Consider the following 162,018-nt stretch of genomic DNA (forward strand, 5'->3'; position numbering starts at 1 on the left):
TCGGTGTGGAGGTCACCGTCGTCAGCGCACCAGCGCCATCGGTATACGTCACTTGAACCCGCAGCAGATTGCCGACCTGTGCCGCAACTGGCGTAAACGTCGACGCGGTGGCAGCTGCGATGTTACCCCAGGTCGCCCCATTGTTGGTCGACACCTGCCACTGATAGGCAAATGCCCCGAGGCCATCCGGATCCGCAATACCTGCCGTATTGACGGACAGTTGTTGGGGCCGAGTGGGCGTCAGATCGGAAATCACGGGAACGCCGCTCTGACCTTCCTGCGCGTTGGTTACGGTGACCGCGAGAGCCTGGGTGTCGACTGCAATTCCGTCCGAGACCTGGACCACAACGTCATAGACGTTGTTGCCGCCGGCATCCGTCGGTGCTTCGAAGTTCGGCGCAGAAATGAACGACAGAACACCAGTGTTCTCGTCAATCGAGAACAATCCTGCATCTGCCCCACCGCTGATCGAATAGCTCAGCGCCTGACCCGCATCGAGCTCCGTTGCGGTTACAGTGGTAACGACGGTCGAGTTTTCGGGACGAGAGATCGCGGCCGTATCACCGCCCCCGTTCGACGTGATGACGGGTGGCCGGTTCAGCAGATCTTCGAGCAAGACCGTCGAACCGTCTCCAAAGCGCAAGGCTTCAATGTTCGACAGGCGGTCCGTTCCGTCAGACGTAACGAGCCCAAGCGTACCGTCTGGATCGACCGATACATGGGTGACAGTGACGCTACCGTCCGCGTTGCGTATGAACGAGTAATTTTCGCGGACGTCAGAGTAGACTGCGACGTCGACATCTCCCGATTTGCCGCCATCGACGATTTCGCGAACGATCGTCATCTGGCCTGGCGTGATCGTACGCTCAAGCAGAAGGTCGGAGAGAGCCTTGCCGCCGAAAGCCGGCGCCGTATTCGTCGGGATTTCACCGTTGACGAGCTGCGACTGCAGATAGACGGGACCTGCGAGGCTGTCGGCCGTGTAGATGGGGCCATCTGGCGTTGGTGAAATTCTGATCCGCACATTAAGCCAGGCATCGCCATCGATGACGTCATCGCCACCGCGGCCTTCGATGAGGTCGCTGCCGCCGCCGCCGAGCAGGATATTGCCGTCGTCGAAGGCGATTTCAGCCTCGCGGGCGGCTTCGCCTACAGTTGTGCTCGTCTGGACGAGGTTGCCCAGCAGCTCCCGCAGGCCGGCGATGCGATCGATGCCTGCCTGGCTGAGGTGGTGCTTGACCATGGTGTTTTCGGCGCCGGCAAGGTTCGCACCCGGCTCGGCCTCGGGATCCGGCGTTGACGGGAAGGCCGTCGCGCGATTGTCACCGCGAAGCACGTCGTTCTGCTTGTAACCCGAAAGACCTTCGACAGCGTCGAAGCGGTTGCGCAGGATGTCTTGCTGGTCGGTCGTGAAAATCGGCTTGGTCAGATCCGCATCGGCATTTTCGCTGTTGCCCTTGTAGATCGCCCAGTCATAGCCCCACATGCCTTCATTGCGCATGACGCTTTCGCCCTGCACCATGATGTCGTCGCCGGACTCGGCGTCAAAGTCATGTTCGTTCTCGCCGGCGAACATGACGTCGTGGCCGAGGATAGTCGAGTTGAAGAACAGTTCGGAATTGTCGCCGGCTGTCGTGTCGAAGCCGTTGCCGCCTTCGATCCAGTCGTCGCCTTCGTTGCCGAGCAGGAAGTCGCCGCCTTCGCCGCCGAGCATGAAGTCGTCGCCTTCGCCGCCGAACATCTCCTTGCCATCAGGGCCGGCGATCAACACGTCAGAGCCCTGGTTGCCAAAGACAAGCGCCAGGCCGGAGCCGCCATGGATGACGTCGTCTCCTTCCTCACCCATGAGGAAGTCGGTTTCGCCGATGTCGGTGCCGGAATTGGTGATGATATCGTCGCCTTCACCCCCGTGGATCTTGTCGACACCATAGCCGGCTTCGATCCGGTCATTGCCGCCACGGCCCCAGACGGTGTCGTCGCCGCCACCAGAAATGATGATGTCGTCACCGTCAGTGCCCTGGATCAAGGCGTGATCGAGACTGTTGAACTGGAGGAAATTGGTGCTCGCATCCCGCTTCACCATGGGCGACAGCGCGTTCTGGAAGAGATCGGTACCCGTCGGATCGTCGTACCCCCACTTCTCCTGGTCTTCGAGGTCGACGTAGAGCACATGATCCGGGACGGAGAAGATGTCGCCCGGCACGGCATATCCGGTCTCGCCGATATCGGTGTTGCGGATGACCATTTCGGCGAAGGAATTGGCTTCCAGTTCGTTGAGAAGGTTCAGACCCTGGGTGCGCGACAGATAGTAGAAACGGTCGCCGTTCTGCAGGTTTTCAAGCTGGAGTTCGAAGACGAAGGAGAAGGTCGAGCCCAGCATGCCGCCGAAGGCCATCTTCTTCTCGGCCAGACCGCCAATCCAGAGATCGACGTCGTTGAGGCCGCCAAGGCTCTGCGCATATTGCCCTGTGCCATTGAGGAAGGCCTGGCGATCCGTCTCATCCAGCGTGCTGTCACCGAAGACGAGCTTCATCGCTGCATCACGTTTGGCCTCAGCAGTCGTGGCACCGGTAATCGTCGCATGCGTTCCATAGGCAGCGATAAAGTTAACGATCGACGCCGGGTTTTTGAGGTTCATGCCGAAGTCGACCCAGTTCTTGTAGGGGTCGAGCTGTGTGTCGCCGTTGGCGATTTCCTTGAACTGGGCGCGCGCAGCATTGAGGCCCGGAAGACCGGTCTCGCGGCCGCGAGCGATGTTCAGCGCCGCAAGGTCGAGCGGAATGCCAACCAGATGGTTGCGCAGAACGTCCGTGACGAATTCGTCGATCTCGTTGCCGACCTGCCCGGTCATGCCGCGGATGACGGCGCCGGCGCCCTGGTCGGCGGTGATCTGACCAGGTGCGTAAGCTGTCGGGTTCAGGAAGGCGGTGAACAGGTCCATCGACGACTTGGCACCTGAGGCGCTCACGCTGTCTACGGTCTCATTCAGCATCGAATGGCCGAAGCGATAGACGACATGGGCGAACTCGGCGAAGATTGCCGGATTGATATCCATCGACGGATTGAAGACGAAGGCGTCGACATCCGGCTGGACCTTGCGGGCGAACTCTTCGAAGACCAGATGCTGGTACTGCATTTCGGTAGTGAAGCGGGCTGCCTGGAACAGACGCTCGCCATCCCAGTTCAGCGTGGCAAGGTTGCCGGGCAGAGCCGTCACGTCCGTCGCGAGCCATTCGTTCAGGAAGGCCAAGTTGCCGCTTTGGGCCGCAGCGATCGCCTGTGCCTTCACCTGCTCGACAATGCGGTTGTGCTCGGAGTGGAAAATGTGGTGGACGGCGGTCAGGCCGATGTTTTCGTTGCCGCGACCGTCGCCCGTGACGAAATGCGCGTCGAGCAGTTCGTTGTCATAGGTGGTGGCCTGACCGAACTCATTGAGCGGGATGGCATTGTTTGCGACAGCATCGGTATCCGCCGTCTTCATGATGGCGGGGGTGGCCGGGTTGCGGTCGTTGTCGACCAGGCCGGGCACAGCATTATGCGCGATGTCGTCGAGGAAGGCATGGCTGGTCAGGACGGCATTTGCGAGGCTTATCGGCGTCGTGAGGTTGCCTTCAACCCAGACGATGTTGTTCGGAGTGCCAGTGGCGACCATCGGAAGGCCATTCGGGCCGCGGACGAATTCGCCGTAGGCGTCCATCTTGAACAACGGCACGGCCCCGACGAACTCATCCGTCAGGTTAATGCCAAACATGTCACGCGCCTGTTCCTTGACTTCGCCCCAAGTGGCGATGCCCTTGGCCCCTTCGAGCAGGTGACCCGTCGATACGGGCTTGCCGTCGACCAGCTTGTATTCGCGCAGGAAAAGTTGCTTCGAAGCGACGGAGGAGTAGGTCTGGTTCTGATCGACGAACGGCGTGGTCAGGTTGAGCGGCTGTTGTGGCGCGCGTGTCAGCACCATGTAGTTGGTGAAACTGCCGGGCACGTATAGCGGGTCATCCTGTGCCAGCGGAATGTAGATCTTGTCGTTGCCGCCCTTCTGGACCAGATCGAGGCCGTGATCGAAGAACTGGCCGAACAGCGTGAACCAGGAATTGTAGGGCGCCGATAGGCCTTCGTCCGGCGCCACGTTCTCGATCAGTATGGAAGGGCCATCGAAGGTGATGCCGTAGGTCGTCTCAAGCGCAGGCGCCACCGTCTTCGTGACGTCAGCAATGAGCACTGCAACAGTCTTCTGTTCGGCTGCCGGAAGCAGACCGTTGGCCGTCTTGGCCGAAGCCAGAAGCCCATCGAACTGCGTCTTGATTGCCGTCACAGCGTTGAGGACATTGCCTGTGAAGCCGGCCTGCAGGAGGGCCGTGTAGATCGCAGCGGGGTTGGACAGCGTCTGATCGACGATGAGGTTAGAGATCAGTCGGGGATCCGCATCGGCCACGGCGCCGGTCGGGTTGTAGGCGCCGCCGATCGTTGTGAAACTGTTCTGCCCGGTCCGGATCTGAAACGTGTCCCCGTCGCTGACGCGCCACTCGTCGCTAAGCAGGTCGAGGAACGGCTGATCGACTGCGCCCCAATTCTCGCGACCGGCGCCCAGATTGTTGTAGCTGCCGTCGACGGTGCGCAGACCGTAGGGTACGTGCTCGGCGCTGATCGCGAGTGTTGCGCCGGCAGTGCCCGCCGGCACCAAGTTGCCGAGCTCATCGACCCAGATGTTCATCAGGGCCTTCGCATCGGCCCCAGAATGAGCGATCGAGTTTGCTTCGGCGATCTTGATCTGCCGCAGGATGAATTCGAGATCGTGCTGGTTGACCTGGACCATGCTTTTATCGGGGAAGCCCCCGCCTCCGATGTTCGCCCCTGTACGTCCTGTCAGGGTTTTGTCAGGAGAGCAGGGTCTCACAGCCACGCGGAATGGTAAGGGTACTTGGTCTCGCGAAATCATGGATCAAAGTCCAAACTTAGTTCAGACCTTGGTCTGAACTTCTGCAGAACGCAGTCGACAAGAAGACTTAAGCGTGCATCAATTCGAGCCCAAGTGTAGGCAGGGAAACTGCATCACTATACTGGGTGCCTCTGGAAGGCGCGGGGGAAGGGAAAACTGATGCTTATGCCCTGGGCAGAACTCGGCCCGGTGTGATGAACACCAAGTCGAAGAAGATTGCACATGAAATTGCGCCGCTATCCTTGGTCCAGAGCGCCTGGACAAGGCTGAAATCCCTGTCGCTGTCGGCACAGTTCCTGATTGCGGCATCCCTGATCGTCTTTGGCCTGATGACCGGCGTGAGCCTGTTTGTCGCCGCACAGGTCGAAAAGGCGGCCCGGAATGCGGCGGGCTCCGCAGGAGGCGTCAGACTGCAGACCCTCGTCGCCCCCCTGTTGGAGCGCGCCGAAGACGGGGAGTTTCGCTTCGACGAGAAATTTCAAGCCAATGTTTCCAGCCTGATCGGGACCGGGCCTCCGGGACAGCGGATCATCAACATCAAGATCTGGTCTGCCGATGGCCGACAGGTCTATCCACCTGATGCCTCCGGGGAGCCCCTGCTGTTTGACGAGCTCGAACAAGCCCTCGCCGGAAGGACGATCGTCTCCCGTACCACGGTTGCCAAACACGCCTATACGGACGAAGAGGAAGCCCAGTCTCTTCTCGAGGTTTATAGTCCTCTCGTCAGGTCGTCCGAAGGTGTGGTTTTGCTGGCGGGTGAGATCTACGAAGAATCCGAAGTGCTCGAACGGCAGATTGCAGAGACCCGGCAAACGTCGATGGCTGGCGTCTTTCTTCTGTCTGTGCCGATGCTGTCAATGCTCTATCTTGTGGTCAGGCGGGGCGCGCAGCTTATCGAACAACAGCGCCGAACTCTGAAGGAAAGCCTCCGCAACGCCATCGAGCTGTCGGTTGAAAACAATCAACTCCGCCTCCTCGCCGACAATGCGCGGACAGAAGCCGGCAAGCTGAATGAGCGCATCCTGGATCAGATCGGTGCGGACCTGCATGATGGTTCGGTTCAGCTTCTCACGCTCCTGAAGCTGCGTTTGAGCGATCTGGTCACGCCGCGGCCGGATGTCTCCCCAGAGATGCGGGATGCCCTCACCAAGATCCTGGATCTCGTGGGCAGTGTTCTCGATGAGGTACGTAACCTGTCGGCCGGGTTGGTGCTTCCCGAGCTTGAGCATGCCACCATTGACGAGGCTCTCCAGTTGGCAACCAAGCGTTACCTTGAGATCACGGGACGTGAAACGGTCTTGACTGGGGGCGCAGGCACGGATCTGCGCATTCCTGATCTGTCGATCTGCCTCTACCGGTTCGTTCTCGAAGGGCTGATGAACAGCTACCGTCACGCCCACGGCAATTCTCACATGGTGCGCTGCAGCTTCAAACGCGGACGTCTGTTCGTCGCGGTGGTGGATATTGGCCAACGCCCGGTCTTGTCGTCGAAACGTGAGGTGCAGAGGGCGCGATTGGGCAAGGTCAGCCAGAAGCGACGCGTCCGCACATTTGGTGGTCGGGTACGCTACTTCCCACGCCGAAACGGTTCATTTGTTGTGGCCAGCTTGCCGATCGGAAATGTCGACTGATACCAAGTGTTGATGACAAGAACCCATAGGATCGGTTCCTATCATCGGCACTTGGTATGATTGTCAGCTTGCGATCCGGTCCCGCGGCGACGTCCGGTTCCTCACGGCAATCACGAGTTCGACGCGATTGCGGACGTTGAGTTTGCTCATCAGTGAAGTCATGTAGTGTTTGACCGTCTTTTCGCTGATGTTCAGGCCGACACCGATTTCCCTGTTCGTCATGCCCTTGAGCAGGCCGCTGACGATCTGCTCCTCGCGATGGTGTAGCTGCTCACGCGGCTGTGCCTTGCGCCGCAGCTCCGACGTCTTCATCGACACGATGACTTTGGTTGCAAAGCCGGGTGTGATGTAGGTCTCGCCGCTGTGAGCACTGATGATGGCGTGATGCAAATCCGAAGATGATGCGCCCTTGAGGACATAACCGCTGATACCAGCTTCGATGAGTTCGACGGCGGGCTGGATCGCGCTGGAAGCCGTGAAAACGATAACCTTGGTCGCGGGATAGGAGGCCAGCATAACGTCGATCGCTGCGAAGGCGTCTCCCGGCATGCTCAGATCCATGACGATTACGTCTGGATGATGGTTTTCCAGGATGTTCAGCGCATCCACGCTGGTATGGCCCATTGCCACGACATCAAGATCAGCCTTGGTCCTGTACAGGCTGACCAGTCCCTCCAACAGTATCGGATGATCGTCTACAAACGCGACACGTACAAGCATTACCCCTACCCCTCTAGGGATATATTTACCATGGTAAATACCTTTCAGGAAGCAGTTGTTTAAGTTTCAGTTAATACTGGCGCGGCCTTTTCTGGTAGAGTCGGCGAGCCGGCGCCCCGGCTGCAGTTGCTGGTCTGCGCTGGGCTACGACTACTGTGATACCAGTTTGACCCTCAAAGCGATTTACGGCTGGCCAGCTTATATTCTAAACTGTATATGTTTATTATCTAATATTGACTTCTTGGAAGCCGTTAGTTGGCGAGTGATGAGCTTGGCGTTTGCGCTTACTGTCGGGTTCGACCAGACAATCTGGAAAGCCCGTCATTGGGAATTGCGCGCTGTCGGTGGACGAGCTTCAACGCAGCCTAACGCGCAATCGCCAGAGGTTTCCGCGTTGGCTCGTGGATCATGACGTCCATCGGCAAACCATAGATGCGCTGGAGTGCTTCAGGCGTCATGATCGTCTCTGAGGCTCGCTGTATGATCACGCGGCCTGAATGGAGCGCCGTGATGGTATCGCAAAAGCGGGACGCCATGTTGATGTCGTGCAGCACGATGATGATGCCGAGACCCTTCTCCTGAGACAGCTTGCGGACCAGTGAAAGGACCTCGATCTGATGGGAAATGTCGAGGGCCGAGATCGGTTCGTCGAGCAACAGGTATTCCGTATCCTGAGCCACCAGCATGGCGAGCCAGGCGCGCTGTCTTTCACCGCCCGAGAGCGTGTCGACGAGGCGGTCGGCGAGTGGGGCGACACCGGTCAATGCAATTGCTTCCTCTGTCTTTTGTCTGTCCACCTCGCCGAAACGACCGAAGGCGCCTTGCCAGGGATAGCGTCCAAGCGACACGAGTTCGCGGACGGTCATTCCGGCAGCCGAGGGTAGGTGCTGCGCCAGATAGGCGACCTTGCGCGCCAGCGCCCGGTCGCCCCAGGTGTCGAGCCGTCGTCCGTTCAGGGTGATGCTGCCGCTCGTGGGCATTTGCTGACGTGCCAACAGTTTCAGAAGCGTCGATTTGCCTGAGCCGTTGTGCCTGATCAGTCCGAGAACCTGGCCATCGATCGGGATCTCAAGCGTCAGTGGCGCAAGAATGGGCCGTTCGGCCACATCGAAGGCGACGTCGCAAAGAGAGAAGGTCGATCTCTGTCTGTTCAAGATTTCATCCTTTTTACTCGATCTGGGCAGAGACTGCGGCAATCCTCGATGCCCGGAATGCGATCCCTCAGACAGCAGACTTTCCGGCGACGCACGCGCATCCGTCTTCCTCGACGTAGCGGATGGCATCCGTCATCGGGGCGGGTAGGTTGAAGGCTGGGTTTTTCCCGGGAAGCTGCCGGACAATCCACTCGAGATAATGCGCCGCATTGCCCCAGAATACTTTTCTCGACAGGCCGCTCTGCCTTGCCAAGGCATCAATGAGCGGGGTCAGGTGCGTGGAGACCAGCAGGGAGGCTGCCTGGTCTGCCTCCTCTGTCGTGAAAGCGGCGGGGAGACGCAAGGCGACCGGCTCGCCGTCGTCGACGACGACGATCACTGTGTTCTCGATCTCGGCATGAACGGCTTTTCCCCCGATCACGGACAGGGCCATGACGGGGATGATCACGGTTGCCAGATATTTCTGCGACCATAGGGAAACCAGATAGCCATCGGGTTTGACGCCAAAGCGACGTGCGTAGCTTTGCATGAGACAAGCAAGGGCATCGGCTTCCAGCACCTGTGCGGATGGCTCCACCCTGCGGATTTCCGGTCCATGGGACAGTCTGTCCCTGATCGGCGACAGCGGGCCGCTCAATCGCGCGAGCCGATCCTGCGGACTGCTGATCCCGTTCATGGGTGTCTCCGGTAAAGGAGCCACAGGAAGTAAGGTCCACCGACGAAGGCCGCGAGGACGCCTGCCGGGATCTCGTAGGGGAAGTGAATGCTGCGACCGAGCCAGTCAGCCGCGGTCATCAAGGTTGCCCCGATGGCTGCGGCGCACAAGGCCCGGTTCAGCGGTTTCGGAGGCGTGGTCATCGCCGCGATATGGGGCGCGATCAGTCCGACAAAGCTCAAGGGGCCGACGATCAAGGTTGCCGCGGCGGTGAGGACGGCTGACAGCGACAGGAGCCACGTTTGGCACCGTCGTGGGTGAAGCCCCAGTTCGCGCGCCGCCTGGTCTCCGAGTGGCAGGATTTGCAGCCAGCGTCGAAAAAGCGGAAGCAGAGCAAGAGCGACCAGCAAGATCGCCAATCCCGCCAACCCGGTGATTGCCGTGGCGCGGTAGGTCGGCCCCATCGACCAGGCCAGCACATAGACCGCACGCGGATCGCCGCTTGCCAGCACAACAGTGATGAGCGTGGCGGCAAATGTGTCGATGGCGGCACCCGTGAGCAAGACCGGTCCGGGCGCATGGGCTGATTTGGCGGTGATGGCCATCATCACCAGAAATGTCGCGAGCGCCCCGCCAATGCCGCCGAGCAACATGACCAGCGGAGAGGACAACACTCATGGCGGTGCGGGTCACAAAGAAACATGCCTTGAAAACTCATGTTAAACTTTTGCGGGCGCTGCATGCAAGCACAAAGCCCAAGCCGCCAGCCGGTATCGCCCAAAGGAGTTGGCGTGAGCCACTGTCGATCCTCTCGCAAGCAGACAGCCAACGCCCAGCAGGACCTGATATCGGTTGGAACAAAGTCGGGTCGGGTGGCTTTTGCAAACTTGGCGCGGGCTGTGGCTGGTCGAATGTCGGTCGCATCCCGGCGAATAGGCCGGAACCGTTCCCGTGGGGACGCGATAACGAGGTGAGTTGATGAATGAGACTAGCAAGGTTCGCCTGACGGTGAACCGGATATCCCGCGAGATCGACCTCGACAACCGAACCACATTGCTCGACCTCTTGCGAGAAAACCTGCAGCTCACGGGCACCAAGAAAGGCTGCGACCATGGCCAGTGCGGCGCCTGCACCGTCATCGTCGACGGACGTCGGATCAATTCGTGCCTGACACTCGCCGTCATGAACGAGGGCGCTGAGGTCACCACGATCGAGGGGCTGGGCGCGCCCGGCGATCTGCACCCGATGCAGGCCGCTTTCGTAAGGCATGACGGGTTCCAGTGTGGTTATTGCACGCCCGGCCAAATCTGTTCCTCCGTCGCGATGCTCGAAGAGATCGCGGCCGACGTCCCCAGCCACGTTACCGATGACCTGATGAACAAGGCACGACCGACCGCCGAGGAGATCCGCGAGCGGATGAGCGGCAATATCTGTCGCTGCGGTGCCTATTCCAACATCGTCGATGCCATTACCGAGGTCGCGGAAACACGCTCATGAAAGCCTTCACCTATGAACGCGCGGCCTCGGCCGAAGCGGCAGCGCAAATTGCCGCATCAAATCCGCATGCCAAGTTTATCGCCGGCGGTACCAATCTTCTCGATTTGATGAAGCTCCAAATCGAGACGCCGACCCATCTGATCGATGTCAACGGGCTGGACCTCGACGAGATTGAACCGACGGCGGACGGTGGCCTGCGGATCGGGGCCTTGGTGCGCAATACAGATCTGGCAGCCCACGAGATTGTCCGTCGAGACTATCCGCTGCTTGCGCGGGCGCTGCTTTCCGGTGCTTCCGGGCAATTGCGCAACCGCGCCACGACCGGCGGAAACCTTCTGCAGCGGACCCGCTGTCCCTATTTCTACGACACCAATCAACCCTGCAACAAGCGGCAGCCGGGCAGCGGCTGTTCGGCCATCGGTGGCTTCAGTCGGCAGCATGCGGTCCTCGGGGTAAGCGACGCCTGCATCGCGACCCATCCCAGCGACATGACCGTTGCGATGCGCGCGCTCGATGCCGTCGTCGAGACTGTGAAGGCGGATGGCAGCCGGCGGGTCATTCCGCTTGCCGACTTTCACCGTCTGCCGGGAGACACGCCGCATATCGAAACGGTCCTGGAGCAGGGCGAGATCATCGCGGCAGTCTGTCTGCCGCCGCCGATCGGCGGCACCCAGATCTATCGCAAGGTTCGCGACCGCGCATCCTATGCCTTCGCGCTCGTGTCTGTCGCAGCCGTGATCCAGCCGGACGGGTCCGGGCGGATCACTCTCGGGGGCGTCGCGCACAAGCCGTGGCGGATCGAGAATGCGGAGGCACAACTGCCGAACGGTGCTCAAGCGACGGCGGCAGTCTTGCTCGCTGGCGCCCGACCCACGGACCAGAACCGTTTCAAGCTCGCTCTCGTGGAGCGCTTGCTGAGCGCCGTCATTGCGCAAGCCAAGGATTAAAGCTCATGAAGTTCGACAGGCCAGAAACGACCAATCCCATCGACAATCTGAAGGTGATCGGCCGGCCCACGCACCGGATCGACGGCGAGCTCAAGACGACGGGTCGCGCCACCTATGCCTATGAGCACTGGGATCTCGGTCTCAAGATCGCCTATGGCTATCCGGTGGCTGCCGGCATTGCCAAAGGGCGCATCATCAAGATCGACAGCGAGAGCGCCCGGCAGGCACCTGGCGTCATTGCCGTGGTCACCACACTTGACGTCGGAAAGCGCGAGAAGGGTGAGCACAATACGGCAACGCTCTTTGGCGGAGATGTCGTCCAGCATTATCATCAGGCAATCGCGCTTGTCGTTGCCGAGACATTCGAGCAGGCACGGGCGGCTGCTTCGCTGATCGACGTCTCCTACGAGCGCGAGGAGGGGTTTTTCGATCTGTCCGAGGCCATGAAAACGGCAGAAAAGCCCTCGGAAGATGAGGCGCCCGACACTGCCTTCGGCGACTTCGATGATGCCTATGCTCGCTCGTCTGTGACGCTCGATGCCGAGTACAGCACGCCGGACCAGTCGCATGCGGCGATGGAGCCGCATGCCTCGATGGCAGTCTGGGACGGCGATGAACTGAAGATCTGGACCTCGAGCCAGATGATCGACTGGTGGCGGACGGATCTTGCGACCTTCCTTGGCATGGACAAGGAGAAGATCCGGCTGATGTCGCCCTTCATCGGCGGAGGCTTCGGCGGCAAGCTGTTTCTCAGGGCGGATGCGGCGCTTGCCGCGCTGGGTGCCAAGGCTGCTCGATGCGCGGTCAAGGTCTCCCTGCCGAGGCCTGTGATCATGAACAATACCACCCATCGGCCGGCGACGATCCAGCGTGTCCGGATCGGTGCCGATAGCCATGGAAAGATCGAGGCGATTGCACATGAGAGCTGGTCCGGCAACTTGCCGGAGGGAAGCCTCGAAACGGCGGTCAACCAGACGCGACTTCTCTATGCGGGCGAAAACCGCATGACCGCCATGCGCCTGGCGATGCTCGACCTGCCCGAGGGCAATGCGATGCGCGCGCCGGGCGAAGCGCCGGGTCTGATGGCACTCGAAATTGCCATGGACGAGATGGCAGAAAAGCTCGGCATCGATCCTGTCGACTTCAGGGTCATCAACGACACGCAGGTCGATCCGGAAAACCCGGATCGCCCCTTCTCGAAACGCGACCTGATCGGTTGTCTGCGCCTCGGTGCAGAACGCTTCGGCTGGAGCGACCGGGGAAAGCCTGGAGCGCGGCGCGACGGCAACTGGCTTGTCGGAACCGGGGTCGCCGCAGCCTATCGCGACAACTTGCTGGTTGAGTCCGGTGCCCGGGTCCGCCTCGAAAGCAATGGTCGGATTACCGTCGAGACTGACATGACCGATATCGGCACGGGCAGCTACACCATCATCGCGCAGACCGCTGCCGAAATGATGGGGGTGACGCTGGAGGAAGTCGATGTCCGGCTCGGCGATTCCAGCTTTCCGGTATCCGCCGGCTCCGGCGGTCAGTTCGGTGCCAATTGTTCGACGGCTGGCGTCTATGCAGCCTGCGTCAAGCTGCGCGAGGCCGTTATCCAGAAAGTCGGCTTCAACGCGCAGGATGTGACATTCGAAGGCGGTCAGGTTCGCTCGGGCAATCATGCGATCCCGCTATCGGATGCCGTCGGTGCTGATGCTCTGGTCGGCGAGGACACGATCGAATGGGGTGATCTCTCCAAGACCCATCAGCAATCGACCTTCGGCGCGCACTTCGTCGAAGTGGGTGTGGATATCGTCACCGGAGAATGCCGCGTACGGCGCATGTTGGCCGTTTGCGCCGCCGGCCGCATTCTCAACCCGATTACCGCGCGGAGCCAGGTGATCGGTGCGATGACCATGGGCATTGGGGCCGCGCTTTCGGAGGAGCTTATCGTCGACACGAGCCGAGGCTTTTTCGTCAACCACGATCTCGCCGGTTACGAGGTGCCCGTGCACGCGGACATTCCGAGCCAAGAGGTGATCTTCCTCGACGAAACCGATCCGATGTCGTCACCGATGAAGGCCAAGGGTGTCGGCGAACTGGGGCTGTGCGGCGTATCCGCGGCGATTGCGAATGCCATCTACAACGCCACGGGTGCTCGTATCCGCGACTATCCGGTCACGCTGGACAAGCTGATCGGACATCTGCCCGCCGATTTTTGATCTCGGACCGCTAGAGCGCGCGCGCGGCATCGATGTCGGGCGCGTCTTTGCTCCCCGTGTGAGGGTGCCGCCTATGGAAGGCGGAGCGTTGCGATCCTGTCGAGTTTGAGGATAGCATCACCGCCTCGGAACTGGCGTACTTTTCGCGGTGCGCCGGCAAACTACGATGGCGAGGTCACAGGGCCGCCTGTTCGCTAATGCCTTCGGGAGAGGCCAAGTGCATGATCGAAAGACCAGAATTTTTCCTGCGCCAGCTGTTCGACCGTGCCGTAGAGGTGGCGGATCCGATGCGGACGCTCAAGGATTTTCTGCCTGAAAAGCCGAAGGGTCGGGTGATCGTCGTCGGAGCTGGCAAGGCGAGTGCGCGGATGGCGGAAGCGGTCGAGGCGGTCTGGGGTCCCTGTGAAGGCCTCGTCATCACGCGTTATGGTTATGGCAGGCCCTGTCGTGGCATCGAGATCGTAGAGGCGGCCCATCCGGTCCCCGACGAGGCGGGCCTGAAGGCGACGGCGCGTCTGCTGGATCTGGTCGAAAGTGCCGGCGAAGGCGATTTCGTGCTGGCGCTGATCTCGGGCGGAGCCTCGGCGCTGCTGGTCCAGCCGGTGCCGGGCGTCTCGCTTGCCGAAAAGCAGGCGGTCAATCAGGCCCTGCTCGCGTCAGGCGCGCCGATCGACCGGATGAATACGGTTCGAAAACAACTCAGCCGAGTGAAGGGTGGGCAATTGGCCGCCGCAGCCTGGCCGGCTCAGCTCTTCGCCTTGATGATCTCGGATGTGCCGGGAGACGATCCGGCCTTCATCGGCTCCGGTCCGACCGTTGGCGATCCGTCGAGCCCGGACGACGCTCTGGCCGTGATCGATCAATGGAAGATAGCGCTTCCTGGCGGGGTTCGCGAGGCATTGGCACGGGGCTCCGGGGTCGTCAGACCCGGCGATCCGCGCCTCGCCCGCGTGCGCAACGTTATCTATGCCGCGCCCCGGCAATCGCTGGAGGCGGCTGCGGAACTCGCCCGAGAGGCGGGTTGCGATGTTCGCATTCTCGGCGATGCCCTGGAAGGCGAGGCGAGGCTGGTGGCCGAGGCCCAGGCGAAAGAGGCTATAACCTTGCAGCACTCCCTGCGTGCCGGGGATCCGCCGATCCTTCTCCTCTCCGGCGGCGAACTGACGGTCACCCGGGGCGGCGACGGCATTGGCGGGCCCAATGCTGAGTTCTGTCTGGCGCTTGCGCTGGCTCTGGATGGCGCCGCAGGTATCCATGCGCTCGCTTGCGACACGGATGGCGTCGATGGTGCCGCCGAAGTCGCCGGCGCCGTCATCGGTCCCGAACTTCTGAAGAAGGCTGCCGAACTGCGTTGCGACCCAGAGGTCGCTCTGCAACGAAATGACGCCCATTCGTTCTTCTCAGCGTTGGACGCGCAGGTTGTCACCGGCCCCACCCTGACCAACGTCAACGATTTCCGCGCGATCCTCGTGCAGCCGCGTCCGACCCCATCAAGGCTTTAGCCGAAATTTCCGTTCACTGACGAAACCCGACGCGTGATGGGGGCTGGTGCTCGCTGCATTGGTGTGCCTGCGAGAAATCCTGTGGTTGATATCCATCATGATAAATTATTGCATTAGAGTTATCTATGTGAATTAATAGCGCACATAAAGGATGCCAAATCGAAAGGATTTCCCCATGAAGAGGCTGTTCCGGAGCGCATTTGCCGCTGCCGCCTTGAGTGCCGCCATGATCGCCGCCCAACCGGCGAGCGCGCAGACCCCGCCCAATGTCCTCGTCGTCGGGCAGATCGCCGAACCCAAGTCTCTCGATCCGCATACGGTGACCGCCACCAATGATTTCCGCATTCTGGTGAATGTTTATGAGGGCCTTGTGCGCTTCAAGGACGGGACGCTGGAGATCGAGCCGGCACTTGCGGAGAGCTGGGATATCTCGGAGGACGGCAAGACCTATACGTTCAAGCTGCGTCAGGGGGTGAAGTTTCACGACGGTTCGGACTTCACCGCCGAGGCCGTCAAGTTCAACTTCGACCGGATGCTGAAAGAGGACCATCCTTTCTACAATACCGGCCCCTTTCCCCTGTCGTTCAACTTCGCCTCGGTCGAGGCCGTCAACGTGATTGACAGCCAGACTGTCGAGTTCAAGCTGAGCGAGGCTTTTGCGCCCTTCCTGTCCAATCTCGCCTATCCCACGGGGCTGATCGTTTCTCCGGCTGCGGTGGAGCAGCATGGCGCCGACTATGGCCGGAACCCCTCTGGTACCGGACCCTTCAAGTTTGCCGAATGGCTGTCCAACCAACGTGTGGTCGTCGAGCGCAACCCGGACTACTGGGGTGAGGCTGCGGCCCTCGAAGCCGTCGTCTTTCGACCCGTGACAGATGCAAACACGCGTGTTGCCGAAATGCTTTCCGGAGGCATCGACGTGATGGTCGAGGTGCCGCCGGACAATCTCACGACCTTCCAGCAGGATGCCGCGTTCTCTGTCGCCGAGCAGGCGGGGCCACATGTCTGGTTCGGCATCCTGAACACGAAGAGCGGTCCGTTCGCCGACAAGCGCGTTCGTCAGGCCGCCAACTACGCCGTCAACAAGGAGACGCTGGTCAACGATGTGCTCCAGGGCACGGCAACAGTGGCCGCTGGTCCGATCCCGCCTGCCTTCAACTGGGTGGAAAGCTCGGTCGAGCCCTATGCCTACGATCCAGAGAAGGCCAAGGCCCTGCTCGCCGAGGCAGGTGTCGAGGCGCCGGAACTGACATTCTACGTCACTGAAGGCGGTTCGGGCATGCTCGATCCGGTGACGATGGGTGCCGCTATCCAGGCCGATCTGCAGGCTGTCGGCTTCAACGTCAAGATCGAGACCTATGAGTGGAATACCTTCCTCGGTCGCGTCAACCAGGGTCTCGACGGTCAGGCTGATATGGCCGAAATGGCCTGGATGACGAATGATCCCGACACCGTGCCCTATCTCACGCTGCGCAGCGATGCGATGCCGGATAAGGGAGGTTTCAACTCGGGCTACTATTCCAATCCTGAGGTCGACGCGTTGCTGGAGAAGGCGCGCACATCGACGGATCAGGCTGAACGCGGCAAGCTTTACGCCCAGGTCCAGCAAATCGTGCATGACGATGCGCCCTGGCTGTTTGTTGCCAACTGGAAGCAGAACGCGGTCACGACGGCAGCTGTCCAAGGCTTCAAGCTTCAGCCCTCCTTTCTTCTCAACCTGCACGGTGTGACGAAGCAGTAATCCTCCTGCGACTGACGCCAGCGGGTAATCCGCTCGCCGGCGTCAGCCTTGAACGTGCCCGGAGGTTGCGATGTCGGCCTATATTCTCAAACGTCTGATCGCGGTCGTGCCCGTGCTGTTCGGCCTGTCGATCATCGTCTTCCTGGTGATGGCCCTCATTCCCGGGGATACGGCGACCGCCATTCTTGGCGCCTATGCAACGCCTGAAAATGTCGAGCGGATCAATCGCGACCTCGGTCTCGATCAGCCTCTGTTTCAGCAATACCTGGTCTGGATCGGCAATGTGCTGCAGGGTGATTTCGGCCGCTCCTATGCCCTGAACCGACCCGTGCTGGACGAGGTCCTCGAGCGTTTCGGCGCGACCCTCATCCTTGCCGGCGTCTCTCTCGTCTTGTGCACGGTCATCGGCCTTCTCGCCGGTGTTGTCTCGGCTGTCCGGCAATTCGGATGGGCGGACCGCGCGATCACCTTCTTCGTGCTGGCCGGGATCTCCATGCCATCCTTCTGGCTGGGGCTCCTTCTCATCTACCTCTTCGCGGTCAAGTGGCGCATGCTGCCGGCCTCGGGCATGTATGCCGTCTATGGGGGAGGGGACATCAAGGACCTTCTGCTTCATCTGGTGCTGCCCGCCGTCACGCTGTCGGTCGTCGCGGCAGGCGTGATCGCGCGTCTGACGCGGGGCGCCATGCTGGAAGTGCTTCGGCAGGACTTTGTCCGCACAGCCCGCGCCAAGGGACTTTCGGAACGGCGGGTCATCTATGGTCACGCGTTTCGATCGGCACTGGTCAGCATCATTCCGGTGATCGGCATCCAGTCCGGCTTCGTGCTCGGCGGCGCCGTCTATATCGAGACCGTGTTCCAGTGGCCGGGTGTCGGGGCCATGCTGGTCAAGGCCATCTCCAGCCGCGACATCCTGCTGGTGCAGGGCGGTGTGCTCGTCGTTGCCGCGAGCTACGTGCTCTTCAACCTCGTCGCCGATGTTCTCCAATCCATGCTCGACCCGAGGATCCGCACGTGAGTACCGTATCCGAGGTTGCCCAGCCCAAAGTCGCTTCCAGCCGGATCACATCCTGGCGGCTGCTCCTCAACAACCGTCTCGCGGCGGCAGGTCTCGTGCTGATCGGGTTGATCGCTCTCTTGATCCTGCTTGTGCCGATCTTGCCTCTGCCCGATCCCGATGCCACCGCGCCGGCAGAACGGCTGAAGCCGGTTCTGACGGCCGGGCATCTTCTCGGCACCGATCAGCTTGGCCGCGATATCCTGAGCCGGCTTTTGTGGGGCGCGCGTCTGTCCGTCACGGTCGGCTTCACGGCGACGCTGATCGCCGCGCTGATCGGGTCGGTCATCGGCATTGTCGCTGGCTATGTCGGTGGACGCACGGACAATGCCATCATGCGTGGCATCGACATGCTGATGGCCTTCCCCTACATCCTGCTGGCGCTGGCGATCGTTGCCGCGCTCGGGCCGGGCCTGATGAACGCGCTCTATGCCATCGCCATCGTCAACATCCCCTTTTTCGCGCGAAATGTGCGCGGCGTGACGCTCGGATACGCCCATCGCGAATTCGTCGATGCTGCGCGCCTGTCCGGCAAGGGGCACCTGTCCGTCATGTTCACCGAGGTGTTGCCGAACGTGGCGCCGGTCATCGTCATCACGATGTCGACGACGGCCGGCTGGATGATCCTGGAGACGGCGGGCCTCAGCTTCCTCGGTCTGGGCGCGCAGCCGCCCCAAGCCGATCTCGGGTCGATGCTGGGCGAGGGGCGGGCGCAGCTCTTCACCGCTCCGCATGTGTCGATCGTGCCGGGCATCATGATCTTCCTCATCGTCATCAGCCTGAATGTGCTGGGTGATGGCATTCGCGACGTTCTTGATCCGCGTCTGCGCTCCGGGGCGCTGGCGCGTCCCGGACCTGTCACGGAAATTGCGACCGATCGAAACGTTCCGGAGAACTCAGTCCGGGACGCTGCTCTTTCCATCGAAGGTCTGGAGACCGGTTTCCGCAGCGGAGACGACATTATTCCGGCCGTGCGTGGGGTTTCCCTGCATGGGAAGCGTGGCGAATGTCTCGGGTTGATCGGTGAAAGCGGGTCGGGGAAGAGCGTTACGGCATTATCTGTGATGGGGCTCGTTGCCTCCCCACCGGGCATCATCCAGAGTGGCGCCATTTATGTGGGCAATGAAGACGTGCTGGCGATGCCGCAGACACGACTGATCTCCCTGCGTGGCAGCCGCGTCGCCTATGTATTTCAGGATCCCCTGACCACCCTGCACCCCATGTATCCCGTCGGACAGCAAGTCGAGGAAGCGATCGCCGCGCATCAGTCGTTCGGCACACGTGAGCGCCGTGAACGGGCGATTGCGCTGCTTGAAAAGGTTGGCATACCGGAGGCCCGGGAAAGGGCGAAACACTATCCGCATCAGCTTTCGGGCGGCCAGCGCCAGCGTATCGGCATTGCCATGGCGCTTGCCAACGATCCCGATGTGATCATCGCCGATGAGCCGACGACCGCTCTCGACGTCACCGTGCAGGCCCGCATTCTGGAGCTCTTGCGTGATCTTCAGCGCGAGCGCGGGATGGCGCTTCTCTTCATCACCCACGATTTCGGCGTCGTGTCGGAGATTTGTGACCGCGTCGCCGTGATGAAGGACGGTCAGATCGTCGAGACCGGTGAAACGCGTGCGGTTCTCGCCAACCCGCAGCATGACTACACGAAGCGGCTGATCGCCTGCGTGCCCGAACTCGGCACCGGCGCGCAATTCCTGGAGCGTGTCGCCCGGCTCTTCCCTAAGCAGAACGCGGAGGCGTCATGACGACGTCTGCGATCCAGGTCCGTGAGCTCACCAAGTCCTTCGGTGGCGGGCGCAGCCTGTTCGGCAAGGAACGGCACGAGGTCAAGGCCGTGAAATCCGTGTCGCTGGATCTTATGCGCGGTGAAACGCTTGCCGTCGTCGGGGAAAGCGGATCGGGAAAGAGCACGCTTGCCCGCATGCTGGTCGGGCTCGAGACGCCGACCTCCGGCAGCATGCTGATCGGGGGCAAGGATGCGGAGGCGCTTCGGCGGGAAGGGCCGCGGGCCTTCGGCAAGACGATCCAGTATGTCTTTCAGGATCCGGTTGCTTCGCTGAACCCGCGCAAGACAATCAGCAACATCCTCGAGACCCCGCTCAAGCTGCTGTGCGGATACGAGGCGCCCAAGCGGAGCCAACGGATGAACGAGCTGCTGGACGCGGTGCAGATGCCGGAAAACACGCTCTCGCGCTATCCGCACGAATTTTCCGGCGGGCAAGCACAACGGATCGCGATCGCCCGGGCACTCGCTGCAGAAGCGGAGATCCTGGTGTTCGACGAGCCGGTGAGCGCACTCGACGTCGGTGTGCAGGCGCAGGTGCTGTTGCTTCTCAGCGATCTGAAAACGCGTTTCGACTTGTCCTATCTATTCATCAGTCACGACCTTGCCGTTGTCGAGGCAATCTGTGACCGCGTCGCCGTCATGTATTTCGGTGAGATTGTCGAGCTGGCACCCGCTGCAAGGCTTTTTGCCGATCCTGAACACGCCTATACAAGGCGGCTCGTGGCCAGTGCGCCTCGCATCAGGAGAGAATGACGCGCGATGACCGATACTGAGGAGAGGGCGAAGGCAGGCAGCGAAGACGGTAAGCGCTTGTTCACCCCGGCGGGAAAGCCGAAGCGCCGACCTGATGCCATCGCCGATCTGATGAAAGACTTCATCCGTTCGCAGGGTCTCCAGCCCGGCGATCGTCTGCCGCAGGAGCGCGAGTTGATGGACCGCTTCAAGGCCGCCAAGGGTACGGTGCGCGAAGCGATGAAGGCGCTGGAAACACAGGGGCTGATCTTTACGCGCAGCGGCCCCGGCGGCGGTGCCTTCGTCGCCGCTCCTTCCGCCCGGCACGCCATGGAGCTCTTGTCCACCCACTTCTTCTTCAATACGCCCACCCTCTCAGACATCTATGCAATCCGCAAGGCGCTGGAGCCTGAGGTTGCCGCCTCGCTTGCGGGCCTGATTTCGGGCCAGCAACTGGCGCTGCTCGAACGGACGATCCGCCTCTACGATCACCCTCCGGTCGATCCTGACGATCAATACCGTCAACGCGTTGCCGAACTTGATTTCCACTCGCAGCTGGCTCAGTTCTGTCCCAACCCGCTTCTCGGGTTTCTCTGCGGCCTGATGCACAATCTGTTGCGTGATCTGCCTCTGGCCCGGCAGATCTATGCCGACCCCGCGCCCAGCTCGCGAGAAGAGGGGCTTTCCTACCAGTACCGGCTCATGGCGGCCATGAAGGATGGACGGACGGAGGATGCGCGCTCGATCGCGGCCGAACACATGGCATTCGCCGAGGCCTATATGCTGGGGCGGGCAAAAACGATCGGATAGTGGCGGGGCAGGCGAGGAGATCGAGCTATGGATTGCACGTGGAACGTGCAAAGTGCAGTGGGTCACTTCGCCTTCGATATTTTTGCGAGCCGGTGGAGCCAGATCGCATGTCGCGCGTTTATTCACGCGGTCAGTCGGGGGCTTTTCGAAAAAAACATGATGCAATTCTTCTCGGGCTACGAGGCTCAGATCGCTCTGGGTCTGGTGATCTTGTTGTTTGGTCTGTTCGTCTGGGAGAAGTATCCCGCAGAAGTGACCGCATCCGCCGGTGCGGCAGTCTTCATCGTGCTCGGCTTCGTGCCGACCGACAAGGCGATGGCGGTGTTTTCGAATTCCGCGCCGCTGACGATCGGAGCGATGTTCGTTCTCACCGGTGCCCTGGTGCGCACGGGTGTCCTGGAACGGGTGGCAGCCGTGGTCCTCGAGAGGTCGAAGAAGCGGCCGCAGCTGGCGCTTGCCGTGTTCCTGCTGACGGCGCTTGTCGCATCGGCTTTCATGAACAACACGCCGGTAGTCCTTGTCCTGATCCCGATCGTGATCCGGCTCGCCGCCTCGCTCGACATTGCTGCGACAAGGCTTCTCATCCCCGTGTCCTACGCCGCCATTCTGGGCGGAACCTTGACGCTGATCGGGACGTCGACCAACCTGCTCGTCGATGGTGTCGCGCGCGGGCAGGGCCTTGAGCCCTTTTCACTTTTCGAAATCACGCCGATCGGTCTCGTGGCAGTCGTAACGGGCATGCTCACCATGCTCGTGCTCGGAAAGTTTCTTTTGCCGGATCGCCGCGAGGAAGGTGGCGAGCTGGATGACCAGGACGACGCCGAATTTCTCTCGGAAATCACCGTGCTCGCAGATGGTCCCTTCACCGAAAAACCGATCGGCGAAATTGCGGAATTCAAGCAGCCGGGGCTGCGCATCGTCGGCCTGCATGCCAATGGCGAGGTGATCCGCAAGGATGTCGAGACCATGACCCTGAAGAAGGGCGATGGGCTGATCATTCTCGCCAGATCGACCGATCTCTTGACTCTGAACGATAAGGAAGGGTTGCGTGTCGGTCAAAGACGCGGAGCCGCGCCCAAGGGCGAGGTCATCGTCGTCGAGGCGGTCGTTGCCCCCGGCCGCTACGGCAATCGGACGCGTCTTTCCAGTCTGACCCTTGGCCGCCGTTTCGGCGTGCGCATCATCGGTGCCCACCGACACCGGCATGTGCCGGGTCCGGACCTTGCCAATGTCCGTCTTCGGCCGGCAGACAAGCTGCTCATCGAGGGTACCGCCGAAGCGCTGGACGAACTCTCGCAGCAGAATGAGCTGATATCCGTCACGCGTTCGTCCGCCCGTGCCTTCAGGCCGACCAAGGCGCCTTTGGCGTTGCTTGCTCTCGGTCTCGTGGTGCTGCTTGCTGCATTCAATGTCATGGACATCGGCATCCTGGCGATGATCGCCGTGCCGGCAATCCTGATCTTGCGCTGTATCGACGCCGATGAAGCCTGGGGCTCGATCGAAGGTGGTATTCTGATCCTGATCTTTGCGATGCTGATTGTGGGGCAGGGATTGCAGGAAACCGGAGCCGTTGCACTGGTTGTTGAAACGGCAATGCCGCTGATGTCGACCGTCTCTCCCTTTGTGCTGGTGCTTCTGGTCTACACGCTGTCGTCGACGCTCACCGAATGCGTGACCAACAACGCGGTGGCCGTCATCTTGACGCCAATCGTCATCGGTCTCGGTCAGCAATTGGGTATTGATCCCAGGGCCCTTGTGGTGGCGGTCATGTTTGGTGCAAGTGCAAGCTTCGCCACGCCGATCGGCTATCAGACGAACACACTGGTCTATGGCGCCGGGAACTACCGCTTCAGCGATTTCGTCAAGATCGGCTTGCCGATGAACATCATCGTGGGCTTGGCGTCCTGCTACGCCATCTATCTTTATTATGGTCTTTGAGGAGTAGACGCATGGATATCATCACCGGATTTTTCGGACTGGTCGAGGATCTCACATGGGGATGGGCTTTGATCCCCATGCTCGTTGTCTTCGGCGTGTTCATCACGGTGATGACCGGGTTCGTGCAGGTCAGGTTCTTCAAGCGAATGTTTCGCGTGCTGTTCGCCAAGAACCAGACCGGCGATCCGAATGCGATCAGCGCACGCGAGGCTTTGCTCGTGTCCGTCGGTGGGCGCGTCGGTGGTGGTAACATCGCAGGTGTTGCGGTCGCGATCACGCTCGGAGGGCCTGGCGCCGTCTTCTGGATGTGGGCGATTGCGGTCATCGGCATGGCGACGAGCCTCGTCGAATCGACGCTTGCCCAGCTTTACAAGCGTTCCAACGGTGACGGCACCTATCAGGGCGGGCCTGCCGGCTACATCATCTATGGGCTCGGCGCGAAGCACAAATGGCTGGCCGTGGTCTATGCCGTGTGCCTGATGCTGGCCTTCGCCTTCGGTTTCAACGCCTTCCAGGGAAATACCTTTGCCGGTGCCGTCTATGACAGCCTCGGCGTCGAGCGTGTCTGGAGCGGCATTGGTCTTGCGATCATCACCGGCTTCATCGTCTATGGCGGCATCCGCCGTATCGCGAAGGTCGCTGATGTGATCATTCCGATCATGGCCTTCATCTATATCGGCCTGACACTGCTGGTCATCCTGTCCAACATCACGGAGATTCCGGGCGTCATCTGGTCGATCATTGCCAATGCCTTTGGCCTGGAAGAGGTCGTCGGCGGCGGCTTCGGCGCTGCCCTGGCGCAAGGACTTCGCCGTGGGCTGTTCTCCAACGAGGCCGGCCTCGGATCCACCCCGAACGTTGCGGCGACGGCCGATGTCCGCCATCCTATCAGCCAGGGTATCACCCAGTCCTTCTCGGTGTTCATCGACACCATCGTGATCTGCACCTGCACGGCCTTCATCATCCTGCTCAGCCCCGTCTATCAGCCGGGCGTGGAAGGCATCGACGGCATCGTGCTCACCCAGCAATCGCTGGTCAGCCAGGTCGGCGAGTGGTCGCAGTATTTCCTGACTTTCGCCATCCTGCTCTTTGCCTTCAGTTCGATCATCTACAACTACTATCTCGGTGAGACGGCCCTGAAGGTCATGACCGCACGGCCGGGCGCCTTGCATGTACTGAGGTTTGCCATCGTCATCGTCGTCTTCCTGGGGGCAACGGCTCCAGGCGCAACGGCGGTCTTCTTCTTCTCCGACCCGCTGATGGGCGTGCTCGCGGTGGTCAACCTCACCGTAATCCTGATGCTCTTCCCCGTCGCCTTGCGGATCCTCGACGATTTCCGCTCGCAGCTGAAGGCCGGTGTGGAGCGGCCGGTCTTTGAGCCGACGGCGTTTCCGGATCTCGATCTTGATCACTCCGCCTGGCCTCATGCGCAAAGAGTGGCGGGACCGAACGGGCGCGCTCTCGCCAAGGCCTGAGGATGTTTGTGGGGCGGCGGCAACGCGGCCCCCGCAAACGTCTCAAAGCGGTCGATGATATTGTCGGCTGATTGATGCCGCCTCGGTTTTCCGGGGCGGCATTTTTGTGCTCGCCTCGCTAGGGGAACGTCCCCATCATTTCCGTTGACACGCTATGGGCGCGCTACTAGCCTGTGTGGAAACGTTACCACATCGAGAGGAGATAATGATGAAACAGGCGCGGTTGAACCGCCTCTTCGGCACGTCTGGAAACTGCTTCGACGTGGCCATCGATCACGGCATGTTCAATGAACGCACGTTTCTCGCCGGTATCGAGAACATGCGCAAAGCCATCGAGGTTATCGCTGCGGCGGGCCCCGATGCCATCCAGTTGCCGCCGGGCACGGCGCCCATGCTGCAGTCGATCCCTGGCAAGTCTCGCCCAGCCCTCGTGCTGCGTACCGATATTGCCAACATCTACGGCAACCCGCTGCCGAGTGCTCTGTTCTCCGAGGTGATCGATCGTCCGGTCGAGCAGGCGATCGCGCTCGATGCCGCCTGTGTCGTGGTCAATCTGCTGATGCTGCCTAACCAGCCCGAGGTCTATCGGGCCTGCGTGCGCAACGTGAATAGCCTGAAACGCGAATGCGAGATCTACGGCATGCCGCTGATGGTGGAGCCGCTGGTCATGCAGGACAATTCCAAGGGCGCCTATATGGTTGACGGCGCAATCGACAAGATCTTGCCGCTGGTCCGCCAGGCTGCCGAACTCGGCGCGGACATCATCAAGGCCGACCCCTGTGACGACGTCACGGAATACCATCGGGTGATCGAGATCGCTCAAGGGCTGCCGGTGCTCGTGCGCGGCGGGGGCAGGGTCTCCGATGAGGAAATTCTATCGCGTACCAGGGTGCTGATGGAACAGGGAGCCCGCGGCATCGTCTACGGCCGCAATGTCATCCAGCATGCCAATCCGGGCGGCATGACGCGGGCGCTGATGGCGATCGTGCATGAAGGCGTAACGGCGGAGGAAGCGTCGCGCCATCTCGCCTGAGATTGCGTGACGGGAGGAGGACCCCATGAAGACCTTTCGTTTCGGCGTCATCGGCTGCGGCCTGATGGGCCGCGAATTTGCCAGCGCCGCTGCGCGCTGGATGCATCTGACCGACGCCAAGGCGAGGCCAGAGATCGTCGCCGTCTGTGACACCAATACGGAGCTGATGGCGTGGTTCCAGACCCACGTTCCCTCCGTTCGACAGGCAACCACTGACTACCGCGAACTTCTCGCCAATCCGGAGGTCGACGCCATTTACTGCGCCGTTCCGCATGTGCTGCACGCCGAGTTTTACACCGACATCATCAAGGCAGGAAAACATCTGCTGGGTGAAAAGCCCTTCGGGATGGACCTGGCGCAGAACAGGGCGATCATGGCCGTTCTTGCCGAGCATCCGGAAAGCATCGTTCGCTGCTCGTCGGAAATGCCTTTCTTCCCCGGCGCGCAGAAGGTCATTGCCATGGCGGCGAGTGGCGAGATAGGCGACATTCTCGAAGTCGAAGCCGGCTTTCTGCATTCTTCCGACATTGATCCCAACAAGCCGATCAACTGGAAGCGCATGGAGCATGTCAACGGCGCCTATGGCTGCATGGGGGATCTGGGCATGCATGTGCTGCATGTTCCCTTGAGGCTTGGCTGGCGGCCGGAAACGTTGCATGCCAACCTCGTCAAGCGGATCACCGAGCGGCCGGATGGCAAGGGCAACAGGGTACCCTGCACCACCTGGGACAATGCGACGATCAGCAGCCGCGTGCGCACCGCTGATCAGGATTTCCCTCTGGTTCTCAAGACATGGCGCATCGCACCGGGCGAATCCAACACCTGGTACATCCGCATCCTCGGCATGAAGAAGAGCGCCTTCTTCTCGACCAAGCAGCCGCGCCAGTGGCAGTGGATGGATTACCAGGGCAGCACCCAGTCCTGGAACACGGAAGACCTTGGCTATGGCTCGGTCTTCCCCGCCATCACCGGCAAGATCTTCGAATTCGGCTTCGCCGATGCGATCCAGCAAATGTGGGCAGCCTTCGTCGACGAATTGGCGGGTGGCACTGCGAATGGCTTCCCCTGTGCAAGCCCCGCGGAAGCGGCTGCCCATCACGCCGTGCTGACGGCCGCGCTGCAATCCGGTCTGGAAAACCGGGTCGTTTCTGTCGACTACGATTGAGGTGGGACCATGCGACGCTCCGAGATCAACGAAGCCCTGCGGTTTGCCATCGGGATGCTCGAGACCTGGCGCTGGTCCCTGCCTGTCTGGGGGCAGTGGGGCGCTGCCGACTTTGCAGCCCATCCCGAGGCCTCGCGCTATCTGGCCAGCCGACAGCTCGGCTGGGACGTTACCGACTTTGGCTCCGGCCGCTTTGTCGAGCAGGGGCTCGTGCTCTTTTGCCTGCGCAACGGCATCCTCGGCATGGAGGGCGAGCGTAGCTATGCGGAGAAGCTGCTCTTCATCCAGGAAGGCCAGTTGACCCCGGCCCATCTGCACAAGGCGAAGCAGGAAGACATCATCAACCGGGCGGGTGGCGATCTCGTCATCGAATTCTGTGCGGCTGATGCGACGGGCAAGGTCACCGAATCCGAGGTCTCTGTCCTTGTCGACGGCATCGAGCAGCGTCTCCAGACCTGGGAGCCTCTTGTCCTGCATGCTGGCCAGAGCGTAACGATCCCTACGGGTCTCTATCACCGCTTCTATGGCGCGAAGGGCAAGGGCCCGGTGCTGGTCGGCGAAGTCAGTCAGGTTAACGACGACAGGACCGACAACTATTTCCTCGAACCCATCGGCCGTTTCGCCGAGATCGAGGAGGATGAGCCGCCGCTGAGACCCCTCTGGAACGAGGGGACTGTCTGATGAGAGCCGGGGAGGAGGTTCAAATCAGACAAGACACCGGAACGGCTGGTGGCATCGTCTGCGTCGGCAACTTCATCGTCGATCGCATCCACACTTTGTCCTACTGGCCGGAACAGGGCAGTCTCGCGCATATTTTGCACCAGGAGATGGGCGTCGGCGGCGGTGCGGCCAATGTGGTGACCGACCTTGCTTCGCTTGGGTTCAAGGGACGACTTTCGGTGGCGGGTGCGGTGGGGGACGATCGGGACGGCGCCTATGTCCGGGATCGTCACGCGGCCCTCGGTATCGATGTTGCCGGTCTCCGTGTTCTTGATGGCCAGGCGACTGCACATACCCATGTCATGAACGTGCCCGGCCAAAGCCGCACCTTCTTCTATCACGGCGGCTCCAACGACCTGCTGACGGACGATCTTATCGACCCTGCTGCCTTTGCAGCCAGAGGACACAGGATCTTCTATCTTGGCTATCTCATGCTCCTGCCGGCTCTCGACCGGAAGGATGCAAGCGGCACTTCCGGGGCGGCGCGGCTTTTGAAGGCGGCACGCGAAGCGGGGCTGACGACTTGCGTCGATTTCGTCTCCAGCGAGGACCCCACCTTTGCCGACCAGGTCGCCGTTGCGCTGCCCCATTGTGATTATGTGATCGTCAACGAGACCGAAGCCGGACGCGCAACGGGTGTGGCCGTCCGCGACAAGTCGGGCACTCTGCTGCTGTCAGCTGTGGAAGAGGCTGGTCAGCGGCTTCTGGACGGCGGGGTGGCGCAAGGCGTCGTCATTCATGCGCCGGAACTCTCCATCTGGCTTTCGCCCGACAAGGCCCCGGTTGTCACGCCTGCACTTGCCGTCGATCCGGCCGCCATCGTCAGCCCCGTGGGGGCCGGAGATGCCTTCTGCGCGGCGGTGCTCTACGGTCTGCACGAGGGCTGGCCGATCGAGACCATTTCCGCTGTCGCCCACCGCGCGGCGGTCCATTGTCTCGGCGGCGCGACTGCTACCGACGGCATACCCGACATGTCGGTCCTGCTCGCCGAAATCTGAACGACTGCAATCAGATGTCTGCAGGGGCCGGCCCGGTCGATTCCCGGATGATGAGGTCAACGGGCATGCGCGTGAGCGAGGCGGGCCGGCGTTCCAGATCCTGCCTGTGGTCCTGCAGGCGCTCTTCGAGCCTGCGGGTCGCTTCGAGTGCGACAGCGCGGATCGGCTGGGCGACCGTTGTCAGCCGTGGCAGGACATAGGCTGCCTCCGGCAGGTCGTCGAAGCCGATAACGGAGCAATCGTCCGGCACGATGCGGCCGCTGTCGCGGACGGCGTGGATCGCTGCAATGGCTGCGATGTCCGTGGTTCCGATGATCGCGGTGATGTCGGTGTGATCTTGCAGAACGGATTGCGCCAGCGCGTAGGTGGCGGCGAAGCTGTGATCCTCGCCGATCGCTTCGATGGCCGGTGCAAGTCCATGTTCGCGCAGCACGGCCCGAATGCCTTGCATGCGAAGCCGGATCGGCTGGCTGTGTCCCGGCGCCCCGACGACCGCGATCCTTTCATGGCCGAGATCCACAAGGTGCCGGGTCATCATGCGTCCGCCTTCCACATGATCGGCCATCACGGTATCGTCTGATATGCCGACGAGTTCGCGGTCGATCGCGATGACCGGGATTCCGGAACCAACCAGCGGCTGGAGATGTGCCGTGCCGCCATAGGCGCTGGCGACAATGACACCCTCCACTCTTTGCGCGCGCAGCATCGCGACATAGCGTGCCTCGTGCTCTTCGTTTTCCGCCGAACTGCAGATCAGGGTGTGGTAGCCGCGTTCGAAAAGTTCGCGCTCGATGGTGTTTGCAAGAATACCGAAGAAGGGGACATCTATGGAGGGCAGCATAAGGCCGATCATCCGGCTCGCTTCGCCGCGCAGCATGCGAGCGCCCTTGCTGGGCGCATAGTTGAGGTCCCTGATCGCGGCTTCGACGCGCTGGCGCACCTCTGGCGAGACATAGCCACTGTTGTTCAGGACGCGCGAGACTGATGATACCGACGTTTCGGCAACCTTCGCGATCGTCCTGATACTGGCAGCCATTCCGGTATTCCCGCATCCGTTATGGTGATCGGAGTACGCAGAATTGCGGGCCCCGGCAAGTCGCGATTGTATCGTCGGCCAAGACTACCAGAGAGGGGCGCTCGCCTCGTCTTCGAGTATGGTGTCTCTCCAGCTATTGCTTGGGGGCCGCACCGGTGTCTCAAAGAGCGTTTGCCTGATCATTCCCTTCCGGCCGTATCTGTCATGCTACATCGTCCCTTTGCTTTGCAAAGAGAGGCGCATTTTACTTAAGATTCACGATAATTCCGAACGTTCGCTTGCCGTTAATCTGCCTTTCGTGGCTGTTTGGTAGGGATCGGTGCATGGTTATTGCAAGCGATCCACGTCTGACTGAGGCAGGCCACGCCGATGCGGGGGCAGAAACGTCGTTCGTCGTCGAGGCCGTGACGGAAGCCTTCTTCCAGTCCGCTGACTATGCGGCCCTGCATGCGCGCTCGAATGCGTCGGCTTTCCAGCATCCGCTCTGGCTCCAGGCTTTCCACCGTCATCTTGCCCCGTCGCGGGGCGCGCAAGGCGTGACGCTCGTGGGACGGCCGGGACCCGGCAAGCCTCCGTGTTTCGTTCTGCCGATGATAGCCCGGAAGCTCTCCGGCGTAACGATCCTTGAAAGTGCGGATCTCGGCGTCAGTGACTACGCGGCGCCGCTGGTTGATCCTGACTGGTGGGAGCGACAGCATGATCATGCTGCGGTTCGCGCCTGTGTTGCCGCTGCCTTTCCATCACATGACATCTTGCGGGTGAAGCCGATCCGCGATGAGCATCTGGCCCTCTGGCAGGCGTTCCTGCCGGGAAGCACGAAGACACTTGGATTTTCCGCCCATGCCACTTCGCTCGTAGCGTCGGTAGAGCATTGGCGAGAGCAGGCGCTGACCGACAGTTTCGCACGCTATCTTGCCCGCAAACGCAAGCGCTTCTTCAAGACGGAAGGGGCAAGGCTTGTTGTCGTTCAGGGAGAGCAGGCGATCGCTCATGCGATGGAGCGGCTGGCTCAGCTGCGCGAGGGCCGTTTCGAGCAGGACGTGATTGCCGCGCCCGCAGCGCGAGCCTTCTACAGCGCCGTTGCGCAATCCGGGGAGCAGGCAGGTTTTGCCCGCGTCTATGCGCTCGAACTGGGCGGCGAGGCGATCGGTTATACCTTCTGTCTCGCGTTTGGCGGACGGCTCCACTACCTGCTGATCGGCTGCGATTACCAGACCCATGGGCGCCATTCGCCGGGTTTGCTGCTCTATGATGGGATGATCGGCGACTGGATCGAGACCGGTGGCGAGATCTTCGACTTCACCATTGGCGATGAGCCCTTCAAGGCAGATTTCGGCACGGTGGCCACCCCCCTTCATGTGTTGACGCATACGCCGACCGTGCGCGGCGCATTGGCGCTGACCGCGATGCGTTGGCGCGAGCGGTGGCGCGAGGCTTCGGCCGCCACAACCACGACACCTTTTGCCCGCCGCCAGACATCCGGGGAGGACAATGGATGAACGCGCGCCCAGCATTCCTCGAGAATTCGGTCATCGTTGCAGCGCATCCGGACGATGAACTGCTGTGGTTCAATGCCATTCTGCACGACGTCGATGAGGTGATCGTCGTCTACAGGGATTTCTGGGCCCAGCCGGGGCTCGGCGAAAAGCGAGCTGCCGCTCTTGCCGATTTTCCCCGCGCGGGCGTCAGCTGCCTGAATATCTCGGAATCCGGTGCGGCTGGCTGCGCGAACTGGGATGACCCGCGAGAAAGCCCGGATGGTCTCGTCCTCAGCTTCGAAAGCCAGCGGCGGGAACTCACCCGCATGTCGCGGCTCGCGCTTGGAAAGGTCGGCATGGGTGAGCGGCGCGTGGCCGAATACAGTGTGCTGACGGCCTATCAGAACAACTTCGTGAAGATACAAACCTTGCTGCGGGAGCGCCTGCGTCCGGGCATGAATGTTTTCACACACAATCCCTGGGGCGAATATGGACACGAGGAACATGTCCAGCTCTTCCGCGTGCTCCAAGGGCTGAGGGATGAGATCGGCTTCAATCTCTGGATGTCGAATTATTGCACCAATCGGTCTCTGCCTCTGGCGATGCGATACTTCCAGACATCTCCCGGACAGCCGATCCGTCTGCCGACCAACAAGGCATTCGCGGAAGAGGTGGCCTCTGTCTACAAGAGGCATAATTGCTGGACCTGGGCGGACGATTGGCAATGGTTCGATGACGAGTGGTATCTGCCGGCACCCCGTCAGGGCGCGACGCCACAGCCACATCAGCACCTGTTTCCGCTCAATCTTTTCACCATCGATGTCGCGCAGAAGCGACCCTGGCTCTCGATGGCCGTCGGCTCGGCTGCGGCGGCCTCGGCGCTCATGGTTGCCGCCGACTTCTAGCTGTGCGCGGAAGGGTAACGATCAACGCCGGCAGAATAACAAACGTCAGTGACACGGGCTTAATCTTGAACGGTGTTCCAGTGCAAACAACGCATGAAAACTTCAACATCGCCGCACCCTTCTGGCAAGGCGCGCATGCTCATCCCGGTGCGACTGCCCTGGTCGTTGCGCGGCGCGAGTTTACCTATGAGGCCCTCGCGCAAAAGGTTGCGCGCCTCGCCGGCCATCTGGCGCCGCGTTTGAAGCAACGGCGCGTCGGGATTTTCGCCACCCGAAGCCTCGAGGGTTATGTCGGCATACTCGGCGCCTGCATGGCGGGTGCGACCTATGTGCCGCTTAACCAGAAATGGCCGCCGGAGCGGCTGGTCACGCTGCTGGGGCTGCTCGAGCTCGATGCGCTGATCGTCGATCGCAATGGGATCGGCCTTCTGACGCCGGAGGTCCTGGCTGCCGCGCCCGCCATCATCATCGGACCGGAGCAGGCCGATATGCCGGCAACGGCGGATGCCGCGATCACGCCGCTCGACGCCCTGACTGACCCGCCGCTTGGCGAACCCGCGATAGTGGGGCCGGATCATGAGGCCTATATCATCTTCACCTCCGGCACGACCGGGCTTCCCAAGGGCGTGGTGATCTCGGCCGCTTCTCTTGCGTCCTATCTGGTGCAGGCGCGCCCATGGACGACGCTTGGGAAAGAAGACCGGGTCGCCGAAGCGCATGACCTTACCTTCGACCTCAGTGTCCACAATCTGTTCCTGACACTGGAATCGGGCGCCGCACTGCATGTGATGTCGGCGCTTGAGCTATCGGCACCGCAGCATTTCATTCGCAGCCATGGCATCACGGCTTGGATGTCGGTGCCGACGATCGTCAACATGATGCGTACGGCGGGTTCACTGAAGCCCGGACTGTTCGAGACGATTCGCCTGTCGGTCTTTTGCGGTGAGCCGCTGCCGGGCATGACGGTCGAGGCCTGGAAGGTTGCCGCGCCAAACAGCGCCGTCGAGAATATCTATGGGCCAACGGAATGCACCGTCGTCATGCTCAGGCAAAGCGTGGGTGCCGAGATGCCGCTGACGCCAGGGCGCGGGGTGGTGGCGATTGGAACCCCCTTTAGCGACGGCAAGATCGCCATCCTCGGTCCTGACCTGCAGCCGGTGGCCCCGGGTATGCCGGGAGAAATCGCGCTGGGCGGGCCGCAAGTCGGTATTGGTTATTTTGCGTCGCCGGAACAGACGGCGGACCGTTTCCGCGACATGAATGGTGAGCGCTGGTACCTGACGGGGGACCTCGGCCTGTGCGATGCCGAGGGCATCTACCACCATCTTGGCCGGACGGATAACCAGGTCAAGGTCAAGGGTAACCGGATCGAGCTGGAAGAGGTCGAGGCGCATCTGCGGCTGGCGGCGGACAGCACGGTCGTTGCGGTCGTGGCCTGGCCCCATGTCGATGGCGCTGCCACCGGACTGGTCGGATTCGTCGCCGGCAGTGATGAAACGGCTGCATCGATCCAGGCGAAGATGTTGCGGTCGCTGCCGCGCTACATGGTTCCGGAAGCCATTCATCTCCAGGATACGCTACCCGTCAACATCAACGGCAAGGTGGATCGGCGCGCATTGCGTGACTTCCTCGAAGGGGGCGCGTCTTGAGCATCGTTTTCGAGCAAGAGCCGCTTCGCCCGCTCAGCCGCCTCATGCAGTGGCGGCGTGCCTGGTTGACGATCGACGCCAATCCAGCGGCGCGCAACTTTGCCGGGACCATCCGCGGGCTGCTTCTGATACACGGGCTTTTCCTCGCGGCTCTTGCCGTGAGCCTGCAGATCAGTCTGTCGGCACTTGCACTGATCGGATTGACCCTTCTTGCTGCCGCGCGCTGGCCAGAGCGCCGGCTCACCATTCTGATCACGTCGAGCCTGGTCTTCCTGTTGCTCCGGCCCTTCCGAACCGCTGACATGAACACGCTTGTCGTCGACTTGGCTGCGGTGGTCGGGAACGGCGTGTCCGTGCCTCCGCTCGCCCTCCAGGTGTTCGGTGTCGTCCTTTTCCTCGGTTTTGCGCAGCTCATGATCGCAGGCCAGCGCATGAGCAGCGGCATCTGGTCCCGCCGTCCTGTGTTGGTGCAGCTTGTCGGCTTCCTCGCGGTGCTTGCTGTTGCCGCCTTCGTGCCGCCGGGGGACTACGGGCATGCCATGCTCTGGGCTTTCCTCGCTGTCTGGGCATCCTGCTTCTGGTTTCTCGCCTATGCGGCTGTCGACCTGAAGGCCAAGGCTGCAGCACCGGACGGTGTGCGGGCGCTCTACATGCGTCCGGTCTGGGGCGGTGATGTCGCGCCGTTCGGCAAGGGCCTGTCCTTCCTCAAGCGCTTCGAAGCAAAGGATGACGACGCCCTGGCGGTGACGCGTCTGAAGGCACTGAAACTCGCCGTCTGGACGGCCATTCTCAGCTGGACTGCGCTTGCGGCCACGACACTGTTTCATGAGATGCTGGGTGTGCCGAAACTCGGCTTCATGATCCTCAATCCGCAGGATACTGCGGCCATGCCCCTTGGCCTGCAATGGGCAGGTTTGATCGTCAACTACGGTGTGGATCTGCTGATCATTGCGGCCTGGGGCCATGCGATTGTCGCCGTGGCGCGGATGATGGGTTACAATATTCCGCGCAACACCGTGAACCCGCTGGCATCCCGCTCGATCGCCGAGTTCTGGAACCGCTACTACTATTACTTCAAAGAGGTTCTGGTCGATTTCTTCTTCTATCCGGCCTTCATGCGCTGGTTCAAGACATCGCCACGCCTGCGGATCGCGTTCGCGACCTTCTGTGCGGCCGGGTTCGGCAATTTCCTCTACCATCTGATCTTCGTCTCCCATGTCTTCGCAGACGGGACGCCGTTCGACGAACTCGATCGTTTTGCAACGCTGGCCTTTTATGTCGGTCTGCTCTCGGCGGGCCTGATCATCTCGCAGATCTGGGGCCGCAAGACCTCGCCGGCGGATGGCTTCTGGCGTCACGATGTTCTGCCCCGGATCAATGTGGCGCTGTTCTTCTGCTTTCTGAAAATCTTCGACAGCGTGTGGCTCGAAGGCCAGCTGTCGGATCGCTTCCACTTTCTGTTTGGCCTGTTTGGAGTTTGACCTGCCATGACCGTCGACAAGATTGCATCCATCCGTGCTCGTGTTCAGGGACTGCTCGAAGAGCGCGGCGACAGGCAGCCGCTTCTGGATACGGATTCGCTCTTCTTCAGCGGACGGCTGGATTCGCTCGCGGCCACGCATCTGATGATGCTGCTCGAGGAGACTTTCGGGATCGATCTGGCTGCTGCCGATTTCGACGTGACCCGTCTCGACAGTCTCGCCGAGATCGAAGCCTTTGTCAGCGAGACGCAAGGATAAGGCTTCACGGCGGATCAGATTTCCCGGCAATCCACGTCGTCGTGTCGTGTCAGGACGGCGCTCTGCATAGGTCCGGTCCGTCCTCAAGGAAGTGCTTGTATCGATCTCCGCAGTGGCCTAGTAAATATTTTCCTGAGGTTTACTGGTTTCCTTGGGAAACAGGTGGAGGAGGGACAGGCCGCCGTGGTGACGATCAAGGAAATCGCGAAGGCCGTCGGCGTTTCGTCGGGGACCGTCTCCCGTGTCTTGAACTACGACCAGACGCTGTCGGTCTCCGAGGCCAAGCGGCAGGCGATCATCGAAACGGCCGAAGCGCTGAACTATGCGACGCCACGCGCGCGCAAGAGCGCTCATCTTCCTCCGCTCAATATTCCGATGGCCAGCCATGCGGACGTGTCGGCGCATGTCGCCATCGTTCACTTCCTGGCGCCGCAGGAGGAGCTGGTCGATCCCTATTATGTCGGTGTGCGGCTCGGCATCGAGGCCCGCTGCCGCGAGTACAAGATCGAGATCGCACGGGTGTTCAATCCCGATGTGCCCGTCGATCTTGCGCTGTTGACGGGTATCTCCGCAGCGATCGTCGTCGGGCATCACCCCAAGGCAGAGATCGAGGCGATGGCCAAGGTCTGTCCGCATCTGATCATGGCCGACTACAATCCGCGCATGCCGCAATTCGACTGCGTTCGCGCTGATCTGGGCGAGGCGACGACAACTATCCTCGACAGTCTGGAACAGGCGGGATATCGCCGGATCGGCTTTGTCGGCGGCTACGAGCTGATGGACAATGATGCGCTGATGCATGGGGAGCAGCGCTGCAAGGCCTTCATCGAATGGCACGAGGCGCGCGGGAGCTACCAGCCCGAGCTCATGGCGCTTGGGCAAAGCGAGCGCTTCGGCCAGAACCTCCGGCTTGAGACCGGCTACCAGCAGGCGAAATCGCTGCTCGCACTCGATACGCCCCCCGATGCCATCGTTGCGGCGAACGACAATATGGCGATCGGTACCTACAGGGCCATCCAGGAGGCCGGGATGTCCATACCGGATGATGTCGCTGTGGTGGCCTTCAACGACATTCCTGTTGCGCAGTTTCTCAACCCGCCGCTGTCGACCATGCGCATTCCCGGCGAGCTGATCGGCGAAGTGGCTGTCGACCTGCTTGTCGAGCGGCTGAACGGGCGCGACTATTCCAAGCACGTCACCCTGCCGACCGAAATGGTCTGGCGCGGCAGTGCGAGAAAGCCTGTGCGCACTTAAGTCTTCGTGGAAAGGTTGTGAGATCCTCGTGACTTACCGCAGCGCACAAAATATTTAGTAAAAATTTTCTTGGCTGTCTTCCGATTTTCAGGAATAGTGACCGTGAGGCAGGGGATGGAGCTGCCGCGTTCAACGACACAATGGGAGGAAGACATGGATTATTCTCGCGCATTCAAGCGCTCGATTTCGGCCACCGTCGCCGGCGCAGCACTTCTCTGCAGCACCGCCGCCTTTGCCGGCGAAGTCACCATCTGGTGCTGGGACCCGAACTTCAACGTCGCAATCATGAAGGAAGCGGCGGCGCGCTATACCGCGAAGAACCCCGACACGACCTTCAATATCGTCGACTTCGCCAAGGCCGATGTCGAGCAGAAGCTGCAGACGGGTCTGGCTTCCGGCATGACTGACACGCTGCCGGATATCGTGCTGATTGAGGACTACGGCGCGCAGAAATATCTGCAGTCCTTCCCCGGCTCCTTTGCCGCCCTGACTGACAAGATCGACTATTCCGGCTTTGCCAAATACAAGGTCGACCTGATGACGCTCGAAGGTCAGGTCTACGGCGTTCCCTTCGATTCCGGCGTGACCGGCCTTTACTATCGCACTGATTATCTTGAGCAGGCCGGCTACAAGGCCTCCGATATGGAGAACCTGACCTGGGACCGCTTCATCGAGATCGGCAAGGACGTGAAGGCCAAGACCGGCCATGAGATGATGGCGCTCGACTCGAATGACGGCGGCCTGATCCGCATCATGATGCAGTCCGGCGGCCAGTGGTATTTCAACGAGGACGGCAGCCTCAACATCACCGGCAATGCTGCGCTGAAGGCCGCACTCGAAACCCAGGCCCGCATCGTCAACGAAGGCGTTGCCAAGCCAACCAGCGGCTGGAATGACGGCATCAGCGCTCTGACTTCGGGCGATGTGGCCTCGGTTCTGATGGGCGTCTGGATTACCGGCACCGTCAAGTCGCAGGCCGACCAGGCCGGCAAGTGGGCGCTGACCGCGATCCCGAAGCTCAATATCGAGGGTGCGACGGCTGCGTCGAACCTTGGCGGTTCGAGCTGGTATGTGCTGGAAGCCTCCGCCGAGAAGGATGAGGCGATCGACTTCCTCAATGAGATCTATGCCAAGGACCTCGATTTCTACCAGAAGATCCTGACCGAACGTGGCGCCGTGGGCTCGCTGCTCGCTGCCCGCGCCGGTGAAGCCTATCAAAAGCCCGACGAGTTCTTCGGCGGCCAGACGGTCTGGCAGAACTTTGCCGATTGGCTCGTGCAGGTACCTGCCGTCAACTACGGCATTTTCACCAACGAGCTCGATACGGCTGTCACGGCCAATTTCCCGGCGCTCTTGAAGGGCACACCGGTGGATGAGGTCTTGAAGGCGATCGAAGACCAGGCTGCCACTCAGATCCAGTAAACCCATCCCACAGGGGCCCGGCCGTCGCGCTGAGCCCCTGTCCTCCCGGAGACGTGCGGCGGAAACGCCGCGCGGCTTCCCTTCGCATAACAAGGTTCAGTGACCACTGATCGGGTTCGGGGATAACCGCATGGCCACCACATCCAGATCCAGCTTGAAGCGCTATTACGACGTCAACGGATGGCTGTTCGTGGCGCCCGCCATCGCGCTGATCTCGCTCTTCATGCTCTATCCGATTGCCCGCTCGCTCGTTCTCTCCCTGTATTCGGGACGCGGAATGATGCTGAAGTTCTCAGGCACGGGTAACCTCGTGCGTCTCTGGAACGATCCCGTCTTCTGGCAGGCACTGCAAAACACCGTCATTTTGTTCATCATTCAGGTGCCGATCATGATCACCATGGCACTGATCCTGGCGGCCATGCTGAACAATCCGAAACTGCGCTTTTCCGGCCTCTTCCGGACGATGATCTTCCTGCCCTGTGTTGCCTCGCTGGTGGCCTATTCCATCCTGTTCAAGAGCATGTTTTCGCTCGACGGCGTGGTGAACAACACGCTGCTGGCGATCGGCATCATCGGCGAGCCGATCGGCTGGCTAACGGACCCCTTCTGGGCCAAGGTGCTGATCATCATCGCCATTACCTGGCGCTGGACCGGCTACAACATGATTTTCTATCTGGCGGCGCTGCAGAATATCGATCGCTCGATCTATGAGGCGGCGAAGATCGACGGCGTGCCGTCCTGGGGGCGTTTCGCCTTCCTGACCATTCCGATGTTGAAGCCGGTGATCCTGTTCACCACGATCACCTCGACGATTGGCACGCTACAGCTCTTCGACGAGGTCTATAACTTCACCGAAGGCACGGGCGGGCCGGCGAATTCGACGCTGACCTTGTCACTCTACATCTACAATCTGACCTTCCGCTTCATGCCGAGCTTCGGTTATGCGGCAACCGTCTCCTATGTCATCGTGCTGATGGTGGCGGTTCTCTCCTTCCTGCAATTCTATGCCGCGAGGGAACGTCGATGATGACAACGCTTCGCCGCCGCCTGCCTGATATCGTGCAGTATGCCGTGCTGTCGCTTGCCGCCTTCCTCTCGATCTTTCCGTTCATCTGGATGGTGATCGGCGCGACCAATACGACAAGCCAGATCATCCGCGGGAAGGTTACCTTCGGCACGGCACTCTTCGACAACATCGCGTCCTTCTTCGCGCAGGTGGATGTGCCGCTGGTGTTCTGGAATTCGGTGAAGATCGCGCTTGTGGGAACGGCGCTCACGCTGCTCGTCTCGTCGCTTGCCGGCTATGGTTTCGAGATGTTCCGCTCGAAGCTCCGCGAGCGCGTCTATACCGTGATCCTGCTGACGCTGATGGTGCCGTTCGCGGCTCTGATGATCCCGCTCTTCATGCTGATGGGGCAGGCGGGGCTGCTGAATACCCATATCGCCATCATGCTGCCGATGATCGCGTCTGCCTTCATCATCTTCTATTTCCGCCAGGCCTCGAAAGCCTTTCCGACCGAGCTTCGCGATGCGGCCAAGGTCGACGGCCTGAAGGAATGGCAGATCTTCTTCTACATCTATGTGCCGGTGATGCGCTCCACCTATGCGGCGGCCTTCGTCATCGTCTTCATGCTGAACTGGAACAATTATCTCTGGCCGCTGATCGTGCTGCAGTCGAATGACACGAAGACGATCACGCTGGTCGTGTCCTCGCTCGCTTCCGCCTATTCGCCCGAATACGGCACCGTGATGATCGGCACGATCCTCGCCACCCTTCCCACACTTCTCGTCTTCTTCGCCATGCAACGACAATTCGTGCAGGGCATGCTCGGCTCCGTGAAATAGGACTTTGAAATGCGCATTATCGAGAACTTCAACCGGGACTGGACCTTCCTGGCCGGCTTCGAACTCGCCTTCGCCTCGGCCCGCCAGTCGGGCGAAAACGTCCAGCTTCCCCATACGGCGGTCGAGCTGCCCTATAATTATTTCGACGAGAAGAGCTATCAGAAGGCTTTTACATACCAGAAGGTGATCGCCTGGGATCCGCGTTTTGAGGGCCGCGAAGTCTCGCTGGTTTTCGACGGGGCCATGGCTGATAGCGTGGTCTATCTGAATGGTATTGAGATTACTGCCCACAAGGATGGCTACACGCCGTTCGAGGCCCGGCTGACGCCGCATCTGAAGGCTGGTAACAATCTGCTGACAGTGAAGATCGACGGCTCGGAAAACCCCGAGATCCCGCCTTTCGGCGGCGTGATCGACTATCTCACCTATGCCGGCATCTATCGCGACGTCTGGCTCAAGATTACCGCGCCGGTTTCGATCAAGAACGTCAAGATCGAGACGCCGGATGTTCTGGCCGAAGCCAAGCAGGTGACGGCGAAGGTCTGGATTTCCAATCCAACCGATCAGGCGCTTTCGGGCAAGGTCACGGCTGTTCTGAAAGATGGTGCAGGTCAGGAGATCGCGCGGACCGAGGCGACCGTATCAGGCGCAGAGGTCTCGCTCGGCTTTTCCGGGCTTCAGGGCGTCACGCTCTGGGATATCGACAATCCCGCTCTCTATCACCTCACGGTGACGCTGGAGACAGCAGCCGGTGCCGATGCCGTGACGAGCCGTTTCGGCTTCCGTTCGGCCGAATACACCATCGACGGCTTCAAGCTGAATGGACGCGTCGTCAAGCTGCGCGGTCTCAACCGTCACCAGGCCTGGCCGCATCTCGGCTATGCCATGGGCCGGCGTGGTCAGGAGAAGGATGCCGATATCCTGAAGTTCGATCTTGCCTGCAACATCGCCCGGACCTCGCACTACCCGCAGTCGAAATACTTCCTCGACCGTTGCGACGAGATCGGCCTGCTGGTCTTCGAAGAGATCCCCGGCTGGCAGCATATCGGCGGCGATAGCTGGAAGGCGGAGAGCGTTCAGAACGTCCGCCGCATGATCGAGCGCGACTGGAACCATCCCTCGATCATCATCTGGGGCGTGCGCATCAACGAAAGCCAGGACGCCCATGACTTCTATATCGAGACGAATGCCATGGCGCGTTCGCTCGACACCACCCGCCAGACGGGCGGCGTGCGCTACATCACCGAGAGCGAGCTGCTCGAAGACGTCTACACGATGAACGACTTCATTCTCGGCATGGAGGAAATGCCGGGGCACAATCGCGAGCGGCTGGTGCTGCGCGAGCAGCGCGAGGTGACAGGGCTCGACCGCAAGGTGCCCTACATGATCACCGAATATGGCGGTCACATGTATCCCACCAAGCGCTTCGACCAGGAACAGCGGCAGGCTGAACATGTCGGCCGGCATCTGGCGATCCTCAATGCTGCTGCGGGCGACCCGTCGATATCAGGCTCCACCGGCTGGTGCATGTTCGACTACAACACCCACAAGGATTTCGGCTCCGGCGACCGCATCTGCTATCACGGCGTCACCGACATGTATCGCGAGCCGAAATTCGCCGGTTACGCCTATGCCTCGCAGGGCGATCCAAAGGATGGCGTGGTCTTGCAGCCGGTCAGCTTCTGGGCGCGTGGTGAGCGCAATATCGGCGGCGTGCTGCCGCTGATCGTGCTCACCAATTGCGACTATGTCGAAATCCGCATGGGCCAGATCGTCAAGCGGATCGAACCCGATACCAAGACCTATCCGCATCTGCCGCATCCGCCCTGCATTCTCGACCACAGCATGGTGACGCCGGAGGAATTCGGCGAATGGGGCATGACCTGGCGGGATGGCGAACTCGTCGGCTTTATCAACGGCGAGGAAGTGGTTCGCCGCCATCTGCCGGCCGATCCGCTTCCGACGACACTCGATATCGCGGCCGACGACACAGAGCTCAGGGCTGGCGAGAAGGACACGGTTCGCGTGATGCTGCGGGCGCTCGACCAGGGCGGCAATGTCTTGGGCTTCTTCGACGATCCGGTCGAGGTCAGCTTGCAAGGCCCGGGCCGTATTGTCGGCCCCTCGCTTCTGTCCTTCAAGGGTGGCGCGGTGGGCGTCTATGTCGAAGCCGGAAACGAAGCCGGTCACTTGACGCTATCTGCGACTTGCCGTCCCTTCGGGACCAAGCGCATCACCTTCAACGTCACCTGAGCGAGGCTTAAATGGCAGAGGTCCGGCTCACCGATATTCGCAAGTCCTATGGGCAGCTCGAAGTCATCAAAGGGGTGAACCTTGAGGTGCGCTCCGGGGAATTCGTCGTCTTCGTCGGTCCCTCCGGCTGCGGCAAGTCCACGCTGCTCCGGATGATCGCAGGGCTTGAGGATATCTCCTCCGGAGAGCTTACGATCGGCGGCAGCGTGATGAACGATGTCGATCCGTCCAAGCGTGGCATTGCCATGGTGTTCCAGACCTATGCGCTCTACCCGCATATGACGGTGCGCGAGAACATGGGCTTTGCGCTGCGCTTTGCCGGCATGGCGAAGGACGAGATCGAGCGCCGCGTCAATGCGGCGGCGAAGATCCTCGAACTCGACGCGCTGATGGACCGCAAGCCGAAGGCCCTGTCCGGCGGTCAGCGCCAGCGTGTTGCCATCGGTCGCGCCATCGTGCGTCAGCCGGACGTTTTCCTGTTCGACGAGCCGCTGTCGAACCTCGACGCGGAGCTGCGCGTGCATATGCGCGTCGAGATCGCCCGGCTGCACAAGGAGCTGAACGCCACCATCGTCTATGTCACGCATGACCAGGTCGAGGCGATGACGCTGGCCGACAAGATCGTCGTTATGCGCGGCGGGATCGTCGAGCAGGTCGGTGCGCCGCTGGCGCTTTATGATGACCCCGACAACATGTTCGTCGCCGGCTTTATCGGCTCGCCGCGGATGAACTTCCTGCCGGGGGTGGTGGTCGGCCAAGCGGAGGCTGGACAGGTGACGGTGGCGCTCACGGCGCGACCCGACACGCAGCTGACGGTTTCCTGCGCGGCCCCGCCGAAGGTCGGCGATGCCGTGACGGTCGGGGTGAGACCGGAACACTTTTTGCCTGATGGCAGCGGCGATACGCAGCTGACGGCGCATGTCGATGTGGTCGAGCATCTCGGCAATACCAGCTATGTCTATGCCCATACGATGCCCGGCGAGCAGATCATCTTAGAGCAGGAAGAACGCCGTCAGGGTGGCCGGCTGGGTGATGAAATCACGGTCGGGCTTGCTGCGAAGACCAGCTTTCTCTTCGATACCTCGGGGCGGCGTATTCGCTAGACGAAAGGCCCGGATCGATAAGGCCAAAAGGCGTGTGGAGGCACGCTTTTCCCTTTCGCACAGATGCTTGCCGCGTTAGGCTCAGACCCATGAAAAAGGTCTTCAATCCTCTCTCCGTCCGCCGTCCCTTCGGGCATTACAATCACGGTCTGCTCGTGCCGCCGGGCGCGAGCCTTCTGGTCACCTCCGGCCAGCTCGGCATCCGCCCCGATGACACGATCCCACCGGATTTCACCGGCCAGGCTGAGCTTTGCTTCGAGGCGATCAAAGCCATTCTGGAAGAGGCCGAGATGACGTTCGCGGATGTGATCCGGATCTCCGGCTTTGTGACGCGGCGTGAGGATTTTCCTGACTATATGTCGGTGCGCGATCGCTACACGCTCGATCCGAAACCGGTGTCGACGCTGCTGGTGGTGGGTGGCTTCACGCGGCCGGAGTTTCTGGTCGAAGTCGAGGTGACGGCGGCCAAGGTGGTCTGACCGCCAGCCTTTCTCTCAGAAATTTTCCATCTCGCGGCGCACCTTGGCCATGAAGGCGGCACGGGTTTCTTCCGTGCAGTTGTTCATGTCGTAATGGGCAAGATACTTCACCGGGGCACCGATCTTGATCTGGGCGCGGATGACGCGCTTGACGATCTTCTTCGGTGGATTGCCGGCGAGGAAGGCGCGCATTGGGGTGGCGCCATAGGTCATGACGGCGGCGAGTTTTTTGATGTGGCGGAGCGTCGGGGTGAGCTTGCCGTCCACCAGGTCGAAGGAGACGCCGGGCAGCCAGACGCGATCGAAATAGCCCTTCAGCATAGCCGGGAAGCCGAAGTTCCAGACTGGCGTCACGATAACAAGTGCTTCGGCTCTTTTCAGGCGGTCGACATAGGGTTGTACCAGCGAGAGGTTGTCCGGGATGTCGTGATAGACGCGGCGGTCATGGGCAGAAAGGACAGGGTCGAAACCCTCTTCGTAGAGATTGCAGCCGTCGACCTCGTGGCCGGCCTTTTCCAGGCTCTCGCAGGTGAGCTTATAAAGGGCTCGACCGAAGCTTTCATCGAGGGGGTGGGAGTGAAGGACGAGTACGCGCATTTCAAAAGCTCCAAGTCGTTGCCCGCCGCTTTCGCAGTCGGGGTCCAGTTGAAAACTTCCGCGCCGTTTGTCCCAGCATCCCTGTCCTTCGCCGCCTGATGCCGAGGGATGGGGGATGCCATGTCAGGTGTTGCATGGGCCGGACTGATCCGGCCGGGAGTACCTTCGGAATAAGCTCGTTCCGGCGGTTATCCGTTGCGGCTCCGGAACGGGAAGCCGCAACGCATCTGATGTGCCTTATGAGGCTTCGGAAAACACCTCCAGGCCCGGGAACAGGTAGTTCTTGCCGGCGGAGAAATCGAAATCAGGGTTCTCCCAGGCAATCATCTTGCCGGGGTTGAGCAGGCCCTTCGGATCGGTTTCTTTCTTGAAGGCGAGCTGGACCTGGTCGGTCTGCTTCATGCCGCCTTCCTCCAGCGTGTAGCGGTGCGGGTTGAAGATAGGGCAGCCGTTTTCCTCGTGGATGCGGATGATCTCCTCCAGTCGCTCCTTTGTCGTGTAGCGCACCAGCGGCAGGCCGGCGCACTGGATCTGGCCATCGAACTTGATGAATTCGAGATGGCCGATGACCTCGTCGGGGAAGAGCTCGGTCATGACACGGACCTTCTCGACATGATCGGGGCCTGGATACTGGACCTGGAGATAGGTGATGTTGGTATCGAGCTTCAGCGCCCGCAGCGTCGTGTGGTTCCAGGTCAGCTCATAGGCATGCGGGATGCCCTTCATGCTTTCGACCGTGTCGGAGCGGAAGCGCACATCGCCCTTCATCCGCTCAGCGAGCGCCAGGAAGGGTTCCATCGAATGCGGCGCGACCATCAGCACGACCACTGACTGGCCTTCCTTCAGCCAGGGCTTATGGCGGGTGAAGTAGTCGAATGGAATGGGGGCTGCGATCGGGGCGACTTCCTTCAGGAGGATGCCGTTCTTATGGGCGAGCGCATCGGCGAATTTTACCGCATCCATGAACTCTTCAAAGCCGACGATGACATCGACCCAGTCGTAAGCCGGTGCCAGCGGCATCTCGACTTCGGTGATGATGCCGTTCGTGCCATAGGCATGTGAGACCTTCTGCAGATCCCAAGCGGAGAGTTCGAGCACGCGGGGCTCGGCTTCCATGGTGACGACGCGCAGGCGCAGGATATTGCCGAGGTCGCGCAAGCCGCCCCAGGTGATCGAGCCGACGCCGCCGGAGCCACCAGCGATGAAGCCGGCGACGCTCGCGGTCTGCTTGGTCGAGGGATGGAAGCGCAGTTCCTGGCCGGAGTGTTCCTTGGTCTGGCGGTCGAGTTCGGCGATGATGATGCCGGGCTCGCAGATGACGCGACCGGGCAGGATCTCCTTCACCTTATTCATATTGATGAGGTTCAGAACAATGCCGCCGGACAAGGGCATGGCCTGGCCATAATTGCCGGTGCCGCCGCCGCGCGGGGTGATGGGAACGCCATGGGCATAGGCGACCTTAAGCGTTCGGATGACCTCTTCTTCCGCCGTCGGGGAGACAACGAGGTCACCGACGACATTGTCGAGTTCTTCCTTCAGGATCGGCGAATACCAGTAGAAATCGCGGCTCTTCTGTTTGACCAGCGCCGGATTGTCCTCGACGGCGATGCCTTCCAGCTCTTCGATGATTTTGGCGTAGTCGGCCATGTCTATGCTCCAAGCAACGGGTCAAGTTCGCGGTAATCCGGCAGGCTGTGGTCGATGCCCATGCCATTCCGCATCACGATGCGGTCGGCCTGCGGACGGGAAAGGAATTCGCTCCAGCGGCGGGCACTGAAGAGGACAAGATCGGCTTTGCCGCCGACGGCGATGCGGCCATGGTCGGAGCGCTTGAGGATATCGGCGGGGGTGCGGGTGACGAAGCGGGCTGCGGTGTCCAGCGGATGGTCGAGATGGATGATGCGCACCGCCTCGCGGAAGACTTCGACGGGATCGAGATCGCCATAGGCATAGAAGGGGTCGCGGGTGTTGTCGGAGGAGACGGCGGTGGCGACCCCGGCTGCTGACAATTCGTGGAAGAGGGTGACGCCGCGCTGGCGGGGCGTGCGGCCCGGGTGACGGTCCTGCAGATACATGTTGCACATCGGCAGCGAGACAACCGAGAGGCCGGCCTCCGCCACCAGATCGATGGTGCGTTTCGCCATGTCCTCGTCCTGCCGGGCGAGCGAGCAGCAATGGCCGACGGTGACTGCGCCCTCAAAACCGTTGCGGATCTTGGCTTCCGCGATCGTCTTCAGCGTCAGGGTTTCCTTGTCCTGCGTCTCGTCGACATGCAGGTCGATGTCGAGGCCGTTTTCGGAGGCGGTGCGGAAGAGGATGTCGAGCTTCTCATCGAGCCCCGGCATCAGATAGGTGACGCCGCCGAGCAGGCCTTTGTTGGCGACGATGACCTCGACCAGATCCTTTAAGAAGGCTTCGTCGGTGATCTGGTCGAAGGGGAAAAGGGCGGCAGCCTGCAGGTCGATCTTGCCGGCCCAGGCGTCACGGACTTCGGCGAAGACCTCGAAAGAGATGCGGTGCTGGGGCGCCAGGCTATCGAGATGGGTGCGGATCAGGCTGGTCCCATGGACGTAAGCCGTGCGCAGGGAGAATTCCATCCGGGCTTTGACGTCTTCAGCCGTCCAGCGGGCCTCACGATCGGTCTTCACGGCCTCTAGCGCGCCCATGAAATCGCCTGAGGGGTTCGGCCTGCGGTCCCAGATATGGCCCTTGTCGAGATGGGTGTGCATGTCGGTGAAGGTCGGCCAGATCATGCCGTGGCGGAGATCCGTCGACGGCAGGCCTGATGGGGCGGTGCCGGGTTTCAGGATCGCTTCGACCTTGCCCTCGGCCACAACGATGTCGGCGCTGATCAGGCCCTCGCAGGCGGGCGCCTCGACGCCGTCGACGCAGATTTCGGGCAGCGTCGCATTGGCAAGGACGAAGCGCTTGGCGGCGGGCAGATTGGCAATCGGGCTCGACATCAGTTTTCTCGTTTCAGGCTGCTCTCGTGCCAGCGATGCAGCGCCAGCCAGGAAATGAACGAGGTAATGGCGAAGATCACCACACCGAGGCAGGAAAGCAGGAAGAGGGCGGCAAACAGGCGCGGAATGTTCAGACGGAACTGGGCCTCGAGCAGGCGGAAGGCAAGGCCCGATCCGGCGCCCGCCGAGCCGGCGGCAAATTCTGCGACGACGGCAGCAATCAGGGCGAGGCCGCCACCGATGCGCAGGCCCGTCATGAAATAGGGAAGCGAGGCCGGGAGCTTCAGATAGAGGAGGGTCTGCCAGCGCGAGGCGCCGTAGAGGTCGAAGAGATTGAGCAGGTTATGATCGACGCTCTTCAGGCCCTGGACCATGTTCGACAGGATCGGGAAGAAGGCGACGAGGAAGGCGCAGATCAGCAGCGCCACTTGCGTCGAGGGGGAATAGATCAGGATCAGCGGGGCGATCGCGACGATCGGGGTCACCTGCAGGATGACGGTGATCGGGTAGAAGGCGATCTCGATCCATTTCGACTGGACGAGGGCAACGGCGATGCCGACGCCGCCCAACAGCGCTAGCCCAAGCGACATCAGGGTGATCTTGGTGGTGACCCAGAGGGCTGGCGACAGCGTGCCCCAGTCCTTGAACAGGGCGCCGGCAACCGCGATCGGGCCGGGCAGGATGTATTGCGGCACACCGGAGACCCAGACGCCGACCTGCCAAACGATGATCAGCAGGCAGACGACGAGGATGGGAACGAAGATCTTGAGCAGGGTTTCGGCTGGTCCGGTCATCAGTGATGCTCCCCACCCATGGCTTCGATCAGTGTCTTGGAGACGGTTTCACATGCCTGGCGATATTCCTCGGACGTCCGGTAGAAGGCGTCGCGGTCGAGGCTGGTCTGCAGTGGGAAGTCGGCATGCACGCGGCCTGGCCTTGCCTTCATCACCACAATGCGGCTCGAGAGGTAAGCGCTTTCGAAGACGGAGTGGGTGACGAAGATTACCGTGATGCCGCTCTCCTTCCAGAGGGCTAGCACATCGTCGTTCAGCTTCTGGCGGGTGATTTCGTCTAGGGCCGCGAAGGGCTCGTCCATCAAAAGCAGTTTCGGCTTGGTGACCAGCGCGCGGGCGATCGAGACGCGCATCTTCATGCCGCCGGAGAGTTCGCGCGGATAGGCGTCGACGAAATCCTTGAGGCCGACGCGGTCGAGGGCTGCGAGGATGTCGGCCTTCGCCGCAGACTTGGAGATGCCTCGGAGCTTGAGCGGAAGGTAGACATTGCCGAAGACGGTCGCCCAGGGCATCAGCGTCGGTTCCTGGAAGACGAAGGATATGTCGCCGTCGGGCAGGCCCTTGGAGTTGATGCGGGAGCTTGGCCAGTCGATGGTGCCGGTTGTGACGTCACCGAGGCCGGCGATGATGCGCAGTGCCGTCGACTTGCCGCAGCCGGAGGGGCCGAGCAGCGAGACGAACTCGCCGCCGTTGACGGTGAGCGACATGTCCGTGAGTGCGACCGTGCCGCTGGAAAAGACCTTGGACACGTCCTTCATCACCACGAGCGCCCGGCGCTGTTCGGGAGGGGGCGGGGTGATGGGGTCTTCGGTGGCTGGCAAACTGGTCATTCTGTCTCGCGTTACATCCGCGTTGCATTCTGGTGTTGCGGCAGTGGTGGTGTTGCGAGGTGGGTTACCCCCCTCTGTCCTGCCGGACATCTCCCCCTCAAGGGGGGAGATCGGATTGCGGCTTATGCTTTACCTTCCCCTCGAGGGGGAGGGTCGGCACGCAGTGCCGGGGTGGGGTGATGTCAGCGGATACGGCCGATCACACCCACCCGCAGCTTCGCTGCGACCTCCCCCCTCAAGGGGGAGGTGGAGATTACTTCTTCAGCCCCATGCCCACGCCCTTGCAGACGAACTGGGTGGTGTAGGCCTTCTTGTAGTCGAGGTCTGCCGGCTGGACGCCGATCTGGACCATGGCGTCGAAGAAGGCCTTGTACTTCTCGTCGGTCATGCAGCCGATGCCCTTTTCCAGCGCTTCGGCGGATTCGACGATGCCATATTCCTTCATCTTGGCGATCGAATACTCGATCTGACCATCCGTCATTTCCGGATTGTCCTTCTTGATGAGGTCGTTGGCGGCCTTGTTGTCGCCGTAGAGGTAGTTGTACCAGCCTTCAGCCGAGGCATCGACGAAGCGCTGGACGAGATCGGGCTTGCTTTCGACCATGGTCGTCGTGGTCGTGATCATCGTCGAATAGGGATTGTAGCCGTTGTCGGCGAGAAGGAAGACCTTCGGTGCCCAGCCGGCCTGCTTCTCGATCTCATAGGGTTCCGACGTCAGGTAACCCTGCTGCGCGGACTTCGGGTCGGCGATGAAGGGGGCGGGGTTGAAGGTATAGGGCTTGTACTTCTCGTCGGTGAAGCCCTCGAAGTTCTTCTTCATCCACTCATAATAGGTGACGTAGCCGTCCTTGCCCATGAAGATGCTATCGAGCTTGGCGAGGTCGGCAAACTTCTCGATGCCCTGATCGGGATGGGCGAGCAGGACCTGTGGGTCCTTCTGGAAGATGGCTGCGACGTCGATGAGCGGGATGCCTTCCTTGACGGCATCCATTTCGCCGAGCGGGCTGCCCATGTAGAAATCAACCTTGCCGGCGATCAGCAGTGCGCGGTTCGCAGCCTGCGGGCCGCCCTGGATCACGGTGACCTTCAGGCCGTATTTTTCATAGGTGCCGTCGGCCACGGCCTGGTAGAAGCCGCCATGTTCGGCCTGGGCCAGCCAGTTGGTGCCGTAGGTGACCTCGTCCAGAGCGAAGGCAGTCGTGGTCGAGGCCAGCGCGGCGCTGAGGCCGAAAAGGGCGAGAAGGCTTGTCTTGGTGAGCGTGTCGCGCATTGATCGTTCCCCTGTTCGTTGCAGGACCCGTTTTCGGGCTCCCTTTTCAGTCATTTGATCGGTCCGATTGCGTCTTGAAAAGCATCAAATTTCGCCCGCATCGATGCTTTTTTTGCACTGCTCACGAGATTGATGCATAGTGATGCGGCATGACTAATTTTTACGCAGCGGAGGCCTCGTGCTGCACTCCAGAAAGCTCATCTACATCAACGAAATCGTCCGTTGTGGCTCTATCCGGAAGGCAGCCCAGCGCCTCAATGTCGCATCATCTGCGGTCAACCGCCAGATCCTGGCGCTGGAGGAAGAACTCGGGGCGCCACTCTTCGAGCGTTTGCCGAAAGGGCTCAGGCTGACGGCCGCTGGTGAGCTCTGTGTCGAGCACATCCGCGATGTGCTGAAGAACTACGAGCGGCTTGAGGGTCGGATCCGCGGCTTGAAGACGCCGCATGCCGGCAAGGTGTCGCTGGTGACGACGGTCGGGCTTGCCTCCGGGCCGCTGCCGGAAATCCTTGCCGGTTTCGTCGCCGAGCATCCCCGCATCCAGATCAAGCTGCGCAATGATGGGGGCTCAACGACGATCAATCCCGTGCTGACCGGCGAGGTCGATCTCGGTCTCGGCTTCAACATCCCGGCGACCCCCGGTATCCGCACGCTTGCGAATGTCGATGTGCCCGTGGGCGTCGTGTTGCCGCCCGGGCATCGGCTGGCGCGTGAGGAGGGGCCGATAGACCTCGTCGAGGTGGTGCAGGAGCCCTTGATCCTGGCACAATCGGGCACCAGCCTGCGCAACATCATCGATCTCGCGCTGGCTCCGCTGCCGCTGCTTGTCGAGCCTGTTGTCGAGACAAACTCCTCGGAACTGATGAAGCAGCTGGTCAAGGCAGGCACAGGGCTTACCATGCTCAATCCGCTCGACGCCGTCGCCGAATGCCGACGCGGCGAGCTGATCTTCCGGCCTCTGACCGAGGCGCATGTCCGCCATCAGCCGATGAAGCTTTTTGCCCGTGCAAGGGCGCCGCTCGACTCCGCGACCAGCCTTTTCGTCGAATACCTGATGCAGGAGCTTCTGGCGCTGGTTCAGGATCTCAAGGCGCGGGGACATATCCCCGAGACCATCCGAGGTCAGAGCTGAGGGGGCGAGTGTCCGATCAGCCGGGCGTGTAGAGGTTCGAGAGCGGATAAGCCATGACGTCGCGCAAGAGTTCGATGAAGCCCGCGACCTGATGGCGGCAGATCGCGGCACCCTTTTCGGCAGTGCCCTTCGAGGCGTCGCCGACCACGCCGTGCGGGTTCAGGTCATGGGCGATCCAGGCGAGCGAATGGGGTGGAAGCGGGGTGAGGAATTTCGAGCTGGCCCGCATCTCCTCGGCTTTCGAGATAAAGTTCTGTGCCTTGTCCATTCGGACGAGCTCGGGGCGAAAGTGCAGCATCAGCGATGTCTCGACTTCACCGCCATGGATGCCGTAGCGGCTCTCATGCTCGGAGATCATGCCCTCCGGGTTTCCGAAGCGGCCCCATTGGGTCGAGACGACGACCATCTGGTGTCGGACTCGCAGTTCGCGGCCGACAATGCTCATGACGTCGACATTGCCGCCATGGGAATTGACGATGACGAGCTTGCGAATGCCGGCTTCTGCCACCTTCGCGCCGATGGCCGTCCAGGCCGGGATCAGGATCTCCGGGCCGAAGGACAGGCTGCCGGCCCCGTACACATGCTCGTTGGCCTTGCCGATTTCCTGGGTGGGAAGAACGAGGAAGTCGAGATCATCGGGGCGCTGGGTATGCAATTCCGCCAGCATGCCGTTTGCGATGGCCACGTCGGTGGCAATGGGCAGGTGGGGTCCGTGCTGCTCGGTCGAGGCGATCGGCAGGATGGCGATCGTCGTATCCGGCGAAAGCCCTGCAAAATCCGTCGTCGTCAGTTCGTTCCAGAAAAAAGGTCTGGTCATTGCCGTCTGCCTCTGCGTCTCTGTTCACCTCGTTCGATAAGGCAAAATCGTGGGGTCCGAAAAGCATCATATTCCGCTCGCGCCGATGCCAAATTGCGCTCGCGCGGCTTGCCGCTTTCAAGTTCTGGGTCAAAGGTGACCGGCTACATCAGTGAGGCAGCGGCGCGACGCCGCATTGCCGGAAGGCAGCTTCGGCCCCAGTTATGGAAGACAAAACTCTTCCCGTGAAAGGCGACCATGTCCGCGCAGGTGACCGTCTGGTTCGACAGCAGTTGTCCTCTCTGCCAGCGAGAGATCGCCTTGATGCGCCGTCTCGACAGTCGCGGTGCGATCAACTTCATCGATGCGTTCGACCCTCAGGGCAGCTGTCCGATCGATCGAGCCGAGCTTCTGGCCCGTTTCCATGCAGAAGAAGCGGGAAAACTCCTGTCGGGTGCAGCGGCTTTCGCGGCGATGTGGCGGGCCATTCCCGTGTTGCGACCGCTCGGTCTCCTGGCCGGATGGAAACCGTTGACGCCCATCTTCGAAGCCGCGTATCGGGGTTTTCTGCGCATCCGCCCGCGCCTGCAGCGTCTGGTCCGTTCCTCCTCAACTTCATGATTCCGTTGCGTTAAGTTGTTGCTTGAGGCTGTCTCTTCGTGAGGTTGGCCGGCCTTGTCTGGGCGAATGACGCAAAGGCTCTGGATCGCCGATCTATTGATGTGTTTCCGTCTCAATTCTTGCCGCAATGCAGCAAACGCTCCGGCAATACAGTGACTCCTGCGACTAACGGAGAATGTACGATCTCCGGGGGATTCGTTACTCCTAAACAATTGTCTATTCCGCCTTGGGACAAGGATTGGCGGAATCGACGTGGAGGCAAGGGGCGTCCTGGGGGACGTCTCATCGAGGAAAGGGAGGAGTACTCGTGACGGATAAATCTTCGTCTAACGCTTACTGGTCAGCAAACGTTCGCATCATCTACATCTGCCTGGCGATCTGGGCCATCGTATCCTACGGATTCGGTATCCTGCTCCGCCCGGCTCTGTCCGGCATCGCCGTCGGTGGAACCGATCTCGGCTTCTGGTTTGCCCAGCAAGGCTCGATCATCGTCTTTATCGCGCTGATTTTCGGCTACTCGGCGTACATGAACAAGATCGACCGCGAATTCGGCGTCGACGAGCAGTAAGGCGGACCCACAATGGATCAGTATACACTCAATCTGATAATTGTAGGCGCGTCCTTCGCGCTCTACATCGGCATTGCCATCTGGGCTCGTGCCGGCACTACGGCCGAGTTCTACGCTGCAAACCGCGGCGTCAACCCGGTCATGAATGGCATGGCAACTGCGGCTGACTGGATGTCGGCTGCCTCCTTCATCTCGATGGCCGGCCTGATCGCCACTGTCGGCTATGGCAACTCTACCTTCCTGATGGGCTGGACCGGCGGCTACGTGCTGCTCGCACTCCTGCTTGCTCCCTACCTGCGTAAGTTCGGCAAATACACCGTTCCGCAGTTCATCGGCGACCGCTTCTACAGCCAGGGCGCGCGCCTTACGGCTGTCGTCTGCCTGATCATCATCTCGGTGACCTACGTTATCGGCCAGATGACCGGTGCTGGCGTCGCTTTCTCGCGCTTCCTGGAAGTCAACGTCTCGACCGGTCTGTGGATCGCGTCTGCCGTCGTTTTCTGCTACGCCGTTCTCGGCGGGATGAAGGGCATCACCTACACGCAGGTCGCGCAGTACATCGTTCTGATCATCGCCTACACTATCCCCGCGATCTTTATTTCGATGCAGCTGACCGGCAACCCGATCCCGTGGTTCGGCCTCTTTGGCACGCATACGGAATCGGCACTGCCGCTCTTGCAGAAGCTTGACCAGGTCGTCACCGACCTCGGCTTCAACGCCTACACTGCTCAGGGCTCCATGCTGAACATGACCCTGTTCACGCTGTCGTTGATGATCGGCACCGCCGGTCTGCCGCACGTCATCATCCGCTTCTTCACCGTTCCGAAGGTCTCGGATGCCCGTTGGTCTGCCGGTTGGGCGCTCGTCTTCATCGCCCTTCTCTATCTGACGGCTCCGGCTGTTGGCGCCATGGCACGCCTGAACATCATCGACACGATCTTCCCCGGCGGCACGCAGCAGGAGGCTGTCCTTTACGACGAGCGTCCGGACTGGATGCGCAACTGGGAAGTCACGGGTCTTCTGAAGTTTGAAGATAAGAATGGCGACGGCCGTATCCAGTACTACAACGACAAGTCCGAAGGCTTTGCCGCCACGGCTGCCGAGCGTGGCTGGACGGGCAACGAGCTGACGATCAACAACGACATCCTCGTTCTCGCCAATCCGGAAATCGCACAGCTGCCGGGCTGGGTTATCGCTCTCATCGCTGCCGGCGGTCTTGCAGCCGCTCTGTCGACTGCGGCCGGTCTGCTTCTCGCCATCTCGTCTGCGATCAGCCACGACCTGATCAAGGACTTCCTGAAGCCTGATATCTCCGAAAAGGGCGAGCTTCTGGCTGCCCGTATCGCGATGGCTGGTGCAATTCTGGTCGCAACGCTTCTGGGTCTCAACCCACCGGGCTTCGCGGCACAAACGGTTGCTCTCGCCTTCGGTCTGGCGGCTGCAACGATCTTCCCGGCTCTGATGATGGGCATCTTCTCGAAGCGCATCAACTCGGTCGGCGCCACCCTCGGCATGATCGTCGGCCTCGTGGTCACCTGCTTGTACCTGTTCACCTATCTGGGCTGGTTCTTCATTGCAGGCACCAACATGATGGAGAACGTTCCGGCCAACTACATCTTCGGCATCCCGCCGACGGCGTTCGGCCCGATCGGTGCACTGCTCAACTTCGCCACGGCCTATATCGTGTCGATGATGACCCAGGCTCCGCCGAAGCATGTACAGGATCTCGTCGAATCCATCCGCGTTCCGCGCGGTGCGGGTCAGGCGACTGGTCACTGATACCGATGATCAACCGGGAGGGGCGAGTATATCGCCCCTCCTGTCCCTCAAACAGCCAGGGCACGGTCGTGCCGCATGAGGGCAAATCCGATGATCCAGGCACAATCCGACGTGCTGGCATTTCTCGAGACGGTCCATCCTTACGACAGTCTCCCGAGAGACGAGATCGAACGGGTCTCGACCCGCTTCCAAGAGTTTTCCTTTTCGGCCGGTGCCGAAATCTATCACCGCGGCTCTCCGCTGCCCGGCATATTCCTCATCATGGACGGGGCCGTGGAAATCATGGATGCCACCAATACGGTGGTCTCCGAGCTCGCGCCTCGCAACTCCTTCGGCGAACGCGGCCTGTTGGCCGACGGCTTTGCGGCAACGACGGCAACGGCCCGCGGCGACTGCGCGCTGCTGATGCTGCCGAAGGACGAGTTCCGCCGCCTGATGCAGGAACAGCCGGTATTCGCCCGCTTCTTCACGCGCGGCCGGTTTGCCGATAGCCGGCGCGGCGACATGGCCATCCAGAAGGTCAGCGAGTTGATGTCGCGACCCCCTATCGTCTGTGCGCCGACCGATACGGTGCGCTCGGCTGCCGCCCTCATGCGGGAGCGGCATGTCTCGAGCCTCGGCGTCGTCGATGGCGGGCGCTTTCTCGGTATCCTCACCACCCGAGACCTTGCGGGGCGCGTGCTCGCTGAAGGGCTCGACCCTGACGCGACCCCGGTATCTGCCGTGATGACCGCCGACCCGGTCGGATTGCCCGGAGAGGCTCTGGGCTCCGACATCCTGCATCTTATGCTCGAGCGGCGTGTCGGACATCTTCCGGTCGTCGAGGGTGAGCGGCTGGTGGGAATGATCACACAGACCGATCTCATCCGCTTCCATGCGATAAGCTCGGCGCAACTGATCCGGGACATCGCGACGGCTGAAACGCCGGAGGCGATGCGTGCGATCACCACACGTATTCCGCAACTGCTCGTCCAGCTCGTCGGCAGCAACAATGCCCATGAGGTGGTGACTCGGCTGATTACCGATATCGCCGATAGCGTCACCCGCCGGCTGATCATGCTGGCGGAGCGGGAGCTTGGACCGCCGCCGGTTCCCTATGTCTGGCTTGCCTGCGGCAGTCAGGGGCGGCAGGAGCAGAGTGGCGTCAGCGACCAGGATAACTGCATCTTCATCGAAGATGGCGTCGAGCCTGAGGAAATGCCCTGGTTCCAGCAACTGGCCGCCAAAGTCAGCCGTGGTCTCGACATCTGCGGATACTTCTATTGTCCGGGCGACATGATGGCTACCAATCCGCGTTGGTGCCAGCCGGTTTCGGTCTGGCGAAACTATTTCCGCGACTGGATCTACAAGCCCGATCCGACCGCGCAGATGCTGGCCAGCGTGATGTTCGATCTGCGGCCCATCTGTGGTGCGTCGTCACTCTTTCAGGATCTGCAGGCGGAAACTCTCGAAGAGGCGAGCCGCAACTCGATCTTCACCGCCCACATGATCAGCAACTCGTTGAAGCACGCGCCGCCGCTTGGACTTCTCAGGGGCTTTGCCACGATCCGCAGCGGCGAGCATCGCAACCAGATCGACATGAAGCACAATGGTGTGGTTCCAGTTGTCGATCTCGGACGCGTCTATTCGCTGATCGGCAAACTTGCCCCGGTGAATACGCGAGCGCGGCTGCTTGCGGCGGAAGAAGCGGGTATCATCTCCGGTGCCGGAGCCCGGGATCTCGTTGCAGCCTACGATCTCATCGCGGACATGCGCCTGCGCAACCAGGTTCGGCAGGTGCGCGACGGTCGCAAGCCGGATAACTTTCTGGCACCCTACGATTTCGGTGATTTCGAGCGCTCGCATCTTCGCGATGCCTTCGTCGTCGTCAGAACCATGCAATCGGCGCTCGCCAATGGCGGACGGGCGCCCGTCTGAAGGAATGAAGAATGCTGTTTGAGTTGATCGCCGCGGTGGTGACCGGTGTTGCTCTGGCCGGTGTGGCGATGCTGCTGCGCTGGATAAGCCGGGGTTTGCTGCCTAAGTGGATCGTCCCGGCCATGGCTGGCCTCGGCATGTTGAGCTATTCGATCTGGAGCGAGTACAGCTGGTTCGATCGCATGAACATCGCCTTGCCCGGTCTCGCGGTCTCCTGGAAAAACGAGCAGACGGCGTTCTGGCGCCCCTGGTCCTATATCGAGCCTGTGACCACGCGTTTCACAGCCGTTGATCTGAAGTCTGCCAAGCGGAATCCGAACCAGCCGGGTCTGGTCATGATTGACATTCTGCTGTTGGCCCGTTGGCAGCCGGTTACGCCGGTCAGAGTGGTTTTTGACTGCCAGAATGCGCGGCGCGCCGATCTGGTCGATGGGAATGTCAGCATTGCGGATGATGGGAGTCTCGTGGGGGCAGAGTGGATCAAGCTGGAACCTGACGATGCGGCCTTGAAAATTGCATGTTCGGCCGGATGAGGGGATCATGGTGACCAGGATCAGCCTGCGCGGACGTATCCTGCTCTTCTTCGTGGGGCTGGCGGTCGGTGCTGTTGCGGCTTTGGCCGTCGGTCTGTGGTTCGGCTACCACCGCGAAGGCAGCCCGGACATGCTGAACGCCTTCGTGCAGAGTGCTATCGCTGCCGGCTTTCTGATCCTCGCTCTGATCACCTGGGTCTGGTTCCTCTTCGACACCCATCTCGCACGTCCCATCGACAAGCTGGCATCGGCCATGCGTGCCCGGGCGCATGCCGATGTGGGCAATGACTTTCAGGCAGAGGAAGCGCGCTATCTTGGCGATCTTGCCGATGCCGCCTCCGCAACCGCAGCGACCCTTGCACAGACGCGGGGCGCCCTGGCGGAACAGGTGCAGCGGGAGACCACGCGTCTGTCGTCCGACAAGAACAAGCTCGAACAGCTGCTCGCCGACGTGCCGCCTGCCGTTCTTCTCTGTACGGGCCGCCATCATCTCGTCTTCTACAACGGCGTGGCGCAGCAGATGCTGACGGGCTCGCAGCGCCCGGTCTGTCTTGATCGCAATATCTTTGACTATCTGAGCGAAGGGCCGATCCGTGACGCGCATCACCGGCTTCTGGAAAGCTCGGATCCGGACACGGTGGTCGAGTTCATCTGTCTCAGCCCCTGCGGTCGGCGCCGGCTCGCCGGGCGCATGAGGCTTGCCAGCGACAACGGCGGCGATCAGGCGGCCTATGTCATGACCCTTCGCGATGTGACGACGGAGGTTGCGGCCTATGCCCGGCGTGACGCTCTTCTCGGTGACGTGTTCCTGCAGGTCGGGCCCATCGTCTCTGACCTGCGCCATGCACTTGTTTCGCATGGGCCCGGCACAGGAAGCGATGCCCCAGTTTCGGCGCAGCTTCAGGCCCTCGATGCGACGCTCGCTGATCTTGAGGCCCGCTTTGAACGCTGTCGATCCGATGGCTGGCCAATGGCGCCGACGGATGTACGGGAGCTCGCCAGTCAACTCCGCCGTGACCTTGAGGGGCAGAAGCTCACGCTCGACACCGAGGTCGCAGAAATTGCCGTCCGCTGCAATGCCTTCGATATCGTCAGTCTCCTGGGACACCTCGTTTCCCGGGTCAGCAAGGCGACTGCTGCTGCCCATTTTCATCTTGCGGTTAGCGAGGCCCAGGGGGCTGCCGATCTTACCTTGTCCTGGAAGGGCGGCGCCGTGTCGCCCGAAAACGTGGATGAGTGGCTGGGAGAGCCGGTCTTCGACGGTGGGGTGACCTGTGAGACGATACTCAGGACCCACGGCATCGTTCTGGTCGTTGGGGCCGATGATGACGCGCCGTCGATCTCGACCCGGCTGCGGCCGATCGAGCGGTTGCGACCGGTCGGGGCGGACGTGTCGCGGCATGTCGTCTACGATTTCGATCTGCTCTCGCGGCTGCACTACGAGAAACTGTCCGACGCGCGGCTCGATAGCCTGACCTATGTGGTCTTCGATACGGAAACAACGGGGTTGCTGCCGGAACAGGGCGATGAAATCGTCCAGATCGCGGCTGTCCGCATCGTCAATGGAAAGCGCGTCAAGAACGAGGTTTTCGACCTGCTCGTCAATCCGGGGCGGCCGATACCGCCGTCCGCATCCGCAATCCATGGTGTGACCGAGGCGATGGTCGCAGATGCCGTCAATGTGCAGGAGGCCGTGCGGCAGTTTCACCGCTTCGCTGAAGGGGCCGTGCTTGTGGCACACAATGCGCCATTCGACATGGAGTTCCTCACGCGGCGGGAGAAGGAAGTCGGGCTGCGCTTCACGAACCCGATCCTGGATACGGTGCTGGTCTCAGCCACCGCCTTCGGCCGCGCCGAAACACATACGCTCGATGCGCTCGCCGACAGACTGGGCGTGCACATCGATGAAGAAGACCGACACACTGCGCTGGGCGATGCGATTGCGACCGCCGACGTCTTCATCAAGCTGAAGGACATGCTGGCCGGCCGCGGCCTGGTGCGGTTTGGAGAGGTCCTGACAGAGTTGCGCACTCATCAGAGGCTCGTTCGCGATCTCAATGATCAGGCCCGCGTGTCCTGAGCGTAAGTCAGCCCTGACGCTATCCCCGCCAACGACCGCTTTCAGTCAAGGCCCATGGCGATGACAGGTGGGTGACAGGTTTCGCTGCTAGGTCTATGGTTACATCTTCCCGTGGAGGCGGGACAGGTGGGACTGGGAGGAGCAGGTCACGGCCTGAAGCGGCGTCGTCCGCATGCTGCGCATCTGCGCTCTCCCCACAGATCATTCGTAAGCGGCAATGACCGCATTGATGGTGGAGGACTATCTTGAAACACTTTTTCCTGGCTTCGTTCCTTGCAGGCGCTCTCGCCCTTCCGGCTGCGGCTGCGGACTATACGATCATGGCTCCTGCAGCGCCTGGTGGCGGCTGGGACCAGACGGCCCGCTCGCTGCAGCAGGTGATGCAGGCTGAAGGCATTTCCGGCAATGTTCAGGTCGTGAACGTTCCCGGTGCCGGCGGCACCATCGGTCTCGCCCAGTTCGCCAGCCAGCAGAAGGGCAATGCAAACGCCCTGATCGTCGGTGGTTATGTCATGGTCGGTGCGATCCTGACCAACCAGTCGCCGGTTACGCTGGCGGACGTTACCCCGATTGCGCGCCTGACCGGCGAGTATGAGGCCATCGTCGTTCCCGCCAATTCCGAGATCCAGAACATCGGCCAGCTTGTCGAAAAGCTGAAGGCCGATCCCGGCGCCGTATCCTGGGCTGGCGGTTCGGCTGGCGGCGTTGACCACATTGGTGCCGGCCTGATCGCCAAGGCTGCCGGCGTGGACCCGACCAAGATCAACTACATCGCCTATTCCGGCGGTGGTGAAGCGCTTGCTGCCATCCTCGGTGGTCAGGTTACTGTTGGCATCTCCAGCTATGGCGAGTTCCAGGCACAGGTCGCTGCAGGCACGCTTCGTCTGCTGGCCGTCTCCAGCGCTGAGCGCATCGAAGGTGCGGACGCTCCGACACTGAAGGAAAGCGGCCTTGATGTGGTTCTGCAGAACTGGCGCATGGTTGCCGCGGCTCCGGGCCTGACCGACGAGCAGAAGGCGGCCGTCTCGGCAGACGTCGAAAAGCTCGCAAAGTCGGCCGGCTGGCAGGAAACGCTGAAGACCAAGAACTGGCAGGACACCTACCTTGCTGGCGCTGCCTTCGAAGAGCAGCTCGCCAAGGACATCGCTGCCACCGAGACCATTCTCAAAGACATCGGTCTGGTGAAATGAGCACGGAAGATCGTTCTTCCGGACATCGTACGCGTCGCCCAGATTGGGCGGCGCTGGCCATTGCCGCGGTGCTTGTCGCCGTGGCGGGCCTTATCTTCTACGATGTCGCCCGTCTGCAAGGCGGAAACATCTATTCCGGGATTGGTCCAGCGACGGTGCCAAAGGGCATTGCCATCGGTCTGATCGGCCTTGGCATCTGGACTGTGTTCGCTGCCATACGCCGTGATTTTCCCGAGCGCGAGCACCAGGAGCTACCGCCTGTGCTTTTCATCGTGGCCGGGCTCGCAGCGCAGATGCTGCTCCTGAAAACGCTGGGCTTCTCGCTTGCAACAGGTGTGCTGTTCGCTCTGACCGCGGCCGGCTTCGGCAAAAAGCAGTTCTGGATCTCGCTGCCCGCAGGCATAGCTCTCTCGTTCGTCGTGTGGATCCTCTTCGCGCGCTTCCTGCAACTGTCCTTGCCGGCGGGTCCACTCGAACGGCTGTTCTTCTGAGGGGAACCCCGTGAATACGTTTGATTTCCTTCTCCAGGGGCTGGCGATCGCCGCTCAGCCTATCAACCTGTTCTACGCGCTGATCGGCGTTACGCTCGGTACGCTCGTCGGCGTCCTGCCGGGCATCGGTCCTGCGCTCACCGTCGCGCTCCTGCTGCCGGTGACCTACCAGCTCGATCCGGCCGGATCGCTGATCATGTTCGCCGGCATCTATTACGGCGGCATGTATGGCGGCTCGACGACGTCGATCCTGCTCAACACGCCAGGCGAGAGCGCATCAATCGTGACCGCGCTCGAAGGCAACAAGATGGCCCGCGCGGGCCGCGGCGGGCCGGCCCTTGCCACGGCCGCAATCGGCTCCTTCGTTGCCGGCCTTCTGGCAACCATCGCGCTTGCTTTCATTGCGCCCTATGTCGTGAAATTCGCCCTGTCCTTCGGTCCGCGGGAATACTTCGCACTGATGATGCTCGCCTTCGTCACCGTCTCGGCAGCATTCGGGGATTCGACTTTGCGTGGTCTCACCGCGCTCTTTGTCGGCCTCGCCTTCTCGATCGTCGGTATCGATCAGCTGACTGGCCAGACGCGACTGAGTTTCGGCGTGCCGGATCTGCTCGACGGCCTCGAGGTCACCACGCTTGCGGTTGCGATGTTCGCCATCGGCGAGACGCTCTACGTGGCCGCGCAAGGTGCGCGGGCGCCTGAGAAGGTCGAGGCGGTGCGTGGTTCGCTCTGGATGAACAAGTCCGATTGGAGCCGCTCCTGGAAGCCCTGGCTTCGCGGTACGGCGATCGGTTTCCCGATTGGCGCCATGCCTGCCGGTGGTGCTGACGTGTCGAGTTTTCTCTCCTATTCGACGGAGAAGCAGTTCTCCAAGCATCCGGAAGAGTTCGGCAAAGGTGCGATCGAGGGCGTCGCCGGGCCAGAAGCGGCCAACAATGCCTCGGCTGCCGGGACGCTTGTTCCGCTGTTGACGCTCGGCCTCCCGACCACGGCAACTGCCGCAATCATGCTTGCAGGTTTCCAGCAGTTTGGCCTGCAGCCGGGCCCGCTGTTGTTTGCGACCAATCCGCAGCTCGTCTGGGGTCTGATCGCCTCGCTGTTGATCGCCAACTTCATGCTGCTCGTGTTGAACCTGCCGCTGATTGGCCTCTGGGTGCGGCTCCTGACCATTCCAAAGCCCTGGCTCTATTCCGGCATTCTGGTATTTGCCACGCTTGGCACGATTGGCGCCAATCCGTCGGTGTTCGAACTCGGTCTGCTTTTGACCTTCGGTGTGCTCGGCTATGTCATGCGTGTCTTCGGTTATCCGATCGCGCCTGTGATCGTCGGTCTAATCCTGGGTCCGATGGCCGAGCAGCAGCTGCGCCGGGCCTTGTCGATCAGCCAAGGCGATCCGACCGTGCTGGTCACGTCTCCGATCGCAGCGATCCTGCTGGCGCTCGCCGCCATTGCGCTGGTTGTCCCGATGATCCTTCGGGCGCGGGGTAGGGGCCAGGTGCTGGCACAGGTTGCCGCCAGCGAAGACTGATGCCTCAATTGCCATGTGCCGATGTAGGATCCGATTAACTCGGCCTGCATCGGCTGCATGGCTGTCGTGACTTTCCGTCCATTGTAATCTGGCCTTCGGAGTATCATCTTCTGCTTGCAAACGAAGAAAGCGAGCAAAGAAATGTCTAGCCTCCGCAAGTCCATCCAGCAGGGTTTCCTCGGTCGTGCCATCGCCGTTCTCGGTGCAGCAAGCTCCGCAGCGGCTGCTGTCGAAGGGCATCGTCGTCCGAAGGATCACCACCTGAAGACACTCGGCATCAACCCTGCCGATTTCCCGCGCTACTGATTGGCCGCGAGACAAAGGGTGCCGATAAGGCGCTCGGGTGAGGGCGAATAGCCCAGATGCATGTTTCTGAGCGCTCCATCGTGGGCGCTCTTTTTGTTTGAACGATCTCGCAGCGCGCTATCTGCCGAGCCGTTCCCCTGCTGCAGTGAGGGCAATGTTCACGCCACCCGGCAGCCACTCAAAATCGATGCTTCCGCCGAGTTGATGGATAGCACTGGTTCGTGCCAGCTTGCTGCCGAAGCCTTCCTGGCTGGGAGCCTTGATCTCGGGCAGAGCGACATTCTCCTGCCATTCCAGATGTAGCGCATCCTTGTCCATCCGCCAGCGCACATCCAGTCGTCCCTCCGCGTCGCGGAAGGGGCCATACTTTGCCGCATTGGTCGCTAGCTCGTGAAAGATCAGGGCAAAGCTCGTTGACGCATGTGGCCCGAGGAGTATTTCCGGACCTTTCAGGGTGATTTGTCTGTCGCGATCCGCCAGGTGCGGGGACAGGATTTCTTCCAGAAGTGTATGGAATGCAACGGTTTCCGCAACTGATGATCCGGCAATGATGGCCGGCTGGATCAGGTGATGCGCCTTCGCCAAGGCCTGCAGGCGACCGTGCAGTGATTTTGCCATCTCGCCGACCGACGGCGATGAGCGCGCGGTCATGTTGATCATGCCGGCGGTGATGGCGAAGAGGTTCTTGACGCGATGGTTGAGCTCCCGCAGCAGAAGCTGACGTGCTTCTTCGGCCACCTTGAGATCGTGAATATCCGTGCAGGTGCCATACCAGCGGCTGATCTCGCCGTTCTTGTCGCGCACACATTGAGCGCGCCCGATGACCCAGCGATAGACACCGCTGCGATGCCGAAGACGGTACTCCACGTGATAGGGTTCACCTGTCTCGAGGCTATGGAGCCACTTCGCGCGGGTTTCTGTCCGGTCATCGGGGTGAAAGACATTCTCCCATTCCGAGCCGTCGGTGAAGCCCTCGCTGACGCCTGTGTATTCGTACCAACGCTGGTTGAAGTAGTCGTGGTAACCGTCCGGTCGTGTCGACCAGATCATCTGGTCGATCGAGTTCACGATGGCTTCGAAACGCTGTTCACTGTCCCGGAGAGCGGCCATGGCCGTTGCTGCTTCGGTGACATCAGACGCTTGGACGAAGATGCCAACGGACTGGCCAGTGGCATCAATGACAGGCTGATAGACAAAGTCGAGATAGCGGGCCTGTCTTTCGCCCTCAGGCGATACCAACTCGATCGGGACGGACTTGCCCTGATAGGGCTTTTGCGTCGTGTACACCGTATCGAGCAAGCTGATGAAGCCTTGATCCCGGACTTCCGGCAGTGCATCCGCGACCGGGCGGCCGACGAGATCTGAACGCTGAACCAGCGCTTCGTATGCAGGGTTTACCAGCTTGAAGGTATGCGAAGGCCCTTCCAAGATGGCGATCGCAGCCGGTGCCTGAGCAAAGAGGCGACCTAGCCGGACAATCTCTTCTTGCGCCTGCCGACGTGCCAACACTGCAGCCGTCGTTTCGTTGCCCTGGTTGAATATGCCGCAGATCGCTCCGAATTCGTCACGGATCGGGGTGAAGCTGTAATTCCAATAAGTCTCGGTCTGCACACCGTTGCGCATGATGGGCAGGAGCTGGTCATAAGTCGAAAGCCCGATCCCCGTCGCCATGACGGAATCGAACTGCGGTCCGACAACCTCCCAGATGTCCGACCATACTTCGGCAGCCGGTCGGCCCAAAGCCCAGGGATGGCGGTCTGCCGGAATGGGTGCCCAGCTATCGTTATAGAGGAGCCGCATTTCCGGGCCCCAATAGATGGCAGTCGGAAAGCTGGAGTTCAGACAGATGGAAAGCGCCGAGCGCAGGGCGGCGGGCCACTCCTGGATGGGGCCGAGACTGTCCGCCCAGTCGTGGTTCAGGATGAGTTCGGCCATCTGGCCGCCATTCCTGAGAAAGCCGGGTGTCAAGTTCTGTTGCTCGTCGTTGGACATATATACGCCTGCCTTGAGCTTTCCGTTACGGCTTATGCCATGTCAGATAAGACAAACACGTTTCCGTGTCTATTGCCTCTTATCGCCCGGTCTGGGCAGTCTTCGCATCTCAAAATCGCCAGTCGTCAAAATATTTTTGAGCGCGAACGGAACTTTTTTCTGGGGCCGTTGTTGTCGAGGGTGGCCTGTTCCAGGACTGGGTATGAATGTCTGATCAAAACTCCTCGCGCCGCGACGCACAAGACGCCGGCGACCGCCTTCTTGCCTCCCATTCATCCGAGGATCCGTTCGCGGCAGCCTTCAAGGCTACCCGAATGCCGATGCTGATCACGGATCCGCGCCAGCCCGACAACCCGATCATTTTCTGCAATCAGGCATTTTCGAACCTCACTGGCTACAGCACCGATGAGCTCATCGGGCGCAACTGCCGTCTGCTGCAGGGACCGGAAACGGATATCGGTGCGATTGCCCGTCTGCGCGAGGCCATTTCTGCAGAGCGCGACCTTGCGATCGACATCCTCAACTATCGCAAGGACGGCAGCCAGTTCTGGAATGCGCTTTTCGTCAGCCCCGTCAGGGATGCTGACGGTGAGGTTGTGTATTTCTTTGCATCGCAGCTCGATTTCACCACGATCAAGAGCAAAGAGCTCGATCTGGCAGAGGCGCGGCAATCGGCCGAACGTGAGGTCGCACGGCGAACGCATGACCTGTCCGAAGCGCTGAAGGCCCAGACCCTGCTGGTGCATGAGGTCGACCACCGTGTGAAGAACAACCTCTTGACCATTGCCTCGATCGTCAAGCTGCAGGCGCGAATGTCCGAAGACGACCTCGTGAAACGAACCTTGTTTTCGGTGCTCAATCGCGTCGAGGCGCTGAGCACCGTGCAGCGAAAGCTGTTCACGAGCAGCGACCTTGGGCGTTTTGATGTTTCGGACTTTGCCAAGGATCTGATCGAGGATCTGGTGGGCGCCTTAAAGCGCGACGACATCCGCGTGACGACCGATTTGTCACCTGTGCTCGTTCCGGCGGTGAAAGCTTCGCCGCTCGCTCTCATCATCAACGAACTGGTGCTGGATGCCGTACGCCGGGGACTGAGCGATGGGGGTGGCGATATTCATCTGCAGGTGCGGCGGACCAACGGGCATTTCGTAATCCGGGTTACGGACACGACGAAGCCGGTCTCCGTCAATCCGGAGGAAGAGGCTTTCGGCAAGCTCATGCTGGAGACCTGTGCCAAGCAACTGGGTGCGAAGATCGCGCGAGAAGTCGAAGGCTACCGGACCGACGTCCAGGTCACAATGCTCGTTGAAGACGCAAAGGAAACAGACACTTGAAGATCATGATCGTCGAGGATGAGGCGCTTCTTGCCCTAGAACTGGAGCTTGAGGTAGAGGCCGCCGGCCATGTCGTCGTAGGCACGGCTGCGTCGCGCAAAGCCGCATTCGACATCATCGAAGCCAGTACGCCGGAATTCGCCTTCGTCGATGTTCACCTAAGCGATGGTCCCTCGGGAATCGAGATTGGTCGTCGACTGGCTGAGCGCGAGGTCCCGTTCGTGTTCGTCACGGGGAATGTCAAACGGATACCGGAAGATTTCGTCGGCGCCATCGGGGCAATCGAGAAGCCTTACACGATGAACGGCCTTCAGAATGCCCTGACCTATATCAGTGAGCAGGTGGCCGGCGGTCAGGTGGCTAACCCGCCGCCGGGCTTGATCCTCGCCAAGGGTCAGGCGGTTCAGAACGACGCCACCAGCTGACAGGGCTGGCGCGGACCGCCGCCATAAGGCTGGTAGGTGTTGTCGCTCGGACGATAGGAGCGATAGCGTTCCATGCAGGCCATGACGTGGCCTTCGTCTTCCATGCCAGCACCAGAATTGCTCCCGTCGGCACTGACGGTCATGACCCTTGCGTTGCCTTCTTCCAGCTCCGTCATGACCTCGACCTGATAGGGTGAATCACAAGCGCGAATGTCGCCGCTGAAGCTGCGATAGGCATTGCGGACGGGATCGTAGGAACGATAGCGCGCTTCACACCAGGAGAAATGCTCCGGAGGCAGCGTGTCGGCGCCGAAACCGGACGTCGCTTCGTCGATCGCTGCAGTGACGAGAGTGTCGATGTCACCAACCTCGGAACCCTGTTCTGCGGTCGCGGTCTGCACGCTCTGATCCGATGCCCCCACGTCGGGTTCGACCATCACCACATGGCTTGCATAGCGGGGCGGTAGACGCTCCAGGTTCTGTGCGGACCTGTCGATGCGGACGGGCTCCATCGTCCAGAGGTCCCTGATATCAAGGCCGGTGAAGTTGTGGGGGGCTTCTTCCGGTGCAAGCGCCGCTGACGTGAGGACGACGCCACCAATCACCATCCCGGCGGCGAGCGCTGACGCTGACAGCAGTTTTATCAAGGGTTTCATCGGGATCTCCATTCATCGTCTGTGACAGAAGAATGAAGTTCCCGTCGGAGGGTTCCCGATGAAACGTGTCTTGCCCTTGATTATTCGACTGTTTCTCCGAAAGGAGGTTAACAATCGAGATGCTTCTCAATGGTTGTGACGCGGAGGCGTCTTGGAAATCTGGCGGAATTCCTCTGCGTTTTTGATCGTCGCGCCATCGGCCAACTGGGTGACTGTCTGACGATAGAGCCGCTGCCAGGGTGTCGCGTCTTTCGGCACGGGCGGAATGCCCTCGGCCTTGCGCCTTTCGATTTCCTCGTCGCCGACCAGCATGTCGCAACGCCCCTCATTCAGGTCGATGCGGATGGTATCGCCGGTCCTGACCCAAGCCAGACCGCCGCCGGCTGCACTTTCAGGCGATGCGTTGAGGATCGAGGGGCTGTCGGCCGTGCCGGACTGGCGGCCGTCGCCGATCGTCGGAAGGCTGAGGATGCCCCGCTTGATGAGGTGATCCGGCGGCTGCATGTTGACCACTTCGGCCGAACCCGGCCAGCCGAGCGGGCCTGCGCCGCGAATAACGAGAACGCAGTCCTCGTCGATCTCGAGAGCGGGGTCGTTGATGCGCTTGTGGTAGTCCTCCGAGCCGTCGAAGACGATCGCGCGGCCCTCGAAGATGCCTTCGCGGCCCTTTTCCTGCAGGTAGCGTTGCCGGAAACCCTCGGAGATGACACTCGTCTTCATGATCGCAAAATCGAAGAGGTTGCCCTTCAGTACGACGAAGCCGGCGCGTTCACGCATCGGTTCGTGGTAGGGCTTGATCACCTCCCGATCTTTCGCCTCCCTGCCTTGCAGGTTCTCAGCCATGGTGCGGCCGGTCACCGTGCGACAGGTCGTGTCGATCTTTCCGGCCTGCATCAGCTCCCACATGATCGCCGGGACACCGCCGGCGCGGTGGAACCGTTCCCCAAGATAGGCGCCGGCCGGCTGTACGTTGGCGAGCAGCGGAATGTCGTAGCCGTGAACCTGCCAGTCCTCGGGCAGGAGTTCGACGCCGGCATGTTTGGCCATGGCCATCAGATGCGGCTGGGCATTGGTCGATCCGCCGATCGCCGAGTTGACCCTGATGGCATTGAGAAAGGCTTCACGGGTGAGAATGTCCGAGGGGCGGACATCCTCCAGAACGAGTTCTACCGCCCGCTTGCCGGTGCGATACGCCATCTGGCCGCGTTCGCGGTAAGCGGCGGGAATGGCGGCGCAGCCGGTGAGCGACATGCCGAGTGCCTCGGCAATCGCGTTCATGGTCGAAGCGGTGCCCATGGTGTTGCAATGGCCGGGAGAGGGGGCCGAATCGAGGGCGCGTTCGAGGAATTCCTCGCGGCTGATCTCACCGGCCGCATATTTGCGACGCGAGCGCCAGATTACCGTGCCGGAACCCACCAGTTCGCCATCATGCCAGCCGTCAAGCATCGGGCCGCCGGAGAGCACGATCGCCGGGATGTCTACCGTCGATGCAGCCATCAGGGCAGAGGGCGTGGTCTTGTCGCAGCCGGTGGTCAGCACGACGCCGTCGAAGGGATAGCCGTAGAGCAACTCGACCAGGCCGAGATAGGCAAGGTTGCGGTCAAGGGCGGCCGTCGGTCGCTTGCAGTTCTCGAACAGCGGATGCGAGGGGAATTCGATCGGAATCCCGCCAGCGTCGCGGATGCCGTCGCGCACGCGTTTGGCAAGATCCAGGTGATGACGGTTGCAGGGATTGATGTCGGAGCCCGATTGGGCGATCCCGATGATCGGCTTCCCGGAGCGCAGCTCCTCCGGCGTCGTGCCGTAGTTCATGAAGCGCTCCAGATAGAGGGCGGTCATGTCGAGGTGATCGGGATTGTCGAACCAGTCTTGGGAACGGAGGCGGCGTTTCGGTGTTTCAGACTCGGTCATCGGCGGCACCTTTGCGGTGGTTGATTTTTTCCAGGTGAAGCAGAAGGGCACTGTGGTCGAGTTCGCCATTGCCGTCTGCAACGAAGGCTTCGAAGGCCTGGCGAACGTCCGATGTCAGTGGGAGCTCAAGGCCGAAGGTCCCGGCCATGGCCGCGACGGCGTTCAGATCCTTCAACTGCAAGCGCGAGGGGCCACCCGGCTCGAAGCGCCGCTCGACCATGCGCTGGCCGTGCAATTCCAGTATGCGGCTTTCGGCGAAGCCGCCGCGGATTGCTTCGCGGAACTTCTCCCGCGACGCGCCGCCGGCTTCAACGAGCATCATCGCCTCTGCAATGGCGCCGATGGTGATCGCGACGATCTGCTGGTTGGCGAGCTTGCAGATCTGGCCAGCACCTGATGGGCCGACATGCGTGACCCGGCCCAGCGGTGCGAAGATTTCCGCAAGGCCCTCGATGATCTCGGCATCGCCGCCCGCCATGATCGCCAGCGTGCCGGCTTCCGCCCCGACGACGCCACCTGACACGGGTGCATCGACATGGGCGACGCCGCGATCAGCGAGGCGTTTTGCGTGATCTTTTGCAATGGGCGGTGCGATCGATGATGTGTCGATGACGACCGTGCCCTTTTCCAGCGCTTCGGCCGTACCCTTGGTGAAAAGCACGTCCTCGACTACGGAGCCATCCGACAGCATGGTGAAGACCACGTGGGCGCCGGCGACGGCGTCTGCCGGGCTCTCTGCAAGCCTGGCACCGGCTGCGGCCAGAGGCTCTGCCTTGCCGCTATCGCGATTCCACACAGTGACGAGGAAACCTGCCGCAAGCAGGCGCCTGGCCATGGGCGCGCCCATCAGCCCGGTCCCTAGAAAGGCGATCTGCCTGTTTTCAGTTCCCGTCAAAGCTTGCCTCCCAGTTCATCCTCGATATGCACCCGAATGATTTCATCGAAAGAGTTTTCGGCGGTAAAGCCGAGTGCGCGGGCTCGGGTTGCTTCGAAGCCCGGCGCCCAGCCGGCGCAGATGCGCATGATCATCTCGTCGGGCTCGTGGCGGATGAGCTTGACCGCTTTCTCCCCTGCCACGCGGCGCAGCGCTTCGATCTGCTCGCCAACGGTTGCGCTGAGGCCCGGCATCGACAGGTTGCGGCGTGGGCCGACCGTTTCCAGGTCGATGTTTGCGCCGTGGATGAGGAAGCCGACCGCAGATCTGGGCGAGGCATGCCAGTGGCGGACATCCTCGCCCACCGGCAAGACGGCCTCCTGGCCGACCAGCGGTTCGCGCAGGATGTTGGAGAAGAAGCCCGAGGCTGCCTTGTTCGGCTTGCCGGGGCGAATGCAGATTGTTGGCAGGCGGATGCCGATGCCGTCGAAATACCCCTTTCGGGAATAGTCCGAGAGCAGCAGTTCGCAAATCGCCTTCTGCGTGCCGTAGCTGGTAAGCGGCGTGGTGTGGAACTCGTCCGGGATCGGGTAAGGCAGCGGCGCACCGACGACCGCGATCGACGAGGTGAAGACCACTCGGGGGCAATAGCCGTCAGCCATGTGCGCAAGCCGGATTGCCTCGAACAGGTAGCGGGTGCCGTCGAGGTTGATCTTGTAGCCCTTTTCGAAGTCGAGCTCTGCTTCACCCGAGACGATCGCAGCGAGATGGAAGATGACATCGGGGCGCGATGCAATCAGGCGCTCGGCGGATGCGGGCTCAGACAGATCAACGGTCTCGATCGTCACTTTGCCGTTGAAGCCTGTGGGAGCATCTGCAGCCACGACATCGGCGAGCGTCATCGCCGTGATCTGCCGTCCTTGCAGCTCACCATCGCGGGTGAGTCGTTGCGCGAGCTTGCGCCCGACCATACCGGCCGCGCCAATCACCAGAATATGCATGTGACAAAGTCCTCCCATGTCATTCTTCGACCCTGCGTGCATCTGCACAAGGGCCTTCTTCAAAAACTATTTGTAAGGTTGTCTGATAACCTTATATCATTCTCGTGGAAACCGAATTTTTTGTCCATCTCCAGATGGGCCGACGGGGAGACTGATGATGGCCATGGAAAGCGCAATCGAAGGCAAGGATTTGTGGAGCATGGCGGGCAACCCGATTCCCAGCCTCATCGAGGTGCTCGGACCTGACATGGTCGTCGTCGGCGCCGAGGTCGAGCGCTACTGCCGGGATTGGCATGGGGATGTCACGACCGGCGCTGTGGCGGTTGTCCGTCCACGAACGACTGAGGAGGTCTCCCTTGCCGTTCGCACCATCCGCTCACTGGGGCTAACGATCGTGCCGCAAGGCGGCAATACGGGGCTGGTTCTCGGGGGCATTCCCGATGCACCGGCGAGCCAGGTTGTCGTCAGTCTCGAGCGCATGACGGCGATCCGCCGCATCGATGCGGATGATTTCTCGGCCGTCGTTGAGGCGGGTGTCATCCTGCAGGATTTCAAGGACAAGGTAGAGGATGCAGGGCTCTACTTCCCGCTTGCGCTCGGTGCGCAGGGTTCCTGCCGGATCGGCGGCAATGTCTCGACGAATGCGGGCGGCATCAACGTGTTGCGCTACGGTATGACGCGCGAACTCGTGCTTGGTCTCGAAGTCGTCCTGCCCGATGGCTCGATTTTCGAAGGTTTGTCCACGCTGCGCAAAGACAATCGCGGGGTCGATCTAAAGCAGTTGTTCATCGGGGCGGAGGGCACGCTTGGTATCGTCACCGCCGCTGCCTTCAAGCTTGCTCCGCCGGCTGAGAAGGTTGCGACGGCTTTGCTGGGTCTCGGAGCATTGTCGGATGCGATCACGCTCTACCGGCGTGCGCGACGAGACTGCTGCGACCTCATGTCGGCCTTCGAGTTCATGCCGCCGATCGCCTTCACCCTCGCGCAAGAAGCAATTCCTGATCTCGCCATGCCGATGAGCGCCGATTATCCGGCCTATGTGCTGCTTGAGATCTCGGGTTCCGGCCTTGTCGATATCGAAGACCTGATGCACCGCTTTCTTGAAGGCGTGCTGGAGGACGGCCTGGTGCTGGACGGCGTCGTCGCAACGTCGCGGAGCCAGGCCCGCTCTCTCTGGCTCTTCCGCGAGGGGATGAATGAGGGGCAGGCCAAACGTGGGCCGCATCTGCGAACGGATGTGTCCGTGCCCCTGTCGCGACTTCCGGAGTTCGTTGAGCAGGCTGAAGCGGCCATCGCAGCGCGCTTGCCGGATTGCACCTGCGTTTCCTACGGTCATGTCGGTGACGGCAATGTCCATCTCAACGTGTTGCCGCCCTCGGGTCTTTCCCGCGACGAGGTGGCCGCGAGGATCTACACGGCGAAAAATGTCGTGAATGATGTTCTGGATGGTTTCCAAGGTTCGATCAGCGCCGAGCACGGCATCGGTCGCCTGAAGAAGCCGGACTTTCTCTCGCGTGTGCCGGCCACGCAGCTGAAACTCCTGACTGCGATCAAGCAGACCATCGATCCCTCCGGGGTCATGAACCCCGGTTGCCAATTGAATTCGAGTGCGGATTCGTGAAATACCGGAGCGGGTGGCAAGGAGACCAGCGGGCATGTCGATCGACCTCGGGCAATTGAATTTCGGACAGATCAGGCGCAGTGAGCACCTTCCGGCCCGAATTGCCGCGCAATTGGCCGATGAGATCAGCCAGGGGCGTCTTAAGCCCGGCGAGCGATTGCCGACCGAGCATGTGCTGGCCAAGACGCTCGGCGTCAGCCGCTCTGTCGTGCGCGAGGCCATCGCGCAGTTGCGGAACGAAGGCCTGGTGGAGACCCGGCAGGGTGTCGGTGCCTTCGTCAGCGAACCTTCGGCCAGACCGATCCGTATCAAGGATGGCGAACTCTCCGAGCCTCAGAGCTTTCGCGCGCTTTTCCAGCTGCGTGTGCCACTCGAAATCGAAGCGGCGGGGCTCGCCGCCGTGCACCACACCTCGGAGGATCTTGCGAAGATCGACGAGGCGCTGTCGCGCATGACGGGGGCCGAGAAGTGGACGGAGCAGGGCATCGTCGCCGATCTCGCCTTCCACCGGGCCGTCGCCGAGGCGACACACAACGAGTATTTCGCGCTGTTCATCGGCTTCATCGCCGAGCGCATCAGCCTGGCGATCGATGCGGCACGCTCCCGCGCCGTGCTTGAGGAAATCGTTGAAGTGACTATCGCCGAACATGTCCGGCTGAGAGACGCGATCGCCAGGCGCGACGGTGCGGGCGCACGCGAGGCCATGCGCGCCCATCTGCACGGTGCTGCAAGCCGGATCGATCTCAGCCTCGAGCAATTCTGACGCGGTTCGCGCGGCGGCTTTGTCCACAAGTCTGTCGTCCGGGGTAGACAGGCGTCAAATCTGACCCTATGAATTTGCATCAAGAGTTGTCAGACATCCTGACAATATGGCAGGCGACAGGGTCGTTCATGCCGGAGGACAAGGAGGAGGTCCGTCTTGCAGCGCCGTCAAAGTCTCGAATCCGTCTATATTCTGCCGGAAGATTCCTCCCAGGCTGTGCTGGTCGGCAGGGTTTGGTCGAAGGCCGCCGCGGGTCCTTGCCCGGTAATCGTGCGCAACGGCACCCTCTGTGACCTGACGGGTCTTGCCTCCACGGTTTCCGGACTGTTCGAGTTTGAAGATCTCGCCGAGCGCTTGATGGCTGAGGAGAACCTGCCTGCTCTGGGCACGCTCAACCAGTTCCTGTCCGGCGAGGCCGGTCATCTGCTCGCCCCCATTGATCTTCAAGCCGTCAAGGCCGCCGGCGTCACCTTCGCAGATAGCATGCTGGAGCGGGTGATCGAGGAGCAGGCGAAGGGCGATGCCGGGCGTGCCCAGGCCATCCGCGAGAAGCTTGCACCCGTTTTGGGCGACAGCTTGCGGGGACTGGTCGCCGGCTCCGAGCAGGCGGCGAAGGTGAAAACACTGCTGCAGGACATGGGCCTCTGGTCGCAATATCTGGAGGTCGGGATCGGCCGCGACGCGGAGATCTTCACCAAGGCTCAGCCGATGTCGTCGGTCACCTGTGGCGATACTGTCGGCATTCATCCGATTTCCCAATGGAACAATCCGGAGCCCGAAATCGTTCTTGCCGTTCGTTCCGATGGCAAGATCATCGGCGCGACGCTCGGCAACGATGTGAACCTGCGAGATGTCGAGGGCCGGTCGGCGCTGCTCCTGGGGAAGGCGAAGGACAATAATGCCTCGTGTTCGATAGGGCCCTTCGTCCGGCTTTTCCATGGCAGCTTCACGATGGACGTGCTGCGCAAGGTTCGCGTCTCGCTGCTCGTGCGCGGCGAGGACGGCTTTGAAATGACGGGGGAAAGTCCGATGGAAGCGATCAGCCGGGCGCCTGAGAACCTTGTTGCCCAATTGCGCAACCGAAACCACCAATACCCCGATGGTGCTGTTCTGTTCCTCGGCACCATGTTCGCGCCGGTCAAGGATCGCCGTGGTGCTGGCCAAGGCTTCACGCATGAGGTTGGCGATCGCGTCGAGATTGCGACACCAACGCTTGGTCGTCTGGTCAACTGGGTCGATCGCACGGATGCCTGCCCGGAATGGACCTTCGGAACACGTGCTCTTTTCCGCAACCTGGCCCAGCGCGGCCTGCTCGACAAGGCGTGAGGGCGTATGACCAGAATTGTCGATCTCTTCTACAAATTCCTCGAATTGCTTCTGATCCTGCTCTTGTCGGGCATGGCGATCATGGTCTTCGTCAATGTCATTCTGCGTTACGGCTTCAACTCCGGCCTGACTGTCTCGGATGAAATGGCCCGCTATTTCTTCGTATGGTTGACCTTTGTCGGCGCAGTCGTCGGCTTTCGCGAATACGGACACATGGGCGTGGAAAGTCTGGTGGCCCTATTCGGTCGGCGCGGCCGGGTCATCTGCATGATCTTGTCCAATCTCCTCATTTTCGGCGTTTCTGCCATCTTCTTCTGGGGAACCTGGAAGCAGTTGCCGATCAATGCCAGCATGAGCGCACCCGTTACGGGACTTTCCATGGGCTGGGTCTACGGTATCGGCTTCTTCACCGGCGCCGGCTGTAGTCTGATCGCGCTCGAACGCCTCTTCCGTCTGGTCACCGGGCGTGTCACCGAAAGTGAAATCGCAGCCTTTGCAGGCGAACACCACGGCATTGAGAAGCTGGTGGAGCGCGCCTGATGACCCTTCTTGTCTTTATCACCTCGCTCCTCGGCGCCATGGCCATTGGCGTTCCGGTCGCCTTCGCTCTGATGTTCTGCGGCGTGACGCTCATGTGGTACATGGGCATGTTCAACAGCCAGATCATCGCGCAGAACATGATCGCGGGCGCCGACACGTTCACGCTGCTCGCCATCCCGTTCTTCGTGCTGGCCGGCGAGTTGATGAATTCCGGCGGCCTGTCGCGGCGCATCATCGAGTTTGCGATTGCCTGCGTTGGCCACATCCGTGGCGGCCTCGGTATCGTTGCCATCATGGCCGCCGTGATCATGGCCAGCATCTCAGGCTCGGCCGCTGCCGATACGGCAGCTCTGGCCGCAATCCTGATCCCGATGATGGCAAAGGCGGGATACAACGTGCCGCGCTCTGCCGGCCTCATTGCGTCCGGTGGTATCATCGCACCCGTCATCCCGCCGTCGATGGCGTTCATCGTTTTCGGTGTTGCCGCGAATGTGTCGATCACACAGCTCTTCATGGCGGGGATCGTGCCGGGCATGTTGATGGGGATCGCGCTTGTCATTGCCTGGCAGATCGTGGTTCGCAAGGACAACGTGAAGCCCTTGCCGAAGGCGCCGGCGAAAGAGCGCTTGCGAGCCACAGGGCGTGCGGCTTGGGCGCTCGGCATGCCGGTTATCATCCTGGGAGGGATCAAGGCCGGGGTGGTGACGCCTACGGAGGCGGCTGTCATTGCGGCTGCCTATGCCATGTTCGTCGGCATGGTGATCTATCGGGAACTGAAGCCGAGAGATCTGCCGCGGGTCATCCTGCAGGCGGCCAAGACAACCTCGATCATCATGTTCCTGGTGTGCGCGGCCCTGGTCTCCGCCTGGTTGATCACTGCGGCCAATATTCCCGGCGAGATCACGCGCTACATCGAACCTCTGATCGATCGGCCGATGCTACTGATGTTCGTCATCATGGCACTGGTTCTCGTCGTCGGAACCGCATTGGACCTGACACCGACCATCCTGATCCTGACACCCGTGCTGATGCCGATCATCAAGCAGGCGGGCATCGATCCGGTCTATTTCGGCGTCATGTTCATCATGAACTGCTGCATCGGCTTGATCACGCCGCCCGTTGGCGTGGTGCTCAACGTGGTCAGCGGGGTCGGGCGCGTACCGCTCGGCAAAGTCGTGACGGGCATTGTTCCGTTCCTGCTCGCGCAGGTGCTCGTTCTCGTATTGCTCGTCATATTTCCCGAGATCGTCATCGTGCCGGCGCAGTGGCTACGGTGAGGAACGAAGTTCAACCAACTCATTAAAATCCAAGGGAGGATACACCATGAGGAAGATACTACTCGCAACGACAGCACTGGCATTCGCCGTTTCCGGAGCCGTTCCAGCTTTTGCGGAATTCAACGACCGCACCATCCGCGTATCGAACGGCATCAATGCCGATCACCCTGTCGGGAACGGCATCGAGGCCATGCAGAAGTGCCTGGATGACAAGTCCGGTGGCAAGCTGAAGCTGCAGGCGTTCTGGGGCGGTGCCCTCGGTGGCGACCTCCAGGCGACCCAGGCTCTGCGTTCGGGCGTCCAGGAAGCCGTGGTGACGTCTTCGTCGCCTCTCGTCGGCATCGAGCCGGCGCTTGGTGTCTTCGACCTGCCGTTCCTGTTTGGCTCCGCTGACGAGGCCTACAAGGTACTCGACGGCGAGTTCGGCGACATGATGAACCAGAAGCTCGAAGCCGTTGGCCTCGTGAACCTCGGCTATTGGGAGAACGGTTTCCGCAACCTGTCCAACTCGGTTCGTCCGGTGACGAAGTGGGAAGACTTCGAAGGGATGAAGGTTCGCGTCATGCAGAACAACATCTTTCTCGATACCTTCCAGAACCTCGGCGCAAACGCTACCCCGATGGCATTCGGCGAAGTTTTCTCGGCACTCGAGACCAAGACCATCGACGCCCAGGAAAACCCCTATGTGACGATCGACACCTCTAAGTTCTTCGAGGTGCAGAAATACATCACCGAGACGAACCACGCCTATACGCCGTTCCTCTTCCTGTTCTCCAAGGCGATCTTCGATACCTATACGCCGGAAGAACAGGCGGCCTTGCGCGAATGCGCAACGGTTGGCCGTGATGTCGAGCGATCGGTTATCGCCGACCTCAACAAGCAGTCGCTGGAGAAGATCAAGGCAGCCGGCCTTGAGGTGAACACGCTTTCGCCTGAAGAGCAGCAGCGCATCCGCGAAAAGTCCATGATCGTCTATGAAAAGCACAAGGAGACGATCGGTGCCGAGGTGGTGGACGACATTCTCGCCAAGCTCGCCGAACTCCGTAAGTGACCTCCCTGGTCGTGGCGCTCTTGAGCGCCGCACCAGAAGAAGCCCGCAGCGGGAAACCGCTGCGGGCTTTTTAGTTGATCATTTGGGGGCCGAGGGCAGGACCTTGTCCCGCTTCTTCAATTGCTGCTCACGGAAGAAGATGAACAGGCCCGATCCGACGATGAGGGTCGCACCGACGATCATTGTCAGTCGAGGCACTTCGCCGAAGAAGAAATAGCCGAAGACAACAGCCCATAGCAGCAGTGTGTATTGGAGCGGCGCGACGGTCGCGGCGTCCGAGATTTTCAAGGCGCGGTTGACCAGCATGTGCGCGCTCATGGCAACGATGCCGAGAAGCCCCAGCAACAGGATTTCATTCACCGACGTGATCGGTGTCCAGCCGAAGGGGGCGGCAATCAGGCCGACCACTGCGGCTCCACCCGTCTGGAACAGTACAAGCGTCTTGTCCGGCGTGCCGCGCAGGCTGCGGCCCGAGAGCATCATGAAAGCGAAGGCGGCAGTGCCGATGATCGAGATCAGAGCGGGTGTGGTGAACATGGCGCTCGACGGCTCGAGCGTGATCACGACCCCGATGAAGCCGATAGCAATTGCGGACCAGCGCCGCCAGCCGACCTTTTCTCCCAGCAGGAAGGGCGCTGCCGCCGCCACATAGATCGGCGCTGCGAGCCAGTAGGTCATGACATCGGCCAGCGGCAGATACATGACCGCGTAGTAGAAACAGAAGAGTTCCAGCGTCGAAAGCACGACGCGCGTGAACTGCAGCCAGGGTCTCTCCGCCTCGACGATCGGCTTCAGGCCGGCCATCCAGAGGAAGGGCGCAAGGATCAGAAGTGCTGCAATGCTGCGGATCAGGATGACCTGGCCGAGGCCGTAACTTGCCACCAGCCACTTGCCCATGGCATCGTTCATCGCAAAGAGCAGCATTCCGAGCAGCATGACTGCAGGGCCTGCCATCCCGGCCAGTCCGAGTGCCCTTCGCGAAGCCTCATCTGTCGTGTGCGTTGTCATGGCTCCTCCTTACAAGCGTACAACTCTCGTCTGTCATGTTGTCTGACAATTCAACAGTTGTATTGGCTGATGGGCCGTCGGTTGACAAGACCACAAGGGTGGCGTTTCGCCTTGGACCTGCTGATCGCACGGGCTGGGCGAACTCCGTTGACGTCCCGGCTCACCCGAGAGAGGAATTTTCCCAACACGCATATCTTTAGAATACCAATCTAGTCGTGATTGTTGACGTGGCGCTGATTATGACGAAAATGTGTCAATATCAGCCGGAGCCAATGAGTGGCTCCGTTCGTGGGAGACTGCCATGTCACATGCGATCGCGAAGCTTTTCGGTGACCCCAAATCCAGGCGTTCTGTCGAGGTTTGCCGGCAGCGGGCCGCGGTTGCCGCCGCGACTGTTTCGATCGGCTTTATAGCGGTGCTGATCGTCACGCTTTAAGTTTCTGAGCATCCGGATCAGCGGGTAAACGTTTATTGTCCGTGCCGGACGATCTTCGTCACGGCCTAGGTTTTACCGGCCCTTGAGCGCCACTCCCGGGCATAATCGTCCAGTCCGTCTAGCGTGTCGACGATGCTTCGCATTTTAACATCAATCGTGATCCCCGTCAGCAAGGCCGCGCCGATTGCCGTGCCGGTGGTCGCTTCCGATGCGTGGACTGGACGCTTCATCAGCGTGTGGAGCGCGCGAAGATAGAGTTGATTGGCGGCAAATGGACCCTCGACGATGATCGGCCCCTCTGCCTCGATGAGGTCGAGACAGGTTTGGGTCATCAGGGCCTGGTAGAGGCTGGCCGCGGCCAGTCGTTCGCTCACAGAGCTCGTCTCGTTCATCCAACGGAAATGCGAATCCGGGAATGGGCCGGTACCCATCACCACGCTCGGCAGGATCATCGAACCTGCGTCGATCACCGCTGTCGCGGCAATCAGTTCCTCCTCCATGGGGACGACCGCCATGTCGCGGGTCAGAAGGTCCCATTCGCGTCCGCCCATGAAGCGGGCGGAAGGAACCGCCTGACCGTTGGCGTCGACATTGACCAGCGTATCGCGCGAGGGATCCAATCTTTGCGGCTTGGCGCCGACGCCGAAGCAGATCACCCAAGTTCCCGTGGACACGACAGTGCAAGGGCTGCCGAAGCCCACGAGATGCGGCAAGAGCGAGGCGTTCGAATCGTGAAGCCCGCAATAGACGGGAACCGGGATCTGCAGGCCGATCGCGTGGGCCACCTCCGGTCTGATAGGCCCAAGGGCATCGAAAGCGGAGCGCAAGGGGGCCATCCGCTCGCGGATACCAAGGGTGTCAACCAGCTTCGAATACCGCCCTTCAAACGGGTGCCAGAGGTCAGTGTGGCAACCAAGCGAGGTCCGCTCGTTGGCGACAACACCCGTCAGGCGGTAGGCCCAGTACTGCGGATAAGTGAGGATCGTTGCGACCTTGTCGAACTGGTCCGGGAAAGTTGTCTTCTGATAGTGCAACTGCGCCCCGACGTTCAGGCCCCCGGAGAGGGCTGGCGAGAAAGTCTCCGAAAAATCCGGCCGCAGCTTGCCATAGGCTTCGATTGTCTCGTGTGGGTAGAGATGTTCGTAGTCCAGCACCGGCATCGCAAGGCTGCCCTCGTCGTCCAGCAGGGCTGCCGATGCGCCATGCGTGGTGATCGACAAGGCGTCGAAGCCAGGTCCGGCGGCGAATTCCCTCAGAGACCCCAGCAGGAACGCCCAAAGCGCCTCGACATCGAAGTGCGGGTAGGGCGGGCCGGGGATGACCGTATTCGCGGTTTTTCGGACTGCCAGTTCGGTGCCGGTCATCCCATCAACCAGCACCACCTTGGCATTGGTCTTGCCGATGTCGATGACGGCGATGCGTTGGAAAGACTGGCTCATGGCATGTGAAAGACGGGGTTCAGATCGACGGCCCAGGGGGAGTTGTCGGGATTGGTCGCCATGATATCCGCCATATGCGCCCACCAGCGCTTCATCACTGGGTGAGAGGGCAAGTCCGCCATGGTGTGGTTCCGAGTGCGGGTCAGGACACCGATCAGCAGGTTCGTTTCCGGATCGAGATGGATCGTATAGTCGCTGATGCCGGCATCATGCAGGAGGTCGACGAGATCAGGCCAGATCTCGTCATGGCGCTTCCTGTATTCGGCCTCCATGCCGGGATTGAGCTTCATCTTGAAGACGTGGCGTTCGGTCTCGCTCATTAGGCGTTCCTCGCATGCTTGATCCGGCGGGCGACGATCGGCAGGGCGATGGTGATGATCAAGAGCAGACCGATGAAGATCGACATGACGATGCCCGGCACGTTGAGAAGGCCAAGGCCGAAGGTGACGAGGCCCATGACGAAGGCTGCGATGACGACGCCGACGATGGTGCCCGAACCGCCGAGGATGGAGACGCCGCCGAGCACGACCATGGTGACGACTTCAAGCTCCCAGCCTTGAGCGATCGAGGGGCGGGTCGAGCCGAGGCGCGATGTCAGGCAGACGGCGGCGATGCCGCTCATCAGGCCGGTCAGAAGGAAAAGAATGAATTTCACCCGCTCGACCGGGATGCCGGAGAAGCGGGCTGCCAGCGGATTGTTGCCGATGACATAGACATGGCGGCCGAAATTCGTCCGGTGCAGGAGGATGGCGAAGAGCAATGCCATCACCAGGAAGAGGACGAATTCGAAGGAGATGACCCAGAAGACATAACCTTGGCCGAAGAAGGCAAATTCCGGCGGGTATTTGCCGAAGGCCTGGTCGCCCAGAACCAGATAGGAAATACCGCGGAAAAGGCTCATCGTGCCGATCGTCACGACGATCGACGGCAGCTTCAGGCCGGCAACCAGCAGGCCGTTGAAGGCGCCGCAGGCAAGGCCGGTGGTGATCCCGATCGCGACCAGACCGGGTGCCCCGACGCCAAGCTGTGCTGCATAGCCCATAGCTGTCGAGGCAAGCGCAATGATCGCGGCAACCGAGAGGTCGATCTCACCGGCGATGATCAGCAGCGCCATGGCAAAGGCGATCAGCGCCTTTTCGGTGAAATTGAAGGTGGCGTCCGACAGGTTCCAGGCGTTCAGGAAGTAAGGTGAGGCAAACGAATTGGCGATGAAGATCAGGATCGCCACGCAGAAGAGCAGCACTTCCCAGCTGCCGAGCAGTCGACGCAACGGCGTTTCAAGGCGGTCGGGGATGACGCGCTTTGTGTGTTCATGTGCGGTGCTCATGCCGTCGCCTCCTTTCCGGCTGCGCGGTCACGCAGGATGATGCGGCCCTTCTTTCGTTCGGCGCGGGCGTTGAAGACGACGGCGAGCACGATGACGATGCCCGAGATCGCCATCTGGGCGAAGGGCGAAATGCCGATGACGGGCAGGGCGTTCTTGATGACGCCGAGGAAGAGGGCGCCCAACACCGTGCCGATCACGGTGCCGATGCCACCTGCAATCGAGATGCCGCCGATGACGCAGGCAGCCACGCTGTCGAGCTCGAAGCCGGCGGCGATGTCGACATAGGCGACCGCATAACGCGAAACCCAGAGATACCCCGAAAGGCCCGCGAGCGCGCCCGAGAGCACGAAGGCGAGGAAGCGGGCCCGACCGACGTCAATGCCGGCATAGATGGCCGCGACCGGGTTGCCGCCTGCGGCATAGGTCGAGCGACCGAAGGCGGTGCGGGCGAGAATGAAGCCAATGAGCAGGATGACCGCGATCGCGACCCAGGAGAGGATCGGCAGCCCCAGCACCGGCAGGCGCGGCACGCCGAGAAAGTCCGGCTGCATCTGGTGTGCATTGACCCAGGCGCCGCCCGAGAGAACGAAGCTCATGCCGCGATAGATGGTCAGCGTGCCGAGCGTGACGACGATAGGCGGGATCTGCAAGGCCCAGACGAGGAAGCCGTTGATGGCGCCGAGGGCGGCACCAATGCCGATTGCGATGAAAACGAGGAGTGCTAGCGGCAGGCCCGGATAGGCGCTGTCGAGCATGGCGACCGCCATGCCGGTAAAGGCGAGATTGGCGGCAACCGAGAGGTCGATCGATTTGGTCAGGATCACGACCATCTGGCCGAGCGCCAGGATGATCAGGATCGAGGTGTCGTTGAAGATCGTGACGAGATTGTCCGGGTTGGCGAAATTGGGCGCGCGCGTGGTGAAGCTCATGATCATGCCGATGATGATCAGACCCAGCAACACTTCCCGGTTTTTCAAAAGGTTCTGCATTGTCATTCCTCACGCATTGCCGGTGGCGGCGCGCACAAGCGTCTCTGCGGTCAGGCCTTCGCGCTCGAAAATGCCGGCTTGCAGGCCCTCGCGCATGACCATGACGCGATCCGACATGCCGAGGATTTCCGGCAGTTCGGACGAGATCATGATGATCGACAGGCCTTCGCCGGCGAGTTCCGAGATGAAGGCGTGGACGGCAGCCTTCGAGCCGATGTCGATGCCCTTGGTCGGTTCGTCGAGAATGATGACCTTGGGTGAGGTGGCGAGCCACTTGCCGATCACCACCTTCTGCTGGTTGCCGCCCGAGAGCGTGCCGACGGGAACGGAGAGGGCGGCCGCGCGCAGGTCGAGCCGTTCGGCAAAGCGGCGGGCGAGCTTCAGCTCATTGGTCGCCTTCAGGAAGCCTGCAACCGAGGTGCGGATCAGTGAGGGTAGTGACATGTTCTGATAGATGGGCAATTCCAGCGCCAGGCCATGTCGGCCCCGTTCCTCGGGCACATAGACAATGCCGGCTGTGATCGCATCCGAGGTGTTGCGAATGCTGAGCTCGCGACCTTCGAGTTCCAACCTGCCGGATTTTGGCCTGTTAACGCCGAAGATCGACTGGCAGAGTTCGGAGCGGCCGGCACCGATCAGGCCGTAGACGCCGAGGATCTCGCCCTTGTTGAGGGTAAAGCTGATGTCGCGGAATTCGGTTTCGTGGCTGTAGCCGACGACGCTCAGGACCGGTGCGCCGATCACGGCTTCTGTCTTCGGGAAGACGTCGTGCACGTCGCGACCGACCATCTGCCGCACGATCTCGTCCTGGGGCGTGTCCTTGAGAACGCCGGAACCGACCATGCGACCATCGCGGAAGACGGCGTAGTTGTCGGCGATTTCGTAGAGTTCGTCGAACTTGTGGCTGATGAAGAGGATCGCCTTGCCCTGGCGCTTCAGACCTTCGACGATGCGGAAGAGATCGTCGATCTCCTTGCGCGACAAGGCGGCCGTCGGTTCGTCCATGATGACGATGCGGGCATCGACGGAGAGTGCGCGGGCGATCGCCACCAGATGGCGCTGGGCGATCGAGAAGTCCTTCAATTTCGTGGTCGGGTCGATGTCGCTTTCCAGCGTCGTCATCAGCTCCCGGGAGCGGTCGTTGATGGTGCGCCAGTCGATCAGGCCGAAGCGGGTACGCGGCGCGTGGCCGAGGAAGATGTTTTCGCCGACGGTCAATTCGTCGAACAGCACAGTTTCCTGATGGATTGCTGTTACGCCGGCATCGATGGCCTCCTGGGCGTTGGCGAAGGCGGTTGGCTTGCCATCGATCAGGATCTCGCCCTCGTTCGGGCGATAGATGCCGGTCAGGATCTTGACGAGCGTCGATTTGCCGGCGCCGTTCTCGCCGATCAGCGCGGTCACCTTGCCCGGATAGAGGGCGATATCGACCCGATCCAGGGCTTTGACACCCGGAAAGATCTGGGAAATGCCCCGCATTTCGAGAATGGGCTCGCCAGCCGGGATCGCGCCCGCCGCGAGCTTGGCAGATTGAACGGTCATCATGTGCTTACCGAATGAGTGAAATCCCGGCGGCTTGAGCCGCCGGGTCTGGTCCGCCGAGATCAGAAGATCTTGGAGAATTCCTCGATGTTCGAGGCGTTGTAGACGAAGGGGTCTGCCATGGCGGCTTCGCCACCGTCACCGACCTTGATCTTGCCCATGCGGCCGGCTTCGATTTCCGAGCCAGGAGCCGCATCGGTTTCGCCCTTGGCGAGACGATAAGCGATCTGGGTAGCGGAGTAGCCGAGATCGATCGGGTTCCAGATGGCGAATTCCTTCGTTGCACCCGACTGGATGGCGCCCGCCATTTCGGAGGGGAGGCCGAGGCCGGTGACGTAGACGTCGCCGATCTTGCCGGCATCCTTGACGGCCTGGGAGGCGGCGAGAACGCCGACGGTCGTCGGGGCCACAATGACCTTGACGTTCGGCTGCGAGGTCAGGAGGCCGTTCGCTTCGCGGTAGCTCTTGTCGGCGAGGTCATCACCATAAACTGTCGTGACGAGGTTGAGGCCGGGGAAGTCCTTCAGCTGTGCCTTCATCTCCTCGATCCAGATGTTCTGGTTGGTCGAGGTGGTGGTGGCAGACAGGATGGCGAAGTCACCCTTGCCGTCGGGCAGATGGTTGGCGGCGAGCTGCAGGCACATCTTGCCGATCAGCGCGTTGGACGACGGGTTGAGGTGCATGATGCGGCCTTCTGGGGCGACACCGCTATCCCACGAGATGACCTTGATGCCGCGGTCCATGGCCTTCTTGAGGGCGGGGACAACTGCGTCCGGGTCGTTTGCCGAGATCGCGATGGCATCGACGCCCTGCGCGATCAGCGAGTTGATGACTTCGATCTGGCCTTCGGCCGTGGTCGAGGTCGGGCCGGTGTAGATCACTTCTACGCCGCCGAGTTCCGCAGCTGCTTCCTGAGCGCCCTTGTTGGCGGCTTCGAAGAAGCCAATACCAAGTGACTTCACCACGAGTGCGATTTTCATGTCAGCTGCCTGTGCGGCAGAGCCCATGGTGGCGAGTGCAATGGCGGCACTGGCCAGCAAGATTTTCGTCAGTTTCATGTTTTCCTCCCAGGTTGATGAACTGCTTTACTCTCCCTCCCGGCGCCTCCTCTTAAGCGACCGACGAGGTATCCTCCCTTGCCGATGAAGCCATGGGCTTCACGGTTATGAGCTTCACGCCGGCGTCGGTGACCATGGCGGCCGCCTCGTCGGAAATTCCGTCATCGGTGATGATCGTCGACACCTTGTCGAGCGCACACAGGATCAGGCTTGAGCGCTTGGCGAACTTGCTGGAATCGACCATGACGATCAGCTCTTCGGCCTGACGCACCAGCTTCTGTTCGCTCTGGATGACCAGTGCATCCGATTCCATCACGCCGTGGGCGTTGATGCCCTGGGCCCCGATGAAGATGCGGCGGGCATAGAAGTTGCGGATCGCATCATTTTCGAAGGGCGACAGGATCAGGCTCTGGTCGCGATAGATCGCGCCGCCGGGAACCGAAACCGTGCATTTCGAGTGCTTCACCAGGTGCTCGGCAATGGCGAAGGAATTGGTCATCACCTGCAGGCGGCGGGCCGACATGAAATGCACCATCTGGAAGGTAGTGGTGCCACCGTTGATGATGATCGAATCGCCCTCTTCGCAGAGATCGACCGCTGCGCGCGCAATTGCGCGTTTCTTGTCGATGTTGACCGATTCGGAAACGCGGAAGGGGCGTGCTGCGAGATTTCCAAGCTGCGGCGGGTGCACGGCTTCTGCGCCACCGCGGACGCGCCTCAGCTTTCCCTGCACATGGAGAGACGCGATATCCCTGCGGATCGTGGCTTCTGAAGCCTCGGTCAGCTCGGCAATATCCTGCACCGTGATCACAGGCTTTTCCTGGATCGCGCTCAGAATGATGCGATGGCGTTCGCGTTCGTGCATTGGGTCCTCCTGACGTTGATTTATTCGCAATGTTTTTACGCTGTCAATCAGAAACGATCAAAAATAATAATACTGCAGCGCAACATGAAAATTAATGATCGAAATTGATTGACAATCAGGCGAGGGCTGCGCGATATCTGCAAACAAGATGGAGATGAGCCGGTATCGCCGGTTCATGAGATAATTGCAGGGAGGATGTCATGACGGGCCAAACCCGCCTTCTCGAAAATCGTTGGGATGATGCTTATGCCGCCACGCTCGATGAGCCCTGCAAGCTGCTTTACAGGTCCAACCTGCTCGGTGCCGACAAGCGCATCACCAATTACGGCGGCGGCAACACCTCCGCCAAGGTGATGGAGATCGATCCTCTGACCGGTGAAACGGTCAAGGTGCTCTGGGTCAAGGGGTCTGGCGGTGACGTCGGGACGATCAAGCTCGATGGTTTCGCGACTCTCTATCAGGACAAGCTCGAAGCGCTGAAGGGCATCTACAAGGGTGTGCATGACCAAGACCGCATGGTCGGTTTCCTGCCGCATTGCACTTTCAACCTCAATCCGCGCGCGGCATCGATCGATACGCCGCTGCATGGTTTCGTATCCTTCACCCATGTCGATCACATGCATCCGGATGCGATCATCGCGATCGCGGCCTCGAAGAATTCCAGGGAATTGACGCAGAAGATTTTCGGCTCCGAGATCGGATGGCTGCCCTGGCGCCGCCCGGGTTTCCAGCTCGGTCTCGACCTCGAAGCCTTTGTGAAGGCCAATCCGACAGCAAAGGGCGTCGTGCTCGAAAGCCATGGTTTGTTCACCTGGGCCGATGATGCCAAGGACTGCTATCTCCTGACGCTCGAGATCATCAACAAGGCGATCGAGTGGTTTGCCAAGGAGACCGAGGGCAAGACGGTCTTCGGTGGTGCGGTATCGAAGAGCCTGCCGGCAGACGAGCGTCGTACGATTGCTGCCCGTCTGATGCCCGAGATCCGCGGACGGATCGGCAAGGGCGAGCGCAAGCTCGGGCATTTCGACGACCAGGATGCCGTGCTGGAATTCGTCAATTCGAAGAACCTGCAGCCGCTGGGGAGCCTCGGGACGTCCTGCCCTGACCATTTCCTGCGCACCAAGATCCGACCGCTGATCGTCGATTTCGATCCGGCAAAGCCCGATGTGGACGCGGTTCTTGCCGGTCTGGACAAGGCTCTCGAAGCCTATCGGGCCGACTACACCCGCTATTACGAGACCTGCAAACACGACAATTCGCCCGCCATCCGTGATCCGAACCCGGTGATCTTCCTGGTTCCGGGCGTTGGCATGCTGTCCTTTGCCAAGGACAAGGCGACGGCCCGCATTGCCGGTGAGTTCTATGTCAATGCGATCAACGTCATGCGCGGCGCCTCGACGGTTTCCGAATATCAGGGACTGCCGGAGCAGGAAGCTTTCGATATCGAATACTGGCTGCTCGAAGAGGCAAAGCTGCAGCGCATGCCGAAGCCGAAGAGCCTCGCAGGACGCGTAGCCTTCGTCACCGGCGGCGCCGGCGGCATTGGCCGGGCGACCGCCGACCGGCTGATGGCGGAAGGTGCCTGCGTGGTGCTGGCCGATATCGATGCTGCAGCACTGGAGCAGACGGTCGCCGACTTCTCGAAGCGCCATGGCGCGGATGTGGTCCGCTCCGTTCAGCTCGACGTGACGCGCGAGGATGCGGTTATACGCTCCTTCTCCGAAGCCTGCGTGGAGTTCGGTGGCGTGGATATCCTTGTCTCGAATGCCGGGATTGCCTCTTCGGCGCCTGTCGAGGACACGACGCTTGCGATGTGGGACACGAATATCAGCATCCTGGCAACCGGCTATTTCCTCGTCTCGCGTGAGGCTTTCCGTCTGTTCCGGCGTCAGAAGCTCGGCGGCAACGTCGTCTTCGTTGCCTCGAAGAACGGTCTTGCCTCTTCGCCCAATGCCTCCGCCTATTGTACTGCGAAGGCTGCCGAGATCCATCTCGCCCGCTGCCTGGCGCTCGAAGGTGCAGACGCCGGCATCCGGGTGAACACGGTCAATCCGGACGCGGTGCTGCGTGGGTCGAAGATCTGGAACGGCGAATGGCGCGAGCAGCGGGCGGCCTCCTCGAAGATCGAAGTCACCGATCTCGAGGAGCATTACCGCAACCGCTCGATGCTTAAGCTGAATGTTTTCCCGGAAGACATCGCCGAAGCCATCTACTTCCTGGCGTCGGACCTGTCCGCGAAATCAACCGGCAACATCATCAATGTCGATGCCGGCAATGCGCAGAGCTTCCCGCGCTGATCTCCCAAGCCGTCGCGGCGCATGCGCCGCGGCGGGATCCTACTTGCGGATGATCACCCAGATGGCATGGATGATGCCCGGGATATAGCCGAAGAGCGTGAGCAGGATGTTCAGCCAGAAATGCAGGCCGATGCCCACCTGGAGGAAAACGCCGACCGGCGGCAGGAGGATGGCAAGCAGAATGCGAAGAACGTCCATGATGGCTCCGATTTTCAATTCAGACAGCAGATAAACGCGCTTCGATGGTAATCGTTCGCGCGAGGTGGAGGAAAGAATGAGCGAGATCCGAATTCCCGTCGATATCGTTGCGGCTGACAATGACAAGCGCGAGGCGGCTCACCGCAGCGATTTCCAGGCGCTGGGCGAGAAGCTGGCGCGGAGCTCGATCGATATCGAGAGCGTGACCGCGAAGGTCGCGGACTTTTTTGTCGCCGTTCCTTCCTGGGGCGTGGGCACCGGCGGCACGCGCTTTGCCCGATTTCCGGGGCAAGGAGAGCCGCGGCACATCTTCGACAAGCTCGACGATTGCGGCGTCATCCAGCAGCTGACCCGCGCCACGCCGACAGTCTCTCTGCATATCCCCTGGGACAAGGCGGATCCGAAGGAGCTGAAGGCCAAGGCGGATGCTTTGGGGCTGGGCTTCGACGCGATGAATTCGAACACTTTCTCTGATAGCGCCGACCAGCCGCATTCCTACAAATATGGGTCGCTCAGCCATGTGGATGCCGCGACCCGCCGGCAGGCCGTCGAGCACAATATCGAGTGCATCGAACTCGGTGCAGCCCTCGGCTCCAAGGCACTGACCGTCTGGATCGGTGATGGATCCAACTTCCCCGGTCAGAGCAACTTCACCCGCCAGTTCGAGCGTTATCTCGACGCGATGCGCGAGATCTACAAGGCGCTGCCGCACGACTGGCGACTGTTCTCCGAACACAAGATGTACGAACCGGCCTTCTATTCCACCGTCGTGCAGGACTGGGGCACGAACTATCTGATCGCCCAGACACTGGGAGAAAAGGCCTATTGCCTCGTCGACCTCGGGCATCATGGGCCGAACACCAATATCGAAATGATCGTTGCGCGGCTCATTCAGTTCGGAAAGCTCGGCGGCTTCCACTTCAACGATAGCAAATATGGCGATGACGATCTGGATGCCGGATCGGTCGAACCCTACCGGCTGTTCCTGGTGTTCAACGAGCTCGTTGACGCAGAGCATCGGGGTGTGAAGGGCTTCCATCCGGCGCATATGATCGACCAGAGCCATAACGTGACAGATCCGATCGAAAGCCTGATTTCGAGCGCCAACGAGATCCGCCGTGCCTATGCCCAGGCGCTGCTTGTGGATCGCGCAGCGCTCGGGGGCTATCAGAACGACAACGATGCCTTGATGGCCTCCGAAACGCTGAAACGTGCCTATCGCACCGATGTCGAGCCGATCCTAGCCGAGGCGCGGCGGCGTGCCGGTGGCGCGATCGATCCGGTCGCGACCTATCGTGCGAGCGGCTACCGGGCCCGTGTTGCGACCGAACGTCCGGCGGTCAAGGGCGGCTCCGGCGGTATCGTCTGAACTGGATCTTTGTTTCATCTCATGAAAACGCCCGGGCGATACCCGGGCGTTTCCTTGTCAAAGCGTTCTCCCGACGCGTTTTTATCTTATTCTTCGCGCTGGCCGGTGAGGCTCAGCAGCAGCTGGAACAGGTTGACGAAGTTCAGGTAGAGCGACAGCGCGCCGAAGACGGCGAGCTTCTGCTGGCTCTCCTGGTCGAAGTTTTCGGCATACTGCTGCTTGATGTTCTGGGTATCCCAGGCGGTCAGGCCGACGAAGACGACGACGCCGATCACCGAGATCGCGAACTGCAGGGCGCTCGAGCCGAGGAAGATGTTGACGATCGAGGCGATGACGACACCGATCAGACCCATCATCAGGAACGAGCCGAACTGCGACAGGTCACGCTTGGTGGTGTAGCCGTAGAGGCTCATTGCGCCAAACATGGTCGCGGTGATGAAGAACGTGCGGGCGATCGAGGTTCCGGTGAAGACCAGGAAGACCGACGACAGCGACAGACCCATCACGGCCGCGAAGGCCCAGAAGGCCATCTGCGCTGTCGCGGCCGACATCGCGTGGATGCGGAACGAGAAGAAGAAGACGAAGGCGAGCGGGGCCAGCATCACGACCCACTTCAAGGGGGTCGAGAAGATCGGCACGTAGAGCGCCGGGGTCTGGCTCACCACGAAGGCGACGATGCCGGTGATGACCAGCCCTAGGCCCATGTAGTTGTAGACGCGCAGCATGTGCTTGCGCAGACCTTCGTCGAAAAGTGCTGCGGACTGGGCCTGAGCACCGTAGCCGAAGCGGTTCTGGATGGGATCCATAGTCAGTTACCTCCTTGAATGGATCAGTAAAGGGTCCGGGCAAGCTTGCGGGCCTGTTCGGCCAGCCTGTCCGGGTTTTGGGTTTCGGAGATCAGCGCGTAAGCAACCTCGCCGATCTGCCAATAGGCTGCGTTGGTCTGACCCTCCTGCTTCAGCAGCACCTGCTGAACGGCAAAATTGCCAGGCCTGACGGCGAAGAGGGACAACCTCTCGCCGAATTGGGGCTCGACCTCGAGCTCGACGCTCGGTCCGTAGGTCGAGGGGAAAATCTGGGCGTCCCGCACGGTCCAGTCATCCGGCATGGCCGGCAGAACGATGGCCGTGGCGGAACGGATCTCGGCCGGATCGAAGCGGCTCGTTTCGGACTGCGAACTCATCTTTTCCCGCAGCTCCGCCGTCTGATGCGCGCGCACGGCCTCCTCGACGAACTGCGGCGGCGGCACTGAGGCCACAACTTCGCCGATGCTGCCGGGGGCGATCCAACCATGGGCGATCCAGCCGGCGCCCACGAGAAGCACGACTGCCGCCGCACGCCGCATGACGTCGATCGTGCGCGGACGGTTGAAGGCGCTTTCCAGCACCCGTGCCGCATCGCGCGTTTCCTGACGCACGACTGCTGGCATGCCCGCAAGCGCCAGCCGCAATTCGTCGCGCACACGCAGATCGGCCATGACCTTGGCGGCGATCGCAGGATTTTCCGACAGATAGGCCTCGACCTCGATACGGCGACCAACATCCAGCTGGTCGTCGACATAGGCGTGCAGGTCGGCCTCGATTACAGGATCATTGCTGGTCATCGGGGTTTCCTCCAACGATTCTGAGGTGGGGCACGAGGTTCGCGTCCTCGCCGCTTTCCATCGCCCTTAGCCGGGCGCGGGCGCGGGAAACGCGGGACATCAGCGTGCCCACGGGGATATTCAGGACATCGGCCGCTTCCTGATAGGAAAGCTCCTCGATGGCCACGAGATGGAGCGCTTCGCGCTGGTCTTCCGGAAGAGACAGGAAGGCGTCGCGTACCTGCGCCAGCCGTACCGAATGCTCCTGACCCGCAGGCGCCACCATATCGGTCAGCTCCAGTGTCGCATCCTGGCGCCGACTGGCGGCGCGGTCCCGGCGAAGGCGGTCGATATGCGTATTGTGCAGGATGGACATCAGCCAGTTGCGGATGCTGCCCCCGCTCTTGAAGGTCGACCTGCGCTCCAGGGCCCGGATAAGTGCATCATGAACGAGGTCTTCCGCCTCGTCCGGATTTCTGACGAGCGAACGGGCGTAGCGTCGCAGGGCTGCGAGCTGGCCAATCACATTGAACGGGTTCGAGTTCGTCGTCATGCCCCAGTATACGGAGCCGACAGCGATCCTATTCCATCGCCGAAAAGATTTTTTTCACGGGCCGACAATCGAGCCCAGTCCCCAGGCCGCAGCATAGACGAGGCCGCCGGTCGCCCCGAGTGCGATCACGCCCATGCCCAAACCCAGGATCGTCACCAGACCGTCCCGCTCCATAAGGCCAAGCGCGATCATCACGAGGGCCGCCACGGGAAGCATGTTGCCGAAAGGGATCGGTAGCGCGACGGCGATGGCAAGCAAAAGAACGGGTAGGCCAAGAAATGCCTGAGCACGTGGTCCGGCGAAGCGCCGCAGGCGGTTTTTGCGCAGGAGAGTTTCCACGCGCGCCACGAGGGGCGCCGTGTAGCGAACCATGAGTTCGATCGTTCCGCCGGAAACCTGCCGTCGTCCCAGAAATTGCGGCAACCAGATGCGTCTGAAACCCGCGATGATCTGGAGCGAGATGATCGCGAGGCAACTCCCGAAGACGAGGCCAAACGGACCGGGGATGGGAGTGAGCGCCGGAAGAGAGAGGATCAGGATTGCAAAGGCGATGCTGCTGCGGCCCATGGCCGACATCAACTCATCCAGGGTTACTGAACCCGCTTCGGCGACATGGGCTCGAAGCCTGGCCAATCGTCTGGATGCCACCCCGCCCTCAGCAGTGGTGCTGTCTAGCGGCGCGATTATGGTCATGGGTTTGGCTCTCCTGTAACCGCCAAGATGTAGGAGAGCTTTTGGTCGACGCAAGATCGCCTGCCCGCATTTGGTCGGCTACTGGCGCGCCGCGATTAGCCGGACCAGAGCGCGGAAGCTTTCGACGTCGCCGTCGGCCTTGTCGAGGAGGTCGATCGGAAAGAGGACTGCCTTCCGGTTGGCGTCGGAGAGCGACGACGTATGCAGATCCTGCTCCGCCGCTTGCCGGGCCTCCGCCATCGCTTGATGAAGGTCATCCGGGTCGAGCAGGCCCTTGGCGATCATGCGGCGGACAAGAGCAGAAATCGCGAGATAGAGACCTTCAAGCTGAGGATTGGCTGTGTTCATGGTGATTGCCTTCAATCTATCCGACGCTTGGAATCGAGATCTACGCCCTGTTGGGTTGGTTCGTCCTCAAGGTCGGCCTTTTCGTCTCGTTCGGACAGTTCCAGGCGATCGCTCCTGGTGTCGTGCTCCTCGCGTGGCGTCTGATGGCCGTGCGCTTCGGTGGTCTTTGCGGTGGTCATGCGGGCTCTCCTCCACTTCACATGCATATCGAACGTCGTCGTCCGTCGTCGGTTCCGGCGCGGTCGTGTCGAATGGGCGGAACCTCGGCGCTTGTTTGCAGGTTTCCAATGTCCCAGCAAAGGAGACATCCATGACTGAAGAGATCGAACATTCGCGCAAGCGGCAGGTCGAAGAGGACAAGTCTCACGCGGAAGACATGCCGGCGGCCGGTCCTCACGACAAGAAGGAGCTGCAGGATCCGATGAAGACGCCGGGCACGGGATCGCTGCCGGAGATCGGATCGCAAAAGACGGATCTCGGCCCGGAGTGACACTTCGCGCATCCGAAACGACAAAGGCCGGCGCGAAGGCCGGCCTTTCTCACTTTTCTCAAACGCTCTCGGTCAGATATTCTCGGCGACGCTTTCGCCGGCGAGACGTTCTTCTTCTTCCCGCTCTTCCCGATTGTACTTGATCGAGGACCACAGCGAGATGCCGATGAGTGCCGCACCGCCAAGACCGGTGATCACTTCCGGGATGTGGAACAGTGTCTGCACATACATGATCACCGACAGGATCAGGATGGCGTAGAAGGCGCCGTGTTCGAGGTATCGATATTCGGCGAGCGTGCCCTTTTCGACGAGCATGATGGTCATCGAGCGCACATACATGGCGCCGATGCCAAGGCCGATCGCGATAATGAAGAGGTTCTGCGTCAGTGCAAAGGCGCCGATGACGCCGTCGAAAGAGAAGCTGGCGTCCAGCACTTCAAGATAGATGAAGGCGCCGAGGCCACCCTTGGCCGCTTCGCTCATGGCACGCTGCGAGGCGTCGAGCAGACCGCCGAGAACTTCGACGGCGAGGAAGGTCACGAGACCATAGATCGCCGAATAGACGAAGGTCGTCGCCTCTTCGCCGTCAAGAAGATTGGAGAACAGCAGGATCAGGAGCAGCACGAGCGCAATCTCGATGCCCTTGATCGAGGCGGAGCGCGCCATATGACTTTCGAGCCACTCGATCCAGTGGATGTCCTTCTCCTGGTTGAAGAAGTAGGTGAGGCCGACCATCATCAGGAAGGTACCACCGAAGGCCGCGATCGGCAGATGCGCATCGTTCATGATGCGCGCATATTCCGCGGGCTCGCGGGCGGCGAGGATCACGGCTTCGATCGGGCCGATCTGCGCCGCGATCACCACGATCAACAGCGGGAAGATGATGCGCATACCGAAGACGGCGATGAGGATACCCCAGGTCAGGAAGCGCCGTTGCCAGACGGGCGTCATGTCCTTGAGCTTGTTGGCGTTGACGATGGCGTTGTCGAAGGACAGGGAGATTTCAAGCACGGCCAGGACCGAGCAGATGAAGAAGATGGTCGCCATGCCGGAGATTGTGCCGCTCATCTGCCATCCGAGAACGGCGCCGAGAAGCAGGCCAATCGCCGTGACGATGAAGGCCCAGCGGAAGTAACCGAGAGTGGAATTGCCACCCGTTGCTGCTGCGGTGCTCATATGCGGTCCTCCAGGCTGGAGGAGGCGAAATTAGGGGAGATGCGAAGCGTCCTGCACGCCTTCGCATGAAGCATGATCCAAGTGTTCATTTTTCTAGAATCCGCCGGCTGAAATTTGCTGGCGGTACCGACATCACGAGAGCGCCGTAAACTCTCGCCAGAGGGGCCCGGCACCAGGTTTGGGCGCGGTGATGCTGAAATCACGGCGCCTCACATTCTTGTTAACGAACATTGGTCCGACGTCAAGAATTTAGGCGGATAGGGCGGATTAGTTGATCGTATCAGGCATTGGCGATGGCCTTCCCGACCAGCGTTGAGGCAAGAGGAGCAAGGCTCAAATGGCTGAAGATTATTCTCTCGTCGACCTCGAGCGCTTCGTCAAAGCGCAGCGGGAAACTTACGCACAGGCGCTTCGGGAATTGCAGGGTGGCCTGAAGCGCAGTCACTGGATGTGGTTCATCTTTCCGCAACTGGAGGGGTTGGGCCGATCGCCCACTGCCCAGCGATTTGCCTTAAGGTCGCTTGATGAGGCGCGTGCGTATCTGGCGCATGCTATCCTCGGAGAGCGCCTGCGTACGGTCACCCGGGCCGTATTGGCGCATCAGGACCGAAGCCTTTTGGAGATTTTCGGTCAACCCGACGACATGAAGTTCCGATCATCCATGACGCTGTTTGCGGCCGCTGCCGATCCCGACGACGCTGCGATCTTCCGCGAGGCTCTCGACGTGTTCTGTGGCGGAGAGCCTGACGCAATCACGTTGCAGCGTCTCGCCGGTTAGGCGGAGCTGATCAGTAATATGGGGCGAATCGAGAGGCTGTTGCTGACGGTGCAGATTTCCTCGGCGCGATGCGCAATCCTCGACTGATCATGCGGATCGAGAGTGCCCTCGAAAGCCAGTGTCACGATGATCGAGGCGAAACGCGAGGGCTCGTCCGCCGCCTTTTCTCCAGTCACCCCGACCTGCAGCCCCTCGAACTCATCGGTGAGGCCCAGTTCGCGGGCGGCTATCCGCGCGCTCATGCTCATACAGGCGGCAAGCGAGGCCAATAGCAGGTCGAGGGGATTGAAGCCTGCCTGGGTCGGCCCGGTAACGATTTCGAGCTCACCGCCGGTTGCGGATTCAATGATGGGGTAACCCCTTCGCCCAAGTGTCGCCGTTGCGCCGATCGGGCGGCTTCTCGGATCTGCCATTCCAGTCCCCATTCTGCTTGATGGTTCAGAATAGGGATCGAGGGATGGCGCGACAAGCTGTGTCAGATGCTGTTGCCTATGCGCGCCGTGCCGGTTTCGCCGTTGTCGCGGATCCATTTCAGGCGCTTGTCACCGGTGCGGATCAGTTCGAAGCACATCGGCGCCCCCTTGTACCAGCTGGTAAATTGCTGACAGAGGCGGTCACCGTTGATCCACCATTTGCCTTTGTCATTCGGCTTGGCGAAGCGGCCGAGACCTAGGGCTTCGCCCGACCCATCCACCTGACCGTTCGGACGATAGTTCAGCGGAAATTCGCCACCGAAGGGCACGGCGAGGTAGATGCGCTTGCCGATGATTTCTTCCTTGATGGTGGAGGCGGTAAAGCGCTCGTTCGCCATCGCTGCCGGGGCGATGAACGCGATCGTCAGGAGCGTGATCAGTCCGGCACGCATGCTGCTGGTCATAACGAAGATCTCCCGTTCAAAATGGGTTAACGGGATCGTCTACGCGAGCCGTCCTGCGGTGGATCACGGCTGCCAGCAACAGGCGTGTCAATTCCGGACGAAGACATTGACTGAAGCGGCTCGCCCTTCCGCATCGATCACGGTCAGGGTCGATTGCCCTATGCCTTCGGGATGCCATTCGCCGGTTCTGCGGCGCGTGGATTCACGCATCGGTTTGCCATCGACGAGCCACCGAAAGGGCGCGCGTCCGGCTTGCATCTTCATGACGACCGGCAAAGCCTCGCCATCCGCGCCCTTGCCGCGTTCGAGAACCGAACCTTCCAGGGGATAAACAATCCGTGGTGGCCGCTCGCGCGCGGAAACCGCGACCAGGCCATTGGATTCCAAGGAAAAGCGGCGAAGCGATTGCGGCAGGTCCGATGCGGCGATTCGGTTTGCCCCTGTCGGTGCGCGGGGCAGGGGCGTTCCGGCAAGGCCGGATTTGGCAAAGGCTTCGAAGAGGATCGGGGCTGCCGTCTGATAGCCCGATATGCCGGGGACGGCGGCATTGTCTGGGCGACCGATCCAGACGCCGAGCACATAGCGCCCGTCATAGCCGACCGACCAGGCGTCACGGTAGCCGTAGCTGGTGCCTGTCTTGTAGGCGATGCCGGCGGGTGGGCTGCCGGTTGGAGGCAGGACGTCGCCGAGGACGTCTGCCACCGTCCAGGCGGCATTGGGTTCGAAGAGCGGCTCTTCGTCAATCAGCTCGGCCAAGTCGCGGATACCATCACCGAGCCGGATCGGTTGCTCGCGATTTGCAAGACCGGAATAGAGCTGCACAAGGTCTTTCAGCGTGATGCCGGCACCGCCAAGCGCAATCGCGAGGCCTGGCGCTTCGTTGGGGGGCAGTTTCAGGGTGACCCCGCCGCGTCGGAGGCGAACCATCAGGCGAGACGGACCGACGGCATCAAGAAGACGCACGGCCGGCACGTTGAGCGACAGCTGCAGAGCCTGTCGGATGCTGACATCGCCCTGATACTGCATGTCGAAATTCTTCGGGCGGTAGCCGAAGAAGTCGGCCGGGCGATCCTCGACAATGGTTTCCTGAGCCACCAGACCCTGCTCGAAGGCGAGGCCGTAAATGAAGGGTTTCAGCGCCGAGCCCGGCGAACGCTCGGCGCGCGTCATGTCGATCCAGCCGGAGCGGGAGGCATCGAAGTAATCGGCAGCTCCAACTTCTGCGACAATCTCGCCGGTGGTGGCATCGGCCATCAGCAAGGCGAGCGAGACCTTGGGATCGAGCTTGCGGCCCGCTTCGAGCGCCACTTTTTCCAGGGTCTCCTGTACAGGCCGCAGGATGGTGGTCTGGTGGGTGCTGATCTCGGGTGCCTTGCGCCGTGCGGCTTCGGCGAGATGTGGTGCAAGCGCCGGCAACTGCCTGCGCATAGAGGGGAGGGATGCGTTCAGCGCGAGCTCGACCTCCGTCTTGTCGACGACTTCGGCTTCGCGAGCGCGTTCCAGAACCCGCTTGCGCGCTTCGTGTGCGTTGTGGCGGTAGCGGTCGGGGCGGCGCTTTTCCGGCAGTTGCGGCAGGGCGACCAACAGAGCGGCCTCGGCAGTCGAGAGCCGCTTCGGCTCCTTGCCAAACCAGGCGAGGCTTGCTGCGCGCACGCCTTCCAGGTTTCCGCCATAGGGGGCGTGGGTGAGATAGAGATTGAGGATCTCTGTCTTCGTCAGCCGCCGCTCCAACTGGATCGCGCGGGCGATCTGGATGAGTTTGGCGGTCAGCGATCGCTCGCGACGAGGCTCGATCAGGCGGGCGACCTGCATGGAGAGGGTGGATGCGCCCGAAACGATGCGGCCGTTGGCGGCCAGTTGCCAGGCGGCACGTCCCAGCGCCATGAGGTCAACGCCGTGATGTTCCGCGTAGCGCTTGTCCTCATAGGCGATCAGCATGCGGATGAGAGCAGGGTCGACGTCATCGACTGTTGTTTCTAAGCGCCAGAGGCCTTCTTTCGTGGCAAAGGCACGCAAGAGCTGGCCGTCCCGATCGAGAATTTCGGTCGAGACTGCGCGCGCTTCCTCCAGCGGGGGAGGGTAGTTTCTGTCCGCCCAATCCAGCGCAGCGACCGAGGCAGTGGCCGTGATGGCAGCCACCCCCAAGCTTATGCCGATGCGCCTCAGGCGGCCCATCAGGGTGCCGTCGAGACCGTCATCGCACCGGCTGCCGTGCGCGCCGACAGCTGCGGACGATACATGTCTTCGACGTTCGCGGCCGGCAGGTCGTAGGTGCCCGGCGTGACGGCGCGGACGACGTAAGCCAGCGTGATCGTACCGTTTTCGCCCTCGCCGCGATTGACGGCAGCCACGAAGCGATCGCTGCGGAATTCGAGATGCGCGGTCTCCGTCTGGCCGATCCAGTCGAAGTTGGCGAGCGCTGCGCTGTCGACCAGGCTCGGATTGTCGATCTCGAAGCCCGCCGGAAGCAGATCGGTCACGAGAAGCTGGGCCGGCCAGTCATCCGCTTCCGTCACTTCCAGCACCACGACATAGCGTTCGTTCTGGATGACCTCTGTGATGTTGGCCTCTTCGCCGGTCAGGCTGTAGTAGGTCTTGTTGATCTCGAAGCCTTCCCCGCCGGCTGCCGGTGGCAGGGCCGGAGCCGCGACCGTGGTAACCGCAGCGCTCACGGCATCAAGGCCGGTGTTGGTCAGCGTCAGCGGCGCCTCTAGGAGTGCGTCGCCCGGGATCGTGGCCGCATAGGCGCCGGTCTTTTCGGCACCATTGACCTCAAGCTTCAGCCCCTCGTCATCCTGCTGGAGTGCGCGGGCGGCTAGCAGCATCCAGGTCTGTTCCTGGGTGCTGAGTGTCTGCTTGGCCTTCCACTCGTCGGCCACGACCTTTGCCAGGATCGGAACGACAGGCGGAACCGGGCGGCTTTCGGCGGCAAGCGCCAGAACGCCGGCAGCATCGCGAAGCGCCGAGCCATAGTCGGAACGGGAGAAGCTGACCGGCGTCATACGGGCCTGTTCGCTCATTCCGGCTGCATCGAGGAAAACGGCGTTGGCTCGCTCGCTATCACCGTAGAGCGACAATGCCGCTGCCAGATGCGCTTTCGACAGGGGCGTCGGGAAGTCGCCGAGCATCGTGTCCGCGTAGTAGCGAAGGTCACTCAGCGAGGCCTTGCGGCTGCGTGACAGCACGTAGAGAGCATAGGCGATCTCGTTGCCGCGCGTGCGGATGTCGTTGTCATAGGCGATGCGGTTCTGCAGGTTCTGCAAGGCCTGGACGAGAGCTTCCTCCGGCACGTCGAAGGTCTGTTCGCGGGCGCGGGTCAGGAAGTCGGTGACATAGGCGTCGAGCCAGAGGCTTTCGGAACCCGGTGCCCAGAGGCCAAAGGAGCCACTCGACGATTGATAGGCCAGCACGCGCAGGATGCCGTCCTGGACGCGCTTGTTGATTGACTCGTCCTCCGGCAGGCCGGAAAGCTTGGCCAGTTCATCAAAGTATAGAAGCGGCAGCGCGCGGCTGGTCGTCTGTTCGGCGCAGCCATAGGGATAGCGGTCAAGGGCCATCAACAGGCCCGGAATGTCCAAGCCATCGGCGCGAGCGACATTGAGGCTGACGGAGGCTCCCTGCAAGAGGCTGTCTGCGAGCAGGTCACTATCCACGGTCAGGCTCTTGCCCGGTGCCAGCGCAATGACCTGCCGCTCGGTGATCGGCAGTGTTGCTGGGCGTACGGGAAGATCGAGAGACTGGGAAATGGCTATGCCGTCTGTACCTGTGAGCGCGATGTCAATCGCGCCGTCGCCGGGTGTGTTGGCAGTGAGCGGCAGGGTTACGGTGGTGGTTTCACCCGCCGTCAGCGTGACCTCCTGGCTTTCCGATCCTCCGATACTGACGGGACCGTTGCCGGTGACGGCCAGCGTGTAGGTGCCGGATGGAGCGTCCGTCGCGGCGATGTCCAGACGAAGACTGCTTTCGTCCTCAGGGGCGAGGAATTTGGGCAAACTCGACGTCACGACGATCGGATCTCGTATGATCACGTCCGCCTCGCTGTGACCGACCCCGGTCTTCGACCAGGCCCAGGCCATGATACGCGCCGTGCCATTGAACTGCGGGATGTCGAAGGAGACCATCGCCTTGCCATCTGCATCGACCTTCACCGGACCGGAGAAGAAGGCCACGAGCCTTTCGCGCGGTGGATTGCCCTGCAGGGCAACCTGGCCCCCGTCACCACCGGTGCGCAGGCGTCCGGTTGCGCCCAGCGAGCCATCGATCAGACGGCCATAAAGGTCACGCAGTTCGAGGCCGAGCCGGCGCTGGCCGAAATAGTAGCTTTCCGGATCGGGTGTCTCATAGCGGGTGAGGTTGAGAATGCCGACATCGACGGCGGCGACCATCACATAGGCCTCCTCGCCGATGCCAGAGCCGGTCACTTCCACCGGGATTTCCAGGGGCTGGCGGGGCAAGGTCTTTTCCGGTGGCGAAAGCTTGATGGCAAGCTTGTCGGCGCCCGGATCGACGGCGAGCCAGGCAATGCCGATTGCACGCGCCGGCATGCGGCTTTCCTCGGCATCACCGGGGCGGAAGAGGGTCGCGGTCACATAGGCCCCGGCGCCGAAATCCGCAGTAACTGGAATTTCGATTTCCGTGCCGGTGGCCGGGACTTCGGCAACCTGCGTCGAAATCAGGGCATCGGTGCCCGAGGTAACGATAACCTGGCCTGCGAAACGCGGCGAGATCTTCAGCTTTGCGGTATCGCCGACCTTGTAAGCCGGCTTGTCGAGGCCGATCTCGAGTGCGTCTGGCGTTTCGGTAGAGCTTGCTGTGACAAACCAGCCGGCATCGAAGTCGACGCTGGTGACGGCGCCGCCCTGCTCGACTTCCAGACGATGGGCGCCCCAAGTCACCGGTGTTGAAAGTGGTGTGCCTTCCGCTGCGATATCGACGGTGCCGTCGGCCACGAGCTTGGTCGTGGTGATCGGCTCATAGCGCCAGGAGGAACCATCGCGATACCACTGGTAGTTCCGCTCCAGCTTGATCAGCTTCCAGCTCGCGCCGGCTAGGGCCTGGCGCTCGCCATCAGAGCCGAGCGCGATCAGGTTGAAGACGGCATTCGAGTTCTCGGAGACCTCGCCTTCGAATTCCGGCTTGATGCCGATGACGGGCCCTTCCGGCGTGACGGGAAGGGTTAGCTTGCGCTCGACCGTGCGGCCTCCACTTTCGCGCAAACGCAGGACAATATCCGCGTTCAGGAGGCGTGTCGTCGAGGGCAGATCGGTCAGGGCAACCTCGATTTCGGCGAGGCCATCGTCATCCAGCGCGTCCAGCCCTTCGAGCGGCAGACGCATGTCTTCGATGCCCTCCTCGTCCGAAAGGCCGAAGCTGTAACGGGGAAAATCGGGATGGCTGGTCGTCGGGCGGATCACCACCTCGCCTTCGAGCGTCAGGCCGGCTGCCGGCGCGCCATAGAGATAACGGCCATCGGCCGACAGGGTAACGGCTTCGTCTAAAGAGATTGCCCCGGCTTGGCTCGAAAGCTTCAGGTCGAGACGGTCGGGCACGAAATCGTCGACCAGGAATGTCGACCGAGCGATGGCCGGTTTTTTCGGATCGGTGTGGATGGCGACTGTCCAGGTGCCACGCATCGCATTGGCAAGGATCGGCAGGTCGACGGCATAACCGCCCAGCGTTTCGCTTGACACCGCGAAACGGTGGAACTCGACCCCGTCGGGTCGCGAAAAGAGGAAGGTGAGCGGCAGGCCGGAAATGGCGTCGGCATTGGTGTCGCGGGCCAGCGCTACGGAATGCACGGTCTCGCCGGGGCGGTAGATGCCGCGTTCGGTCCAGGCGAGGATATCGACCGGGCCCGGTGCCGGGCGACCGGTGACGCCCCGGTCGGAGAGGTCGAAGCCGGCACGGGTCATGTCGAGGAAGACGTTGTCGTCAGCATCGCTGCGGGCGGCAATCACGGCCGGAGCGAGCGCTGCGCCACCGCGCACGAGGCCGGCGTCGAAACGGGCCCGGCCTTCGGCGTCAGTTATGGCGGTCGCCAGGATCTCGTTGTTCTTTGCGATCAGTTGCAGCTCGATATTGGCAAGTGGGCTGGCCGATGCCAGCGAGCGTGCAAAGACATGCAGCCCATCGGTGCCGGCAAAGGTCGAAAGGCCGATATCGGAGACGACGAACCACTGCGTCGCGCGGCTGTCCCAGCTCTCGTTCACACCAGTCGGGGAGACCGCAGTCATCACATAGATGCCGGGCTTGCGGGTCGGCAGGGCCTCCTGCAGCGGAATGCTGGTAACGACCTCCCTGTTCTGCTCGTTGGCAATCTCGACCGAACCCTGCCAGACAAGTTCGCCGATCTCGTCCTTCACGCGGCCGGCGGTGTAGCCGTCCATCTGGGTGAGAAACTGCGAGGCGGCGAGAAGCGGGGCGATGTTGCGGTCGCCGATCCGGTAGAGTTCGAGATTGGCGCTTTCACTGTTGATCGATACGAGCGGAATGCCCTGGCGCGCGGATGATGGGAGAACGAAACTGTCGCCGGTAAAGCGTACGGTCGATGCGCGGTCACGGACATAGAGCTCGAGTTCGACCGGGGCTTCCAGGTTTTCGTCGACCGAGGAGGGGAGGCCGGCGCGGATTGCGAGGCGATAGCGCCCGCCATGCTCCAGGCCCTCGACGCAGATCTGGTTGTTTTTTGCTTCCAGCGCCTTCGGCGTCTTGCCGTCAAGCGTGACGAAGGACGAGTAGTCGACGCCGCGCTTGACCAGAGGTTCGGAGAACTCGACGCAGGCGCGCGGCGAAGCGCTGTCGGAATCAACAGTGTTGTTGACGACGCGGAAACCCTGGCGGGAGCGCAGGTCTTCGAAGGCGGCGCGTACTTGCGCATTCGACGCGAGTTCGAGGCTTGCCTTGTAGGCGCTGAGGGCCGGACGCCAGTTCTCGCTGTTCTCAAGGGACTTCGCCAGCGTGGCGAGCGCCTCGGCGCGGGTGGAGGCGCCGCGGGTCAAGAGATAGCCGTTGATCGACGCCATCGCGCCTTCGTTGGCCATGCCGTAGTTGTTGATGACGGTATTGGCCATCCGGGCCAGTTCGAGCCAGAGTGCTTCGTCGTCTGCATCGATCGCCAGTGCACCCTTCAGGGACAGAATGGCGTAGTCGATGTTGCCACTTGTAAAGGAGGCGCGTCCTATTTCAATCAGCGAGTCCCGGCCCAGGCCCTGCTGTTCGGCTGCAATGACAAGATTGCTGCGCTGATTGCGGGCTTCCGATTTCAGGTAGTCCGAGACGAAGGTCAGCGCCGGCGGAGCGCCGATGTCCTCTTCCGCCGTCTGAACGACGATGCGGCCCGCGATCGCGCCCGGGAAGCTGTTCAGCTGGTCATAATCGGACTTCAGGAAGCACCAGTTGACCTTCGGATTAAAAGTGAAGGCGCGGCAGGAGGCGTCGCCGATGCAGCTCGCCTCGCATTCATCGATGGAGACGTTCTTTTCCGTTCGCAGGTCGAATCCGAAATAGTCCGCATCGTCAATGCGTTCGATTGTCCTGATATCCTGCGCGTAAGCTGAAGGGGATAATGGCAATAGAGCCAGCGCGACTGTGAGCAACGCCGAAAAACGGTTCGTAAACATGGTCCCCTCCAAGCCTGATCATGGCTTCGGAGGTTAGTCTTTGCTCATGACGGAGGCTTGTCAATCGGCACAGGACACACCCTACGAGTCATTTCTTGGTGGTCTTCAAGCACTCGCGGGGCGTCGCTCGCTGAAGCTTCTTGCCTGTTCGATGATCCAGGTGGCAAAGGTGCTGGCCGGCCCATAGGCCATCTTCGACAGCGGGCGGACGAGGTAGTAGGCGCTTGCGCTTTTCACCTTATGATCCCAGGCGCGGACCAGCTGGCCACTCGCCAGCTCCGGCTCGATCAGGAATGTCGGGACGAGCGCGATCCCCAGGCCCGCGTGACAGGCCTGGACGACGTTGGAGAATTGCTCGAAGCGCATGCCGCCTCCGCGGCCCTCGCTGATGCCGAGGCTGGAAAACCATTGTTCCCAGGCCCGTGGGCGGGACGCCATGTCGAACAGCGGCTTGGACAGAAGGTCTTCCGGCCGGTTCACCGGGTTGGCATCGAGAAAGGCCGGACTGCAGACCGGCACCACCAATTCATGCATCAGAAACTGGCAATCGGTGCCTGGCCAGTTCGGTTCACCGATATGGATCGCGGCATCGAGACCGGAGCCCTCGAAATCGAACTGGCCGATGCGGGTGGCGAAGTCCATGATGATGGCCGGATTCTTCGCGAGGAAGTCCGGCATGCGCGGCATCAGCCAACGGGTGCCGAAGGTCGGCAGGATGGCGAGACGCAGATGGGTGTCATCGCGGGTTGCCATGGCCTCCAGCGACAGCGTGCGGATCGTGGCCAGCGCATCGCCGATACCCTTGGCATAGGTGCGGCCGATGGTGGTCAATTCGACACCGCGATTGGTTCGCTCGAAAAGCTTGACGCCGATCTGGTCTTCGAGAAGGCCGATCTGGCGGCTGATCGCGCCTTGTGTCAGCGCCAGCTCGTTGGCGGCGGCCGAGAAGCTACCAAGCTTGGCGACGGAATCGAAGGCGGCGAGAGCACTCGTCGATGGCAGGAAGCGGCGTTGATGTGTGAGCATGCGATATGAATAGACCTAATAGCAACATGAGTAAACATGGGTTGAATTGCACTCCGACATGAGCAATCTGGGATAACGAAACAAATGGATGAGACCGATGAGCGAGATGCGACCCTTTTCCTGGAGTGACCCCTTCCTGATGTCCGAGATCCTGAGCGAGGATGAGCGGATGATCCAGGATGCGGCAGCGGCCTTTGCAGAAGCCGAACTCGCGCCGCGGGTCGCCGACGCCTATCTCGGCGAAACGGTCGAGCCGGAACTCTTCCGGCTGATGGGCAAGGCTGGCCTGCTTGGTGTCACCCTGCCTGAAAAATACGGCGCTGCTGACGCGAACTATGTTTCCTATGGCCTCGTCGCCCGCGAGATCGAACGTATCGACTCCGGCTATCGCTCGATGATGAGCGTGCAGTCGTCACTGGTGATATATCCGATCTACGCCTACGGTTCGGAGGAACAGAAGGACAAGTATTTGCCGGGTCTCGTCTCCGGCGAGCTGATCGGATGCTTCGGCCTGACCGAGCCGGATGCCGGCTCGGATCCCGGCGGCATGAAGACGCGCGCCGAAAAGATCGAGGGCGGTTATCGCCTGCGTGGCTCCAAGATGTGGATCTCCAATGCGCCGATCGCCGACGTCTTCGTCGTCTGGGCGAAGTCGGAAGCGCATGGCGGCGAAATCCGCGGCTTCATTCTCGAAAAGGGCATGAAGGGCCTGTCGGCGCCAAAGATCGGCGGCAAGCTCTCGCTGCGTGCTTCGGTCACCGGCGAGATCGTCATGGATGGCGTCGAAGTCGGCGAAGATGCGCTGATGCCCAACGTGTCGGGTCTCAAGGGTCCCTTCGGCTGCCTCAACCGTGCTCGTTACGGCATTTCCTGGGGCGTTCTCGGCGCTGCGGAGGATTGCTGGCACCGGGCCCGCCAGTATGGCCTCGACCGCAAGCAGTTCGGCAAGCCGCTTGCCGGCACGCAGCTCTTCCAGAAGAAGCTTGCCGACATGCAGACCGAAATCTCGCTTGGTCTGCTTGCCTCACTCCGCGTCGGCCGTCTGATGGACGAACACCAGTTCGCGCCGGAGATGATCTCGATCATCAAGCGCAACAATTGCGGCAAGGCGCTCGACATCGCCCGCATGGCTCGCGACATGCACGGCGGCAACGGCATCCAGATCGAATACCATGTCATGCGGCATGCGCAGAATCTGGAAACCGTGAACACCTATGAAGGCACGCATGACGTGCATGCCCTGATCCTTGGCCGCGCCCAGACCGGCATCCAGGCCTTCTTCTGATCGCTCTTTCGAGCTCAAGCAGTCCGGCGTCCCTGACTATTTGTGGGTTTGGGCGCCGGACTGTCGCATTCTTGCGTCGCTCCCAGAACTCAAAGATTTCAGCTTAAACATTCATATACTTGTCGGCGGCTAGAAACACATTCAGAAGCCGCGATGTTTGCTTTATGCTGATATTTGGCGATTCCTGACCTATCAGGCAGGGTGGCCTTTGCTGTATGCTACGGCCGGTTGTGGAGGACGCGTCATGTATGCTCTAACAGTGCTCGACCACTCTGCGCTTGCGGTGTTCCGGAGTGAACACCCCTGGCTGGAATTCCCTGATGCGATCTTAGAGGTCTGCATATACTTCGACGACAATGGCGGACCGACCCGGCTGACGGCTCTCAGGGTAGGGCCCAATGGCCAGACCGCGGAAGCCGATGTCGACACGTTTGGTGTCGATACCGTACTCAGTCTGATCCGCTATGCGCCGCAAGGGGCCGCGAAGCACGAGGAATCTCCAGAAGAGCGTCATATCTGGGCACTCCTCGAAGAGCTGCCCGTTGCCGACGGCTCTCGTCCCGTCGAAGTGGTGGAGGCGGAGCGGGCAGCCAAGCTGCAAAACGCCTATGCCATCCTGCAGGATATCGCCCAGGACAAGCTCCGCAGCCTGTTGGCCTCCGCTCGAAGCCCGCGTGAGACACAGCGTCTCACCGATGCGATCAACGCGCTTCCGGAGCGTCTCGAAAAGGTAGATGACAGCCACAAACCGCAGTTTCTGGAGATCGACCTCTGGCGTTTCGTTGCCGTTCTCCGGGACGAGCTTGCAATGCCTGCCGACTATGAAATCACTGCCGGCCGAGACGATGAGCTGATGTTGAGGGACGTCATCGAGCAGGCCGAGTCAACGGCGCTATCCGGGCCGGTCATTCAGGCGCTTTTCGAATTGTCGCCGGTGGCCTTCTCCATTTCGAGCATCGGCCAGAAGAGCTCGCGCTATATCCGGGTCAATCAGGCCTATCTCGATCTCGTCGGCAAAAGCTGGGATGATATCGGTGGAAACGAAATGATGGCTTCTGGCATCGTGTCGGGGAGTGAAGCGCGTGCCGAGCGTCTGATGCTGCTGGACCGTGACGGTGGCTATGCAGGCATGCGAGGTGAAATCCATGACGCAGCCGGCAATATGGTCCCCGTCATGATTTCTGCCCGGCGCATTTCGGTCGCCGGACAGCTTTACGATTTCGAGGTGCTGCAGCGCGCCTCGCGGGATTGACGGCAAGGATCAGGCGCGTCTGAGCAGCGCAAGCGATCGTGCCTGCAGCCTGAACGCCTTGCCTTCTTCCGCGATATCGCCGTGCCGCTCCACATCGAAGGTCGTCAGCTCGAGTTGCCAGTTCCCGCCGCCGGTTTCAGGTAGGACGAAATCAATGTCCTCGGCGACCGGATTGAAGAGCAGGAGCGCCTCCGGCCAAACACCCTCTTCCGCCTCCAGATCAGGTCGCCGGAGCCTCAGCGCCAGCGGGTTTCCATCGAACCAGTGTTCGGGCTCCTGATGGCCGCCTTCGACATGGTACCAGTCGATAAGCATGCCATCGCGCCAGTTCGAGCGACGCAGAAGAGGTTGCGCCTTGCGAAGAGCTATCAGCCGGCGGGTGAATTCCCGCAGATCCTCGCAGGACTGCGGCAGGTCTTCCCAGTGCAGCCAGCTGATCTCGCTGTCCTGGCAATAGCCGTTGTTGTTGCCCATCTGCGAGCGGCCAAATTCGTCGCCCGCGAGCAGCATGGGTGTGCCGTGCGAGAAAAACAGTGTTGACAGGAGATTGCGCTTCTGACGGTCGCGGATCGCATTGATCTCGGCATCGTCCGTCGGACCTTCGTGACCGTAGTTGTGGCTGCGATTATGGTCGTGGCCGTCGTTGTTGTCCTCGCCATTGGCTTCGTTGTGCTTCTGGTCGTAGGACACGAGGTCGTTCAGGGTGAAGCCGTCATGGGCGGTGATGAAGTTCACGCTCGCCCAGGGGCGACGGCCGCGCAGGTCGTAGATGTCGCCTGAGCCTAGCAGGCGGGCGGCAAAGTCCTGAGAGGTGTTGTCGGCGTTCAACCAGTATTCACGGGTCGAGTCGCGATACTTGTCGTTCCATTCGGCCCAGCCCGGCGGGAAGCCGCCGACGTGGTAACCGCCGGGGCCGATGTCCCAGGGCTCGCCGATCAGCTTGACCTTGGAGAGAACGGGATCCTGGCTGACGGCGTCGAAGAAGCCGCCGCGCTGATCGAAGCCTTCCGGTTCCCGGCCGAGGATCGTACCCAGATCGAAGCGGAAACCGTCGACATGCATCTCCTCAGCCCAGTAGCGCAGGCTGTCCATCACCATCTGCAGGACGCGCGGGTGGGACGTATTCACCGTATTTCCCGTGCCCGTGTCGTTGATGTAGTAGCGGTGATTGTCCGGCATCGTCCGGTAGTAGGAGAAATTGTCGATGCCCTTGAAGGAGAGCGTCGGGCCGAGTTCGTTGCCTTCGGCCGTATGGTTGTAGACGACGTCAAGGATAACCTCGATGCCGGCATCGTGGAACGCGCGGACCATGTCGCGAAAGCCCACCAGGCCTTTGGGACCGTAGTAGCGGCTCGCGGGCGAGAAGAAGCCGATCGTGTTGTAACCCCAGAAGTTATGAAGCCCCTTGTCCATCAGGTGGCTATCGTCCGGGAAGGCATGCACGGGCAGGAGTTCGATCGAGGTGATGCCGAGGCTCTTTACATAGTCGACGGCCGCCTTGTGGCCGAGGCCGTCGAATGTGCCCCTGAGATTGTCAGGTATCGCGGGATGCAGCTTGGTGAAGCCTTTGACATGGGTCTCGTAGACGATCGTGTCGGACCAGGGGATGCGGGCGAAGCCGTTTGAAATGCGGTTCTCATTCGGATCGATCACCCGGCATTTCGGCGAGCATGACGCGCTGTCGAGCGTGTTGAAGGTGAGGTCCTTCTCTTCCGCATCCAGGTCGTAGCCGAAATGAGCCTTCGACCAGGCGAAATCGCCGACGATTTCGCGCGCATAGGGGTCAAGGAGTAGTTTGTTCGGATTGAAGCGATGACCGTTCTCCGGCTCATAGGGCCCGTGGACACGGTAGCCGTAAAGCTGTCCGGGGCGCACGCCCGGGACATAGCCATGCCAGACTTCGTTTGTGTATTCTGGAAGCTCAAGCCGGGCGACCTCAACGCTGCCGCTGTCGTCAAAGAGGCAGAGCTCGACACGTTCCGCATGGGCTGAAAAGAGAGCGAAGTTCGTGCCCTCTCCATCGAAGCACGCGCCGAGACTGTGCCATTCGCCCGGCGTGACATGAAAATGCGTGCTCTTGGCGTCCATCTGATCCTCTGATGTCTGGAGTTGCGCAGCTTAATTCCCGAGCGCGATGCTTTGTTCCAAGCCCCTCTCCGGCTGGAACTTTCGGCCCCTTTGCCGGTTTGCCTCGCAACGAAATCGGATGAAACAGGAGGTGTGCAGATGCCGGCGAAATCGAAGGCGCAGCAGAAGGCGGCTGGTGCTGCACTGGCCGCCAAGCGGGGTGAGGCTAAGGTGTCCGATCTCAAGGGCGCGTCGCGCAGCATGGAACATAGCATGAGCAAGAAAGAGCTCGAAAAGCTCGCCTCAACAAAGCGTCAGGGCAAGCCCGAACATGTCGAGGGCAAGTCATGAGGCGCGGCGAACTCGACGGGAGAACCGCCGTGGTGACCGGAGCGGGCTCCGGGATCGGCAAGGGCGCTTCTCTCAATCTGGCAAAGGGTGGTGCCTTTGTCGGTCTGCTGGGGCGGACACGAGAGGAGTTGGACGAGACGCTCGCGGAGATCCGCGCAGCCGGGGGCGACGGGATGGTCCTGGTCGCCGATGTGAGCGATCATCATGAGATGGAGCAGGCGTTGACGCGACTGACCGACGAACGAAAGCGGCTGGACATTGTCATTGCGAATGCCGGGATCAACGGCACCTGGGCGCCGGTCGATGACCTCAAGCCCGAGGAATTCGACAAGACGATCGCGATCAACCTGCGCGGCACCTATCTCACGCTGCATCATGCTGTGCCGCATATGAAGAAAAATGGCGGCTCGATCGTGGTGATCTCATCGATCAACGGAACCCGGACGTTCACCTCACCGGGTGCAACAGCCTATTCAGCGACCAAGGCCGCCCAACTTGCCATGGTGCAGCAATTGGCGCTCGAGCTCGGCCGCCATGGCATCCGGATCAATGCAGTTTGCCCGGGCGCGATCGAGACCGAAATCGACGACAACACGCATATTCGCAAGAAGGATCAGACCGAGGTGCCGGTGACCTTCCATGACGGCGACATTCCTTTGACGGGCGGGGAACCCGGCACGATAGAGGAGGTGGCCGATGTGATCGGCTTTCTCGCGTCTGATGCATCGCGCCATGTGACCGGAACGCCGATTTGGGTCGACGGTGGCCAGAGCCTGTTGAGGTAGGATCGCCTTGCCGAGCGCGGCTTCAGTCGCGCTCGGGAGGAAGGGGCAGCCGGTGTTCGATAAGCCGCAATAGCCACAGCACGCTCAGCGCAAAGCCGCTTGCAATGAGGCCGATCTGCCAAAAGCCGAGCCCGCAGGCAAGGCCGATAGACCCGGCAAACCAGAGGCCGGCGCCCGTCGTCAGGCCTTTCACCTCTCCCTTGTTGAAGACGATCATTCCTGCCGCGAGGAATGCAACACCTGCCGTTACGGCTTCAATCAGGCGGATGGGGTCCAGACGGATCTCGTCTCGGTCGAAGGCGCCGTGATGAGCGATTTCGATGGTCAGGATTGCAACAATCGCCGCTGACAGGCAGACGAGGATGTGGGTGCGCAAGCCGGCAGCGTGGCTGCGCCATTCGCGCTCCACGCCGATACAGGCGCCGCAGACCATCGCGATCAGTAGCCTGATGACGATGGCCGACAGTTCCAGAGTGGTCGCGGTGCCGAAGCTGTTCAGTTCAGAAGGCATGTCCCAAATCCCTGACGGTACCGTTCCCTTACGATATCAATGCTTCCGGTCAATGGCGATAGTGGAGGTGTAGGACGCCGAGACCGGGTCACTGGCGGGGAAGGTGTCTTCCAGTCCTTCCTGCAGGGCGGAGTTGCTGTTCGGATTGTCGGCTGTCTCCTGCTGCTCCTGACGCAGGCTCTCGACAGCTTCACTCTGTTCATCGTTTCCGCTTTCGGCGGTTGCACCGAAGCGGCTCGCCTGCACGAGCAGGACCTGCGCCTTTTGCAGGGCGTTGTCCCGGTTCAGGCTGCCGTTTTCAGACTGTGCCATGTGAACCGATACCTTCTCGCCGCCGTCTCCGAGGAATTCGACGACGAAGCCACCTTTTGTGTCGTGGCCTTCAATGACTTCTGTTTCGATGATCTGCATGGATGAACTCCCGTGGTTTCCGGCATGGGAAACGCGTGGCTTCGCAGGGATGTTCCATCGGACGGCATGTTCCATTTATGCGAGCAACATGTCTCCTGCTTGAGCTGTTAAGTCTATGTTTACCATATTATTTAGCAATTTATGAAAATCTGAACAAACAGGGGTTGTGGGCGTTGTTGTGGCAAAAGGAGAACGAAGATGAGACCAGGACAGCCCCTTGCCATCGATACGATCCTCATTGTCGAAGACGATGTCTTCATTTCCATGGATGCCGCCGACGCGGTCGCCCGCGCTGGGGTCAATGTCATCACGACCGAAACAGTCCGAGACGCGCTCGAAATTCTCGAAAACGAGCATATTTCAGGGGCGATCCTTGATTTCAAGGTTCGTGATGGGGACGTGACGCCGATCGTTCAGCGGTTGCGCCGCAGCGGGATACCGTTTCGCATCGTCTCGGGATCAGCCATCCGGGAGATCGAGGAGAACGGCATACCGCCGGAGCTTTGCGCACCGAAGCCTGCAGACTACGGGAAGGTCCTGGTTTCCATTCTGAACGACGTGCTGCCGCAGCGACCGGGTGGTCAGCACTAATATCGCGTCAGGCGCGCTTGGACATCAGACGTTCAAGTGTGCGCTCAACCACGTCAACCATCACCATGGTCTGATGATCGACCTCAATGTTCAACGCATCACCAGCTTTGTAACGTGGAAACGTGGTTTGGCGCAGCGTTTCCGGGATGAGGTTGATCGTAAATGTGTCGTCTTTGGCCTCCGCCACCGTAAGGCTTGCGCCGTTAACGGCAAGATAGCCCCGCTTGAAGACGTACTTCGCCCACTCCTCGGGCACGCGGAAGCGGATGAACGCGCCCGGCATTTCCATCTTTGCAGCGACCAGTTCTGCCGTCGTCGCGATGTGCCCGGCAATGTTGTGGCCACCATTTTCGTCGGTCGGCTTTGCCGAGCGCTCGATATTTACCCGGTCTCCGGCTTGCAGCATGCCCAGGTTGGTGCGCTCCAGCGTCGCATCCATGGCGTCGAAGGTGACGATTGTGCCGTCCATCGAGGTCACGGAAAGGCATACGCCTTCGACCGAAACACTTGCACCCAGTTGCAGATCCACCATCAGCCGCTCGGGGAGTTCGACGTAGAACGTCGTGTAGCCGTCATGGCGGATGACGGACTTGATCGGGGCGACTGTCTGGACGATGCCGGTATACATGGTGCTTTCCTCGGTAAATGCGTTGGGAAGGTAATGTCTCAGGCGCCAAAGACAATGCCCTGCGGCGATACCGCAGTGTTCACCATCCATGCAAACGGGAACGAGGCGGTGCAAACTCGGTTGAGCAAGTGCGGCTTTCGACCGGGTTGCGGACGGGACCTTGGCCGTCCTAGATCTGTCGTATCTTTGTTGCAGTCTGGCATTCCGACTTTTCCATGGTGGCCCCTTCTATGACCAAAATCCTTTGCCTCGCACTCAATCCGGCGATCGACATCTCCAGCGATGCGGAGGTGGTGCGTCACACCCACAAGACCCGGACCTATAATCAGCAGCAATTTCCGGGTGGTGGCGGGATCAATGTCGCCCGCGTCATCGTCACCCTCGGCGGGACATGCGAGTTGATGTTCCTGTCGGGCGGGGCCACGGGCGAATTGCTCGAGGCCATGTTGAAACCCCTGCCGATCATGGAGCGAACATTCCGGATTCACGATCCCGTCCGTGTGGCTTTTGCGGTGCACGAGACCTCGACCAATCTCGAATATCGTTTCGTGCCGGAAGGGCCGCTGGTAACGGAGGAGGAGCTTAAGCCCGTATTCGACGCCGTCGAAGCCAGTGATGCCGAATATGTCGTTGCAAGTGGCAGCCTCCCAAGGGGCCTACCGGATGACACCTATGTCCGTCTCGCGGATCTCGTCGCGGCGCGGGGCGGCAAGTTTGTCCTCGATACATCGGGAAATCCGCTTGCGCAGGCGTTGTCGCGATCGCGCATGTTCCTCGTGAAGCCGAGCCACGGTGAGTTCGAAGCCTTCCTGGGGCGCAAGCTGGCGCATGACGAGGTGGGACCTGCGGCACAAGCGCATGTTCGAACGGGCGCTGCCGAACATATTGCCGTCACCCTGGGGGGCGACGGTGCGATCCTCGCCTCTGCCGATGAGATCATTCGACTGCCGGCAATCGATGTGCCGGTCAATTCTGCGACCGGGGCCGGCGACAGCTTTGTCGCAGGCATGGTTTGGTCACTTGCCCAAGGCTACACAGTCGGCGACGCCTTTCGTTTCGGTCAGGCGGCTGGTGCTGCGACGGTCATGACATCGGGCACGGAACTCTGCCGCCAGAAGGACGTCATCGATCTCTACGAGCGCGAGCGGCAAAGAGCCAGTTGATCGTCATCCGAGCGATTGCGTCCGCGGGAAAACCGCGCTTTGGTTGTTTTATTACTTGTCACAGATTATCAAGTTTTATATGGGGAAGGCAGCGTGACGGGCGGCGATGAGCGCCTGTTTTGTATCACAAGTTCATAAGGAGCTCCCAATGCCGCTCAACCATTCGGGACCTTCGCTGAAGCGATTTGGCATTCTTCTTACTTTTCTTCTATCTGCATCACTGGTGCAGGCGCAGCAGCCGGCTCCGGCGGCCACGGAAACACCCGTCGTCGCGCCTCAGGCTGGCGCGACGACCGCGCCGACTGCAAGTGAAAGCTCTGCAACTTCGCCTCGCGTCGTGACGCAGCCCGACGCTTCCACGCCTCCGGCAGCGACGGCCGCTCCCGGTTCGCCTGCGAACCCCAACAGTGAGGCTTCTCCACCAGCACCAGAGGCCGTGGCTGCTCCCAGCGCGCAGGCCCCAGTCTCCGACGCTGCCAACCTTCCTTCTGCCGTGCAGCCGGCAGATGCCGCTGCCACCGGCGGTGAAGCCGCGCAGTCTCCGACGGATCCGCTTGCCTCCGTGGTCGATGCGGTGCCCGCCGACACGGTTACGGACGTGCCGCCGATGAAGGCCATGCCGCATGATCTCTCGCCCGAGGGCATGTTCATGGCTGCCGATTGGGTGGTCAAATCAGTGATGATTTCGCTGGCTGTGGCTTCGGTTCTGACCTGGACCGTGTGGCTCGCGAAATCTTTGCAGCTTTTCGGTGCGCGGGCACGCGCCAAGCGCGGCCTCAAAGCCGTCACGAATGCCCGCCAATTGCGTGATGCCCTTCAAGCCCTCGAAAATCGCGGCGGTGTGGTGGCGACCATGGTTCGTGCCGCCCAGCATGAGGTCAGTCTTTCCGATGCGGCAATCGACCAGGTCGGTGGTGAAGGCGTCAAAGAGCGCGTCGGCTCGGCGCTGGCCCGGATCGAAGCCGGGGCAGGACGCGGCATGGCGAAGGGCACGGGTGTTCTCGCCAGCATCGGCTCGACTGCGCCATTCGTCGGTCTGTTCGGCACGGTCTGGGGTATCATGAATTCGTTCATCGGCATTGCCGAGACACAGACCACCAATCTTGCCGTCGTCGCGCCGGGTATCGCCGAGGCGCTTCTGGCAACGGCCATCGGTCTCGTCGCGGCCATTCCGGCTGTTATCATCTACAATGTCTTTGCACGCTCCGTGACGGGCTACCGCCAGCTTCTTGCCGATGCCGGGGCTGGCATCGAGCGGCTGGTCAGCCGTGATCTCGACTTCCGCAAGAGTGCCCGCATCGCTCAGGCGACCAAGGCCATGGCGATGGCGGCGGAGTGAACCAATGGCCGGTGGCATCAGAGAAAACAGTTCCGGCGACGATCTGGCCGAGAACCACGAGATCAACGTGACGCCGTTTATCGACGTCATGCTTGTGCTGTTGATCATCTTCATGGTCGCCGCGCCCTTGTCGACGGTCGATGTGAATGTCGATCTGCCCGCTTCCACGGCGAAGCCGGCCGAACGTCCCGATGAGCCCGTTTATGTCACTCTCAAGGAAGACATGAGCCTGGCGCTTGGAAACGATACCGTCGCACGCGAGACGCTCAGCACGTCGCTCGACCGGATGACCGAAGGCAACAAGGACGCGCGCATCTTCCTGCGTGCCGACAAGACGGTCGACTATGGTCAGTTCATGGAGGTCATGAACCTCTTGCGGGATGCGGGATACCTGAAGATCGCCCTCGTTGGGCTGGAAGCAGTTGCCGCCGTGCCGGCGCCTGATGCTGCTGCAGCGACAGAGCCCGTAGGACCGGCACCATGATCGAGCCTCGCTCCACGAAACGGATCCTTGGTGAAGGGCTGTTGTGGACAACGGCCGGGGTCCTGATCGCCACGGCCCATGCGGGTGCGGTGGCTGTTCTGTTGCGCGAACCGGACATGGTGATGGCCGATAGCGGGCCGCCGCCAGCGATCATGATCGAGCTTGCGCCGGAACCTGAGGCCGTCATCACAGACGAGACCGAGATCTCGACCGAACAGGTCGATGCAGAAGAGGTCAAGACCGCAACCAGCGAGCCGCTGCCGGAACCCATCCCGGAGCCTGTGGAGCAGCCTCTCCCGGAGCCGCCGCCTCCAGAGCCTGAGCCAGAACCAGAACCCGAGGTCACAGAACTTCAGCCCGAAGTGCCGCCGCTGATCGAGCCCGAGCCGCTGCCGGAGATCGATCCGATCGAACAGATGGTGATGGCGGAACTGGAGAATGTCGAGGTTCCGATCCCGATGCTGCGGCCGCCCGCGCCGAAACCGGAAATCGAGAAGAAGAAAGAACCGGCGCCGAAGAAAGTGGTCAAGAAGCAGGCCCAGCCTCCCGCGTCGCAGGCGGCCCGCACGGCCAAGGCCGAGGTCGCCCAATCGACCCGCAATGCGGCTGCGGCAACCGCCAGCGGTGCCGGTCGGAGTGTTTCGCCGGCGAGATGGCAGTCGCGTCTGATGTCCCATCTCGAACGTCGCAAGCGTTACCCGAGTGCTGCCCGCAGCAACCGGGAAGAAGGCACCGTCTATGTCCGGTTCCGGATCGACGATTCCGGCAATGTGCTGTCCGTCTCGCTTTCGCGCTCGTCGGGCTTTCCGACGCTCGACAACGCGGTTCTCGACATGGTGCGCGCTGCTTCGCCGGTGCCGGCACCCCCTGTCGGGGTCAACAAGACGATCACGGCACCCGTCCGCTTCAATCTTCGCTGAGTTTGCGGACGGCAACCAAATCAAGCGCGTCCTGCGCAACGGATGCGGCGGGTTCCGCCGCATTGATGCGATGCCAGTCGATGGGACCCGTACCGCTCTGCAATTGCTTGTCGAGCACGCCCACCGTGGCGTCCGAGTCGAGAACCGGTCGGGCCTCGACGCGGGCTCTGAGAACAGCCGGGTCCGCCTCCAGCCACAGTCCGACGAACGGCACATGGTTCGCCCGCGCGACCTCCTCAATGGCTATTCTTTCGTCAGCATGGGCGAAGACGGCATTGGCGACGACGCAGCCGCCGGACCTCAGAACCATGCCAGCCTTTTCGGCGAGGGTCGCATAGACGCGTGCTGATATTTCCGGCTTGTAGGCGTGCTGTGGCATGGGATGACCTCGCGCATGGCCGAGCATTACGCGGCGCAGGCGGTCGCTCTCGAGCAGGCGCGCGCCGGGAGCAAGCCCCAGACGGGGCGCCATGGCTTCGGCGAGGGTGGATTTGCCAGAGCCGCTTAGCCCGCCGATGGCAACCAGCATCGGTTCCTTCCGCTGCAGCAGCTCGAGCGCCAGATTGCGATAGGCGATCGCTTCCTCTGCGCCATGGCCGCTGCGATCTCCGAGGTCGCGCACCAGTGTCGCGCCGACATGAGCGCGGATCGCGGCCCTCAGCCCCAGGAGGAAAGGCATAAGCCCGTAGCCTGCGTCATCGCCCGTTCGATCGAGATAGCGATTGACAACGGCATTGGCATAATCCGGCAGGTTTCGATGCCATAGATCCATCAACAGAAAGGCAAGATCATAGAGGATGTCCGAGGTCGCAAGGCCTTCGTTGAAGTCAATGCAGTCGAACATGCGCGGACCCTCCGGCCCGAGGAAGAGGTTGTGCAGATGAAGGTCGCCGTGGCAGTGACGGATCATGCCATCGCGCTCACGTTCGTTTAGCAATGAAGCGTGACGATCGAGGGCCTCCCGGAAGCGCCTGTTCAGATGGTTTGTCTCGTCGGCCGAGAAGAGCGGTACGGCGGAGAAAGCTGCATGGTTGATATCGAGAACGGCGGCGAGGTTGGCTTCACCGCTACCCGTATGCAGCACCTCCGCTATCCTGTGAAAGTCTGCAATGCGCTCGGCCGTTTCTTCCATCAAGGTCTTCGGCAAGCTGCCCGTTTCCGCCATCCTGTCGAACAGCTTGTCCTGCGAGAAGCGGTGCATCTCGACCACGTAGTCGATAGGTGACGCTTCAGCGTCGAAGGCGACATCGCCGTTTGCGTCTCGGCCGATGGACCTCACACCGGAGTAGATCTCCGGCGCGGTTCGGCAGTTCAGCTCTACTTCTCTATGGCAGTATCGTTTTCTGAGATCGAGCGTCGAGAAGTCGGCATAGGGTAGCTTCACCGCGCGCTTCAGCTTGTAGGCCTTGTCGCCGGCCAGGAAGATGAGGGAGATGTGGGTTTCGATCACCTCGACTGGCGAGGTGATGCCATGGCTCCCGGGATCGCGGAGAAAGGCGATGGCGGCGGACTGGTCCTCGACTGGCATGCATCCCTCACGTCTGACGGCTGCTTCAGTCTCACTCATCCGTTGATCAAAGGCCAGCGTCTGGCGCATGGACCTTTGTCGCAGGAAAGAAGGGCCGACGGTTGGCCGCCGACCCCTTCATAGCTTTACTCGATGTCGAACTTAACGCCCTGGGCGAGTGGCAGAGTGCGGCCGTAGTTCACCGTATTGGTCTGGCGACGCATATAGGCCTTCCAGCTGTCCGAGCCGGATTCGCGGCCGCCGCCGGTTTCCTTCTCCCCACCGAAGGCGCCACCGATTTCCGCACCCGACGGGCCGATGTTGACGTTTGCGATGCCGCAATCCGAACCGCGATCGGAGACGAAGGCTTCGGCTTCGCGGATGTCGTTGGTGAAGATCGACGAGGAAAGGCCCTGCGGTACGTCGTTGTTGAGGGCGAGGGCGTCATCGAAGTCGGCATACTTGATGACGTAGAGGATGGGGGCGAAGGTTTCCTCGACGACCGGGCCGCACTGCTCCGGCATTTCAACGAGGGCCGGGCGAACGTAGAAGGCGTCAGCTGCTTCGTCAGAGCGAACGCGGTCACCGCCATGCACCTTGCCGCCATTGGCCTTGGCAGCTTCCAGGGCGTGCTGCATGCGCTCGTAGGAGCCCTTGTCGATCAGCGGTCCGATCAGATTGCCGGCTTCCAGCGGGTTGCCGATGGTGACGGAGCCATAGGCCTTGACGAGGCGCGGCACGAGCGTGTCGTAAACGCTCTCGTGGACGAAGAGGCGACGCAGTGTGGTGCAGCGCTGGCCGGCGGTACCCATGGCGGAGAAGGCAACACCGCGCAGCGTCAGGTCGAGATCGGCGGTCGGGCCGACGATGGCGGCATTGTTGCCGCCGAGTTCGAGGATCGAGCGGCCGAAGCGGGCGGCGACACGCGGGCCGACGGCGCGGCCCATGGCGGTGGAGCCGGTCGCCGAGATCAGCGGGACCTTGGGGTTGTCGACGAGGATTTCGCCGATGTCACGACCGCCAATGAGGAGCGTCGACAGATTGGCCGGCGCCTTGCCGCCCTGTGCGTTGTAACGCTTCACGGCCTTTTCGAAGATCGCCTGGGTGGCGATGGCAGTGAGCGGGGTCTTTTCCGACGGCTTCCAGATCGTCGAGTTGCCGCAGACGAGGGCGAGTGCTGCATTCCAGGACCAGACGGCGACGGGGAAGTTGAAGGCCGAGATGATGCCGGTGACGCCGAGCGGGTGCCAGGTTTCCATCATGCGATGTTCGGCGCGTTCGGTCGCAATCGTCAGGCCGTAAAGCTGGCGCGACAGGCCGACTGCGAAATCGCAGATGTCGATCATTTCCTGGACTTCGCCCAGGCCTTCGGAGGTGATCTTGCCGACTTCGATGGAAACGAGGCGACCGAGTTCGGTCTTGGCGGCGCGCAGTTCTTCGCCGAGCAGACGGATCAGTTCGCCGCGCTGCGGGGCGGGCACGAGGCGCCATTCGAGAAACGCCTTGTGGGCTGCATCAATGGCCTTGCGGGTGTCGTCGCCAGAGATTTCGGCAACGGCTGCGATGGTTTCGCCGTTGATCGGCGAGCGGACAGACATCGTGCCGCCGGTCAGAGCCTTGGCGTCGACGCCGAAGCTTGCCATCAGCGATGCCGTTTCGGCAGAAAAATTGAGAGTGGCGAGGGTCATGGTGGTCCTTCCGTCAGGTCTACCTGGTTCTTGTTCGTTCAAAATCGTGCGCCGGCCAGATGCGCCACCTGGGCGCCGGCCTCGTACCATGCTTCCTTCAGGGTGCGGAAGGCCGGTGCGTGTGGATCGGTGAGTGGCAAGGGCAGTTCTTCCTCTGACATCTGGCCGAGGATGTGGCTTGCGATGGTCTTGCCGAAGACCGTGCCCGGCGAGATGCCTCGACCGTTATAGCCGGAGAAGCCGATGACGCCGGGCGCAAACTTGTGGAAGCGCGGAAGCGCATTCGTGGTCATACCGATCTGACCATACCATTCGCTTTCGAAGGCAATGTCGCCGATCTGCGGGAAGATCGCCTTCAGCGCGCGGCGAGCCCAGGACCGATGGATCGAGAGCCCGGTGCCGCGTAGGGCACCGACGCTGCCGAAGACCATGCGGCCGGCCCTGTCCATGCGGAAGGAGGAGAGAACCTCCTTGGTATCCCAGCAGCCCTGACGTTCCGTCAGTATCGACTTACGCAAGTTGTCGCTCAGGGGGGCCGTCGCAAAATTGAAGTAGGGGAGGTGAACCTGTTCTTCGCGCACCGCGGCAAAGGGGCCATGGCTATAGGCATCGGTTGCGACGACGATCCATTGGGCATCGACAGTGCCTTCTGCCGTGGTCACCCTCCAGCGATCTGCTGTCTTGCCATAGGCTTCAACCGGGCTTGCCGTATGCAGAACCGCTCCGGCCTTTTGTGCAGCATGAGCAAGGCCCCGGGCGTAAGCGAGCGGCTGCAGCGTGCCAGCCCGGCGATCGAGCAGGGAGCCCTGGTAGGCGCGGGTGCTGATCTTGGATTCCGTTTCTGCCTTGTCCAGCAGGTCCACGGGGGCGCCCCGGCGCTGCCATTGCTCGGCGCGCGCCTCGATTTCCTTCTGGCCGGCGCTGCCGACGGCGCAGTGTAGCGTGCCAGAGCGCTCCAACTCACATTCGATCCTGTGGCGATCGATCAGCTCCATCACGGTGCGTGGTCCGTTGCCGAGAAGATCCAGCAGCCGTTCGCCGTAGACTGGGCCGAGTTCGCCCGGCAGGTCGTCTGGCATGACCCACATGCCCGCATTGATCAGGCCGACATTGCGGCCCGCGCCCCCAAAGCCGATTTCCTTCGCTTCGAGCAGGATCACGCTGGTGCCTGCTTCGGCGAGGTGCAGGGCTGTAGAAAGCCCAGTATAACCGCCGCCGACGATCACGACATCCGCAGTCGCGGCGCCGCGCAGGGGCGCCGTCTGGGGCGCGGCAGGGGCCGTCTTTTCCCAAAGTCCGTGGGAGCGAGGATCGTTCAGCATGGTGTGGCCCCGAGATCTGCAATGTGCCGGGGCTGGCCGCACGAGATCACTCCGTGTCCCATGTCATTCCGCCCCGTACAGTCTTGTGATTTCTAGAAGAGCGTTCTACGCCATTCCAGCGATAAATTCTCAAGAGATCATTCCAAAAAGGCATGACCATGCTGCCTGCCCGCCGCTTCCTTCCATCGCTGTCGCTGCTCACTGCATTCGAGGCCGCAGCCCGGACGGGGAGCATCACGGCGGCGGCACGGGAGCTCGATCTGACGCAGAGTGCGGTCAGCCGACAGATCAAGGCATTGGAGAACCAGCTTGGTGTCGAGCTGTTTCTGCGCGAGCGCCAGACGATCCGGCTGACAGTCGCCGGTGACAGCTATGCCCGCGAGATACGGGAAGCGCTTCGCCGCATCTCCAGCGCATCCCTGAACCTGCGTGCCAATCCGCATGGCGGCACGCTCAATCTTGCAATCCTGCCGACATTCGGTGCCCGTTGGCTCGCCCCGCGGCTAGGGCAATTTCTCGCCGGCAATCCCGGGATCACGATCAATCTGGTGACGCGACTGTCGCCATTCGACTTCCGACTGGATTCGATCGATGCGGCGATCCATTTCGGCGATGCCGTCTGGCCGGGCGCGGAACTGACGCTCTTGATGCGGGAGGAGACGATTCCTGCATGCAGCCCGGACTTCAAACAGGCGCATGCGATCCAAGCGCCATCCGATCTTCTGCACGTGCCTTTGCTGCATCTCACGACCCGGCCGGATGCATGGGAACGTTGGTTCACGGAAACCGGTGTCGTGTTCGAAAACCTGCATGGAATGCTCTTCGACCAGTTCGCCACTGCATCGCAGGCGGCGATCGGCGGTCTCGGCGTGGCGCTGCTTCCGACCTTCCTCATCCCGGACGAGCTCGCACGGGGCGAGTTGGTGGCCGCAGTCGATCGCCCGATGCAGAGCGCGCAACGATATTATCTCGCCTTCCCGCGGGAGAGGGCGGCCTATCCGCCACTCGTCGCTTTCCGGGAGTGGATCGTCAAGGAACTTGCGCAGCGCTAGCAGCTTCTGGTCACAGTGAACTCGCCGCAGCCGCAATCCAGACGGCGAAGGCGAGATGGGTGAGATGGTGCAGGGTCTGGTCGGTGCCGAAAAGCCACCAATAAGCGGCCTGGTCCACCTTGAAGTGGTAACGCTGCTGGACCAGCGCCTTGCTCCGATCGATCAGTCCGTGAACGGCAAGATCGATAACCGCAAGCCAGGCGAGTTGCGGTGCCATCGTGAGGCAGATCAACAGCGTTCCCAAGGCATGGACGACAACATGCGCGAACAAGGGGGCTATCCACCCCTTAAGCCGCTCCTTGCCTGTTGCCATCCAACCGGTCTGAAGCAGAAAATCGGCTAGGAGATGCTTGATGACGAACAGAGCGACGGCCCAGATCAAAAGATCGCTGGCGATTTGCTCCGGTATGGTGGGCATGAATATTCCTTCGGCTGTATGTTCTGTCCGAAGATAGACCACTCTCCAAAACGCTGTGAAGCTGCCATTTAGTTTACCCAGATTTGGGCTTTGCGTTTCCTTTACGCAACGATCGTGTTTCGGAGCGCGGAATTAGGAGGATAGTAGTGACTGCGTCCGTCATCACCAGCCATCGGAAAGCACCTTTTCCAGCATGTCCGCGAAGAAATCGGCGCTCTCTTTGCCAAGGCAGAGCGGCGGCTTTATTTTCAAAACGTTAAGATGATCGCCCGTTGGTTGCATGATGACGCCGAGTTCTAGCAGGCGGTCGCATATGGCTGCAGTCTCTTCCGTTGCAGGTTCCAGCGTCTCGCGATCACGCACGAATTCCAGCCCGAGATAGAGGCCCATTCCGTGGACGGCGCCGACGATCGGGAAACGCTGACCCAAAGCTTCAAGTCGTGCTTTCAGATGGTCACCGGTGTCTCGGGTATTTTGCTGCAGTTTTTCGTCCCGCATGATGTCGAGAACGGTCATCCCGACGACACAGCTCACGGGGCTGCCGCCGGAGGATGAGAAGAAATAGCCCTCTTTTTCGAGGCTGTCGGCGATCTCGCGCCTGGTGATCACGGCGCCGAGCGGCTGGCCGTTGCCCATGCCCTTGGCCACCGTGATGATGTCCGGGACGACGCCCTGCTGTTCGAAGCCCCAGAAATGATGACCAAGGCGGCCGTATCCGACCTGCACTTCATCGGCGATGCAGAGACCTCCACGCTCGCGAACGAGTGCATAGACGTCCCGGAGATAACCCGGCGGAAGCGGAATGCCACCGGCATTGCCATACACACTTTCTGCGATGAAGCCGCCCAGCTGACCGCCCGCATTTTCGATCTCGGCGATCTTCTCGATCACGGCTTGGACATAACCATCTGTCGAACCGTCACCGCGGTATTTGCCGCGGTAGGTGTTGGGGGAGAGCACCGGGTGCACCCAGTCCGGGCGCGTTTCCAGGGCGCGCGGATTGTCGGCGAGCGATGTCGAGACCGCGTCGCTTGCGACTGTCCAGCCGTGATAGGCCTCCAGGAGGCTCAGGATGTGACGGTGGCCTCTATGGGCCCAGGCGAGCCGCAGCGCAAGGTCCACGGCTTCGGAGCCCGAATTCACGAGGAAGACCGTGTCTAGCCCCTCTGGCGCGAGTGAGGCGAGGCGATCCGAGAATTCGGCGACGGCGGCGTAGTGAAAGCGCGAGTTCGTGTTGAGCATGGCCCATTGTCTGCCGACCGCCTCGGCCAAACGTGTATTGCCGTGGCCGAGGATCGTGACATTGTTGACCATGTCGAGATAGGCGCGGCCGTTCACGTCGAAGAGATGCTCTCGCCAGCCCCGTTCGATCTGTGGTGGGTCGGCATAGTAGTTCTTCTGCGGCTTGGCGAAGCTGTTCTTGCGGCGTTCCAGAAGCACATGGCTCTCCGGTGCCGGTGCATCAACGCCGACGCCGAGCAGCGTCGAAGGCGAGGGGCATATGCGGCGCCAGACTGCGCTTTGCTGCGGCTTGGCAAAGAGTGGCGGGACGAGATCCGGATCGCGGCAAAGCTGGATGCGCAAGCCGCCGACGCCACCGGCTGCGCCGGCCACCGCACCGATTGCGTCACCCGCCTTTACGGTCGTGCCCTCTTCGAGGCTGCAGTCGATGCCATCCAGATGAAGCGACAGCTCAGGCGATGACAGGATCAGGTGGTGGCCGTCGAGTATAATGGTTCCGTCGAAGGGAGCGAAGGCTTCGGTCGCTCCTGGCAGGCAGACATCGATATGCAGTGCGAAGGTTGCCGGCGGCGTCTGGGACAGAGGCTTGGTGTAGGACAGGCGGAATTCGCCATAGCGGGTCGAGGCAACGCCTGTCTCCATGGCCGCTCGGGCCAGAAGCTTCCAGTCGATCTCCTGGTCGCTCCAGGTGTCGCGCGGCAGGTCCTGGCTCGTCACCGAGAGGTCTGTCAGGCGGAAGTCTGCGGGTGCGAGCGAGGGAAGAAGTGGATGCGACTTCGTCAGCTCCGGTTCGTCCGGAAGCATGCCGGCGGCGTCCAGGATGGCCGCTTCCATCAGCGGGTAGGGCACCGAGGTCGCCACCTCGAAAATGGTCCGCTCGTGCTCGATATTGCCAAGCACATAGTCGTTGTCAGGGTCGATCGACAGCTGCTGCTCGCTGCTGGCGACCAGCACCCCGGCGCGGGCGACGATCAGCGGCCAGAGCGCCTTCAACTCCGCCTCGTTGAGTGGATAGCGTGCGTGGAAGGCCTTGACGGCCGGTAGGATGAAGCAAGGGTCTCCATCGGCGTGGTGCAGGAGTGCGGCGCAGGTCACCGCGAGGTCGGCCACCAGCCATCCATAGAGAACATCACCGAAGTCGATGACGCCATCGGGCATCAGACGGCCGGTTGCGTTCGGTGTGGCCACCACGTTGTCGTCGGTGATGTCGTGATGAATGCATTGAATGCGCAGTTCTGAAGCCAGTGGCTGCAGGCGCTTCACCGCCATGATCATCGCCTTGGCAATCCGGTCCCGCTGTTTCTGGTCCGCGACTGATTTCAGGAGATGCAAGGCAACCGGGCCTGCGCGGCGGAGATCCCACTGCAGTTCCCGTTCCAGCCCGCTGTGACGGAAGTCCTTGAGCCCGCCTGCAATCCGGGCGACCACGTCACCGAACGAGGCGACAACCTCAGGAGCAAGATATTTCTGGCGCGTCAGGGGCTCGCCATCCAGATAGGACAAGAGCCTGACCCAGTAGTAGTGCCCGCCAACTTCGATCTGGGGGATGTATTCCCCTGTCAGGGCCGGGATCGGTTCGGGTATGCGCAGACCGAGATCAAGATTGCGCAGGTGCTCCATGGCCCTGTTCTGGGCATCCAGTTCCGGCTGGGGATATTCCGCCCGTGTGACCTTGAGAACGAGCCGCTCTTCGCCGGTGTCGATCAGGAAATTGCGGTCCTGCTGGCTGCCGAGTTCCCGGATCGTCCCGCTGAAGCCGTAGAATTCGTTAAAAATGACCCTGGCATCTGCCAACGTGACGTTCGGGCGCGGCAGTTCGGTGCGCTGGAGCAGAGCCGAGTCGGCCATACGTTTCCTCCCACGGGAATCATGTCGGGAGATTAGCAGAGCCTTGTGTCGCGTCTATCCCGCAGAGCCATGGCAGCAAAAGACGAAGGGCGTCGTTTCCGACGCCCTTTTCATGCTCAGCCCATGCGCTCGGAGGCATAGGAGCCCGGGCTCGCCGGGAAGACGACCGTCCGGTTGCCGTTGATGAAGGTCCGGTGGTGGATATGGGCGTGGATGGCACGCGCCAGGACCTGGCTTTCGACGTCGCGGCCGATCGAGACGTAATCGTCTGCCGACTGGGCATGGGTGATGCGGGCGACGTCCTGCTCGATGATCGGACCTTCGTCGAGATCAGCGGTGACGTAATGGGCCGTGGCACCGATCAGCTTCACACCGCGTTCGAAGGCCTGCTTGTAGGGGTTTGCGCCCTTGAAGCTCGGCAGGAAGGAATGGTGGATGTTGATGATCTTGCCCGACATCTTCTTGCACATGTCGTCGGAGAGGACCTGCATGTAGCGGGCGAGCACAATCAGTTCGGTGCCGGTCTGCTCGACCAGATCCATGATCCGGGCTTCGGCTTCCGGCTTGTTTTCCTTGGTCACCTTGATGTGGTGGAAGGGAATGTCGTGGTTCACGACGACCTTCTGGTAGTCGAAGTGGTTGGAGACGACGCCAACGATCTCGATCGGCAGCGCGCCGATCTTCCAGCGATAGAGAAGGTCGTTCAGGCAGTGGCCGAAGCGCGAGACCATCAGGAGGACCTTCATGCGCTTGGCGGCGTCATGCAGGTTCCAGTTCATGCCGAATTTTTCGGCGACGGGCAGAAAACCCTTTTCGAGCTTGGCTTCATTGGCGCCTTCCTCCGAGATGAAGGAGACGCGCATGAAGAACTGGCCGGTGTGGAGGTCGTCGAACTGAGAGCTGTCGACGATGTTGCAGCCCTGCTCGGCGAGATAACCCGAAATCGCCGCGACAATGCCGCGGGTCGACTGGCAGGATACGGTCAATACATAGCTCGTCATCGGTTCTCTCATCTCCTCGGCATGGCGCAGGCGCCGTGTCTCTATCGCATGTCCGACACGATCGGAAGCGTGCCGTGTTGCTGATCCTCATCGTCTTTCAAAGGAAGTCGGCACGCGCGCCTGCGGTTTCCGCTCCTTTGCGATGGCCAGAGATTAGGGCACGAAATGCAAAACCCCGTTCCCATTGCGTCTTTCCAGGGCGCATCTTCGCCGTTCGTCTCTTGATGGGGGTGGAATATTCCGGCCTGTAAGCGCCGTTCGCGGTGACTTGCGCGTGAAGGATCGGGAATGCCTTCCCGGTGCCGCTCCTCAAAGTGTGATTTGAGGCGCGGTGTAGACCACACGCATGAATACTGCTGGCAGAACCAGAATGACATTACGCCGGTGACCGGCTAGAACTTCCGCGATATTCAGGCCAAGACAGGATTGAAAACGATGAAACGGAATTTGATGCTCGGCCTGATTTCCGCTGCTGTCGCCATGGCAATGCCCATCAATTCGTTTGCTGCCACAAGCAGTGCTTGCTTTCGTGGAATAAACCTCGCGGGGGCGGAATTCGGCAATCTGCAGGGCGTGTTCGGCGAAGGCTATATCTACCCTTCGTTGGAGACGATCACCTATTTCGCGGGCAAGGGTTTCAATACCGTGCGGCTCCCGTTCCTTTGGGAGCGCCTGCAGCCGAAGCTGAACAGCGACTTCGACCCTGCGGAGCTAAGCCGTCTCAAGGAAACCGTCGCGACGATCGGATCCTTCAATCAGACCGTGATCCTAGATCCGCATAACTATGCGCGCTATTTCGAAAAGCTGATCGGAACCGAGGAGGTTCCGGTCTCGGCCTTCGTCGATTTCTGGGAGCGGCTGGCCAAGGAGTTCGAGGGAGACCGACATGTGGTCTTCGGCCTGATGAACGAGCCCTTCGACATCTCGTCGACGGATTGGCGTGATGTTGCCAACGAAGCGATCGCGGGCATTCGCGACGTTGGCGCAGACAATCTCATTCTGGTTCCGGGTACGTCCTGGACCGGTGCGCATAGCTGGTTCGGCGACTGGTATGGCGGGGCGAATGCCGAGGTGCTTTTGAGCATCAAGGACCCGGCGAATAACTATGCCTTCGAGATTTACCAGTATTTCGACGACGACTTTTCCGGGACCTTGAACAACTGCAGCCGTGCTTCCGATGCGGTTGATGCGATCCGCGAGGTCGGCGAATGGTTGAAGGAAACCGGTCAGCGAGGCTTCCTCGGCGAGTTCGGTGTTCCGGGAACGCCGGAATGCACGGCGGTGTTGACGGAGGTGGTGAAGCTCCTCGATGAGGACAAGGCATCGTGGATCGGCTGGACCTATTGGGCGGCTGGTGACTGGTGGCCCGAAACCGAAGAGCTCAACATCCAGCCGACCAAGAACGGCGATCGACCCCAGCTCCGTGGTCTCGCACCCGTGCTCAACGATTTCGTTGGTGCAGCGGAAGGTTGCCCGGGCCTTGAACGTCCCTGAGACCGCCAGCCGTGTGAAACGGCGCAGAGGTTAAGCTGGTATCAACAGTTTTGGTATTTGCTCGGCGAAGTTCCGCACATTCGAAAGAGCTCCCGATTGGCCTTACCGGATCACATCGAGCTGGTCACGCAGACGCCTGATCTGGCGCATGACGCCGTCACGGTTGTCGTGACGGTACCGACCTTTCGTCGACCAGTGCACCTTCTCAAGACGCTTGAAAGTCTGGCGGCCCAAAGGACAAACCGTCGCTATGCCGTCGTGCTGGTCGATAATGACAGTGATCACCGCGAGGGTGTGGTGGCGGCCCGGCCCCTGTTCGAAACGGGGCAGATCAACGGCATCCTGATTGTCGAGACGCTCAGGGGAAATTGTAATGCCTATAATGCCGCCTGGCTGACGGCGCTTCAGCACTTCCCCAACATGAGCCATCTGCTTGTTATCGATGATGACGAGATTGCCGATCCGGACTGGATCGAGGCCATGAGCCGCACCAAGGAAATGTTTGGTGCCGATCTGGTCGGTGGCCCGCAAGTGCCGGTCTTCCCGACGACTGAAACCGGCGATGTGCCCCGGCATCCGGTATTCACGCCGCCTTATCAGACGACTGGGCTTGTCCCGCTCCTCTATTCCTCCGGCAATCTCCTGGTCTCCCGCGTTCTGCTTGAGGCAAATACCTATCCGTTTCTCGACCAGAGGTTCAACTTCACCGGTGGCGGGGATGCGAACTTCATTGATCAGTCTGTGCGCAAAGGTTTCAAAACTGCCTGGTGTCATGAGGCGCCGGTCCTCGAGACCGTGCCTGCAAACCGTCTTGAGCGATCCTGGCTGCGCGCGCGCGGCATTCGCGATGGTGTCATTTCTAGCCTGGTCGAGAAGGGACGGCGCGCCAGCCAGCCATTGGGCTCCACGCAGGTCTTCCTGAAGAGCATCGCCCTGCTGAGCCTCTCGCCGCTGAAGGCGATCATGGCCGCTCGCCGCCTCGGATCGTTGCAGAACAGCCTGTATTACGTCCATGTCGGCCTTGGCCGGACGCTCGCTCATTTCGGATATGCCGATGAACAGTATCGACATACGGACGGTCGCTGACCGCGATAGCGCGGGGGTGAGGCCTGCCTATCCCGCGCAGATGCTGCGCCGGGCGGCCGTCGTCGTGAGCATCCTGATGTTTACGATCATGCTAATCTCGTTCCAGCCTTTCTCGCCGGTTCATGAAGGCGTGGAAGAAGGCGGCAATCTGGTCAATCAGCTGGGCTTTGGCCTGCTTGGCCTCATTGCGCTCGGCTCGCTGCTGACGCTGGCCGATCTGCGCAGGCTGCCGTCCCTGATCGGTCCGGCCTGGTTGCTGATGATCGGTTTTCTTGTGCTTTCCGGATTCACCGCTCCAGATCCGAGTGCGACCTTGCGCGGCATCATTCTCACCCTGATCGTGATGATGACCATCGTGACCGTGTTGGCGCTGCCGCAGGATGGAGATGGCTATGCCCGCATGTTGAGCGTGGTCGCAGGCATCCTGATCTTCATCTGCTATGCCGGGCTACCCTTGTTCCCCTCTCTGGCAACCCATGGCTTCGACGCTCTGGAGCCTCAGAATTCCTATCTCTGGCGCGGGGTCTTCACGCACAAGAACATCGCCGGGCCGGTCATGGCGGCATTCGTCTTTGCGGCCATCTATCTCTGGCGACGCGGCGACCGCTGGTCCGGCGTGGTGATCGCGGTGTCGGCCCTGATCTTTGTCAGCCAGACGGGCTCCAAGACCACGCTTGGACTGGTGCCCGTTGCCGCTCTCCTTGTCCTCCTACCGAGTGCGATCGGGCTTCGCGTGCTGACACCGATCGCGGTCTTCTGCTGCCAGCTTGCCTTTGCTCTCCTGACCTTCGGTTCCGTGCTGATCGAACCGATCCACCAGTTTATTCTCTGGCTCGGGATCGACCCGACATTTACCGGACGTGTCTCCATCTGGAAGTTCGGGCTCGATGCACTGGCCGATCGCCCGCTCACCGGCTTCGGCTATGAGAGTTTCTGGAGTACAGATCTGGTCCGCTATGCCGCCAATCCCTATTATCTCGACTGGGATGTGCGCGGCATCGTGCATGCCCATAACGGCTATCTCGATATCGCGATCTCCATGGGGATACCGGCGCTGATCGTCGCGCTGGCGGTCCTGATCCTGCTTCCGCTGATCGACTACATGCGCTGCAGGCCGGTCCGGGAGAACAGGTTGCTCGCGGACTTCTTCATGATGATCGTCTTCTTCACGACGCTGAATGCGATGATGGAGAGCTTCTTCTTCCGTCGCATGGACCCTGTCTGGATGCTCTGCTTCTTCGGGGTGATCGGCCTCAGGCTCGTGGCGAGAGTGTCCATCCCACGAAGGCTTGCCTGAGCTGCCTTTCGTTCAGGCCTGCGCGTCTTCGCGGCGCTTCCACAAGCGCCTCAAATTGAGGCCAAGGGCGAGCAGAACGCCGATGCCAAATCCAGCGATCAGGCCGCCAAGGGCGATCACCTTGCGAGAGGGACCGACCGGATCCAGCGGTGGGCGGGCCTCCGACAGGACCTGAATATTGGCGAGCGTAATGGCCTCCTGTTCCCCGGTTTCGCGGGTTCTGAGCAGGAAGGACTCGTAGACGGAACGGCGTGCCGCCGCCTCGCGCTCGAGTTCGCGCAATGTGACGAGGCTATCATTGTTCGATGCCTGGGTGTCCTTGAGTTCCCGGAGGCGGCTGGTGAGTGCCACTTCCTGCTGGAGGGAGCGATCCAGCTCGACCTGGAGGGCGCTGCGGATGCGGCTGAGTTCCTCACGGATCTGGTTGAGCATCCCACTGGCCTGCGATTGTGCCTCGATATATCTCGGGTGTTGCGGTCCATAGCGGGCCGCGATCGATTCGAGTTCCTTGCGCAGATCGGCATAACGCGTGCGCAGGACCGCGATCGTGTCGGAACTCACGTCTTCGGGGAGCGCCAGTTCACCGCCGCTGGAGGCTGCCATCTTCGCGATGCTGGTAATCTTGGCGCGCAGGCCGGCGGTTTCGACGCGCAGCGAACTCAGTCTTTCATTCAGCAGTTTCAGATCGTTGTCCACGATCAGTTTGCCGTCGACATTCACGAGGTCATTCGAGTTGCGGAAGCTTTCGGCGGCCTTTTCCGCCTCTTCGAGCTTCATGCGCAGGTCGGTAAGGCGGCTCGACAGTTCGTCCGATGTGCGGCGAACAGCTTCGGATTGCATCGAGGCCAGTTCGCGCTGAAAGACGTCGCTGACGATGTTGGCCAGACGCGCGGACTTCTCCGGATCCCGCGTTTCTGCAGAGATCGAAAAGATGAATGTCTTCTGATCCCGGTTCACATTGATTACCTCGTGGAGGTGGTTCAAGACCCGTGACTCGACATTCTGGGCGTCGCTCTGGGATGCTGGCGACCAGAGGGCGCTCAGGCCCGAGGGGCGGAGGGTGCCGTTGAATTCCGGGTCCTGCTTGAGAGCGGCCTGCTCGATGACTTTCAACAGGACACTGTTCGACTTGACGATGCGCGCCTGACTTTCGACCACGGCGAGCGAGGCATCGGTGGGCAATTGATCGGTGGTCAACTGGTCGCCGACGGTGCGGATCTGCCTAGGGTCGACGAGGATGTCACTGCTGGCGACCCAGAGTTTCGGCAGGGTCATGGCATAGGCGGCACCAAAGAGGCCGCCGATCACCGTCGAGGCAATCAGAATGCGATGGGACCGTTTGAGAATGTCGATGACGATGAGGGGGTCGATCAGAGGCTTCCATTCCGCCTGATCCCGTCGGACGTCATGGCCGTCTCGGTTTCCATCCTGACGACTGTCCGTGGAGATTTCAGGCGAAGGCTCCTGGATCGGCACGACAACGGGGGCGGGAGCAGGGGGGCTGGATTCTCCGACCTCCATGCTGTTCACCTGGCCCTCGAGCATGGATACGCGTGCCCGCAGAAAATCGAGGTGGTCGTCGTGGCGTTCCAGCATGTCCCGCAGGGAAGGTCGCCCGACACGGGTGTCTGCGGAGTGTCCGGATAGGCGCTCTGCGCCTGCGGCGCCGGGCTCTTTGCCTCCGTGACTGGTGCGATCATCGCGCAGATACATGTCAGCCCTTGCTTCGGGAAATGGTTCGCGTGGCGCGAATTTAATTTTTTATCAAAAACAAATGGTTAAAAGATCGGAAAATTAACCGTTTCGGACGTAGCTTCTGCAGGTGTCGACGCCGTCCGAAATGTGACCTGCGCCTTCAGCAACTCTGGACACCACGTGAACGCGATCCTTCGGCACCTTTCTGCAAACCGGCAGCTCCTACACTCCTATTTCTCGGTGATATCGGGATCTGCGGGGCGACTGGTCGTGTCTCTCGCCTACTTCGTCGTGCTGGCCAACACACTGCCGCTTGCGGACTACGGCGTCTTCGCCACAGCGTCGGGCGCCGGGCTCGTCCTCTCCCGGCTGCTGGCGCTCGGTTTCAGCTCACCGCTTTATCGCATTGCGGTCGTCAAGCCGCGGCTACTCGGCGTCTATACGGTTGGCTATCTGCTCGCTTCTCTTCTCTCCCTGCCGCTCGTCATCATCTCAGCGCTGCTGATCTATCTCCTGTTCTTTTCCGACGATGTCGGTCTGCTCACCTTTTCCCTTGTGATCATCGCCGAGATTTTGCTCTGGCGGTCTGCCGAGATCGTCATCATCGTCAACAATGGGCTCAAGCGTTTCGGGCTCGCTGCTCTCCTGGTGATCTTTGGAACTGCTGCACGCGCGGCGGCAGCTGGCCTCTTCTGGAGCCAGACCTCGGTCCAGGACCTCGAGCATTGGGCATGGTGGTACATGGGCGCGAATGCCGTATCGCTGGTCGTTGCCCTCTGCTTCTACCCCCGCGTTCGGCTGCGGTTCGATATGCGGCTCTATCTTCGGCGGGTGCAGGATTCTCTCGCCGTCGCGGGTGCTGAACTGCTGTTCTACCTGCAGTCGGAGCTCGACAAGCTGATGGTGCTCGGGATCGGTGGGCCGGCCGTTGCCGGTGTCTATGCGATCATCATGCGGGTCGTCGACCTGACTGCGCTGCCGATCCGCTCCTTCAACACGATCCTGGTGCAGAAACTGATGCAGAGCCCTGACATGTTGAGGTCACTCAAGGTCAGGGTGCTCATCGAAGCAGGGTTGATGATCGTCTCCGTTGCCGGCCTCGCAACACTCGCCTTTCTCCTGCACCTCTATCCGAATGCGCTCGGCCGCAACGTGGCACCAGTTGCCGAGTTGCTGCCGCTTGTTCTGCTCGTTCCGGGTTTTCGGAATCTCGCGGAGTACCAGGGAGAGCTGATGTATGCCCGTGGTCAAAGCTGGCTGCGCACGTTGTGTCTTGCACTTCTGACACTGAGCAAGGCCGGGCTGATCGCGCTCCTGCTCAACAGTTTCGCACATGAGGGCCAGGACTGGATTGTTGCCTTGAATGGTGTCTTTGCCGGTCTCTATGTGATCTCGGCCATCTTCACCTATTCGAGCCTCAGGCTGCCGGCCAAGCGGGTCTGACGGTTCTCGCGGCGAACCTCACCAATCGTAGTCATAGGCCGAGGATGCGTCGGATTTCTGCGGGTTCAAGACCCAGGAAGGACTGCATGCCGAGCGCCACCTGTTCAGGTGCCATGTCCGCCACGAAGGCACGGAATTCGTCCTCCGTGGGCGGTGGAGCCAGCCAGAAGACCTTGCAAAGCTCCGTCTGGTCGTGGAAATGACCCGCGCCGTGCTCGACGTCATCCACGAAGCGGCCATACATCATGCATTCCGAGAAACAGCGCTGCTTGCCCATCGCCGCGATCCAGTGCTCGCCCGTGACGCTCTCGATCCGCGCACACATGTCCCTGATGCTGCTTCGTTTCCAGGCGATCATCGTGCCGACATAGTCGTTCGTGGAGCGCTGCGTTTCGGGCAGGCCGAACAACGCCCCGGCATTGGCGGACCAGCGTCGATGTTCGTCCATGGAGTCTGCCGTCAAGGCGCCGGGCCTGACCAGCAGGCGCAGCGCTTCGTCGCGCCAGAGCTGGCTGCAATCATAGGGCCGAAGGAATGCGACATCGGAATCCAGATAGAGAAACGCATCGTCCTCGACCAGGTCGGCGATGGCTATCCGGCGAAACTGCTGAACATGCCAACCGCGAAGCGGCTTAGTCTTGAACGATAGCCAGATGCGACGTCGGCCCATGGTCAGCGGATCGGGAAAGACCTTCAGCCAGGATGGCAAGAGGTCCTTCTCTCCGATGATCACCCTGCGCGGCGATTGCAGTTGCCGGAACAGCGGAACATCGCGGTCTTCGACGAGCACATAATGTTTCGTGTATCCCGTGACATGCGTGTCCAGCGTCTCGCAGAGCAGACGGAACCGTTCGAAGTCCGCGTGATAGCTCGCGGTGACAATGGCTGTCTTCATGACAGAGCTTCCTTTGCGCCTGATGTGGCCCCGGTCAGCATGTCGAGCATCTGCCTGACGCCGGCATCCATCAGCTGGGCCTGTGTTTCGGCAAAGACCCGGCCATCGAGCCGCTGAAGGTTGCCCGCCCGCGCCCGACGTATCTTGTCGTTGAGCGCTGCAGCGAAACTTTCGGGATCGTCAGCAATGGTGCAATTGTCGGGGATCGCCGCAATGCCGCGGACCGAGCTTGTCGTCGCCACGCTTGGCAGGCCGAGCGAGAAGGTTTCAATCGTCTTCAACTGCACGCCCGTGCCGGCCCGACTGATCAGCGGGATCACGGCGCTTTCAGCGACGAAATCTGTCGCGCGTTCCACCCTTCCGACGAAGTCGACATCGGGCCAGGCAGAAGCAAGATCGGCCGGGGTGCTGCCAGCGACCCTGATGCGCACATCGTCGAGCAGCCTGGGCGTCACCTCGTTCAAGAACCATTCCAGCCCGATCCGATTGGGATGCCATGTCCAGGTGCCCAAGAGGGCAAGATCATGCGCCAGTTTTCTCGTCTCCGGGAGCCGCGTCGATCTCTGAATACTTAAGGGGAGGAATACGGAGCGCTCCGGCGGAACGCCGAGATCCACCGCGTCCTCGGCAGCGAAGGTCACGACGCTGGTCGACCGGTCCCTGAGCCTGTGCTCAAGTGTCTTCAGAAGTCGCGCATCACGGGCGAACAGAATGCGCTTGATCAAGGAGCCGGCATTGCGGGCGTTCTCGGCCGACGAGCGATGCTCGACATTGTGAGCGACAAAGATCGATTGCTTGTCGGTGAAGAGATCCGGAAAGGCTCCCGCGAGGGCGACGCCGTTCAAGACATAGCCGTCGAACGGGCCAGCGGCCGTGATTGCGCTTCGCACAGCCTCTTTTCGTATCACACGCAGCTTGGCGCTCGACATCGGCAGTCCCGTCGCAAGGGACATGAGTAGCCATTTGATCTTGAGCCAGGGGCCAGCCTTTTCGGTTCGCACTTCCACCTCGCCCAGAGCGGCCTCTGCATCCGGAGCGACGGCCTGTCCTGGCCAGGCGCAGCCGATGACCGTGATGCGCACGCCTGCCCGTGCCAAGCCTTCCAGCAGGGCCGCATTGGCAAGTTCATAACCTGTTGAGGGATTGGCTTGTGCAACGAGCGACGTGACGAAGACCAGATGCAAGGACAAATCGCCACCTATGCGAGACACGATACATTTCAGAGATGCAATTCTTAAACCTTATTCTCAGTTAGGGGCGTGAACATTCCTTTAAACCTGGCCACTTCAGTACCCCATTAACTCCGAATTCATGCCTCGACACCTAACGTTTCACAGGTTCGTGACGGGCTTTGCCTATTGAAGGCAGACGTCCCTCTCGATCGCGTAAGTTGTTCAGACATGTCACGGGTGGCCAGCCTTGCGAGGTAAAGGCGCATCAAGTGATCGGAAGCACGGCGCATTGCTTCCCTTGTTTCAGTTGTTTGGATGCCGGGTTGGTCCTGCTGCCATGCATCTTTGATTGGTATTGCGTTCTGGGAGTGCAGCGAGAATGGACGCCAGATTACAAGAGAGCCGGGATCTGCCGCTTGCGGTCGATCTGGATGGAACGCTGATTGCGACGGATCTTCTTTGGGAGACGATCTTTCTCGCCCTCAAGACCAACCCGCTCATCGTCTTTCTGCTTCCGATCTGGGCGCTGGCTGGCAAGGCGCGCCTCAAACTCGAACTTGCCCGACGCGTAACGCTCGACGCATCGCGACTGCCATATCGTCAGGACTTCCTCGACTATCTCAGGGCGGAACGCGCTTCAGGCCGCACCATCGTTCTCGCGACCGCAGCGGCGGAGCCCCTGGCGCAGGCGGTTGCCGCCCATCTCGGCATATTCTCCAAGGTATTTGCCACACGCGATGGGATCAATCTCGCCAGCAAGGCGAAAGCCTCGGCGCTGGTCGACGAATACGGGGAATACGGGTTCGACTATGCGGGCAATGATCGCGCTGACCTTGCGATCTTCGACCGCGCCCGCAACGCAGTCGTCGTTGCGCCTGACCGCGCGGCCTCGCGCTTCCAGCAGGCGCATGACACCATGCGTTTCGACGCGCCCCGCACAGGCCTCAAGACCTACCTCAAGATGTTGCGTGTGCATCAGTGGCTGAAGAACCTTCTGGTGTTCGCTCCGCCGGTGCTGGCCCATGATTTCCTGATTGCCGAAACGATGTTTTCGGCGACGCTGGCTTTTATCGCCTTTTCGGCGTCGGCCTCGGCCATCTATATCATCAACGACATCATCGATCTGCCGCTCGATCGCGTCCACCCGCGCAAGCGGCATCGGCCGTTTGCCAGCGGTGAGCTGTCCATCCCCTTTGGTCTCACGTGTTCTGCGGCTCTTCTGGCGACTGCTGCTGCGATCTGCTTCTTTCTGCCGCCGATGTTTGCCGTCATCATCGCTGTTTATATCGTCACCACCACGGCCTATTCGCTGGCGATCAAGCGGATGCTTCTGCTCGACGTCATTTGCCTGGCCGGCCTGTATACGCTGCGCCTCCTCGGCGGCAAGCTGGCGGCGGACATCCCAATGTCCTTCTGGCTGATGGCCTTTGCGTTGTTCTTCTTCCTCTCGCTCGCATTCCTGAAGCGCTATGTCGAACTGCAGCATTCTGGAGCCCCGGAGCAGTCACGGATCGCCGGCCGCGGATATCGGCCGGAGGATATCGGCATCGTCGGACAGAGTGGCGTGTCTTCCGGTTTCACGGCGGTTCTCGTTCTCGCGCTCTACATCAACAGCGATGTCGTCGGGAACCTCTATTCCGAGCCCTGGCTGATCTGGCCGCTGGTGCCGATCGTGCTCTATATCAACATGCGCGTCTGGGTTCTCGCCCATCGCCGGGAAATGAACGAAGATCCGGTCGTCTTCATCGCCTCGGACTGGCGCAGCCAGATCTTCATTGCGATCGGTGCAGCACTCCTCATCGTCGCCGGGATGGTGTGATGCTGGGCGCTTTCGACAGCTTCGGACGGGTTGATCGGCGGCAGCGCATGGCGCTACCGGTGGCCGACGCCCTCGCAAGACTGCGGGGCCCGGCTGATGGCGCTGGTTTGTCGCTTCTGCCGTTCGGCAATGGTCGGTCCTATGGGGACAGCTGCCACAATGACGGCGGCGCGCTGGTGCCGATGCGTGCGCCCGCGGCCGATATGTCGCTCGACCCCGAAAGCGGTCTCCTCGACGCCGCAGCTGGCGTAACGCTGGAAGACATCATCGCTCTGGTGGCACCACATGGCTTCTTCCTGCCGGTGACACCGGGAACGCGCCATGTGACGCTCGGCGGGGCCATCGCCAACGATGTCCACGGCAAGAACCACCATCTGCGCGGCACCTTCGGCTGCCATGTGGAGAGCTTCGAACTTCTGCGTTCCGATGGCGAAACCCATCACTGTTCGGCGTCGAGCAATCCAGCTCTGTTTGCCGCAACGATCGGGGGCATGGGACTGACCGGGATCATCACCCGGGCACGGCTCAAGCTGATGCGCGTGTCTTCGCTGGATATTGACGAAGAGGTCGTCGCCTTCGCCAATCTTGGGGACTACTTCGATCGGGCCGAAGAGGCCGATCGGATCAACGAATATGCGGTGGCCTGGGTCGACCAGCTGGCTGCGGGTCGTTCCGCCGGGCGCGGCGTGCTGATCACCGGCAACCATGCCGAAAACACCAATCGTGACGTCGAGACGCGGGCCAGCCGTTTGGCGGTCCCCTTCGATCTGCCATTCTCGGCCCTCAATCGCCTCAGCCTTTCGGCTTTCAACACAGCCTATTTCACGGCGAAGAGCCGGAAGCACGGCGTGCACCGGGCGAGCTACGGAAGCTTCTTTTATCCGCTCGATGGCGTCGGTCACTGGAACAGGCTTTACGGTCCGCGTGGTCTTTTCCAGCACCAGAGCGTCATTCCGTTCGAAGCTGCACGGCAGACGATCCCGCTGTTGCTCCAGGCGAGCCGGGACGCTGGTCACGCCTCGTTCCTTACTGTGTTGAAGCGCTTCGGCGATATCGGCTCGCCCGGCCTCCTGTCTTTCCCGCGCCCGGGCTACACGCTGACCATGGATTTTCCCAACCGCGGACCTCGGACGCTTACCCTCCTTGCGAGGCTCGACGAACTGACCGTAGCCGCCGGCGGTCGCGTCAATCCCTACAAGGACCAGCGGATGAGCCCGGCCACCTTCAAGGTCGGCTTTCCCAGCTGGTCCGAACTCGAGACATGGCGGGATCCAGGGTTCTCATCGAACTTCTGGCAACGCGCTGTACTGAATTCATCGCACTCATGACGAGACCGGACAGACCATCCGACGAGAGGACATCATGAAATACATCCCCTTCATCCTGTTCACGGTGATGACCAATGCCGCCGCCCAGCTGATGCTGAAATACGGCATGATCACGCTGGGGCCGATCAGCTTTTCGGCCGATACGATGATCCAGCGGATCTTCCAGATCCTCTTCAATCCGTGGGTCTTCTTCGGTCTTGCCATGTTCGTGGTATCGATGGCTTCGCATCTCTACGTGCTCTCGAAGGTCGACCTTTCCTTCGCCTATCCCTTCCTCAGCCTTGCCTATGTCGCCGTCGCTCTCTGCGCCTGGCTTCTGTTCAAGGAGGAGCTCGGTACTCTGAAGATTGCCGGCATCGCCTTCATCTGCATCGGCACCGTCCTGATTGCCCAAAGCGGCAGTAGCAGCACCAAAACAGCGGAAGACAGCTCGATTGCGAAAGCGGTCGAGACCTGAGCATCAAACCAATCTGACACGACAAAAAACCAAGAAGAAAACGGGGTTTAGAACATGAGACACATCATCTTCGGTGGAGACGGGTTCGTCGGACGCTACCTGGCACCCAGACTGCTTGCCGACGGCCAGGAGGTTGTCGTTGCCGATATCGTGAAGAGCGACCTGCCGCATTACCGTGATGCGCGCTTTGTCCCGACGGATGTCACGGATCCGGATTCGATCCGCAAGCTCGGCATCGGCGCCGACGATATGGTCTACAACCTGTCCGCCAAGATGCTGTCGCCGATCCAGGTGCGCGCCAAGCGGCACGACTTCTTCTTCCCGGTCAATTTCTATGGCACCGAAAACATCATCAAGGCGATGGATGCCGCCGGCGCGAAGTCGCTGGTGCACTTCACCACCGACATGGTCTATGGCCATACCTATAGCTGGCCGCAAACGGAGGATCATCCGTGTAAGCCGCTCGGCGAATACGGGCTTTCCAAGCTGAAGACCGAGGAACTGGCGGCGGACTGGCGCAAGCGCGGCATGAATATCAGCCTGTTTCGTCCGCGTCTGATCATCGGTCCCGGGCGTTTGGGCATTCTCGCCAAGCTCTTCAAGCTGATCGACAACAATCTGCCGGTGCCGATGATCGGTTCGGGCAAGAACCCCTATCAGTTCATCTCGGTGTTCGACTGCGCCTCGGCCGCGCATGCCGCCTTCAAGGCCGGCGTACCGAACGAGGTCTACAATCTCGGCTCGCTCAACCCGCCGCCGGTGAAGAAGCTGCTCGGCGATCTGGTCAAGCATGCGGGCTCGAAGTCGATCCTGGTGCCGACGCCCGCCTGGGCGGTCAAGCGCACGCTCGATTTCCTCGATCTCATCAACATGCCGCTGATGGACCCGGAGCAATATCTGATCGCCGACGAGATGTGCATCCTCGACGTGTCCAAGGGCGAACGCGAACTCGGCTGGGTGCCGCAGTATCGTGACGAGGACATGCTGATCGCCGCCTATAGCGAATACCGGAAATCGCTCGAAGGTCGTGTTGAACCCCATGCCGCAGCATCAAAGGCTGCGTGAGGAGACAGTGATGAATACTGCAGTCAGATTGAACGAACAGCCGACCCTCGATGCGGTGAAGGCGCCCCGCGCGAAAACCGAAAAGCCGAACCTTCTGTCGGTCGATCAGGCCAAGGCGCTTGACCTTCCGCAGATGACCGACCTCTTCACGCAGCACCTCAATCCCGGCCAGCTGCATTTCATGAAGCTGCTCGGCTTCCACAAGATCAAGGTCGAGCGTGCCGAGGGCATGTATTACTACGACCAAAACGGCAGGAAGATCCTCGACTTCTTCGGCGGCTTCGGGTCGCTTGCCTTCGGGCATAATCATCCGCGCATCATCGAGGCGCGCAAGACCTTCCAGGACGAGAAGCGCCACGAGATCGCGATCGCCTTCATGTCGCAATATGCGACGGCGCTGGCGCATAATCTGGCGGCCTGCTCGCCCGGTGATCTCGACATGGTCTTCCTTGGCTCGTCGGGTTCGGAGGCCATGGAAGCTGCGATCAAGGTGGCCGAGCGGGCTGCCGGCCTACAGAAGCCGAAGGTCGTCTATGCCGAGAATTCCTTCCACGGCAAGACCAAGGGCGTGCTCTCGATCACCGACGGTTCGCTCTATCGCGGCCAGTTCAAGTTGGTCGATAACACCGTTCGCGTGCCGTTCGGCGATATCGAAGCGATCGAGAACGCCTTCCGCAGCGATCCCGAAATCGGTGTCATCGTGCTCGAAACCGTCCAGGGCGGTGGCGGGATCATTCAGGCCGATGCTGCCTTCTGGCAGAAGCTGCGCCAGCTCTGCGACCAGTATGGCGTGCTCTGGGTTGCCGACGAAGTCCAGTGCGGTCTCGGCCGTACCGGCAAGTTCTACGCCTTCGAGCATTACGGTGTCGTCCCTGACGTGACCGCTCTCGCGAAGTCGCTCGGCGGGGGCAAGACCGCGATGGCGGCGATGATCGCGCGGCGCGATATCTACATGAAGGCCTATGGCACGCCGAAGACGGCGATGATCCATGCCATGGCGACCTTTGGCGGCATCGGCGAAGCCTGCATCACCTCAATCGAAGCCCTCAACGTTCTCTATGACGAGGGCCTGATCGATCGCACCGCAGAGGTCGGCGATTACCTGCTCGACCAGCTCCGGACCCTGCAGGCGCGTTACCCGAGCCTGATCAAGGAAGTCCGTGGCCAGGGGATGATGGTCGGCCTCGAATTCCACGACTTCTCGCAGACCATGCCGCTGGTGCTGCGTCCGGTCATCGCGATGCTCGACGACAAGCTCAAGGGCTCGCTGCCGGGCTTCATCGGCAGCCATCTCCTGCGCGATCATGGCGTGCTGGTGGCCTTCACCGAGTATAACCGCAACGTCATCCGCCTCGAGCCGCCGCTTATCTGCGAGCGGGAACATGTCGACCAGTTCATCGCGGCGCTGGACGAGGTGATGTCGCGCGGGATTATCCGGATCGTGAAGGATTTCGTCACCGCTCAGGTGAAGTGAACCCCACGACCATGAAAGCCTACCGGCCGGGCCCTGAGCCCGGCCTTTTTATTGGGGCTTCAACATGCCCGGACGTAGCAGGAGATCCCAGCAAGGGTCGAGAGCGACCACCTGGCGTCCGCCGAGCGCTGCCGCATAACGTTCCTCAAGCATCCGCCGCCCGGTCGTGACAGGGCATTTCGGGCGAAGCACCCCGTCGGTTGCTCGAACCGCTTCCAGTGCGTCGGCTGACACCTGTCTCACAGTTCGGAATGGGTCTGCCCCGATCTGGATCTTGCGGGTCGCGTCGCGGTCGAGGATCCAGGGAAACGGATTGACGAAATCGAGCGTCATCAGACTTTCCAGACGGATCTGGTTGTCGGTCTCGAACTGCAGCAGCGCCTTGACCAGGATGTCTGCGGAAATGACCCAGTAGGTCTGATAATCGAGCTCGTTGTAGAGTTGCCAGCTCGGCAGTTGGCCCTGGTTTGCCAGGTCAATGTATGCCGCTCCCTGGGTGGCGTAATGGTTCTCCAGCATGACTGCCCGCTCCATTACATCCGGCCGCATCGAGACTTGCTGCATGTTGCGCAGGAGAGGAACGTCGGGCTGGACATAGGTCGGAGCGACCGCGACCGATCGCAGCGTCTTGTGTGCGACCTTGCTGAGTGTCGGGACGGTGCAGAAGGCGGCCAGCACGAGGAAGGTGACCTTCGTCCGGTCGACCACTTGCGGCAGTCGGTCATAGGCCATCAGCAGAACCGGCCAGATGAAGATGAATTCCTGGCTGCCCGTGTTCTGGGTCTCAAGGACCGTTCCGCCGAGCAGGGAGATGCCGAACCACCAGTAGGATCGGTCGAAGAACCGTCTCGGCTCGGATGCATAGTTGAGATCCGCCCAGATCATCACCAGCAGAAGCAGACCGGCCGGCATCAAGACGTCGAGCTTGCCCGAGGCGACGGTCAGGAACCGCGGCAGCAAGGCATCCTGGTTCATGGCGATCAGGTCTAGGATATCCCGGATGTAGGCCGCGATCATGCCGGTGCCGAGTTCGATGATCACGAGTGGAAGCAGAAAGGCGGCCGCGGCAAGTACGAGATTGCCAAGTGAAATCCGGCCGGCGAGCACGGCGCCGAGGCCGATCAGGCCGCCGACGAGGAGGCCTGTGATCTTGGTGAGAAACAGGGCCAGCATGACCAGGGCGCAGAAGAGCGCAAAGCGCGGGCCCCCGCGCATGAAAACGAGGCCGGCGGTCAAGACATAGAGAAGAAGCGAAGTCTGCCGGTTGTAAATGCCGAAGCCATCAAGCCCCGGATAGGAATGGAAGAACTGGGCATTGGCCGGGAAGGCGGCAAAGACGAGAAAAGGGATCAGCAGGAGGAAGGCCGTGGCGCGGCTTTTCCTGTCGGCGTCGATCAGCACCAGCGTCATCAGCGGTGCGGTGACCGCGAGCTGTGACCATTGGACCAAAAGAAGCGGCTGCGCCCGCGGGAAGAGGTCGAGCCCCCAGGCAAAAAGGTAGTAACCCAGCGCGCCCACAGGCGTGGAAAAGTCGAGGCTCGGGATCTGGCCCATTCGGATGCGCTGTGCGGCATCCAGATAGATATAGGTGTCCCAGTACATCGGGCCGATTGGCACCGCCAGCGGGAGTGTGAGCAGGACGAAAAGTGCTGCGACCGTCAGCCAGAGCCAAGCGATCGGAGACAATACAAGATGAAACAGCGTTTTTCGATCACGCGTCTTCGAAGCCGAAATATCCACCACCGCTATTGTCCCGTCTGTCAATGCGCTGCCACAAATCGGGCCATGGTGTGCATGAAAGCTTAACAGGCCGGAAACGGTACCGATCATCGTGCATGGTCTGTCGGCTTGCGCGGGCGCTTAGGGGTAGAGATGTTCCTGCCCCTTGCGGTCGCGCACAGCGTACCGCCCATCACCGAGATCGCGGACCGCGTCCTCACCGAGTGCCACCTTGCCGTGCCCGCCGGGCAGGTCGAGGATGTAGTGGGGGATGCAAACGCCTGATATCCGCGTGCGAAGCTCCCGCATGAGAGCCTGCCCTTCGGCGATGGATAGGCGGAAGTGGCCGGTGCCCGGCGCCATGTCGGGGTGATGCAGATAGTAGGGCTTGATGCCGGTCTCGACGAATGCCCGCATCAGCGATGTCAGTGTCTCGGCGTCATCATTCACACCCTTGAGGAGCACGCTCTGGCTGACCAACTGGACGCCGCCGGCGATCAGCCGCCGACAAGCAGCGCGCACCTCCGGCGTCAGTTCACGGGGATGGTTGGCGTGCAGCGCAAGGATCACGCTTTTGCCGCTCAGCGTCAGCGCCTCGACCATCTCGGTCGTAATGCGCTCGGGATCGACGGCCGGGACGCGGGTATGGATCCGCAGGACCCTCACGTGATCCATGGCAGCCAGACGCTCGGACACTTCCCGCAGGCGTCGTGGAGACAGGATCAGTGGATCGCCGCCCGTCAGGATGACCTCCCAGATCCCCGTATTTGCCGCGATATAGTCGAGCGCGTTTTTCAGGCGCTCACCCGCAAGGTTGCCGTCGCCCTGCGGGCCGACCATTTCGCGGCGGAAGCAGAAGCGGCAATAGACCGGACAGACATGCACGAGCTTCAGGAGAACCCGGTCAGGATAGCGGTGAACGATACCCTCGACAGGGGAATGCGGATGGTCGCCGATCGGATCGAGGCGCTCTGCCGGATGATCGATCAGCTCGGCAGCCGAGGGAATATACTGGGCGGCTATGGGATCGTGCGGATCTGTCGGGTCGATGAGGGCGCGTACCGTGGGAGTGAGCGCTATCGCGTAACGCTCCGCCACGGCGTCGAGCATCGTGGTCTCCTCCTCACGGATGAGCCCTTGTGCCACGAGGTCGGCCACGGAGCGCAGGGTCGTCTCAGCCAAAATGCGTCTCCGCCACCGGCGCCCAGATAACCTGGTCGATCCTCAGCGCGCCTGTCGCCAGCATCACCAGACGGTCAAAGCCGAGCGCGATGCCCGATGCGTCCGGCATGTCTGCGAGGGCTTCGAGGAAGTCCTCATCGAGTGGATAGGTCTCGCCATAGACGCGGTTCTTCTCTGCCATTTCAGCTTCGAAGCGCCGGCGCTGTTCGGCAGGGTCCGTCAGCTCGCCGAAGGCATTGGCGAGTTCAACGCCACAGGCATAGACCTCGAAACGTTCCGCGACACGGGGATCGTCGGAGCACGGGCGCGCAAGCGCTGCTTCTGCCACCGGGTAGCGATCCAGGATGGTCACGCGGCCGTTGCCGAGCCTGGGTTCCACCTTTTCGACGATGACCCGGCTGAACAGGTCGGCCCAGGTGTCGTCATCTGCCGTGCGAATGCCGGCGTCCGCGAGTTGGGTCGCCAGTGCATTGCGATCTGTCGTGCCATCCGTTGCGATCGTGGCCAATAGATCGATGCCGGCGTGTTGCGCGAAAGCGTCTGCGACAGAGATCCGCTCGGGCTCCGCGAATGGGTCGACGATCTTGCCGGCGAATGCGAATTGCCGCGTTCCGACCGTGCGTGCGGCCAAGGCGATCAGATCGACGCAGTCGCGCATAAGTTGCTCGTATCCCTCGCCGACCCGATACCATTCCAGCATGGTGAATTCCGGGTGGTGCAGCGGTCCGCGCTCGCGGTTTCGATAGACATGCGCGAAGCAGGCGATACGGGTCTCGCCGGCGGCGAGCAGTTTCTTGCAGGCGAATTCCGGAGAGGTGTGCAGGTAAAGCGGCGCTGCCGTTCCATCGTGGCCGATGGCATCTGTCCGGAAGGCGTGCAGATGGGCCTCGTTGCCTGGAGAGACCTGCAGGGTCGCGGTATCAACCTCGACGAAGTCATGCTCGGCGAAATGCGCGCGAAAAGCCGCCTGGATCCGGTTTCGGCCCATCAGGAAGGGACGGCGGTCCGCATGTACGGACCTGCGCCACCAAGAAGGGGATGATTGGCGGCTGTCAGTCATGCCGGAATCTCGGTCCATTTCTCAACACGGGCTGGCTATTTTACCGGATTTGGGTTAGTTGCGCCCGAGAAATTCAAAGAGGTCAGTCGGGACGGCCGTCCTTTACGACGGGTCTTACGCAGATACAAGGAATTCCAATGGTCAAGATTATCGCCTCGTCGGTGCGCAAGGGCAACGTGATCGACGTCGACGGCAAGCTCTACGTCGTCCTGACGGCTGAAAACTTCCACCCGGGCAAGGGCACGCCTGTCACTCAGGTCAACATGCGCCGCATCGTTGACGGCGTGAAGGTTTCCGAGCGCTGGCGCACGACCGAGCAGGTCGAGCGCGCGTTCGTTGAAGACGTCAATCACCAGTTCCTCTACGAGGACGGCGAAGGCTTCCACTTCATGAACCCTGAGAACTACGACCAGGTTGTCGTTGACGTCGAAACCATGGGCGACCAGAAGGCCTATCTGCAGGAAGGCATGGTCTGCATCCTGTCCATGCACGAAGGCGTCGCGCTTGCCATCCAGCTGCCGCGCCACGTAACGCTCGAGATCGTCGAGACGGAACCGGTCGTCAAGGGCCAGACGGCCTCGTCGTCTTACAAGCCGGCGATCCTGTCGAACGGCATCCGGACCATGGTTCCGCCGCATGTCGACGCCGGCATCCGCGTCGTCATCGCGACCGAAGACAATTCCTACGTCGAGCGCGCCAAGAACTAAGAGCTGTAGCTCGACCGATATCGAAAAGCCCGGCGTGGATCACGCCGGGCTTTTTTATTTGCTCGTCATTTCCCCTAATGCCGGCGGGGCGCAGGGTGCCCCGCCGGCCGTTCTCACCGGTCACGCTTGCGCCATCACGGAGCGCCCGCGTGATCAGCGTCCGGCGAGAATGGGACTGCCGAAGTTCGATGCCTTGGGGCGGGCGGCGTTTGCCTTCATGGCATCGCCCCGCTCGAGCAACATGATCTGCTCCTTCAAGTGCAGCTTGATCTTCTTCAAGGCGCGGACCCTGATGCCATCAGGCTGCGGACGGCGCTGTTCCTCGTCAATCTTGGCGGCGACGATCGAATGGCGGGCTCTGAGGGCTTTGAGCAGTTGCTTCATGGCGATCTCCTTTCGTACGTCGACAATATGAGTCTTCCGAGTTGATTGTTCCAATTGATTGATTGTATGATTTCGATAGATTCTATCTATCGAGGTCGACATGCCATTTCGCCCCAGTCATCGGCAGTTGGAATATCTGGTCATGCTTGGCGAAACCGGGCATTTCGGCGAGGCGGCCAAGAGGTGCAACGTCTCCCAGCCGACGCTTTCCGTGCAGGTTTCGCTACTCGAGAAACAGCTTGGCGTGACGCTCATCGACCGGATGCCCGGTCAGGTGATGCCGACGCCTGTTGGCGCCGAGATCATTGCGGCGGCGAAGGTCATTCTCAATGGGCTTGATGAGATCAGGGCGCTTGCCATGGGACCAAAGGCCAATCTGGGAGGAGCTATCCGGCTGGGTGTGGCGCCGTCCTTCGGGCCCTATTTCATGCCCTATCTTCTGCCGCCGCTTCACCAGACGTATCCGGAGCTCAAGGTCTATATCCGGGAAGACAGGCCCCGCCAGTTGGAGAGGGCCGTGTTGCAGGGCGAGACGGAATGCGGGCTCGGACCGCTGCCTTCCAACGAAGAAGGCCTGGTGGCGTTCCAGATATGCCGGGAGCGCATCCTGCTTGGCGTACCCAAGGCCCATCGGCTGGCCGCATTCGATACAATTACCTCGCAGGAACTCAAGGGCGAGAAGCTGCTAACGCTCGGACCGGGGCACCGACTGATGGACGAGGTACGGCGCTTAGCGGACATGTCCGGTGCCATTCTCGCCGAAGAGTATGAAGGATCGAGTCTCGATGCTATCCGTCAGATGGTCTCCATCGAAATGGGACTGTCCCTGTTTCCCGAACTCTATGTCCGCTCCGAGTTCGGCAAGGAGGATGGGATCAAGCTTCTGACGATCGAAGACTGGCAGGGGATTCGCGACATCGGCTTCTTCTGGCGACGGTCATCGGCGCGGGGCGGTCACTTCGAGGCCCTGGCCGGTCTCGGCAGGACGGTGGCTGAACGGATATTCCGGTCCGGGGACGTCAAATGAAAATCCCCGGCAGTGCCGGGGATTTCAGATGGTTCAGGCGATGCCGCCGAGGCAGATATACTTGATCTCGGTATAGTCATCCACGCCGTATTTCGAGCCTTCGCGGCCGAGGCCCGACTGCTTGATGCCACCGAAGGGCGCTACTTCCGTGGAGATGAGGCCCGTGTTGACGCCGACCATGCCATATTCGAGCGCTTCCGCGACGCGGAACACTTTGGCGATGTCCTTCGAGTAGAAGTAGGAGGCAAGACCGAATTCGGTGGCATTGGCCAGCTCAATCACCTCTTCTTCCGTCTCGAACTTGAAGAGCGGCGCAACCGGCCCGAAGGTCTCTTCGGTTGCGACCTTCATCGCGGTGGTGACGCCGGTCAGGATCGTCGGTTCGAAGAATAGCTCGCCGGCCGCAGACGGCTTGCCGCCGAGGGCAACCTGGGCACCCTTGGACACGGCATCCGCCACATGCTCCTTGACCTTCTCGACCGCCTTGGCGTCGATAAGCGGGCCCGTGGTAACGCCATCAGCGAAGCCATCGCCGACCTTCAACTGGCCGACCTTCTCGGCCAGCTTCGTGGCGAAGGCGTCATAGATGCCCGCCTGGACATAGAGGCGGTTGGCGCAGACACAGGTCTGGCCGGCATTGCGGTATTTCGAGATCATGGCGCCTTCGACGGCGGCATCGAGATCGGCATCGTCGAAGACGATGAAGGGCGCGTTGCCACCAAGCTCCAGGCCGAGCTTCATGATCTGATCGGCCCCCTGACGCATCAGGATGCGACCGACATTTGTCGAACCGGTGAAGGTGAGCTTGCGGACCTTGTCATTGGCGCACATTTCCTCGCCGACCATCGCCGCATCGGTGGAGGTCAGGACCGAAAAGAGACCGGCAGGCAGACCGGCGCGCTCGGCGAGAACGGCAAGAGCCAGTGCCGAGAGCGGGGTCTGGGCGGCCGGCTTCGATACCATCGCGCAGCCGACGGCAAGCGCCGGTGCCACCTTGCGCGCGAGCATGGCGTTCGGGAAGTTCCACGGCGTGATGGCTCCGACGACGCCGACGGGCTGCTTGATGACCATGATCCGCTTGTCAGCCTGGTGCCCCGGGATCGTGTCGCCATAGACACGCTTGGCTTCCTCGGCGAACCACTCGACGTAAGATGCGCCGTAGAGGATTTCGCCGCGGGCCTCCGGCCAGGGCTTGCCCATTTCCATCGTCAGGATCGTGGCCAGGTCGTCGGCATTGGCGACCATCAGATCGTTGAGCTTGCGCAGAATGGCCGCACGCTCCTTGCCGGTCTTCTTGGCCCAGGCTTTCTGGGCGGTATAAGCCGCATCGATCGCCTTTTCGACTTCTGCCTTGCTCAGATCCGGGAGCACGGCGATCACGTCGCCGGTGGCCGGATTGGTCACTTCGAAAGTCTTGCCCGACTGGCTGGCGGCCAGCCACTCATTGCCGACCAGTGACTTGTCGGTCGCCAGCGTCGGGTCCTTGAGTTTGTCCGTCAGAATGTTCGAGATGGTCATGCGTCAGGCTCCTGCTGCAACTTCGCGGATCGAGGCTTCGATCAGATCGAGTGCCTCATTGAAGACCTCGTCCTGAATGGTAATCGGGGCGAGGAAGCGGATGACGTTGCTGTAGACGCCACATGTCAGAAGGATCAGGCCCTTCTCCAGCGCCTTCAGACGCACCGCATTGGTGAAATCCGCATTCGGCTTGTCGGTTCCCGGGATCTTGAATTCAACGGCGTTCATGAAACCAAGGCCGCGGATGTCCATGATCTGGGGAATGTCCGACCGCAGGCTTTCGAGGCGCTGCTTCAGGCGGTTGCCGAGCTGGTTGGCGCGGTCGCAGAGGTTTTCCTCTTCGATCACGTCAAGAACGGCATGAGCAGCTGCGATCGCCAGCGGGTTGCCGGCATAGGTGCCGCCGAGGCCGCCGGGGCCGGGAGCATCCATCAGTTCGGCGCGGCCGGTTACGGCCGACAGCGGGAAGCCGCCGGCAAGGCTCTTGGCCATGGTCGTGAGGTCCGGAACGGCATCGTAGTGCTCCATGGCAAACATCTTGCCGGTGCGGGCAAAGCCGGTCTGGACTTCGTCGGCGACGAGGAGAATGCCGTGTTCGTCGCAGAGTTCGCGCAGGGCCTTCATCAAAGCGCGCGGAACGTCATAGAAGCCGCCTTCGCCCTGGACGGGTTCCAGGATGATGGCTGCGACGCGCTTCGGGTCGACATCGGCCTTGAACAGCTTGTCGAGCACGTCGAGCGAGGTCTCGACGTCGATGCCGTGCATTTCGAGCGGGAAGGGCACGTGGAAGACGTCGCCCATCATCGGGCCGAAGCCGACCTTGTAGGGCACGACCTTGCCGGTGAGCGCCATGCCGAGGAAGGTGCGGCCGTGGAAGCCGCCGGTAAACGCGATGACAGCCGAGCGGCCGGTGGCGCAACGGGCGATCTTGATGGCGTTTTCTACGGCTTCGGCGCCGGTTGTCGCGAAGATCGTCTTCTTCTCGAAATTGCCCGGCACGATCTTGTTGAGACGCTCGGCAAGCGCGACGTAGTTTTCGTAAGGCACGACCTGATGGCAGGTGTGGGTGAAGCGGTCGAGCTGGTTCTTCACGGCTTCGACGACCTTCGGATGGCGATGGCCGGTGTTGAGAACGGCGATGCCACCGGCGAAATCGATGTAGCGTCGGCCCTCGACATCCCAGATCTCCGAGTTCTCAGCCTTGTCGGCATAGATCTGCGTGGTCATGCCGACGCCGCGGGAAATGGCGTCATTCTTGCGAGCTGAGATTTCGGCGTTCTTCATCGTTTTCGTCCTGTGCGAAGGGTTGCCAGCGGCGTTGCAGAGGGCTGCAATCGCGCGGTGATATATTTCCTACATTTTTTCTGTAGACTTGCAATATGCCTTATCGGCATTATCACGCAAGACTGCGACATTTGATGAGGGCAGCGTGGACGATATCCGGTTCAAGATTGCGGAGGCAGCGCGCATGGCGGGCGTGTCGCCGTCGACGCTTCGCCTCTGGGAAAGCCAGGACCTGATCCAGCCGATCCGGACACCGACCGGCCAGCGCGTCTATGATCGGGTGTTGGTGGATCGGCTGAAGCGGATCGCCTGGCTGCGGACGGAGAAGGGCCTTAATCCGGCGGCGATCCGCGAGACGCTGCGGGAATTTTCGTCTGATGCCGACGAGGACAGCGTCGAAACTGAGGATGATACTTCCGATATCCGCGCAGGCACGCGAATGCGGCGTCTGCGGCGAGAGGCGGGCAAGACGCTCGAATACGTCGCCCAGGCGACGGGGGTGTCGGTATCGCAGCTCTCGACATTCGAGCGGACCTCGCAAGGACTGTCGTTTACCGCCCTGCATGAGGTTGCCCGGCATCTCGGCACGACACTCGCGTCGCTCAGCGGCCAGGAGGAGGGCAGGGGCGGCGAAAGCCTGATCCGCGACGGCAAGTGGTCGTCATGGCCAACCACTTCCTCCGGTGTGGCCGTCCAGGTTCTGGCGGAGGGTCGCAACATGATGGAGTGCAACCGCTTCCAGCTTGCCCCCGGGGCGTCGAGCGAGGGCGCCTATCAGCACGAGGGAGAAGAGTTCATCCACATGCTGTCCGGAAGCCTCGAGATTATCCTCGACGGCGACCAGTTCTTCGAACTGCATGCGGGCGACAGCTTCTATTTCGAAAGCCGCAGGCCACATTCCTGGCGGAACATTTCGAGTGGCGAGACGGTCCTCATCTGGATCAATACGCCTGCGACCTTCTGAGGTGAGGCAAAGAAAAACCCGGCAACCGTTTCCGGTACCGGGCTCTGATGTGTTTGCCGAAGGTGCTTACCTGCTGGCGACCACCGTCTTCGATCCGTCCCACGCATAGCCGCCGCCGATCGCAACGTTCAGCTGGACATAACCATTTGCCAACTGCTGAACAGCCTGGGCGAGGTTGGCCTGAGCGCTGGCGACGTTGCGCTGTGCATCGAGAACGTCAAGCAGCGAGGAGGCGCCGTCACGGTAGCTTGCGGTAGCAAGCGACAGGGCTTCCTCGTAGGAGCGAACGGTAGCCGTCAGGGCCGAGACCGTCTGACGGGTACGGCTCACGGCAACAAGCGCGTTCTCGACTTCGGAGACGGCGCTCAAGACCGTCTGCTTCCAGGCGAGATAAGCTTCGCGGGCCGCCGCTTCACGTGCCTTGATGTTGGCGCGGCGTGCGCCGGCATCGAAGATCGGCAGGTTCAGGCTCGGACCGAAGCCCCATGATGTCGCGCTACCGCTCGCTGCCGATGTGGCGACCAGTGTCGGCGAAATCGAGCCGCTGAGGGTGATCGACGGATAGAGGGCTGCTTCCGCAACGCCGATTTCGGCGGTTGCTGCTGCGAGATTGCGCTCGGCTGCGCGGATGTCCGGGCGGTTGCGGATCAGGTCCGCGGGAACGCCCGCGTTCACGCCACGACGAGCGTAAGGCTGGGCTGCACCCTTCTGGAGGTCGGCAAGCAGGCTTGTTGCGGGCAGGCCGAGCAGCAGTGAAATGCGGTGGACCGACTGGCGAAAGGAGATCTCAAGGCCCGGAATTTCCGCGAGCGTCGAATTGACGAGACCTTCAGACTGGACGACGTCGAGGCGCGAAGCTGCTCCGGCCTCGAGCTGCAGGCGTGTCAGCTCCAGTGTTTCACGACGCGAGGACAGGTTCTTGCGCGCGATCGCGATGCGTTCCTGGTAGTAGCGCGCATCGACATAGGCCGAGACGACACTGGACAAGAAGGTCAGGCGGGCCACATCGGCGCCGGCATAGGCCGCATCGAGGGTTGCCTTCGCGCTTTCCTTGGAACGGCGGTACTGGCCGAAGAGATCAATCAGCCAGGAAACGCCGAGCGTGCCGCTCGTCGTGTTCGTGGTGTCGCTATCACGGGTTCTCAGCGCGCCGCTGCCGTTCGTCTTCGATACCTGATGATCGGTAGAGACGTTCAGCTGGGGAAACGCTGCCGAGTCTGCCGCTTCGAAGCTGGCTTCCGCAGAGGTAATCCGCTCGATCGCCTGCAGTACATCGAGGTTCTGGGCGAGGCCAGTTTCAACCAGGCCGTTTAGACGGCGGTCGTTGAAGGCGCTCCACCAGGGAGCCGATGTCACGTCGGCCGACGCGCGGGCGCTGCCTTCGGAGAACTTGACGGGGAGGGCGGTCTGCGGCGCCTCATGGTTCGGACCGACGACACAGCCGGAAAGGAGGAGCATTGCGAGTGGTGCGGCGGCACGAATCTTGAGCATCACGTGTTCCTGTAAAAGTCCCCCGGTCTTGCCACGACGAGGTTTATCATGACCTCGAGCCAACGACCGACTTACACACGCAGGCTACCGCAGCAGCCTACGCATTAGTTGGTTAACATAGTTTGTCAATCACGACGACGACAGCGCTTCCTTCGGTTTTGCACCGCCGAAAATCTGCCGGATGATGACGAAAAACGACGGTACGAAGAAGATTCCTAGCGCCGTAGCCGTAAACATGCCGCCTAGGACGCCAATACCAATCGAATTCTGTGCTGCAGAGCCCGCACCGGTCGCGATCGCCAGCGGCACCACACCCAGAATGAAGGCGAGCGAGGTCATGATGATGGGGCGCAACCGGAGCTTTGCAGCTTCGAGTGTTGCATCAATGACACTGATTCCGGTAGCCTGGCGATCCTTCGCGAACTCCACGATCAGAATCGCGTTCTTTGCCGCTAGACCAATTGTCGTGAGCAGTCCGACCTTGAAATAGACGTCGTTGGACTGGCCGAAGACATAGGCAGCCGCGACCGCTCCCAGGACACCCACCGGTACCGCCATGATGACGGAGAACGGGATCGACCAGCTTTCATAGAGGGCTGCGAGGCAGAGGAAGACGATCAGGACCGAGAGCGCGTAGAGCATGGGGGCCTGCGAACCAGACAGGCGCTCCTGATAGGAGATGCCCTGCCAGGCTACGGTATAACCACCACCCAGATCGGCGGTCAGCTGTTCCATCGTCTCCATGGCCGTGCCGGAGCTCACGCCGCCGCCTGCTGCGCCTTCCATCGAGATGGCGCCGACGCCGTTGAACCTGCTGAGCGTCGGTGCGCCGCTGATCCACTGCGTCTTGATGAAGGACGAGAAGGGAACCATCTCGCCGTTGGCATTGCGGGCGTGCCAATCGTTGATTGCGGTTTCCTGCATGCGGTAGGGTGCATCGCCTTGGACATAGACCGGCTTCAGTTCGCCGTTCAGGGTGAAGTCGTTGACGTCACGGCCCGCAAAGATGGTCGACAGCATGCTGTTGACCGTTGCGATGTCGAGGCCCATGGCGCCCATCTTTTCCTGGTCGAGCAGAAGCTTCAACTGGGTTTCAGCCGGCGGGTTGTTCGAGCGCAGCGAGCTCACGTTCGGATTGGAGCTGCCCACCTGCATCAATTGCTGAGATGCGGCCGTCAGTGCTTCGGTGCCTCTATTGCCGCTGTCGACCAGATACATGGAGAAGCCACTCGACGTGCCGAGACCGGGGATCGCAGGCGGCGCCAGTGGGAAGACCATCGCGTCACGAAGCGTGAAGAAATAGCCCATGGCGCGCTGTACGACGGCAGGCGCGGCAAGCTGTGGGTCTTCGCGCAGTTCGAAGTCCTTAAGCTTGGCAAAGACCAGTGCGTAGTTCTGGCCGGCACCGACAAAGGAGAAGCCGGAGACGGAGAAGACGTCCTGGATCGCGTCCTTTTCCTTATCGAGATAGTAGTCCTCGATCTTCTTGATGATCTCTTCGGTGCGCGTGACAGTTGCGCCGTTCGGCAGCTGGACGATCGTCATCAGCACGCCCTGATCCTCTTCCGGGAGGAAGGAGGAAGGCAGGCGCAGGAAGAACCAGCTCATGCCAGCGATCACGATCGCGAACATCAGCATGACCCGAAGCGGACGCTTGAGAAGATAGCCGATCGACGAGACATAACCGCCGGTCGCGCGATCGAAGTTACGGTTGAACCAGCCACCAAGACCGCCCTTCGGCTTGTGGTGGTCGACCGGCTTCAACATCGTCGCGCAGAGCGCCGGGGTTAGAACAAGAGCAACGACAGCAGAAAGCAGCATCGCCGAGACGATGGTCACGGAGAACTGGCGGTAGATGATGCCGGTCGAGCCGCCGAAGAAGGCCATCGGAATGAAGACGGCCGTCAGGACGAGGGCGATGCCGACGATTGCGCCGGTGATCTCGCCCATGGACTTCTGGGTTGCCTCGAGCGGAGACAGTCCTTCCTCGGACATGATGCGCTCGACGTTTTCAACCACGACGATCGCGTCATCGACAAGCAGACCGATCGCCAGAACCATGGCGAACATGGTCAGCGTGTTGATCGAGTAGCCCGTCAACGCGAGGATGCCGAAGGTACCGAGAAGAACGACGGGCACCGCAATCATAGGAATGATGGTGGCGCGCAGGTTCTGAAGGAAGACGAGCAGGACCACGAAGACCAACACAATGGCTTCGAGCAGGGTGTGAACGACCTTTTCGATCGACAGCTGCACGAAGGGCGTGGTGTCGTAGGGGTAGGTGATCACCACGTTTTCCGGCAGCGATGGTGCGATTGTTGCAAGCTGCGACTTCACGCGTTCTGCCGTATCCAGTGCATTGGCACCGGTCGCCAGATTGATGGCGAAGCCGGTCGCCGGATTGCGGTTGGAGCGGGTCTTGGTGGCGTAGCTTTCCTGGCCGACCTCGATGCGCGCGACATCGCTCAGTCGCACGGTGGCGCCGTCTGTCTCGGTCTTCAGGATGATTGATTCGAAGTCGGATACGGACTGCAGCTGGCTTTGAGCGGTCACGGTGACCGTCAGCTGCTGACCCGCCGGCGCCGGCTGGCTGCCGAGGGCGCCAACGGAAACCTGCGTGTTCTGCGCCTGGATGGCGGAGGTCACGTCCGTCGGTGTCAGCTGGAACTTGTTGAGTTTGAACGGGTCGAGCCAGACGCGCATGGCGTAGCCGGTACCGAACACTTCAAGGCTTCCCACGCCTTCCAGACGCTTGATCTGATCCTCGATCTGCGAGGAGAAAATGTCGCCAAGCTCGACATTGCTGCGGGCGCCATCCGTGGACACCAGTGCGCCGACGAGCAGAATGCTCGAGGTCGAGCGCGTTACCGAGATGCCGGCCGACTGGACGATATCCGGTAGTTGCGACTGGACGAGCTGCAGCTTGTTCTGAACCTGGACCTGGGCAATTTCGGGATCGATCGAGTTGCCGAAGGTCAGCGATACGGAGGCCGAGCCGGTGCTCGACGATGACGTCATATACGTCAGGTCATCGAGGCCGGTCATGCCGTCTTCGATGATCGATGTGACTGACTTCTCCACCGTCTCCGCGCTTGCGCCATTATAGCTTGCCGATATCTGCACGGTTGTCGGTGCAATTTCCGGGTACTGCGAAATCGACAGCGTCGAAATCGCGAGCGCACCGCCGAGCATGATGATGATCGCGATCACCCATGCGAAGATCGGGCGTCGAATGAAATACTGGGCCATGGATTATCCTCTACGCCTCGATTGCCTTGTCTGTCGCACAATCAGGGTTGTGCGGCAGGGGCGGCAGCCGGCGCCGCAGTTTCCTGGACGATCCCGTTCTCATCAATCTGCGCTTCGACCGGCTGGACGGGGGCGCCGTCGCCAATCCACTGGAAGCCGTCGACGATGAGCTTGTCGCCATCATTGATGCCACTGGCCACGAGCCAGTTGTTGCCGGAAACCTGCGCTTCGTCGAAGATCCGGGTCTCGACCGTGTTCTCAGCCGTGACGAATTTTGCCGAAAGCTCGCCATTGGCGCTGCGCGTGGCTGCCCGCTGGGGGATCAGGAAGCCGTCTTCCGTGCCGACGGTCACCGTGGCGCGGACGTACATGCCTGGCAGGATAAGGCCATCGGGATTGTCAAACACAGCACGGATTGAATAGGTACCGGTCGTCTGACTGACCGCCATTTCCGACATGTCGAGCTTTCCGACAACTGGGTATTCGTGGCCGTCCTCAAGCGTCAGCCGGATTTCGGATGCGCCGTTTTCGTTGCGGTTGATGCGACCCTCGGTGATGGCCTCGCGCAGACGAAGAAGATTGACGCTCGATTCCGTCAGGTCGATGTAGATCGGATCAAGACGGCGCAGGGTCATAAGGCTGTCGGTCTGGTTTGCGGTGACGACGTTGCCGACCGAGTAGCGCGACGCAGTGGTCACGCCTTCGAAGGGGGCGCGAATTTCTGTGAGAGCGAGTTCGATCTCGGCGGAGCGCAGCGCTGCGTTTGCCTGAGCGACATCTGCCTCAGCCTCCAGAAGCGTCACACGGGCGTTTTCGAGTTCCACCTGGGTGGCGCCGCTGCCGACCAGCCGTTCCTGACGCGCAAGGTTGGATTGGGCCGTCGGCACGCCGGCTTCAGCCTTCTGCAGACTGGCCTGGGCCTGGGCCTGGGCGGCGCGGTACGTGTCGTCTTCGATCTTGTAGAGCAGATCGCCCGGCTGAACTTCGCTGCCTTCCTTGAAGGCAATTTCCTTGATGATGCCGCTCACGCGTGGGCGGATTTCTGCGGTCTGGAAGGCGGCTGCGCGTCCCGGCAGGGTACTTGTCAGCGGTTGCAGTGCCTTCTTCATCACCACAACGCTCACGGCTGCAGGTGGCCGTTCGCCGCCAGCCCCTGCGGCGCCGCCGTTGTCAGCCGTTCCCTGATCGGAGCAACCCGCCAGGACGGCGGTGCAAACGAGAATGGCGGAGGCAAGTCTGAAGCTTGGGCGCATCAAGGAATCCCACTGAGAAAGGTCACAGAACATTACAAGTCATGGACCAGCGCCGCTGAAATCAGGCACTGGCGAGACGGCGAGAAAGGGCGCATCCAAGGGAGGCGGTTCTCTTCAGTCGAAGTGACGTAAATGAACAATCGTCACTTTGCAAGTGGTGACCGCAGTGCAGTATCGATCAGGGCGACGACTTCCCGACAACGTGTTGCCATTATGCCAGCCTTCTCCATTCCCGTCATGACAGGGTGGATGACGCAGGCCAGTGCATCGAAGGATGTGTTTGCCAATCGCGGCACGTCGCCTGCATGGTAGACGCCTTCCCTAATGCCGGCATGGATGATTTCCGCGATCATGCCGACGACGATCTCGCGGTACCGATCGCCGCAATCGAGTTCCTCTGTGATCGTCACGAGGATCATCTCGAACACGAAGGGTGCATCCTTTTGCTCGGAGAGGTGCTCCTGCATGAGATGGTGGGCGAGGGCGTAAAGCCGTTCGGGGGCGGGCTTGTCGTTGGCCAGAGACTTCAATGCATGGAGCGTCTGCTCGATCGCGCGGGTGGCAATCGCATCAACAAGGCTCGTCTTGGTTCGAAAATGCTTGAAGACATTGGCCGGTGACATCGACAGTTCGGCCGCAATGTCTGCAATCGTGACGCTGGCATAGCCATGGGTCCGGAAAAGCTTCTCGGCGGTGTTCAGGATCTCTTCGCGCGTCTCCTCAGCGGGTCTGCGCGGACGACGCACGGGAACGCCGGCACCCTTGTCGGGGCAGCATGCGCCAGATCGTGCGCGAGGGTCCTGATCCATGGGGCCACCTTTCTCAGGGGAAGTACGATGCCAGATTCTGGCGGATACGGGCGAAGGGGCTTTCGCCTGTGTCATCAGGCTGGAACGGCAGCCCCGTGATCGCTTCGAATGCCCTAATATAGACCTTCGATGTCTCCTCGACCAGTGATGCCGGGATTTCCGGAATGGCATCGACATAGGGATCGCAACGTTCGGCAACCCAGGCGCGGACGAAATCCTTGTCGAAACTCTGCGGGCGCTCTCCCTTTTCAAAGCTCGCCTGGTAACTGTCGGCAATCCAGTAGCGGCTGCTGTCAGGGGTGTGGATTTCATCGGCGAGGATGATCGTGCCGTTTTCGTCCGTGCCGAATTCATATTTGGTGTCGACGAGGATCAGGCCGCGCTCGGCGGCAAGCTTCTGGCCACGGGCGAACAGTGCCAATGCATAGGTTGACAGCGTTTCCCACTGCTCGGCCGTCAAAAGCTTCTTCTCGACGATCTCGTCGGGCGTCAGCGGTTCGTCGTGGCCACCGTCGAATTCCTTGCTGGTCGGCGTGATGATAGGGGTCGGGAGCTTTTCGTTGTCGCGCATGCCGTCTGGCAGGCTGATCCCGTACATCTCACGCTCGCCCTTCTTATAGAGAGTGAGGATCGATGTCCCGGTGGTACCGGCGAGGTAGCCACGGACCACGATCTCGACCGGCAGGATCTCCAGGCGCTTTCCGATCACCACGTTGGGGTCGGGATAGGAGATGACATGGTTCGGGCAGATGTCGCTGGTCTTTTCGAACCAGTAGCGTGCCGTCTGGGTCAGAACCTGGCCCTTATAGGGAATGCAGGTGAGGATCCTGTCGAAGGCGCTCAGACGATCGGTCGAGATGATGATGCGGCTGCCGTCTGGAAGGTCGTAGTTCTCACGCACCTTGCCGCGATAGTAGTTCGGCAGTTCCGGATAGTGGGCTTCGGAAAGGATGCGCATGGATGTCCTCGATGTCTCGTCGGCTGTGGCAAGTTTGACGGTGTGCCCGTTGTCCCGCGGTACCCGAAAGAGGCGGCGGTTTCAAAGAAAAAGCGCATGAGGCTTGCCCATGCGCTTTCATATCAAAGGTGGTCAGACGGCTGCGCGATGCAGGCGACCGTTGAAGAGGCCGTTGTCCGTCGCCTGCCGAAGCGACTTGGCGGCGGCGAGCACGGCAAGGTCGACGAGCGGCTCGACCAGGATCACCATCATATAGGCGGCACCAAAGGTTGCGATGCTTGAGAGGCTCTCAGCCGAGAAGCCGTTGCCGTAGAGCGCCCAGAAGGCGACCCAGGCGACGATCCCGCCCTGATAGGCCGTGGATAGTGCAAGTGCATCCTTATAGCCGACATCCACATATGCCTTCTTTTCCGAAATGAGCCGCGCGGCGAGCTGACTGATGACAAAGAGCGGCACGATCAGTGTCGTGACGTTCATCCCGTATTGCGGCAAATCGAACGGCGCAAAAAATAGCCCCTGGAGCAGGAGGCCAAGAGCCAGGCCGATCGAGGCTGCGCCGGCCCCGAAGATTAGGAAGAGTGTCGAGCCGAGGATGAGATGCACTTCGGAGACGCCGACCGGATGATGGGGCAGGACTTCGAAGAAGGAGAAGACGAGAGCTGTCGTGATCAAGGTCCTGGCCGCAAGACCGGTCGGGGTCGCTTTCGCCTTGAGGTCGTCGACAACCATCTTGCCGATAAGCCCGAAGGAGAGTGCTGCTGTTGCGTAGCTGAAAGCGAGTTTGGCGCCGTCCACGACGCCGGGTTCAATATGCATAACTATGTCCTTTCGTCCGCGCCCACCGCGCGGGAGAGTGAATGCCGCGTTCACGGCGTCAAGCGATGGCAGGTCTCCTGGCTCACGGGTCAGGGCTTCGGTCCGCCTTATCAGCTGAAGGCCAATGGCTTTTCGGACGTCGCTCGCCGTTCACAGTTGCGGGGGCAGCCACGGTTTCGGCCCCTGATGGGTAGTCCTCACCGTATTCCCTCTTCGTCCGCCCTTCCGGTCTTGTCGGGGCGGAACCATCACAGAGGAGAGACTAGGTCCTGTCATGAAGCGATGTCCAGCAGTTTGCGACGTGACTGACCGGCAAACTGCGACAGTTTGGCAAAAGCCAATTTGCCACATTGTGAGTGGAGGGTAGGGGTGCCTATCTGCGGGCAGACCGCAGATGTAGAGAGGTTACGACATGGCTCAGATGATCTACCGCGTGCCACTGTTTGGCTGGATGTTGAGGGAAGCGATTTACGGACCGACGACCGCCAAGGTCCTGTTCGTGGTCAATCTGCTTTTGCTCTGGCTGCTCGCCATTGTCGCATTCGGCTATCCCGCGATCATCCTGCCGGCGCTTGCCGCAGTGCCGACCATGTTTGTGGTGCTGCTACTGATCACCAATGGGTAAAGGGGAAACCCGGTCTTTTAACTCTGGCCCAGAGTTCCCATATAGGGATTGACGAGGGCGCCAACGTGTTCACCCGGCAAAAGTGGGCAAATGCGTGGACGTGCAAGTCGGTGCCGATTTTTTCTTTGTAAAATCAGTCACTTGAAAAAAACGACAGTTTTTTGACAATT

The 162,018-nt window shown here is 61.1% G+C and carries 139 protein-coding genes and 1 riboswitch (1 of these 140 running past the window's edge); of the genes, 75 read left to right on the forward strand and 64 right to left on the reverse strand.

The features are described 5' to 3' along the window. Nucleotides 1–4,813: the 5' portion of a peroxidase family protein gene (locus tag SJY08_RS21585; RefSeq protein ID WP_377278230.1), read on the reverse strand. The gene continues 3,983 nt to the left of window position 1, outside the view; 4,813 of the gene's 8,796 nt are visible here — the first part of the coding sequence; the start codon lies at nucleotides 4,811–4,813; its stop codon lies beyond the left edge, outside the window. A 317-nt stretch (nucleotides 4,814–5,130) separates the two neighbouring features. Here SJY08_RS21585 and SJY08_RS21590 point away from each other — a divergent pair, with 317 nt between their 5' ends. Next, nucleotides 5,131–6,567: a sensor histidine kinase gene (locus SJY08_RS21590; RefSeq protein ID WP_377278232.1), complete on the forward strand. Its 1,437-nt coding sequence runs from the start codon at nucleotides 5,131–5,133 to the stop codon at nucleotides 6,565–6,567. 63 nt (nucleotides 6,568–6,630) lie between these two features. Here SJY08_RS21590 and SJY08_RS21595 read toward each other — a convergent pair whose 3' ends face one another. The 4 genes from SJY08_RS21595 to SJY08_RS21610 all read right to left on the reverse strand — a co-directional run bounded on the left by SJY08_RS21595 (nucleotide 6,631) and on the right by SJY08_RS21610 (nucleotide 9,770). After that, a complete protein-coding gene (locus SJY08_RS21595; RefSeq protein ID WP_069043002.1) occupies nucleotides 6,631–7,287 on the reverse strand; it encodes a response regulator transcription factor in 657 nt (218 codons plus the stop codon). 365 nt (nucleotides 7,288–7,652) lie between these two features. Further along, entirely contained in the window at nucleotides 7,653–8,441 is a 789-nt protein-coding gene (locus SJY08_RS21600) for an ATP-binding cassette domain-containing protein (RefSeq protein WP_377278234.1), read from the reverse strand. A 67-nt stretch (nucleotides 8,442–8,508) separates the two neighbouring features. Then, entirely contained in the window at nucleotides 8,509–9,117 is a 609-nt protein-coding gene (gene fhuF, locus SJY08_RS21605) for a siderophore-iron reductase FhuF (protein ID WP_377278236.1), read from the reverse strand. Beyond that, nucleotides 9,114–9,770 carry an iron chelate uptake ABC transporter family permease subunit gene (locus SJY08_RS21610; protein ID WP_377278238.1) on the reverse strand — a complete coding sequence of 219 codons (657 nt, stop codon included), beginning with the start codon at nucleotides 9,768–9,770 and terminating at the stop codon, nucleotides 9,114–9,116. Before SJY08_RS21610 ends, fhuF begins: the two co-directional genes overlap by 4 nt. 304 nt (nucleotides 9,771–10,074) lie before the next feature. Between SJY08_RS21610 and paoA the strand changes: the two genes are divergently transcribed. From paoA to SJY08_RS21685, 15 genes are all read left to right on the forward strand, one after another. Then, nucleotides 10,075–10,593 (forward strand): aldehyde dehydrogenase iron-sulfur subunit PaoA, encoded by a 519-nt coding sequence (gene paoA, locus SJY08_RS21615; protein WP_082347642.1) that lies wholly within the window; start codon nucleotides 10,075–10,077, stop codon nucleotides 10,591–10,593. Further along, nucleotides 10,590–11,540, forward strand: a complete 951-nt coding sequence (locus tag SJY08_RS21620; RefSeq protein WP_377278240.1) for an FAD binding domain-containing protein — start codon at nucleotides 10,590–10,592, stop codon at nucleotides 11,538–11,540. The genes paoA and SJY08_RS21620 overlap by 4 nt, the downstream gene beginning before the upstream one ends. Before the next feature lie 5 nt (nucleotides 11,541–11,545). Next, nucleotides 11,546–13,744: an aldehyde oxidoreductase molybdenum-binding subunit PaoC gene (paoC, locus tag SJY08_RS21625; protein ID WP_377278242.1), complete on the forward strand. Its 2,199-nt coding sequence runs from the start codon at nucleotides 11,546–11,548 to the stop codon at nucleotides 13,742–13,744. A 221-nt stretch (nucleotides 13,745–13,965) separates the two neighbouring features. Beyond that, the gene (locus tag SJY08_RS21630) at nucleotides 13,966–15,246 is read left to right on the forward strand and encodes a glycerate kinase (RefSeq protein WP_377278244.1); all 1,281 of its coding nucleotides are present in this window, start codon (nucleotides 13,966–13,968) and stop codon (nucleotides 15,244–15,246) included. A 175-nt stretch (nucleotides 15,247–15,421) separates the two neighbouring features. Then, a complete protein-coding gene (locus SJY08_RS21635; RefSeq protein ID WP_069043009.1) occupies nucleotides 15,422–16,987 on the forward strand; it encodes an ABC transporter substrate-binding protein in 1,566 nt (521 codons plus the stop codon). A gap of 70 nt (nucleotides 16,988–17,057) precedes the next feature. Then, the gene (locus SJY08_RS21640) at nucleotides 17,058–18,005 is read left to right on the forward strand and encodes an ABC transporter permease (protein WP_069043010.1); all 948 of its coding nucleotides are present in this window, start codon (nucleotides 17,058–17,060) and stop codon (nucleotides 18,003–18,005) included. Further along, nucleotides 18,002–19,801 (forward strand): dipeptide/oligopeptide/nickel ABC transporter permease/ATP-binding protein, encoded by a 1,800-nt coding sequence (locus SJY08_RS21645; RefSeq protein WP_377278247.1) that lies wholly within the window; start codon nucleotides 18,002–18,004, stop codon nucleotides 19,799–19,801. The genes SJY08_RS21640 and SJY08_RS21645 overlap by 4 nt, the downstream gene beginning before the upstream one ends. Next, the gene (locus SJY08_RS21650; protein ID WP_377278249.1) at nucleotides 19,798–20,595 is read left to right on the forward strand and encodes an ATP-binding cassette domain-containing protein; all 798 of its coding nucleotides are present in this window, start codon (nucleotides 19,798–19,800) and stop codon (nucleotides 20,593–20,595) included. The genes SJY08_RS21645 and SJY08_RS21650 overlap by 4 nt, the downstream gene beginning before the upstream one ends. A 6-nt stretch (nucleotides 20,596–20,601) precedes the next feature. Further along, nucleotides 20,602–21,384 carry a FadR/GntR family transcriptional regulator gene (locus SJY08_RS21655; RefSeq protein ID WP_377278251.1) on the forward strand — a complete coding sequence of 261 codons (783 nt, stop codon included), beginning with the start codon at nucleotides 20,602–20,604 and terminating at the stop codon, nucleotides 21,382–21,384. A gap of 156 nt (nucleotides 21,385–21,540) precedes the next feature. Next, on the forward strand, nucleotides 21,541–23,322 hold the full coding sequence (locus tag SJY08_RS21660; protein WP_377278253.1) for an SLC13 family permease: 1,782 nt from the start codon (nucleotides 21,541–21,543) through the stop codon (nucleotides 23,320–23,322). A gap of 11 nt (nucleotides 23,323–23,333) precedes the next feature. Then, nucleotides 23,334–24,797 (forward strand): alanine/glycine:cation symporter family protein, encoded by a 1,464-nt coding sequence (locus SJY08_RS21665; RefSeq protein ID WP_377278255.1) that lies wholly within the window; start codon nucleotides 23,334–23,336, stop codon nucleotides 24,795–24,797. Nucleotides 24,798–25,005: 208 nt separating this feature from the next. Further along, on the forward strand, nucleotides 25,006–25,830 hold the full coding sequence (locus SJY08_RS21670; RefSeq protein ID WP_377278257.1) for a class I fructose-bisphosphate aldolase: 825 nt from the start codon (nucleotides 25,006–25,008) through the stop codon (nucleotides 25,828–25,830). A gap of 25 nt (nucleotides 25,831–25,855) precedes the next feature. Next, nucleotides 25,856–26,995, forward strand: coding sequence for a Gfo/Idh/MocA family protein (locus SJY08_RS21675; RefSeq protein WP_377278259.1), 1,140 nt, complete (start codon nucleotides 25,856–25,858; stop codon nucleotides 26,993–26,995). Nucleotides 26,996–27,004: 9 nt separating this feature from the next. Next, nucleotides 27,005–27,676: a D-lyxose/D-mannose family sugar isomerase gene (locus tag SJY08_RS21680; RefSeq protein WP_069043017.1), complete on the forward strand. Its 672-nt coding sequence runs from the start codon at nucleotides 27,005–27,007 to the stop codon at nucleotides 27,674–27,676. After that, nucleotides 27,676–28,713, forward strand: coding sequence for a carbohydrate kinase family protein (locus SJY08_RS21685; RefSeq protein ID WP_377278262.1), 1,038 nt, complete (start codon nucleotides 27,676–27,678; stop codon nucleotides 28,711–28,713). Before SJY08_RS21680 ends, SJY08_RS21685 begins: the two co-directional genes overlap by 1 nt. Nucleotides 28,714–28,723: 10 nt before the next feature. Here the strand turns inward: SJY08_RS21685 and SJY08_RS21690 are convergent, their stop codons facing one another. Continuing rightward, a complete protein-coding gene (locus SJY08_RS21690) occupies nucleotides 28,724–29,749 on the reverse strand; it encodes a LacI family DNA-binding transcriptional regulator (RefSeq protein WP_377278264.1) in 1,026 nt (341 codons plus the stop codon). Between the two features lie 323 nt (nucleotides 29,750–30,072). Here SJY08_RS21690 and SJY08_RS21695 point away from each other — a divergent pair, with 323 nt between their 5' ends. The 12 genes from SJY08_RS21695 (at nucleotide 30,073) to SJY08_RS21750 (ending at nucleotide 43,876) form a co-directional block, all read left to right on the forward strand. Beyond that, complete coding sequence (locus SJY08_RS21695; protein ID WP_377278266.1) at nucleotides 30,073–31,248, forward strand: GNAT family N-acetyltransferase; 1,176 nt, start codon at nucleotides 30,073–30,075, stop codon at nucleotides 31,246–31,248. Further along, nucleotides 31,245–32,132, forward strand: a complete 888-nt coding sequence (locus SJY08_RS21700; protein ID WP_377278268.1) for a hypothetical protein — start codon at nucleotides 31,245–31,247, stop codon at nucleotides 32,130–32,132. The genes SJY08_RS21695 and SJY08_RS21700 overlap by 4 nt, the downstream gene beginning before the upstream one ends. 80 nt (nucleotides 32,133–32,212) lie before the next feature. Further along, a complete protein-coding gene (locus SJY08_RS21705) occupies nucleotides 32,213–33,781 on the forward strand; it encodes an AMP-binding protein (RefSeq protein ID WP_069043022.1) in 1,569 nt (522 codons plus the stop codon). Then, nucleotides 33,778–35,262, forward strand: a complete 1,485-nt coding sequence (locus tag SJY08_RS21710) for a hypothetical protein (RefSeq protein WP_377278270.1) — start codon at nucleotides 33,778–33,780, stop codon at nucleotides 35,260–35,262. Before SJY08_RS21705 ends, SJY08_RS21710 begins: the two co-directional genes overlap by 4 nt. Nucleotides 35,263–35,268: 6 nt before the next feature. Further along, entirely contained in the window at nucleotides 35,269–35,520 is a 252-nt protein-coding gene (locus SJY08_RS21715; RefSeq protein WP_054149523.1) for an acyl carrier protein, read from the forward strand. A gap of 183 nt (nucleotides 35,521–35,703) precedes the next feature. Further along, nucleotides 35,704–36,774 (forward strand): LacI family DNA-binding transcriptional regulator, encoded by a 1,071-nt coding sequence (locus SJY08_RS21720; protein ID WP_054149585.1) that lies wholly within the window; start codon nucleotides 35,704–35,706, stop codon nucleotides 36,772–36,774. Nucleotides 36,775–36,927: 153 nt separating this feature from the next. After that, the gene (locus SJY08_RS21725) at nucleotides 36,928–38,196 is read left to right on the forward strand and encodes an ABC transporter substrate-binding protein (RefSeq protein ID WP_377278273.1); all 1,269 of its coding nucleotides are present in this window, start codon (nucleotides 36,928–36,930) and stop codon (nucleotides 38,194–38,196) included. A gap of 130 nt (nucleotides 38,197–38,326) precedes the next feature. Next, a complete protein-coding gene (locus SJY08_RS21730) occupies nucleotides 38,327–39,223 on the forward strand; it encodes a carbohydrate ABC transporter permease (RefSeq protein WP_377278275.1) in 897 nt (298 codons plus the stop codon). Further along, a complete protein-coding gene (locus SJY08_RS21735; RefSeq protein WP_082347585.1) occupies nucleotides 39,220–40,041 on the forward strand; it encodes a carbohydrate ABC transporter permease in 822 nt (273 codons plus the stop codon). Before SJY08_RS21730 ends, SJY08_RS21735 begins: the two co-directional genes overlap by 4 nt. A gap of 9 nt (nucleotides 40,042–40,050) precedes the next feature. Continuing rightward, entirely contained in the window at nucleotides 40,051–42,294 is a 2,244-nt protein-coding gene (locus tag SJY08_RS21740) for a glycoside hydrolase family 2 protein (RefSeq protein ID WP_377278277.1), read from the forward strand. Nucleotides 42,295–42,305: 11 nt separating this feature from the next. Continuing rightward, on the forward strand, nucleotides 42,306–43,397 hold the full coding sequence (locus SJY08_RS21745; protein ID WP_377278279.1) for an ABC transporter ATP-binding protein: 1,092 nt from the start codon (nucleotides 42,306–42,308) through the stop codon (nucleotides 43,395–43,397). A gap of 89 nt (nucleotides 43,398–43,486) precedes the next feature. Continuing rightward, entirely contained in the window at nucleotides 43,487–43,876 is a 390-nt protein-coding gene (locus SJY08_RS21750; protein WP_377278281.1) for a RidA family protein, read from the forward strand. 15 nt (nucleotides 43,877–43,891) lie between these two features. On the opposite strand, the gene SJY08_RS21755 is transcribed toward SJY08_RS21750, so the two are convergent. The 6 genes from SJY08_RS21755 to SJY08_RS21780 all read right to left on the reverse strand — a co-directional run bounded on the left by SJY08_RS21755 (nucleotide 43,892) and on the right by SJY08_RS21780 (nucleotide 50,330). Then, nucleotides 43,892–44,473, reverse strand: a complete 582-nt coding sequence (locus tag SJY08_RS21755; RefSeq protein ID WP_069043028.1) for an NAD(P)H-dependent oxidoreductase — start codon at nucleotides 44,471–44,473, stop codon at nucleotides 43,892–43,894. A gap of 237 nt (nucleotides 44,474–44,710) precedes the next feature. Then, nucleotides 44,711–46,120 (reverse strand): FAD-binding oxidoreductase, encoded by a 1,410-nt coding sequence (locus SJY08_RS21760; protein WP_377278284.1) that lies wholly within the window; start codon nucleotides 46,118–46,120, stop codon nucleotides 44,711–44,713. A gap of 2 nt (nucleotides 46,121–46,122) precedes the next feature. After that, complete coding sequence (locus SJY08_RS21765) at nucleotides 46,123–47,436, reverse strand: cytosine deaminase (RefSeq protein WP_377278286.1); 1,314 nt, start codon at nucleotides 47,434–47,436, stop codon at nucleotides 46,123–46,125. Continuing rightward, nucleotides 47,436–48,230: an ABC transporter permease gene (locus SJY08_RS21770; RefSeq protein WP_054148550.1), complete on the reverse strand. Its 795-nt coding sequence runs from the start codon at nucleotides 48,228–48,230 to the stop codon at nucleotides 47,436–47,438. The genes SJY08_RS21765 and SJY08_RS21770 overlap by 1 nt, the downstream gene beginning before the upstream one ends. Next, on the reverse strand, nucleotides 48,230–49,060 hold the full coding sequence (locus SJY08_RS21775) for an ABC transporter ATP-binding protein (RefSeq protein WP_377278288.1): 831 nt from the start codon (nucleotides 49,058–49,060) through the stop codon (nucleotides 48,230–48,232). The genes SJY08_RS21770 and SJY08_RS21775 overlap by 1 nt, the downstream gene beginning before the upstream one ends. Before the next feature lie 253 nt (nucleotides 49,061–49,313). After that, entirely contained in the window at nucleotides 49,314–50,330 is a 1,017-nt protein-coding gene (locus tag SJY08_RS21780) for an ABC transporter substrate-binding protein (protein ID WP_153763074.1), read from the reverse strand. A 178-nt stretch (nucleotides 50,331–50,508) separates the two neighbouring features. Here SJY08_RS21780 and SJY08_RS21785 point away from each other — a divergent pair, with 178 nt between their 5' ends. Further along, nucleotides 50,509–51,462 (forward strand): LysR family transcriptional regulator, encoded by a 954-nt coding sequence (locus SJY08_RS21785; RefSeq protein ID WP_069043034.1) that lies wholly within the window; start codon nucleotides 50,509–50,511, stop codon nucleotides 51,460–51,462. A gap of 16 nt (nucleotides 51,463–51,478) precedes the next feature. Here the strand turns inward: SJY08_RS21785 and SJY08_RS21790 are convergent, their stop codons facing one another. After that, nucleotides 51,479–52,279 carry a creatininase family protein gene (locus SJY08_RS21790; RefSeq protein ID WP_377278291.1) on the reverse strand — a complete coding sequence of 267 codons (801 nt, stop codon included), beginning with the start codon at nucleotides 52,277–52,279 and terminating at the stop codon, nucleotides 51,479–51,481. A gap of 237 nt (nucleotides 52,280–52,516) precedes the next feature. Here SJY08_RS21790 and SJY08_RS21795 point away from each other — a divergent pair, with 237 nt between their 5' ends. The 10 genes from SJY08_RS21795 to SJY08_RS21840 all read left to right on the forward strand — a co-directional run bounded on the left by SJY08_RS21795 (nucleotide 52,517) and on the right by SJY08_RS21840 (nucleotide 63,271). Then, on the forward strand, nucleotides 52,517–52,879 hold the full coding sequence (locus SJY08_RS21795; RefSeq protein ID WP_054148555.1) for a DUF393 domain-containing protein: 363 nt from the start codon (nucleotides 52,517–52,519) through the stop codon (nucleotides 52,877–52,879). A 307-nt stretch (nucleotides 52,880–53,186) separates the two neighbouring features. After that, nucleotides 53,187–53,447 (forward strand): DUF4212 domain-containing protein, encoded by a 261-nt coding sequence (locus tag SJY08_RS21800; protein ID WP_054148556.1) that lies wholly within the window; start codon nucleotides 53,187–53,189, stop codon nucleotides 53,445–53,447. Between the two features lie 12 nt (nucleotides 53,448–53,459). After that, nucleotides 53,460–55,226: a sodium:solute symporter family protein gene (locus SJY08_RS21805; RefSeq protein WP_377278294.1), complete on the forward strand. Its 1,767-nt coding sequence runs from the start codon at nucleotides 53,460–53,462 to the stop codon at nucleotides 55,224–55,226. Nucleotides 55,227–55,316: 90 nt separating this feature from the next. After that, nucleotides 55,317–57,143 (forward strand): DUF294 nucleotidyltransferase-like domain-containing protein, encoded by a 1,827-nt coding sequence (locus SJY08_RS21810; RefSeq protein ID WP_377278296.1) that lies wholly within the window; start codon nucleotides 55,317–55,319, stop codon nucleotides 57,141–57,143. A gap of 11 nt (nucleotides 57,144–57,154) precedes the next feature. Further along, nucleotides 57,155–57,676, forward strand: a complete 522-nt coding sequence (locus SJY08_RS21815; RefSeq protein ID WP_054148559.1) for a hypothetical protein — start codon at nucleotides 57,155–57,157, stop codon at nucleotides 57,674–57,676. A gap of 7 nt (nucleotides 57,677–57,683) precedes the next feature. Beyond that, nucleotides 57,684–59,756 (forward strand): exonuclease domain-containing protein, encoded by a 2,073-nt coding sequence (locus tag SJY08_RS21820; RefSeq protein ID WP_377278298.1) that lies wholly within the window; start codon nucleotides 57,684–57,686, stop codon nucleotides 59,754–59,756. 245 nt (nucleotides 59,757–60,001) lie between these two features. Beyond that, the gene (locus SJY08_RS21825; protein WP_054148561.1) at nucleotides 60,002–60,946 is read left to right on the forward strand and encodes a tripartite tricarboxylate transporter substrate binding protein; all 945 of its coding nucleotides are present in this window, start codon (nucleotides 60,002–60,004) and stop codon (nucleotides 60,944–60,946) included. Further along, entirely contained in the window at nucleotides 60,943–61,437 is a 495-nt protein-coding gene (locus tag SJY08_RS21830; RefSeq protein ID WP_054148562.1) for a tripartite tricarboxylate transporter TctB family protein, read from the forward strand. The genes SJY08_RS21825 and SJY08_RS21830 overlap by 4 nt, the downstream gene beginning before the upstream one ends. A 10-nt stretch (nucleotides 61,438–61,447) precedes the next feature. Further along, on the forward strand, nucleotides 61,448–62,965 hold the full coding sequence (locus SJY08_RS21835) for a tripartite tricarboxylate transporter permease (RefSeq protein WP_054148563.1): 1,518 nt from the start codon (nucleotides 61,448–61,450) through the stop codon (nucleotides 62,963–62,965). A gap of 141 nt (nucleotides 62,966–63,106) precedes the next feature. After that, nucleotides 63,107–63,271, forward strand: coding sequence for a hypothetical protein (locus tag SJY08_RS21840; protein WP_166601365.1), 165 nt, complete (start codon nucleotides 63,107–63,109; stop codon nucleotides 63,269–63,271). A 117-nt stretch (nucleotides 63,272–63,388) separates the two neighbouring features. Here SJY08_RS21840 and SJY08_RS21845 read toward each other — a convergent pair whose 3' ends face one another. After that, nucleotides 63,389–65,206 (reverse strand): sensor histidine kinase, encoded by a 1,818-nt coding sequence (locus SJY08_RS21845; protein ID WP_377278302.1) that lies wholly within the window; start codon nucleotides 65,204–65,206, stop codon nucleotides 63,389–63,391. Between the two features lie 263 nt (nucleotides 65,207–65,469). Here SJY08_RS21845 and SJY08_RS21850 point away from each other — a divergent pair, with 263 nt between their 5' ends. After that, complete coding sequence (locus SJY08_RS21850; protein ID WP_377278304.1) at nucleotides 65,470–66,597, forward strand: PAS domain-containing protein; 1,128 nt, start codon at nucleotides 65,470–65,472, stop codon at nucleotides 66,595–66,597. Continuing rightward, the gene (locus SJY08_RS21855; protein ID WP_377278306.1) at nucleotides 66,594–67,022 is read left to right on the forward strand and encodes a response regulator; all 429 of its coding nucleotides are present in this window, start codon (nucleotides 66,594–66,596) and stop codon (nucleotides 67,020–67,022) included. Before SJY08_RS21850 ends, SJY08_RS21855 begins: the two co-directional genes overlap by 4 nt. Here the strand turns inward: SJY08_RS21855 and SJY08_RS21860 are convergent. The 4 genes from SJY08_RS21860 to denD form a co-directional block, all read right to left on the reverse strand. Further along, complete coding sequence (locus SJY08_RS21860) at nucleotides 67,001–67,678, reverse strand: BA14K family protein (RefSeq protein ID WP_377278308.1); 678 nt, start codon at nucleotides 67,676–67,678, stop codon at nucleotides 67,001–67,003. The genes SJY08_RS21855 and SJY08_RS21860 overlap by 22 nt on opposite strands. A gap of 126 nt (nucleotides 67,679–67,804) precedes the next feature. Then, the gene (locus tag SJY08_RS21865) at nucleotides 67,805–69,589 is read right to left on the reverse strand and encodes an IlvD/Edd family dehydratase (RefSeq protein WP_377278310.1); all 1,785 of its coding nucleotides are present in this window, start codon (nucleotides 69,587–69,589) and stop codon (nucleotides 67,805–67,807) included. Next, complete coding sequence (locus SJY08_RS21870) at nucleotides 69,576–70,484, reverse strand: NAD(P)-dependent oxidoreductase (RefSeq protein WP_377278312.1); 909 nt, start codon at nucleotides 70,482–70,484, stop codon at nucleotides 69,576–69,578. Before SJY08_RS21870 ends, SJY08_RS21865 begins: the two co-directional genes overlap by 14 nt. Further along, entirely contained in the window at nucleotides 70,481–71,464 is a 984-nt protein-coding gene (gene denD / locus SJY08_RS21875) for a D-erythronate dehydrogenase (RefSeq protein WP_377278314.1), read from the reverse strand. The genes SJY08_RS21870 and denD overlap by 4 nt, the downstream gene beginning before the upstream one ends. A gap of 163 nt (nucleotides 71,465–71,627) precedes the next feature. Here denD and SJY08_RS21880 point away from each other — a divergent pair, with 163 nt between their 5' ends. The 6 genes from SJY08_RS21880 to SJY08_RS21905 all read left to right on the forward strand — a co-directional run bounded on the left by SJY08_RS21880 (nucleotide 71,628) and on the right by SJY08_RS21905 (nucleotide 78,042). Next, nucleotides 71,628–73,085: an FAD-binding oxidoreductase gene (locus SJY08_RS21880; protein WP_377278708.1), complete on the forward strand. Its 1,458-nt coding sequence runs from the start codon at nucleotides 71,628–71,630 to the stop codon at nucleotides 73,083–73,085. 34 nt (nucleotides 73,086–73,119) lie between these two features. Then, a complete protein-coding gene (locus SJY08_RS21885) occupies nucleotides 73,120–73,848 on the forward strand; it encodes a FadR/GntR family transcriptional regulator (protein WP_054148568.1) in 729 nt (242 codons plus the stop codon). Nucleotides 73,849–74,004: 156 nt separating this feature from the next. Beyond that, nucleotides 74,005–75,174 carry a fumarylacetoacetate hydrolase family protein gene (locus SJY08_RS21890; protein ID WP_377278317.1) on the forward strand — a complete coding sequence of 390 codons (1,170 nt, stop codon included), beginning with the start codon at nucleotides 74,005–74,007 and terminating at the stop codon, nucleotides 75,172–75,174. Between the two features lie 6 nt (nucleotides 75,175–75,180). After that, on the forward strand, nucleotides 75,181–75,714 hold the full coding sequence (locus SJY08_RS21895; RefSeq protein WP_054148570.1) for a TRAP transporter small permease: 534 nt from the start codon (nucleotides 75,181–75,183) through the stop codon (nucleotides 75,712–75,714). Further along, nucleotides 75,714–76,991 (forward strand): TRAP transporter large permease, encoded by a 1,278-nt coding sequence (locus SJY08_RS21900; RefSeq protein WP_054148571.1) that lies wholly within the window; start codon nucleotides 75,714–75,716, stop codon nucleotides 76,989–76,991. Before SJY08_RS21895 ends, SJY08_RS21900 begins: the two co-directional genes overlap by 1 nt. A gap of 46 nt (nucleotides 76,992–77,037) precedes the next feature. Then, nucleotides 77,038–78,042 (forward strand): TRAP transporter substrate-binding protein, encoded by a 1,005-nt coding sequence (locus tag SJY08_RS21905; protein ID WP_054148572.1) that lies wholly within the window; start codon nucleotides 77,038–77,040, stop codon nucleotides 78,040–78,042. A 78-nt stretch (nucleotides 78,043–78,120) separates the two neighbouring features. Here SJY08_RS21905 and SJY08_RS21910 read toward each other — a convergent pair whose 3' ends face one another. Beyond that, nucleotides 78,121–79,050, reverse strand: a complete 930-nt coding sequence (locus SJY08_RS21910; protein WP_377278320.1) for a DMT family transporter — start codon at nucleotides 79,048–79,050, stop codon at nucleotides 78,121–78,123. 301 nt (nucleotides 79,051–79,351) lie between these two features. On the opposite strand from SJY08_RS21910, the gene SJY08_RS21915 reads away from it, so the two are divergent. Further along, nucleotides 79,352–79,486: a hypothetical protein gene (locus tag SJY08_RS21915; RefSeq protein ID WP_256367274.1), complete on the forward strand. Its 135-nt coding sequence runs from the start codon at nucleotides 79,352–79,354 to the stop codon at nucleotides 79,484–79,486. Nucleotides 79,487–79,551: 65 nt separating this feature from the next. Here the strand turns inward: SJY08_RS21915 and SJY08_RS21920 are convergent, their stop codons facing one another. The 7 genes from SJY08_RS21920 to SJY08_RS21950 are packed head-to-tail and all read right to left on the reverse strand — an operon-like array spanning nucleotide 79,552 to nucleotide 86,706. Continuing rightward, nucleotides 79,552–80,925 carry an FGGY-family carbohydrate kinase gene (locus tag SJY08_RS21920; protein WP_377278323.1) on the reverse strand — a complete coding sequence of 458 codons (1,374 nt, stop codon included), beginning with the start codon at nucleotides 80,923–80,925 and terminating at the stop codon, nucleotides 79,552–79,554. Beyond that, the gene (rhaM, locus tag SJY08_RS21925) at nucleotides 80,922–81,245 is read right to left on the reverse strand and encodes an L-rhamnose mutarotase (protein WP_377278325.1); all 324 of its coding nucleotides are present in this window, start codon (nucleotides 81,243–81,245) and stop codon (nucleotides 80,922–80,924) included. Before rhaM ends, SJY08_RS21920 begins: the two co-directional genes overlap by 4 nt. Further along, complete coding sequence (locus SJY08_RS21930; RefSeq protein WP_377278327.1) at nucleotides 81,245–82,252, reverse strand: ABC transporter permease; 1,008 nt, start codon at nucleotides 82,250–82,252, stop codon at nucleotides 81,245–81,247. Before SJY08_RS21930 ends, rhaM begins: the two co-directional genes overlap by 1 nt. After that, on the reverse strand, nucleotides 82,249–83,241 hold the full coding sequence (locus SJY08_RS21935) for an ABC transporter permease (RefSeq protein ID WP_377278329.1): 993 nt from the start codon (nucleotides 83,239–83,241) through the stop codon (nucleotides 82,249–82,251). Before SJY08_RS21935 ends, SJY08_RS21930 begins: the two co-directional genes overlap by 4 nt. Before the next feature lie 9 nt (nucleotides 83,242–83,250). After that, on the reverse strand, nucleotides 83,251–84,786 hold the full coding sequence (locus SJY08_RS21940) for a sugar ABC transporter ATP-binding protein (protein WP_377278331.1): 1,536 nt from the start codon (nucleotides 84,784–84,786) through the stop codon (nucleotides 83,251–83,253). Nucleotides 84,787–84,845: 59 nt separating this feature from the next. Beyond that, nucleotides 84,846–85,841: a rhamnose ABC transporter substrate-binding protein gene (gene rhaS / locus SJY08_RS21945; RefSeq protein ID WP_054148578.1), complete on the reverse strand. Its 996-nt coding sequence runs from the start codon at nucleotides 85,839–85,841 to the stop codon at nucleotides 84,846–84,848. 52 nt (nucleotides 85,842–85,893) lie between these two features. Beyond that, a complete protein-coding gene (locus tag SJY08_RS21950; protein WP_054148579.1) occupies nucleotides 85,894–86,706 on the reverse strand; it encodes a DeoR/GlpR family DNA-binding transcription regulator in 813 nt (270 codons plus the stop codon). Nucleotides 86,707–86,906: 200 nt separating this feature from the next. Here SJY08_RS21950 and SJY08_RS21955 point away from each other — a divergent pair, with 200 nt between their 5' ends. Beyond that, nucleotides 86,907–89,003, forward strand: coding sequence for a bifunctional rhamnulose-1-phosphate aldolase/short-chain dehydrogenase (locus SJY08_RS21955; RefSeq protein ID WP_377278334.1), 2,097 nt, complete (start codon nucleotides 86,907–86,909; stop codon nucleotides 89,001–89,003). A gap of 39 nt (nucleotides 89,004–89,042) precedes the next feature. On the opposite strand, the gene SJY08_RS21960 is transcribed toward SJY08_RS21955, so the two are convergent. After that, nucleotides 89,043–89,201, reverse strand: coding sequence for a YqaE/Pmp3 family membrane protein (locus SJY08_RS21960; RefSeq protein ID WP_069043052.1), 159 nt, complete (start codon nucleotides 89,199–89,201; stop codon nucleotides 89,043–89,045). Nucleotides 89,202–89,277: 76 nt separating this feature from the next. Between SJY08_RS21960 and rhaI the strand changes: the two genes are divergently transcribed. Then, nucleotides 89,278–90,570: an L-rhamnose catabolism isomerase gene (gene rhaI, locus SJY08_RS21965; RefSeq protein WP_377278337.1), complete on the forward strand. Its 1,293-nt coding sequence runs from the start codon at nucleotides 89,278–89,280 to the stop codon at nucleotides 90,568–90,570. 86 nt (nucleotides 90,571–90,656) lie between these two features. Here rhaI and SJY08_RS21970 read toward each other — a convergent pair whose 3' ends face one another. From SJY08_RS21970 to SJY08_RS21995, 6 genes are all read right to left on the reverse strand, one after another. After that, nucleotides 90,657–91,376 carry a Bax inhibitor-1/YccA family protein gene (locus SJY08_RS21970; RefSeq protein ID WP_054148582.1) on the reverse strand — a complete coding sequence of 240 codons (720 nt, stop codon included), beginning with the start codon at nucleotides 91,374–91,376 and terminating at the stop codon, nucleotides 90,657–90,659. Nucleotides 91,377–91,399: 23 nt separating this feature from the next. Beyond that, nucleotides 91,400–92,173, reverse strand: coding sequence for an anti-sigma factor (locus SJY08_RS21975; RefSeq protein WP_300890745.1), 774 nt, complete (start codon nucleotides 92,171–92,173; stop codon nucleotides 91,400–91,402). Beyond that, on the reverse strand, nucleotides 92,160–92,705 hold the full coding sequence (locus tag SJY08_RS21980; protein ID WP_054148584.1) for a sigma-70 family RNA polymerase sigma factor: 546 nt from the start codon (nucleotides 92,703–92,705) through the stop codon (nucleotides 92,160–92,162). The genes SJY08_RS21975 and SJY08_RS21980 overlap by 14 nt, the downstream gene beginning before the upstream one ends. Nucleotides 92,706–92,759: 54 nt before the next feature. Next, nucleotides 92,760–93,398 (reverse strand): exopolysaccharide biosynthesis protein, encoded by a 639-nt coding sequence (locus SJY08_RS21985; RefSeq protein WP_069043054.1) that lies wholly within the window; start codon nucleotides 93,396–93,398, stop codon nucleotides 92,760–92,762. 78 nt (nucleotides 93,399–93,476) lie between these two features. Continuing rightward, a complete protein-coding gene (locus tag SJY08_RS21990) occupies nucleotides 93,477–93,746 on the reverse strand; it encodes a hypothetical protein (RefSeq protein ID WP_377278341.1) in 270 nt (89 codons plus the stop codon). A gap of 11 nt (nucleotides 93,747–93,757) precedes the next feature. Next, the gene (locus SJY08_RS21995; protein ID WP_377278343.1) at nucleotides 93,758–93,925 is read right to left on the reverse strand and encodes a hypothetical protein; all 168 of its coding nucleotides are present in this window, start codon (nucleotides 93,923–93,925) and stop codon (nucleotides 93,758–93,760) included. 131 nt (nucleotides 93,926–94,056) lie between these two features. Between SJY08_RS21995 and SJY08_RS22000 the strand changes: the two genes are divergently transcribed. Then, nucleotides 94,057–94,236 carry a hypothetical protein gene (locus SJY08_RS22000; RefSeq protein ID WP_069043056.1) on the forward strand — a complete coding sequence of 60 codons (180 nt, stop codon included), beginning with the start codon at nucleotides 94,057–94,059 and terminating at the stop codon, nucleotides 94,234–94,236. A gap of 72 nt (nucleotides 94,237–94,308) precedes the next feature. Here SJY08_RS22000 and SJY08_RS22005 read toward each other — a convergent pair whose 3' ends face one another. Beyond that, nucleotides 94,309–95,412, reverse strand: a complete 1,104-nt coding sequence (locus SJY08_RS22005; RefSeq protein ID WP_069043057.1) for a DUF475 domain-containing protein — start codon at nucleotides 95,410–95,412, stop codon at nucleotides 94,309–94,311. Between the two features lie 337 nt (nucleotides 95,413–95,749). Here SJY08_RS22005 and SJY08_RS22010 point away from each other — a divergent pair, with 337 nt between their 5' ends. Beyond that, on the forward strand, nucleotides 95,750–96,190 hold the full coding sequence (locus tag SJY08_RS22010) for a DUF1810 domain-containing protein (protein ID WP_377278346.1): 441 nt from the start codon (nucleotides 95,750–95,752) through the stop codon (nucleotides 96,188–96,190). Here SJY08_RS22010 and SJY08_RS22015 read toward each other — a convergent pair. The 5 genes from SJY08_RS22015 to SJY08_RS22035 form a co-directional block, all read right to left on the reverse strand. Next, nucleotides 96,187–96,603 carry an OsmC family protein gene (locus SJY08_RS22015; protein ID WP_377278348.1) on the reverse strand — a complete coding sequence of 139 codons (417 nt, stop codon included), beginning with the start codon at nucleotides 96,601–96,603 and terminating at the stop codon, nucleotides 96,187–96,189. The genes SJY08_RS22010 and SJY08_RS22015 overlap by 4 nt on opposite strands. A gap of 62 nt (nucleotides 96,604–96,665) precedes the next feature. Continuing rightward, nucleotides 96,666–97,067, reverse strand: a complete 402-nt coding sequence (locus SJY08_RS22020) for a hypothetical protein (protein ID WP_083229649.1) — start codon at nucleotides 97,065–97,067, stop codon at nucleotides 96,666–96,668. A gap of 87 nt (nucleotides 97,068–97,154) precedes the next feature. Further along, the gene (pbpC, locus tag SJY08_RS22025; protein WP_377278350.1) at nucleotides 97,155–99,242 is read right to left on the reverse strand and encodes a penicillin-binding protein 1C; all 2,088 of its coding nucleotides are present in this window, start codon (nucleotides 99,240–99,242) and stop codon (nucleotides 97,155–97,157) included. Continuing rightward, nucleotides 99,242–104,686, reverse strand: a complete 5,445-nt coding sequence (locus SJY08_RS22030; protein WP_377278352.1) for an MG2 domain-containing protein — start codon at nucleotides 104,684–104,686, stop codon at nucleotides 99,242–99,244. The genes pbpC and SJY08_RS22030 overlap by 1 nt, the downstream gene beginning before the upstream one ends. A 105-nt stretch (nucleotides 104,687–104,791) precedes the next feature. After that, on the reverse strand, nucleotides 104,792–105,712 hold the full coding sequence (locus SJY08_RS22035) for a LysR family transcriptional regulator (RefSeq protein WP_377278354.1): 921 nt from the start codon (nucleotides 105,710–105,712) through the stop codon (nucleotides 104,792–104,794). A gap of 97 nt (nucleotides 105,713–105,809) precedes the next feature. Here SJY08_RS22035 and SJY08_RS22040 point away from each other — a divergent pair, with 97 nt between their 5' ends. Continuing rightward, a complete protein-coding gene (locus SJY08_RS22040; protein WP_069043063.1) occupies nucleotides 105,810–106,997 on the forward strand; it encodes an acyl-CoA dehydrogenase in 1,188 nt (395 codons plus the stop codon). Between the two features lie 244 nt (nucleotides 106,998–107,241). Continuing rightward, nucleotides 107,242–108,249: a diguanylate cyclase gene (locus SJY08_RS22045; protein WP_377278357.1), complete on the forward strand. Its 1,008-nt coding sequence runs from the start codon at nucleotides 107,242–107,244 to the stop codon at nucleotides 108,247–108,249. 9 nt (nucleotides 108,250–108,258) lie between these two features. Here the strand turns inward: SJY08_RS22045 and glgX are convergent, their stop codons facing one another. Next, nucleotides 108,259–110,337, reverse strand: coding sequence for a glycogen debranching protein GlgX (gene glgX / locus SJY08_RS22050; RefSeq protein ID WP_300890736.1), 2,079 nt, complete (start codon nucleotides 110,335–110,337; stop codon nucleotides 108,259–108,261). 138 nt (nucleotides 110,338–110,475) lie between these two features. Here glgX and SJY08_RS22055 point away from each other — a divergent pair, with 138 nt between their 5' ends. Then, nucleotides 110,476–110,667: a DUF3008 family protein gene (locus SJY08_RS22055; protein WP_300890735.1), complete on the forward strand. Its 192-nt coding sequence runs from the start codon at nucleotides 110,476–110,478 to the stop codon at nucleotides 110,665–110,667. Beyond that, a complete protein-coding gene (locus SJY08_RS22060; protein WP_377278360.1) occupies nucleotides 110,664–111,452 on the forward strand; it encodes an SDR family oxidoreductase in 789 nt (262 codons plus the stop codon). The genes SJY08_RS22055 and SJY08_RS22060 overlap by 4 nt, the downstream gene beginning before the upstream one ends. Nucleotides 111,453–111,474: 22 nt before the next feature. On the opposite strand, the gene SJY08_RS22065 is transcribed toward SJY08_RS22060, so the two are convergent. Both SJY08_RS22065 and SJY08_RS22070 read right to left on the reverse strand, forming a co-directional pair. Next, nucleotides 111,475–111,963: an MgtC/SapB family protein gene (locus SJY08_RS22065; RefSeq protein WP_377278362.1), complete on the reverse strand. Its 489-nt coding sequence runs from the start codon at nucleotides 111,961–111,963 to the stop codon at nucleotides 111,475–111,477. Between the two features lie 36 nt (nucleotides 111,964–111,999). Then, nucleotides 112,000–112,374 carry a hypothetical protein gene (locus SJY08_RS22070; protein ID WP_377278364.1) on the reverse strand — a complete coding sequence of 125 codons (375 nt, stop codon included), beginning with the start codon at nucleotides 112,372–112,374 and terminating at the stop codon, nucleotides 112,000–112,002. A gap of 198 nt (nucleotides 112,375–112,572) precedes the next feature. On the opposite strand from SJY08_RS22070, the gene SJY08_RS22075 reads away from it, so the two are divergent. Then, entirely contained in the window at nucleotides 112,573–112,965 is a 393-nt protein-coding gene (locus SJY08_RS22075) for a response regulator (protein WP_153763043.1), read from the forward strand. A 7-nt stretch (nucleotides 112,966–112,972) separates the two neighbouring features. Here the strand turns inward: SJY08_RS22075 and SJY08_RS22080 are convergent, their stop codons facing one another. Then, entirely contained in the window at nucleotides 112,973–113,593 is a 621-nt protein-coding gene (locus tag SJY08_RS22080; protein WP_377278366.1) for a riboflavin synthase subunit alpha, read from the reverse strand. Nucleotides 113,594–113,823: 230 nt separating this feature from the next. Between SJY08_RS22080 and SJY08_RS22085 the strand changes: the two genes are divergently transcribed. The 4 genes from SJY08_RS22085 (at nucleotide 113,824) to SJY08_RS22100 (ending at nucleotide 117,499) form a co-directional block, all read left to right on the forward strand. Next, complete coding sequence (locus SJY08_RS22085; protein WP_054148603.1) at nucleotides 113,824–114,756, forward strand: 1-phosphofructokinase family hexose kinase; 933 nt, start codon at nucleotides 113,824–113,826, stop codon at nucleotides 114,754–114,756. A gap of 148 nt (nucleotides 114,757–114,904) precedes the next feature. After that, the gene (gene exbB, locus SJY08_RS22090; RefSeq protein ID WP_377278368.1) at nucleotides 114,905–116,095 is read left to right on the forward strand and encodes a tonB-system energizer ExbB; all 1,191 of its coding nucleotides are present in this window, start codon (nucleotides 114,905–114,907) and stop codon (nucleotides 116,093–116,095) included. 4 nt (nucleotides 116,096–116,099) lie between these two features. Continuing rightward, nucleotides 116,100–116,579, forward strand: coding sequence for a TonB system transport protein ExbD (gene exbD / locus SJY08_RS22095; protein ID WP_377278370.1), 480 nt, complete (start codon nucleotides 116,100–116,102; stop codon nucleotides 116,577–116,579). Then, entirely contained in the window at nucleotides 116,576–117,499 is a 924-nt protein-coding gene (locus SJY08_RS22100) for an energy transducer TonB (protein ID WP_069043071.1), read from the forward strand. Before exbD ends, SJY08_RS22100 begins: the two co-directional genes overlap by 4 nt. Here SJY08_RS22100 and SJY08_RS22105 read toward each other — a convergent pair. The 3 genes from SJY08_RS22105 to SJY08_RS22115 all read right to left on the reverse strand — a co-directional run bounded on the left by SJY08_RS22105 (nucleotide 117,486) and on the right by SJY08_RS22115 (nucleotide 122,016). Then, a complete protein-coding gene (locus tag SJY08_RS22105) occupies nucleotides 117,486–119,027 on the reverse strand; it encodes an AAA family ATPase (RefSeq protein WP_377278373.1) in 1,542 nt (513 codons plus the stop codon). The two genes, SJY08_RS22100 and SJY08_RS22105, sit on opposite strands and share 14 nt — an antisense overlap. Before the next feature lie 125 nt (nucleotides 119,028–119,152). Then, entirely contained in the window at nucleotides 119,153–120,694 is a 1,542-nt protein-coding gene (locus tag SJY08_RS22110) for an aldehyde dehydrogenase family protein (protein ID WP_377278375.1), read from the reverse strand. 38 nt (nucleotides 120,695–120,732) lie between these two features. After that, nucleotides 120,733–122,016 (reverse strand): NAD(P)/FAD-dependent oxidoreductase, encoded by a 1,284-nt coding sequence (locus SJY08_RS22115; protein WP_377278377.1) that lies wholly within the window; start codon nucleotides 122,014–122,016, stop codon nucleotides 120,733–120,735. A 152-nt stretch (nucleotides 122,017–122,168) separates the two neighbouring features. On the opposite strand from SJY08_RS22115, the gene SJY08_RS22120 reads away from it, so the two are divergent. Then, nucleotides 122,169–123,068 (forward strand): LysR family transcriptional regulator, encoded by a 900-nt coding sequence (locus SJY08_RS22120; protein ID WP_377278379.1) that lies wholly within the window; start codon nucleotides 122,169–122,171, stop codon nucleotides 123,066–123,068. Between the two features lie 10 nt (nucleotides 123,069–123,078). Here SJY08_RS22120 and SJY08_RS22125 read toward each other — a convergent pair whose 3' ends face one another. From SJY08_RS22125 to purU, 3 genes are all read right to left on the reverse strand, one after another. Next, entirely contained in the window at nucleotides 123,079–123,486 is a 408-nt protein-coding gene (locus SJY08_RS22125) for a DUF3307 domain-containing protein (RefSeq protein ID WP_377278381.1), read from the reverse strand. A gap of 162 nt (nucleotides 123,487–123,648) precedes the next feature. Beyond that, complete coding sequence (locus SJY08_RS22130; RefSeq protein ID WP_377278383.1) at nucleotides 123,649–126,576, reverse strand: aminotransferase; 2,928 nt, start codon at nucleotides 126,574–126,576, stop codon at nucleotides 123,649–123,651. A gap of 116 nt (nucleotides 126,577–126,692) precedes the next feature. Continuing rightward, nucleotides 126,693–127,577 (reverse strand): formyltetrahydrofolate deformylase, encoded by an 885-nt coding sequence (purU, locus tag SJY08_RS22135; RefSeq protein WP_054148612.1) that lies wholly within the window; start codon nucleotides 127,575–127,577, stop codon nucleotides 126,693–126,695. Between the two features lie 435 nt (nucleotides 127,578–128,012). Here purU and SJY08_RS22140 point away from each other — a divergent pair, with 435 nt between their 5' ends. From SJY08_RS22140 to SJY08_RS22150, 3 genes are all read left to right on the forward strand, one after another. Then, complete coding sequence (locus SJY08_RS22140; RefSeq protein ID WP_377278386.1) at nucleotides 128,013–129,071, forward strand: glycoside hydrolase family 5 protein; 1,059 nt, start codon at nucleotides 128,013–128,015, stop codon at nucleotides 129,069–129,071. Nucleotides 129,072–129,167: 96 nt separating this feature from the next. Further along, nucleotides 129,168–130,157 carry a glycosyltransferase family 2 protein gene (locus tag SJY08_RS22145; protein ID WP_377278388.1) on the forward strand — a complete coding sequence of 330 codons (990 nt, stop codon included), beginning with the start codon at nucleotides 129,168–129,170 and terminating at the stop codon, nucleotides 130,155–130,157. Beyond that, on the forward strand, nucleotides 130,126–131,454 hold the full coding sequence (locus SJY08_RS22150; RefSeq protein ID WP_377278390.1) for an O-antigen ligase family protein: 1,329 nt from the start codon (nucleotides 130,126–130,128) through the stop codon (nucleotides 131,452–131,454). The genes SJY08_RS22145 and SJY08_RS22150 overlap by 32 nt, the downstream gene beginning before the upstream one ends. Before the next feature lie 12 nt (nucleotides 131,455–131,466). Here the strand turns inward: SJY08_RS22150 and SJY08_RS22155 are convergent, their stop codons facing one another. Next, complete coding sequence (locus tag SJY08_RS22155; protein WP_377278392.1) at nucleotides 131,467–133,050, reverse strand: GumC family protein; 1,584 nt, start codon at nucleotides 133,048–133,050, stop codon at nucleotides 131,467–131,469. 279 nt (nucleotides 133,051–133,329) lie between these two features. Here SJY08_RS22155 and SJY08_RS22160 point away from each other — a divergent pair, with 279 nt between their 5' ends. After that, entirely contained in the window at nucleotides 133,330–134,592 is a 1,263-nt protein-coding gene (locus SJY08_RS22160) for a lipopolysaccharide biosynthesis protein (RefSeq protein ID WP_377278394.1), read from the forward strand. 31 nt (nucleotides 134,593–134,623) lie between these two features. Here SJY08_RS22160 and SJY08_RS22165 read toward each other — a convergent pair whose 3' ends face one another. Both SJY08_RS22165 and SJY08_RS22170 read right to left on the reverse strand, forming a co-directional pair. Continuing rightward, a complete protein-coding gene (locus tag SJY08_RS22165; protein WP_153763031.1) occupies nucleotides 134,624–135,487 on the reverse strand; it encodes a DUF6492 family protein in 864 nt (287 codons plus the stop codon). Then, on the reverse strand, nucleotides 135,484–136,677 hold the full coding sequence (locus SJY08_RS22170; RefSeq protein WP_377278397.1) for a glycosyltransferase: 1,194 nt from the start codon (nucleotides 136,675–136,677) through the stop codon (nucleotides 135,484–135,486). The genes SJY08_RS22165 and SJY08_RS22170 overlap by 4 nt, the downstream gene beginning before the upstream one ends. A gap of 361 nt (nucleotides 136,678–137,038) precedes the next feature. Between SJY08_RS22170 and SJY08_RS22175 the strand changes: the two genes are divergently transcribed. Genes SJY08_RS22175 through SJY08_RS22195 form a run of 5 tightly spaced genes read left to right on the forward strand, consistent with a single transcriptional unit; the run spans nucleotide 137,039 to nucleotide 142,802 of the window. Continuing rightward, nucleotides 137,039–138,478 carry a UbiA family prenyltransferase gene (locus SJY08_RS22175; RefSeq protein ID WP_377278399.1) on the forward strand — a complete coding sequence of 480 codons (1,440 nt, stop codon included), beginning with the start codon at nucleotides 137,039–137,041 and terminating at the stop codon, nucleotides 138,476–138,478. A gap of 47 nt (nucleotides 138,479–138,525) precedes the next feature. After that, the gene (locus tag SJY08_RS22180; protein WP_377278710.1) at nucleotides 138,526–139,806 is read left to right on the forward strand and encodes an FAD-binding protein; all 1,281 of its coding nucleotides are present in this window, start codon (nucleotides 138,526–138,528) and stop codon (nucleotides 139,804–139,806) included. A 34-nt stretch (nucleotides 139,807–139,840) separates the two neighbouring features. Next, nucleotides 139,841–140,263 carry an EamA family transporter gene (locus SJY08_RS22185; RefSeq protein ID WP_054148622.1) on the forward strand — a complete coding sequence of 141 codons (423 nt, stop codon included), beginning with the start codon at nucleotides 139,841–139,843 and terminating at the stop codon, nucleotides 140,261–140,263. 54 nt (nucleotides 140,264–140,317) lie between these two features. Continuing rightward, on the forward strand, nucleotides 140,318–141,328 hold the full coding sequence (locus tag SJY08_RS22190) for an NAD-dependent epimerase/dehydratase family protein (RefSeq protein WP_377278402.1): 1,011 nt from the start codon (nucleotides 140,318–140,320) through the stop codon (nucleotides 141,326–141,328). Between the two features lie 10 nt (nucleotides 141,329–141,338). Beyond that, a complete protein-coding gene (locus tag SJY08_RS22195; protein ID WP_377278404.1) occupies nucleotides 141,339–142,802 on the forward strand; it encodes an aspartate aminotransferase family protein in 1,464 nt (487 codons plus the stop codon). Nucleotides 142,803–142,850: 48 nt separating this feature from the next. Here the strand turns inward: SJY08_RS22195 and SJY08_RS22200 are convergent, their stop codons facing one another. The 3 genes from SJY08_RS22200 to epmA form a co-directional block, all read right to left on the reverse strand. Continuing rightward, nucleotides 142,851–144,545: a hypothetical protein gene (locus SJY08_RS22200; protein ID WP_377278406.1), complete on the reverse strand. Its 1,695-nt coding sequence runs from the start codon at nucleotides 144,543–144,545 to the stop codon at nucleotides 142,851–142,853. Nucleotides 144,546–144,662: 117 nt separating this feature from the next. Further along, nucleotides 144,663–145,706, reverse strand: coding sequence for a lysine-2,3-aminomutase-like protein (locus tag SJY08_RS22205; protein ID WP_377278712.1), 1,044 nt, complete (start codon nucleotides 145,704–145,706; stop codon nucleotides 144,663–144,665). Beyond that, entirely contained in the window at nucleotides 145,696–146,763 is a 1,068-nt protein-coding gene (gene epmA, locus SJY08_RS22210; RefSeq protein WP_377278408.1) for an EF-P lysine aminoacylase EpmA, read from the reverse strand. The genes SJY08_RS22205 and epmA overlap by 11 nt, the downstream gene beginning before the upstream one ends. A 137-nt stretch (nucleotides 146,764–146,900) precedes the next feature. On the opposite strand from epmA, the gene efp reads away from it, so the two are divergent. Continuing rightward, the gene (gene efp / locus SJY08_RS22215; protein ID WP_054148625.1) at nucleotides 146,901–147,470 is read left to right on the forward strand and encodes an elongation factor P; all 570 of its coding nucleotides are present in this window, start codon (nucleotides 146,901–146,903) and stop codon (nucleotides 147,468–147,470) included. A 153-nt stretch (nucleotides 147,471–147,623) separates the two neighbouring features. On the opposite strand, the gene SJY08_RS22220 is transcribed toward efp, so the two are convergent. Further along, nucleotides 147,624–147,854, reverse strand: coding sequence for a YdcH family protein (locus tag SJY08_RS22220; RefSeq protein ID WP_054148626.1), 231 nt, complete (start codon nucleotides 147,852–147,854; stop codon nucleotides 147,624–147,626). A gap of 100 nt (nucleotides 147,855–147,954) precedes the next feature. Here SJY08_RS22220 and SJY08_RS22225 point away from each other — a divergent pair, with 100 nt between their 5' ends. After that, nucleotides 147,955–148,881: a hydrogen peroxide-inducible genes activator gene (locus tag SJY08_RS22225; RefSeq protein WP_377278412.1), complete on the forward strand. Its 927-nt coding sequence runs from the start codon at nucleotides 147,955–147,957 to the stop codon at nucleotides 148,879–148,881. A gap of 33 nt (nucleotides 148,882–148,914) precedes the next feature. Here the strand turns inward: SJY08_RS22225 and SJY08_RS22230 are convergent, their stop codons facing one another. Further along, the gene (locus tag SJY08_RS22230) at nucleotides 148,915–150,399 is read right to left on the reverse strand and encodes an NAD-dependent succinate-semialdehyde dehydrogenase (RefSeq protein ID WP_377278414.1); all 1,485 of its coding nucleotides are present in this window, start codon (nucleotides 150,397–150,399) and stop codon (nucleotides 148,915–148,917) included. 3 nt (nucleotides 150,400–150,402) lie between these two features. Then, nucleotides 150,403–151,683 carry a 4-aminobutyrate--2-oxoglutarate transaminase gene (locus SJY08_RS22235; RefSeq protein WP_054148629.1) on the reverse strand — a complete coding sequence of 427 codons (1,281 nt, stop codon included), beginning with the start codon at nucleotides 151,681–151,683 and terminating at the stop codon, nucleotides 150,403–150,405. A 184-nt stretch (nucleotides 151,684–151,867) separates the two neighbouring features. Between SJY08_RS22235 and SJY08_RS22240 the strand changes: the two genes are divergently transcribed. Next, nucleotides 151,868–152,647: a cupin domain-containing protein gene (locus SJY08_RS22240; protein WP_054148644.1), complete on the forward strand. Its 780-nt coding sequence runs from the start codon at nucleotides 151,868–151,870 to the stop codon at nucleotides 152,645–152,647. A gap of 66 nt (nucleotides 152,648–152,713) precedes the next feature. Here the strand turns inward: SJY08_RS22240 and SJY08_RS22245 are convergent, their stop codons facing one another. The 6 genes from SJY08_RS22245 to SJY08_RS22270 form a co-directional block, all read right to left on the reverse strand. Beyond that, nucleotides 152,714–154,138: an efflux transporter outer membrane subunit gene (locus SJY08_RS22245; RefSeq protein ID WP_377278416.1), complete on the reverse strand. Its 1,425-nt coding sequence runs from the start codon at nucleotides 154,136–154,138 to the stop codon at nucleotides 152,714–152,716. Nucleotides 154,139–154,267: 129 nt separating this feature from the next. Continuing rightward, on the reverse strand, nucleotides 154,268–157,387 hold the full coding sequence (locus SJY08_RS22250; protein ID WP_054148631.1) for an efflux RND transporter permease subunit: 3,120 nt from the start codon (nucleotides 157,385–157,387) through the stop codon (nucleotides 154,268–154,270). A 41-nt stretch (nucleotides 157,388–157,428) separates the two neighbouring features. Beyond that, nucleotides 157,429–158,640, reverse strand: coding sequence for an efflux RND transporter periplasmic adaptor subunit (locus SJY08_RS22255; RefSeq protein WP_300890702.1), 1,212 nt, complete (start codon nucleotides 158,638–158,640; stop codon nucleotides 157,429–157,431). A gap of 143 nt (nucleotides 158,641–158,783) precedes the next feature. Further along, the gene (locus SJY08_RS22260) at nucleotides 158,784–159,449 is read right to left on the reverse strand and encodes a TetR family transcriptional regulator (RefSeq protein WP_300890701.1); all 666 of its coding nucleotides are present in this window, start codon (nucleotides 159,447–159,449) and stop codon (nucleotides 158,784–158,786) included. Nucleotides 159,450–159,462: 13 nt separating this feature from the next. Further along, the gene (locus tag SJY08_RS22265) at nucleotides 159,463–160,407 is read right to left on the reverse strand and encodes a phosphoribosylaminoimidazolesuccinocarboxamide synthase (RefSeq protein ID WP_054148633.1); all 945 of its coding nucleotides are present in this window, start codon (nucleotides 160,405–160,407) and stop codon (nucleotides 159,463–159,465) included. A 132-nt stretch (nucleotides 160,408–160,539) separates the two neighbouring features. Then, the gene (locus SJY08_RS22270) at nucleotides 160,540–161,223 is read right to left on the reverse strand and encodes an energy-coupling factor ABC transporter permease (protein ID WP_300890699.1); all 684 of its coding nucleotides are present in this window, start codon (nucleotides 161,221–161,223) and stop codon (nucleotides 160,540–160,542) included. Nucleotides 161,224–161,272: 49 nt separating this feature from the next. Next, a riboswitch (cobalamin riboswitch) is annotated at nucleotides 161,273–161,488 on the reverse strand. A gap of 147 nt (nucleotides 161,489–161,635) precedes the next feature. Between SJY08_RS22270 and SJY08_RS22275 the strand changes: the two genes are divergently transcribed. After that, on the forward strand, nucleotides 161,636–161,848 hold the full coding sequence (locus SJY08_RS22275; RefSeq protein ID WP_300890698.1) for a hypothetical protein: 213 nt from the start codon (nucleotides 161,636–161,638) through the stop codon (nucleotides 161,846–161,848). Nucleotides 161,849–162,018 lie beyond the last annotated feature (170 nt).

The organism is Rhizobium sp. R86522 (assembly GCF_042466255.1).
Lineage (GTDB): Bacteria > Pseudomonadota > Alphaproteobacteria > Rhizobiales > Rhizobiaceae > Allorhizobium.

Bases quoted from the DNA above. Each gene is read 5' to 3' on its own strand.
- SJY08_RS21590 (WP_377278232.1), top strand. From the start codon at position 5,131: ATGAACACCAAGTCGAAGAAGATTGCACATGAAATTGCGCCGCTATCC.
- SJY08_RS21595 (WP_069043002.1), bottom strand. From the start codon at position 7,287: ATGCTTGTACGTGTCGCGTTTGTAGACGATCATCCGATACTGTTGGAG.
- fhuF (WP_377278236.1), bottom strand. From the start codon at position 9,117: ATGAACGGGATCAGCAGTCCGCAGGATCGGCTCGCGCGATTGAGCGGC.
- paoA (WP_082347642.1), top strand. From the start codon at position 10,075: ATGAATGAGACTAGCAAGGTTCGCCTGACGGTGAACCGGATATCCCGC.
- SJY08_RS21620 (WP_377278240.1), top strand. From the start codon at position 10,590: ATGAAAGCCTTCACCTATGAACGCGCGGCCTCGGCCGAAGCGGCAGCG.
- paoC (WP_377278242.1), top strand. From the start codon at position 11,546: ATGAAGTTCGACAGGCCAGAAACGACCAATCCCATCGACAATCTGAAG.
- SJY08_RS21630 (WP_377278244.1), top strand. From the start codon at position 13,966: ATGATCGAAAGACCAGAATTTTTCCTGCGCCAGCTGTTCGACCGTGCC.
- SJY08_RS21635 (WP_069043009.1), top strand. From the start codon at position 15,422: ATGAAGAGGCTGTTCCGGAGCGCATTTGCCGCTGCCGCCTTGAGTGCC.
- SJY08_RS21640 (WP_069043010.1), top strand. From the start codon at position 17,058: ATGTCGGCCTATATTCTCAAACGTCTGATCGCGGTCGTGCCCGTGCTG.
- SJY08_RS21650 (WP_377278249.1), top strand. From the start codon at position 19,798: ATGACGACGTCTGCGATCCAGGTCCGTGAGCTCACCAAGTCCTTCGGT.
- SJY08_RS21655 (WP_377278251.1), top strand. From the start codon at position 20,602: ATGACCGATACTGAGGAGAGGGCGAAGGCAGGCAGCGAAGACGGTAAG.
- SJY08_RS21660 (WP_377278253.1), top strand. From the start codon at position 21,541: ATGATGCAATTCTTCTCGGGCTACGAGGCTCAGATCGCTCTGGGTCTG.
- SJY08_RS21665 (WP_377278255.1), top strand. From the start codon at position 23,334: ATGGATATCATCACCGGATTTTTCGGACTGGTCGAGGATCTCACATGG.
- SJY08_RS21670 (WP_377278257.1), top strand. From the start codon at position 25,006: ATGAAACAGGCGCGGTTGAACCGCCTCTTCGGCACGTCTGGAAACTGC.
- SJY08_RS21675 (WP_377278259.1), top strand. From the start codon at position 25,856: ATGAAGACCTTTCGTTTCGGCGTCATCGGCTGCGGCCTGATGGGCCGC.
- SJY08_RS21680 (WP_069043017.1), top strand. From the start codon at position 27,005: ATGCGACGCTCCGAGATCAACGAAGCCCTGCGGTTTGCCATCGGGATG.
- SJY08_RS21685 (WP_377278262.1), top strand. From the start codon at position 27,676: ATGAGAGCCGGGGAGGAGGTTCAAATCAGACAAGACACCGGAACGGCT.
- SJY08_RS21690 (WP_377278264.1), bottom strand. From the start codon at position 29,749: ATGGCTGCCAGTATCAGGACGATCGCGAAGGTTGCCGAAACGTCGGTA.
- SJY08_RS21695 (WP_377278266.1), top strand. From the start codon at position 30,073: ATGGTTATTGCAAGCGATCCACGTCTGACTGAGGCAGGCCACGCCGAT.
- SJY08_RS21700 (WP_377278268.1), top strand. From the start codon at position 31,245: ATGAACGCGCGCCCAGCATTCCTCGAGAATTCGGTCATCGTTGCAGCG.
- SJY08_RS21715 (WP_054149523.1), top strand. From the start codon at position 35,269: ATGACCGTCGACAAGATTGCATCCATCCGTGCTCGTGTTCAGGGACTG.
- SJY08_RS21725 (WP_377278273.1), top strand. From the start codon at position 36,928: ATGGATTATTCTCGCGCATTCAAGCGCTCGATTTCGGCCACCGTCGCC.
- SJY08_RS21730 (WP_377278275.1), top strand. From the start codon at position 38,327: ATGGCCACCACATCCAGATCCAGCTTGAAGCGCTATTACGACGTCAAC.
- SJY08_RS21735 (WP_082347585.1), top strand. From the start codon at position 39,220: ATGATGACAACGCTTCGCCGCCGCCTGCCTGATATCGTGCAGTATGCC.
- SJY08_RS21740 (WP_377278277.1), top strand. From the start codon at position 40,051: ATGCGCATTATCGAGAACTTCAACCGGGACTGGACCTTCCTGGCCGGC.
- SJY08_RS21745 (WP_377278279.1), top strand. From the start codon at position 42,306: ATGGCAGAGGTCCGGCTCACCGATATTCGCAAGTCCTATGGGCAGCTC.
- SJY08_RS21750 (WP_377278281.1), top strand. From the start codon at position 43,487: ATGAAAAAGGTCTTCAATCCTCTCTCCGTCCGCCGTCCCTTCGGGCAT.
- SJY08_RS21755 (WP_069043028.1), bottom strand. From the start codon at position 44,473: ATGCGCGTACTCGTCCTTCACTCCCACCCCCTCGATGAAAGCTTCGGT.
- SJY08_RS21760 (WP_377278284.1), bottom strand. From the start codon at position 46,120: ATGGCCGACTACGCCAAAATCATCGAAGAGCTGGAAGGCATCGCCGTC.
- SJY08_RS21765 (WP_377278286.1), bottom strand. From the start codon at position 47,436: ATGTCGAGCCCGATTGCCAATCTGCCCGCCGCCAAGCGCTTCGTCCTT.
- SJY08_RS21770 (WP_054148550.1), bottom strand. From the start codon at position 48,230: ATGACCGGACCAGCCGAAACCCTGCTCAAGATCTTCGTTCCCATCCTC.
- SJY08_RS21775 (WP_377278288.1), bottom strand. From the start codon at position 49,060: ATGACCAGTTTGCCAGCCACCGAAGACCCCATCACCCCGCCCCCTCCC.
- SJY08_RS21780 (WP_153763074.1), bottom strand. From the start codon at position 50,330: ATGCGCGACACGCTCACCAAGACAAGCCTTCTCGCCCTTTTCGGCCTC.
- SJY08_RS21790 (WP_377278291.1), bottom strand. From the start codon at position 52,279: ATGACCAGACCTTTTTTCTGGAACGAACTGACGACGACGGATTTTGCA.
- SJY08_RS21795 (WP_054148555.1), top strand. From the start codon at position 52,517: ATGTCCGCGCAGGTGACCGTCTGGTTCGACAGCAGTTGTCCTCTCTGC.
- SJY08_RS21805 (WP_377278294.1), top strand. From the start codon at position 53,460: ATGGATCAGTATACACTCAATCTGATAATTGTAGGCGCGTCCTTCGCG.
- SJY08_RS21810 (WP_377278296.1), top strand. From the start codon at position 55,317: ATGATCCAGGCACAATCCGACGTGCTGGCATTTCTCGAGACGGTCCAT.
- SJY08_RS21815 (WP_054148559.1), top strand. From the start codon at position 57,155: ATGCTGTTTGAGTTGATCGCCGCGGTGGTGACCGGTGTTGCTCTGGCC.
- SJY08_RS21820 (WP_377278298.1), top strand. From the start codon at position 57,684: ATGGTGACCAGGATCAGCCTGCGCGGACGTATCCTGCTCTTCTTCGTG.
- SJY08_RS21830 (WP_054148562.1), top strand. From the start codon at position 60,943: ATGAGCACGGAAGATCGTTCTTCCGGACATCGTACGCGTCGCCCAGAT.
- SJY08_RS21840 (WP_166601365.1), top strand. From the start codon at position 63,107: ATGTCTAGCCTCCGCAAGTCCATCCAGCAGGGTTTCCTCGGTCGTGCC.
- SJY08_RS21845 (WP_377278302.1), bottom strand. From the start codon at position 65,206: ATGGCCGAACTCATCCTGAACCACGACTGGGCGGACAGTCTCGGCCCC.
- SJY08_RS21850 (WP_377278304.1), top strand. From the start codon at position 65,470: ATGTCTGATCAAAACTCCTCGCGCCGCGACGCACAAGACGCCGGCGAC.
- SJY08_RS21860 (WP_377278308.1), bottom strand. From the start codon at position 67,678: ATGAAACCCTTGATAAAACTGCTGTCAGCGTCAGCGCTCGCCGCCGGG.
- SJY08_RS21865 (WP_377278310.1), bottom strand. From the start codon at position 69,589: ATGACCGAGTCTGAAACACCGAAACGCCGCCTCCGTTCCCAAGACTGG.
- denD (WP_377278314.1), bottom strand. From the start codon at position 71,464: ATGCATATTCTGGTGATTGGCGCGGCCGGTATGGTCGGGCGCAAGCTC.
- SJY08_RS21880 (WP_377278708.1), top strand. From the start codon at position 71,628: ATGGAAAGCGCAATCGAAGGCAAGGATTTGTGGAGCATGGCGGGCAAC.
- SJY08_RS21885 (WP_054148568.1), top strand. From the start codon at position 73,120: ATGTCGATCGACCTCGGGCAATTGAATTTCGGACAGATCAGGCGCAGT.
- SJY08_RS21895 (WP_054148570.1), top strand. From the start codon at position 75,181: ATGACCAGAATTGTCGATCTCTTCTACAAATTCCTCGAATTGCTTCTG.
- SJY08_RS21900 (WP_054148571.1), top strand. From the start codon at position 75,714: ATGACCCTTCTTGTCTTTATCACCTCGCTCCTCGGCGCCATGGCCATT.
- SJY08_RS21905 (WP_054148572.1), top strand. From the start codon at position 77,038: ATGAGGAAGATACTACTCGCAACGACAGCACTGGCATTCGCCGTTTCC.
- SJY08_RS21910 (WP_377278320.1), bottom strand. From the start codon at position 79,050: ATGACAACGCACACGACAGATGAGGCTTCGCGAAGGGCACTCGGACTG.
- SJY08_RS21915 (WP_256367274.1), top strand. From the start codon at position 79,352: ATGTCACATGCGATCGCGAAGCTTTTCGGTGACCCCAAATCCAGGCGT.
- SJY08_RS21920 (WP_377278323.1), bottom strand. From the start codon at position 80,925: ATGAGCCAGTCTTTCCAACGCATCGCCGTCATCGACATCGGCAAGACC.
- rhaM (WP_377278325.1), bottom strand. From the start codon at position 81,245: ATGAGCGAGACCGAACGCCACGTCTTCAAGATGAAGCTCAATCCCGGC.
- SJY08_RS21930 (WP_377278327.1), bottom strand. From the start codon at position 82,252: ATGAGCACCGCACATGAACACACAAAGCGCGTCATCCCCGACCGCCTT.
- SJY08_RS21935 (WP_377278329.1), bottom strand. From the start codon at position 83,241: ATGCAGAACCTTTTGAAAAACCGGGAAGTGTTGCTGGGTCTGATCATC.
- SJY08_RS21940 (WP_377278331.1), bottom strand. From the start codon at position 84,786: ATGATGACCGTTCAATCTGCCAAGCTCGCGGCGGGCGCGATCCCGGCT.
- rhaS (WP_054148578.1), bottom strand. From the start codon at position 85,841: ATGAAACTGACGAAAATCTTGCTGGCCAGTGCCGCCATTGCACTCGCC.
- SJY08_RS21950 (WP_054148579.1), bottom strand. From the start codon at position 86,706: ATGCACGAACGCGAACGCCATCGCATCATTCTGAGCGCGATCCAGGAA.
- SJY08_RS21955 (WP_377278334.1), top strand. From the start codon at position 86,907: ATGACGGGCCAAACCCGCCTTCTCGAAAATCGTTGGGATGATGCTTAT.
- SJY08_RS21960 (WP_069043052.1), bottom strand. From the start codon at position 89,201: ATGGACGTTCTTCGCATTCTGCTTGCCATCCTCCTGCCGCCGGTCGGC.
- rhaI (WP_377278337.1), top strand. From the start codon at position 89,278: ATGAGCGAGATCCGAATTCCCGTCGATATCGTTGCGGCTGACAATGAC.
- SJY08_RS21970 (WP_054148582.1), bottom strand. From the start codon at position 91,376: ATGGATCCCATCCAGAACCGCTTCGGCTACGGTGCTCAGGCCCAGTCC.
- SJY08_RS21975 (WP_300890745.1), bottom strand. From the start codon at position 92,173: ATGACCAGCAATGATCCTGTAATCGAGGCCGACCTGCACGCCTATGTC.
- SJY08_RS21980 (WP_054148584.1), bottom strand. From the start codon at position 92,705: ATGACGACGAACTCGAACCCGTTCAATGTGATTGGCCAGCTCGCAGCC.
- SJY08_RS21985 (WP_069043054.1), bottom strand. From the start codon at position 93,398: ATGACCATAATCGCGCCGCTAGACAGCACCACTGCTGAGGGCGGGGTG.
- SJY08_RS21990 (WP_377278341.1), bottom strand. From the start codon at position 93,746: ATGAACACAGCCAATCCTCAGCTTGAAGGTCTCTATCTCGCGATTTCT.
- SJY08_RS21995 (WP_377278343.1), bottom strand. From the start codon at position 93,925: ATGACCACCGCAAAGACCACCGAAGCGCACGGCCATCAGACGCCACGC.
- SJY08_RS22000 (WP_069043056.1), top strand. From the start codon at position 94,057: ATGACTGAAGAGATCGAACATTCGCGCAAGCGGCAGGTCGAAGAGGAC.
- SJY08_RS22005 (WP_069043057.1), bottom strand. From the start codon at position 95,412: ATGAGCACCGCAGCAGCAACGGGTGGCAATTCCACTCTCGGTTACTTC.
- SJY08_RS22010 (WP_377278346.1), top strand. From the start codon at position 95,750: ATGGCTGAAGATTATTCTCTCGTCGACCTCGAGCGCTTCGTCAAAGCG.
- SJY08_RS22015 (WP_377278348.1), bottom strand. From the start codon at position 96,603: ATGGCAGATCCGAGAAGCCGCCCGATCGGCGCAACGGCGACACTTGGG.
- SJY08_RS22020 (WP_083229649.1), bottom strand. From the start codon at position 97,067: ATGACCAGCAGCATGCGTGCCGGACTGATCACGCTCCTGACGATCGCG.
- pbpC (WP_377278350.1), bottom strand. From the start codon at position 99,242: ATGGGCCGCCTGAGGCGCATCGGCATAAGCTTGGGGGTGGCTGCCATC.
- SJY08_RS22030 (WP_377278352.1), bottom strand. From the start codon at position 104,686: ATGTTTACGAACCGTTTTTCGGCGTTGCTCACAGTCGCGCTGGCTCTA.
- SJY08_RS22035 (WP_377278354.1), bottom strand. From the start codon at position 105,712: ATGCTCACACATCAACGCCGCTTCCTGCCATCGACGAGTGCTCTCGCC.
- SJY08_RS22040 (WP_069043063.1), top strand. From the start codon at position 105,810: ATGAGCGAGATGCGACCCTTTTCCTGGAGTGACCCCTTCCTGATGTCC.
- SJY08_RS22045 (WP_377278357.1), top strand. From the start codon at position 107,242: ATGTATGCTCTAACAGTGCTCGACCACTCTGCGCTTGCGGTGTTCCGG.
- glgX (WP_300890736.1), bottom strand. From the start codon at position 110,337: ATGGACGCCAAGAGCACGCATTTTCATGTCACGCCGGGCGAATGGCAC.
- SJY08_RS22055 (WP_300890735.1), top strand. From the start codon at position 110,476: ATGCCGGCGAAATCGAAGGCGCAGCAGAAGGCGGCTGGTGCTGCACTG.
- SJY08_RS22060 (WP_377278360.1), top strand. From the start codon at position 110,664: ATGAGGCGCGGCGAACTCGACGGGAGAACCGCCGTGGTGACCGGAGCG.
- SJY08_RS22065 (WP_377278362.1), bottom strand. From the start codon at position 111,963: ATGCCTTCTGAACTGAACAGCTTCGGCACCGCGACCACTCTGGAACTG.
- SJY08_RS22070 (WP_377278364.1), bottom strand. From the start codon at position 112,374: ATGCAGATCATCGAAACAGAAGTCATTGAAGGCCACGACACAAAAGGT.
- SJY08_RS22075 (WP_153763043.1), top strand. From the start codon at position 112,573: ATGAGACCAGGACAGCCCCTTGCCATCGATACGATCCTCATTGTCGAA.
- SJY08_RS22080 (WP_377278366.1), bottom strand. From the start codon at position 113,593: ATGTATACCGGCATCGTCCAGACAGTCGCCCCGATCAAGTCCGTCATC.
- SJY08_RS22085 (WP_054148603.1), top strand. From the start codon at position 113,824: ATGACCAAAATCCTTTGCCTCGCACTCAATCCGGCGATCGACATCTCC.
- exbB (WP_377278368.1), top strand. From the start codon at position 114,905: ATGCCGCTCAACCATTCGGGACCTTCGCTGAAGCGATTTGGCATTCTT.
- exbD (WP_377278370.1), top strand. From the start codon at position 116,100: ATGGCCGGTGGCATCAGAGAAAACAGTTCCGGCGACGATCTGGCCGAG.
- SJY08_RS22100 (WP_069043071.1), top strand. From the start codon at position 116,576: ATGATCGAGCCTCGCTCCACGAAACGGATCCTTGGTGAAGGGCTGTTG.
- SJY08_RS22105 (WP_377278373.1), bottom strand. From the start codon at position 119,027: ATGCCAGTCGAGGACCAGTCCGCCGCCATCGCCTTTCTCCGCGATCCC.
- SJY08_RS22110 (WP_377278375.1), bottom strand. From the start codon at position 120,694: ATGACCCTCGCCACTCTCAATTTTTCTGCCGAAACGGCATCGCTGATG.
- SJY08_RS22115 (WP_377278377.1), bottom strand. From the start codon at position 122,016: ATGCTGAACGATCCTCGCTCCCACGGACTTTGGGAAAAGACGGCCCCT.
- SJY08_RS22120 (WP_377278379.1), top strand. From the start codon at position 122,169: ATGACCATGCTGCCTGCCCGCCGCTTCCTTCCATCGCTGTCGCTGCTC.
- SJY08_RS22125 (WP_377278381.1), bottom strand. From the start codon at position 123,486: ATGCCCACCATACCGGAGCAAATCGCCAGCGATCTTTTGATCTGGGCC.
- SJY08_RS22130 (WP_377278383.1), bottom strand. From the start codon at position 126,576: ATGGCCGACTCGGCTCTGCTCCAGCGCACCGAACTGCCGCGCCCGAAC.
- purU (WP_054148612.1), bottom strand. From the start codon at position 127,577: ATGACGAGCTATGTATTGACCGTATCCTGCCAGTCGACCCGCGGCATT.
- SJY08_RS22140 (WP_377278386.1), top strand. From the start codon at position 128,013: ATGAAACGGAATTTGATGCTCGGCCTGATTTCCGCTGCTGTCGCCATG.
- SJY08_RS22150 (WP_377278390.1), top strand. From the start codon at position 130,126: ATGAACAGTATCGACATACGGACGGTCGCTGACCGCGATAGCGCGGGG.
- SJY08_RS22155 (WP_377278392.1), bottom strand. From the start codon at position 133,050: ATGCTGGAACGCCACGACGACCACCTCGATTTTCTGCGGGCACGCGTA.
- SJY08_RS22165 (WP_153763031.1), bottom strand. From the start codon at position 135,487: ATGAAGACAGCCATTGTCACCGCGAGCTATCACGCGGACTTCGAACGG.
- SJY08_RS22175 (WP_377278399.1), top strand. From the start codon at position 137,039: ATGGACGCCAGATTACAAGAGAGCCGGGATCTGCCGCTTGCGGTCGAT.
- SJY08_RS22180 (WP_377278710.1), top strand. From the start codon at position 138,526: ATGGCGCTACCGGTGGCCGACGCCCTCGCAAGACTGCGGGGCCCGGCT.
- SJY08_RS22185 (WP_054148622.1), top strand. From the start codon at position 139,841: ATGAAATACATCCCCTTCATCCTGTTCACGGTGATGACCAATGCCGCC.
- SJY08_RS22190 (WP_377278402.1), top strand. From the start codon at position 140,318: ATGAGACACATCATCTTCGGTGGAGACGGGTTCGTCGGACGCTACCTG.
- SJY08_RS22195 (WP_377278404.1), top strand. From the start codon at position 141,339: ATGAATACTGCAGTCAGATTGAACGAACAGCCGACCCTCGATGCGGTG.
- epmA (WP_377278408.1), bottom strand. From the start codon at position 146,763: ATGACTGACAGCCGCCAATCATCCCCTTCTTGGTGGCGCAGGTCCGTA.
- efp (WP_054148625.1), top strand. From the start codon at position 146,901: ATGGTCAAGATTATCGCCTCGTCGGTGCGCAAGGGCAACGTGATCGAC.
- SJY08_RS22220 (WP_054148626.1), bottom strand. From the start codon at position 147,854: ATGAAGCAACTGCTCAAAGCCCTCAGAGCCCGCCATTCGATCGTCGCC.
- SJY08_RS22225 (WP_377278412.1), top strand. From the start codon at position 147,955: ATGCCATTTCGCCCCAGTCATCGGCAGTTGGAATATCTGGTCATGCTT.
- SJY08_RS22230 (WP_377278414.1), bottom strand. From the start codon at position 150,399: ATGACCATCTCGAACATTCTGACGGACAAACTCAAGGACCCGACGCTG.
- SJY08_RS22235 (WP_054148629.1), bottom strand. From the start codon at position 151,683: ATGAAGAACGCCGAAATCTCAGCTCGCAAGAATGACGCCATTTCCCGC.
- SJY08_RS22240 (WP_054148644.1), top strand. From the start codon at position 151,868: ATGGCGGGCGTGTCGCCGTCGACGCTTCGCCTCTGGGAAAGCCAGGAC.
- SJY08_RS22245 (WP_377278416.1), bottom strand. From the start codon at position 154,138: ATGCTCAAGATTCGTGCCGCCGCACCACTCGCAATGCTCCTCCTTTCC.
- SJY08_RS22250 (WP_054148631.1), bottom strand. From the start codon at position 157,387: ATGGCCCAGTATTTCATTCGACGCCCGATCTTCGCATGGGTGATCGCG.
- SJY08_RS22255 (WP_300890702.1), bottom strand. From the start codon at position 158,640: ATGCGCCCAAGCTTCAGACTTGCCTCCGCCATTCTCGTTTGCACCGCC.
- SJY08_RS22260 (WP_300890701.1), bottom strand. From the start codon at position 159,449: ATGGATCAGGACCCTCGCGCACGATCTGGCGCATGCTGCCCCGACAAG.
- SJY08_RS22265 (WP_054148633.1), bottom strand. From the start codon at position 160,407: ATGCGCATCCTTTCCGAAGCCCACTATCCGGAACTGCCGAACTACTAT.
- SJY08_RS22270 (WP_300890699.1), bottom strand. From the start codon at position 161,223: ATGCATATTGAACCCGGCGTCGTGGACGGCGCCAAACTCGCTTTCAGC.
- SJY08_RS22275 (WP_300890698.1), top strand. From the start codon at position 161,636: ATGGCTCAGATGATCTACCGCGTGCCACTGTTTGGCTGGATGTTGAGG.